Annotated in this window: 222 protein-coding genes, 2 tRNA genes, 1 pseudogene and 1 riboswitch (2 of these 226 running past the window's edge); of the genes and pseudogenes, 119 read left to right on the forward strand and 106 right to left on the reverse strand. The window is 59.8% G+C overall.

The window, feature by feature from the left end:
- Together JIO00_RS06345 and JIO00_RS06350 are read right to left on the reverse strand one after the other, a co-directional pair.
- Positions 1-1,011: the 5' portion of an AmpG family muropeptide MFS transporter gene (locus tag JIO00_RS06345; protein ID WP_010462667.1), read on the reverse strand. 549 nt of this gene lie to the left of the window's left edge; only the first 1,011 of its 1,560 coding nucleotides appear in the window; the start codon lies at positions 1,009-1,011; its stop codon lies beyond the left edge, outside the window.
- A 44-nt stretch (positions 1,012-1,055) separates the two neighbouring features.
- The gene (locus JIO00_RS06350) at positions 1,056-1,409 is read right to left on the reverse strand and encodes an MGMT family protein (RefSeq protein ID WP_077750279.1); all 354 of its coding nucleotides are present in this window, start codon (positions 1,407-1,409) and stop codon (positions 1,056-1,058) included.
- 163 nt (positions 1,410-1,572) lie between these two features.
- Here JIO00_RS06350 and JIO00_RS06355 point away from each other — a divergent pair, with 163 nt between their 5' ends.
- On the forward strand, positions 1,573-2,580 hold the full coding sequence (locus tag JIO00_RS06355) for a DUF481 domain-containing protein (RefSeq protein ID WP_200667817.1): 1,008 nt from the start codon (positions 1,573-1,575) through the stop codon (positions 2,578-2,580).
- A gap of 109 nt (positions 2,581-2,689) precedes the next feature.
- Here the strand turns inward: JIO00_RS06355 and JIO00_RS06360 are convergent, their stop codons facing one another.
- A complete protein-coding gene (locus JIO00_RS06360) occupies positions 2,690-2,899 on the reverse strand; it encodes a cold-shock protein (protein WP_002554837.1) in 210 nt (69 codons plus the stop codon).
- 354 nt (positions 2,900-3,253) lie between these two features.
- Here JIO00_RS06360 and dcd point away from each other — a divergent pair, with 354 nt between their 5' ends.
- Entirely contained in the window at positions 3,254-3,820 is a 567-nt protein-coding gene (gene dcd, locus JIO00_RS06365) for a dCTP deaminase (protein WP_010462661.1), read from the forward strand.
- Between the two features lie 106 nt (positions 3,821-3,926).
- Complete coding sequence (locus tag JIO00_RS06370; protein ID WP_010462659.1) at positions 3,927-4,136, forward strand: hypothetical protein; 210 nt, start codon at positions 3,927-3,929, stop codon at positions 4,134-4,136.
- Between the two features lie 112 nt (positions 4,137-4,248).
- Here JIO00_RS06370 and pdeM read toward each other — a convergent pair whose 3' ends face one another.
- The 10 genes from pdeM to JIO00_RS06420 all read right to left on the reverse strand — a co-directional run bounded on the left by pdeM (position 4,249) and on the right by JIO00_RS06420 (position 17,473).
- The gene (gene pdeM, locus JIO00_RS06375; RefSeq protein WP_083374898.1) at positions 4,249-4,908 is read right to left on the reverse strand and encodes a ligase-associated DNA damage response endonuclease PdeM; all 660 of its coding nucleotides are present in this window, start codon (positions 4,906-4,908) and stop codon (positions 4,249-4,251) included.
- Positions 4,908-7,394 carry a ligase-associated DNA damage response DEXH box helicase gene (locus JIO00_RS06380; RefSeq protein ID WP_200667818.1) on the reverse strand — a complete coding sequence of 829 codons (2,487 nt, stop codon included), beginning with the start codon at positions 7,392-7,394 and terminating at the stop codon, positions 4,908-4,910. The genes pdeM and JIO00_RS06380 overlap by 1 nt, the downstream gene beginning before the upstream one ends.
- A gap of 196 nt (positions 7,395-7,590) precedes the next feature.
- Positions 7,591-8,355 (reverse strand): ABC transporter ATP-binding protein, encoded by a 765-nt coding sequence (locus JIO00_RS06385; RefSeq protein ID WP_010462652.1) that lies wholly within the window; start codon positions 8,353-8,355, stop codon positions 7,591-7,593.
- Between the two features lie 13 nt (positions 8,356-8,368).
- Complete coding sequence (locus JIO00_RS06390; protein ID WP_154503366.1) at positions 8,369-9,487, reverse strand: succinylglutamate desuccinylase/aspartoacylase family protein; 1,119 nt, start codon at positions 9,485-9,487, stop codon at positions 8,369-8,371.
- 29 nt (positions 9,488-9,516) lie between these two features.
- Complete coding sequence (locus JIO00_RS06395) at positions 9,517-10,227, reverse strand: ABC transporter permease (RefSeq protein ID WP_077750283.1); 711 nt, start codon at positions 10,225-10,227, stop codon at positions 9,517-9,519.
- Entirely contained in the window at positions 10,224-10,952 is a 729-nt protein-coding gene (locus JIO00_RS06400) for an ABC transporter permease (protein WP_077750284.1), read from the reverse strand. The genes JIO00_RS06395 and JIO00_RS06400 overlap by 4 nt, the downstream gene beginning before the upstream one ends.
- A 56-nt stretch (positions 10,953-11,008) precedes the next feature.
- Positions 11,009-11,791, reverse strand: a complete 783-nt coding sequence (locus JIO00_RS06405; RefSeq protein ID WP_010462646.1) for a transporter substrate-binding domain-containing protein — start codon at positions 11,789-11,791, stop codon at positions 11,009-11,011.
- 319 nt (positions 11,792-12,110) lie between these two features.
- A complete protein-coding gene (locus JIO00_RS06410; RefSeq protein WP_200667819.1) occupies positions 12,111-13,799 on the reverse strand; it encodes an ATP-dependent DNA ligase in 1,689 nt (562 codons plus the stop codon).
- Positions 13,796-14,830: a ligase-associated DNA damage response exonuclease gene (locus JIO00_RS06415; RefSeq protein WP_200667820.1), complete on the reverse strand. Its 1,035-nt coding sequence runs from the start codon at positions 14,828-14,830 to the stop codon at positions 13,796-13,798. Before JIO00_RS06415 ends, JIO00_RS06410 begins: the two co-directional genes overlap by 4 nt.
- 192 nt (positions 14,831-15,022) lie before the next feature.
- Positions 15,023-17,473: a penicillin acylase family protein gene (locus tag JIO00_RS06420; protein ID WP_200667821.1), complete on the reverse strand. Its 2,451-nt coding sequence runs from the start codon at positions 17,471-17,473 to the stop codon at positions 15,023-15,025.
- 178 nt (positions 17,474-17,651) lie between these two features.
- Between JIO00_RS06420 and JIO00_RS06425 the strand changes: the two genes are divergently transcribed.
- On the forward strand, positions 17,652-18,209 hold the full coding sequence (locus JIO00_RS06425; RefSeq protein WP_154503375.1) for a cysteine hydrolase family protein: 558 nt from the start codon (positions 17,652-17,654) through the stop codon (positions 18,207-18,209).
- Between the two features lie 121 nt (positions 18,210-18,330).
- On the opposite strand, the gene JIO00_RS06430 is transcribed toward JIO00_RS06425, so the two are convergent.
- Genes JIO00_RS06430 through JIO00_RS06445 form a run of 4 tightly spaced genes read right to left on the reverse strand, consistent with a single transcriptional unit; the run spans position 18,331 to position 20,056 of the window.
- Positions 18,331-18,540 (reverse strand): SEC-C metal-binding domain-containing protein, encoded by a 210-nt coding sequence (locus tag JIO00_RS06430; protein ID WP_007906737.1) that lies wholly within the window; start codon positions 18,538-18,540, stop codon positions 18,331-18,333.
- The gene (locus tag JIO00_RS06435; RefSeq protein WP_083374890.1) at positions 18,537-19,031 is read right to left on the reverse strand and encodes an LEA type 2 family protein; all 495 of its coding nucleotides are present in this window, start codon (positions 19,029-19,031) and stop codon (positions 18,537-18,539) included. Before JIO00_RS06435 ends, JIO00_RS06430 begins: the two co-directional genes overlap by 4 nt.
- Positions 19,032-19,077: 46 nt before the next feature.
- Positions 19,078-19,554, reverse strand: coding sequence for a YchJ family protein (locus tag JIO00_RS06440; protein WP_083374889.1), 477 nt, complete (start codon positions 19,552-19,554; stop codon positions 19,078-19,080).
- Between the two features lie 4 nt (positions 19,555-19,558).
- Positions 19,559-20,056, reverse strand: a complete 498-nt coding sequence (locus tag JIO00_RS06445) for a DUF6231 family protein (protein WP_200667822.1) — start codon at positions 20,054-20,056, stop codon at positions 19,559-19,561.
- Positions 20,057-20,245: 189 nt separating this feature from the next.
- Here JIO00_RS06445 and JIO00_RS06450 point away from each other — a divergent pair, with 189 nt between their 5' ends.
- The 4 genes from JIO00_RS06450 (at position 20,246) to JIO00_RS06465 (ending at position 22,922) form a co-directional block, all read left to right on the forward strand.
- Positions 20,246-20,941: an OmpA family protein gene (locus tag JIO00_RS06450; RefSeq protein WP_083374888.1), complete on the forward strand. Its 696-nt coding sequence runs from the start codon at positions 20,246-20,248 to the stop codon at positions 20,939-20,941.
- Between the two features lie 90 nt (positions 20,942-21,031).
- Positions 21,032-21,745, forward strand: coding sequence for an OmpA family protein (locus JIO00_RS06455; protein WP_200667823.1), 714 nt, complete (start codon positions 21,032-21,034; stop codon positions 21,743-21,745).
- A 147-nt stretch (positions 21,746-21,892) separates the two neighbouring features.
- A complete protein-coding gene (locus tag JIO00_RS06460) occupies positions 21,893-22,171 on the forward strand; it encodes a DUF1145 domain-containing protein (RefSeq protein ID WP_010462628.1) in 279 nt (92 codons plus the stop codon).
- Positions 22,164-22,922, forward strand: a complete 759-nt coding sequence (locus JIO00_RS06465; RefSeq protein WP_083374887.1) for a collagen-like triple helix repeat-containing protein — start codon at positions 22,164-22,166, stop codon at positions 22,920-22,922. The genes JIO00_RS06460 and JIO00_RS06465 overlap by 8 nt, the downstream gene beginning before the upstream one ends.
- A 121-nt stretch (positions 22,923-23,043) precedes the next feature.
- On the opposite strand, the gene JIO00_RS06470 is transcribed toward JIO00_RS06465, so the two are convergent.
- On the reverse strand, positions 23,044-23,508 hold the full coding sequence (locus JIO00_RS06470; protein WP_083374886.1) for a CopD family protein: 465 nt from the start codon (positions 23,506-23,508) through the stop codon (positions 23,044-23,046).
- A 99-nt stretch (positions 23,509-23,607) separates the two neighbouring features.
- Between JIO00_RS06470 and dinG the strand changes: the two genes are divergently transcribed.
- From dinG to pdxH, 5 genes are all read left to right on the forward strand, one after another.
- Positions 23,608-25,752 carry an ATP-dependent DNA helicase DinG gene (gene dinG, locus JIO00_RS06475; protein ID WP_077749573.1) on the forward strand — a complete coding sequence of 715 codons (2,145 nt, stop codon included), beginning with the start codon at positions 23,608-23,610 and terminating at the stop codon, positions 25,750-25,752.
- A 96-nt stretch (positions 25,753-25,848) separates the two neighbouring features.
- Entirely contained in the window at positions 25,849-28,359 is a 2,511-nt protein-coding gene (locus JIO00_RS06480; RefSeq protein ID WP_200667824.1) for a beta-galactosidase, read from the forward strand.
- Positions 28,360-28,556: 197 nt separating this feature from the next.
- Positions 28,557-29,702 (forward strand): EstA family serine hydrolase, encoded by a 1,146-nt coding sequence (locus JIO00_RS06485; RefSeq protein WP_010462617.1) that lies wholly within the window; start codon positions 28,557-28,559, stop codon positions 29,700-29,702.
- A 113-nt stretch (positions 29,703-29,815) separates the two neighbouring features.
- Entirely contained in the window at positions 29,816-30,922 is a 1,107-nt protein-coding gene (locus tag JIO00_RS06490) for an OmpA family protein (RefSeq protein WP_172792350.1), read from the forward strand.
- A 24-nt stretch (positions 30,923-30,946) separates the two neighbouring features.
- Entirely contained in the window at positions 30,947-31,594 is a 648-nt protein-coding gene (gene pdxH / locus JIO00_RS06495) for a pyridoxamine 5'-phosphate oxidase (protein WP_200667826.1), read from the forward strand.
- 5 nt (positions 31,595-31,599) lie between these two features.
- Here the strand turns inward: pdxH and JIO00_RS06500 are convergent, their stop codons facing one another.
- Entirely contained in the window at positions 31,600-31,836 is a 237-nt protein-coding gene (locus JIO00_RS06500; RefSeq protein WP_077749569.1) for a hypothetical protein, read from the reverse strand.
- A 166-nt stretch (positions 31,837-32,002) separates the two neighbouring features.
- Between JIO00_RS06500 and JIO00_RS06505 the strand changes: the two genes are divergently transcribed.
- Positions 32,003-32,467, forward strand: a complete 465-nt coding sequence (locus tag JIO00_RS06505) for a glycine zipper 2TM domain-containing protein (protein ID WP_010462609.1) — start codon at positions 32,003-32,005, stop codon at positions 32,465-32,467.
- A gap of 394 nt (positions 32,468-32,861) precedes the next feature.
- Here the strand turns inward: JIO00_RS06505 and JIO00_RS06510 are convergent, their stop codons facing one another.
- The 3 genes from JIO00_RS06510 to nhaA form a co-directional block, all read right to left on the reverse strand.
- A complete protein-coding gene (locus JIO00_RS06510; protein ID WP_083374882.1) occupies positions 32,862-33,116 on the reverse strand; it encodes a colicin E3-like toxin immunity protein in 255 nt (84 codons plus the stop codon).
- 7 nt (positions 33,117-33,123) lie between these two features.
- Positions 33,124-34,347: a colicin E3/pyocin S6 family cytotoxin gene (locus JIO00_RS06515; protein ID WP_200667828.1), complete on the reverse strand. Its 1,224-nt coding sequence runs from the start codon at positions 34,345-34,347 to the stop codon at positions 33,124-33,126.
- A gap of 120 nt (positions 34,348-34,467) precedes the next feature.
- Positions 34,468-35,655: a Na+/H+ antiporter NhaA gene (gene nhaA, locus JIO00_RS06520; RefSeq protein ID WP_200667830.1), complete on the reverse strand. Its 1,188-nt coding sequence runs from the start codon at positions 35,653-35,655 to the stop codon at positions 34,468-34,470.
- A 237-nt stretch (positions 35,656-35,892) separates the two neighbouring features.
- On the opposite strand from nhaA, the gene JIO00_RS06525 reads away from it, so the two are divergent.
- On the forward strand, positions 35,893-36,990 hold the full coding sequence (locus JIO00_RS06525; RefSeq protein WP_200668611.1) for a PLP-dependent cysteine synthase family protein: 1,098 nt from the start codon (positions 35,893-35,895) through the stop codon (positions 36,988-36,990).
- Between the two features lie 117 nt (positions 36,991-37,107).
- Here the strand turns inward: JIO00_RS06525 and JIO00_RS06530 are convergent, their stop codons facing one another.
- The 3 genes from JIO00_RS06530 to JIO00_RS06540 all read right to left on the reverse strand — a co-directional run bounded on the left by JIO00_RS06530 (position 37,108) and on the right by JIO00_RS06540 (position 40,250).
- Positions 37,108-38,721, reverse strand: a complete 1,614-nt coding sequence (locus JIO00_RS06530) for an NAD(P)/FAD-dependent oxidoreductase (RefSeq protein ID WP_200667832.1) — start codon at positions 38,719-38,721, stop codon at positions 37,108-37,110.
- 94 nt (positions 38,722-38,815) lie between these two features.
- Positions 38,816-39,469: a COG3650 family protein gene (locus JIO00_RS06535; protein WP_010462597.1), complete on the reverse strand. Its 654-nt coding sequence runs from the start codon at positions 39,467-39,469 to the stop codon at positions 38,816-38,818.
- Between the two features lie 181 nt (positions 39,470-39,650).
- On the reverse strand, positions 39,651-40,250 hold the full coding sequence (locus tag JIO00_RS06540; protein WP_200667834.1) for a short chain dehydrogenase: 600 nt from the start codon (positions 40,248-40,250) through the stop codon (positions 39,651-39,653).
- Positions 40,251-40,355: 105 nt separating this feature from the next.
- Here JIO00_RS06540 and JIO00_RS06545 point away from each other — a divergent pair, with 105 nt between their 5' ends.
- Positions 40,356-41,270 carry a LysR family transcriptional regulator gene (locus tag JIO00_RS06545; RefSeq protein WP_010462593.1) on the forward strand — a complete coding sequence of 305 codons (915 nt, stop codon included), beginning with the start codon at positions 40,356-40,358 and terminating at the stop codon, positions 41,268-41,270.
- A gap of 120 nt (positions 41,271-41,390) precedes the next feature.
- Here the strand turns inward: JIO00_RS06545 and JIO00_RS06550 are convergent, their stop codons facing one another.
- From JIO00_RS06550 to JIO00_RS06590, 9 genes are all read right to left on the reverse strand, one after another.
- Complete coding sequence (locus JIO00_RS06550) at positions 41,391-41,885, reverse strand: DoxX family protein (protein ID WP_010462590.1); 495 nt, start codon at positions 41,883-41,885, stop codon at positions 41,391-41,393.
- The gene (locus JIO00_RS06555; protein ID WP_200667836.1) at positions 41,882-42,643 is read right to left on the reverse strand and encodes an HvfC/BufC N-terminal domain-containing protein; all 762 of its coding nucleotides are present in this window, start codon (positions 42,641-42,643) and stop codon (positions 41,882-41,884) included. The genes JIO00_RS06550 and JIO00_RS06555 overlap by 4 nt, the downstream gene beginning before the upstream one ends.
- The gene (bufB, locus tag JIO00_RS06560) at positions 42,640-43,494 is read right to left on the reverse strand and encodes an MNIO family bufferin maturase (protein ID WP_200667838.1); all 855 of its coding nucleotides are present in this window, start codon (positions 43,492-43,494) and stop codon (positions 42,640-42,642) included. Before bufB ends, JIO00_RS06555 begins: the two co-directional genes overlap by 4 nt.
- Before the next feature lie 26 nt (positions 43,495-43,520).
- The gene (locus tag JIO00_RS06565; protein ID WP_010462585.1) at positions 43,521-43,829 is read right to left on the reverse strand and encodes a BufA1 family periplasmic bufferin-type metallophore; all 309 of its coding nucleotides are present in this window, start codon (positions 43,827-43,829) and stop codon (positions 43,521-43,523) included.
- A gap of 299 nt (positions 43,830-44,128) precedes the next feature.
- Positions 44,129-44,830, reverse strand: a complete 702-nt coding sequence (locus JIO00_RS06570; RefSeq protein ID WP_010462583.1) for an ABC transporter ATP-binding protein — start codon at positions 44,828-44,830, stop codon at positions 44,129-44,131.
- A complete protein-coding gene (gene livG, locus JIO00_RS06575) occupies positions 44,831-45,598 on the reverse strand; it encodes a high-affinity branched-chain amino acid ABC transporter ATP-binding protein LivG (RefSeq protein ID WP_010462581.1) in 768 nt (255 codons plus the stop codon).
- A complete protein-coding gene (locus tag JIO00_RS06580; RefSeq protein WP_010462580.1) occupies positions 45,595-46,851 on the reverse strand; it encodes a high-affinity branched-chain amino acid ABC transporter permease LivM in 1,257 nt (418 codons plus the stop codon). Before JIO00_RS06580 ends, livG begins: the two co-directional genes overlap by 4 nt.
- Complete coding sequence (livH, locus tag JIO00_RS06585) at positions 46,848-47,771, reverse strand: high-affinity branched-chain amino acid ABC transporter permease LivH (protein WP_010462578.1); 924 nt, start codon at positions 47,769-47,771, stop codon at positions 46,848-46,850. The genes JIO00_RS06580 and livH overlap by 4 nt, the downstream gene beginning before the upstream one ends.
- A 232-nt stretch (positions 47,772-48,003) precedes the next feature.
- Positions 48,004-49,131, reverse strand: coding sequence for a branched-chain amino acid ABC transporter substrate-binding protein (locus JIO00_RS06590; protein ID WP_010462576.1), 1,128 nt, complete (start codon positions 49,129-49,131; stop codon positions 48,004-48,006).
- 350 nt (positions 49,132-49,481) lie between these two features.
- Here JIO00_RS06590 and JIO00_RS06595 point away from each other — a divergent pair, with 350 nt between their 5' ends.
- Positions 49,482-49,787, forward strand: a complete 306-nt coding sequence (locus JIO00_RS06595) for a DUF2288 domain-containing protein (protein WP_010462574.1) — start codon at positions 49,482-49,484, stop codon at positions 49,785-49,787.
- Between the two features lie 298 nt (positions 49,788-50,085).
- On the opposite strand, the gene JIO00_RS06600 is transcribed toward JIO00_RS06595, so the two are convergent.
- Positions 50,086-52,281: a hypothetical protein gene (locus tag JIO00_RS06600; RefSeq protein ID WP_077749561.1), complete on the reverse strand. Its 2,196-nt coding sequence runs from the start codon at positions 52,279-52,281 to the stop codon at positions 50,086-50,088.
- Between the two features lie 198 nt (positions 52,282-52,479).
- On the opposite strand from JIO00_RS06600, the gene JIO00_RS06605 reads away from it, so the two are divergent.
- Complete coding sequence (locus JIO00_RS06605; RefSeq protein WP_172962155.1) at positions 52,480-53,385, forward strand: NAD(P)-dependent oxidoreductase; 906 nt, start codon at positions 52,480-52,482, stop codon at positions 53,383-53,385.
- On the opposite strand, the gene JIO00_RS06610 is transcribed toward JIO00_RS06605, so the two are convergent.
- Positions 53,338-55,548, reverse strand: a complete 2,211-nt coding sequence (locus JIO00_RS06610; protein WP_200667840.1) for a putative bifunctional diguanylate cyclase/phosphodiesterase — start codon at positions 55,546-55,548, stop codon at positions 53,338-53,340. The two genes, JIO00_RS06605 and JIO00_RS06610, sit on opposite strands and share 48 nt — an antisense overlap.
- Positions 55,549-55,679: 131 nt before the next feature.
- Positions 55,680-56,045 (reverse strand): YkgJ family cysteine cluster protein, encoded by a 366-nt coding sequence (locus JIO00_RS06615; protein WP_042932325.1) that lies wholly within the window; start codon positions 56,043-56,045, stop codon positions 55,680-55,682.
- A 358-nt stretch (positions 56,046-56,403) separates the two neighbouring features.
- On the opposite strand from JIO00_RS06615, the gene JIO00_RS06620 reads away from it, so the two are divergent.
- Positions 56,404-57,753 (forward strand): spinster family MFS transporter, encoded by a 1,350-nt coding sequence (locus JIO00_RS06620; RefSeq protein ID WP_077749560.1) that lies wholly within the window; start codon positions 56,404-56,406, stop codon positions 57,751-57,753.
- Between the two features lie 173 nt (positions 57,754-57,926).
- On the opposite strand, the gene rapA is transcribed toward JIO00_RS06620, so the two are convergent.
- Positions 57,927-60,773: an RNA polymerase-associated protein RapA gene (gene rapA / locus JIO00_RS06625; protein WP_010462562.1), complete on the reverse strand. Its 2,847-nt coding sequence runs from the start codon at positions 60,771-60,773 to the stop codon at positions 57,927-57,929.
- 218 nt (positions 60,774-60,991) lie between these two features.
- Here rapA and JIO00_RS06630 point away from each other — a divergent pair, with 218 nt between their 5' ends.
- The 3 genes from JIO00_RS06630 (at position 60,992) to ccoM (ending at position 61,825) form a co-directional block, all read left to right on the forward strand.
- The gene (locus JIO00_RS06630) at positions 60,992-61,333 is read left to right on the forward strand and encodes a hypothetical protein (protein WP_010462560.1); all 342 of its coding nucleotides are present in this window, start codon (positions 60,992-60,994) and stop codon (positions 61,331-61,333) included.
- Positions 61,334-61,405: 72 nt separating this feature from the next.
- Positions 61,406-61,567, forward strand: coding sequence for a hypothetical protein (locus JIO00_RS06635; protein ID WP_007935839.1), 162 nt, complete (start codon positions 61,406-61,408; stop codon positions 61,565-61,567).
- Between the two features lie 144 nt (positions 61,568-61,711).
- Positions 61,712-61,825, forward strand: a complete 114-nt coding sequence (gene ccoM, locus JIO00_RS29985) for a cytochrome c oxidase subunit CcoM (protein WP_010462558.1) — start codon at positions 61,712-61,714, stop codon at positions 61,823-61,825.
- A gap of 627 nt (positions 61,826-62,452) precedes the next feature.
- On the opposite strand, the gene JIO00_RS06645 is transcribed toward ccoM, so the two are convergent.
- Both JIO00_RS06645 and JIO00_RS06650 read right to left on the reverse strand, forming a co-directional pair.
- Complete coding sequence (locus JIO00_RS06645) at positions 62,453-63,928, reverse strand: inorganic phosphate transporter (protein ID WP_010462556.1); 1,476 nt, start codon at positions 63,926-63,928, stop codon at positions 62,453-62,455.
- Positions 63,929-64,304: 376 nt separating this feature from the next.
- A complete protein-coding gene (locus JIO00_RS06650) occupies positions 64,305-64,505 on the reverse strand; it encodes a hypothetical protein (RefSeq protein WP_007935837.1) in 201 nt (66 codons plus the stop codon).
- Between the two features lie 679 nt (positions 64,506-65,184).
- Here JIO00_RS06650 and pcaR point away from each other — a divergent pair.
- The 11 genes from pcaR (at position 65,185) to pcaC (ending at position 76,038) form a co-directional block, all read left to right on the forward strand.
- Positions 65,185-66,027, forward strand: a complete 843-nt coding sequence (pcaR, locus tag JIO00_RS06655) for a pca regulon transcriptional regulator PcaR (RefSeq protein ID WP_010462552.1) — start codon at positions 65,185-65,187, stop codon at positions 66,025-66,027.
- Positions 66,028-66,155: 128 nt separating this feature from the next.
- Positions 66,156-67,502 carry an MFS transporter gene (locus JIO00_RS06660; protein ID WP_010462550.1) on the forward strand — a complete coding sequence of 449 codons (1,347 nt, stop codon included), beginning with the start codon at positions 66,156-66,158 and terminating at the stop codon, positions 67,500-67,502.
- 282 nt (positions 67,503-67,784) lie between these two features.
- On the forward strand, positions 67,785-68,642 hold the full coding sequence (locus JIO00_RS06665) for a CoA transferase subunit A (protein ID WP_010462548.1): 858 nt from the start codon (positions 67,785-67,787) through the stop codon (positions 68,640-68,642).
- The gene (locus JIO00_RS06670) at positions 68,642-69,421 is read left to right on the forward strand and encodes a CoA-transferase subunit beta (protein ID WP_010462546.1); all 780 of its coding nucleotides are present in this window, start codon (positions 68,642-68,644) and stop codon (positions 69,419-69,421) included. Before JIO00_RS06665 ends, JIO00_RS06670 begins: the two co-directional genes overlap by 1 nt.
- Positions 69,418-70,623, forward strand: coding sequence for a 3-oxoadipyl-CoA thiolase (gene pcaF / locus JIO00_RS06675; RefSeq protein WP_200667842.1), 1,206 nt, complete (start codon positions 69,418-69,420; stop codon positions 70,621-70,623). The genes JIO00_RS06670 and pcaF overlap by 4 nt, the downstream gene beginning before the upstream one ends.
- Before the next feature lie 35 nt (positions 70,624-70,658).
- Positions 70,659-71,363: a protocatechuate 3,4-dioxygenase subunit beta gene (gene pcaH, locus JIO00_RS06680; protein ID WP_200667844.1), complete on the forward strand. Its 705-nt coding sequence runs from the start codon at positions 70,659-70,661 to the stop codon at positions 71,361-71,363.
- A 1-nt stretch (position 71,364) separates the two neighbouring features.
- Positions 71,365-71,931, forward strand: coding sequence for a protocatechuate 3,4-dioxygenase subunit alpha (pcaG, locus tag JIO00_RS06685; RefSeq protein WP_010462541.1), 567 nt, complete (start codon positions 71,365-71,367; stop codon positions 71,929-71,931).
- A gap of 186 nt (positions 71,932-72,117) precedes the next feature.
- Positions 72,118-73,422: an MFS family transporter gene (locus tag JIO00_RS06690; protein ID WP_010462539.1), complete on the forward strand. Its 1,305-nt coding sequence runs from the start codon at positions 72,118-72,120 to the stop codon at positions 73,420-73,422.
- A 45-nt stretch (positions 73,423-73,467) separates the two neighbouring features.
- Positions 73,468-74,832, forward strand: a complete 1,365-nt coding sequence (locus JIO00_RS06695) for a 3-carboxy-cis,cis-muconate cycloisomerase (protein WP_200667846.1) — start codon at positions 73,468-73,470, stop codon at positions 74,830-74,832.
- Between the two features lie 11 nt (positions 74,833-74,843).
- Positions 74,844-75,635, forward strand: a complete 792-nt coding sequence (gene pcaD / locus JIO00_RS06700) for a 3-oxoadipate enol-lactonase (RefSeq protein ID WP_200667848.1) — start codon at positions 74,844-74,846, stop codon at positions 75,633-75,635.
- 10 nt (positions 75,636-75,645) lie between these two features.
- Complete coding sequence (gene pcaC / locus JIO00_RS06705; RefSeq protein ID WP_010462533.1) at positions 75,646-76,038, forward strand: 4-carboxymuconolactone decarboxylase; 393 nt, start codon at positions 75,646-75,648, stop codon at positions 76,036-76,038.
- A gap of 194 nt (positions 76,039-76,232) precedes the next feature.
- Here pcaC and JIO00_RS06710 read toward each other — a convergent pair whose 3' ends face one another.
- From JIO00_RS06710 to JIO00_RS06740, 7 genes are all read right to left on the reverse strand, one after another.
- Positions 76,233-77,048: a methyltransferase domain-containing protein gene (locus JIO00_RS06710; protein ID WP_200667849.1), complete on the reverse strand. Its 816-nt coding sequence runs from the start codon at positions 77,046-77,048 to the stop codon at positions 76,233-76,235.
- Between the two features lie 38 nt (positions 77,049-77,086).
- Positions 77,087-77,848 carry a DUF3050 domain-containing protein gene (locus JIO00_RS06715; RefSeq protein ID WP_200667851.1) on the reverse strand — a complete coding sequence of 254 codons (762 nt, stop codon included), beginning with the start codon at positions 77,846-77,848 and terminating at the stop codon, positions 77,087-77,089.
- A gap of 46 nt (positions 77,849-77,894) precedes the next feature.
- Entirely contained in the window at positions 77,895-78,542 is a 648-nt protein-coding gene (locus JIO00_RS06720; RefSeq protein ID WP_200667853.1) for a hypothetical protein, read from the reverse strand.
- A gap of 227 nt (positions 78,543-78,769) precedes the next feature.
- Positions 78,770-80,029, reverse strand: coding sequence for an OprD family porin (locus JIO00_RS06725; RefSeq protein ID WP_145307464.1), 1,260 nt, complete (start codon positions 80,027-80,029; stop codon positions 78,770-78,772).
- Positions 80,030-80,467: 438 nt separating this feature from the next.
- Entirely contained in the window at positions 80,468-81,928 is a 1,461-nt protein-coding gene (gene emhC, locus JIO00_RS06730) for an efflux RND transporter outer membrane subunit EmhC (RefSeq protein WP_077749550.1), read from the reverse strand.
- On the reverse strand, positions 81,925-85,074 hold the full coding sequence (gene emhB, locus JIO00_RS06735) for an efflux RND transporter permease subunit EmhB (protein ID WP_010462519.1): 3,150 nt from the start codon (positions 85,072-85,074) through the stop codon (positions 81,925-81,927). Before emhB ends, emhC begins: the two co-directional genes overlap by 4 nt.
- A 3-nt stretch (positions 85,075-85,077) precedes the next feature.
- Complete coding sequence (locus JIO00_RS06740) at positions 85,078-86,235, reverse strand: efflux RND transporter periplasmic adaptor subunit (protein WP_010462517.1); 1,158 nt, start codon at positions 86,233-86,235, stop codon at positions 85,078-85,080.
- 265 nt (positions 86,236-86,500) lie between these two features.
- On the opposite strand from JIO00_RS06740, the gene emhR reads away from it, so the two are divergent.
- Positions 86,501-87,133, forward strand: coding sequence for an efflux system transcriptional repressor EmhR (gene emhR / locus JIO00_RS06745; protein ID WP_083374862.1), 633 nt, complete (start codon positions 86,501-86,503; stop codon positions 87,131-87,133).
- A gap of 250 nt (positions 87,134-87,383) precedes the next feature.
- Here emhR and JIO00_RS06750 read toward each other — a convergent pair whose 3' ends face one another.
- The 3 genes from JIO00_RS06750 to JIO00_RS06760 are packed head-to-tail and all read right to left on the reverse strand — an operon-like array spanning position 87,384 to position 89,947.
- The gene (locus JIO00_RS06750) at positions 87,384-88,433 is read right to left on the reverse strand and encodes an alkene reductase (RefSeq protein WP_010462513.1); all 1,050 of its coding nucleotides are present in this window, start codon (positions 88,431-88,433) and stop codon (positions 87,384-87,386) included.
- Positions 88,434-88,456: 23 nt separating this feature from the next.
- On the reverse strand, positions 88,457-89,623 hold the full coding sequence (locus JIO00_RS06755) for an MFS transporter (protein ID WP_077749549.1): 1,167 nt from the start codon (positions 89,621-89,623) through the stop codon (positions 88,457-88,459).
- Between the two features lie 3 nt (positions 89,624-89,626).
- Positions 89,627-89,947: an ArsR/SmtB family transcription factor gene (locus JIO00_RS06760; RefSeq protein ID WP_010462509.1), complete on the reverse strand. Its 321-nt coding sequence runs from the start codon at positions 89,945-89,947 to the stop codon at positions 89,627-89,629.
- 171 nt (positions 89,948-90,118) lie between these two features.
- On the opposite strand from JIO00_RS06760, the gene JIO00_RS06765 reads away from it, so the two are divergent.
- Positions 90,119-90,697 (forward strand): acyl carrier protein phosphodiesterase, encoded by a 579-nt coding sequence (locus JIO00_RS06765; RefSeq protein ID WP_010462507.1) that lies wholly within the window; start codon positions 90,119-90,121, stop codon positions 90,695-90,697.
- A gap of 125 nt (positions 90,698-90,822) precedes the next feature.
- On the opposite strand, the gene JIO00_RS06770 is transcribed toward JIO00_RS06765, so the two are convergent.
- Complete coding sequence (locus JIO00_RS06770; RefSeq protein ID WP_010462505.1) at positions 90,823-91,614, reverse strand: lysophospholipid acyltransferase family protein; 792 nt, start codon at positions 91,612-91,614, stop codon at positions 90,823-90,825.
- Entirely contained in the window at positions 91,614-92,369 is a 756-nt protein-coding gene (gene olsB / locus JIO00_RS06775) for an L-ornithine N(alpha)-acyltransferase (RefSeq protein WP_010462503.1), read from the reverse strand. The genes JIO00_RS06770 and olsB overlap by 1 nt, the downstream gene beginning before the upstream one ends.
- A gap of 154 nt (positions 92,370-92,523) precedes the next feature.
- Between olsB and JIO00_RS06780 the strand changes: the two genes are divergently transcribed.
- From JIO00_RS06780 to JIO00_RS06800, 5 genes are all read left to right on the forward strand, one after another.
- Entirely contained in the window at positions 92,524-93,402 is an 879-nt protein-coding gene (locus JIO00_RS06780; protein WP_145307451.1) for an acyl-CoA dehydrogenase family protein, read from the forward strand.
- A gap of 172 nt (positions 93,403-93,574) precedes the next feature.
- Positions 93,575-94,669 carry a serine hydrolase domain-containing protein gene (locus JIO00_RS06785; protein ID WP_200667855.1) on the forward strand — a complete coding sequence of 365 codons (1,095 nt, stop codon included), beginning with the start codon at positions 93,575-93,577 and terminating at the stop codon, positions 94,667-94,669.
- Positions 94,666-94,995 carry an amidase gene (locus JIO00_RS06790; protein ID WP_200667857.1) on the forward strand — a complete coding sequence of 110 codons (330 nt, stop codon included), beginning with the start codon at positions 94,666-94,668 and terminating at the stop codon, positions 94,993-94,995. The genes JIO00_RS06785 and JIO00_RS06790 overlap by 4 nt, the downstream gene beginning before the upstream one ends.
- Before the next feature lie 105 nt (positions 94,996-95,100).
- Entirely contained in the window at positions 95,101-95,691 is a 591-nt protein-coding gene (locus tag JIO00_RS06795; RefSeq protein WP_010462496.1) for a YceI family protein, read from the forward strand.
- A gap of 1 nt (position 95,692) precedes the next feature.
- Positions 95,693-96,850, forward strand: coding sequence for a phospholipase D-like domain-containing protein (locus tag JIO00_RS06800; RefSeq protein WP_077749544.1), 1,158 nt, complete (start codon positions 95,693-95,695; stop codon positions 96,848-96,850).
- A 132-nt stretch (positions 96,851-96,982) separates the two neighbouring features.
- Here JIO00_RS06800 and bglX read toward each other — a convergent pair whose 3' ends face one another.
- Entirely contained in the window at positions 96,983-99,274 is a 2,292-nt protein-coding gene (gene bglX, locus JIO00_RS06805; RefSeq protein ID WP_077749543.1) for a beta-glucosidase BglX, read from the reverse strand.
- Between the two features lie 236 nt (positions 99,275-99,510).
- Here bglX and JIO00_RS06810 point away from each other — a divergent pair, with 236 nt between their 5' ends.
- From JIO00_RS06810 to JIO00_RS06825, 4 genes are all read left to right on the forward strand, one after another.
- A complete protein-coding gene (locus tag JIO00_RS06810) occupies positions 99,511-100,119 on the forward strand; it encodes a LemA family protein (RefSeq protein WP_010462493.1) in 609 nt (202 codons plus the stop codon).
- Between the two features lie 34 nt (positions 100,120-100,153).
- Complete coding sequence (locus JIO00_RS06815; protein ID WP_010462491.1) at positions 100,154-100,903, forward strand: TPM domain-containing protein; 750 nt, start codon at positions 100,154-100,156, stop codon at positions 100,901-100,903.
- Between the two features lie 28 nt (positions 100,904-100,931).
- Complete coding sequence (locus tag JIO00_RS06820) at positions 100,932-101,549, forward strand: TPM domain-containing protein (RefSeq protein WP_010462489.1); 618 nt, start codon at positions 100,932-100,934, stop codon at positions 101,547-101,549.
- A 308-nt stretch (positions 101,550-101,857) separates the two neighbouring features.
- Entirely contained in the window at positions 101,858-103,072 is a 1,215-nt protein-coding gene (locus JIO00_RS06825) for a class I SAM-dependent methyltransferase (protein ID WP_077749583.1), read from the forward strand.
- Positions 103,073-103,157: 85 nt separating this feature from the next.
- On the opposite strand, the gene JIO00_RS06830 is transcribed toward JIO00_RS06825, so the two are convergent.
- A complete protein-coding gene (locus tag JIO00_RS06830; protein ID WP_077749584.1) occupies positions 103,158-104,048 on the reverse strand; it encodes a DMT family transporter in 891 nt (296 codons plus the stop codon).
- Positions 104,049-104,312: 264 nt separating this feature from the next.
- Here JIO00_RS06830 and JIO00_RS06835 point away from each other — a divergent pair, with 264 nt between their 5' ends.
- The 3 genes from JIO00_RS06835 (at position 104,313) to JIO00_RS06845 (ending at position 105,735) form a co-directional block, all read left to right on the forward strand.
- The gene (locus JIO00_RS06835) at positions 104,313-104,894 is read left to right on the forward strand and encodes a DJ-1/PfpI family protein (protein ID WP_077749585.1); all 582 of its coding nucleotides are present in this window, start codon (positions 104,313-104,315) and stop codon (positions 104,892-104,894) included.
- A gap of 15 nt (positions 104,895-104,909) precedes the next feature.
- Entirely contained in the window at positions 104,910-105,215 is a 306-nt protein-coding gene (locus JIO00_RS06840) for a ribbon-helix-helix domain-containing protein (RefSeq protein ID WP_200667859.1), read from the forward strand.
- 175 nt (positions 105,216-105,390) lie between these two features.
- Positions 105,391-105,735 (forward strand): YegP family protein, encoded by a 345-nt coding sequence (locus JIO00_RS06845; RefSeq protein WP_010462476.1) that lies wholly within the window; start codon positions 105,391-105,393, stop codon positions 105,733-105,735.
- Positions 105,736-105,879: 144 nt separating this feature from the next.
- Here the strand turns inward: JIO00_RS06845 and JIO00_RS06850 are convergent, their stop codons facing one another.
- Both JIO00_RS06850 and JIO00_RS06855 read right to left on the reverse strand, forming a co-directional pair.
- A complete protein-coding gene (locus tag JIO00_RS06850; RefSeq protein ID WP_200667860.1) occupies positions 105,880-106,767 on the reverse strand; it encodes a dihydrodipicolinate synthase family protein in 888 nt (295 codons plus the stop codon).
- A gap of 29 nt (positions 106,768-106,796) precedes the next feature.
- On the reverse strand, positions 106,797-107,579 hold the full coding sequence (locus JIO00_RS06855) for an aldolase (RefSeq protein ID WP_010462472.1): 783 nt from the start codon (positions 107,577-107,579) through the stop codon (positions 106,797-106,799).
- 108 nt (positions 107,580-107,687) lie between these two features.
- Here JIO00_RS06855 and JIO00_RS06860 point away from each other — a divergent pair, with 108 nt between their 5' ends.
- Positions 107,688-108,230: a helix-turn-helix domain-containing protein gene (locus tag JIO00_RS06860; protein ID WP_077749587.1), complete on the forward strand. Its 543-nt coding sequence runs from the start codon at positions 107,688-107,690 to the stop codon at positions 108,228-108,230.
- A 150-nt stretch (positions 108,231-108,380) separates the two neighbouring features.
- Here JIO00_RS06860 and JIO00_RS06865 read toward each other — a convergent pair whose 3' ends face one another.
- Entirely contained in the window at positions 108,381-109,400 is a 1,020-nt protein-coding gene (locus tag JIO00_RS06865) for a DUF4917 family protein (RefSeq protein ID WP_169856210.1), read from the reverse strand.
- A 154-nt stretch (positions 109,401-109,554) separates the two neighbouring features.
- Between JIO00_RS06865 and yiaY the strand changes: the two genes are divergently transcribed.
- Positions 109,555-110,703: an L-threonine dehydrogenase gene (yiaY, locus tag JIO00_RS06870; protein WP_010462467.1), complete on the forward strand. Its 1,149-nt coding sequence runs from the start codon at positions 109,555-109,557 to the stop codon at positions 110,701-110,703.
- On the opposite strand, the gene JIO00_RS06875 is transcribed toward yiaY, so the two are convergent.
- The 3 genes from JIO00_RS06875 to JIO00_RS06885 form a co-directional block, all read right to left on the reverse strand.
- Positions 110,700-111,866, reverse strand: a complete 1,167-nt coding sequence (locus JIO00_RS06875; RefSeq protein WP_102595570.1) for a multidrug effflux MFS transporter — start codon at positions 111,864-111,866, stop codon at positions 110,700-110,702. The two genes, yiaY and JIO00_RS06875, sit on opposite strands and share 4 nt — an antisense overlap.
- Before the next feature lie 18 nt (positions 111,867-111,884).
- Positions 111,885-113,117: an aminotransferase class I/II-fold pyridoxal phosphate-dependent enzyme gene (locus tag JIO00_RS06880; RefSeq protein WP_083374850.1), complete on the reverse strand. Its 1,233-nt coding sequence runs from the start codon at positions 113,115-113,117 to the stop codon at positions 111,885-111,887.
- A gap of 351 nt (positions 113,118-113,468) precedes the next feature.
- Positions 113,469-113,957 (reverse strand): DMT family transporter, encoded by a 489-nt coding sequence (locus tag JIO00_RS06885; RefSeq protein ID WP_145307430.1) that lies wholly within the window; start codon positions 113,955-113,957, stop codon positions 113,469-113,471.
- Positions 113,958-114,034: 77 nt separating this feature from the next.
- Here JIO00_RS06885 and JIO00_RS06890 point away from each other — a divergent pair, with 77 nt between their 5' ends.
- From JIO00_RS06890 to JIO00_RS06925, 8 genes are all read left to right on the forward strand, one after another.
- Entirely contained in the window at positions 114,035-114,946 is a 912-nt protein-coding gene (locus tag JIO00_RS06890) for a LysR substrate-binding domain-containing protein (RefSeq protein ID WP_200667862.1), read from the forward strand.
- Between the two features lie 37 nt (positions 114,947-114,983).
- The gene (locus JIO00_RS06895) at positions 114,984-115,718 is read left to right on the forward strand and encodes a hypothetical protein (RefSeq protein ID WP_083374846.1); all 735 of its coding nucleotides are present in this window, start codon (positions 114,984-114,986) and stop codon (positions 115,716-115,718) included.
- Positions 115,719-115,744: 26 nt separating this feature from the next.
- A complete protein-coding gene (locus tag JIO00_RS06900; protein WP_200667864.1) occupies positions 115,745-116,473 on the forward strand; it encodes a hypothetical protein in 729 nt (242 codons plus the stop codon).
- A gap of 6 nt (positions 116,474-116,479) precedes the next feature.
- Positions 116,480-116,917, forward strand: coding sequence for a fosfomycin resistance glutathione transferase (gene fos, locus JIO00_RS06905; protein ID WP_154913790.1), 438 nt, complete (start codon positions 116,480-116,482; stop codon positions 116,915-116,917).
- Positions 116,918-116,960: 43 nt separating this feature from the next.
- Positions 116,961-117,599 carry a LysE family translocator gene (locus JIO00_RS06910; protein WP_010462451.1) on the forward strand — a complete coding sequence of 213 codons (639 nt, stop codon included), beginning with the start codon at positions 116,961-116,963 and terminating at the stop codon, positions 117,597-117,599.
- A gap of 84 nt (positions 117,600-117,683) precedes the next feature.
- The gene (locus tag JIO00_RS06915; protein ID WP_200667865.1) at positions 117,684-119,033 is read left to right on the forward strand and encodes a sensor domain-containing protein; all 1,350 of its coding nucleotides are present in this window, start codon (positions 117,684-117,686) and stop codon (positions 119,031-119,033) included.
- Between the two features lie 116 nt (positions 119,034-119,149).
- The gene (locus JIO00_RS06920; RefSeq protein WP_010462447.1) at positions 119,150-119,308 is read left to right on the forward strand and encodes a KGG domain-containing protein; all 159 of its coding nucleotides are present in this window, start codon (positions 119,150-119,152) and stop codon (positions 119,306-119,308) included.
- A 73-nt stretch (positions 119,309-119,381) separates the two neighbouring features.
- Complete coding sequence (locus JIO00_RS06925; RefSeq protein WP_010462446.1) at positions 119,382-119,885, forward strand: DUF4142 domain-containing protein; 504 nt, start codon at positions 119,382-119,384, stop codon at positions 119,883-119,885.
- A gap of 67 nt (positions 119,886-119,952) precedes the next feature.
- Here the strand turns inward: JIO00_RS06925 and JIO00_RS06930 are convergent, their stop codons facing one another.
- Positions 119,953-120,363 carry a low affinity iron permease family protein gene (locus tag JIO00_RS06930; RefSeq protein WP_010462444.1) on the reverse strand — a complete coding sequence of 137 codons (411 nt, stop codon included), beginning with the start codon at positions 120,361-120,363 and terminating at the stop codon, positions 119,953-119,955.
- Between the two features lie 223 nt (positions 120,364-120,586).
- Here JIO00_RS06930 and JIO00_RS06935 point away from each other — a divergent pair, with 223 nt between their 5' ends.
- Positions 120,587-121,672 (forward strand): type I restriction endonuclease, encoded by a 1,086-nt coding sequence (locus tag JIO00_RS06935; protein ID WP_077749597.1) that lies wholly within the window; start codon positions 120,587-120,589, stop codon positions 121,670-121,672.
- Between the two features lie 343 nt (positions 121,673-122,015).
- A complete protein-coding gene (gene tam / locus JIO00_RS06940; RefSeq protein ID WP_154503444.1) occupies positions 122,016-122,786 on the forward strand; it encodes a trans-aconitate 2-methyltransferase in 771 nt (256 codons plus the stop codon).
- A gap of 261 nt (positions 122,787-123,047) precedes the next feature.
- On the opposite strand, the gene JIO00_RS06945 is transcribed toward tam, so the two are convergent.
- Positions 123,048-123,776, reverse strand: a complete 729-nt coding sequence (locus JIO00_RS06945) for a class I SAM-dependent methyltransferase (RefSeq protein WP_200667867.1) — start codon at positions 123,774-123,776, stop codon at positions 123,048-123,050.
- Between the two features lie 433 nt (positions 123,777-124,209).
- Entirely contained in the window at positions 124,210-124,473 is a 264-nt protein-coding gene (locus tag JIO00_RS06950) for a hypothetical protein (protein WP_010462435.1), read from the reverse strand.
- A gap of 409 nt (positions 124,474-124,882) precedes the next feature.
- On the opposite strand from JIO00_RS06950, the gene JIO00_RS06955 reads away from it, so the two are divergent.
- Positions 124,883-125,104, forward strand: coding sequence for a DUF6500 family protein (locus JIO00_RS06955; RefSeq protein ID WP_229801735.1), 222 nt, complete (start codon positions 124,883-124,885; stop codon positions 125,102-125,104).
- 144 nt (positions 125,105-125,248) lie between these two features.
- On the opposite strand, the gene JIO00_RS06960 is transcribed toward JIO00_RS06955, so the two are convergent.
- The 14 genes and pseudogenes from JIO00_RS06960 to JIO00_RS07025 form a co-directional block, all read right to left on the reverse strand.
- Positions 125,249-125,608 carry a helix-turn-helix domain-containing protein gene (locus JIO00_RS06960; protein WP_077749600.1) on the reverse strand — a complete coding sequence of 120 codons (360 nt, stop codon included), beginning with the start codon at positions 125,606-125,608 and terminating at the stop codon, positions 125,249-125,251.
- Positions 125,608-125,808 (reverse strand): annotated as a pseudogene (locus JIO00_RS06965) (type II toxin-antitoxin system HigB family toxin); the annotation flags it as partial. The gene JIO00_RS06960 and the pseudogene JIO00_RS06965, both read right to left, overlap by 1 nt.
- 226 nt (positions 125,809-126,034) lie before the next feature.
- A tRNA-Gly gene (locus JIO00_RS06970) sits at positions 126,035-126,108 on the reverse strand.
- Positions 126,109-126,269: 161 nt separating this feature from the next.
- Entirely contained in the window at positions 126,270-127,154 is an 885-nt protein-coding gene (locus tag JIO00_RS06975) for an alpha/beta fold hydrolase (protein ID WP_145307415.1), read from the reverse strand.
- 313 nt (positions 127,155-127,467) lie between these two features.
- Positions 127,468-128,160, reverse strand: coding sequence for a pseudouridine synthase (locus tag JIO00_RS06980; RefSeq protein ID WP_010462322.1), 693 nt, complete (start codon positions 128,158-128,160; stop codon positions 127,468-127,470).
- A gap of 57 nt (positions 128,161-128,217) precedes the next feature.
- On the reverse strand, positions 128,218-128,412 hold the full coding sequence (locus tag JIO00_RS06985; RefSeq protein WP_010462319.1) for a cysteine-rich CWC family protein: 195 nt from the start codon (positions 128,410-128,412) through the stop codon (positions 128,218-128,220).
- 6 nt (positions 128,413-128,418) lie between these two features.
- Positions 128,419-129,906 (reverse strand): sensor domain-containing diguanylate cyclase, encoded by a 1,488-nt coding sequence (locus JIO00_RS06990; protein ID WP_200667869.1) that lies wholly within the window; start codon positions 129,904-129,906, stop codon positions 128,419-128,421.
- A gap of 210 nt (positions 129,907-130,116) precedes the next feature.
- Positions 130,117-131,883: an allophanate hydrolase gene (atzF, locus tag JIO00_RS06995; RefSeq protein WP_200667870.1), complete on the reverse strand. Its 1,767-nt coding sequence runs from the start codon at positions 131,881-131,883 to the stop codon at positions 130,117-130,119.
- Positions 131,884-131,909: 26 nt separating this feature from the next.
- Positions 131,910-135,539 (reverse strand): urea carboxylase, encoded by a 3,630-nt coding sequence (gene uca, locus JIO00_RS07000; RefSeq protein ID WP_200667871.1) that lies wholly within the window; start codon positions 135,537-135,539, stop codon positions 131,910-131,912.
- Positions 135,540-135,733: 194 nt separating this feature from the next.
- Positions 135,734-136,375: an urea amidolyase associated protein UAAP2 gene (locus JIO00_RS07005; RefSeq protein ID WP_077749606.1), complete on the reverse strand. Its 642-nt coding sequence runs from the start codon at positions 136,373-136,375 to the stop codon at positions 135,734-135,736.
- A gap of 11 nt (positions 136,376-136,386) precedes the next feature.
- Positions 136,387-137,112, reverse strand: coding sequence for an urea amidolyase associated protein UAAP1 (locus JIO00_RS07010; protein WP_200667872.1), 726 nt, complete (start codon positions 137,110-137,112; stop codon positions 136,387-136,389).
- A gap of 12 nt (positions 137,113-137,124) precedes the next feature.
- The gene (locus tag JIO00_RS07015) at positions 137,125-137,913 is read right to left on the reverse strand and encodes an ABC transporter ATP-binding protein (RefSeq protein ID WP_200667873.1); all 789 of its coding nucleotides are present in this window, start codon (positions 137,911-137,913) and stop codon (positions 137,125-137,127) included.
- On the reverse strand, positions 137,910-138,725 hold the full coding sequence (locus JIO00_RS07020) for an ABC transporter permease (RefSeq protein WP_077749608.1): 816 nt from the start codon (positions 138,723-138,725) through the stop codon (positions 137,910-137,912). The genes JIO00_RS07015 and JIO00_RS07020 overlap by 4 nt, the downstream gene beginning before the upstream one ends.
- Positions 138,726-138,740: 15 nt before the next feature.
- Positions 138,741-139,808, reverse strand: a complete 1,068-nt coding sequence (locus JIO00_RS07025; protein WP_083374832.1) for a putative urea ABC transporter substrate-binding protein — start codon at positions 139,806-139,808, stop codon at positions 138,741-138,743.
- Positions 139,809-139,870: 62 nt separating this feature from the next.
- A riboswitch (guanidine-I (ykkC/yxkD leader) is annotated at positions 139,871-139,971 on the reverse strand.
- A gap of 278 nt (positions 139,972-140,249) precedes the next feature.
- On the opposite strand from JIO00_RS07025, the gene JIO00_RS07030 reads away from it, so the two are divergent.
- Together JIO00_RS07030 and JIO00_RS07035 are read left to right on the forward strand one after the other, a co-directional pair.
- A complete protein-coding gene (locus JIO00_RS07030) occupies positions 140,250-140,492 on the forward strand; it encodes a hypothetical protein (RefSeq protein WP_083374831.1) in 243 nt (80 codons plus the stop codon).
- A 167-nt stretch (positions 140,493-140,659) separates the two neighbouring features.
- On the forward strand, positions 140,660-141,103 hold the full coding sequence (locus tag JIO00_RS07035) for a hypothetical protein (protein WP_083374830.1): 444 nt from the start codon (positions 140,660-140,662) through the stop codon (positions 141,101-141,103).
- Positions 141,104-141,220: 117 nt separating this feature from the next.
- Here the strand turns inward: JIO00_RS07035 and JIO00_RS07040 are convergent, their stop codons facing one another.
- Positions 141,221-142,333: an enoyl-CoA hydratase/isomerase family protein gene (locus JIO00_RS07040; RefSeq protein ID WP_010462294.1), complete on the reverse strand. Its 1,113-nt coding sequence runs from the start codon at positions 142,331-142,333 to the stop codon at positions 141,221-141,223.
- Between the two features lie 132 nt (positions 142,334-142,465).
- Here JIO00_RS07040 and ung point away from each other — a divergent pair, with 132 nt between their 5' ends.
- Positions 142,466-143,158 carry a uracil-DNA glycosylase gene (gene ung, locus JIO00_RS07045; protein WP_010462292.1) on the forward strand — a complete coding sequence of 231 codons (693 nt, stop codon included), beginning with the start codon at positions 142,466-142,468 and terminating at the stop codon, positions 143,156-143,158.
- A gap of 87 nt (positions 143,159-143,245) precedes the next feature.
- Here ung and JIO00_RS07050 read toward each other — a convergent pair whose 3' ends face one another.
- From JIO00_RS07050 to JIO00_RS07065, 4 genes are read right to left on the reverse strand one after another with little or no spacing between them, the layout of a single operon-like run.
- Positions 143,246-144,286: an AbrB family transcriptional regulator gene (locus JIO00_RS07050; RefSeq protein WP_083374829.1), complete on the reverse strand. Its 1,041-nt coding sequence runs from the start codon at positions 144,284-144,286 to the stop codon at positions 143,246-143,248.
- Positions 144,279-145,793, reverse strand: coding sequence for a tripartite tricarboxylate transporter permease (locus JIO00_RS07055; RefSeq protein ID WP_083374828.1), 1,515 nt, complete (start codon positions 145,791-145,793; stop codon positions 144,279-144,281). The genes JIO00_RS07050 and JIO00_RS07055 overlap by 8 nt, the downstream gene beginning before the upstream one ends.
- Position 145,794: 1 nt before the next feature.
- Positions 145,795-146,253, reverse strand: a complete 459-nt coding sequence (locus tag JIO00_RS07060; RefSeq protein WP_010462287.1) for a tripartite tricarboxylate transporter TctB family protein — start codon at positions 146,251-146,253, stop codon at positions 145,795-145,797.
- 58 nt (positions 146,254-146,311) lie between these two features.
- Positions 146,312-147,289 (reverse strand): Bug family tripartite tricarboxylate transporter substrate binding protein, encoded by a 978-nt coding sequence (locus JIO00_RS07065; RefSeq protein ID WP_010462285.1) that lies wholly within the window; start codon positions 147,287-147,289, stop codon positions 146,312-146,314.
- Positions 147,290-147,680: 391 nt separating this feature from the next.
- Here JIO00_RS07065 and JIO00_RS07070 point away from each other — a divergent pair, with 391 nt between their 5' ends.
- Positions 147,681-148,352, forward strand: coding sequence for a response regulator (locus tag JIO00_RS07070; RefSeq protein WP_007898613.1), 672 nt, complete (start codon positions 147,681-147,683; stop codon positions 148,350-148,352).
- Positions 148,345-149,733, forward strand: coding sequence for a sensor histidine kinase (locus JIO00_RS07075; RefSeq protein WP_010462282.1), 1,389 nt, complete (start codon positions 148,345-148,347; stop codon positions 149,731-149,733). Before JIO00_RS07070 ends, JIO00_RS07075 begins: the two co-directional genes overlap by 8 nt.
- 44 nt (positions 149,734-149,777) lie before the next feature.
- Here JIO00_RS07075 and JIO00_RS07080 read toward each other — a convergent pair whose 3' ends face one another.
- Positions 149,778-150,599, reverse strand: a complete 822-nt coding sequence (locus JIO00_RS07080; protein ID WP_010462279.1) for an HDOD domain-containing protein — start codon at positions 150,597-150,599, stop codon at positions 149,778-149,780.
- Positions 150,600-150,634: 35 nt separating this feature from the next.
- The gene (gene ygfZ / locus JIO00_RS07085; RefSeq protein WP_010462277.1) at positions 150,635-151,576 is read right to left on the reverse strand and encodes a CAF17-like 4Fe-4S cluster assembly/insertion protein YgfZ; all 942 of its coding nucleotides are present in this window, start codon (positions 151,574-151,576) and stop codon (positions 150,635-150,637) included.
- 148 nt (positions 151,577-151,724) lie between these two features.
- Between ygfZ and JIO00_RS07090 the strand changes: the two genes are divergently transcribed.
- Both JIO00_RS07090 and JIO00_RS07095 read left to right on the forward strand, forming a co-directional pair.
- Positions 151,725-151,979: an FAD assembly factor SdhE gene (locus JIO00_RS07090; protein ID WP_145307395.1), complete on the forward strand. Its 255-nt coding sequence runs from the start codon at positions 151,725-151,727 to the stop codon at positions 151,977-151,979.
- Entirely contained in the window at positions 151,963-152,415 is a 453-nt protein-coding gene (locus JIO00_RS07095) for a protein YgfX (RefSeq protein WP_081853964.1), read from the forward strand. Before JIO00_RS07090 ends, JIO00_RS07095 begins: the two co-directional genes overlap by 17 nt.
- Here the strand turns inward: JIO00_RS07095 and nadB are convergent.
- Entirely contained in the window at positions 152,384-154,000 is a 1,617-nt protein-coding gene (gene nadB, locus JIO00_RS07100; protein ID WP_010462271.1) for an L-aspartate oxidase, read from the reverse strand. The two genes, JIO00_RS07095 and nadB, sit on opposite strands and share 32 nt — an antisense overlap.
- A 559-nt stretch (positions 154,001-154,559) precedes the next feature.
- Between nadB and rpoE the strand changes: the two genes are divergently transcribed.
- The 4 genes from rpoE (at position 154,560) to JIO00_RS07120 (ending at position 158,331) form a co-directional block, all read left to right on the forward strand.
- Entirely contained in the window at positions 154,560-155,141 is a 582-nt protein-coding gene (gene rpoE, locus JIO00_RS07105; protein WP_007944079.1) for an RNA polymerase sigma factor RpoE, read from the forward strand.
- A 30-nt stretch (positions 155,142-155,171) separates the two neighbouring features.
- Positions 155,172-155,759: a sigma-E factor negative regulatory protein gene (locus tag JIO00_RS07110; protein WP_077749615.1), complete on the forward strand. Its 588-nt coding sequence runs from the start codon at positions 155,172-155,174 to the stop codon at positions 155,757-155,759.
- Positions 155,760-155,767: 8 nt separating this feature from the next.
- On the forward strand, positions 155,768-156,724 hold the full coding sequence (locus JIO00_RS07115) for a MucB/RseB C-terminal domain-containing protein (protein WP_077749616.1): 957 nt from the start codon (positions 155,768-155,770) through the stop codon (positions 156,722-156,724).
- Between the two features lie 188 nt (positions 156,725-156,912).
- A complete protein-coding gene (locus tag JIO00_RS07120; protein ID WP_370654422.1) occupies positions 156,913-158,331 on the forward strand; it encodes a DegQ family serine endoprotease in 1,419 nt (472 codons plus the stop codon).
- 78 nt (positions 158,332-158,409) lie between these two features.
- Here the strand turns inward: JIO00_RS07120 and JIO00_RS07125 are convergent, their stop codons facing one another.
- A complete protein-coding gene (locus tag JIO00_RS07125) occupies positions 158,410-159,843 on the reverse strand; it encodes a M48 family metalloprotease (protein ID WP_200667874.1) in 1,434 nt (477 codons plus the stop codon).
- Positions 159,844-159,941: 98 nt separating this feature from the next.
- Here JIO00_RS07125 and JIO00_RS07130 point away from each other — a divergent pair, with 98 nt between their 5' ends.
- Both JIO00_RS07130 and JIO00_RS07135 read left to right on the forward strand, forming a co-directional pair.
- The gene (locus JIO00_RS07130; protein WP_007898654.1) at positions 159,942-160,181 is read left to right on the forward strand and encodes a sulfurtransferase TusA family protein; all 240 of its coding nucleotides are present in this window, start codon (positions 159,942-159,944) and stop codon (positions 160,179-160,181) included.
- Between the two features lie 31 nt (positions 160,182-160,212).
- Positions 160,213-161,283, forward strand: a complete 1,071-nt coding sequence (locus JIO00_RS07135; RefSeq protein WP_010462259.1) for an AI-2E family transporter — start codon at positions 160,213-160,215, stop codon at positions 161,281-161,283.
- 143 nt (positions 161,284-161,426) lie between these two features.
- Here JIO00_RS07135 and JIO00_RS07140 read toward each other — a convergent pair whose 3' ends face one another.
- Both JIO00_RS07140 and JIO00_RS07145 read right to left on the reverse strand, forming a co-directional pair.
- On the reverse strand, positions 161,427-161,900 hold the full coding sequence (locus JIO00_RS07140; RefSeq protein WP_010462257.1) for a peroxiredoxin: 474 nt from the start codon (positions 161,898-161,900) through the stop codon (positions 161,427-161,429).
- A gap of 10 nt (positions 161,901-161,910) precedes the next feature.
- A complete protein-coding gene (locus tag JIO00_RS07145; protein WP_010462255.1) occupies positions 161,911-162,471 on the reverse strand; it encodes a glycine cleavage system protein R in 561 nt (186 codons plus the stop codon).
- A gap of 328 nt (positions 162,472-162,799) precedes the next feature.
- On the opposite strand from JIO00_RS07145, the gene dapA reads away from it, so the two are divergent.
- The 5 genes from dapA to JIO00_RS07170 all read left to right on the forward strand — a co-directional run bounded on the left by dapA (position 162,800) and on the right by JIO00_RS07170 (position 166,489).
- Positions 162,800-163,678, forward strand: a complete 879-nt coding sequence (dapA, locus tag JIO00_RS07150; RefSeq protein ID WP_010462253.1) for a 4-hydroxy-tetrahydrodipicolinate synthase — start codon at positions 162,800-162,802, stop codon at positions 163,676-163,678.
- 17 nt (positions 163,679-163,695) lie between these two features.
- Positions 163,696-164,811, forward strand: coding sequence for an outer membrane protein assembly factor BamC (gene bamC / locus JIO00_RS07155; RefSeq protein ID WP_077749619.1), 1,116 nt, complete (start codon positions 163,696-163,698; stop codon positions 164,809-164,811).
- A 4-nt stretch (positions 164,812-164,815) separates the two neighbouring features.
- Complete coding sequence (locus JIO00_RS07160; RefSeq protein WP_008153089.1) at positions 164,816-165,574, forward strand: MBL fold metallo-hydrolase; 759 nt, start codon at positions 164,816-164,818, stop codon at positions 165,572-165,574.
- Positions 165,575-165,602: 28 nt separating this feature from the next.
- Positions 165,603-166,316 (forward strand): phosphoribosylaminoimidazolesuccinocarboxamide synthase, encoded by a 714-nt coding sequence (gene purC, locus JIO00_RS07165; RefSeq protein WP_008034929.1) that lies wholly within the window; start codon positions 165,603-165,605, stop codon positions 166,314-166,316.
- A gap of 83 nt (positions 166,317-166,399) precedes the next feature.
- Positions 166,400-166,489: transfer RNA gene (locus tag JIO00_RS07170), tRNA-Ser, on the forward strand.
- Positions 166,490-166,573: 84 nt separating this feature from the next.
- On the opposite strand, the gene JIO00_RS07175 is transcribed toward JIO00_RS07170, so the two are convergent.
- Positions 166,574-166,765, reverse strand: coding sequence for a DUF1508 domain-containing protein (locus JIO00_RS07175; RefSeq protein ID WP_200667875.1), 192 nt, complete (start codon positions 166,763-166,765; stop codon positions 166,574-166,576).
- 219 nt (positions 166,766-166,984) lie between these two features.
- On the opposite strand from JIO00_RS07175, the gene JIO00_RS07180 reads away from it, so the two are divergent.
- Positions 166,985-167,854 carry a hypothetical protein gene (locus JIO00_RS07180; protein ID WP_200667876.1) on the forward strand — a complete coding sequence of 290 codons (870 nt, stop codon included), beginning with the start codon at positions 166,985-166,987 and terminating at the stop codon, positions 167,852-167,854.
- Positions 167,855-168,302: 448 nt separating this feature from the next.
- A protein-coding gene (locus JIO00_RS07185; RefSeq protein WP_200666142.1) for an IS3 family transposase occupies positions 168,303-169,465 on the forward strand; the annotation gives its coding sequence in 2 pieces (ribosomal slippage) (positions 168,303-168,558 and positions 168,558-169,465; 1,164 coding nt in all).
- A gap of 88 nt (positions 169,466-169,553) precedes the next feature.
- On the opposite strand, the gene JIO00_RS29925 is transcribed toward JIO00_RS07185, so the two are convergent.
- The 4 genes from JIO00_RS29925 to JIO00_RS07205 all read right to left on the reverse strand — a co-directional run bounded on the left by JIO00_RS29925 (position 169,554) and on the right by JIO00_RS07205 (position 171,524).
- Positions 169,554-169,688 carry a hypothetical protein gene (locus JIO00_RS29925; protein ID WP_267912144.1) on the reverse strand — a complete coding sequence of 45 codons (135 nt, stop codon included), beginning with the start codon at positions 169,686-169,688 and terminating at the stop codon, positions 169,554-169,556.
- Between the two features lie 613 nt (positions 169,689-170,301).
- Positions 170,302-170,715 (reverse strand): hypothetical protein, encoded by a 414-nt coding sequence (locus JIO00_RS07195; protein WP_200667878.1) that lies wholly within the window; start codon positions 170,713-170,715, stop codon positions 170,302-170,304.
- 3 nt (positions 170,716-170,718) lie between these two features.
- Complete coding sequence (locus JIO00_RS07200) at positions 170,719-171,000, reverse strand: hypothetical protein (RefSeq protein WP_131060378.1); 282 nt, start codon at positions 170,998-171,000, stop codon at positions 170,719-170,721.
- Between the two features lie 233 nt (positions 171,001-171,233).
- A complete protein-coding gene (locus JIO00_RS07205) occupies positions 171,234-171,524 on the reverse strand; it encodes a DUF3077 domain-containing protein (RefSeq protein WP_010462217.1) in 291 nt (96 codons plus the stop codon).
- 656 nt (positions 171,525-172,180) lie between these two features.
- Here JIO00_RS07205 and JIO00_RS07210 point away from each other — a divergent pair.
- The 3 genes from JIO00_RS07210 (at position 172,181) to JIO00_RS07220 (ending at position 173,451) form a co-directional block, all read left to right on the forward strand.
- On the forward strand, positions 172,181-172,504 hold the full coding sequence (locus tag JIO00_RS07210) for a hypothetical protein (protein WP_145307381.1): 324 nt from the start codon (positions 172,181-172,183) through the stop codon (positions 172,502-172,504).
- A gap of 244 nt (positions 172,505-172,748) precedes the next feature.
- Positions 172,749-173,114 (forward strand): hypothetical protein, encoded by a 366-nt coding sequence (locus tag JIO00_RS07215; RefSeq protein ID WP_200667880.1) that lies wholly within the window; start codon positions 172,749-172,751, stop codon positions 173,112-173,114.
- Positions 173,107-173,451, forward strand: coding sequence for a hypothetical protein (locus tag JIO00_RS07220; protein WP_197678981.1), 345 nt, complete (start codon positions 173,107-173,109; stop codon positions 173,449-173,451). Before JIO00_RS07215 ends, JIO00_RS07220 begins: the two co-directional genes overlap by 8 nt.
- A gap of 94 nt (positions 173,452-173,545) precedes the next feature.
- On the opposite strand, the gene JIO00_RS07225 is transcribed toward JIO00_RS07220, so the two are convergent.
- Both JIO00_RS07225 and JIO00_RS07230 read right to left on the reverse strand, forming a co-directional pair.
- On the reverse strand, positions 173,546-174,145 hold the full coding sequence (locus tag JIO00_RS07225) for a cupin domain-containing protein (RefSeq protein WP_200668613.1): 600 nt from the start codon (positions 174,143-174,145) through the stop codon (positions 173,546-173,548).
- Positions 174,146-174,212: 67 nt separating this feature from the next.
- Entirely contained in the window at positions 174,213-176,174 is a 1,962-nt protein-coding gene (locus JIO00_RS07230) for an oxidoreductase (RefSeq protein ID WP_200667882.1), read from the reverse strand.
- 217 nt (positions 176,175-176,391) lie between these two features.
- Between JIO00_RS07230 and JIO00_RS07235 the strand changes: the two genes are divergently transcribed.
- From JIO00_RS07235 to JIO00_RS07300, 14 genes are all read left to right on the forward strand, one after another.
- A complete protein-coding gene (locus JIO00_RS07235; protein WP_200667884.1) occupies positions 176,392-177,441 on the forward strand; it encodes an ABC transporter substrate-binding protein in 1,050 nt (349 codons plus the stop codon).
- 75 nt (positions 177,442-177,516) lie between these two features.
- On the forward strand, positions 177,517-178,296 hold the full coding sequence (locus tag JIO00_RS07240; RefSeq protein ID WP_083374819.1) for a class II aldolase/adducin family protein: 780 nt from the start codon (positions 177,517-177,519) through the stop codon (positions 178,294-178,296).
- 91 nt (positions 178,297-178,387) lie between these two features.
- Complete coding sequence (locus JIO00_RS07245; RefSeq protein ID WP_010462200.1) at positions 178,388-179,035, forward strand: TetR family transcriptional regulator C-terminal domain-containing protein; 648 nt, start codon at positions 178,388-178,390, stop codon at positions 179,033-179,035.
- A gap of 92 nt (positions 179,036-179,127) precedes the next feature.
- On the forward strand, positions 179,128-179,844 hold the full coding sequence (locus JIO00_RS07250) for a response regulator (RefSeq protein ID WP_010462198.1): 717 nt from the start codon (positions 179,128-179,130) through the stop codon (positions 179,842-179,844).
- 5 nt (positions 179,845-179,849) lie between these two features.
- Positions 179,850-180,623, forward strand: coding sequence for a substrate-binding periplasmic protein (locus tag JIO00_RS07255; protein ID WP_010462196.1), 774 nt, complete (start codon positions 179,850-179,852; stop codon positions 180,621-180,623).
- Positions 180,620-182,881: an ATP-binding protein gene (locus tag JIO00_RS07260; RefSeq protein WP_200667885.1), complete on the forward strand. Its 2,262-nt coding sequence runs from the start codon at positions 180,620-180,622 to the stop codon at positions 182,879-182,881. The genes JIO00_RS07255 and JIO00_RS07260 overlap by 4 nt, the downstream gene beginning before the upstream one ends.
- A gap of 186 nt (positions 182,882-183,067) precedes the next feature.
- Complete coding sequence (locus tag JIO00_RS07265; RefSeq protein WP_010462192.1) at positions 183,068-184,480, forward strand: amino acid permease; 1,413 nt, start codon at positions 183,068-183,070, stop codon at positions 184,478-184,480.
- A gap of 304 nt (positions 184,481-184,784) precedes the next feature.
- A complete protein-coding gene (locus JIO00_RS07270) occupies positions 184,785-185,576 on the forward strand; it encodes an enoyl-CoA hydratase/isomerase family protein (protein ID WP_077750041.1) in 792 nt (263 codons plus the stop codon).
- 53 nt (positions 185,577-185,629) lie between these two features.
- Positions 185,630-186,790, forward strand: a complete 1,161-nt coding sequence (locus tag JIO00_RS07275; RefSeq protein ID WP_010462188.1) for an acyl-CoA dehydrogenase family protein — start codon at positions 185,630-185,632, stop codon at positions 186,788-186,790.
- 18 nt (positions 186,791-186,808) lie between these two features.
- The gene (locus tag JIO00_RS07280) at positions 186,809-188,908 is read left to right on the forward strand and encodes an acetate--CoA ligase family protein (RefSeq protein WP_200667886.1); all 2,100 of its coding nucleotides are present in this window, start codon (positions 186,809-186,811) and stop codon (positions 188,906-188,908) included.
- 10 nt (positions 188,909-188,918) lie between these two features.
- The gene (locus tag JIO00_RS07285; protein WP_200667887.1) at positions 188,919-190,526 is read left to right on the forward strand and encodes a 5-guanidino-2-oxopentanoate decarboxylase; all 1,608 of its coding nucleotides are present in this window, start codon (positions 188,919-188,921) and stop codon (positions 190,524-190,526) included.
- Positions 190,527-190,553: 27 nt separating this feature from the next.
- Positions 190,554-191,744 (forward strand): pyridoxal phosphate-dependent aminotransferase, encoded by a 1,191-nt coding sequence (locus JIO00_RS07290; protein ID WP_200667888.1) that lies wholly within the window; start codon positions 190,554-190,556, stop codon positions 191,742-191,744.
- A complete protein-coding gene (locus JIO00_RS07295; protein ID WP_010462179.1) occupies positions 191,737-193,152 on the forward strand; it encodes an aldehyde dehydrogenase family protein in 1,416 nt (471 codons plus the stop codon). Before JIO00_RS07290 ends, JIO00_RS07295 begins: the two co-directional genes overlap by 8 nt.
- A gap of 73 nt (positions 193,153-193,225) precedes the next feature.
- The gene (locus tag JIO00_RS07300; protein WP_145307363.1) at positions 193,226-193,930 is read left to right on the forward strand and encodes an NAD(P)H-dependent oxidoreductase; all 705 of its coding nucleotides are present in this window, start codon (positions 193,226-193,228) and stop codon (positions 193,928-193,930) included.
- A gap of 202 nt (positions 193,931-194,132) precedes the next feature.
- Here the strand turns inward: JIO00_RS07300 and JIO00_RS07305 are convergent, their stop codons facing one another.
- The gene (locus JIO00_RS07305; RefSeq protein ID WP_010462174.1) at positions 194,133-194,324 is read right to left on the reverse strand and encodes a YegP family protein; all 192 of its coding nucleotides are present in this window, start codon (positions 194,322-194,324) and stop codon (positions 194,133-194,135) included.
- A gap of 278 nt (positions 194,325-194,602) precedes the next feature.
- Here JIO00_RS07305 and JIO00_RS07310 point away from each other — a divergent pair, with 278 nt between their 5' ends.
- The 6 genes from JIO00_RS07310 (at position 194,603) to JIO00_RS07335 (ending at position 200,201) form a co-directional block, all read left to right on the forward strand.
- Positions 194,603-195,571, forward strand: a complete 969-nt coding sequence (locus JIO00_RS07310; protein ID WP_010462173.1) for a glycosyltransferase family 2 protein — start codon at positions 194,603-194,605, stop codon at positions 195,569-195,571.
- 3 nt (positions 195,572-195,574) lie between these two features.
- Positions 195,575-196,285, forward strand: a complete 711-nt coding sequence (locus JIO00_RS07315) for a class I SAM-dependent methyltransferase (RefSeq protein ID WP_200667889.1) — start codon at positions 195,575-195,577, stop codon at positions 196,283-196,285.
- A complete protein-coding gene (locus JIO00_RS07320; RefSeq protein ID WP_010462169.1) occupies positions 196,282-196,668 on the forward strand; it encodes a GtrA family protein in 387 nt (128 codons plus the stop codon). Before JIO00_RS07315 ends, JIO00_RS07320 begins: the two co-directional genes overlap by 4 nt.
- Positions 196,665-198,779 carry a DUF6311 domain-containing protein gene (locus JIO00_RS07325; protein WP_200667890.1) on the forward strand — a complete coding sequence of 705 codons (2,115 nt, stop codon included), beginning with the start codon at positions 196,665-196,667 and terminating at the stop codon, positions 198,777-198,779. Before JIO00_RS07320 ends, JIO00_RS07325 begins: the two co-directional genes overlap by 4 nt.
- Before the next feature lie 72 nt (positions 198,780-198,851).
- Complete coding sequence (locus JIO00_RS07330; protein WP_077750032.1) at positions 198,852-199,778, forward strand: LysR substrate-binding domain-containing protein; 927 nt, start codon at positions 198,852-198,854, stop codon at positions 199,776-199,778.
- Between the two features lie 57 nt (positions 199,779-199,835).
- Positions 199,836-200,201 carry a 5-carboxymethyl-2-hydroxymuconate Delta-isomerase gene (locus JIO00_RS07335; RefSeq protein ID WP_145308152.1) on the forward strand — a complete coding sequence of 122 codons (366 nt, stop codon included), beginning with the start codon at positions 199,836-199,838 and terminating at the stop codon, positions 200,199-200,201.
- A gap of 3 nt (positions 200,202-200,204) precedes the next feature.
- Here JIO00_RS07335 and JIO00_RS07340 read toward each other — a convergent pair whose 3' ends face one another.
- Both JIO00_RS07340 and JIO00_RS07345 read right to left on the reverse strand, forming a co-directional pair.
- Entirely contained in the window at positions 200,205-201,140 is a 936-nt protein-coding gene (locus JIO00_RS07340; protein WP_200667891.1) for a LysR family transcriptional regulator, read from the reverse strand.
- Positions 201,141-201,367: 227 nt separating this feature from the next.
- Positions 201,368-202,561 (reverse strand): cyanate transporter, encoded by a 1,194-nt coding sequence (locus JIO00_RS07345; protein ID WP_154913901.1) that lies wholly within the window; start codon positions 202,559-202,561, stop codon positions 201,368-201,370.
- Between the two features lie 516 nt (positions 202,562-203,077).
- On the opposite strand from JIO00_RS07345, the gene JIO00_RS07350 reads away from it, so the two are divergent.
- The 6 genes from JIO00_RS07350 to JIO00_RS07375 all read left to right on the forward strand — a co-directional run bounded on the left by JIO00_RS07350 (position 203,078) and on the right by JIO00_RS07375 (position 209,624).
- Complete coding sequence (locus JIO00_RS07350) at positions 203,078-204,460, forward strand: glutamine synthetase family protein (RefSeq protein ID WP_077750027.1); 1,383 nt, start codon at positions 203,078-203,080, stop codon at positions 204,458-204,460.
- A gap of 178 nt (positions 204,461-204,638) precedes the next feature.
- A complete protein-coding gene (locus JIO00_RS07355; protein ID WP_154913903.1) occupies positions 204,639-206,288 on the forward strand; it encodes a phosphoethanolamine transferase in 1,650 nt (549 codons plus the stop codon).
- 73 nt (positions 206,289-206,361) lie between these two features.
- Positions 206,362-207,024 (forward strand): class I SAM-dependent methyltransferase, encoded by a 663-nt coding sequence (locus JIO00_RS07360; RefSeq protein WP_010462153.1) that lies wholly within the window; start codon positions 206,362-206,364, stop codon positions 207,022-207,024.
- A gap of 123 nt (positions 207,025-207,147) precedes the next feature.
- Positions 207,148-208,281 carry a ribonuclease D gene (gene rnd, locus JIO00_RS07365; protein ID WP_010462151.1) on the forward strand — a complete coding sequence of 378 codons (1,134 nt, stop codon included), beginning with the start codon at positions 207,148-207,150 and terminating at the stop codon, positions 208,279-208,281.
- Positions 208,278-208,571: a YcgL domain-containing protein gene (locus tag JIO00_RS07370; protein ID WP_007898694.1), complete on the forward strand. Its 294-nt coding sequence runs from the start codon at positions 208,278-208,280 to the stop codon at positions 208,569-208,571. The genes rnd and JIO00_RS07370 overlap by 4 nt, the downstream gene beginning before the upstream one ends.
- 120 nt (positions 208,572-208,691) lie before the next feature.
- Entirely contained in the window at positions 208,692-209,624 is a 933-nt protein-coding gene (locus JIO00_RS07375) for a D-2-hydroxyacid dehydrogenase (RefSeq protein WP_010462145.1), read from the forward strand.
- A 546-nt stretch (positions 209,625-210,170) separates the two neighbouring features.
- Here JIO00_RS07375 and JIO00_RS07380 read toward each other — a convergent pair.
- A complete protein-coding gene (locus JIO00_RS07380) occupies positions 210,171-210,764 on the reverse strand; it encodes a nitroreductase family protein (RefSeq protein WP_077749176.1) in 594 nt (197 codons plus the stop codon).
- Between the two features lie 241 nt (positions 210,765-211,005).
- Between JIO00_RS07380 and JIO00_RS07385 the strand changes: the two genes are divergently transcribed.
- A complete protein-coding gene (locus JIO00_RS07385) occupies positions 211,006-211,455 on the forward strand; it encodes a YcgN family cysteine cluster protein (protein ID WP_010462140.1) in 450 nt (149 codons plus the stop codon).
- A 103-nt stretch (positions 211,456-211,558) separates the two neighbouring features.
- The gene (locus JIO00_RS07390) at positions 211,559-212,788 is read left to right on the forward strand and encodes a hypothetical protein (protein WP_200667892.1); all 1,230 of its coding nucleotides are present in this window, start codon (positions 211,559-211,561) and stop codon (positions 212,786-212,788) included.
- 111 nt (positions 212,789-212,899) lie between these two features.
- On the opposite strand, the gene JIO00_RS07395 is transcribed toward JIO00_RS07390, so the two are convergent.
- The 4 genes from JIO00_RS07395 to JIO00_RS07410 all read right to left on the reverse strand — a co-directional run bounded on the left by JIO00_RS07395 (position 212,900) and on the right by JIO00_RS07410 (position 215,154).
- Complete coding sequence (locus JIO00_RS07395; protein ID WP_154503533.1) at positions 212,900-213,277, reverse strand: YgaP family membrane protein; 378 nt, start codon at positions 213,275-213,277, stop codon at positions 212,900-212,902.
- A 92-nt stretch (positions 213,278-213,369) separates the two neighbouring features.
- Positions 213,370-213,840: an RNA methyltransferase gene (locus JIO00_RS07400; protein WP_010462134.1), complete on the reverse strand. Its 471-nt coding sequence runs from the start codon at positions 213,838-213,840 to the stop codon at positions 213,370-213,372.
- Positions 213,841-214,047: 207 nt separating this feature from the next.
- A complete protein-coding gene (locus JIO00_RS07405) occupies positions 214,048-214,419 on the reverse strand; it encodes a YajD family HNH nuclease (RefSeq protein WP_010462132.1) in 372 nt (123 codons plus the stop codon).
- A 48-nt stretch (positions 214,420-214,467) separates the two neighbouring features.
- Positions 214,468-215,154, reverse strand: coding sequence for a spermidine synthase (locus tag JIO00_RS07410; protein ID WP_027925870.1), 687 nt, complete (start codon positions 215,152-215,154; stop codon positions 214,468-214,470).
- Between the two features lie 80 nt (positions 215,155-215,234).
- Between JIO00_RS07410 and JIO00_RS07415 the strand changes: the two genes are divergently transcribed.
- Complete coding sequence (locus JIO00_RS07415) at positions 215,235-215,525, forward strand: hypothetical protein (RefSeq protein ID WP_010462128.1); 291 nt, start codon at positions 215,235-215,237, stop codon at positions 215,523-215,525.
- Here the strand turns inward: JIO00_RS07415 and JIO00_RS07420 are convergent.
- Positions 215,522-215,995 (reverse strand): cyclic nucleotide-binding domain-containing protein, encoded by a 474-nt coding sequence (locus tag JIO00_RS07420; protein ID WP_169856129.1) that lies wholly within the window; start codon positions 215,993-215,995, stop codon positions 215,522-215,524. The two genes, JIO00_RS07415 and JIO00_RS07420, sit on opposite strands and share 4 nt — an antisense overlap.
- A gap of 209 nt (positions 215,996-216,204) precedes the next feature.
- Positions 216,205-218,259 carry a S9 family peptidase gene (locus JIO00_RS07425; RefSeq protein ID WP_200667894.1) on the reverse strand — a complete coding sequence of 685 codons (2,055 nt, stop codon included), beginning with the start codon at positions 218,257-218,259 and terminating at the stop codon, positions 216,205-216,207.
- Positions 218,260-218,516: 257 nt separating this feature from the next.
- On the opposite strand from JIO00_RS07425, the gene JIO00_RS07430 reads away from it, so the two are divergent.
- The 3 genes from JIO00_RS07430 to JIO00_RS07440 are packed head-to-tail and all read left to right on the forward strand — an operon-like array spanning position 218,517 to position 220,372.
- Positions 218,517-219,014 carry an MFS transporter gene (locus tag JIO00_RS07430; RefSeq protein WP_145308124.1) on the forward strand — a complete coding sequence of 166 codons (498 nt, stop codon included), beginning with the start codon at positions 218,517-218,519 and terminating at the stop codon, positions 219,012-219,014.
- Positions 219,015-219,040: 26 nt separating this feature from the next.
- Positions 219,041-219,817 carry a class II glutamine amidotransferase gene (locus tag JIO00_RS07435; RefSeq protein WP_102595474.1) on the forward strand — a complete coding sequence of 259 codons (777 nt, stop codon included), beginning with the start codon at positions 219,041-219,043 and terminating at the stop codon, positions 219,815-219,817.
- Positions 219,818-219,829: 12 nt separating this feature from the next.
- Entirely contained in the window at positions 219,830-220,372 is a 543-nt protein-coding gene (locus JIO00_RS07440) for a DUF2937 family protein (protein ID WP_010462118.1), read from the forward strand.
- Positions 220,373-220,421: 49 nt separating this feature from the next.
- Here JIO00_RS07440 and JIO00_RS07445 read toward each other — a convergent pair whose 3' ends face one another.
- Entirely contained in the window at positions 220,422-221,336 is a 915-nt protein-coding gene (locus JIO00_RS07445; RefSeq protein WP_010462116.1) for a LysR family transcriptional regulator, read from the reverse strand.
- A gap of 147 nt (positions 221,337-221,483) precedes the next feature.
- Here JIO00_RS07445 and JIO00_RS07450 point away from each other — a divergent pair, with 147 nt between their 5' ends.
- From JIO00_RS07450 to JIO00_RS07465, 4 genes are all read left to right on the forward strand, one after another.
- A complete protein-coding gene (locus JIO00_RS07450; protein ID WP_010462114.1) occupies positions 221,484-222,770 on the forward strand; it encodes an MFS transporter in 1,287 nt (428 codons plus the stop codon).
- A 62-nt stretch (positions 222,771-222,832) separates the two neighbouring features.
- Positions 222,833-223,585, forward strand: coding sequence for a 5-oxoprolinase subunit PxpA (locus JIO00_RS07455; protein ID WP_083374801.1), 753 nt, complete (start codon positions 222,833-222,835; stop codon positions 223,583-223,585).
- Positions 223,582-224,286 (forward strand): 5-oxoprolinase subunit PxpB, encoded by a 705-nt coding sequence (gene pxpB, locus JIO00_RS07460; protein WP_010462110.1) that lies wholly within the window; start codon positions 223,582-223,584, stop codon positions 224,284-224,286. The genes JIO00_RS07455 and pxpB overlap by 4 nt, the downstream gene beginning before the upstream one ends.
- Positions 224,283-224,670: the 5' portion of a biotin-dependent carboxyltransferase family protein gene (locus tag JIO00_RS07465; protein ID WP_169856123.1), read on the forward strand. It continues 539 nt past the right edge of the window; 388 of the gene's 927 nt are visible here — the first part of the coding sequence; its start codon is at positions 224,283-224,285; its stop codon lies beyond the right edge, outside the window. Before pxpB ends, JIO00_RS07465 begins: the two co-directional genes overlap by 4 nt.

The following is a 224,670-nucleotide window of genomic DNA, read 5'->3' on the forward strand; positions in this document are numbered from 1 at the left end:
CATCACGCCCATGACCGTATCGGACATGCGGTAGGTGGCGATCAGTCCGAGCAGCAGGAACGCTTGCCAGCGGTAACGCAGAATGAAGTCGTTGATCGGCGTCAGCACCGGTGCCAGGCCGCGACGGCCCATGGCCGACAGGCACATAAACGTGAGCGTGGTGTAGAGGATGGCCCGCAGGAAGGCGCGGTCTTCGAGCAGCAGGTCGAGCGGGCTCGCGCCTTCGAACAGCACGCTGGCGAAGTCGGTGTTGTAGAGCTGGGTAAACATGGCCGGCACGGACACCAGCAGCACGATCAGCACGAACACCGACATCAGTTGATGCATAAAGCTGTAGCGGCCAGCTTGAAGTTGGGTGCGCAGGGGCACAGGCGGTTCGCGCATGAACAGCGTCGTCAGCAGCGCCGGGACCATCAGGGCGCCAAACAACACGTAGGTGCCGGCCCAGGCCGAATGCTGATAATTGAAACCCGTGGAGCCAAAGCCTTCAGCGAAAAACAGCGCGCCGGCCGTCGCCAGCAACGCGGCGATCCGATAGCCGGACATGTAGCTGGCAGCGAGCGCTGCCTGGCGAGTGTCGTCGGCGATTTCCAGGCGATAGGCGTCAACCGCAATGTCTTGCGTCGCCGAGGCGAAGGCGACGACCACGGCGATGGCGATCAGCCAGGACAAGTGCTTTTGCGGGTCGCAGAAACCCATCCCGATCAGACCGAGGATCACCAGTGCCTGGGAGAGCACCAGCCAGGAACGTCGTCGACCGAGTTTGCCGAGAAAGGGCAGGCGCCATTGGTCGAGCAGCGGGGACCAGACCCATTTAAAGGCATAGGCCAAGCCGATCAGACTTGCATAACCGATGGTTTCGCGGGCCACACCGGCCTCACGCAGCCAAACGGAGAGCGTCGAAAACACCAGCATGTAGGGCAGGCCGGCGGCGAAACCAAGCAACAACAACACAAGCGTCGAGGGGCTGGCATAGGCGGCGAGCGCGGCGCGCCAGGTTTTACGGGGCATGGGCTGGAGTCTGCCTCAAGAGTTACGGAAACAAAGCGCGCACTCTAACCGCTGTGCTCTACCGGGCGCCAGCCATGGCGCTGAATATCAACACGATTGTTCAGGATACTGACGCCTTCGGAGCGCAATCGCGCGCGCTGCTCATCCCCTGAAGGGCTGCCCACGGGCAGGCTGATCCGACCGCCGGCACCCAGCACGCGGTGCCATGGCAGCTTGGTGTCGCCGGGCAGCTGGCTCAATGTGCGTCCCACCCAGCGCGCGGCTCGGCCCAGTCCGGCCAGTTCGGCGAGTTGACCATAGCTGACCACTTTGCCTTCGGGCACCTGCGCGAGGGTCAAGTAGAGCGCCGTGCGTCGGATTTGCGCTGCACTTTCGGTTTCAGTGGTTGGGTCGGTCACGTCCGTGGTTCCTGAAAAAATTCGCCTTACCGTCCGTAGAGTAAGTCCTGGATGCGCAATTGAGAAATGAACTCAATAGAAATAGTCGGGTCAGTCCTTGCTAGGGTCTTATTCCCAGGGATAATGCCGACTTTTTTTCGCAAACTTGAGCCTGTATTTGCTTATGGTATCCAGAACCCTGCTGTGCCTTGCTGTCATGAGTGCCTCCACGCCGTTGCTCGCTGATACCGTCTGGTTGAAGAACGGTGACAAACTGAGCGGCAAGATCACGCTGTTCGATGGCGGTAAATTGCTGATACAGACCGAATATGCCGGTGCGGTTCCGATCGACTGGAAGCAGGTCAAGACCCTGGAAAGTGATCAGGAGTTGCTGGTCAAGCAAGATGCTTACACCGGCGAGAAGGCCAAGTCGCTGCATGCAGCGGACGACGGCAAGGTGACGCTGGAAAACGGCGAAGCGCCGAAGACGGTCGAACTGGCGAGTATCCAGCAGATTCTCAAGCCCAAGCCAGTGGTTGAAGATCTGGTGTGGAAAGGCAATGTCGACGCGGCGCTGGATTACCAGCGGGCGGAAAAAGACACCGATGACTACGACATCGACTTCAAGACCGCGGCGCGCCATGGCAAATGGCGGCACACGGCGGAAGGCGAGTACAACCGCGAATTCCAGGATGACGTGGTCACTACCGACAACTGGCGGGGCGAATACTCGCTCGACCGTTTCCTGACCGAGAAGTGGTTCTGGCAAGGCCGCGCGGTCTATAAGCGCGACAAGGTAGAAGACCTCTCCCGTCAGCGCACTGTCGGTACCGGTCCGGGTTACCAGTTCTGGGATAACGAACTCGGCGCATTCTCCCTGGGCTCGCTGGTCAACCGCACGGACTATGAGTTCTCCGACGGCAGCAAGGAAAACTTCTATTCCCTGGCGATGAAGTGGGACTACAACCGTTACCTGATCGGCAAGAAGGTGGAGTTCTTCACCAATGGCGAAGTGGGCAAGCCGTTGTCGGGCGTAGCGGATTACGCGCTCGATGCCGAAATGGGCTTGCGCTACAAGGTCACCGAGTGGGCTTCGCTTAACCTCAAGGCCGAGCGAGACATCATCAGCGGTACCGACGATGCTGATCTGGACAAGACGCGTTACACCGCAGGGTTTGGTGTGGCCTGGTAAGACGCAAAAAATCGCAGCCGTGGGCTGCGATTTTTTTTGCCTGCAAAACACACAGGCACAAAAAAGCCCCGCTTTTGAGGGCGGGGCCTTTTACTAAAGCAAGTACAAGTTAGATAACTTGAACTTCTTCAGCTTGCATGCCTTTCTGACCGCGGGTAGCGATGAAAGAAACCTGTTGGCCTTCTTTCAGGCTTTTGAAGCCGTCGGATTGGATAGCTTTGAAGTGAACGAACAGGTCGTCACCGGATTGTGGAGTGATGAAGCCGAAGCCTTTTTCATCGTTGAACCACTTAACGGTACCAGTTTGGCGATTAGACATGGTGTAACTCCTTGAACAAAGATAACTGCGACGCAGGAAGAACCCTGGCCGAGACTGAGTGCAAAGAGCAGGAAAAATTCTTGTAGATGGTTGGATCGAAATTCAACATATCGTGTAGAGATTCTCAGTGACACAAGCAGCACAGTGGCGCCACCTTAACCCTTTTTCCGGAACGTGCCAATGCTTCCGGTGAAGGTTTCTCTGATTTCATGACTGACGGTCCGCCAATTTACGGCGAAGGCCCAGATATCACAGGGGATCGGCGAGAATTATGCCCCGGACTTTGAACCCGGAGCGCGCGCCCGGTAAGATGCCGGACAGAATTTTTCCACCTCGCTATTCAGGACACCCGCCATGAGCATCAAATCGGACAAGTGGATTCGCCGCATGGCGCAGGAACACGGCATGATCGAGCCGTTCGTCGAACGCCAGGTGCGCGGCAGCGACGATAACCGTGTGATCTCCTACGGCGTGTCGAGTTACGGCTACGACGTTCGTTGCACTAGTCATTTCAAGGTGTTCACCAATATTAATTCGGCCATTGTCGACCCGAAAAATTTCGATGCCGGCAGCTTCGTCGACATCCATAGCGACGTCTGCATCATCCCGCCGAACTCTTTCGCCTTGGCCAGCACCGTCGAATACTTCCGTATTCCGCGCAACGTATTGACCATCTGCCTGGGCAAAAGCACCTACGCCCGCTGCGGCATCATCGTCAACGTCACCCCGCTTGAGCCAGAGTGGGAGGGGCACGTGACCCTGGAATTCTCGAACACAACCAACCTGCCTGCGAAAATCTATGCCAACGAAGGCGTGGCGCAGATGCTGTTCCTTGAATCCGACGAAGAGTGCGAAGTGTCCTATAAGGACCGTGGCGGCAAGTATCAGGGCCAACGCGGCGTAACCTTGCCACGCACCTGATCCATTCATCTGGCAGGTCGCGGGAATTCTTGAGCGGGTAGACACTCTATTGGGTGTACTGCCCGGTTCGCGTACAGCGGACGGGGCCATCGCTCAGGAGTGCTTTATGAAGATCGATCCGCGAATAAGTGCCGAACTGGCAAGGCTTGAGCCCAATCAGATTGGCGTCCTGGCCTGGTCCTTGTTGGCACATCCAGCCATCAGCATGGCAGGGGGCATCCCCGGCCAGCCTGATCCTGATACCCCGAACGAGCAGCCTACCGAGCCCGGCGAGCCTACCCTGCCGGATGAGCCACCTCCCGCGCCCGTAGCCTGATTGCTATTACCTGCAGGGGCGAAGCTTGATTTGGACGGAGTTCCGACGAAGGCGGTGTGTCAGACAACATCATCCTTATCTGACACACCGCCTTCGCGAGCAAGCTTCGCTCCTACGCGCTGACTGGCCATATTTCGTTGTCGCCGATGACAAAGATCCTGCAGCTGTCGTCCCGTTCGATCTGATAGCCGCCGGTAAACGCGCCGAAGGCCGGGAGCAGGCTGATGTCCTCGCCCAATCTGAAACACGCCAGGCGCAAACGTTGCCGACCTTTGCCGTTCAGCCGATAAACCGGATGCACATGCCCGGCGAGTACATGCCGGTGCGGATGCGGATCGGGCTCATGCTGCAAGGCGAACGGTCCGAGCAACAACGGTTCGGGCACTACGCGTATGTTTAACGAAGCCGGCGGGTCCCCGGCGCGTTTGTCGTGGTTGCCGCGGATCAGCGTCATTGGCAGATCCGGGTGCCGCGCTCGCCACTCAGCCAGGGCGCTTAACGTGCCGCAAGCATGGGAGCCGGGCCCGTGCAGAAAATCGCCGAGGAAAATCAGCTGACGGCAAGGTAGGGCGGCCAACATCCCGTCCAGCACCGCGACATTGCTGGCGGTGGTGCCATGGGGCACCGGCTGGCCAAGGCTACGATACGCCGCCGCTTTGCCAAAATGCACGTCAGCGATCAACAGGGCTTGTTGCGCCGGCCAGTAAATGGCTTTTTCCGGCAGCAGCCACAGTTCTTCACCGGCCAGACGCACGGGATAGGGCGTACTCATCAGGTTTTCCCGGTTTCGGCGGTTTTCTCAAGGTCGGTGACCATGCGACGGATACGGTCCGCGAGTTTTTCCGAGCTCATGCTTTCCCGCATGCGTTCAACCAACAGGGGAAACCCCAGCGGCGTAGGACGTTTGATCTGATGCAGGTCCAGTTTCAGGCGATTGATACGCGCCAACGTCTGTTCCAGACGATGAATATCCAGTTCTTCCCGTAGGACTTCTTCCCCGGCCTGCGCCAGCAATAGATTCCCCGCGTCGTACTGCTTGAACACCTCGAAGAACAGTCCGCTGGAGGCTTGAACCTGCCGTGTGCTTTTCGGTGCGCCGGGGTAGCCGGCAAACACCAGTCCGGCAATTCGAGCGATTTCCCGAAAGCGGCGAAGCGCGAGCTCGCCGGCATTCAAGCTCGCGAGGACATCGTTCAACAAGTGCTCGGCGCTCAACAGGCCTGGGTTCAACACCGGCGACCAATCCACAGAGGTGGCGCTGAGTAACTCCAGCCCGTAATCATTGACCGCGATGGAAAACGTCACCGCCTGCTGCTGGCTGACCCGCCACGCCAGCAAACTCGCCAGGCCCAGATGCACCTGACGCCCGGCAAAGGGGTACAGGAACAGGTGCCAGCCTTCGCGGGATTTCAGTGCTTCGGCCAGCAACGAGTTCGAGGTCGGCAACCCGGACCAGCGTCGCTGCACCTCCAGCAGCGGCCGCAGAGCCCGCATCTCCGGGCCGATGAACTCGCCTTGCTCCGCTGCACTGAAACGCGCGACCACCGCCTGCGCCAGTTCGTTGGAAAGGGGCATCCGCCCGCCATTCCAGCGCGGCACCGCGGCTTTTTTCGCGGTGCTGCGTTTGACATAAGCGGTCATGTTTTCCACCCGCACCAACTCCAGCAAGCGCCCCGCGAACAGGAAACCGTCGCCTGGCTTCAGTCGCGCAATAAAACCTTCCTCGACACTGCCCAACTGCTTGCCGCCGCCGCCCTTGCTCCAGAACTTCAGCTGAATGCTCGCATCGCTGACGATGGTGCCGATGCTCATGCGATGTCGCCGCGCCAGCCGCGCATCCGGTACACGCCAGACGCCAAACTCGTCAGGCTCGACCCGGCGATAATCCGGATAGGCTGTCAGGGAAAGCCCGCCATGGCGTACAAACGCCAGCGCCCAAGTCCAATCCGCCGCCGTCAGGTCTTGATAAGCCCAGGTTCTACGGACTTCTTCATACAATTCGTCGGGAACAAACCCACCGCCCAGCGCCATGCTGACCAGGTGTTGAACCAGCACATCCAGCGGTTTGTGCGGCGACTCTCGGGGCTCGATGCTGCGTTGCGCGACGGCATCTTGAGCCGCCGCCGCTTCGATCAGTTCCAGGCTGTGGGTCGGCACCAACGTCACCCGTGACACACGCCCCGGCGCATGACCGGAACGCCCGGCCCGCTGCATCAGGCGCGCCACACCTTTGGCCGAGCCGATTTGCAGCACCCGTTCCACCGGCAGGAAATCCACCCCCAGGTCCAGGCTTGAAGTACAGACCACCGCTTTGAGCTGTCCTTCCTTCAGCGCTCGCTCGACCCAGTCGCGGGTGTCTCGCGACAGTGAGCTGTGGTGCAAGGCGATCAGCCCGGCCCAATCGGGGCGCGCCTCCAGCAACGCCTGATACCAGATTTCGGATTGCGCGCGAGTGTTGGTGAACACCAGGCTGCTGGGGCTGGAGTCTATTTCGGCGACGACTTGCGGCAACATCTTCAAGCCAATGTGGCCGGCCCAGGGGAATCGCTCGATGGCTGGCGGTAGCAACGTGTCGACCCGCAGTTCCTTGAACGTCTGGCCTTGAACACTGATGCCGCCACCTTGTGGGATCAACACCTGTTCGGCGTGGGCCTGATTACCCAGCGTCGCGGAAACGCCCCACACAATCAGGTCCGTATTCCACCGGCGCAAACGGGCGAGGGCCAGTTGCAGCTGCACGCCGCGTTTGTTGCCGAGCAGTTCGTGCCATTCGTCGACCACCACCATGCGCAAGGTCGATAGCGCTGCTTGCGCATCGGCACGGGCGAGCATCAGCGTCAGGCTTTCAGGGGTGGTGATCAGCGTGGTGGGCAGGCGCCGGCTCTGCCGCGCACGTTCGCTGCTGCTCGTGTCGCCGGTGCGCAGGCCGACGCTCCAGGGGATCTGCAGGTCGTGCAGCGGTGCTTCAAGGGCGCGAGCGGTGTCGGCGGCCAAGGCGCGCATGGGGGTTATCCACAGCACCGTCAGCGGTTCGGCCAGCGGTTTTCGTTTGCGAGGTTTTTCAACAGGGGCAATGGACTTGGCGTAGCGATTGAGCGCGGCAAACCAGACTGCATAGGTTTTACCGGCACCCGTGCTGGCATGCAGTAATCCGGACTCACCGCGCTTGACGGCCGTCCACACTTGCTTCTGAAAGGCGAATGGCTTCCAGTCGCGGGCGCTGAACCATTGTGATGCGTAGTCGGTGGACGATCCCATGCCGGCGGTGTGCGCTCTGAAAGTCTTCTTTCAGTGACCGCGGCGTGGGTGAACAAGTTTAATCGCAGTACTGCTGATCGGAATCTGAACCCTGTAGGAGCGAAGCTGGCTCGCGAAGGCCGAGTGTCAGGCAACGATGATGTCGGCTGATACTCCGCCTTGGCGAGCCAGCTTCGCTCCTACAGGCTTTGCAGTGTTACTTGAGGTTGCCGCTCAGGAACTGCTGCAACCGCTCGCTCTTCGGGTTGCCCAGCACGTCTTCCGGCGCGCCTTCTTCCTCGACCAGGCCCTGATGCAGAAACAGCACCTGGCTCGACACCTTGCGGGCGAAGCTCATTTCGTGAGTCACCATGATCATGGTCCGGCCTTCTTCGGCCAGGCCTTGAATCACTCGCAGCACCTCACCCACCAGTTCCGGGTCGAGTGCCGAGGTCGGTTCGTCGAACAGCATGACTTCCGGTTCCATGGCCAATGCCCGCGCAATCGCCACGCGTTGCTGCTGGCCACCGGAAAGAAACGCCGGGTATTGATCCGCCACGCGCGCCGCCAGCCCGACCTTGTCGAGGTAACGCCGCGCGCGGTCTTCGGCTTCCTCTTTGCTGCAACCCAGCACCCGGCGCGGGGCCATGGTGATGTTTTCCAGCACCGTCATGTGGCTCCACAAGTTGAAGTGCTGGAACACCATGGCCAGGCGGGTGCGGATTTTTTGCAGTTCATCGGGGTCAGCCACGTGCATGCCGTGGCGGTCCTTGATCATGCGGATGTTCTGGCCGTCCAGGGTCATGGCGCCGTCATTGGGCTGTTCGAGAAAGTTGATGCAGCGCAGAAAGGTGCTTTTGCCCGAGCCGCTGGCGCCGATCAGACTGATGACGTCGCCGGTGTTGGCCTTGAGTGAAACGCCTTTGAGCACATGATGATCGCCATAGCTTTTATGCAGGCCTTCGATGGTCAGTTTGTACATGGGGCATGCATCCTCAAGGCGAAAGTAGGTAGCCGCTGCGATAGGCCTCGGTGCCCGCGACGTGCGCGATCACCATGCCGGCAGTGGCCATGCGCCGCAGCGAGCGGGCGTACATCAGTCCGGCGGCGGTGCAATGAACGGGTGTGACGCGATCGTTGATCGGGTCGATGATTTCGGCGATCAGTTGCCCGGCTTCGAGGTATTCCCCCGGCAGTGCGGTGAACACCAGCAGACCGCCCACCGGTGTCGACACCGGCTCGACGCCGGCCAACGGGGTGGCGGGGTAGGGCAGCTCGGGCAATGGCGCCACTTCGCCGGCAATGGCGCCGAAGTGAATCAGGTAGTCGATCAGCGCCTGGCAGTCGAGACTGGCCAGAGGATGATTGACGTCGCCCTGGCCGCGCAACTCGACGGTGACCGAGAAACTCCCCAACGGGATGTTGAACTGTTCGCCGAAGCGTTCTTTCAACTGCCACCAGAGCAGGGTGAAACATTCATCGAACGACTGACCGCCGGAATCGGTGGCCAGCAGGCTCGCTTCGGCGCCGATGTAACGGGCCAGCGGCTCGACCTGCGGCCAGGCTTCGGGTGTGGTGTAAAGGTGGGCGACTGCTTCGAAATCGCAATGCAGGTCCAGCACCATGTCCGCATCGCAGGCCAGCCGTTGCAGGGTCAGGCGTTGGGATTGCAGCTGAGTACTGGCGGTTTGCCGAGCGAGGGCGTTGCGCAGGCTTTCACGGATCAACTCGAGGTTGCGCTGCGGCTCATCGCCAAGCTGGCCTTCGATTTCGTTGCCCACCGCTTCGCTCAAGTCGACGAACCAGCGATTGAAGTTCTGCCCGCTTTCCAGCTCGTAGCGGCCCAGCGGCACATCCATCAGCACCTGTTCCAGGCCGACCGGGTTCGCCACCGGCACCAGCACGATTTCGCTGCGCAGGCGGCCGGCGGCTTCAAGTTCCGCCAGGCGCTGCTTGAGGTGCCAGGCCACCAGCATGCCGGGCATTTCATCGGCATGCAGGGACGACTGGATGTAGATCTTGCCTTTGGCCGACGTTGGGCCGAAGTGGAAACTGTGAATCTGTCGAGCGGTCCCCGGCAGCGGGGCCAGCAAGTCATGTATCTGGTGGCGCATGTTTGTCTCTTTATTCCTGAAAGCGGGTCCTAGTGGGTCGGCCCGAGGAACGCCAGCCATCGGCGTTCGGCGAGGCGGAACAGGCCGACCAGCGCGAAGGTAACGGTCAGGTAGATCAGCGCAGCGATGCCGAACGACTGGAAGGTGAGGAAGGTCGCCGAGTTGGCGTCCCGCGCGACTTTCAGGATGTCCGGGATGGTCGCGGTGAACGCCACGGTGGTCGAGTGCAGCATCAGAATCACTTCGTTGCTGTAATAAGGCAACGAGCGACGCAGGGCCGACGGCATGATCACGTAGGCATACAGCTTCCAGCCTGTCAGACCGTAGGCCTTGGCCGCTTCGACTTCACCGTGGGCCATGCTGCGGATCGCCCCGGCGAAAATCTCCGTGGTGTAGGCGCAGGTGTTCAGGGCGAACGCCAGGATCGTGCAGTTCATCGCATCGCGAAAGAACGCATCCAGTACCGGTTGGGCGCGCACGGCGGCCAGGCTGTAGATGCCGGTGTAGCAAATCAGCAACTGGATATACAGCGGCGTGCCGCGGAACAGGTAGGTGTAGAACTGCACCGGCCAGCGAATGTAGAAGTGCGGCGAGACCCGGGCGATGGACAGCGGGATCGACACCAGGAAACCGATGACGATCGAGGCGGTCAGCAGCCACAGGGTCATGGCCAGGCCCGTGATGTTGTAGCCGTCGGTATAAAGGAAGGGTTTCCAGTATTCCTGCAAGAGTTCGATCATCGTACGGCCTCCCGGGAACCGGCGGCGTAGCGGCGTTCGAGCCAGCGCAGGACGAAGTTGGAAGCGCTTGTGATGAGCAGGTAAATCAGCGCGGCAAGCACCAGGAAGTAAAACAGTTGATAGGTGCTCTTACCGGCGTCTTGCGCTGCTTTGACCAAATCGGCGAGGCCGATGATCGACACCAGCGCGGTGGCCTTGAGCATCACCATCCAGTTGTTGCCGATACCCGGCAGGGCAAAGCGCATCATCTGCGGGAACACCACGATTCGAAAGCGCTGGCCACGTTTGAGGCCATACGCGGTAGCCGCTTCGACCTGGCCCCGAGGCACGGCGAGAATCGCCCCGCGGAAGGTTTCGGTGAAATACGCGCCATAGATGAAGCCCAGGGTGATGACCCCGGCGCTGAACGGGTTGATCTCGATGTATTCCCATTCCATGAAATCGGTAAACGACGTCAGCCAGGTTTGCAGGCTGTAGAAAATCAGCAGCATCAGCACCAGGTCCGGCACGCCGCGAATCAGCGTGGTGTAGATCTGGGCTGGAACCCGCACCAGTTTGACTTTTGACAGTTTGGCGGTGGCGCCGAGCAGGCCGAGCAATACGGCCACCAGCAGCGACAATGCCGATAATTTGATGGTCATCCAGGTGCCTTCCATCAGCAACGGACCGAAGCCCTTGAGGCTGAAGGCTGAGAGCCCCAGGTTTTGTAATAGGTTTTCGAACATAAATCAGCAACCTGATCGGGTGAAAAAAGCGCCCATCGCGAGATGGGCGCCGGGCATTATTTGCCGCTGTACAGATTCAGATCGCCAAAGTGTTTCTTCTGAATGGTGGCGTAGGTGCCATCGTCGTGTAACGCTTTGATACCTTTATTCAAAAGCTCTTTGAGGTCTTTGTTACCTTTAGAGATACCGATAGCTGTTTTGGCCGGCAGCAATTCGCTGTCAACCGGCTTGCTGACTTCGTAGCCTTCGCCCTTTGGCGACTTCAAGAAGCCCAGTTCGGCTTGCAGCATGTCCTGGATCGCAGCGTCGAGACGACCCGACATCAGGTCGGAATACACCTGATCCTGGTTCTGATAGGCCTGGGTCTTCACGCCGGCCTTGTCCAGCACGGCCTTGGCGTACGCTTCCTGGATGGTGCCTTGCTCGTAACCGACAGTCTTGCCTTTCAGAGAAGCGACGTCTTCGCTCAGGCCGGAACCCTTCTTGAATACATAGGCGGTTGGGCCGGAGAAGAGTTCGTTGGAGAAGTCGATGACTTTTTCGCGGGCCGGGGTGACGGTCATCGAAGAGATCACACCGTCGAATTTATTGGCCTTGAGGCCCGGAATCATGCCGTCGAAATCGCTTTCGACCCATTTGCACTTGACCTTCAGCTCGGCGCAGATCGCGTTCCCCAGATCGATGTCAAAGCCCACCAGGCTGCCGTCGGCCGCTTTCGATTCGAACGGAGCATAGGAAGGGTCAACGCCAAAACGCAGTTCTTTGTATTCCTTTGCCATGGCGGAGCCAGCAGCCATGCACAACGCCAGTGCAGAAAGGGTCAGCAATGCTTTTTTCATTATTCAATCCCTAAGAACCAATATGAGCGCTTGTGGCGCAGAATTATTGTTACTGGAAAGCGTAAGACCCATTGAAAGTAGCAATTTCCGAACCAGAGTCCCGAACAAGCGTTTTAAAAGGTGATACAAGAAATGGCAATAGGGTATTTGTGCACGGAATCGGGCATCGGAAAATAGCCGCACCAAATCAGGTCGTGGAGACGCGAGTCCTGTGGCGAGGGAGCTTGCTCCCGCCGGAGCGCGAAGCGGTCCCGCTGTAGAAAATTTGCGACGGCTTCGCAGCCGAACGGGAGCAAGTTCCCTCGCCACAAAGTTTCTTTCAGCCCAACAAATCTTGCAGCGTTGCGAGGTTGTCGGCTTCTTCCACTGACTTGTCCTGCCGCCACCTCAACATCCGCGGAAACCGCACGGCAATCCCGCTCTTGTGGCGTTTCGACAGGGCAATACCCTCGAACCCCAGCTCAAACACCAGACTCGGTTTCACACTGCTCACCGGCCCGAACTTCTCCACCGTGGTTTTGCGCACGATGCTGTCGACCTGGCGCATTTCCTCGTCGGTCAGCCCTGAATAGGCTTTGGCGAAAGGCACCAGGGTACGTTCGCTGGCGTCCGGCGGGCCATCCCAGACCGCGAAGGTGTAATCACTGTAGAGATTCGCCCGGCGACCATGGCCGCGCTGCGCATAAATCAACACCGCGTCGACGCTGAAGGGGTCGACTTTCCATTTCCACCAGACGCCCATATCCTTGGTCCGGCCGACGCCATACAGCGCATCCCGGGCCTTGAGCATCATGCCCTCGACACCGAGGCTGCGGGAGGCCTCACGTTGTCTGGCGAGGTCGAACCAGTCTTCGCCGGTCAGCACTGGTGAGGCGAGTAATACCGGGTTGTTGCAGGTGGCGATCAGTTGATCCAGCTGATCGCGGCGCCTGGCCTGAGGCTGGCTGCGCCAGTCCTCGCCTTGCCATTCCAGCAAATCGTAGGCGAGGACCACCACCGGCACTTCTTCGAGAATTTTCCTGTCCAGGGTTTTGCGGCCGATCCGCTGTTGCAACAGGGCGAAGGGCATCACCGCCGGAGCGGACGGCGATTGTGGATTGAAGGCATCGTCAGTGTTGGGGCGAGGGGCTTTCCAGGCGACGATTTCACCGTCGATCACTGTACCGTCAGGCAGTCCGTGCAACAGGCTGTCGAGTTCGGGGAAACGCTCGGTTACCAGTTCTTCGCCGCGTGACCAGACCCACAGGCGCCCGTCACGCTTGATCACTTGGGCGCGGATGCCGTCCCACTTCCATTCCACCTGCCACTGGCTGGCCGGGCCGAGCACGGCGTCGAACTGCTCGACCGGTTGCGACAAGGCATGGGCCAAGAAAAACGGGTAAGGCTGACCTCCACGCTGGGCATGTTCGTCGGGCGATTCGGCCGCGATCAATTTCAGGTAACTGACGGCGTTCGGGCGATTGGACAGGTCGGTGTACCCGACCAGCCGCTGGGCCACGCGTTTGCTGTCGAGTCCGGCCATGGCTGCCAGGGCTCGCGTCACCAGCAGTTTGGAGACGCCGACGCGGAAACTGCCGGTAATGAGTTTGATGCAAAGCATCAGGCTGTGACGGTCCAGTTGTGCCCAGAGTGCGGGCAATCGTGCGGCGAGGACTTCCGGGGATTCGCCACGCAGGGGCAGCAGCTTGTCTTCAATCCACACCGCCAGCCCGTCGGTGGAGCTGTGCAGGGTTTCAGGCAGGACCAGCGAAATGGTTTCCGCCAGATCGCCAACCGCCTGATAACTTTCTTCGAACAGCCACGGCTCAAGGCCGGAAAACTCGACGGCCAGCTCACGCAGCACGCGCACCGGCACCAGCTGCCGAGGTCGCCCTCCGGACAAAAAGTACACCGCCCACGCCGCATCTTCGGGGGCAGCCTGGGCGAAGTAAGCCTGCATCGCGGCCAGTTTGGCATTGCTTGACGTGGTGGCGTCGAGTTCGGCATACAGCTCGGCGAAGGCCTTCATGTCGCCACCTCGGCGTGCTCGGTTTCGACGGCCGCGTTGTCTTCCTCATCGTCGCCGTATTCGGTGCTGAAACCCATGGCATCAAGGCCCTGTTCGCGCAGATGCCGCACCAGCACCGCCACCGAACCGTGGGTGACCATGACCCGTTCGGCGCCGGTTTGTTCGATGGCCCAGAGCAGGCCGGGCCAGTCGGCGTGGTCGGACAATACAAAGCCACGGTCCCCGCCGCGTCTGCGCCGCGTGCCGCGTAATCGCATCCAGCCGCTGGCGAAGCCGTCGCTGTAGTCGCCAAACCGGCGCATCCAGTTGCTGGCGCCAGCCGATGGCGGGGCGATGACCAGCGCCTTGCGCATCATCGGATCGCTCTTTTGCACGTCGCCGGCGTAGATCGTCGGCGGTATATAAACGCCGCTCTCGCGGTACACCCGGTTCAGCGGGTCCACCGCGCCATGCACCAGAATAGGGCCGAGGCTGGCGTCAATGCCATGGAGAATGCGCTGGGCCTTGCCGAAGGAATAGCAGAACAGCACGCTGGTTTTGTCGGCGGCGGCATTGGCCTGCCACCACTGATTGATCTCGTCAAAGATCTGCGCCTGGGGTTGCCAGCGATAGATTGGCAGGCCGAAGGTCGACTCGGTGATGAAGGTGTGGCAGCGCACCGGCTCGAAGGGTGCGCAGGTGCCGTCGGGCTCGATCTTGTAATCCCCCGAGGCGACCCAGACTTCGCCGCCGTATTCCAGGCGCACCTGGGCGGAGCCGAGGACGTGGCCGGCAGGGTGAAAACTCAGGGTGACGCCGTGGTGCCGCAAGCGCTCGCCATAGGGCAGGGTTTGCAGGCTGATGTCCTGGCCCAGTCGCGCACGCAAAATCCCTTCACCGGGCGCGGCCGCCAGGTAATGCTGGTTGCCTGTGCGGGCATGGTCGCCATGGGCGTGCGTGATGACCGAACGCTCGACCGGCCGCCACGGGTCAATATAGAAATCGCCGGCGGGGCAGTACAAACCTTCAGGGCGCGCGATAACAAGATCCATGTTGTTACCAAAATGGGGGGGCTTGTTAGCTATGAGGTTGGCGCGAAGCGAGAAGTTCTATCGAGTTTCGCGCGCTGATCGTTCCCATGCTCCGCGTGGGAATGCAGCCCGTGACGCTCCGCGCCACTGGACGCGGAGCGTCCCTAGAGGCATTCCCACGCAGAGCGTGGGAACGATCAGTGGCGAAAGGGGTTACTTGCCGGGTGTCAGGGTCAACCGTGTCTTGCCGTACACCTTGTCAAAGTTCTGCGGTTGCATCGGCAGGCTCATGTATTGCCCCTTCAGCCACGGATCAATGCTGTCGAGGTAGTGCGGGCTCGCCGGGTTGCCGGACTGACCGGTGCTGTTCTGCCCCATCAGCGGTTCTGCCTGGCTGAAGTCCACGATAAAGCGCATGGCTGGCGCCAGCGTCGTGTTGAAGTCCTGACCCCAGGTGAAGGCCGCCGTGTTCAGCGTCGTGTGGTCGCCGCCGGCCGCGAGCGGACCGCGCACGGTCTGGCCGCTGGCATTCTTCCACTCATAGCGGTGCAACTTGCCCCACTGCCAGGCTTTGTGATCGCCGCCCAATTGACTGTCACCGGCGCTGATCGCCGCCGCCAGACTGCGAGCGAGGATTGCCGGCTTGTCTTCTTTCTGCGGCGTGCGTGCGTCATCCCAGAACGGACTGTCTTCACGGCCCAGCAAGTGATCGGCCTGAGCCGCGTAGGACAACTTGCCGTTGGCGATAAAGGCTTTCCACGCCGGGCTGCTTTCCGGGCCCAGTTCGTCGAGGAAGATCTGTTTGGTGCTTTCCTGCAGGAACAGCTCGTAGATCGCCGCATCCGCAGAGGTCGGGCTGAGTTTGCCGTCGAAGGCCATCAAGCGGGTGTACGCCTCGCGAGCCTTGCCGCGATCGGCAACCGGCAGGGCTTCGATGGCTTGTTTGAGCGGCTGGGCCATGCCCGGCGCTTCAAACATTTTTTTCAGTTTGGCGGCGAACGTCGTGGTCTGGTCGTATTGCATCGCGATCACGCTGCGCGTGTCGTGTTTGCCCACACCCGCCAGTTCGGCCAGGCGTTCGCCACGTTCCGGAGCCGACCAGGAATTGGACAGCTGCATGCCGTAGCCATGGGGAATGACCCGCTGGTTGGCGGTGCCGAGCCAGCCTTGGGCCGGGTCCTGGTCATACGGGTGGAGCATCGGGTCGGCGTAGCCGTCCCAATCGTAGCGACCTTCCCAGCCCGGCGACGGCAGCAGGCCTTCGCCTTCGCGACGGTTCGGGTAACGCCCGGTGACTTGCCAGCCGATGTTGCTGGCGTCGGCGAACACCAGGTTCAAGGCGATGGCGCGGATTTCACGGCTGGCGTCCGAGGCTTTCTCGACGGTCTGTGCCCGGGACAGGTCGAAAAACGCGTCCAGGGTTTTATCGTCGGTGAAATTCGGCGTCTGCAAAGCCAGGCCGAAACCATTGGCCAGCGTCATGCCCTGGGCGCTGTTGAGCAAAGGACCGTGGCGGGTTTCGTACACCACTTCGCGAATCGGCCGCTGGCCTTTGACGAAGTAGGTTTCGTTGCGCACGATCGCCGGCTGCCATTTGCCACCGACTTCATAGGTCAGTCCATTGCCCTGGCGTTTGATTTTTTCCAGGAACAGGTCCTGGTTGTCGCCCATGACCGAGGTCATGCTCCACGCCACTTTGCCGTTGAAACCGCCGAGCACCATGGGCAAACCGGCAATCGTCGCGCCAGAGGCCTGGTACTTCGGTGCGCGAATCTGCACGTAGCTGAACAACGACGGCACACCCAAAGGCCCATGGCTGTCGCTGGCCAGCAGGCTTTTGCCACTGCGGCTGCGTTGCGGGCCGATGGCCCAGTTGTTCGACGAGGTGGCGCCCAGCAGATTCAGATCGGACAGTTGCCCGGTGGCTTTGCTGATTTGCGTCAGGCCCGGGATGGCGCCATTGAGTTTGATGCCCTGCAGTTTTTCAGCTTCGCCCAGCGGCAGTTTTTCGTCGGGGGCGGACGGCGTCAGCCACCCGAGTTTGTCCGTGGTGACGGTCTGGGCCAGCATCAGCGCGTTGATTTCTTCCGGCAGGTTGGCCGACTGACTGAAGTTCAGCAGGCAGAAAATCAGCGCCGAGTCTTCCGGTTGCCAGTATTCAGGCTTGTAACCGCTGGCGGCGAGGTCGGCCGGCAGCTTGTCGCGGAAACGGAACAGGTAGGCGTTGACGCCGCGCGCATAGACTTCGAAGAAGCGTTTGAGGCGCGGCGACGATGCCTTGTACAACTCGCCCGCGCTTTTCTTCAGATTGACGGCGCGCATGTAGCGGTCGGCGTCCAGCAGGTCCGAACCGGACATCTCTGACAAACGGCCCTGGGCCAACAGGCGCAAGGTGACCATTTGCGTGATGCGGTCGCTGGCGTGGACGTAGCCGAGGGCGAATAGGGCATCGTGGAAGCTGTTGCTCTCGATCAGCGGCATGCCCATGGCATTGCGGCGCACCGAAACGTTCTGCGCCAGGCCCTTGAGCGGCTGTACGCCGGTGGTCGGCGGGAGGGTGTCCTGGGTGTTCCAGGTCTGACAACCGGTCAGGCTCAAAACACCGGCCACTGCTGCGGCAACGCCGAACCGGGGAAGAAAATGTGTAAGGGCTGGCGAGGCCATGGCAAAGCTCCTGCGGGGGGTAGCGTCATTAAAGGCGCTACGTTAGTGAGCAGGAGGAGGGCGCGCAAGCAGGGTGTCAGGTTATTTCAGGATTTGTCCGATAAACACAATCTTGCCTGTAAGCGGAAGTGATGCTGAAGTGCCTGAAATTCAATGACCTGTTGTGAGAAAAGTCGGCATGGAGCTTAAGACCAACGCAGCACTGATCATCATCGACCAACAAAAAGGCATCTTGCAGCCCCGGCTCGGTCGCCGAAATAATCCTCAGGCCGAGGAACGAATTGTCGATTTGCTGGCGTATTGGCGGCGAACCGGACGGCCGGTGATTCATGTGCAGCACCTGTCCCGTTCACCGGAATCGGTGTTCTGGCCGCAGCAAGCAGGCGTTGAGTTTCAGGAACGCTTCATGCCCCAGGCCGGCGAACAACTGATTCAGAAACAGGTACCGGATGCATTTTGTGCGACCGGGCTGGAGGCGATTTTGCGCGAGGCGGGGATCGAGCAGTTGATCATCGTTGGCGTTGCGACCCATAACTCGGTGGAGTCCACGGCGCGAACGGCCGGGAATCTGGGATTTGACGCGTGGGTGGCGGAGGATGCGTGCTTTACGTTCGACAAGGCCGATTATTTTGGCCATGCGCACTCAGCCGAGGAAGTGCATGCGATGTCGCTGGGGAATTTGCACGGGGAATATGCGACGGTCGTGAGTACTGCACAGATATTGAAGGCTGGCTGAGTTCCCTGTAGGAGCGACGCACCGTCGCTCCTACAGGGGGGATGCGTGCACAGAACCAATGTGGGAGCGGGCTTGCTCGCGAGGTCGATTCAAGCGGCGAAGACGTTCTTCGCCCGAAGCATCAAGCGCCGTGGCACTTCTTGAATTTCTTGCCGTTGCCGCATGGGCAAGGGTCGTTGCGGCCGACATCTTTCAGGGCGTTGCGCACCGGTTCCTGGTGGGCGTGGCCGCAGTTCGGGCCGTGGACATGGCCGTGGTCGTGATCATGGTGGTCGTGATGGTCATGATCGTGGTTGCAGTCAGGGCCATGGACATGGGGTTGCTGGGTCATCGGTTTTGCTCCGGAATTAAATCGGCGGGGATTATCACGCCATTGCGCGCCAGGTGCACGTAGTGCGCGATGAATAAACCGGTTTCCATTTCACCTTCCAGACGATAGGGGATGGGCTGATCGGGTTTTTTCAGCATTTTCACCAGGTCCCGCACCTTGGGCCACAGGTTGGTGCGGATCGGCACCTTGAAATAGGCGCTGCGTTTGGGGCCGACGGTGAACCAGTGTTCATGCTCGCCTTCGGCCAGCAGCATGTCGCCCAAGTGAATACGGTACTCGAGGCCGCGCACCGTCAGGTCGCTGTCATTGGGATTGTCGACGCGAAAGTGCAGGATGAATTTCTGCTCCAGCAGTTTGGCGCGGACCACTTCAACCTTCACCAGGTGCACCTGCGGGTCCGGCAGATCGTCTCCGAACCAGGACGCGCAGCCGCCGAGCCCCAGAAAGAGGAGCGAGGAGAAGAGAAAAAGTGCAAGGCGCCGGGTGATCATGGTCGTGTTTCTCCCTAGAACGCCAGTCTAGCCCTTTGGAATCACCTCACGCGCCGAAATACCCCGCGCAACACTTCTTGAATTTCTGCCCGCTGGCGCACGGGCAGGCATCGTTGCGTCCGGCCTTGAGTGGCACGGTGGGGTCGATGAAGTACCAGTGCCCGCCGTTCTGCACGAACGAGGAGCGCTCGCGGTGGCTGTGTTCACCACCACCGTCATGCCAGCGTGCGGTGAACGTGACGAATGCGTGTTCCGGTTGACCGCCCAATACCTCGGAGCTTTCCACCTCCAGACCCAGCCAGGTGCTTTGCGCGCTCCAGTCGCTGATGGACTGACGATCCAGGCCGGCCTGTTGCGCGGGCAGGGTGGTTGCCACCAGATAGTCGATCAAACCCAGCACATAGGCGCTGTAGCGCGAGCGCATCAAGGCTTCGGCGCACGGCGCCGGATGCCCGGCATGGTAATGGCCGCAGCAGGCATCGAGCAGGGTGCCGCTGCCGCAAGGGCAAATGGATGTACTCATTGCGTTACCACCAATATTTCCCGAAGTTTTCCGGATTGGCCCAGAACCGTGAGTTGAGCCAGTCGGGCACCTGTTTATAGTCAAGCAGATCGTAGGTGAACAGCGTCAGCACTTGTTCATCGCGCTGGAAGCGTTCACTGGCTTGCAAGGCCAGGGAAAAGAAATCCGTCTCCTGCCAGCCGCTGGCCGGCAAATCCGCCAGCACCGCAATGCGGCTGGCGTTCAGATTACGTATCCCGCCTAAAAGATTCAGACCGTCACGCTTTGGCAGGTGTTCAAGGCAATCGACCACCAGCGCCAGATCAAAGCGGCGCGCCGCCAGTTCGGTCGGTAGTGCACCCGGTGCCGCATGCGCCACGCAGCTGTCCGGGTGCGCAAGCTTGAACGCCTCAAGTGCGGGGAATTCGCTGGCGCCGATCAACAACAGGCGCGCGGGGGCGTATCGATCAAGCAAAGCGGCCAACGCCTGCTGGGGCGTGCGCGAAGAAATACCTGCAATCATCAGAGTTCCTCAAAAAGAGCACCAAGACTAGCCTGCCCAAACGTGCGGGCCTAGAGCGGGTTTGCACCAAAATCGGCGAACGGCCGTGAATACGTGACTAAACAGCGGTGGCCTATTGCTGGCGGAGATTAAAACTCCGGTCTTTACTCCCTGAATCGGTTTCAAGCCGATCCCTCAGGAGAAAACTAGATGAGCATAGTTCGGACAGCATTACCCTTGGTTCTGCTAACCAGTGTGTTGACTGGTTGCGCAGGTTTGCAGAAAACCGACTGGCCGACCTGTGCAGGGGTCGGTGGTGTCATCGGTGCGGGTCTCGGTGCGACCGAGAGTACGGCATGGGCGGGGTATGGCGCGCTGGCCGTCGGCAGTTTCGCCGCGGCTTATTGCTGGGTGCATGGCGATGGCGACGAAGACGGCGATGGTGTGCCGGACAGTCGCGACAAGTGTCCGGGTACGCCTCGAGGCGTGAAGGTCGATGCCGACGGCTGCCCTCCACCGGTACCTGCGCCAGTGGTCGAAGAAGTCGTGGTGGTCAAGGAAGAAGTCATTGTCATCCGCGATGTCCACTTCCAGTTCGACAAAGCCACACTCACGCCTGCCGATAAAGATGTACTCAACACAATCGCCACGCGCCTGAAACAGGAAGCCTCCACCGCTCAATTGACCGTGACCGGCCATACCGACAGCGTGGGCAGTGATACCTACAACCAGAAACTGTCGGATAAGCGTGCTCACTCGGTGGTTGAATACCTCATCCAGCAAGGCGTCCCACGCAGCAGTTTCGTGTCTGTGACCGGTGCCGGTGAAAGCCAGCCGGTGGCCGATAACAAAACCGCTGACGGCCGTGCGCAGAACCGTCGCACGGAAATCAAAATCAACCGCTAAGCCCCATCCGCTCCGCGGCTTGTGCAGTCGCGGATGCGGGTCTTTACTCCTGTGTAACCGGTATGGGCCGGTAACACAGGAGCTTTCACAATGAGCGTTCTCACAAGGACCGTCTTGCCGGTTCTGCTGCTAGGCAGCCTGTTGACCGGTTGCGCCACTCACAGCGATGGCACCGCCCCTCTCAATCAACGTACCTGGCCGATCTGCAGCCTCATCGGCGGACTGGTCGGCGGCGGTCTGGGCGCGATTGAAAGTGCCGGCTGGGCAGGCGGTGGCGCAGCACTCGGTATCTTGACCGGTGGCTTGATCTGTTACGCCCAGGATGGCGATGAGGACGAAGACGGCGTTTTCGATCGGCGTGATCGTTGCCCCGATACCCCGGCCAATACGCCTGTCGAACACCATGGTTGTCCGCTGCCGCAGTACCCGGCCAGCGTGAAACCTGTCGAAGTTGTTGAGCCCGAAGTCATCACGCTGCCCAGCGACTTGCTGTTTGCCTTCAACAAGTCTGACCTGAGTCCCGCCGCGCAGAGTCAATTGGATTCGCTGATGTCCAAACTGCAATTCGCCGATGTGGTGAGCATCAAGGTGATCGGTCATACCGACAGCGTCGGTTCGGATGAATACAACCAGGCACTTTCGGAGCGTCGCGCCAGCAGTGTGGCGGCTTATCTGTTGAGCCAGGGCATTGCGCCGAGCAAACTCACCAGCGAAGGCAAAGGCGAAAGCCAGCCGTTGGCCGACAACGAAACGGATGAAGGACGCGCGAAAAACCGTAGGGTGGAGTTACACATTAATCGCTAAGCCCCGTAATAGAGCCGTCGGACAACAGTGGCTGTTGATTCGACGGCCATTCGGCGGCCTTCATGAAGAATTTTCTGTTGCCCTCTGGCTTATCCCTCGCGGAAGCCGTTACTGTGCGCGCAAAGAATAATTCTCAACGGGGGGCGTATGAAGGTGTTTTGGGGGCTGGGGAAGTTGTTGACCCTGCTGTTTTGGCTGGTGGTGCTGGTCAATCTGCTGATGCCGTTTGTCAATCCGTTGCACCTGCTGGTCAATCTGGCTGGCGGCGTGTTGGCGTCTCTTCATCTGCTTGAGGCGGTGTTCTGTTTCCGCAGCCTCAGAGGTCGCGCCCACCCTTGGCGTGATCGCTTGAAGATCCTGTTTTTCGGCGTATTCCACCTGCAAACCCTCCCGGCTCCGACCGTATCGAAGGCTTCCCATGCGTAAACTCTGTCTGCTCGCCGCACTCATCAGCCCATTGGCCTGCGCCCAGGTGGTCAGTGTCGAAACCAATTCATTGATGCGCCTGCCCAACACCGCCAGCACCTTGCAGCTTGAACGCCTGGAAGTCGCCGATTACGGCACTTTGTTGATTCCTTCGAACGTGACCGAAGTCACCGTCGGCGAATTGCATCTGGGGCGTGAGGCGCGGATCGCCATCGTGCCAAGTGAACAGGTACTGGAGTTGAAAGTCAGTCGTGCCGAATTGTCTGAAGGCAGCCAGATCACGGCTCGTGGGGCGCCGGGGACTTACCTCAAGGCCGCTCGCTCCGGACGCAACCTGAATTTGCAGATCAAGGCACTGAATGCACCGCTGTTGTCGGTAGACGCTCGCGGTGGCGCGGGCGCGCCAGGTTTTGTCGGCCTCGATGGGGCCAACGGTCAGGCGCCGGGTTGCACATGGGGCCAGGCCGGCCGCGGTGCCGATGGCAGCAATGGCAGTGATGGTCAGCCGGGGGCGCCGGGGGCGCTGGTCAGGCTGGAAGTGCCACGGGATTATCCGGTTGAACAGATCAAGGTTCAGGTGGCGGGTGGTGCCGGTGGCATCGCGGGGCCTGGCGGCAAGCCGGGCGCGGGCGGCAAGGCCAAGGGCTGCCTCGTTTACGAGGCCGATGGCGGCAAAAGCGGTCGTCCTGGGATTGATGGACAGCCGGGGCCTGCGGGTGCGGCGGGTTCGGTGACCGTTCAAAGGTTGTAAGAACGACCGAGATCCTGTGGCGAGGGAGCTTGCTCCCGCTGGACTGCGCAGCAGTCCTATTTTGGGGCCGCTTCGCAACCCAGCGGGAGCAAGCTCCCTCGCCACAGTTGTACTGTTTGCTTTAGAACATCGGTCTGGCCGCAGCAATCGCCACCAGCACCAACCCGACAATCAAATTGATCCCCACCAACTTGCGAATCTTCCCCAGCGTCGCAGCCCCGGTCGGCCAATCCTGTGCGCCCACCGCTGTGCGCAACTCTGGCAGCAGCAACGCTTGAATCCGGATAAACAGCGCGGTCATCACCACATACAAGCCCATCATCACCTGCACATACCGCGGCGCCGCCTCAAACCCGGCGTATTGCAGATGAATCATGCCCACGCCACTGATCGGCAATAGCACCACCGCGACCCAGACCCAGCGGAAAAAACCTTGAAACACTTCCACCCACAGCTTCAAACGGGCAGGCCCCTCCAGCGCCTTCATCGCTGCAGGCCGCAAGACCATCCAGGCGAAAAACATACCGCCGACCCACACCAGGGCGGACAGGACGTGCAGGGTGTAAACGATGCCAAAAGGTGTCATTGAGGTACTCCGTTCTGCGCGGGATTAATTAGCGGGGTATGATAGCGGCCCATACGAACCACTGAAAATTTATCCAGCGTTTTTTGCGCCCGACAATCCATGATCAGCACCGAACTCAAAACCACGATCCAGGGCGCCTACTCGCGTTTTCTTGAAGCCAAGAGCCTCAAACCGCGCTACGGCCAACGCCTGATGATCGCCGAAATTGCCAAAGTCCTCGGTGACATCGACACCGACGACGAAGGCCGGCGCAGTGGCGACCCCGCGATTGTCGCGGTGGAAGCCGGCACCGGTACCGGTAAAACCGTGGCCTACAGCCTGGCGGCGATACCCACCGCCAAGGCCGCCGGCAAACGCCTGGTCATCGCCACGGCCACCGTGGCCCTGCAAGAGCAGATCGTCTACAAGGATTTGCCCGACCTGATGCGCAACAGCGGGCTGAATTTCAGCTTCGCCCTGGCCAAGGGGCGCGGGCGCTACATGTGCCTGTCCAAGCTCGACATGTTGCTCCAGGAAGGTCACGCGCAAACCGCCACGGCTCAGCTGTTCGAAGAAGAAGGTTTCAAGATCGAGGTCGATGAGGCCAGCCAGAAGCTCTTCACCAGCATGATCGAGAAGCTCGCCGGCAATAAATGGGACGGCGACCGCGACAGTTGGTCCACTGCCCTGGAAGACGCCGACTGGGCGCGCCTGACCACCGATCACAGCCAGTGTACTAACCGTCATTGCCCCAACTTCGGCCAGTGCGCCTTCTACAAGGCCCGCGAAGGCATGGGCAAGGTTGACGTGATTGTCACCAACCACGACATGGTCCTGGCAGACCTGGCGTTGGGCGGCGGCGCCGTGCTGCCGGACCCGCGCGATACCATTTACGTATTCGACGAAGGCCACCACCTGCCGGACAAGGCCATCGGCCATTTCGCCCACTACACGCGCCTGCGTTCCACCGCCGACTGGCTGGAAACCACTGCCAAGAACCTCACCAAACTACTGGCCCAGCATCCGCTGCCGGGTGACCTGGGCAAGTTGATCGAGCAGGTGCCGGAGCTGGCTCGAGAGATCAAGACCCAGCAGCAGTTCATGTTCACCGCGTGCGAGCAGGTGGCCGATTTCAAGCCCGGCGAAGACGTCGAAGGCCGCGAACGGCCGCGACATCGTTTCGTCGGCGGGGTGATTCCCGAGCACATGCGCGAAATGGGCGTCGAGCTGAAGAAGGGCTATGCCCGTCTGACCGACCTGTTCACCCGGCTCACCGAACTGCTCAAGGAAGGCATGGACGGCGAGGTCAATATCGGCATCGCCAGCAACCAGGCCGAAGAGTGGTATCCGCTGTTCGGCAGCCTGTTGTCCCGTTCTTCGGGCAACTGGGAATTGTGGGTCGCGTTCACCGCTGAAGACCCGGAAGACAATCCGCCCATGGCCCGCTGGCTGACCCTGGCCGAAAGCGGTTCGCTGTTCGACATCGAGGTCAACGCCAGCCCGATCCTCGCCGCGGAAATGCTCCGGCGCAACCTGTGGAACGTCGCTTATGGCGCACTGGTGACTTCGGCGACCCTGACCGCGCTCGGCACCTTCGACCGTTTCCGCATGCGTGCCGGCCTGCCAAAAAAAGCCGTGACTGCCGTGGTCCCGAGCCCGTTCCATCACGCCGACGCCGGTGTGTTGCGGGTGCCGGACCTGAAAGCCGACCCGCGTGACGCACCGGCCCACACCGCCGCGATCATCCGTGACTTGCCAGCCTTGGTGGAAGGTTCGCGCGGCACCCTGGTGCTGTTCTCCTCGCGCAAACAGATGCAGGACGTGTTCGACGGCCTGGACCGTGACTGGCGCAAGCAAGTGTTCATTCAAGGCAACCTGTCGAAACAGGAAACCCTGAACAAGCACAAGGCGCGTGTTGATGGCGGAGACTCCAGCGTGCTGTTCGGCCTGGCGAGTTTTGCCGAAGGGGTCGACTTGCCCGGTGCGTATTGCGAGCACGTGGTGATCGCGAAGATTCCGTTCTCGGTGCCCGACGACCCGGTCGAAGCGGCCCTGGCCGAATGGATTGAAGCCCGTGGCGGCAATCCGTTCATGGAAATCTCCGTGCCCGACGCTTCGCTGAAACTGGTCCAGGCCTGCGGCCGCTTGCTGCGTACCGAAGAAGACCGCGGCACCATTACCCTGCTGGATCGACGTCTGGTCACCCAGCGTTACGGCAAAGCAATCCTCAACGCATTGCCGCCATTCCGTCGCGAAATTTCCTGAAACACCGGTGGGCTTTTTTGCCCACCGCGTTGTCTATCGTTCAGCCACTACCTTTCCATTGGCCCATTGAGGGTCGTTCGGGAGAAACACGTTCCTATGATTCGCTGTTCGTTGCCTGCTGTTTTCGCCCTGATGTTCGCAGCCCCTTTGCTGGCAGCCCCTGCCGGCCAACAGACGCTGTTCAACTTTGTGCGCCCCGCCGATGTGGTCCAGGTGGCAACTCAAGATGCCAGCCTGCCGCAATCCAATGCGGAGCAAACGGCCGAAGGTGAAGTGCTGCGTCGGGTGACGTTCAACCCGGTGGCGCAACCGACCTTGCGTCTGACCCCGCAAACCGGCGCCTGGGACTGGTCCCAGTCAGGTGTCATGAGCTTGCGCATTCAGAGCGCGATGGACTGGGCCGTGACCCTGTACGTGAAAATCCAGAGCAACGATGGCAAGACCCTGATCAGTCGCGTCGACTTGCCCGCGGGACCGGCGCAGACCTTGCTGGTGCCGCTGCAACCGAGTTCGCCGCTGAGCCAGGGCATGAAGGCCGGGCCGCCGATGCCGATGACGTTTGACGGCCAACGGGTATTGCTGGCCAGCAGCGCCGGTGAGTTGGATCGCAGCCAGGTGGTGTCGGTGACGTTGTCGATGGATCAGCCGAAAGTAGCCCAAAGTATCTTGCTTGAGCGCTTTGGCGTGCAGGACGGTGAAGCGGTGACCAAGGCGGCATACGGCGGCCTGGTGGACGCCTACGGTCAATCGACCCGGGCCAAATGGCCGGAGAAGGTCGGTAGCGATGAGCAACTGAAAAGCGCCGCCGCCAAAGAACAGCAACAAACCAGAACCTGGCTCGCCGAGCGCCAGAAGTTATCCCTGGATAAGTTCGGCGGCTGGAACAAAGGCCCGACGTTCAAGGCCAGCGGTTTTTTCCGCACGGAAAAACGTGACGGTCGCTGGTACCTGGTGACCCCGGAAGGGCATCCGTTCTATTCGCTGGGGGTCAATACCGTTACCCCGAACGTCAACCAGACCTACATCGCCGGCCGCGAGTGGATGTTTGAATCCCTGCCAAAACCGGAAGAACCCTTGGCCAGTCATTATGGCGAAGGCGACAACCGTGGTGGCAACGGCGCCGATCAGGGCCGTGGTTATAACGCCGGTCGCTGGTACGATTTCTATGGCGCTAACTTGCAGCGCCTGTACGGCGAACCGTGCGCGCTGGGCAGCGACACCAAGGCCGGTGTCGCCGAAGCAGCCAAGGCTGATGCGGTCGAGGCCACGACCGACAAGGCCGCCGAGCAACCTGTCGCACCTACGACTGCCGAATCCGGCGTCGCCGAAGCCGCCAAGACCGGCGCGGAGGAAGCGACCGTCGCCAAAGCCGTCGAGCAAAAACCTGCTGAACCCTGCAAAGCCGTGGTTGATGAACAACGCTGGGCCAGCCATACCCTGGATCGCCTGCAAGCCTGGGGTTTCAACACGGTCGGCAACTGGAGCGCTCCGGCGCTGGCCAATGCTGACCGTGTGCCGTACACCTTGCCGCTGTCGATCGTCGGCGATTACGCCAGCATCAGCACCGGCACCGATTGGTGGGGCGGCATGCCCGACCCGTTCGACCCACGCTTCGCCATGGCCACCGAACGCGCCGTGGCCATCGCCGCCCGCGACCATCGCGACGATCCCTGGCTGATCGGTTACTTCGCCGACAACGAACTGGCCTGGGCCGGCCCCGGCGACGATCCGAAAGCCCGTTACGCACTGGCCTACGGCACCTTGAAAATGACCACCGACGTGCCGGCCAAACGGGCGTTTCTCAAGCAGTTGCGCGACAAGTACCGCAATCAGGCCGGCCTTTCCAAGGCGTGGGGCATCGACTTGCCGGCCTGGGAATTGATGGAAGACCCGGGTTTCGTGCCGCCGCTGCCGAGCGCCGAACACCCGGAAATCGAGGCTGATTTCAAATACTTCCAGAAGGTCTTCGCCGATACCTACTTCAAGACCCTTTCCGATTCGCTCAAGTGGCACGCACCGAACCAGTTGCTGCTGGGCGGTCGCTTCGCCACCAGCACCCCGGAAGCCGTTGAGTCCTGCGCCCAGTATTGCGACGTACTGAGCTTCAACATGTACACCCTGCAACCGCAAGATGGCTATGACTTTGCCAAATTGCGCAGCCTGGACAAACCGGTGCTGATCACCGAGTTCAACTTCGGCTCCGCTGATCGCGGTCCGTTCTGGGGCGGTGTGACGCAATTGGCCAAGGAAGAAGACCGTGGCCCGGCTTATGCCAACTTCCTCAAACAGGCGCAGAGCGAACCGTCGATTGTCGGCGTGCACTGGTTCCAGTACCTCGATCAACCGGTGACCGGACGTCTGCTGGATGGCGAGAATGGTCACTTTGGCCTGGTGGGCATTACCGATCTGCCGTTCCAGGGCTTTGTCGACAGCGTGCGCAAGAGCAACCTGGCGACCGTTGACCAGTTGGGCAAGGAGGCTGAGAAGGCCAAGGCTGAAGCGGATAAAGCCAGCCATGAAGGCGAGGGCGGTAAAAAAGGTGATGCGGGCAAAGGCGTGGGGCAAGGTGCGGGCCATGCCGGCGGCCATTCGGCCAACGGTCACTGAGTCCTGCTCGACCGCGTTATCGTTCTTCGCGAGCAGGCTCGCTCCCACCATGGTCCTGCGTGATCCTTGGGGAGCGAGCCTGACGACAAATTTCTGATCCAATCCATGGGCAACCGACCGCCCGGCTCACGCCTGTTCCCAAAACCTTCAATGGCTGGAACAATGCGGGCCACTTTGTAGATTTCGGGGAGTTGCGGGTGCAGATTCAGGGTCATTACGAGCTTAAGTTCGAAGCAGTACGCGAAGCGTTCGCGGCGCTGTTCGACGATCCTCAGGAACGTGGTGCGGCGTTGTGCATCCGGGTCGGTGGCGAAACCGTCCTCGACCTCTGGGCCGGTACCGCCGACAAGGATGGCCTTGAAGCCTGGCACAGCGACACTATCGCCAACCTGTTCTCCTGCACCAAGACCTTCACTGCCGTCACCGCCCTGCAATTGGTGGCCGAAGGCAAGCTGCAACTGGATGCCCCGGTGGCGCGCTACTGGCCCGAATTCGCCGCCGCCGGCAAAGACTCCGTCACCTTGCGCCAGTTGCTCTGCCATCAGGCCGGTCTGCCGGCACTGCGCGAGTTGCTGGCACCCGAAGCGCTCTACGACTGGTACACCATGGTCGATGCCCTTGCTGCCGAAACGCCGTGGTGGACACCGGGCGAAGGCCACGGTTACGCGGCAATCACCTATGGCTGGCTGGTGGGCGAGTTGCTGCGCCGTGCCGACGGTCGTGGGCCGGGCTCATCGATTGTGGCGCGGGTCGCCAAGCCGTTAGGGCTGGATTTCCATGTGGGCCTGGCGGACGAAGAGTTCCATCGCGTGGCGCACATCGCCCGCGGCAAGGGCAACGTTGGCGATGCGGCGGCCCAGCGCTTGCTGCAAGTAACTATGCGCGAGCCGACCGCCATGACCACCCGGGCCTTCACTAACCCGCCGTCGATAATGACCAGCACCAACAAACCCGAATGGCGCCGGATGCAACAACCCGCCGCCAATGGCCACGGTAACGCCCGTAGCCTTGCTGGTTTCTACGCCGGCCTGCTTGATGGCAGCCTGCTGGAAAGCGAAATGCTCGAGGAGCTGACCCGCGAACACAGCCTTGGCGAAGACAAGACTTTATTGACCCGGACCCGTTTTGGCCTGGGTTGCATGCTCGATCAACCGGACGTTCCCAATGCGACCTACGGCCTCGGCCCGCGTGCATTCGGCCACCCTGGCGCTGGCGGCTCCATCGGTTTTGCTGACCCGGAACATGATGTGGCCTTCGGATTTGTGACAAATACACTGGGGCCTTACGTCTTGATGGATCCGCGCGCGCAGAAGCTTGCGCGGGTACTGGCCACTTGTCTGTAATACGCACTCTCGGGCTCCAGGGCCGGAACCCGAAGGCCATTATGGTTTCCAACCGTCTGTTTATCCGGTCACGCCGGCCTGATTTTTTATGATTTCATTTTTGTGGATATCCAATGTCATTCAATAAAACCACCCTTGCCTTGGCCCTGTGTGTCGCGATCACCGGTTGTGCACAGACCCCACAAAGTGATTCGGATGGCAGCAGCTGGTGGCCGTTCGGCTCCTCCGACAAAGTCGCGGCGAAAGAGCCGGCTCCGGCCCCGACCCCAGCCCCTTTGAAAACGGCCGCCGCGGCTCCAGTGACCAAAGCTGAAAGTTCCAACCCTTGGTACTGGCCGTTCGGCTCCGATGAAGCGCTCGACAAAAAGCCGGAAGTAAAACCCGAAGCCAAGCCTGTCGAAGTGGCCAAGGCTGAAGCTGAAGCCGGTGGAAAGTGGTGGTGGCCGTTCGGGGGTAAAGATCAACCCACCGCCAAAGCCGTGCCGATGCCGGATCCTAAAGTCACTCAAGCCTGGCTCGACGACTACGAGCCGCGCCTGCGTGAAGCGATCAAGGACAGCAATCTGCAACTTGAGCGTCGTGAAAACGTATTGGTCGTGACCGCGCCGGTAGAAGGCTCGTTTAACCCGGACCGTCCGGCCATGTTGCTGCCCGTGACCCTAGGCCCGTTCACTCGCGTCGCGAAAATCCTGGAAGTCGATCCTAAGACCGCCGTCCTGGTACTGGGTCACAGTGATACCTCGGGCGCCGCACCGGCCAACGTCAAACTGAGCCAGGAGCGTGCGCAAGCCGTCGCTGCGATCTTCCGCCTCAGCGGTTTGCAGCGTGATCGCCTGATGCTGCGCGGCATGGGCGGTGAAGCCCCTCGTGCAGCCAACGACAGCAACGAAGGTCGCGCCTTGAACCGTCGTGTGGAATTGCTGGTGACTCCGCAAAACACCATGGTCGCGTTGCTGAGCAAGTACAACATGCCGGCTCCGGCGCCCGTTCGCCTGGTCGCTGCCCAGGACGTCAAGCCAGTGGTCAAGCCTGTCACGCCTGCACCTGCGGCGAAAAAAGCGGCTGTGCCTGCTGCGAAAAAAGCCCCGGCCAAGAAAGCCGCCAAGGCTCCAGCCAAGAAGACACCGGCTAAAACCGCGACCCCGGCGAAAAAGACTACCCCAGCAAAAGCCGCAGCGGCTGACAAGAAAGTCGCCGCTGCCGATGCTGCAAAGAAGTGATTCGTTAACCAAAAGGAATGCGCCATGACCCAGGGCCTGGCTGATATGCGTCGCGACTACACCCGTGACGGTCTGACCGAGGTGCAAGCCCCGGCCGAGCCGTTCGGACTGTTCCATCAGTGGTTTGCGGACGCGGTGAAAACCGAGCAACCGCCGGTGGAGGCCAATGCCATGACCCTGGCCACCGTCGATCAGGACGGTCGGCCGCATTGCCGCATTCTGCTGCTCAAAGGCCTGGACGAAGAGGGTTTCACCTTCTTCACCAACTACGACAGCGCCAAAGGCCAGCATCTGGCGGCAAACCCGTTCGCCGCCATGACGTTTTTCTGGCCGACCCTGGAGCGCCAGGTGCGCATCGAAGGGCGGGTGGTGAAGGTTACGGCTGAAGAGTCCGACGCCTATTTCCAGGTCCGCCCGCTGGGCAGTCGTCTCGGTGCCTGGGCTTCGCCCCAGAGCCGGGTGATCGCCGATCGTGCTGAACTGGAAGCGCTGCTCAAGAACACCGAGCAACGTTTCAGCGACACTCAACCGCACTGCCCGGAACATTGGGGCGGTTACCGCTTGCTACCCGAGCGCATCGAGTTCTGGCAAGGCCGTCCGAGCCGCCTGCACGATCGCCTCAACTACCGTTTGCAAGGCGCCGACTGGATTCTTGAACGTCTGGCACCTTAAGCAGTCTACCGATCGGGATAGCCTGCCGCAGCGGCTTCAAGCCACTGGGGCAGGTCCCGGCGCTTGATCTTCTGCGCCTGAGCGCTTGCCAGTTGCTCGAGCATGAACGCTTTTTTCTGCTCGTCTTTACCCGCCAGCGCCAACGCCAGATCGCGGTCCATCCAGCGCTTGATCCGCACGTACAGCCACCAGTGGAAGTACAAACCGGCGACCGTGGTGACAACAATGATGAAGTAATCCATGAAAATCCTTGGGTCAGTGGGGCAGGTTTTTCGGTTTGCCGCTACTGTGTGGTGAGTTCCGAGGCGCCTGTACCGAGCCTGAATGAAACCAATTTTATCCGGGCGATGCCGTGACAGACGTCAAGCTGCGGAGTTTAATGAATACTTGTCCTTTGGAGTTGATGCTATGCGTAAGTCTGTTCTGCTGGTTGCTTCCTTTTCCACGATGGCGATGTTGCTCACCGGCTGCCAATCGAGCCTGACCGGTGACTCCTATTCCCGTGACGAAGCGCGTCGTGTGCAGACCGTTCGCATGGGCACCATCGAATCCTTGCGTCCGGTGAAAATCGAAGGCACCAAGACCCCGATCGGCGGCGCAGCGGGCGCAGTGGTCGGTGGTGTCGGCGGTAGCGCCATCGGCGGCGGTAAAGGCAGCATCGTCGCTGCGGTCATCGGCGCCGTGGCGGGCGGCCTGCTCGGTTCAGCCACTGAAGAAGGCCTGACCCGCACCCAAGGCGTGGAAATCACCGTCCGTGAAGACGACGGCAGCATGCGCGCCTATGTGCAGCAGGTTCAGGAGAATGAAGTGTTCCGCGTGGGCGAGCGGGTGCGGATTGCGACGGTTGACGGTACGAGCCGCGTTACGCACTAAGCGGGAACGAGCGGTAAAAGAAAACCCTGATCAGGTGACTGGTCGGGGTTTTGTTTTTTGAGGGGGGCAGGATGGCGGGTGCGGAAAGACGTTCTATGAGAACTGGTTTTCAATAGTGTTAGTCGTGTGAAGTCAGAAACAATTCGAGATCTTTAGGTAGCTCCATTGCGCACGCTTTTTCTATACCGAGGACTTGTTGGTCGGTTAGCCGGTAATCATGCAACGGGTCTTCGTCATTCGCCCATCCCATGATGAATTTGAGCTCAGTGGTGGCAATGGGGATCTGTTTCTCGAATGAAGGAAAGTCTTCTCCTTTCGGAACTCCCATAATTAGATGTTTCATGGCTTTTTTGATGGATAGTCATTTATCGGATAAAAAACGATTTGGGCACTCTCACCATTCTTTCCGATATCGAAACGCAATCTGGTAGTCAAAAGCGGAAATATCAATTTGATGGTTGAACAGAGGCTGAATCTCTGGAATCCAAGCAACCAACACATCGAATCCACCATCGTAAATCTCGCTTTCCGCCATCAAGCCCAACGCGGCGATTATTGAACCGTCATCGCCAAGGTCGGCGGAGTATTCCTTTCCGTCCGCTATTTCCGTTTCCTTGTCGTACCAGTCCAATCTGACTTTCAGTCCCATGTAGTCCTCACAGATACTTTTTAATGCTTCGGTTTTTTTTGGGTGGATCTATTTGCTCACCAGTTTTGTGATCGAACGAGCCAAGATGACTTCCATCGCTTGCACGATAGGCTTCTAGCTCTCCATGCAAAGAGTCCCATTCATAGATGGTTCGGCCTTTGTTATCAATCCAACGTTCTCGAAGGCCTCCGCCTCCTTGCCGTGGCGTTTTCTTCTTCGCTTCGCGCAAGCCTGAAAATCCGGTGATTTCTTCTGTTTCGGGCGCGGAGTGATAGTCATGATCGGGGTTAGGAAGTTTTCGTCCTGAAACACTAACCACGATGTAAACAGGCTTCACCCCCGAATCCGCCGGAAACACAAGAATGAAATCCTTGTAATCAGGCGGATACACCGGATTCACAATAATCCCGTCAGCCGCTTTCGTCGGCGGATACACCCAAATATGCGGCGCTTGCGGAGCAGCCTCCAGCGCCGGAATCCCAAGGATGTCCGAACCCTCCACTGCCGGTGTCCAGATCAGCTCAACCCCATCCCCTAGATCCGCCATCTGCTGACTGCCGCGCAAGGTGAACTGCACGACATCGACCATTTCCCAATCGCGGTTCTTGCCGGTGTAGAAGCCATAACCCTTGAGACGGCCATCCGCCTGTTGCTCGACCTGCAAGCGAACGCGGGTCCTGGCCTGTTTCAGAGTGCGCAACTGATCTTCGGTATACAGCGCGCTATCGCCCAGGCTTGGCGTCCAGAACAGCGCGACCACCGTAGCCAGTGCGGTGGCCCCGGCGGCGCCGATTGCGGCCACCGGAGCCGCGAGCGTCGGAGCACTCAGGGCGAGTCGGCCAATGCCGAGCGAGAGCGTACTGCCGCTGATGGTTTCGAGATTCAGCAGCCCGGCATCGTCCGCTTCGCGGGCACCCAGCCAGGCGATCTCCCCGTAATCCTTGAGGCAGTCGGTGGGTACCATGCCCGAAGGATTCGAGTAGTCGATGATGGCGTCCGGCAGTTTGCAGGACTTGGCGAAGACGCATCCGGCACGAACCGATTCGTCCCTTTTGGGGGCGATCTCACGACTGAACTCGAAGGCATCTTGCCTGGCGAGCATGGCGTCGTAAGCGTTTTGTCGGGCGTCCCGCTCGGCCAGTTCGGAGGCCGTCATGAAACGGTGAGTGACGTGGTGTCCGTCGCCGGACGGTGGGTTTTTAACCCTGGGGATATCCTTGTTTCCAGCCATTGATCTTCCTTGCGCTCGCACATCGACAGCCCCGGACAAGGGGCTGTGCGACGTTAACGAACGAGGTCAAACGTGGCTGTAGGACGAATCCTGATTGTCGTTAAGAGGGTTCTCTTTCGCTCAGGATAGCAGTGCGGTGCGCTTGCGGCTCGCTGCCGCTGTCACCGCGTAACCGATCAATGCCGCCAGAATCGAACCGGTCAAAATACCCATCCGGTCCATTCCGGCGTATTCACTGACACCCGGCTCGAAGGCCAGGGAGCCGACAAACAGGCTCATGGTGAAGCCGATACCACAGAGGATCGCGACACCCAGCACCTGGCCCCAGTTGGCGCCTTGGGGCAGGGCGGCGATGCCGATTTTCACGGCCAGCCAGGTCAGGCCGAACACACCGACGGTTTTGCCCAGCAGCAGGCCCACCGCAATGCCCATCGGCACGTGGTGAGTGAAGCTTTCCATGGTCACGCCGCTGAGCGACAGGCCGGCGTTGGCGAAGGCGAACAGCGGCAGAATGCCGTAGGCCACCCAGGGATGCAGGGCGTGTTCGAGGGTCAGCAGCGGTGACGGTTCGGCATTTTTTGTGCGCAAGGGAATGCAGAACGCCAGGGTCACACCGGCCAGCGTCGCGTGGACGCCGCTCTTGAGCACGCAGACCCAGAGGATCAAACCGATGATCATGTACGGCCCGAGCTTGACCACGCCGAGCCGGTTCATCGCAATCAAGGCGACGATGCACGACGCAGCCAATGCCAGCGAAAGTGTCGACAGCGTGCCGGAGTAGAAGATCGCAATGACAATAATGGCGCCGAGGTCGTCAATGATCGCGAGGGTCATCAGGAACAGTTTCAGCGACACCGGCACGCGCTTGCCTAGCAGGGCGAGAACGCCGAGGGCGAAGGCGATGTCAGTGGCCATCGGGATGGCCCAGCCACTCAGGGCTGCCGGGTTGTCACGATTGAGAAACCAATAGAGGAGTGCCGGAACGACCATGCCGCCAATCGCTGCCGCGCCGGGCAGGACGATCTGCGAAGGTTTCGACAGCTGGCCGTCGAGGACTTCGCGCTTCACTTCCAGGCCGATCAGCAGGAAAAACAGGGCCATCAGGCCGTCGTTGATCCACAGCAGCGCCGGTTTGGCGATTTGCAGCGCACCGATCTGCGCCACCACCGGCGTGTCGAGGAAACTGCTGTACAGCCACGACAACGGGGAGTTGTTGATGATCAAAGCCAGGGCTGCCGCGGCGATCAATAACAGACCGCTGGCAGCTTCCAACTGAAAGAAACGCGTGAAAGTGCTACGCAGAGGCAAGGTCGCTCTCCATCGAAAAATCAAAAAGGTGGCACACCCTAACCCGTACCGTTGGTTGTTAAAACAAAATTTATATTCTTTTTTGTTATATACCGTTACAACGCGAGGGGCTGGCACGGAGATGAGCCTAGCAGTTGCCAAACGTATTGGGCCTCAGCTGTATCTGTGCGTGGCGTGGGATTTTTCCTAAGCTTATGGGCTGAGCCTTGCACGAAGGCCGACTCAACGAGAAAAACCATCATGAGCGACAACCGACAGTGGGCCCGCGAAGCCATCCGGATCATCGAAGCCGACTTCCAGCGCAGCGCCGACACCCACCTGATCCCTTTGCCGCTCCCGGGGTTTACGGGCATCGAGCTGTACTTCAAGGACGAGTCCAGCCATCCCACCGGCAGCCTCAAGCACCGGCTGGCGCGCTCGTTGTTCCTCTATGCCTTGTGCAACGGCTGGCTCAAACCCGGCGCGCCGGTGATTGAAGCGTCCAGCGGTTCGACGGCGATTTCCGAGGCTTACTTCGCCAGGTTGCTGGGCTTGCCGTTCATTGCGGTGATGCCGGCGACCACGTCCAAAGAGAAGATCGCGCAGATCGCGTTCTACGGCGGCAAGAGTCATCTGGTCGACGATCCGACGCAGATTTACGCCGAGTCCGAGCGCCTGGCCCGCGAACATGACGGGCATTTCATCGACCAGTTCACCTATGCCGAACGCGCCACTGACTGGCGGGCGAACAACAACATCGCCGAGTCGATCTTCCAGCAAATGCGTTTTGAACGGTACCCGGAGCCGAGCTGGCTGATTTCCAGCCCCGGCACCGGCGGCACCACCGCGACGCTGGGTCGATACGTGCGTTATCGCCAGCATTGCACCCGCGTGTTGTGCGCCGATGCCGAGCGTTCGGTGTTCTTCGACTTCTACAAGACGGGGGATGCCAGCCTGCGACTGGACCACGGTTCTCGGATTGAAGGCATTGGCCGGCCACGGGTCGAGGCGTCGTTTCTGCCCAAGGTGATCGATGCGATGGTCAAGGTGCCGGACGCGTTGTCGCTGGCAGCCATGCATTACCTGGCGCAACATTTGGGACGGCGTGTCGGCGGGTCGAGCGGGACCAACCTGATCGGTGCCTTGATGGCGGCCGGGCAGATGGCAGCGGCGGGGGAGTCGGGGTCGATCGTGGCGATTCTGTGCGACGGCGGCGAGCGGTATGAGACCAGCTATTACGACCAGGATTGGCTCAAGGCCCAAGGGTATGAGTTGAGTGGGTTGATGGAGGTTGTGGCGGGGAGTGTCGAGCGCGGTGAACCGCTTCCCGCCAACGTTTTACGCGCGAATATCTGATACCAACCCCCCCTGTAGGAGCGAGGCTTGCCCGCGAAGAAGTTGACGCGGTCTTCCTAAAAGACCGCATTATCGTTCTTCGCGGGCAAGTCTCGCTCCGACAAGTGGGGTGTTGCTTCAGGCTTCCAGGCCGAGGATGTCGCGGGCCACGGCTTCGGCGATCCGAATCCCGTCGACACCCGCCGACAGAATCCCGCCCGCATAACCCGCGCCTTCACCCGCCGGGAACAGACCTTTCACGTTCAGGCTCTGCATCGACTCGTTGCGGGTAATGCGCAGCGGCGACGAGGTGCGCGTCTCGATCCCGGTCAACACCGCGTCATGCAGCGAGTAACCGCGAATCTGCTTTTCGAACGCCGGCAGAGCTTCACGAATGGCTTCAATGGCAAACGCAGGCAGAGCCAGCGCCAGATCACCCAAGGCAACACCTGGTTTATAGGACGGTTCTACGCTGCCCAACTCGGTGGACGGCTTGCCGGCGATGAAGTCACCGACCAACTGCGCCGGGGCTTCGTAGTTGCTGCCGCCCAACACGTAAGCGTGGGATTCCAGGCGTTCCTGCAACTCGATACCCGCCAGCGGGCCGCCCGGGTAATCGACTTCCGGGGTGATCCCGACGACGATCCCGGAGTTGGCGTTACGCTCGTTACGCGAGTATTGGCTCATGCCGTTAGTGACCACGCGGCCCGGCTCGGATGTCGCCGCTACCACGGTGCCGCCCGGACACATGCAGAAGCTGTACACCGAGCGACCGTTCTTGGCGTGGTGCACCAGTTTGTAGTCGGCCGCCCCGAGTTTCGGGTGGCCGGCGTACTTGCCCAGGCGTGCGCGGTCGATCAGCGACTGCGGGTGCTCGATGCGGAAGCCCACCGAGAACGGCTTGGCTTCCATGAACACGCCACGGCTGTGAAGCATGCGGAAGGTGTCCCGGGCGCTGTGGCCCAAGGCAAGAATCACGTGTTTCGAATGAATCTGTTCGCCACCATTGAGCTCGACGCCGACCAGTTGGCCGTCCTCGATCAACACGTCGGTGACCCGCTGCTGGAAGCGCACTTCGCCGCCCAGCGCGCGAATCTGCTCGCGCATGTTTTCCACGACGCCGGTCAGTCGGAACGTACCGATGTGCGGTTTGCTGACGTAGAGGATTTCTTCCGGGGCGCCGGCCTTGACGAACTCGTGCAGGACTTTGCGACCGATGAATTTCGGGTCCTTGATCTGGCTATAGAGCTTGCCGTCGGAGAATGTCCCCGCGCCGCCCTCGCCAAACTGCACGTTGGATTCAGGGTTGAGTACGCTTTTGCGCCACAGGCCCCAGGTGTCTTTGGTGCGCTGACGCACTTCGGTGCCGCGTTCGAGGATGATCGGCTTGAAGCCCATTTGCGCCAGCAGCAGCCCGGCGAAAATCCCGCACGGACCAAAACCCACGACGACAGGACGTTGTTCAAGATCCGCAGGCGCCTGGCCGACCACTTTGTAGCTGACATCCGGTGCCACGTTGACGTTACGGTCATCGGCGAACTTGTGCAGCAACGCGGCCTCATCCCTGGCGGTGAGGTCGATGGTGTAGATGAAGCACAGTTCAGAGGACTTTTTGCGCGCATCGTAGCTGCGCTTGAACAAGGTGAAATCGAGCAGGTCATCGCTGGCGATGCCCAGGCGCTGCACGATGGCAGGGCGCAGGTCTTCATCGGGATGGTGGATCGGCAACTTGAGTTCGGTGATTCGTAACATGACGGGATCCGGTTCGCGGGGCGCACAACTGCGCCAAGGCGTTTGAAGGCGGCGATTATAAGCCCCAAACGCCGGTCCCGTGAGGCAAAAACGATCAGTCGTTACGCGAGCCGCCGAAATACCCGCAACCGCGTTGCACCTGACCATCGATGCGCAGCTCGGCGCTCATGTGCTGGACGCTGCCGGTGGTGCTGTCGACGCAACGTTGCGGCGCGACCCACAGTTCGATGTGCTGGTTATTGGCTTCGGTGCTGAGATTGAAACGGCCATCGCCCAGCTGTTCTTCAACATAGGGCACGGCCAGGGGCGGCTGGCCGGCACGGTCGATAACCATGCCTTTGCCGCTGACCTTGACGTTCCATTCCGGCGAGTGGCCGGCGGCGCGCAGGATCAGCAATTTGAAATTGGGATCGTCGCAGGCGGCGCCTGAGCGTTCGACGCGGTACAGCTGTTCAAGATCAAGGCGACTGTCGACGATTTGCCCACGCACGTCGGCGAACAGCTTGCCCTGGGCATCGGCGAGGGCCGCGGCCTCTTGCAAGACGCTGGTGCCACCGCTGTCATTGACCACATAACTGCGCTGTTCATTGCACGGCTGGAACAGCAACTTGCCGTCCGCTGCCGTTAACTGGCCCTGCAGGCGGGTCTGGCCCACGTGGGAGGCGCTTTCACGCGGGCCATCAAACAATTGGCAGGCGGCAAACAGCGGAAGCAGGGCGACAAGGACTAAGGAACGGGCAACACGCATCTTTGGCTCTCCAGACAAGTGCCGCCACGTTACGCAGCCTGACCGTTCATCACAACCCCAGCGATGTTCGATCTCCTGTAGGAGCGAAGCTTGCTCGCGAAGGGGCCAGTGCATCCAGCATCGTCATGAATGACAGAACGCTTTCGCGAGCAAGCTTCGCTCCTACAGTGAGGGTGGTGTGTCAGCCGACGTGAAAGGTCTGGCCGGTCTGTAGGCCCTCTACGCTTTTGGCGTAGGCCAATGCCACATCCGCTGCGGGAACCGGCTTGTAGCCCCGGAAGTACGGCGCGTAACTGCCCATGGCTTCGAGCAGAACGGTCGGGCTGATCGAGTTCACCCGCAAGCCGCGGGGCAGTTCGATGGCCGCCGCACGCACGAAGCTGTCGAGCGCACCGTTGACCAACGCCGCCGAGGCGCCGCTGCGAATCGGGTCGTGGCTGAGCACGCCAGTGGTCAAGGTGAACGAGGCGCCGTCATTGGCGAATTCACGGCCGATCAGCAGCAGGTTAACCTGGCCCATCAGCTTGTCTTTCAAGCCCAGCGCAAAGCTTTCTTCGCTCATTTCATCCAGCGGTGCAAAGGTCACGTTGCCGGCAGCGCAGACCAGCGCATCGAATTTACCGGTTTGCTCGAACAGTTTGCGGATCGAGGCGCTGTCGCTGATATCCACATTGAAGTCGCCGCTGTGACGGCCGATGCGGATGATGTCATGGCGCTGGGACAGTTCCTTGTCGACCGCTGAACCGATGGTGCCACCTGCGCCTATCAAAAGAATTTTCATCGTGCTGTTCCTCGAAGTGGTTGAACGAGGTTGCAGTCTAGAGTGGTTTTTTCCATTGATAAGCGCGCTAATAGGCAAACTTTGGTTTTCAAATGGAAACAATCCATGAGCGAGATGGATGATCTGGCGGCGTTCGCGGTGTTGATCGAAGCGGGCAGTTTCACCTTGGCGGCGCAGCAATTGGGCTGCAGCAAGGGGCAGTTGTCCAAGCGCATCAGCTTGCTGGAAACACGGTTCTCCGTTGTCTTGCTGCAACGCACCACCCGCCGTTTGAGTTTGACGGCGGCGGGCGCGGCGCTGTTGCCTCAAGCCCAGGCGCTGGTGGTTCAAGTCGAAAAGGCGCGTCAGGCGTTGGCGCGGTTGAAGGACGACATGGCCGGGCCGGTGCGCATGACGGTTCCGGTCTCGCTGGGGGAAACCTTCTTCGATGGCTTGTTGCTGGAATTTTCCCGCCAATATCCCGAGGTGCAGATCGAGTTGGACCTCAACAACAGCTTTCACGATTTGTCCCGAGACGGTTTTGACCTGGCCATCCGCTCCGAAGTGGCCAATGACCAACGCTTGGTCGCGCGTCCTCTGCTGGCCTGGCACGAAATGACCTGCGCCAGCCCGGCCTATCTCGAACAGTACGGTGAGCCGCAGACGCCCCAGGCGTTGGCCGACCATCGCTGTCTGCTCAACAGCCATTACAGCGGTCGCGAAGAATGGCTGTATCACCAGCAGCACGAGTTGCTGCGGGTGCGGGTGTCGGGTCCGTTTGCCAGCAATCACTACAGCCTGTTGAAAAAAGCAGCGCTGGCAGGGGCCGGCATTGCGCGGTTGCCTTCCTACCTGCTGCAAACGGAATTGGCTGACGGGCGATTGCGCTGGCTCCTGCGTGATTATCAGACGCGGAGCATGCCGATGTACCTGGTGCATCCGTATCAGGGCGGACTGCCCAAACGCACGCAGGTGTTGGCGGACTACTTGATTGATTGGTTTAAACGCAGCGGCGAGGCATTGGCGCGTCTTCAGCAATAGACGCCCACATCCAACCCCTTGTAGGGGGGAGCCTGCTCGCGATAGCGGTGTGACATTCAGCATTGATGTTGACTGACACAGCGCTATCGCGAGCAGGCTCACTCCCACAGGGGAAGGTGTTTACCGGGCGAAATGGCGGGCGATCAGATGATCGATCGACAATTTCCCCGGCCCGGTCGCCATCAGGTACAGCAACACCGCCGCCCAAGTGCCATGGGTCGGGTAGGCGTCGGGGTACACGAACAGTTGAATGGTCAGGGTCATGCCCAGCAAGGCCAGCGCCGAAAATCGCGTGGCTAAGCCGATCAGGATCAGCATCGGGAAGACATGCTCGGCGAAGGCGGCCAGGTGCGCCGCCAGTTCCGGGGACAGCAATGGCACGTGGTACTCGCTCTGGAACAGCGGGATGGTCGAGTCCGCCAGATGCGGCACGCCAAGCTGGAAGGAGCCGTCAAACAGGTCGATGGCCAGGCCTTCGACCTTGGTTTGCCCGGACTTCCAGAACACCGCCGCAATCGAGAAGCGCGCGATAAAGGCGATCAGACTGCGGGGAATCATCTCCAGTAACGCGATGGCGCGAACGATGGGGTTCTGTGATTCGGTCCGGATGTTCATGGCGATACCTTGTTGTTATGCAAGTGAGTGATGGCGTTGCGGCTGATCAGCAGCGCCAGGGTTTGGCTGAGGTCGAAGGCGGGGGCGGCTTCCAGCGCCTGCACCAGTGACTGGCCGTTTTGCAGATTCTGGATGAACGCGCTGGCACCTTGATCAATGGCGAATACTTCAACGTCCAGGCCATTGCGCAACACCAGCGCGTGTTGTCCCTGGCTCAGGTCAATCCCCGCCAGCGTTGTTTCCTGTTGATGCGCCGCCCAGATCGCCACCACCGCGAAGGCAGAACTCAACAGGTTGAGAGAGGGATGAAGTTCGACGGTGAGCTCGCTCAGGGCTTGCGGGTCGACCAGTGCTGCGGCGATCTGCTCATGCTCCAGGGGCTGCGCATCGGCCGCGTGATACGCGATGATGCGCAGGCGCTCCAATCGGGCGACATCGGCCAGATAAGGCACGCTGGCGGCGGGCGCAAAGCCTTCGATGAAGGCTGCGAAATCATGCCCGTAGTCATTCAACAACGGGCTGCGGGGCGGGGAGCCGTGCACATGAACACCGGCCATGGCCCGGAAGAATTCATCGCCGACCAATTGCACAATCACGGGGTAACTGTCCGCCAACGCGTTGATCAGCGAGGCCTGCACATTGTTGCGATACACCGCGAAACGGCTGGCCGGATCGGCGCCATTGACGCTGAATAATCCGTCAGGGCAGGGCCGCTCCGGATCAAGCAGGGCGGCGGCGAAATCGGCGTGATTGCTCATGACCGGGCCTCGGCGCATCGCAACAACTCATCGGCCTGACGCGCTTCGGCGTGTAATACGCCGAAGGCTGGCACCTGATTGTCGCGTTCGATCAGCGTTGCTACTGGCCCGACACGCTCCAGCACTTGCACGTACAGCGCCCACACAGCGTTGTCGATGGGCGCGCCGTGATCGTCGATCAACAGACGGTCACCGAGGCTGTCGGTGTCTTCGGCAAATCCGGCCAGATGAATCTCGCCGACGGCATGAAGGGGCAGGGCATCGATGTAGGCCACAGGATCGCGTTGATGATTGATGCTCGACACGTAAACGTTGTTCACGTCCAGCAACAGCCCGCAGCCTGTGCGGCGAATGACTTCGCTGATGAAGTCGGCCTCATCGATCGTCGAGCGTTGGAACGCCAGGTACGTCGCCGGGTTCTCCAGCAGCATTGGGCGTTTGAGTGTGGTTTGCACCTGATCGATGTGTTCGCAGACGCGGTTCAACGTCGCGTTGTCGTAGGCCAGTGGCAGCAAGTCGTTGAGGAACACCGGGCCATGGCTGGACCAGGCCAGGTGTTCGGAAAAGGAGTGGGGTTGGTAGCGCTCGATCAGTTCGGCAAGGCGTTGCAGGTGTTGAACATCCAGCGGACCTTCGGCACCGATGGACAGGCCAACGCCATGCAGCGACAGCGGATACTGCTCGCGGATCAACCCCAGGTAATGATGAAAAGGGCCGCCGGCCACCATGTAGTTTTCGGCGTGGACTTCGAAGAAGCCGATGTCCGGCTTTGAACCGAGCACTTCACGCAAGTGCCCGGTCTTGAGCCCCAGCCCGGCGCGGGGCGGGAGCCCGAACAGTGAATTGTTCATGGTCGACACTCAGGCTGGGAGGCGGATCAGGCTTTGGCTTTGAAGGCTTCCATCTGACCGAAACCGGTCGGCGAGGTTTTGCTTTCGGTGGTGGCGCACGTGCCTTTCGGAACGAGTTTCCAGGCGTTTGCCTGGTGGTCCATCTTGGCAGTACCGGCGCAGGTGGTGCCTGCACCTGCGGCGCAATCGTTATGACCTTTCATGGCCACGCCGAAGCATTTTTCCATGTTGCTGTTGTCGGCGGCCTGGACGGTGGAGACAGCGGCCATGCTCAGCGCAGAACCAAGGGCCAGAACGAGGGCGGTGGCGGACAGGGTGCGGGTGGTAGCAGTCATGATGTTTCTCCGTTGTTTGAGTTTTGGTAAGCCGCATGTGTGCTGGCTTACCCCTCTAGAGAGAGGTCATCGCGATGCGTTACAGCCCAGTGCAAAACTTTTTTAAAAACCTCAAAACACCACCGACCCCTTGTGGGAGTGAGCCTGCTCGCGATAGCTGTTTCGCCTTCAACGGTTTTGTTGACTGACACTCCGCTATCGCGAGCAGGTTCGCTCCCACAGGGGGTCTTTATTGTCGTGAAGGTTTATGGCGGGCACAAAAAAACGGCCCGAAGGCCGTTTTTGTTTACCGCAATTGCTTAGCCGCCGAGATACGCTTCGCGCACTTTCGGATCAGTCAGCAGTGCTTCCCCCGTGCCGGTCATCACCACCCGGCCGTTCTCCAGAACGTAGGCACGGTCGGCAATTTTCAGCGCCTGGTTGGCGTTCTGCTCTACCAGAAACACCGTCACGCCATCCTTGCGCAGCTGTTCGATGATGTCGAAGATCTGCTGGATGATGATCGGTGCCAGGCCCAACGATGGCTCGTCGAGCAGCAGCAGTTTGGGTTTACTCATCAGCGCACGGCCGATGGCGAGCATTTGCTGTTCGCCGCCGGACATGGTGCCGCCGCGTTGGGCAAAGCGTTCTTTCAGGCGTGGGAAAAGTCCGAGAACCTTGTCCATCTGTTCCTGATAATCGCCCTTGCTGGTAAAGAATCCGCCCATGGACAGGTTCTCTTCCACGGTCAGGCGGGCGAACACTCGACGACCTTCCGGCACGACCGCAATGCTTTTACGCATGATCTGCGACGAGTCCTGGCCGACGAGCTCTTCACCCATGTAGCGGATGCTGCCGCTGTGGGCTTGCGGCGAACCGCAGAGGGTCATCAGCAAGGTCGACTTGCCGGCACCGTTGGCGCCGATCAGGGTCACGATCTCGCCCTGGCGGACTTCGACGTTGACGCTGTGCAGCGCCTGGATCTTGCCGTAGAAGGTGGAAACGTTTTCAAATTGCAGCATTTACGCTTCCCCCAGGTAGGCTTTGATCACTTCAGGATTGTCGCGGATCTGTTCCGGCGTGCCGTCGGCCAGAGGCGTGCCCTGGTTGATCACGACGATGTGGTCGGAAATGCTCATGACCAGTTTCATGTCGTGTTCGATCAGCAGTACGGTGACGTTGTGCTCTTCACGCAGCATGCTGATCAGCGCCTTGAGGTCCTCGGTTTCCTTCGGGTTCAGGCCGGCGGCCGGTTCGTCGAGCATGAGGATCCGCGGGCGGGTCATCATGCAGCGAGCGATTTCCAGACGGCGTTGCTGACCGTAGGCCAGGGTGCCGGCCGGGCGGTTGGCGAACTGCGTGAGGTTGACCTTGTCCAGCCAGAACTCGGCAAACTCCATGGCCTCGCGTTCGCTTTTGCGGAATGCCGGGGTCTTGAACAGACCAGACAGGAAGTTGGTGTTCAGGTGACGGTGTTGCGCGATCAAGAGGTTCTCGACCGCGGTCATGTCCTTGAACAACCGCACGTTCTGGAAGGTGCGCACCACGCCTTTGAGGGCGATCTTGTGGCCCGGCAGGCCTTCGATCGGCTCGCCGTCCAGCAGGATGCTGCCACCACTCGGCTTGTAGAAACCGGTCAGGCAGTTGAACACCGTGGTTTTGCCGGCGCCGTTAGGGCCGATCAGTGCAACCACCTGTTTTTCTTTCACGGTCAGGGCCACGCCGTTGACCGCCAGCAAGCCGCCGAAGCGCATGCTCAGATTTTCGACTTTAAGGATCTCGCGGCTCATTTGCGCAGCTCCATGTGAGGACGTTGCATGGGCAGCAGGCCTTGAGGACGCCAGATCATCATCAGCACCATCAAGGCGCCGAACATCAACATGCGGTACTCACTGAACTCACGCATCATTTCCGGCAGCAGGATCATCACCACGGCGGCCAGGATCACACCCAACTGCGAGCCCATGCCACCCAATACGACGATGGCGAGGATGATCGCCGACTCGATGAAGGTGAACGACTCCGGTGTCACCAGGCCCTGACGGGCAGCGAAGAAACTGCCGGCGAAACCTGCGAAGGCGGCGCCCAGGGTGAAGGCGGAAAGCTTGATGACCGTAGGATTCAGACCCAGCGCACGGCAGGCGATCTCGTCTTCACGCAACGCTTCCCACGCACGGCCGATCGGCATGCGCAGCAAACGGTTGATCACGAACAGCGCAGCCAGGGCCAGCAACAGTGCAACCAGGTACAGGAAAATCACCTTGTTGATCGAGTTATAGGCCAGGCCGAAGTACTCGTGGAACGTCTGCATGCCCTCTGCCGCTTTGCGCTCGAAGGTGAGTCCGAAGAACGTCGGCTTCTCGATGTTGCTGATGCCGTTCGGGCCACCAGTGATATCGGTGAGGTTACGCAGGAACAGACGGATGATTTCACCAAAGCCCAGGGTCACGATCGCCAGGTAGTCGCCGCGCAGACGCAGTACCGGGAAGCCGAGCAGGAAACCGAAAGTGGCCGCCATCAGGCCGGCGATCGGCAGACAGATCCAGAAGCCCAGACCCAGATAGTGCGACAGCAATGCATAGCTGTACGCCCCGACGGCATAGAAGCCGACGTAACCCAGGTCGAGCAGGCCGGCCAGGCCGACCACGATGTTCAGGCCGAGGCCGAGCATCACGTAGATCAGCACCAGCGTGGCGATATCCACCGCACCACGAGAGCCGAAGAACGGCCAGACCAGGGCACCGGCGATCAGCGCAATGATGATCCAGCGTTGGGTGGTCGGCAGGGTCAGGAAGTTACTGGCCTTGGCCGGAATCAGCGGCATGTTTGGCGACGAGCGCCAGGCCGAGCTGATCTGTTGATCGAACAGCACCCGCAGGAACATCAGCACCGAGCACACCGCGATAGTGATCAGTGTGGCGCTGCTGGTGCCGTGCACTTCGAGGTGGATGCCGACGATGGTCAGTTTCAGACCCAGTACCGGGTAGGCCACGGCCCACACCAGCAAAGCACTGAACAGTGCCTGTTTAAGATTCCTAGTCATACTTTTTCAACCTCCGGACGGCCAAGGATGCCGGTCGGCCGGAACAACAGAACCAGAACCAACAAGCCGAAAGCCACGACGTCCTTGTACTGGTCGCCGAAGATATCGGCACCAAAGGCTTCCGCCACCCCTAATACCAGCCCGCCGAGCATGGCTCCCGGGATGCTGCCGATACCGCCCAGTACCGCTGCGGTGAACGCCTTGAGTCCAACGAGGAACCCGGCGTTCGGGTTGATCACACCGTATTGCATGCTCAACAAGACGGCCGCGATGGCCGCCAATGCGGCACCGATGACGAAGGTCAGGGCGATGATGTTGTTGGTATTGATGCCCAGCAAGTTGGCCATCTTGATGTCTTCGGCACAGGCGCGGCAGGCACGTCCGAGACGAGAGCGGGAGATGAACATTGTCAAGCCGAGCATGGCGACGAAGGTCACCACGAATACCACGATTTGCATGTAGGAAATCAGCACTTCATGTGCGCCACCTGGCCCGAAGGTGAAGCTGCCGGGGATCAGGTTGGCTATGGATTTGTCCTTGGAGTCTTGCGCCAACAGAACCGTGTTCTGCAGGAAGATCGACATGCCGATGGCGGAAATCAGCGGGATCAGACGGTTGCTGCCGCGCAAAGGGCGGTAGGCGACGCGTTCGATGCTGTAACCGTAGGCACTGGTCACGACGATGGTCGCGATGAAAGCAGCGGTAATCAACAGCGGAACGCTGTCGAGTCCCAGCATGGCCAACCCGGCGATGGCGATGAACGCCACGTAGGAGCCGATCATGTACACCTCGCCGTGGGCGAAGTTGATCATTCCAATGATGCCGTAAACCATCGTATAGCCGATGGCGATCAGAGCATACGTACTGCCAATGGTCAGGCCATTAACCAGCTGTTGGAGGAAGTGATAGATGTCAGGCATTACAGCGCTCCTAAAAACCTGATACGCATTTCACTGGTGGAGTCATTTTCCCGCTCGAGCCCCGTGGATCTGCATCCACTTCGAACGCGAGGTTTGCCAGCGAACCGCTGATGACGGTTTTGAGATTTTCAGGTGGGGAGACTGGCGGATCACGCCAGCGCGGCCCAATACATTCGTAAAACAAAGCCCACGGCACGCCGTGGGCTTTATTGGCAGTCAGTCAGGCAACGCCTTACTGAGGCTTGGCTTCAGTTTTTGGTTTGCCGAAGTGCCACTCGTAAACCACAAATTTGAAGTCTTTCAGGTCGCCCTTGTCGTCGAAGCTCAGGTCGCCGGTAGGCGTCTTGAAGGTGCCTGCGTGGATGGCAGCAGCCACTTTGGCAGTGTCTTCGGACTTGGCGGCCTTGATGCCTTCGGCAATCACTTCCACAGCCGAGTAGGCCGGGAACACGAACGGACCGCTCGGGTCTTCTTTCTTCGCTTTGAACGCATCAGCCAGGGCGATGTTGGCCGGATCCTGGTCGAAGGATTTCGGCAGCGTCACCAGCAGACCTTCCGAAGCTTTCTGAGCGATCTGCGAGATCGAGTCGTTACCCACGCCTTCCGGACCCATGAACTTGGCTTTCAGGCCTTTTTCATCCGCCTGGCGCAGGATCAGACCCAGCTCAGGGTGGTAGCCACCGTAGTAAACGAAGTCGACGTTGGCTTGCTTGAGTTTCTGGATGATCGACGAGAAGTCCTTGTCGCCGGCGTTGATGCCTTCGAACACGGCAACCTTGGTGCCTTTTTTCTCGAGGGTTTGTTTAACGGCGGTGGCGATGCCTTCACCGTATTGCTGTTTGTCGTGCAGGACAGCAACGATCTTCGGTTTTACGAAGTCGGCGATGTAGTTACCGGCGGCAGGGCCTTGGGCGCTGTCCAGACCGATGGTGCGGAACACCATTTTGTAACCACGGGCGGTGATGTCCGGGCTGGTGGCAGCCGGGGTGATCATGATCACGCCTTCGTCTTCGTAAATGTCCGAAGCCGGTTGGGTGGAGCTGGAGCACAGGTGACCGACCACGAACTTGACGCCGTCGTTGACGACTTTGTTCGCGACCGCTACCGCTTGTTTTGGATCACAGGCGTCATCGTATTCAACGGCTTCGAGTTTCTTGCCGTCTACGCCGCCTTTGGCGTTGATCTGTTCGATGGCCATTTTGGCGCCACTGAACTGCATGTCGCCGTATTGGGCTACAGGGCCGGTTTTAGGGCCGGCGATGCCGATCTTGATGGTGTCAGCTGCGAACGAATGGCTGGCAACCCCGGCCAGAACCATAGCGGCAAACAGTTTGGAAATCTGCTTAGTAGCCTTAGTCATAGTGCTCCACTCTTACTGTTGTAGTTTTTATAGTCCTGGCGCCGTAGCAGCAGAACCGGGTCAGATATCTTCGATATCCTCCGGAAAATGCCCCCGACAACTGTACCGGTACAGTGTAGAGCGCCAATTGTTAGCCTGGGAAGCTGGCGCCGGGGGGCAAAACCTGAGGGTGTCGCTTAATTGAAAGAAAAAGACAGAATAGCGGCGGGATGTTAGCTGGCTAATTGCTTGATTCAGCAGCATTCCCTGGCTTTCCTGCTCTTTTCTTTCGGTGACTCAATTGCATCCGGGTTTTTCTGCCAGACCACCGACGTTATCATTCGCGTCGATTTCTTTTCCGGACAGTGCCCATGAATGAAGAACCTAGCACCCTCTATGCCAAGCTGCTTGGTGAAACCGCATCTATTACGTGGAAAGAGTTGGAGCCCTTCTTTGCCAAGGGTGCCCTATTGTGGGTCGATCCCGGCCTGGATTTGATCGCTGCTGCCCAAGCTGTTGCGACGGATGAAGGTGAGAAAGTGGCTGCCTGGCTGGCTGCCGACAAGGTCGCCAAGCTGTCTGAAACGCGGGCGCTGGATCTTTTTGAACGCGACCCGCAGCTGTGGGCTGTGGTGGTTTCACCGTGGATTCTGATCCAGGAAAGGGCGACGAGCTGACTGTCCGCACTTTATTGGTGCGCCTGGCGGGCGACCAAAAGTGTGTAGGTGAGTAGCGTGATGGCATGTTGCCGTAGAGAAAGGCCACAGAAGGGTCTTGGCGAGGGTGACGTAAACGTAACGGGAACAGTTTATTGAGCAGCCTTCGGGCTGCTTAATTGTTTCTGGATGTTGGGTTTTTCGGTGAATCCGATGCCGCCATCGCGAGCAGGCTCGCTCCCACATTTAATCGCGTTTCTTCAGAAGAAATGCGGTCCTTGTGGGAGCGAGCCTGCTCGCGATTGGGCGCGACGCGGTTTTAGAAGGTTTTACCGGTATGGTTATTCAGCGAAATAACCTTGGTCTTGCCAATCCGGTGACGGTAGATCTCACGCAGGTACTTGATCGCCTTCTTCACGCAGTCGCGCGACAGGCGAATGTCGTTGATCGAGACGAATTTGTCCTTGTCGTTGATCAGCTCGCGGTACTTCTTCTCGTACATCGGTTTGATCGCGTACCAGTTGGTGTCGAGGATCTTCGCCGGGTTCTCGAACTCGTTCAGCAGATCGTCGATCAGGTCTTCGTCGAAGTCTTCATTGATGATGAAGTCGAGGATCGAGTTATCCAGGGTGTCGTCGAAGCGGTACGGGTTCTTCGCGAAGCAGCGCTTGATGAAGGCCACGATCAGCGTCAGGAAATCGTCCGACAGGCACGGGCTCTTGGCGATCAGGGTGGTCAGCGACAAGTTGGCCGAAGCGCCGATCACCAGGGCATAACGCTTGAGCGTAGTGTTGGGGAACAGGCTGTTGAGGTGGGTCTTCAACCGGTTCAAGTCCATGTAGGACAGCTTGTAGTCTTTCGGCAGCGAGACAATCGACACCACCGACGAGCAGTTCTTGAAGAAGTGCAGGTCGTGCAACGCGGCCGCGTCGTAACCGGAATTCTTGTACTGCTCCAGCGAGGCCCGATAGCGCTTGGACTCGATCGGCAACAGGCTGATGCCTTCGATCGCCTGGGTCACTTTGTTGAAGTGCGGCAGGTCGATGGAACGGAAGAACAGGTCGTCGATGTTCAGACGCTGTGGCTCTTTCTCGAACACCTTGAACTTGTCGCTGCTCGGCGGCGGGGTTTCCGGCACCACGGACTCGGCGTAGGCAATCGCCACCGGGCCGGCCAGGCTCATGAACAGGTCGTTGGCGTCGAGGCGAATGGTTTCGCCGATGTCGATGCCGGCGCGACGGAAATAGTTCTGGTCGTAGTCAGTCGTGACCGCCTGCGCCGTCAGAATGTTGAAAATCTGCTGCGAGATGTATTGGTTGGCGTGCTTTTCCATCGCGTTGACGTCGATGTTCTGAATGTTGCCGTCATCGCTTTCTTCGGCATACCGCATGATGTCGTTGGAGATCAGCATCATGGCGTTCCATGGGCGGATACGGCCCATGACGCTGGCTTCGCTGCTGTCTTCGTTGGCGAAGTTATAGGAGAAGTCCCACTCTTCCGACAGGTATTTGCACAGCAGGCGACCGGCGTTGATGTGCAGCGCCTCGGACATTTCGCTGCGGTGATCGGAAATGTTCGGCAGCACGCAGATGCCGCTGGTGAAGATCGGCTCGAAGACGAAGGAGTGACCGCTCTTGCCGTCGTGCTCATCCATCGGCTTGGTGTCGAACGTCTTGTTCATGTACGAGTGTTGCTGGGCCAGGCCGAATTCCGAGGCCATGCCCGAACCGGTACCGCCGCCGGCACTGAAGATCGAGAAATACAGGCGCGACTGGTTGGCCTTGATCCCACAGCTGTCGATCAGGTACGAGTGAATCATTTTCCAGTCCGGGCTGGAGAAACGCTGGGTGTCCTTGTTCAGGATGATCTTGGCCAGGTACTGACCGAGGATCGGCGCGTTACCGGCGCCACCGGCGTGGACTTCCGACAAGTCCATGATCTTCATTTTGCTGTAGTCGCGCAGGAAGCCACTCTTTTCGCCCTTGCGCGAGAAACGGATGCGACCGGCGATGTCTTTGTCCAGGTCGCCGAGCATCACCAGCGGCTCGACCAGGAACACCGGTTTGGTGGCCTTGTTCGGCCCCAGGCGCAGGTTGTTGCGAATCCACTGCGCCGGGCTGTAGCCCTTTTCGGCGTAGCGTTTGTCCGGCGACAGGCGGTCTTCGTTGTTGAATTCGTTGAGGTAGAACTTGCGGGCGTTGTACACCAGCTCCGCGACGTCCAGCGCAATGTTCGATCCGCAACGTCCCAGGCCGATCAGGCACACCGACGGGAATTCCTGATCGCTGTGCTGTTCGTTGTCGCCTTCCAGGTGCGGTGGGCGCGGGAACACCATGTCGCGCAGGCCATCGAGGTTATCGAGGATGCGGTCGGTGTTGGTTTCGGTGAAATACAGGTATTGCTGACTGGCCAGAGGACGTGACGGGATCAATGGCTTCGACGATGAGGGGCTGTTCGCCGCGGGGCTCAGTGTCAGGTCGGAAACCGTAGTGGCCGGATTATTTTTAGAGGTCATTGGGCGCCATGTACCTGGGCTGGTTAGCTCGGCGACACGGTGTCGTCGAACCTTCACGGAATAGGAACTCGCGACTTTTTTAGCGCGTATTTTGCCCAAGCGTCAGGGACTAAGCCTGAGCGACGCTCGGGGGAATCCTTTCCTTAGTCATGATGAATCGGCCAATATTCTGCGATCTTTAATCAAAAAGAAGGCTAAATGATGTCAACGCTACCTTCGTTGAGTTTTGCCGGAATCGGCCTGATGGGCTTGCCCATGTGCCGCCGCCTGTTGGCGGCGGGGTATCCGCTGACGGTATGGAATCGCAACCCGGCCAAGTGCGCAGCATTGGTCGAGGCCGGCGCCCGGCAAGTGGCAACGGCGGCTGAATTGGGTCAGCACGCTGATGTGGTGATGCTGTGCCTGGCGGACACGGCGGTGGTGCGCGAGGTGGTTTTCGGTCCGGCAGGGATTGCCGAGGGCGCTAAAAGCGGTCAGTTGCTGGTGGACTTTTCCAGTCTGGAACCGACGGCGACGCGGGACATGGCATCGGCGCTTGTCGACCAATGCGGCATGCGTTGGCTGGACGCGCCGGTGTCCGGAGGTGTCGTCGGTGCCGAGGCCGGTAGCCTGGCCATTATGGTCGGCGGCGAAGCGGCAGACCTTGAGCGAGTCAGGCCGGTGCTGTTGAACCTCGGTCAGCGGGTGACTCACATGGGCGGTGTCGGCGCCGGGCAGGTGACCAAGGCCTGCAATCAGATGATCGTTGCCTGCAATGCACTGGTGATTGCTGAAGTGGTGGCACTGGCCGAGCGCTCCGGGGTTGACGCCAGCCTGATCGCCGAGGCGCTGGCGGGAGGGTTCGCCGATTCAAAACCGCTGCAGATCCTCGCCCCGCAAATGGCCGAGAGTCGTTTCGAGCCGGTGAAGTGGCACGTGCGTACGCTGCTCAAAGACCTCGACACCGCGGTGAAATTCTCCCGCGAACAGGGCTCGGCCACGCCGATCAGCGGCTTGGCCGCACAACTGATGCGCCTGCATGGGGGGCAGGGCTTTTTGGAAAAGGATCCGTCGACGTTAGTGCAGTTGTACCGTAGCCAGGCTCAGAGAACTGACACTGCGTGAATGTTTGCGCTGATTGATTTCGGCCAGCACCGCAGGCAGCTCGGCCAGCGGTACCGGGCGGCTGAGCAGGTGGCCTTGAACCAGGTCGCAGCCCTGGCGTTCGAGAAAGTCATGTTGCTCGGGCGTTTCGACGCCCTCGCTGACGACCTGTAAATGCAGGGTGTGGGCCATGATGATAATGGCGTGGACGATTTCCATGTCCTGGGTAGCCTTGGGGATGTCCTGAATGAACGAGCGGTCGATTTTCAGTGTGTTCAGCGGCAGGCGCTTGAGGTAGGCCAGGGATGAATAGCCCGTGCCGAAGTCGTCGATCGAGAGCGAGACACCGAGAGAACGGATCTGCTTCAACAACGCCAGGGTGTTGGCGAGATTGCCCATCAGCGCGTTTTCGGTGACTTCGAGTTCCAGCCGTTGTGGCGACACTCCGGCGATGCGCAGGGCGTTTTCGATTTCATCGGCCAACTCTTCCCGGGCGAGGTTCAGCGGCGAGCAGTTCACGGCGATCTTGAGTTCTTCGCGCCCCTGGCGAGACAGCACTCCAAGATCCTCACAGGCCTTGTGCAATACCCAGTTATCCAGTTCGTTGATCAGGCCGTTGGCCTCGGCAATGGCAATGAACCGATCCGGTGCCAGCAACCCGTGAACCGGGTGTTGCCAGCGAATCAGCGCTTCGAGTTTGGTGACCTGGCCGCTTTTCAGGTCGTAGATCGGTTGGTAATAAAGGATCAGACCGGCGTCGTTGCGCAGGGCGTACCGCAGTTCTTCTTCGAGTTGCAGCTCCAGCGTGGCACGGTTTTTCATGTGTGGACTGAAAAAATGCAGCCCGTTGCGCCCGCTGCCCTTGGACTGGTAAAGCGCCAGGTCGGCGTTTTTCAGCAGCTCCTCGCAGGTCGTTCCATCTTGCGGAAAAACGCTGATGCCGATGCTGGTGGTCATGACCATGCTGCGGCCGGACAGCTCGATGGGCTCTTTCATCTTCAGCATGATGCGTTGGGCCATGCTCCGGGCTTCTTCAAGCTCATGCAGCCCGATGAGGATGCAGAACTCGTCCCCGCCAAAGCGCGCCACCACATCGTCATGGCTGCGTACCGAATCCTTGATATGGCTGGCCAGGACCTTGAGCAATTCATCGCCGGCGTCATGGCCCAGGCTGTCGTTGATCCGCTTGAAGTGGTCGATGTCGAGGAACATCACGGCAAGCATCCCGCCTTCGTTGGTCTTTTCGAGCAGTTTTTCGGCGAAAATCTGATTGAAGCCACGGCGGTTGATCAGGTTGGTCAGCGCGTCGTAGTGCGCCACCTGTTGCAGCGACAAGCGCGCCTGATCCAGTTGGCTGAGCAGGATGTTGACCCGCTTCAGGTCGGATTCCTTGTGTTGCAGCTTCTTGTCGGCCAATGCCGCGCTGATGCTGCTGCCGATGATCAGCAAGGTCATTACCGCCACCGTCAGCCCCAGTTGCAGGTGGGTGTTGTCGTCGGGCAGTGGCTGGGGGCTATCGATGGGAAGCACCAGGTTGAGCGCCGCCATGCCAGTGAAATGCATGCTGACGATGCCGGCTCCGAGCACCAGGCTGGCGGTGTATTTGAGCAGTTGATGAACCACGCCGCTGCCCTCGCACAGGTGACGGGAAATCAACAGGGCCGCCAGGCTGGCGCCAATTGCGATCACGATTGAGAGAGCGAACAGGGCAGGGTTGTAATAGGCCGTCGCGTAGGAGCGCATCGCGGCCATACCCACGTAATGCATGGTCGCGATACCTAGGCCGATCCATACCGCGGCACGCAGTGTTTTCCAGAAAGTCAGATGAGGATGGCTGAGGGTATGCATCGCCAGCCACGAAGCTGTCAGTGCAAACAGCAATGAGATCAGGGTGACGGGTAACTGATAATGGATTTCGATCGGGGCCTGGAAGGCCAGCATGCTGACAAAGTGCATGGCCCAGATACCGCCCGCCAGACACCCGGCACCAACCCAGCGCCACAGACGTTGGGACGCCGCTTTTTCGGCGTGGCCGATCCGCTCGGTGATGTCCAGTGTGGCGAAGCCGGTTGCACAGGCGACCACATAGGCCAGCAACACCAGTAAGGGGTTATGGGTGCAATTGAGGATGACCTGGCCAGTCTCAGGCAGTTGAGTCGTGAAATATAAAGCTGGCCACTCCATCGGACGCCTCGTATTTATCCAGCCGACACCATTAACCCTGGCGAATGTCTTGGAGTATAGAGGTCACACAAAGAGTGCAAACGGTAGTGGCACATTGCATTCGAACATTTTGTAATTACAGGCGCCGGTGTTCAGGCGATCTGCTCATAAGGGAACTCGAATTCCGGTTGCAGGGCCGGCAATCCGAACGCTGCCCGTGCCGCATCGCAATCCACATTTGCCTCGCCGTTGGCCCAGGAGGCGTCGAACTCCCGACAGGTGCTGGAACGTTGGTCGTAAATCGAGCATTGCACGGTGCTGCCGACTTCGCCGACCAGCCCGACGCAGCGAGTGGGTTTGCAGTCCGTGCCCAGCATGGCCACCCGGCTGGGGCTGATGGGGGCGACTAGCTCGTCAGGCACCGTTCCCCCGGCCGAGGTGCATTCACCCCAGAAAAAAGACACGCGAAAATGAGAACAGCAGGCACCGCAATTCAGACACGGACTGGCTTCGGACATGGGCGATAATCAAAGAGGGATAGGGGATTGGTGGGGCAGGCAAGGCCGCTATTCTAGGCTTCGCTTTGAACTTGGGAAGGGGGCGAAAAAGTATTTTTTCATGTGACCAATGGCGAGAAATACTTGCCTTGCAGAATCCCTTGTGGGAGCGAGCCTGCTCGCGAAAGCGGCGGATCAGTCACCCTCTGTATTGAATGTGCCGGCCTCTTCGCTAGCAGCTCGCTCCCACAGGTTTGGATTTGGCTCCATGGGTTGATATCAGCATTACGAATAATTACAGACAGCTCCGGCGGGCCTGTCTAGATTGGAGGTTCCGGGGACAGCGAAGCCCCAATAACAATAAAAGAGACGGACCCCCATGCAGAACTCGACCCAAGCGGCGAATGCCTGGCGCATTCTGTTCCTGCTGTTCCTGGCCAATCTGTTCAACTTCTTCGATCGCACCATCCCGGCCATCATCATCGAACCCATCCGCATGGAATGGCACCTCAGCGACTTTCAGCTGGGGATCATCGGTACTGCATTCACCATCGTCTACGCCATTGCCGGCTTGCCCCTGGGGCGCATGGCCGATACCGGTTCGCGCAGCAAGCTGATGGGCTGGGGCCTGGCAGCGTGGAGCGGTCTGACGGCGGTCAATGGTCTGGTGGGCAATTTCTGGGCGTTCCTGATCGTGCGCATGGGCGTCGGCGTCGGCGAAGCCAGTTACGCGCCGGCCGCCAACTCGCTGATCGGCGACCTGTTCCCGGCGCATCGTCGCGCGCGGGCCATGGGCATTTTCATGCTCGGTCTGCCACTGGGCCTGCTGCTGGCGTTCTTCACCATTGGCGCAATGGTCAAAGCGTTCGACAGCTGGCGTGCACCGTTCTTCATCGCGGCGGTGCCGGGGCTGATCCTCGCTATCTTCATGTTCTTCATCAAAGAGCCGAAGCGTGGCGCGGCAGAAACCGTGCAGGTCTCGCAAGAGAAAGTCGACAAGCCGATCCGGCGAATTCTGGCAGTGCCGACCTTTCTTTGGCTGGTCATGGCCGGGTTGTGCTTCAACTTCGCTACTTATGCCTGCAACTCGTTTCTGGTGCCGATGTTGCAGCGTTACTTCCTGATGCCGTTGCAGGAAGCGGCGGTGGCGACCGGCGTGATCGTCGGCGTGACCGGTTTGTTCGGATTGACGCTCGGTGGCTGGGTCGCCGACAAGATTCACCAGCGAGTGGCCAATGGGCGCCTGCTGTTTGCGGCATTCAGCCTGATCATCTCGACGGTCTGTACCGCGTGGGCGCTGCATGCCGGGCGGATCGAGATCGGGGTGTTCGTGGCAGTGTTCAGCGTGGGTTGGCTGTTTGCTTACAACTTCTATACCTGCGTTTACACGGCGATTCAGGACGTGGTCGAACCGCGCTTGCGGGCCACGGCGATGGCGCTGTTCTTCGCCGGGTTGTACTTGCTGGGCGGTGGTTTGGGACCGGTGGTGGTGGGTGGTTTGTCCGACCACTTCGCGCACACGGCGATGGCCGCGGCAGGCACCGAGCAAATGACCGAGGCATTCAAGGCGGTCGGCTTGCATGACGCGATGTACTTGATCCCGGTGGCGCTGTTTTTCACCATGGTGTTTCTGTTTTTGGCTTCGCGGTGTTTTGTTCGGGATTCGAAGCGGATGAAGGAAGGGTTAGTCGCTGTGGGTGAATCTGATGTTGCAGTGGCGACTGCATAATCGCTATCGCCAGCAGGCTGGCCCCCACATTGGATCTACAGCGTTAACAAATCCCCGGTGGGCGCTAGCCTGCCAGCGATGCGGCCATCAGCATCACTGCATCAAATTTCAGGCAATAAAAAAGGCCCACATCACTGCGGGCCTTCTTGTTTTCAGCGGTGGAGCAGGGCGGTTTAACCCGCCACCAACACCCGAATCGCTTCCAGCCGCAACGCGGCTTTATCCAGCATCGCCAGACCCTGCTCGCGTTGTTTGCGCAGGGCAACCAGTTCGCTGTCGCGCACGGTCGGGTTGACCGCTTGCAGTGCGGTCAAACGTGCCAGCTCTTCGTCGGTATCGGCCGCCAGACGACGTTGCGCTTCGGCAACCCGTTCGGCGTGACGCGGGAAGATCTTCTCTTCGCCGGCGTTGATCCGTGGCGTCAGTTGATCGCGCTGAGCCTGGATGAACTTGTTGGCACTGGCGCGGGGCACGCTTTCCAGTTGATCGTTCAGGGTTTCGAACGACACCCGTGCCGACAGGTCGTTGCCATTGGCATCGAGCAGGCAGCGCAGGGCGGCCGGCGGCAGGTAACGGCCCAGTTGCAGCGAGCGCGGCGCAACCACTTCGCTGACGTAGAGCAGTTCCAGCAACACGGTGCCCGGTTTCAGCGCCTTGTTCTTGATCAGCGCCACGGCGGTGTTGCCCATTGAACCGGACAAGACCAGGTCCATGCCGCCTTGCACCATCGGGTGTTCCCAGGTGATGAACTGCATGTCTTCGCGAGACAGCGCCTGGTTACGGTCGTAAGTGATGGTCACGCCTTCGTCGTCGCCCAGCGGGAAACTGGCGTCGAGCATTTTTTCGCTCGGCTTGAGGATCAGGGCGTTTTCCGAATGGTCTTCGCTGTCGATGCCGAATGCGTCGAACAGGGTTTCCATGTAGATCGGCAGGGCGAACTGATCGTCTTGTTCGAGAATGTCCTCGACCAGCGCATCACCTTCGCCAGCGCCGCCGGAGTTGAGTTCCAGCAAGCGGTCACGGCCGGTGTGCAACTCGGCTTCCAGGCGCTCACGCTCGGCGCGGGCTTCGTCGATCAGCGCTTGCCACTCGCCATCGTCGGCGTTTTCCAGCAGTGGCAGCAGGCGCGGGCCGAACTGATGCTGCAAGGCGTTGCCGGTCGGGCAGGTGTTGAGGAACGCGTTCAGCGCCTCGTGGTACCACTGGAACAGCCGTTCTTGAGGGCTGGTTTCCAGATACGGCACGTGCAGTTCGATGATGTGCTTCTGGCCGATCCGGTCCAGACGACCGATACGCTGCTCGAGCAAGTCCGGGTGGGATGGCAGATCGAACAGCACCAGGTGGTGCGAGAACTGGAAGTTACGACCTTCACTGCCGATTTCCGAGCAGATCAGCACCTGTGCGCCAAATTCTTCGTCGGCGAAGTAGGCCGCGGCGCGGTCACGCTCAAGGATGTTCATGCCTTCGTGGAAGACCGTGGCCGGAATACCGGAGCGCACACGCAGGGCGTCTTCCAGGTCCATGGCGGTTTCAGCGTGGGCGCAGATCACCAGCACTTTGGTGCGTTTGAGCATCTTCAGCTGATCGATCAGCCACTCGACGCGCGGGTCGAATTTCCACCAGCGTTCTTCTTCGTTGGCGTCCGGCTGGGCCTGGAAGCTGACTTCCGGGTACAGCTCGGCGTGATCGCCCAGCGGCAGTTCGAGGTATTCGTCCGGGCACGGCAGCGGGTACGGATGCAGTTTGCGTTCCGGGAAACCCTGCACGGCGGCGCGGGTGTTGCGAAACAGCACGCGGCCGGTGCCGTGGCGGTCCAGCAGTTCGCGGACCAGGCGGGCGCTGGCTTCGATGTCGCCATCGTTGACGGCGGTCAGCAGCGCTTCGCCTTCGTTGCCGAGGAAACCGTGAATGGTCTTGTGCGCTTCCGGCGACAGGCGCCCTTTGTCCAGCAGCTCCTGAACGGCTTCGGCCACCGGGCGATAGTTTTCGCTCTCGGCGCGGAAGGCGTGCAGGTCATGGAAACGGTTCGGGTCAAGCAGGCGCAGGCGCGCAAAGTGGCTGTCCTGACCCAGTTGTTCCGGGGTCGCGGTCAGCAACAGGACGCCGGGAATGACTTCGGCCAGTTGCTCGACCAAGGTGTATTCAGGGCTGGCCTTGTCTTCGTGCCACACCAGGTGGTGCGCTTCGTCGACCACCAGCAGGTCCCAACCGGCGGCGAACAGCGCGTCCTGGGCCTTTTCGTCGTCCACCAGCCACTCGAGTGCAACCAGCGCGAGCTGGGTGTCTTCAAATGGGTTGGCGGCATCGCTTTCGATGAAGCGTTCTTCGTCGAACAGCGCGACTTGCAGGTTAAAGCGGCGGCGCATCTCGACCAGCCACTGGTGCTGCAGGTTCTCCGGCACCAGGATCAGCACGCGGTTGGCGCGGCCCGAGAGCAGTTGGCGATGGATCACCAGGCCGGCTTCGATGGTTTTGCCCAGGCCCACTTCATCGGCCAGCAGAACCCGCGGCGCAATGCGGTCGGCGACTTCACGGGCGATGTGCAACTGGTGCGCGATCGGTTGCGCGCGTACGCCACCGAGGCCCCAAAGCGCGGACTGCAATTGGCGGCTGGTGTGTTCCAGGGTGTTGTAGCGCAGGGAGAACCAGGCCAGCGGGTCGATCTGCCCGGCGAACAAACGGTCACTGGCCAGGCGGAACTGAATGAAGTTCGACAGTTGGGTTTCCGGCAGGGTAACCACTTCGTTCTGCGCGTTGAGGCCGTGGTAGACCAGCAGGCCATCGACGTCGTCGACTTCCTGGACGGTCAGCTTCCAGCCTTCGAAGTGAGTGATGGAGTCGCCCGGCGAAAACCGCACGCGGGTGAGGGGCGCATTCCGTAGCGCGTACTGGCGAGTCTCGCCAGTGGCCGGATAGAGCACGGTCAACAAGCGGCCGTCCTGTGCCAGAACGGTGCCTAAACCCAGCTCGGCTTCGCTGTCACTGATCCAGCGTTGCCCCGGTTGATACTGCTGCGCCATGCTGCCTGACTCCCACCTTGAAAAAGCGGGCTATCTTAACGGAATGAGGGCTTCAGGGCCAAAGGACTCTCATAAAAACTCGCACTCTTACGTTAGCCCAGCGACGCGATGCTTGCAGGTCGGGGCACCAATTGGTGCCAAACCGGTCACAGTTTGCGACCGATGGCTCAAGTCGCCATCCCCGCAGCCGACAGCCTGCTGACAGGAGACTATTAATTATGCTGCCACCGATGCTCCCTTTGAGTGCCGTGCCGATCACGTCACAGCAGGACCCGATCCGCCAGCGCCCGGATATTCCGCCTGTCGTGCCGGTGCAGGAAAGCTCCAACGAAAACACCATCGACCTGCAACAGCGAGATCCCGAAGAGGCGGCTTTTCAGCTGCGCGAGGAACAGCGGCGCAAGCAGGAGCGGGAACGGCGTCGTCGTGAGGCTGATGAAGATCCGGAAGAGCATCTGGCGATTCCCGGTAACGAGCTCAATGCCGACAATACCGTGCCGGTGGCGCCGTTGATGGAAGATCAGCCGCGCCAGGGGTTGTGGGTCGATATCCAGATTTGAGGTTGTGGCTGGTCAGCGCTGCCGTGAGACCGCATTATTGTGACAACCCTGCCATACGATGTACTGAGCACCATGAGCCAAGACGACAAGCTGATTGATCTCAATTCCGAACGCGCCAAGCGGGTTCATGACCTTAATGAAAAGCGTCTGAATGAAGTGCGTCAGGCGTTTGAGCAGGCGATGCCGTTGGGTAAAGCCAAGAAGAAACCGAAGAACAAGCCGAAAAAGCGCTGAAACACCCTGCATCCGTTGATGCAGGTCAGTTATTTCCCCTCCTTTACGCCCTGTCTTGGGCGACATTGATCCTGGTCAATTTTCTCTTCTGCCTGATTGGTTAACTTAGCCCTATCGCAACAGGGCAAGTGCAGGAGAGCCGTCATGTTTTTCGACAACGTGGTGATCGCAGGGGTGCTGACAGTCGGCCTCATGGTTCTGTTTTTCGCAGGGTTCGGATTTTTTATCTGGAAGGATTCGCATAAGCGTAAGCCGTAGTTCTTTCTGGATGTAATGAGCACGCAAGGCATTTTGGGCAACTTCGGTTGCCCTTTTTTTCGCCTGCGATTTGGGGATGGGGGGGCTGTGGAGCCTGTTTGCGAAGGCGGCCTGATAGCCGACCTGTCTCTGCGTGGTGTACATATCCATTCCTGCGGTAATGGCCGCTTATGGTTTCGCCCTTACGGCGACTCACTTTTTTTTCAAACGCCAAAAAAAAGTAAGCAAAAAAAGGCTCGCCCCGAACGTCCGGCCCCTCGCCTAGGCTCGGCGTTCCTTCGCTCCGGCATTCATCTGGGGGCATCGCCTCCGGTCGGCTTCGCTTCGACCTCCTCTCGATGTGTGCGGCTTCGCCGCACGGCGCTACGCGCCCCCCCCCAGATGAACGCCTCCACTCCGCCTCCCGAAGGGGCGGGCAGATCAAGATCAAAAGCAGGCGAGCTAACGCTCGGCCTATTGAGTGGTGAGAAGCGTTCGGTGGGCAACGTCCCACTGTAGGAGCGAGGCTTGCCCGCGAAGGCGTCCTCACGGCCAACCATCTCTTTCAACAGACCCGGCAATGCCGGACTGCAGGCCATAAAAAAGGCGCGAACCTTACGGAACGCGCCTCTTTGTCGCAGCCATGTATCAGCTGCCCAGTGCCTTCGATGCCAGCCAGAACAGGCCGGCCGACAAGGCCACTGTCGCGGGCAGGGTCAGGACCCAGGCCAGCAGGATGGTTCTCACGGTGCCGCCTTGCAGGCCGCTTTTATTGGCGACCATGGTGCCCGCCACACCCGAGGACAGGACGTGGGTGGTGGAGACCGGCAGGCTGAAGATGTTGGCCATGCCGATCAGGCTCGCGGTGGTGATCTGTGCCGACATGCCTTGGGAGTAAGTCATGCCCTGCTTGCCGATCTTCTCGCCGATGGTCAGCACCACGCGTTTCCAGCCGACCATGGTCCCCAGGCCCAGGGCCAGGGCGACCGCCAGAATCACCCAGAACGGGGCGTATTCGGTGGTGGTGGTCAGGTCTTTGCGCAGTTTGTCCAGGTCAGCCTTTTCACGGGCAGCGAGGCCAGGCAGCTTGCCGACTTTCTTCGCCGTGTCATCCAGGCAGAGCAGATAGCGACGCACTTCGATGCGGCTTTCCGGCGACAGCGAGTGGTAATCCGCTACACCTTTAAGGGTGTCGAGGAGGGCGGTGATGGTCGGTTCGGTCTGTTGCGGGTTGCAACGGAATTTCTCCGGCAGATCGCCTTCCACGCTTTTGCCCAGGGCCAGGTACTCGCCCAAGGTGTCGGCGTTACGCTTGTAGAACTGGCTCAGGTGCAACGTCGCATCGCGGGTCCGTTCGATCTGGTAGGTCGTGCTGCCCAGGTCGAGAACGAACTGCGCCGGCACGATACCGATCAGCACCAGCATGATCAGGCCGATACCTTTCTGGCCATCGTTGGAACCGTGCACGAAGCTCACGGCCATGGCCGAGATCACCAGCACCAGGCGATTCCAGAACGGCGGGTGTTTCTTGTCGTCGATCTTGCGGCGCTGTTCCGGTGTCTTGTGCATCTTCGACAGAGGACGCCACCATTTAAGACCGATCAATATCAGCGCTGCGACCAGGAAACCCGCCATCGGCGAGAACACCAGGGACGCCCCGATGTCGATCGCTTTCTGCCAGTTCACGCCATCGGCCAACGCAATGTCGTTGATCAACGCGTTGGCCAGGCCGACACCGAGGATCGAACCGATCAGCGTGTGGGAGCTGGAGGCCGGGATACCGAAGTACCAGGTGCCCAGGTTCCAGGTGATGGCGGCGGCGAGCAGCGAGAACACCATGGCCAGCCCGTGACCGGTGTTCACATTGATCAGCAGTTCTACCGGCAGCAGGTGGACGATGGCATACGCCACGCCGACACCGCCCAGCAGTACGCCGAGAAAGTTGAACACACCGGAAAAGAACACCGCCAGATGAGGCGGCATGGCTTTGGTGTAGATAACGGTGGCCACCGCGTTAGCGGTGTCATGAAAGCCGTTGATGAACTCGAAGGCGAGGACAAAGGCCAGGGCGAGCAAGAGGCTCACAAGCACCCAAGCATCAAGTCCGCTGAATAAATCGATCATGAAGGTTTTCTGACCCGGTCATAAGGGGGCGCGATTATGCCAGAAAAGACTGCAAATCGATGCACTAGGTGCTCATCGGTAACATTCTTCAACGAATTAATTTGTGACGATGGCCTATCGCCGAGGTTTTTACCGGGTTTTGCAAGTCATTGAATTCAGATGAAAAGGCCGCAGCCACAAGGGTTTCTCTCGTGAGACCGAGAGGCTTGAACACTTGTGTGAAATATCTGAGAAGAGGGTCAGGCAAGTGCCATTTGCCTCATCCGTAGGGTGAGGTGACCGCTGCCCGCTTGTAGCGGGCGCGAAAGGCATCATCAGAACACCCCGCTTTTAACGGGTGCCGATGCAGACCCTTGAAGGATTCAGGCCGAGGTATTCAGGGTTCTTCGGCTTTGAGTTCCTTTTCCATCTTCTGCAATTCCTGGGTGAATGCCTGATCCTGAACGGTGGCGCGTTTACGCCATGGCTTACGTTCGGGTTCGGGCTGAGCGGCGTAGGTGGTGACTTCCCCGCCGTAAACTTCCTTGTAACGTTGTTCCTGGCGCTCAAGTTCCGCGCGCAGTTCGTCTTTCGTCACAGTGCTACCTGTATGAGTTGAGATAAATTCTGGTGAAACGCGCTGCATGGAACCTATTGACCACACCCGTCGAAAGGCCAATACCCGATAAAGGCATCGTTTCTACGGCGTGCGAAAAATACTTCCATGTTGCAGGCGGCCACGGCACCAGAGAAAAACAGCTGACGTAGCATCAGTTACCTGTTTCAGCGAGCGCGTTGGCGGAGCATATGAAATGAGCGTCAAGCGCTTGCTGCAGGCAGCGACGATAGAATACCGGGCTGCCGGGTAGCGGGATCGGCACGTAAAAACCGCTTCGCCACTGAGGTGCATTATAGCGGTCGATCCGAAGAACACTATCGCTTGAGAGTTAAAAGTAGTTCTACCTGTGTGATTGTTTTGTTACTCACAACTTTCAGAGGTAACTAGGGTGTGGGTGATGTCACAGTGCAACGATGTCTTTCTGACGCCATAAAGTCGAACAAGTTAATCCCACTACATCAGCCCTTAATCAGTAAAGAATAAAAGCATGTTGCGGGCGCTGCGCAAATCAGCGCGCGCAGGTAGCCATCGTCTGTGAGGTCGATTGCGATTATCGGTCGATGGTTCGATAATCGCCCAATCTTGCAGCCTGTGGCTTGTGTGCCGGACCCGAAGCCGCTTGTAATATCCGCTGATCCGTGTGGGAAAAGGACCTGATATGAACGATCAAATGCGCAATTCCTTCGCTTCAGTGGCGCCGCCGATCGTGGCCTCGCCCGCCAAGCGAATCCAGGCCCTGACCGGCGATCCGGATTTCATGACGTCTCTGGCCCGGGGATTGGCGGTGGTTCAAGCGTTCCAGGAGCGCAAACGGCACCTGACCATTGCCCAGATCAGCCACCGCACGGAAATTCCCCGCGCCGCTGTGCGACGTTGCCTGCACACCCTGATCAAACTCGGCTACGCCACCACCGACGGTCGCACCTATTCGCTGCTGCCCAAAGTGCTGACGCTGGGCCATGCCTATTTGTCCTCAACGCCTTTGGCGGTGTCCGCCCAGCCGTATCTGGACCGTATGAGTGAGCAACTTCACGAGGCTTGCAACATGGCCACGCTGGAGGGCGACGACATTTTGTACATCGCCCGCTCGGCGACCACCCAACGCCTGATTTCCGTCGACCTGTCGGTGGGCGGGCGGTTGCCAGCGTATTGCACGTCGATGGGCCGGATTCTTCTTGCGGCACTGGACGACACCTCGCTGCGCGAATACCTCGACCATGCGGAGTTCCAGGCCAAGACCAGCCGAACCTTGCACACACCCGAGGCGTTGCTCGAATGTCTGCAGGAAGTGCGGCAACAAGGCTGGTGCATCGTCGATCAGGAACTGGAGCAGGGCCTGCGTTCGATTGCCGTACCGGTGTACGACGCTTCGGGCCAGGTGGTGGCCGCGCTCAACGTCAGTACCCACGCCGGACGAGTCAGCCGCAACGAGCTGGAGCAGCGTTTCTTGCCCGGTTTGTTAAGTGCCAGCCGTGACCTCAGCGCCCAGTTGTTTGCCTAAGCTGTTCGATAAACGCACAGACTCGCGTTTATCGAATTGACGCTGTTTCCCCGGGATCATTACTGTCGCGGCAGCGCCAGTCCTGAGCTGGCACCTGTCCGACTGCGTTCTTGCGTGGAATAAAAATAATGAACCAGCCTCAGTCTGCTGTAGGAAACTGCCTCGACGTGCAGTCCTTCATCAATGCTCAACCCATCTCGCGCTACCAGTGGCGAGTGGTGATCCTGTGTTTCCTGATTGTCTTCCTTGATGGCCTCGATACCGCGGCCATGGGCTTCATCGCGCCGGCCCTCTCCCAGGACTGGGGCATTGATCGCGCCAGTCTCGGCCCGGTGATGAGTGCCGCGCTGATCGGCATGGTCTTCGGCGCACTGGGCTCCGGTCCCTTGGCTGACCGCTTCGGGCGAAAAGTCGTACTGGTCGGCGCGGTATTGTTGTTCGGGGCTTTCAGCCTGGCCTCGGCGTACAGCACCAACGTCGATCAACTGCTGGTGCTGCGCTTCCTCACCGGCCTGGGCCTTGGCGCCGGGATGCCGAACGCCACCACGCTGTTGTCGGAATACACCCCGGAGCGCAAAAAATCCCTGCTGGTGACCAGCATGTTCTGCGGCTTCAACCTCGGCATGGCCGGTGGCGGGTTTATCTCGGCCAAGCTGATTCCGGCCTTCGGCTGGCACAGTCTGCTACTGATCGGCGGGATTCTGCCGTTGATACTGACCGTCGTCTTGCTGTTCTGGCTGCCCGAATCGGCGCGTTACCTGGTCGTGCGCAACCGTGGTACCGACAAAGTGCGCAAGGCTCTCGCACCGATCGATCCGACCGTCGTCGCTCAGGCGTCGAGCTTCAGCGTACCGGAGCAGAAAACCGTGAAGGCGCGCAACGTGTTCGCGGTGATCTTCTCTGGCACCTATAGCACCGGCACCTTGCTGTTGTGGCTGACCTACTTCATGGGGCTGGTGATTGTTTACCTGCTGACCAGTTGGCTGCCGACACTGATGCGTGACAGTGGCGCGAGCATGGAACAAGCGGCATTCATTGGTGCCCTGTTCCAGTTTGGCGGGGTGTTGAGCGCAGTGGGCGTGGGCTGGGCGATGGACCGGTTCAATCCGCACAAGGTCATCGGCATTTTCTACCTGCTGGCCGGGGTGTTTGCCTACGCGGTAGGGCAGAGCCTGGGCAATATCACGATTTTGGCGACATTGGTGCTGGTGGCCGGGATGTGCGTCAACGGTGCGCAATCAGCGATGCCGTCGCTGGCAGCGCGGTTTTATCCGACGCAAGGGCGAGCGACCGGGGTGTCGTGGATGCTCGGGATTGGCCGTTTCGGCGCGATTCTCGGGGCCTGGATGGGTGCGACATTGCTGGGCCTGGGCTGGAACTTTGAACAAGTGCTGACGGCGCTGGTGATTCCGGCGGCGGTGGCAACCATGGCGGTGGTGATCAAGGGCATGGTCAGTCATGCGGATGCGACCTGAGTTCAGGCTCCGGAATCTTCAGCGGGTTTGATGGCCTCTTCGCGAGCAGGCTCGGTCCTACAGTCAATCGCGTTCTCCTGTAGGAGTGAGCCGGCTCCGGGCGGCGTTCCGGCGATGCTTTTTGGGATCGATAGCGAGACAACAATATGTTCGATAAACGAACACTTAGTCGATTATCGGATTGTTTGGTGTTTTGCACAGGCTTAACCTTCAGTCATTCCGGCGCTGCGCATCGCGCCTTTTTCTACCACTGTCGGTTCATCACAAACGGGAGCCTGCCCCATGGCTGAAATCCTTTCGCTGCACGACGCGGTGAAGCAATTCGTCAACGACGGCGATACCGTCGCGCTCGAAGGCTTCACTCACCTGATCCCTACGGCGGCCGGTCACGAAATCATTCGCCAGGGCAAGAAAGATCTGACGCTGGTGCGGATGACGCCTGACCTGATCTACGACCAGTTGATCGGCGCCGGTTGTGCTCGCAAGCTGATTTTCTCCTGGGGCGGCAACCCGGGTGTCGGTTCGCTGCATCGTCTGCGTGACGCGGTCGAGAAGCAGTGGCCGCACGCGCTGGAAATCGAAGAGCATAGCCACGCCGACCTGGCCAATGCCTACGTCGCTGGCGCCTCCGGCCTACCGTTCGCGGTACTGCGTGCCTACGCCGGTTCCGACTTGCCGAAGGTCAACCCGCTGATCAAAACCGTCACCTGCCCGTTCACCGGCGAAGTGTTGGCCGCCGTGCCTTCGGTACGCCCGGACATCACCGTGATTCACGCGCAGAAAGCCGACCGCAAAGGCAACGTGCTGCTGTGGGGCATTCTCGGCGTTCAAAAAGAAGCCGCGCTGGCGGCCAAGCGTTGCATCGTCACCGTCGAGGAAATCGTCGACGACCTCAATGCACCAATGAATTCTTGCGTGCTGCCGACCTGGGCCTTGAGCGCGGTCTGCCATGTGCCTGGCGGCGCGCATCCGTCCTACGCCCACGGTTACAACGAGCGCGACAACCGCTTCTACCAAGCTTGGGACCCGATTGCCCGCGACCGTGAAACCTTCACCGCGTGGATCGACGAATACATCCACGGCTGCGCTGACTTCAGCGAGTTCCAGGCCAAACTGGCCGCTGCTTCGGAGGCCAAGTAATGACTTACACCACCAACGAAATGATGACCGTCGCCGCTGCCCGCCGCCTGAAGAACGGTTCGGTGTGCTTCGTCGGCATCGGCCTGCCGTCGAAAGCCGCCAACCTGGCGCGCCTGACGTCTTCGCCGGATGTGGTCCTGATCTACGAATCGGGTCCGATCGGTGCCAAGCCAAGCGTACTGCCGCTGTCGATCGGTGACGGCGAACTGGCGGAAACCGCCGACACTGTCGTCCCGACCGGTGAGATTTTTCGCTACTGGTTGCAGGGCGGGCGCATTGACGTCGGTTTTCTCGGCGCCGCGCAGGTCGACCGCTTCGGCAACATCAACACCACTGTGGTCGGTGATTACCACGCACCGAAAGTCCGCCTGCCCGGTGCCGGTGGCGCGCCGGAAATTGCCGGCTCGGCGAAAAGCGTACTCATCATTCTCAAGCAATCGGCGCGCTCGTTCGTCGACAAACTCGACTTCATCACCTCGGTCGGTCATGGCGAGGGCGGTGATTCGCGCAAGCGTCTCGGCCTTCCGGGCGCAGGGCCAGTCGGCATCATTACCGACCTGTGCATCATGGAGCCCGAAGCGGACACCCATGAATTCGTGGTCACCGCGCTGCACCCGGGCGTGACTCGCGAGCAAGTGATTGCCGCCACCGGCTGGGCAATTCGCTTCGCAGGAAATGTCGAAAATACGGCTGAGCCAACGGATGTTGAGCTTAAGGCGCTCAGGGATCTGGAAGCCCGCACCGCCGCCGCCCACGGCCAGACACCGGGAGAAGCGTGATGCGCGACGTTTATATCTGCGATGCGATTCGCACCCCCATCGGCCGTTTCGGCGGCGGCTTGTCAGCGGTGCGTGCAGACGACCTCGCCGCCGTGCCGATCAAGGCCTTGATGGAACGCAACCCGTCGGTGGACTGGAACGCAGTGGACGAGGTGTTCCTCGGCTGCGCCAACCAGGCCGGCGAAGACAACCGCAACGTCGCCCGCATGGCGCTGTTGCTGGCCGGGCTGCCGGAAAGCATTCCCGGCGTCACGCTCAATCGCCTCTGCGCCTCGGGTATGGATGCGATCGGCACCGCCTTCCGCGCAATCGCCAGTGGCGAAATGGAACTGGCAATTGCCGGCGGCGTCGAGTCGATGTCCCGCGCACCCTTCGTGATGGGCAAGGCCGATGCGGCGTTCTCGCGCAACATGAAGCTGGAAGACACCACCATCGGCTGGCGCTTCATCAACCTGTTGATGAAAGCGCAATACGGCGTCGATGCGATGCCGCAGACCGCCGACAACGTGGCCGACGATTACGAAGTGTCTCGCGAGGATCAGGACGCTTTCGCCCTGCGCAGCCAGCAGCGCACAGCCGCTGCGCAAGCTGCAGGATTTTTCGCTGAAGAAATCGTCGAAGTGCGGATTGCCCACAAGAAAGGCGAAACCGTCGTCAGCCAGGATGAGCATCCTCGTGCCGACACCACGCTGGAAACCCTGGCCAAGCTGAAGCCCGTCAACGGTCCAGGCAAAACCGTCACCGCCGGCAACGCTTCCGGTGTGAACGACGGCGCAGCGGCGTTGATTCTGGCCTCCGCTGAAGCAGTGAAGAAACACGGCCTGACCGCCCGCGCCAAAGTGCTGGGCATGGCGAGCGCCGGTGTCGCGCCACGGGTAATGGGCATCGGCCCGGTGCCGGCGGTGCGCAAACTGACCGAGCGCCTCAGGCTGGCCGTCAGCGATTTCGATGTGATCGAACTCAATGAAGCCTTTGCCAGCCAAGGGTTAGCGGTACTGCGTGAGCTGGGCTTGGCGGACGACGCGGCCCAGGTCAACCCGAACGGTGGCGCCATTGCCTTGGGCCATCCGTTGGGCATGAGCGGTGCGCGCCTGGTCCTGACCGCGTTGCATCAGCTTGAAAAAACGGGCGGCAACAAAGGCCTGGCGACCATGTGCGTCGGTGTCGGCCAGGGTCTGGCCTTGGCCATCGAACGCGTCTGACGCCCGGCAGACTAATAAGAACAGAGGAAAGCGAAATGACTGACAAGCCTGGTTACCGTCGCCCGCAGGAAGGCACCCAGCCGGACTACCTGCACCCGACTTATCAATCCACCAACCTTCGCGCGCCGTCCAAGCCGTTGGTGTTTTTGCCGCATTCGTTGTCGGAAATTACCGGCCCGACAATCGGCGCCGAGCGTATCAACGAGAAGGACAACGACCTGACGGTGCAGCACGCGGGCGAACCGTTGGGCGAGCGCGTCATCATCCACGGCCGCGTGCTGGATGAAGACGGCTTGCCGGTGCCGGGGATTCTGGTGGAGATCTGGCAGGCCAATGCCGCCGGGCGCTACAACCATGCCCGCGACCTGCACGACGCGCCGCTGGACCCGAACTTCACCGGTACCGGTCGCACCGTGACCGACGCCGATGGTTGGTATCAATTCCAGACCATCAAGCCCGGCGCTTACCCGTGGGGCAACCACCACAACGCCTGGCGTCCGGCGCACATTCATTTCTCGCTGTTTGGGCCGAGCATCCTGACGCGGCTGGTCACGCAGATGTATTTCCCCGGCGACCCGCTGCTGGCTTATGACCCGATCTACAACTGCGTACCGGACACCAGCGCCAAAGAGCGTTTGATCGCCAGTTTCGACCTGGAACAAACCATCCCTTCCTATGCCCTCGGTTATCGCTGGGACATCGTCTTGCGCGGCCGTGAAGCCACGCCGATGGAGAAATAAGATGACGCTGAACGCGACCACATCCCACACCGTCGGGCCGTATTACCACATTGGTTTGACCTGGCTGAACCGCGAAGACCTGACGGTCGAACAAACCCTGGGCGAGCGCGTGGCGATCACCGGGCAAGTCGTCGATGGCAATGGCGATTTCGTTAACGACGCGATGCTGGAAGTCTGGCAGGCCAACGCCGCCGGCAAGTACGACCACCCCGAAGACGACCAGGCCAAACCCCTGGACCCGAATTTCGAAGGCTTCGGCCGGGTGCCGGTGGACGCCGAAGGGCGCTTTCGTTTCACCACGATCAAACCCGGAACGGTAGAAGGCCTGAAGGGCTCGACCCAGGCGCCGCACCTGGTGGTGCTGGTGTTCGCTCGCGGGTTGGTGAAGCACTTGCTGACGCGGATTTACTTTGAGGACGAACCGGCGAACGTCGACGACCCGTTGCTGGAGTGTGTGCCGGCCGAGCGCCGGGGTACGTTGCTGGCGAAGCAGGATGCGTCCGGTGTGTACCAGTGGAATGTGATTCTGCAAGGCACCGATGCCGAGACGGTGTTCTTCGACTACTGAAAACACCGCAGATCCCTGTAGGAGTGAGCCTGCTCGCGATGGCGGTATATCAGTGCCTTCAGTGCTGAATGACACTCCGCCATCGCGAGCCGGCTCACTCCTTACAGAGGACAGTATTGCCAACTGTGGAACGGGACTGTTGCAAAGTGTGTCTAGAATGTCATGGTCCCCAAAGAGTGAAAAACAATGACAACCCCTACCGCTATTCCAGCGCACTACACCGGCGAAGAGCGCAGCAAACGGATCTTCGCCATTGTCGGCGCCTCGTCCGGCAACCTCGTTGAATGGTTCGACTTCTACGTCTACGCCTTTTGCGCGATCTACTTTGCGCCGGCCTTTTTCCCGTCCGATAACCCGACTGTGCAGCTGGTGAATACCGCCGGCGTGTTTGCGGCCGGGTTCCTGATGCGGCCGATTGGCGGCTGGATTTTCGGCCGTGTCGCGGACAAGCACGGGCGCAAGAATTCGATGCTGATCTCGATTCTGATGATGTGTTTCGGTTCGTTGCTCATCGCCTGCCTGCCGACCTACAAGGACATTGGCGTCTGGGCGCCGATCATGCTGTTGTTCGCCCGTTTGCTGCAGGGCTTGTCGGTGGGCGGTGAGTACGGCACCACCGCAACCTACATGAGCGAAGTCGCCCTCAAGGGCCAGCGCGGGTTCTTCGCCTCGTTCCAGTACGTGACGCTGATTGGCGGGCAGTTGCTGGCGGTGTCGCTGGTGGTGGTCCTGCAACAGTTCCTCACTGAAGATGACCTGCGTGCCTACGGCTGGCGGATCCCGTTTGTGGTCGGCGCAGTGGCTGCATTGATCTCGCTGTTCCTGCGTCGTTCGCTCAAGGAAACCACCAGCAAGGAAATGCGTGAAAACAAGGACGCCGGCAGCATTCGCGCGTTGTTCCGCGACCATAAAGCGGCCTTTATTACCGTGCTCGGTTACACCGCCGGTGGCTCGCTGATTTTCTACACGTTCACCACGTACATGCAGAAGTACCTGGTGAACACCGCCGGCATGCACGCCAAGACCGCCAGTTACATCATGACCGGCGCGCTGTTCCTTTATATGTGCATGCAGCCGCTGTTCGGCATGCTCGCGGACAAGATCGGCCGCCGTAACTCGATGCTGTGGTTCGGTGCATTGGGTACGTTGTGTACTGTGCCGATTCTGCTGAGCCTGAAAAGTGTCAGCAGTCCGTTCCTGGCCTTTGTGCTGATTACCGTGGCGCTGGCGATCGTCAGTTTCTACACCTCCATCAGTGGCCTGGTAAAAGCCGAGATGTTCCCGCCGGAAGTGCGCGCACTCGGTGTCGGCCTGGCGTATGCGGTGGCCAACGCGATCTTCGGTGGTTCGGCGGAATACGTCGCCCTGAGCCTTAAAGCCGCGGGCATTGAAAACTCCTTCTACTGGTACGTGACGGTGATGATGGCGGTGGCGTTCCTGTTCAGCCTGCGCCTGCCGAAACAGGCCAAGTATTTGCACCACGACCTTTGATCCAACCGCGTGGGCCCGACCGGCCCACGCCTTCAGGGACTGTCTATGAATCAGCGACCGGGCAATCAATTGTTCGATGCCTATTTCACGGCACGCGATATGCGTGAGGTGTTTTGTGATCAAGGCCGGGTGCAGGCCATGCTTGATTTCGAAGCGGCACTGGCCCGGGCCGAGGCGCGGGTGGGTTTGATTCCGCTGTCGGCTGTCGCCTCGATCGCAGCGGCTTGTCAGGCTGGGCATTACGACTTTTCAGCACTCGGCGAGGCGATTGCCACGGCGGGCAATTCGGCGATTCCGTTGGTCAAGGCGTTGGGTAAACAGATCGCCGCCAACGATGCCGAAGCAGAACGCTACGTGCATCTGGGCGCCACCAGTCAGGACGTAATGGACACGGGCCTGGTGCTGCAACTGCGCCGCGCGCTGGCGCTGATCGAAAGCGATCTGGCGCAACTGGGCGAAACCTTGGCGACCCAGGCGTTACGCTTCGTCGCCACGCCGCTGGCCGGGCGCACCTGGTTGCAGCACGCCACGCCCGTCACCCTCGGCATGAAAATCGCCGGTTGGCTGGGCGCCGTCACTCGCAGCCGCCAACGTCTGCAAGAACTTAAACCTCGGTTGCTGGTGCTGCAATTTGGCGGCGCCTCCGGAACCCTGGCAGCCCTCGGCGAGCAAGCGATGCCGATTGCCGAAGCCTTGGCCGGTGAGCTGCAACTGACCCTGCCGGACCAACCCTGGCACACCCAGCGAGACCGCTTGGTGGAGTTCGGCGCGGTACTCGGTTTGATCGCCGGCAGCCTCGGCAAACTCGGCCGCGACATCAGTCTGTTGATGCAGACCGAAGCCGGCGAAGTGTTCGAACCGTCGGCACCGGGCAAGGGCGGTTCCTCGACCATGCCGCACAAACGCAACCCGGTGGGCGCCGCGGTGCTGATCGGTGCGGCGACCCGCGTTCCCGGCTTGCTCTCGACCCTGTTCAGCGCCATGCCGCAGGAACACGAGCGCAGCCTGGGCCTGTGGCATGCCGAATGGGAAACCCTGCCGGAGATTTGCTGCCTGGTGTCCGGCAGCCTCAAGCAAGCGCTGCTGTTGGCGGACGGGCTGGAAGTGGACGCCGACCGCATGGCCCGCAACCTCGACCTGACCCAAGGCCTGGTGTTGGCCGAGGCGGTGAGCATCGTCCTCGCCCAACGGGTTGGCCGCGACACTGCGCACCATCTGCTGGAGCGCTGCTGCAAACGTGCGGTGGCCGAACAACGTCATCTGCGAGCGGTGCTCGGCGAAGAGCCGCAAGTGACCGCCGAGTTGTCGGCCCTGGAACTCGATCGTCTGCTGGACCCCGCCCATTACCTTGGTCAGGCCCATACTTGGGTCGAGCGGGCGGTGGCTGAACATTCTGCGTTGACTGCCTGAAGGAGATTGCTGTGGCTTTTGTACAACTCGCCGAGGGCGAACTGCATTACCAACTTGATGGCCCGGCGGATGCCCCGGTGCTGGTGCTGTCCAACTCGCTGGGCACCGACCTGCACATGTGGGACGCGCAGGTCGCCGCGTTCTCCGAGCATTTCCGGGTGCTGCGTTTCGACACCCGTGGCCACGGAAAATCGCTGGTCACGCCGGGGCCATACAGCATCGAGCAACTGGGCCACGACGTGCTGGCGCTGCTGGATGCGCTGCACATCGAACGCGCGCATTTTTGCGGCCTGTCCATGGGTGGCTTGATCGGCCAGTGGCTGGGCATCAATGCCGGTGATCGATTGAATAAGTTGGTGGTGTGCAACACCGCCGCGAAAATCGGCGATCCATCGGTGTGGAATCCACGGATCGAAACCGTGCTGCGTGACGGTCAGGCGGCCATGGTCGCCTTGCGCGATGCGTCGATTGCGCGCTGGTTTACCCCTGACTTTGCCGAGGCCAACCCGGCCGCCGCGAAGCGGATTACCGACATGCTCGCGGCCACTTCGCCAGAGGGTTATGCCGCCAACTGCGCCGCCGTGCGCGATGCCGACTTCCGTGATCAGCTGTCCGCGATCAAGGTGCCGCTGCTGGTCATTGCCGGCACCGAAGACGCGGTCACGCCACCGTCCGGAGGGCACTTTATTCAGGAGCACGTGCAGGGCGCCGAATACGCCGAGTTCTACGCCGCGCACTTGTCCAACGTTCAGGCCGGTGCTGCGTTCAGTGACCGGGTCCTGACGTTTTTGTCAGCTGATTAAGGGGATTGTTGTGGACGAGAAACAACGTTACGACGAAGGCCTGGAAGTCCGTCGCGCGGTGCTCGGCGACGCCCATGTCGATCGCAGCCTGAATGCCCTGACCGAGTTCAACTCGGAGTTCCAGGAAATGATCACCCGCCACGCGTGGGGCGACATCTGGACCCGGCCGGGCCTGCCACGCCATACCCGCAGCCTGATCACCATCGCCATGCTGATCGGCATGAACCGCAACGAAGAACTCAAACTGCACCTGCGCGCCGCCGCCAACAACGGCGTGACCCGCGGCGAGATCAAGGAAGTGATCATGCAGAGCGCGATCTACTGCGGCATCCCGGCGGCCAATGCGACGTTCCATTTGGCGGAGTCGGTGTGGGATGAGCTTGGGGTTGAATCGCGGGAGTGATCCTGGCGATTTGCGGTGTCTGAGCTGACGCCATCGCGAGCCGGCTCGCTCCTGCAGGGGATGTCCGGTGAGTACATGACTTGTGTTCACACAGGACCCGTGTGGGAGCGAGCCTGCTCGCGATCGCGGTGGGTCAGCTTGCATCGATGGTGAATGACACACCGCCATCGCGGGCAAGCGCGGTGACCACAGGGTCAAACGGTGGCGACAATGAAGATCCGCTTGAACGGAAACAACGTGCGCCCATCGCATTCTCGCGGGTAATGCGCATGCACCCGCATCATGAAGTGATAAATGAACCGCGCCTGTTCGTCATCCTTCAAGCCTTGCATCACCGCCCGCAAGGCCGAGACCTTGATCCAGTCATAAATCGGCGACTTGCCGTCCACGACCTGCAACTGCTCGGTTTCCCAGATGTCCAGCGTCCGGGTAATCGGTGCGAGCAACCGGTGGTAATTTTCCAGTGACAGCAACGGCCGCGCCGCCATCCTCTCGCGCACTTGCGGGGAGCCGAGCGGTTTGCCGTCGGAGCCTCCATCGTTGAGGGTGTCGAGCACCAGCTGATACCACACCGCATCCCGCCAGTCGGGCATGTGCGCCGCCAGACAACCACCCGGGTTGAGATAATCGAGCAAGCGCGGCAGCAACTGTTCGTGACTGTCGATGAAGTGCAGCACGGCGGCGGCAAAGAGCAGGTCGGCGGGTTGCTCCGGCTGCCAGTTCTGTAGATCGCACTGCTTCCACAGCGCCTTGATCGGCAAGCCTCTGGCCTCCTGAAGCATTTGCTCCGAACTGTCGATGCCCATCAGGTGTGCGCGGGGCCAGCGTTTGGCCAAAGCTTGAGTCGCAATGCCGGTGCCACAGCCGAGGTCGTAGATGCGTTTGGGGTTTTCAAGGTTGACGCGGTCGAGTAGCTCGTTCACCGGCCGTTGTCGAAGACGTGAGAATTGTTGATAGGCCTTGGCGTCCCAGTCGGGCTTGACGGGAGCCGATTTGATTGGGGGGGGCATGAGGTTGTCCTCTCTGTCCATGAGTGGTCGGCGAGTGACTAGGCGCCTGCATCCACCTTTTTTATTTCGCCATAGATACCGTTCCACAACTGGATTCTGTGTTCGATAGCGTCAATGGCCGCCTGTAATGCTTTTTCCCGCAGGTCTGACGTGGTGATCAATCGAGATAATATTTTTTGTGCACCAGGACCATGATCGCCACTGTCTACTTCGATGTGTCGGTTCAGGTAGTACGTCAACTTCGGGGCCTGATGAATAGTTAGCCCCCAACGCTCTAACAGAATCTGGAACATTGCGGGTATCGGGTCTTCGCGGCCAAAAAGAAAGCTGCTGGCCACTTCGGCAGTCGAGGCTTTGCGTGCTGTCCTGATCGTGTGTTTGACGAACGTTTGTACGTATGCCGGAACCCGGGCTTGTTTGAGCGCCTTCCCTAGGGCAAAGGAGTGTGCCAAATGATTGATGAATGCCTCGATTTTTTCAGTGGGCGCACTGACTTCGGCCATTGCGTCGAGGTACAAGCGGAAATGACTGACCGGGCGGCCATCATGGCCAATATCCGATTCTTCGCCGGTGATGATTTCATTGATCAGGCGGGCGCTATCTTCATTCTGCACCGGCATCCAGGGTAGTTCGACACAAGTGAAGTCGCGTTGCAGACGTTTGGCCAGGCTCATGAAGTCCCACACTGCAAACACATGGTGACTCATAAACAATCTGGCATGCTCGATCGATTGAATAGCCTCATAAATGGGGTGTTGGGCCAATCGATACTGATAGGGGCCAAGTTCTTTTTCAAACATGGATTGCATCCTTGCAAAGACGTTTCAAGGTGGGGCAACGTCTGTATCAGACGACGTTACCCGGCTGGCGTAGATCTGAAAAAAGTCGTGACCATGCTTTAGGTGAGGGCAGCATTAATCCGGTCACTTTCTTGTAAACTAGCCATTCTTCACCAAATATTGATTCAAGGCGTTTGTCCATGTGCCATGTGCCGATATACATATAGATTGTGGCGCCGACCGAAAAAAGTAGCGTGTCGTAAGTCATGATCGGGTGGGCCCAGAAAAACAACATTAGAAAAGTATGGTGGGGGAAACGTATGTATCGCTTGATGCCTTGTACTTGCATTCGATAGGGCGCGGGGATTTTATGTCCTCTCAATTTGGCAATTAATTGGTGAGCGCCGAGCCATTGCCAAAACGTAGAGGTGTAACGAAAGCAGTAAATGGTAAGGCCCAATAGAGTGACCATCGATAACGCCGCAAAGTGAAACAGTGGGCTTCCCGGTATCAAGACGTAGATGTAATGCCCTGAGGGCTGCCAGTAATAAATACCAAGCGCCAGTGTGGCGGCGGAAAAGACGCACATCCCAATATTCCAGCTCCACTCTGGAAAGAATATTTCGTAAAGTTTCATCGCCGGTCGGGTTGTGAGGCAGGAGTGGACGATGCCATAAGAAACCATAATCAATGTATCGATCTGCCACCAGTTCATAGTGTTTTCCCTTCCATGGTTTAAACTGCTGAATGTTGTTTCAGGCAGATTCTAGAAGTCCGACAGAAAGGAGGCTACTGTTAGAACTAACAGGTTTTAAGTTTTTTTAATAATAGCGCGGCAGTCAATTTGTTATAACTTCATAGAACTACGATATTCATGTGCTCGCAGTTTTTTTGAATAGGCCACTTCCGATGTGGCCTGTGTCCCGGCGCTGTGGAATGCGGTTACAACAAACTGATCGGATAGCTGACGATCAACCGGTTCTCATCGAACTCGTTGTTGCTGAAGTCCCGACGAATGGTCGAGTTGCGCCATTTAACGTTGAGGTCTTTGAGCGCGCCGCTTTGCACGGTGTAGCCCAATTCGCTTTCGCGGCCCCATTCCTTGCCGTCGGTGATTGTGCCGGTGTGCACGTTGTCGCCGCTGATGTAGCGGTTCATCAGGGTCAGACCGGGGATGCCGAGGGCGACGAAGTTGTAGTCATGCCGTACCTGCCAGGATTTTTCTTTCGCATTGTCATAACTGGCGTTGTAACTGTCGTTGGCCAGGGTGCCGCCGCTGGTGCCATTGACCCGCATCCACCCGCTGTCGCCAGTGAGTTTTTGCAGGCCAACGTAGAAGGTGTGGCCGCCGTATTTGGCCGAGAACAGGCCCGACCAGGTCTTGTTGTCCAGATCGCCGGCCCGGGCACTGCCATCTTCCTTGCCATAGAAGAAACCCAGGTTGGCGCCCAGGGTCCAGTCGCCGAGGGGTTGGCTGTGAATCAGGTTCACGTATTGCTGGCTGTAGATGTCCTTGAGTTCGGCGTTCCACAGGCTGATCTGGGTGCGCTTGTCGTTGAAGGCGTATTCGCCGCCCTGGAAGTTGAAGCGGTCGGAGGTAAACGCCGGTTTTCCGGTCATCGACATATCGCTCATGCTGCTGTCGTCACGGGGGCTGTTGGCGCGGAACTGGCCGCCGTAGAGCGTCAGGCCGGCGATTTCTTTCGAGGTGATCTGGCCGCCACGAAAGGTTTGCGGCAGGGAGCGACCGTCGTCCGAGCGCAGGATCGGCAGCACCGGGATCCATTCACCGACCTTGATTTCGGTCTGCGACAGCCTGGCCTTGAACGCCACGTTGGTGCGACCAAAGCTGTCCGCCGGGCGACCGTCGTGATCCAGCGGCAGCAACTGAGTCCCGCCCGTGCCTTTGCCGCCGTCGAGCTTCACCGAATACAAGCCCAGCACATCCATGCCGAAGCCGACGGTGCCTTGGGTGAAGCCGGATTTGGCGTCGAGAATGAAACTTTGTGTCCATTCTTCAGCCTTGCCCTGGGCCTTGGTCGGGTTGGTGAAGTTGCGGTTGATGTAGAAATTGCGCAGGTTCAGGTTGACCTTGGCACCTTCGACAAAACCCGACTCCTCGGCCATGGCAGGCAGGGCCGCGCAGGCCAGGGCGATGGCTATCAGGCTTGGGAAGTAGTACGGCGTGGTGGAAGGCGTCATGGGCTCGGGTCTCTCTAATTGTTAGGGATGAAACGGGGCGCTGCCGCAACGTGGCCGTTGCAGACAAGGGATTCGATATCGTGAAAAAAGGGGTGGGATCAGCCGGACAGGGCAGGGCGCGGGGGCATGGTGTCGAACCTGATGTTATTGGTCTTGTGCGACGAATGGTGCGGGGGATGGACGGGAGGGTTCAATCGGGGAAAGCGGGTTTTGGGCGGTTATCGAACGCATGTTGGCTTGAGGTTTTTGTGTTTATGGGCTGGCCTCTTCGCGGGCAAGCCTCGCTCCTACGGGGTGTGGGGGGTTCATGGAATATGATTCGACGCGGACACTGCAGGAGCGAGGCTTGACCGCGAAGAGGCCATTACTGACACCACACCTTTTCCCGCAGGCAACAAAAAGCCCACCAAAAGGTGGGCCTCTTGTCTTACAGCGCTATCAGAACAACTTCATCTTCGGCGCTTCTTCTTTCAGCGGTTCGACTTTCGCCGTCTGCTCGTTCCAGCCACCACCCAGTGCCTTGTACAGATTGACCGCACTGATCAGCTGCGCCAGACGATCAGTGATCAGCACCTGCTGGGCGCTGAACAACTGACGCTGGGCGTCGAGGAAGGTCAGGTTGCTGTCGACACCGATACGGTAGCGACGCTCGGCCAGACGGTAGTAGTCCTGGTTGGCGGTGACGAAATCACGCTGCGCCTGCAACTGGTCGGTGTAGGTCTGGCGGGCGGCCAGGCCGTCGGCGACTTCCTGGAAGGCCGTTTGAATGGACTTCTCGTAGTTCGCCACGCCGATGTCTTTCTGGATTTTCGAGTAATCCAGGCTGGCGCGCAGGCTGCCGGCATTGAAGATCGGCAGATTGATCTGCGGCGAGAACAACCAGGTGCCCGAGCCGCCCTTGAACAGACCGGACAAGTCCGGGCTCAGGGTCCCGGCATTGGCGGTCAGGCTGATGCTCGGGAAGAACGCCGCCCGTGCCGCGCCGATGTTGGCGTTGGCAGCTTTCAGGTTGTACTCGGCCTGGAGAATATCCGGACGACGTTGCAGCAAGTCCGATGGCAGACCGGGCGGTACGTCGCTCAGCAGGTCGTCAGACAGCGGCTTGGCTTCTCGCAGATTGGCCGGGATGCCGGTGCCGAGCAGCAGCACCAGGCTGTTTTCGTCCTGCGCGACCTGACGGGTGTACTTGGCCAGTTGCGCCCGGGCGTTTTCCACCGAGGTACGCGACTGGGCCAGGTCCAGGGCCGAAGCCACACCGACTTCGTTGCTGCGCGCGGTGAGCTTGTAGCTCTCCTCGAACGCACCGAGGGTGTCCTGGGTGAGTTTCAGCAGTTCCTTGTCGGCCTGCCAGGTCAGGTAGGCATTGGCCACGCTGGCCACCAGACTGATCTGCGTGCTGCGACGGCCTTCTTCTGTCGCGAAGTACTTCTGCAGGGCTTCTTCGCTGAGGCTGCGAACCCGACCGAACAGGTCGAGTTCATAAGCACTGATACCGACCGTAGCGGAGTAGGAACTGCTGATGCCCGCTTGACCGGTCTGCGACGCGTCAGCCGGAAGACGCTGACGGCTGCCGGTGCCATTGGCCGAAACGGCCGGGAACAGATCGGCGCGCTGGATGCGGTATTGAGCCGCGAACGCGTCGATGTTCAGGGCGGCGACACGCAGGTCACGGTTGTTTTCCAGCGACACCTGAATCAGCTGTTGCAGTGCCGGGTCATGGAAAAACTGCTTCCAGCCCTGTTCCGCAGCGGCCTGATTCGGCGCCTGGGCCGACGAGTACGCCGGACCTTGCGGGTATTGGCCCGCCACTGGTGCCTCAGGTTGCTGATAGTCGGGAATCAGCGAGCAGCCGCTCAGCACGAAGGCGGCAACTGCGATGGAGAGTAGCGACTTGCTCATTGGCCAGCCTCTTTAGAAGGTTCAATTGCGTCATCCTGGTCGGCTTTTTTGCGCTGGCCAATGGACGACACGGTAACGAAGAACAGTGGGACCCAGAAGATCGCCAGGACGGTGGCGGTGATCATACCGCCAATAACGCCCGTGCCGATTGCGTGCTGGCTACCTGAACCGGCGCCCGTGGAAATCGCCAGCGGTACCACACCGAGCACGAAGGCCAGCGAGGTCATGATGATCGGTCGCAAACGCATTCGGCACGCTTCAATCGCCGCTTCGCGAAGGCTACGCCCTTGCTCATGCAGTTCCTTGGCGAACTCGACGATCAGAATGGCGTTTTTCGCTGCCAGACCGATGGTTGTCAACAGGCCCACCTGGAAGTAAACGTCATTGGAGAGTCCCCGCAGACTGGTGGCCAACAGTGCCCCGATGATCCCCAGCGGCACCACCAGCATCACCGCGATCGGAATCGACCAGCTTTCGTACAGCGCCGCCAGGCACAGGAACACCATCAGCAGCGACAACGCATACAGCGCCGGCGCCTGTGAGCCCGATAGCCGTTCTTCGTATGACAGACCGGTCCAGGAAATACCGACACCGGCCGGCAGTTTCTTGGCCAGGGCTTCGACTTCAGCCATGGCTTCACCGGTGGAATAGCCCGGGGCCGGGGCACCGAGAATTTCCATCGCTTCTACGCCGTTGTAACGCGAGAGCTTCGGTGCACCGTAAATCCACTCGCCCTTGGCGAAGGCGGAGAAGGGCACCATGGTTCCGGCGGCGTTGCGCACATACCATTTCTTGATGTCTTCCGGGCTCATCCGCGAACCGGGTTGACCTTGCACGTAGACCTTCTTCACCCGACCACGGTCGATGAAGTCGTTGACGTAGCTACTACCCAAGGCAATCGACAGGGTGCTGTTGATGTCGGTGAGGGTCAGGCCCAATGCACTGGCTTTCTCGTCATCGATTTCCAGCTGGTATTGCGGCTCGTCGTTCAGGCCGTTCGGACGCACCTGATAAAGCACCTTGCTCTGTGCCGCCATGCCGAGGAACTGGTTGCGAGCCTCCATCAACTTGTCGTGACCGATGCCGGCGCGGTCTTGCAGGAATACGTCGAAACCGGTGGCGTTACCCAGCTCCAATACCGCCGGTGGCGCAAAGGCGAACACCATCGCATCGCGGAAGGTGAAGAAGTGCTGCTGGGCGCGGGCGGCGAGTTTGAACACGCTGTTTTCCGCATCCCGCTGATCCCACGGCTTGAGCATGATGAACGCCAGGCCCGAGCTTTGGCCGCGACCGGCGAAGTTGAAGCCGTTGACGGTAAACACCGAGGCCACGGCGCTCGATTCCTTGTCCAGCAGGTAGGAGCGCATCTCATCGATCACCACCTGCGTGCGTTCGGCGCTGGAGCCGGCCGGGGTCTGCACCTGGGCAAACAGCACGCCTTGGTCTTCTTCCGGGAGGAACGCCGTTGGAATGCGGGTGAACAGCCAGATCATGCCGACGACAATGATCAAGTAGGCCAGCAGGTACGGCGCCTTGTGCGTCAGCATGTTGCCCACGCCACGCTCGTAGCTTTTGACGCCACGGTCAAAGCTGCGGTTGAACCAGCCGAAGAAGCCGCGTTTCGGCGTGCCGTGCTCGCCTTTCGGAATTGCCTTGAGCATGGTGGCGCACAGTGCCGGGGTGAAGATCAGCGCAACCAGTACCGACAGGGCCATGGCCGAGACGATGGTGATCGAGAATTGCTTGTAGATCACACCGGTAGAGCCACTGAAGAACGCCATCGGCAGCAATACCGCCGACAGCACCAGGGCGATACCGACCAGTGCACCCTGGATCTGCCCCATGGATTTCTTGGTGGCCTCCTTGGGTGACAGACCTTCTTCGCTCATGACCCGTTCGACGTTTTCCACCACGACAATGGCATCGTCCACCAGCAAGCCGATGGCCAGCACCATGCCGAACATGGTCAGGGTGTTGATGCTGAAACCGAACGCCGCGAGGATCCCGAATGTCCCCAGCAACACCACCGGCACGGTCATCGTGGTGATGACAGTGGCGCGGAAATTCTGCAGGAACAGGAACATCACCAGGAACACCAGCACGATCGCTTCGACCAGGGTTTCAACCACACCCTTGATCGACTCGGTCACCACCGGGGTGGTGTCGTACGGGAACACCACTTCCATGCCTTGCGGGAAGAACGGCTTGAGCGTGTTGATGGTGTTGCGCAGCGCTTTCGCGGTGTCGAGGGCGTTGGCACCGTTGGCCAGTTTCACCGCCAGACCGGAAGCCGGTGCGCCGTTGAACTGGGCGTTGATGCTGTAGTTTTCACCGCCCAGGCCTACATCGGCCACATCGGACAGGCGTACTTGCGAGCCGTCCTTGTTGACTTTGAGCAGGATCTTGTTGAACTGCTCGGCAGTCTGCAGACGTGTCTTGCCGATGATGGTGGCGTTCAACTGCTGGCCGGGCGCAGCAGGCAGGCCGCCCAGTTGACCGGAGGACACCTGGATGTTCTGCGCCGCGATGGCCGCTTTCACGTCCACTGGCGTCAGGTTGAAGTTGTTCAGCTTGGCAGGGTCGAGCCAGACACGCATCGCGTACTGGGAACCGAAGACCTGGAAGTCACCGACACCGGCGGTCCGCGAGATCGGGTCCTGCATGTTCGACACGATGTAGTTGGACAGGTCGTCCTTGGTCATGCTGCCGTCGCGAGATACCACGCCGATCACCAACAGGAAGTTTTTCACTGCCTTGGTCACGCGGATACCCTGTTGCTGCACTTCTTGCGGCAGCAGCGGGGTGGCCAGGTTCAGTTTGTTCTGGACCTGAACCTGCGCGGTATCGGAGTTGGTGCCCTGCTCGAAGGTCGCGGTAATGGTCATGCTGCCGTCGGAGTTACTTTCCGAGGAGACATAACGCAGGTTATCGATACCGTTGAGCTGTTGTTCGATGACCTGCACCACGGTGTCCTGCACGGTTTGTGCGGACGCGCCTGGGTAGGTGACCTGGATCGCAATGGCCGGAGGCGCAATGCTCGGGTATTGGTTGATCGGAAGTTTGAGAATCGAGAGTGCCCCGACCAGCATGATCACCAGGGCAATTACCCAAGCGAAAATCGGACGGTCGATAAAAAATTTCGACATGGTTTACTCCCCTTTGCCGCTGGAAGCCTTGTCAGCTGCCTGTGCGGGGGCCGGGTTCTTTGCGCCAACGTTAGTCGCTTCACTGGCTTTGACTTCGACGCCAGGTTTGACGAATTGCAGTCCTTCGGTGATCAGACGATCGCCGGCCTTCAGGCCGTCTTCGATCAACCATTGGTTGCCGACGGTGCGGCTGGCCTTGAGCTGACGCAGTTCGACCTTGTTGTCCGCACCGACGACCAGTGCGGTCGGCGAGCCTTTGAGGTCGCGGGTTACGCCTTGTTGCGGCGCCAGAATGGCAGCGGCGTTCACACCGGATTTGAGCTGAGCGTGTACGAACATGCCCGGAAGCAGCGTGTGATCCGGGTTCGGGAACACTGCACGCAAGGTCACGGAGCCGGTGGTCTGGTCAACCGAAACTTCGGAGAATTCGAGCTTGCCTTCCTGTTTGTACTGGCTGCCGTCTTCGAGCGTCAGCTTGACCGCCGCTGCCGTGTCGCCAGCCTTTTGCAGGCGGCCGCTTTCCAGTTCGCGACGCAGCTCAAGCAGCTCGACCGAAGACTGGGTGACGTCGACGTAAATCGGGTCGAGTTGCTGGATCACCGCCATGGCATCGACCTGGCCGTTGCTGACCAGCGCACCCTCGGTCACGTTCGAGCGGCCGATGCGGCCGGAAATCGGCGCGTAGACCTTGGTGTACCGCACATTGATCTGAGCGGTTTGCAGCGCGGCTTCCGATTGCATGCGGTTGGCCACGGCCGTGTCGTATTCCTGACGGCTGACGGCCTGTTCGTTGACCAACTGCTTGTAGCGATCCGAGATCGACTTCGTCTGTTGCAGGTTGGCTTGGGCGCTTTTCAGCGTAGCGTCATAGACCGACGGATCGATCTGATACAGCTGCTGGCCGGCCTTGACGTCACCGCCTTCCTTGAACAGACGTTTGAGAATGATGCCATTGACCTGTGGGCGAACTTCGGCGATGCGGAACGCACTGGTGCGCCCCGGCAGTTCGGACGTCAGGGTAAAGGCTTGAGGTTGCAGGGTGACCACGCCGACCTGAGGAGGCGGTGCGGCGGGTGCCGCTTCTTCCTTTTTGCATCCGCTGAGCAGTGATGCCAGGGCGACGGCGGCGACCAGAGCGGTAACAGCTGGCTTGAATTGCATGAAAATCCTCGGGTCAGGCGCGCAAGAAACGCACTAGAAATGTGAAAGGGTAAAAAATGAGTGCTGAGTGGATAAGTAGCTTGCTAAGGAATATACTTACGTTCATGGTTGTTTGTAAACACCTTGACTGCGTATCCACCCCGTTACCAACGCCCGTCAAAGGTTCGAATTGTAAGCCGGGGACGAGTCCCAAGAGCGCTCGCCCCACTTTTGTTCAGCGGCTGTTCAGACATCGCTGAAGCATCCCGATTGAGGTTTTACTGCCATGGTCCGTCGTACCAAAGAGGAAGCTCAAGAAACCCGCAGCCAGATACTGGAAGCGGCAGAGAAAGCCTTTTATGAAAGAGGCGTGGCGCGCACTACGCTGGCGGACATCGCGACTCTGGCCGGCGTGACTCGCGGCGCCATCTACTGGCATTTCAGCAATAAGGCGGATCTGGTGCAGGCCATGCTCGATAGCTTGAAAGAGCCGCTGGATGAAATGGCCAGGGCCAGTGAAAGCGAAGATGAGCTCGATCCGCTGGGCTGCATGCGCAAACTGCTGATTCATTTGTTTCATCAAGTTGCCCTGGATCCGAAGACCCGACGCATCAATGAGATTTTGTTTCATAAGTGCGAATTCACCGATGAAATGTGCGATCTGCGTCAGCAGCGTCGTGAAGTCAGCCTCGATTGCAATGTGCGAATCGCCCTGGCCCTGAGTAATGCGGTGAATCGGGGGCAAATGCCCGAGGACCTCGACACGGCCCGCGCGGCCATCAGCCTGCACGCCTACATCGATGGCATGCTGTACCAGTGGCTATTGGCCCCGGACAGTTTTCAACTGCACACCGAAGCCGAGCGATGGGTCAATACAGGATTGGACATGCTGCGCCTGAGCCCCAGCCTGCGCAAATAAAACAAAATGCGTAATTGGATCCGTTTATGTCAACCATTAAGGCGAGCGTTGATCCCTTCAATGTTCGCCTTAATGCACCGGGGAAGCTTTTATATACGCACGCTCGTCAGGTTGAAAGGTAGCGAGCTACGTATTTTGTAGTGATTTTGTGTCGTGCGTGTGAATCGGTGTGAAGCCCTGTGAATAAACATGGCGCAACAAAAAGCCCCGGCTCTTTCGAGTCGGGGCTTTTGCATTTCAAGGGAGATGCTTACATCACGGGATAGTCGATGTAACCCACGGGCCCCTTGGCGTAGAACAGCTCGGGACGCGCTTCGTTAAGCGGCGCATCCGCCTTCAAGCGTGCCGGCAGGTCCGGGTTGGCAATGAATGGAACGCCGAAGGCGACTGCATCTGCCTTGCCGCTGGCCAGCCAAGCGTTGGCGCTGTCCTTGGTGAAGCGTTCGTTGACGATGTACGGGCCGCCGAACGCTTCTTTCAATTGTGGACCCAGGCTGTCGCCGGCTTCTTTCTCACGGGAGCAAATGAACGCGATGCCACGCTTGCCCAGTTCGCGAGCGACGTAAGTGAAGGTCTCGGCCAGGTTGTCATCGCCCATGTCGTGGGAATCGGCACGCGGAGACAAGTGCACGCCGACGCGGCCAGCGCCCCAGACTTCGATTGCGGCGTCGGTTACTTCCAGCAACAGGCGCGCACGGTTTTCCAGGGAACCACCGTAGTTATCGGTGCGCTGGTTGGTGCTGCTTTGCAGGAACTGATCGAGCAGGTAACCATTGGCACCGTGGATTTCCACACCGTCAAAACCGGCAGCCTTGGCGTTCTCGGCACCGGTGCGGTAGGCGTCGACGATGTCGGCGATTTCAGCGGTTTCCAGTGCGCGCGGGGTTGGGTAGTCGGACAATGGGCGAACCAGGCTGACGTGACCCTTAGGCTGGATGGCGCTCGGTGCGACTGGTGCTTCACCGTTCAGGTACGATTCGTGGGAAACCCGGCCGACGTGCCACAGTTGCAGGAAAATCTTGCCGCCCGCACCGTGGATCGCTTTGGTCACGTTCGCCCAGCCACGCACCTGATCGTTGGACCAGATACCTGGAGTGTCCGGGTAGCCGACGCCCATCGGCGTGACCGACGTGGCTTCGCTGAGGATCAGGCCGGCCGAGGCGCGTTGTACGTAGTATTCGGCCATCAGAGCGTTTGGCACCCGGCCTTCGTCGGCGCGGCAGCGGGTCAGCGGCGCCATGATGATGCGGTTGGCCAGCTCGATGTCGCCCAGTTTGATCGGATCGAAAATAGTCGTCATTTAAGTACAACCCTCGTGAAGTATCAGTTGATAGCAGGGGCCAGTTCGGGATTACCGCGCTGACGGAAAGTAATCAGGGTCACCAGCAGGGCGAGTACCGCCAGTGCTGCTGCCGCGAGTGGCACGCTGGTCAGGCCGAAACCGTGGGCGATGACGCTGCCGCCGACCCAGGCGCCCAAGGCGTTGCCGATGTTGAAAGCGCCGATGTTCAGGGTCGACACCAGGTTCGGCGCGGCCTTGCCGTAGGTCACCACGTTCACTTGCAGGGCGGGGACGGCGGCGAAGCACGCGGTGGCCCAGAGGAACAGGGTGATTTCGGCCGGGATCAGCGCGACGCTGGTCCAGGTCAGTACGGTCGAGATCACGGCCATCGAGATGAAGACGCCGATCAGCGTTGCGGCCAGGCCTTTGTCAGCCAGCTTGCCGCCGATGATGTTGCCGACCGTCAGGCCCAGGCCGATGAGCATCAGGGTCCAGGTCACGCCTTTGGGCGAGACGCCGGTGACATCACCGAGCAGCGGGGCGACATAAGTGAACAGGGTGAATACCGACGCCGCGAACAGCGCCGTCATGCTCAGCGACAGCCAGATCCCGGCGCCTTTGAGGGCGCGCAGTTCGGCGCGCATGTCGAGTTTCTCTTCATCGCGCTTGGCCGGCAGGAAGCGGATCAGGCCAATCAACGCGATCACACCAATCACGGTCACTGCCCAGAAGGTCGAGCGCCAGCCGGCTTCCTGACCGAGCGCGGTGCCCAACGGAACGCCGAGCACGTTGGCCAGGGTCAGGCCGGTGAACATCAAGGCCACGGCGGAGGCGCGTTTGTTCGCCGGAACCAGACCTGCCGCCACCACCGAACCGATACCGAAGAACGCACCGTGGCAGAGGGCCGTGACCACACGGGCAAACATCAGCACGTTGTAATCGGTCGCCATGGCACAGAGCAGGTTGCCGATGATGAAAATGCCCATCAACGCTACCAGTGCAGCCTTGCGCGGTAATCGGGAGGTGGCCAGTGCCATGAACGGCGCACCGATGGCCACGCCCAGGGCGTAACCGGTCACCAGCCAGCCAGCGCCCGGGATCGACACGCCGAGGTCAGCCGCCACATCGGGCAACAAGCCCATGATGACGAACTCGGTGGTGCCGATGGCGAAGGCGCTCAAGGCCAGAATGAGAAGCGAGAGGGGCATTGGTTAATTCCTTGTCGGAGCGCTGAGCTCCTTGACGATGGCCGCGAGGAACGCCTGGATCACGTCCTCGTTGCGCTTGAAGAAGTGCCATTGACCGGCTTTCTGGCTGCTGATCAGTCCCGCACGTTGCAAGGTCGCCAAATGGGCGGACACGGTCGACTGCGACAGGCCGCAGCGTTGATCGATCTGTCCGGCGCAAATGCCGTACTCGTGGTTGTGGATCTGTTCCGGGAACTGGGTCTTGGGGTCTTTCAGCCAGATGAGGATGTCTCGGCGGACTGGGTGTGCCAGGGCTTTTATTATTTCGTCGAGGTCGATGGTCATGGGTTTGGGCTCGTGATGAGTAAAACGCTATATCGCGATGTGGCGAACTTTAAATCGGTAGATCGCGATATACAAATATGATTTTGGTCTGATGAGCGCATAAATCGCTATATCGGGTTATAACGATACGGTGAGTGTCAACATTCGAAGGCGCAATGCTAAGCTGCGCCCATGAACTATCTCGCCCATCTTCACCTCGGTGGCCAGCGCCCCGGTCAATTGCTCGGCAGTCTGTATGGCGATTTCGTCAAGGGGCGGCTGCAAGGGCAGTTCAACCCGGAGATTGAAGCGGCCATCCAGCTACATCGCAGCATCGACGTCTTCACCGACCGCCATCCGTTGGTGGATGCCTCGCTGTCGCGATTTTCCACCACACGCCGGCGTTACGCCGGGATCGTGCTCGACGTGTTTTTCGACCACTGCCTGGCGCGGGACTGGACCCTCTACTCGGACCAGCCGCTGGAGCGGTTCACCTCGGATGTGTATCGGGTGCTGTCGACTGAGCCTCAATTGCCGGAGCGGTTGGCGAGGATCGCGCCGCACATGGTGGCGAATGACTGGTTGGGGTCTTATCAGGAGTTTGATGTGCTGGACCAGGTGCTGCGGGGGATTTCGCGGCGGTTGACCCGGCCTGAGGAACTGGCGGGGGCGATGCAGGAATTGCGTCGGCTGTACGAACCGCTCAGTGAGGATTTCCGGTTGTTCTATCCGCAGCTTCAGGATTTCGCCCAAAACTATCCAGCACCCTAAGCCCCTTGTAGGAGTGAGCCTGCTCGCGATAGCGGTGTGTCATTCAGCATCATTGTTGAATTTAAAACCGCTATCGCGAGCAGGCTCACTCCTACAAGGATTAGTGCTTGTTCAGGGAATTTGTTTCACGCCGCGATCGCGGGGCGCAGCGGTTCCGGTTGCGCCTGAGGGATGGCCCCAAACAACGATTTCTGCACCGCCTGCTGTGCCTCGAACGCCAGCGCCGCACGCTCCCGGCCTTCGCAAGCGATCGGCTTGAGCACTTTGATTTCCACTTCCCCGCGATCATTGGCAAACAACCGCATCAAGTGCGACAGCAAATCATCATCGCCAATGAACGGCGCCAGTGAGTCGAGTTCACCGTCACGTAGATAACGAATCGCCACCGGCTGCAGCTTCACTTCAGAATCAATCGCTGCTGACAACAAGCGACCATGAAAGGTACGCAACGAACGTCCATTGGTGGTGGTGCCTTCAGGGAACATCAGCAATGGGTGTGCCTGCGCCAGGTGGCGCGTCATCTGTTTGCGAATCAGCTGGCTGTCACCCGAGCCGCGACGGATAAACAGGCTGCCGGCCTTGGCCGCCAACCAACCGGCCACCGGCCAGGTGCGCACTTCGGCCTTGGACAGAAACGACATTGGCGTGAGCATGCCCAGCAACGGAATGTCGGTCCACGACACGTGATTGCTGACCCAAAGCATCGGCTCCTTCGGCAGTTCACCGTGAACTGTCACGCGAAAGGGCAGGGCGTTGCTCAATCGCGCCATGAAAAACCGCGACCAGCGTTGGCGGCGGACCATCGAGTGGGCAATGCCCAGCCGCTCGAAAAGCCCGAACACGCTGGCCATGCTCAACCCCAGCGCGACCACCACCAGCACTCGCGCAATCCGCGCGTACACCCGCAACCGGCTCATCAGACTGCCGCCTTGAAGTGCTTGGCATAACGTGGGCAGAGTTCGTCGCGCTTGAGCAGGATGAACACGTCGGCGACCTGGAAGTCTTCGTCCCAGCACGGCTCACCGCAGATCTTCGCGCCCAGACGCATGTAGGCCTTGAGCAGCGGCGGCATTTCGGCGATCACGTTGGACGGGAGGTCCAGGACCGGCAGCGGTTTTTTCGGCTCGGCCCGCAGGTGTTCGGTGCACAGATAACGTTCCCGCAGACGCTGCATGATCGCGTGGGCCTGAATCCCGCCGTCTTGCATCGGAATGCTCGCGCAACCCATCAAATAGCTGTAGCCGCCCTGATTCAGCACTTCGGCCAGTTCGCCCCAGAGCACCGCGATGGTGCCGCCGTTGCGATAAGCCGGGTCGACGCAGGTGCGGCCGATTTCCAGGATCGGGCCTTTCAAGTGGACCAGACCATGGAGGCTGAACTCTTCTTCGCTGTAGAACTTGCCCAGGCTGCTCGCGGCCGTGTGATCGAGCAAACGGGTGGTCGCCACCAGGCGCCCGGTGTTCAAGTCACGCACGCCAATGTGGGCGCAGTGAACATCATAGTCGTCCATGTCCAGACCCAACTCCGCGCCTTTGAGCTTGGCGTTGAACTCGCCGCTGAAGACGTTGAAGCGCAAGGCCTGGGCTTCCTGCAAGGCCTCGGCGCCCACCAGGCGTTCGGCTTGCAGGCGGCGTTCATTGCCGGTGTCGCTGATGCGGGCGATCTGAGTCATGGGAATCTCCGTGCGGGCTGGTCAACCCGTCTTGGGTTAAAGCCGATCGACTTTCTTTATGCAGCCGTGTTGTGCAAAGTCAGGCTATGTAGCCCCGGTGTCATCGCCATGAAGCTTTGGTGATGCTTACATGACAGCCCACAAGGAGCCTCTTATGCCCTGGCAAAACCTGTTGAATCGCCGCGATCGCCTGCCCGTCAACCCGGACCTGGCGGAGGGGTTCGCGACCTTGTTGCACACGTTGGGCACGGTCACGCCATTGGAACTGGCGGTGGTCGGCGGGCGTTTGATGTCGACGCCGGGGCTGGCGTTTCTGGTGGGCTATCAGGCGGCGCTGCGCATGCTCTGGCCGAGCGCGCCGCTGAGCCTCGGCGCGTTGTGTGCCACCGAACAGCGCAGTCTGCGGGTGGCGGACATGCAGACGCGTCTGAGCGATTTACGCGTGAGTGGGCGCAAGGATTTCGTCACCGCTGGCGATGCGGCCGACTGGCTGCTGGTTGCCGCGCGCAGTGAAGCGTCCGGCGAAACGCCGCGCTTGAGTCTGGCGGTGGTCTATCCCGATGAACCGGGCGTGCGCCTGGAAAAACTCCCGGCCATCGCGCTGATGCCGGACATCAGCCACGGTCGGTTGTTTCTGGACAACGCCCAGTGCGAACTACTCGCGGGGGATGGCTGGGATGCCTACGTCAAACCGTTCCGCACGCTGGAAGACATCTATGTATTGAGCGCGATGACCGCGTGGCTGTATGGGGTGGGGCAGGACAGTGACTGGCCGCAGGCCCTGCAATTGCGGTTGCTGGCGCTGCTGGCCGGGTGCGCGGAAGTCAGCCGGCAGGCGCCGAACAATCTGGCCGGGCATGTGCTGCTGGGGGGATTGTTTGCGCAATTCGAGGGGCTCAAGGCTGAGCTGAACGAGGCTCTGGCTGATGGCCCGCAGCACTGGGCGGCGATGTGGCAGCGTGATCAGAGTGTGATGGATCTGGCGGCGGGGGCCAGAGGCAAGCGATTGGCCAAGGCGTTGGCGGCGATCTGACAGGCCTCTTCGCGGGCAAGTCGGATCGCCGCACCGCTCGCTCCTATATTGGATCGCGAACTCCTGTAGGAGCGAGGCTTGCCCGCGAAGGCGGCCGCATAGGCGACACACATTCCAAAACTGTCATCAACCTCGACTAGGCTCAGCAAGCCCACCCCGCCGAGCCCCAGCCATGTTCAAAGGCTTGCCCCTGATTTTCACGCTGCTGCTCAGCCTCACGGCCCACGCCGAAACCTGGCCCGCCGAGCAATGGTCGACCGGCCCGAACGTCTCCGGCCCCGCACTTCAAGCCCTGGAGACTTACGCCTTTCCGCCTCGCGATGACACCACTCGAAAAGGCATCCGCACCGATGCCTTGCTGGTAATCCGCGACGGCCAACTGATCTACGAACGCTACGCCGGCCCGACCACGGCCGACACCGCGCACCTGACCTGGTCCATCAGCAAAAGCCTGATGGCCACGGTCCTGGGTGTGGCCTATGGCGAGGGCCTTTTCAAACTTGAGGACCCAGCGGTGCAGTTTTACCCGCCGTTGGCGAAACACCCGGCAATTACCCTGGCCGACCTGTTGCACTGGGCTTCAGGCCTGGACTGGCAGGAAGACTACGAATACGCCCCGTTGAAGTCCTCGGTGGTCGCCATGCTCTACACCCTGGGTCATCACGACATGGCGGCGTTCACCGCTGATCACGCTGAGTACGCCAAACCAGGCCAGGCCTTTCGGTACTCCAGTGGCGACAGCAATCTGCTGGCCGCCGCGCTGAAAACCATCGTCGGTCCGGCCCGTTACCCGGACTATCCATGGACAGCATTGTTCGAGCCGCTAGGAATTCGCCATGCCGTCTGGGAAACCGATGCCACGGGCACTTTCGTCGCGTCCTCTTATGCCTACCTCACCGCCCGGGACCTGGCGCGCGTCGGCCTGCTGATGGCGCGTGACGGTCGTTGGGGTGATCGACAGCTGCTGCCCAAAGACTGGGTCGCCTTCAACCGCGAACCCTTCGCCCGCTATCAAGCCAATCAGGATGATGCGGTCCCCGGCGGTCATTGGTGGCTCAATCGAGCGGTGGAGGGCGCTGCCCGACCCTGGCCGGATGCTCCGGCCGACACCTTCGCCGCTTTGGGCCATTGGGGGCAGGCGATGTACGTGATTCCCGGCGAACAGCTGGTGATCGTGCGCTATGGCGATGACCGCGACGAGATCTACCAGCACAACGAATTGCTCAAGCTCGCGCTCAAGGCCTTTGCCGGGAAGGTGCAGCCATGAACCGCCACCGTTTTGTTCGTCGCCGACCGTTCAGCGCACTGATGTTAATAGCGCTGATAGCCTTGCTCGGCTGGATCTGGCAGGAGCGAGTGGCGTTGTGGGCGTTTCCCGACATCATCAGCGCCTACACCGCCAAGGAATATTGCTCGTGCCGGTACGTGATGAATAACGACGCCGAGTATTGCCACCGCTACGTGAAGCAGTGGTTGCCCACCAGCGGCTTCACCGATGACCCCGCCAGCCAGCGCGTGACCGTCAGCGGCATGGGCCGCAGCAACAGCGCGCAATGGATCGGCGAACACCAAGGCTGCCGCCTGCAACCCTGAACACGCTGGAATTACTTGTGGTGCAGGGCTGTTGTGGCATTAGAGTTTGCAACCTGCCTCAGGGCGGTTAAGGTTCGCTCAGGTTTATTTGCCCCATGAGTCTCTATGTTCAAGCGGTCCCTTTCCAAAACCCTCGCCTTCCTGCTTCTGGCCGGCGCTTCGTTGTCGGCCGAGGCCAATTGGTATCTCGATGGCGAGTCCTCTCGGCTGTCCTTCATCAGCACCAAAAACGCCAACATTTCCGAAGTGCAGCGCTTCCTGGTGTTGCACGGCAAAGTCAGCCCCAAGGGCCTGGCCGAGGTGGAAGTCGAGATGGAGTCGGTGAACAGCGGCATCCCGCTGCGCGACGAACGCATGCGCAAGGAACTGTTTGAGATCCAGACCTTCCCCGAAGCGCTGATCACCGCGCAGATCGATCTGCGCCCGATCAGCGATCTCGCGCCCGGTGCCCAGCTGGAGCTGCGCTTGCCGCTGACCGTCAACCTTCACGGTAAAACCCACGAATACAACGCCGAACTGCTGGCGACCCGTCTTGATGACCGGCGCTTCCAGGTGGTGACCCTCGAACCGATTATCATCAATGCCGAAGACTTCGATCTGGCACCGGGCCTGGAAAGTTTGCGCAAGGTCGCTGGATTGTCGGCCATCAGCCTGTCGGTGCCGGTGGGTGCGGTACTGATTTTCACGGCGCGCTGACATGGCCGGTGCAATCTTCCCCTGGCGTGCAGGCAACCACTTTGAACTGCTGATCGACGGCCCGGAGTTTTTCCCGCGCATGTTGGTCGCAATTGCCCGCGCCGAAGAACAGGTCGAGCTGGAGTTGTATCTGGTGGAAGCGGGCGCCTGTGCCGAGGCCATGGTGCAGGCGTTGGTGCAGGCCGCCGAGCGCGGCGTGCGTGTGCGCTGTCTGTTCGATGACTACGGCAGCCTTGCATTCACCTTGACCTTGCGTCAGCGCCTGATGGCGGCGGGTGTGGAACTGCGTTTCTACAATCGCCTGAGCTGGCGACGCTGGGTCGGTAACTTTTACCGCGATCACCGCAAGCTGTTGCTGGTCGATCAGAGTCTGGCGGTGGTCGGCGGCACGGGCGTCACGGACGAGTTCTGGACGCCGGGCGAAGACACCAGCGAATGGCATGAAGTGATGGTGGAAATCACCGGACCCTTGGTCATCGACTGGCAGCTGCTGTTCGACCGGCAATGGATCGCCAACCGCCATCGCCGCGCCTGGAGACCTGCGGCGCACTTCGGCCTGCCGCGTCTGCCACGGGTGCCGTCCATGGGCGAAGGGATGGGGCGGGTGGCCTATGCCGACGCCCGCCAGCACCGCGACATCCTGCAATCGCTGATTCGAGCGCTGAACAGCGGTCAGCGGCGGGTCTGGCTGGCCACGCCGTACTTTCTGCCGACCTGGAAAGTCCGCCGTTCATTGCGCAGGGCTGCCGGCCGAGGCGTCGATGTGCGTCTGCTGCTGACCGGGCCACGCACCGATCACCCGTCGGTGCGCTACGCCGGGCATCGTTATTACCCGCGATTGCTCAAGTCCGGGGTGAAGATCTTCGAATACCAGCCGTGTTTCCTGCACCTGAAAATGGTCTTGATCGATGACTGGGTGAGCATCGGCTCATGCAATTTCGATCACTGGAATCTGCGCTTCAATCTGGAAGCCAACCTTGAAGCGCTAGACCCAGGGTTGACGCGTGCGGTAGTGGCGAGTTTCGAGAAGGACTTTGCGCAGAGCCAGGAAGTGAGCCTGGAGGCATGGCAAAGCCGGCCACTGTGGCGGCGGGTCAAGCAAAGGGTTTGGGGATGGGTGGATCGGCTGGTGGTGAATCTGCTGGATCGACGCGGATAGTCGTCACACCCAAAATCACTGTGGGAGCGAGCCTGCTCGCGATGGCGGTGTAACAGCCAACAAAGATGTTGAATGTTATGCCCTCATCGCGAGCAGGCTCGCTCCCACAGGTTTATTGCGGTGTGTCAGGGGTTACAGCAATTCAAAGCTCTGCTGCGTCACGTCCTGGGAATCCAGGCCGATCTGCACGTTGAACTTGCCTGGCTCCGCTGCGTATTTGAGCTGGGCATTGAAGAACTTCAGGTCGTCTTCGGTGATGGTGAAGTGCACGACTTTCTGTTCGCCGGCCTTCAGCGTGATTTTCTGGAAGTTCTTCAGTTCCTTGACGGGGCGGATCATCGAGCCGGTCACGTCCTGGATGTACAGCTGCACCACGGTTTCGCCGTCGCGCTTGCCGGTGTTTTTCACCATGACGCTGGCGTCGAGCTTGCCGGTCTTGTTCAGCGTGGTCGACGACAAGGCCATGTCGCTCAGGCTGAAATCGGTGTAGCTCAGGCCGAAACCGAACGGAAACAGCGGGCCGGTGGTGTCATCGAAATACTGCGAGGTGTAGTTGCCCGGTTTGCCCGGCGTGAACGGCCGGCCAATGCTCAGGTGGTTGTAGTAGGTCGGAATCTGGCCCACCGAACGCGGGAAGGTGATCGGCAGTTTGCCCGATGGGTTGTAGTCGCCGAACAGCACGTCCGCGATGGCGTTGCCGCCTTCGGTGCCGCTGAACCAGGTTTCCAGAATCGCGTCAGCCTGTTCCTTCTCTTCGAGAATCGACAGCGGGCGGCCGTTCATCAACACCAGCACCAGCGGTTTGCCGGTGGCTTTCAGCGCCTTGATCAGGTCGCGCTGGTTGGCCGGGATGTTCAGGTCGGTGCGGCTCGACGATTCGTGGGACATGCCACGGGACTCGCCGACAGCGGCAACCACGACATCAGCGTCTTTGGCGGCCTTCACCGCTTCGTCGATCAGCACTTGGGCGGAACGCGGATCATCCACCACTTCCGGCGCATCGAAGTTGAGGAAGTTCAGGTAATCCAGCACTTTCTTGTCGCTAGTGATATTGGCGCCACGGGCGTAGATCAGCTTCGATTTGTCTGAAACAGCGGCGTTCATGCCGTCGAACAAGGTGACCGATTGAGCCGGACGGCCAGCGGCGGCCCAGCTGCCCATCATGTCGATTGGCGCCTTGGCCAACGGACCGACCAGCACGATCTTCGCGGTTTTCTTCAGCGGCAGGGTCTCGCCCTGGTTCTTCAGCAACACCAGGCTGCGGCGCGCGACGTCACGGGCCTCGGCGCGGTGCAGACGGCTTTCGGCGTAGGTGTCGGCCGGATCGTCTTCAGCCTTGCCGATGCGCAGGTACGGGTCCTTGAACAGGCCCATGTCGTACTTGGCGGCGAGCACTTCTCGGACAGCGTTATCGATGTCTTTCTGTTCGATCTCGCCGGCCTTCAACAGCCCCGGCAGCTCTTTGCCGTACAGGGTGTCGTTCATGCTCATGTCGATGCCGGCCTTGATCGCCAGCTTCGCGGCTTCGCGACCGTCACGAGCGACGCCATGCTTGATCAGCTCGAAAATCGCCCCGTGGTCACTGACCGCCAGGCCCTTGAAGCCCCAATCCTTGCGCAGCAGGTCGTTCATCAGCCAGGTGTTGGCGGTGGCCGGCACGCCGTTGATCGAGTTCAGCGCAACCATCACGCCACCCGCGCCCGCGTCGATGGCGGCGCGGTACGGTGGCAGGTAGTCCTGGTACATTTTGACCGGGCTCATGTCGACGACGTTGTAGTCGCGACCGCCCTCGACCGCACCGTACAGGGCAAAGTGCTTGACGCTGGCCATGATGCTATCGGCCGCGTTCGCGCCGGTGCCCTGGAAGGCCCGGACCATCACGCCGGCAATGCGCGACACCAGGTACGTGTCTTCGCCGAAGCCTTCGGAGGTGCGGCCCCAACGTGGGTCGCGGGAAATGTCGACCATCGGCGCGAACGTGATGTCGAGGCTGTCTGCCGCGGCTTCCTTGGCGGCGATGCGCCCGGACAGACCGATGGCGTCCATGTCCCAGCTCGAGGCCAGGGCAATCGGGATTGGGAAAATCGTGCGGTGACCGTGGATCACGTCATAGGCGAAGAACATCGGGATCTTCAACCGGCTGCGCATGGCCGCGTCCTGCATCGGACGGTTTTCCGCGCGCGTGATCGAATTGAAGGTACCGCCGATGTTGCCGGCGGCGATTTCCTTGCGGATCATCTCCCGAGGCATCTCAGGGCCGATGCTGATCAGGCGCAACTGGCCGATCTTTTCATCGAGGGTCATTTGTTTCATCAGGTCAGTGATGAAAGCGTCCTTGTTCTCCAAAGGTGCGGGCGTCGTGGCGGCCAATACGGTATGACTGGCCAGGCTGACGAACAGGCCCAGCAAACACAGCTTCTTCATGAATAGTTTTCTCAAAGGCCTAAACGGCAGTGAATACGCGCCGATCAGCCAAAATTTAGGGAGCGACTATTGTTGTTCAGGTAAATGCAGCACACTTCTGCAGCGTTTGGCGCTGGGGCATCTTTTAGCCCATTGGCTCGATGCAATCCAGTGGCGGGGGCAGATTATGCCCCAAGAGACCGCTCAGAAGGTCGCTGGTTGTTTTTCAACGGAAGGTGCAAGGGAGCGTCAACCAGATGAATGTACGACACCACACTCGGTCGAGCCTGCAGGTTGCAGCCTTGATGTTGCTCACCACGCTGCTGGCGGGCTGCGGCATCAACAACATTCCTACCCTCGACGAACAGGCCAAGGCTGCCTGGGGCCAGGTGCAGAACCAGTACCAGCGCCGCGCCGACCTGATCCCCAACCTGGTGGAAACCGTCAAGGGCTACGCCAAACATGAGGAAGAAACCCTGACCGCGGTGATCGAAGCCCGAGCCAAGGCGACCTCGATCCAGGTGGATGCCAGCACCCTGGACAACCCGGAAAAACTCAAGCAGTTCCAGCAGGCGCAGGATCAGCTGACCGGCGCCTTGAGCCGTTTGATGGTGGTGTCCGAACGTTACCCGGACCTCAAGGCCAACCAGAATTTCCTTGCGTTGCAATCGCAGCTCGAGGGCACCGAGAATCGCATCGCCGTGGCGCGTCGCGACTTTATCCTCGCGGTGCAGAAGTACAACACCGAAATCCGCACCTTCCCGGGTCGCCTGTGGCACACGGTGATGTACAGCGATTTGCCGATCCGCGAAACCTTCGAGGCCACCAGCCCCGATGCCGAAAAAGCGCCAGAAGTGAAGTTCTGATCGGCTTGACGCGTCACCACGGATGAGGTTGCCAATGCGCGTGTTGAAAGTGGGCCTGGTGCTGGTGCTGTGGGTGTTTGCCCTGACAGCCCAGGCCGAGTTGAAGTTTCCGCAGCTGACCGGACGGGTGGTGGATAACGCCCAGATGATCGAGCCGTCGGTTCGTGAGCAACTGACGCAGCAGCTCCAGGCCCATGAAAAAGCCACGGGCGAGCAGTTGGTCGTGGTGACGTTGCCGAACTTGCAGGGCACCGACATTGCCGATTTCGGCTATCAGCTGGGGCGCTACTGGGGCATCGGCCAGAAGGATAAAAACACCGGCGCGTTGCTGATCGTTGCGCGAGATGATCGTAAATTGCGCATCGAAGTCGGTTACGGCCTGGAAGATCGCCTGACCGATGCGCAGAGTTCGGTGATCATCAACCAGGTGATCACGCCAGCGTTCAAGACCGGCAACTTCAGCAAGGGCATCAGCGACGGGGTCGCCGCGATGCTGGTGGTGCTGGGCGGCAATCCGCTGGATGAACCGTCGACGGTCTATGAGCCGAGAGGGGATGAGGGCGACGATTTCGTATCCCGCCATCCGGGCGTGTTCGTGTTCCTGGTGTTGCTGTTCATCCTGACGATTTTCGTCTGCCAGATGCTCGGTATCCTGCCCAGCGGTGGCGGTGGCCGAGGCAGTTCAGGGGGCGGTTTCGGCGGTGGAGGTTTCGGCGGCGGTGGCGGGGGCTTCAGCGGGGGTGGCGGCAGTTTCGGGGGCGGCGGTTCGTCGGGCGGCTGGTGAGCATAATAATGAATGGGCACTTTTAGACATGGCATTACTGACTGAACACGAACAACGCAAAGTCGCCGAGGCGATTGCCCGGGTCGAGCGCGACACCGACGCCGAACTGGTGACGGTGCTCGCGGCCCGCGCCGACGACTACGCGTACATCCCGCTGCTCTGGGCCAGCCTGCTGGCGCTGGTGGTGCCGGGTATCGTGCATTACCTGACAGGCTGGCTGACCCTGCACAGTTTGCTGCTGGTGCAATGGATCACGTTCATCGTGCTGTGCCTGGTGTTCCGGATTCCGAAAGTCACCACCCACCTGATCCCGCGCTCGGTGCGGCATTGGCGAGCGTCAAATCTGGCGCGCCGGCAGTTTCTGGAGCAGAACCTGCACCACACGGTGGGTAGCACCGGGATGCTGATTTTTGTCTGCGAGGCTGAGCGGTACGTGGAAATTCTGGTGGATGAAGGGATTTCCAAGCGGCTGGACAACAAGAACTGGGACGCGATCGTTGCGGCGTTTACTCAACAGGTGAAGCAGGGCCAGACATTGCAGGGGTTTGTGACGTGCGTCGAGGCGTGCGGCGAGCTGCTCAAGGTGCATGTGCCGGTGACGCACGTGCGCAATGAGTTGCCGAATCGGTTGGTGGTGTTGGGCTGATTTCACTTCTGGAATTGATACACCTTCTGTGGGGAGAGGGCTTTTGTGGCGAGGGAGCTTGCTCCCGCTGGGGCGCGAAGCGGCCCCCCAAACCAGCCAATGCGGTCATTCAGATAAACACGGTTGCAGGGGGTAGGTTGCTTCGCAGCCCAGCGGGAGCAAGCTCCCTCGCCACACTAGCCCACTCAACCCAGTAGCGTTTTTGCTTCGGGTTTCGCACCGTTCGGGAAATTACCCGTGCCCTCGTATGCCATCCCCCCTAAAATACCCGCCATTCCCGATCCGCTCCGCCCGAGGCCGTTTTTTCCATGTCTGTCACCGCCACTCCCGCCAGCCTCGCGCCGGATCACCACGCTCAGTTCATCGACCTGTTGCAAACCAGCCTCGACCAGAATGCCTTCATCAAACTGGTCCTGGCCAAGTACGTCGGCACCGAAGCCGATTTGCAGCGGTTGATCATCAAGCAACTGACGGTCAAGGATCAGCCCTGCCTGTCCTTCGTCTACCGCTACAAGACCCGCGACATCACCAAGAACCTGCCGCTTGCCGAGGGCGTCGCGACCATCGGCGCGCTGTTGCCGGCCTCGTTCAAAAATGCGCATTTACTGTCGTTGACTGACGAAGCCCAGCTCGAATACAGCAAAAAGGGCAAGTCTTCGCTGTTCAAGAGCAAACCTCAGCAATTGCGTGAAGTGCCGTCCGCCGAGCATAACCGCGAGAAGAACCGTTTCCTCGACCTGAACCGGCCGTTCCTCGCCGACCTGGGCGTGACAAACAGCAAGCACGAGCTGATCCCGGCGATGTCGCGCAAGTGGAAGCAGATCAACAAGTTCATCGAAGTCTTCAGCCATGCGCTGACCACCTCGCCCTTGGCCCTGGATAAGCCGGTACAGGTGGCGGATTTCGGTTCGGGCAAGGGATACCTGACCTTTGCGATCCACGACTATCTGCGCAACACCTTGAAGGCCGAAGCCGTGGTGACCGGCGTCGAGTTGCGCGAAGAAATGGTCAACCTGTGCAATGCCGCCGCCGCCAAGCTTGAGCATCCGGGGCTGGTGTTCAAGTGCGGTGACGTGCGAAGCGTCGCGCCGAGCGAGCTGGACGTGATGATCGCGCTGCACGCCTGCGACATCGCCACCGACTACGCGATTCACACCGGCATCCGCTCCGGCGCCTCGATCATCATGTGCTCGCCGTGCTGCCACAAACAGATCCGCCTGCAAATCCAGAGCCCGGCGCTGCTCAAGCCGATGCTGCAATACGGTCTGCACCTGGGCCAGCAAGCGGAAATGGTCACCGACAGCCTGCGAGCGCTGTTCCTGGAAGCCTGTGGTTATGAAACCAAGGTGTTCGAGTTCATCTCACTGGACCACACCAACAAGAACAAGATGATTTTGGCAGTCAAACGCGCCGAGCCGGTGGACCCGGCCCAGCTGTTGGTGAAGATCCAGGAACTGAAGGATTTCTACCACATCAGCGAACATTGCCTGGAAACCCTGCTGCGGGCTGACGGCTACCTCTAAAACACCGCATGACCCTGTAGGAGCCAGGCTTGCCGGCGAAGGCGATAGTGCCGACGCCTTCGCCGGCAAGCGTGGCTCCTACAGGTCACGTGGTGGCAATGCGGGCGGGTTTGATGGCGGTCTTGCGTCCGAGCATCACCGTCACGATCACTCCGGCGGCAAACAGCCAGGTGATCGGCTCGATATGTTCACCAAAAAACAGCGCCGAAAACGCGATGGTGAAGAAGATCTGCAACAGCTGGATCTGACTGACTCGGGCAATGCCGCCCATCGCCAACCCGGCGTACCAGGCAAAGAACCCGATGAACTGCGAGAACAGCGAAACATAACCAAACGCCCACCAGGTCTTGGCGGAAATTTCGCCCTGGTGTTGCAGCGCCAAATACACCACCGGTCCGATCAGCAGCGGCGTCGATAACACCAGCGCCCAGCAGATCACCTGCCAGCCGCCCATCTCCTTGGCCAACCGGCCGCCCTCGGCATAACCCAGGCCGCCCACGGCAATCGCCCCGAGCATCAGCAAATCACCGGCCTGAATACTGCCGGCCCCGCTGATCAGCGCATAACCCAACACCAGCGCACTGCCCAACGCCGCGCAGGCCCAGAAGGCTTTCGACGGTCGTTCGTGGGACAACCACGCGGCGTACAGCGCGACGCACAGCGGCTGCAAACCGTTGACCAGTGCGCCATGGGAGGCCGGCAAGGTTTGCATGGCCCAGGCCGACAACACCGGAAAACCGAGGATCACGCCTGCGATCACCAGTGTCAGGCCTTTGACCTGTTTCCAGGTCGGCCATTTTTCCCGGCGCCACAGCAACAACATCGCCGCCGGCACCGCCGCAAACAGCGCCCGGCCCAGGCCGTTGAGCAGCGGATGAAGTTCCTGCACGACGATCCGCGTGAAGGGCAAGGTGAGGCTGAAGATCACAACGCCGAGCAGGCCGAGGGCCATGCCGGTGTTTTCGCGCGAGGACATGATGGGGGACCAGAATGTTAGGTGGCGGGAAGAGACTTCATCTAGCCATAAACCACGGGGATCGCGCTGTTACAGCTAGGCGCAGAGTTATCCGTACAGTTGAAGGGCGCCTTCGCGCTACAGGTATGGTGGTGCCTTTGTAGGAGCGAGGCTTGCCCGCGAAGAACGATAACGCGGTTTTCAGGTAGTAGCTGGTTATTACCCGACCCGCTGGATAAGGACTACCTTGAATACTCCTATGCATTTCCCAGAGGAGTCCTCCCCATGGCTGCCAAGAAAATTCTGATGCTGGTCGGCGATTACGTCGAAGACTACGAAGTGATGGTGCCTTTCCAGGCGCTGCTGATGGTCGGCCACACGGTGCACGCCGTGTGCCCGGACAAATCCGACGGCCAGACTGTGCGCACGGCGATTCACGACTTCGAAGGCGACCAGACCTACAGCGAAAAACCCGGTCACTTGTTTGCCCTGAACTTCGATTTCGCCAAAGTCGCTGAATCCGACTACGACGCGCTGCTGATCCCCGGCGGTCGTGCGCCGGAATACCTGCGCCTGAACGAAAAAGTCCTGGAGCTGGTGCGCGCATTCGACAAGGCCGGCAAACCGATCGCTGCCGTGTGTCACGGTGCGCAACTGCTCGCGGCAGCGGGGATTCTCGAAGGTCGCGAGTGCAGCGCTTACCCGGCCTGTGCGCCGGAAGTGCGTCTGGCCGGCGGTACGTTCATCGATATCCCGGTGACGGAAGGCCACGTACAAGGCAATCTGGCCACTGCGCCCGCCTGGCCGGCGCACCCAAGCTGGCTCGCCGGCTTCCTTGGGTTGCTGGGCACCAAAATCACGCTGTAACGAGGGGGTTTTTCCATGTGCGAGCTGTACGTCAAAGCCGATCCGATTCTCTATGAATCGCGCTCCCGCTCGCTGCGCATCTGCGGGGTGGTCACCACCCTGCGCCTGGAGAATCAGTTCTGGGACATCCTCAGCGAAATCGCCGAGGTCGACGGCATGACCACCAACCAGTTGATCGCCAAGCTGTATGAAGAGGTGATGGACTACCGCGGTGAAGTGGTGAATTTCGCCTCGTTTTTGCGGGTGAGTTGTACGCGGTATCTGAGTCAGCGATGGGTACAGGCGCCGGAATTGTCGGTGGTGCGGGCGGTGGTGAAATAGGGTTGGTTTTGCGCTGGCCCTACCGGCCCCATCGCGAGCAGGCTCGCTCCCACAGGGGAACGCATTCCAATGTGGAAGCGAGCCTGCTCGCGATGGCGGTGTTACAGGCGACAGATGTCCCGGGCTGGTCTTTACTCTGAAGCGCGAGACCACTCAATCGCCAAGGAGAAAGAGCATGTCCGGATGGTACGAAGTGAGCAAAAGCAGCAACGGTCAGTTCAAGTTTGTACTGAAGGCCGCCAACGCCGAAACCATTCTGACCAGCGAGCTGTACACCACTCGCGGTGCTGCCGACAACGGCATTGCTTCGGTGCAGAAGAACAGCCCGCTGGATGAGCGCTACGAAAAGAAAACCACCAAGGATGGCCATCCTTACTTCAATCTCAAGGCCGGTAACCACGAGATCATCGGCAGCAGCGAGACCTACTCTTCCGCTGGCGCGATGGATAAAGGCATCGCCAGCGTCAAGGCCAACGGGCCGACCACCGTGATCAAGGACAAGACCTTGCCGGTGCTTTGATCGCTCCCTTCAGGACCAACACAATTCCCCCCGTAGGAGCGAACCTGCTCGCGATAGCGGCTTAACATTCGACGAAGATGTTGAATGTCAGTCCGCCATCGCGAGCAGGCTCACTCCCACATGGGTTTTGTGTGCGGCTTGAGATCAGCGCAAGGCTTTCAGCAATTCTTGCAACTGGCTGATCCCGGCCTCGCCGAGTGGAAACACCGGCAACCGCGGATCGCCCACTTCCAGCCCGGTCGTACGCAGCCCCGCCTTGATCGTCGCCGGCAAGCCACCCTTGAGGATGAAGTCCAGCAGCGGCAACTGGCGATAGAACAGTTCACGCGCCTTGCCCAGGTCATTCGCCAGCACCGCGTCATACAGATCCAGATTGAGCTGCGGAATCAGGTTCGGCGCCGCTGTGCACCAACCTTTCGCACCCGCCGCAAACGCTTCCAGCGCCAGCGGGTTGCAGCCGTTGTAGAACGGCACCCGGCCTTCGCCGAGCAGTTGCAGCTTGTGCATGCGCTGGATGTCGCCGGTGCTCTCCTTGACCATGGTCACGTTCTCCACGGCGTTGACGATCCGCAGGATCAGGTCCACCGACATGTCGGTGCCGCTGGTGGCCGGGTTGTTATAGAGCATGATCGGGACGCCGATGCTGTCGCCGATGGCGCGGTAGTGGGCGAGGATTTCCGCTTCGCTGAGTTTCCAGTAGGACGTCGGCAGCACCATCACCACATCGGCGCCATGGGCTTCGGCGAAACGGGCGCGGCGCACGGCTTTGGCGGTCGTCAGGTCGGACACGCTGACGATGGTCGGCACGCGCCTGGCCACATGCTTGATGCTGAATTCGCTGACCTGATCCCACTCCGCGTCGCTCAGGTAAGCGCCTTCGCCGGTGCTGCCCAGTGGCGCGATGGAATGGACGCCGCCGTCGATCAAGCGGTCGATGGAACGCCCGAGTGCGTCGAGATCGACGCCTTCGCCATTGGCGGTGAATGGGGTGATGGTGTAGCCGATGATGCCGTGAATGGCGGGGGTCGACATGTCGTGTCTCCTTCAGGAAATGGGTGGGTTCAGTTCAGGCAATCGGCGTGTTGACGCAGGTGCTGCCGGGCGTAGTAGTTGAACGCGGCGCCGTGGCGCTTGGGTTTCGAGATCCAGTCATGGGCTTCGCGGCCCAGGTCCGGCAGGATCGGTTTGATGGTCCCGGCACTCATCGCCAGCAGTTGCAGCTTTGCGGCACGCTCGATCAGCTGAGCAATGACACAGGCTTCTTCGATGGTCGTGCCGGTGGACAACTGGCCGTGGTGCGACAGCAGGATGGCCCTTTTGTCGCCCAGTGCGCCGGCGATCAAATCACCTTCTTCGTTGCCCACCGGTACACCCGGCCAGCCTTCGAGAAACGCGCAATCGTCGTAGAGCGGGCACAGGTCCATGTGGGAAATCTGCAGCGGCACTTCGAGCATCGACAGCGCCGCGACGTGGGTCGGGTGCGTGTGAATGATGCAGTTCACGTCGGGCCGGGCGCGGTACACCCAACTGTGGAAACGGTTGGCCGGGTTGGGCATGCCGTGGCCTTCGAGCACTTCCAGGTCTTCGTTGACCAGCAGCAGATTGCTCGCGGTGATCTCGTCGAAACCCAGGCCCAGTTGTTGAGTGTAATAGGTGCCAGGCTGAGGGCCACGGGCGGTGATTTGCCCGGCCAGGCCGGAGTCGTGACCATTTTCAAATAGAATCCGGCAGGTCAGGGCCAGCTTTTGCCGGTCGGTCCACGTATTATCCGCCAGGGTGTTTTGCATCTGGGTCAACGCTTGCTTGACCAATTGCTCTTTGGGTAATGCTAAGGTCTTGGCCATCTCGGTGTCCTTGGGTGGTTCATGCAAATGACACAGCAGAGGCTATATGACACTTTGTGTCATAGGCAAGGGCAAATCGTCGCCTCCTTGATGGATTAATCGTTCTTCATGTCTATCCGTTTGAAATTACTTAGAAAAAAACTTGGCGTGACGCTGGAGGCCCTGGCCGAAAAATCCGGCATGACCAAGAGCTATCTGTCGAAAGTCGAGCGCGGGCTGAATACGCCGTCGATCGCGGCTGCCCTGAAACTGGCCAAGGCGCTGAACGTGAAGGTCGAGGAGTTGTTCTCCGAAGACAACATCAGCCTCGACAGCTACAGCCTGGTGCGCAGCGACGAGCGCCAGTCTCTGGCGGCCAACGATGAAAGCCCCGGCTACGCGGTGCTGGCCCACCAGGTCAGCGAGCGCAGCCTGCTGCCGTTCATGATTTATCCGCCGACAGAATTCGCGGATAAAACCTTCAAGGAACACGTGGGGGAAGAGTTTCTGTTCGTCCACGAAGGGCAGGTGGAAGTGGACTTCATGAACGAGCGCGTGCTGCTCAATCGCGGGGATGCGCTGCACTTCAATGCGCAGAAACCGCACCGGATTCGCTCAGTGGGGGAGGCTCAGGCGCAGTTGCTGGTGGTGGTACATAGCGCTGAGGAATGAAGTTGCGGTGCTGTTGTGGCGAGGGAGCTTGCTCCCGCTCGGCTGCGAAGCAGTCGTAAAACCTGACAATGCGTTTTCTCTGAAAGAATGCAGGGGCCGCTTCGCAGCCCAGCGGGAGCAAGCTCCCTCGCCACAGGTTCGGTGTTCGCTTCAGACCTCGACGGGAACTGTGAGCTTCGTGCTGCCGAGTGCATGGGTCTTCGAATCAAAAAAACGCAGTTCTGACCCCGTTCCCTCAAACACCTTCGTGTAATGCCGCTTCTGATGCTGGATAAACGCCTTGCTGCGCGGGTAAATCGAGATTGCCACTACCTTGGGTTTCGCCTGGCGCAACGCATGGATGATGTGGCTGTCCTGCTCGCCCAAGGCATGCCCGAACAGGCATAACCCCTCACCATGGCTCAGCAACTGGTCATAGCAAAACGACAGATAATCCGAGCTGCGAATGGTCTTGAGCTTGTCCTGCGCCGGCCCTTCGTTGACGAACAGCGGCACATCGTCCAGCGTCTTGATGGTGTTGTTGATGGCGAAACTGCCCAGCAATGTGCCCTCCGTCGACATCAGCTTGCGCGCCGTGCCGTCCTGATTGCGCACCAGGTGCAGGCCACCGTGCAGGTACAACAAACGGGTTTTATCGGTCGCCGTGGCGCTCAAATCAAAACCCGGTTCGGCGCCCTGGAACAGATCGGTGATGGCATCCGGCTGATGCTGGATCGCCCAGTAGTTGAGCAAGTCGTAATTGGTGGTGAACACCGTTCGATAGCGGCCCAGTTCCTGACTGATCGTCGCCAGGGTCGAGGGCACCACAAGCCGCCACGGGATGTGCACCGCGTGGACTGTGTTGATCAGCGCTTCCTTGATCGCGTAGTAACGATTGCGCGGCGCAGCGGAGCTGACGGCCAGGGCCTTGTTGACCCGGCTGGTGATTTTCAGCGCGCTCAGCACCTGTTCGAAACTGCGGGTCTGCATGGCGTCGAACACGCTCAGCTCGGACTGGCTCAGGGGTTTTTCTTCGACGGTGCGGGCATTTTCGAACAACGAGTCGTAGCCGAAGTCGTCCCACACCGCACGGCTGGCGCCGTTGCCGACCAGCAAACCGCTGAACGAGGCGGTGGCGCGCAAGGCGTTCCAGTCTTCAAGTTGGGCATCAACATCCTGGAAATCGGTCATTGCGGTCAAAGTCTCAAAGCAAAAGGTCTGATGGGCGGCGACTTTATCACGACCGGGACTTGAGCCAGATCAAGTTACTGCCTGCCCGAAGCGTCGATCCTGTGCGCACCCGCCGGATCGGCACTACCGATCGGTTTAGCCAGGAGAATCGCTCATGAGCAGCACGTTTTTCATTCCCGCCGTTAACATCATGGGCAATGACTGCCTGGACGAAGCCATGGTTGCCATTGGCAAATACGGCTTTCGCAAGGCGCTGATCGTCACCGACGCCGGGCTGGCCAAGGCCGGTGTGGCGAAGATGATTGCTGAAAAACTGGCAATGCAGGACATCGACTCGGTGATTTTCGACGGCGCCAAACCGAATCCGAGCATGGCCAACGTCGAGCGCGGCCTGGGCCTGCTCAAGGAAAGTCGTTGTGATTTTGTGGTGTCGCTCGGCGGTGGTTCGCCCCATGACTGCGCCAAGGGCATCGCGTTGTGTGCGACCAACGGCGGGGAGATCCGCGACTACGAAGGCGTCGACCGATCGACCCAACCGCAATTGCCGCTGATCGCGATCAATACCACCGCCGGCACGGCCAGCGAAATGACCCGTTTTTGCATCATCACCGACGAATCGCGCCATGTGAAAATGGCCATCGTCGACCGCAACGTCACGCCGTTGCTGTCGGTCAACGACCCGGCGCTGATGGTCGCCATGCCCAAGGGATTGACCGCCGCCACCGGCATGGACGCGCTGACTCATGCCATCGAAGCCTACGTGTCCACCGCCGCCAATCCGATTACCGATGCCTGCGCACTGAAAGCCATCACCTTGATCAGCAGCAACCTGCGTCTGGCCGTGCGCAATGGCAGCGACATGGCGGCACGGGAAAACATGGCTTACGCACAGTTTCTCGCCGGCATGGCGTTCAACAACGCCTCCCTGGGATTTGTCCACGCCATGGCTCACCAGTTGGGCGGGTTCTATGACTTGCCGCATGGCGTATGCAACGCGGTGCTGCTGCCCCACGTGCAGAGTTTCAATGCGCTGGTCTGCGCCCCGCGCCTGACCGATGTGGCCCACGCGATGGGCGCCGATATCCGTGGCTTAAGCCCGGAAGAGGGTGCTCAAGCGGCCATCACGGCGATCCGCAGCCTGTCCAGCGACATCGAGATTCCCGCCGGTTTGCGTGAACTCGGCGCCAAGCTCAACGACATCCCGACGCTCGCGACCAACGCGCTGAAAGACGCGTGCGGCCTGACTAATCCACGGGCGGCGGATCAGCGCCAGATCGAGGAGATTTTCCGCAGCGCGTTCTAGTCGGTTTGCCGGCCGGGCGCGAGCCTCACGCACACCATCGCGCCCAAGGCCAGCAAGGTGCAAAACAGGGACAGTGGCCATGCTTGCTGGCTCGCGATCAGACTGGCAATCGCGCCGATGATGGCGGCCATCAGCTGGTGGATGAAACCACTCAACGCCATCGCATAAGCCCCGCCGACCGGCGAGCCGTCGTTGGCCAGGGACAGGCTGATCGGGTAGTTCAAAGACTGCCCGAACACGGCAAAGCAGTATGGCAACCAGAGCAGCAGCGCAACGGAAGTGCCCGCGATGCTCCCCAGCAACATCACCGCGCTACCGCCCAATACCAGGCCCACGCCCGCCGTCATCAGCCAGCGTTGACCGGTGCGAAGCACGAAGGCATTGACCCCCAACGCCCCCAGGAAATACGCCGCGCTGATCGGCCAGCCCAACAGCCCGTATTCCACGGCCGACCAGTTGAAGGGGCCTTGCAGAATCAGCGGCGCTGCGGTGTTGAACGCAATGATCACCCCATAACCGAGGCCGCCGGCGAGTGCCGGCAGCAGGAAGGCGCGATCACGCAAAATGCGCCAGTAACTCGGCCAGGCGGACGACTGGACAGGCTCCTCGTTCAGCAGCGGGAACGTGACCCGCGCCACCGCCATCGCCATCAACAGACTCGCGCCACCCAACAGATAGAAAATCGCCGGCCAGCCCAGCACCACCTGAATGATCGACCCCAGGTACTGGCCGATCCCCAGCGCCACTACAAACGAAATCGAGATCCAGGACAGCGCCTTGGCCAGCAGGTCACCGCGGAAACTGTCGCGGATCAATACCCGCGCCATGACCGAAATCCCGCTGGCACCCATCCCCTGGACCAGACGCCAGAACAGGAACGTTTCAAGCGACTGGCTCAAGGGCAGGGCAAGGTTACCCAGCCCGTAGATACCGAGTGCGGCGAGCAACACCGGCTTTCGGCCAATGCGCTGCCCCAGACTGCCCCAGAACAACATCGGCAGCGCCATGCCGATCAGGTACACGGCCAACCCCCAGGACACCTGCGAGGCGTCGGCTGACAGACCCCGGGCAATGTCCGGCAACGCCGGCAGGTAAATGCTCATGCCCAGTTGGGCGAGAAACACCGTGCTGCAGGTGACGAGGAGGGTGGTGCTGCTCTTCATGGGGTCTTCCTTGGGTTTCTAGCTGAGGTCCCGGGTGTGTGCGGGTAAAAGCTCGGTGACGAGTTCACAGAAATGGCGGATCAGCATCGGCTCCATGTCGGCGCGCAAGGTGATTCTGATCGCAGCCTTGCCTTGTTCGACCACGGGGAAAAAGACTGTCGAGGTAAAGAAACCGAGATTGGCCAATTCGATGGCAATACGGTTGGCCAGCGTCGCTTCACCGCAGTGGATCAAGCGGATGGCCATGTTACTGCCCTGTTGTGCGGTTCGTATCAGGCTGTCAAAGAGTCGGATATTAGCCTGAAGTTTTTCCTGTAGCGCGACGAATGCCGGCGTGCGATGCAACTGGATGGAGGCCCTTCCCGCACCGATGGCCGCGCTGTTCAGACTTTGCGACCAATTGCTGGGGCCGCCATAACGTTGAATCAGCTTTTTCTGCCGTTCATTGCCCAGCATCACCAGCCCGCCGCTGGCGCCAAATGACTTGGCCAATGAGGCGACGATCAAGGCGTCATCGTCCAGAGCCTGCAACCTTGGGCGTACCAGACCGGCCCCGCAAGTGCCAACGGCGGACAGTGCGTGGGAGTCGTCGAGATAGAGAAAAAGGCCATAGCGATCCCTCAAGTACAACAGACCGTCCATGTCGGCGACTCCGCCCATGCTGTACGCGCCGTCGGCAACATACGCGACCCTGTTGTGGTGCTGGCACTGCGTTTCGAGGAAGTCCATGTCGTTGTGCGGACTGGTCACGACCTTGGTTTCGTCGGCGCAGGCGGCTTTGAGGTGATTCATCGAGTAGTGTGCCAACCGGTCAAATACCATCACCGGTGGCTGGTTCTCGGTAAACACGCCACTGGCCAGCAGCGGCAGGATGCCGGCACTCGCCGCGCTGCACGATAAGGTGCTTAGGCACGTGGCGCCGAACAGTGCCGAGAGCTCGGTTTCGTACAGCTCCAGGATCGCCAGTTTGCAGCGGTTTTTCGAGTTGGCGACGCGCAAGGTACCGGTTTCCCACAAGGTGGTCATGGCACCGTCGAGCAAATCGGGATGGTGATCCAGGCCCAGGTAGGAGGTGGTGCAGAAGTGATGAAAGGCGCGCCCATGTTGGTCAACCATGCGGTTGCTGCTTCTGATGTCGACGTTCAATCCCGCGACTTTCCCTGCTTCCGCAGTGTCCCAGCTGTGGTCCGCCAACGAGATCAGTTTTCTATAGTTGGTGAAAGTGTTTGTAGTGTGTGTTGTCGGGTCCATTTGAGGTGTCTGTCCTTGAGTGATGAAATCGTCCGTGTGTTTCCAGACTTTACAGAGAGCGGCGGGGGCATTGAATCGGCCGTTTCCTGTTCGGTTGAGTGTTACAAGAGATTTATGTGTAGGGCGACGCCCTGCGATGCTGTGGGCCAAAACCGGGCTATCCCGCCGACTCAGCCGAACTGAAGTCATCGAGTTGGTCAAGCAACTGGCGACCAGCGCCGTCTTGCTGATCGAAAACCTGCGCCCCGGCGCCCTGGCAATGATTACTGATGTCCTGCGGGAGCGATCCGCGCCACGCCGCCGATCGGGTGGGAGCGAGCCTGCTCGCGAAAGCGGCCTGACAGTCCCCGCTCAACCCGCCGCCACCAACCCCTTCCCTGGCGCCGCACTGAACTGAATCAACGCGACCCCGGCGATCAACAAGACTGCCCCCAACACCCGCGGCAACGTCATCTGCCGCTCCACTAACCCAAACCACCCGAAGTGATCCAGCACCAGCGAAGCCACCACCTGTCCCGCCAGCGCCAACGCAATAAACCCCGACGCCCCCAGCTTGGGCAGCAGCATCAGCGCCAACGAAATAAAACATACCCCAAACGCACCCCCCGCCCACATCCACAACGGCGCCTTGCTGATGAACGCCAGTGACGGCAACGGCAAGCGCATTGCCAACATGATCGGCAACAACACGACGATACTCACCAGCAACGACGCAAGCGTCGCCCACAACGGATGGCCCAACCCACGCGTGAGGTTGGCGTTGATCGCGCTCTGAAACGGCACCACCGCCCCGGCAACCACGGCCAGCAGCAACAGCCCGGCCCAATGCAATGTACTCATGATCATTCTCCAACAGGTTTTGCTGGACTCTAGAGTATTCGTCGCGCAGATTTAAATTCCGAATTGCTATCCAGAACATGCACCAGATGAATGATCTTCGGCGTATCGACCTCAACTTGCTGGTGATCCTCGACGCCTTGCTCAGCGAGCAGCACGTCACGCGCGCGGCGCAGCGCTTACACCTGAGTCAGCCGGCGGTCAGTCATGCCCTGGCGCGGTTACGCGACTTGCTGGGAGACCCTTTGCTGGTGCGCGCGGGTGCCACGCTCGTACCCACGCCGCGAGCCATGGAATTGATCGCACCCTTGGCCGAAGCACTCGCTCAGGTGCAATCCCTGCTGGCCCCGAACGCTTTCGACCCGGCCACGGCCAAGCGCACGTTTCGTCTGGCAATGTCCGACTATGGCGCCGCCATCGTCCTGCCAGGGCTGATTCGCACGCTGCGCCGGGAAGCGCCGGGCATCGACCTGCAAATCAGCCACGCCAGCCGCGAAGGCATGCTCGACGCAGTACTTAATGGCGACATCGACCTGGCAGCAGGTGTCTTCCCTGAACTGCCAAACGAGCTGCGCAGCACGCCACTCTTCGAAGAGCACTACGCCTGCCTGGTCGACCGCAACAGCCTGCCTGCCAATGGCGTACTCGACCTGCCGACCTACCTCGCACGGCCACACGTCCTGCTGGAAATGCGCGGCAGCGGCACGCCTGAAATCGAGCGGGCGCTGACGGCGTTACGTGAACGCCGTCGCGTCGCGATCAGCCTGCCGCACTGGAGCGTCGCCCCGGAATTCATCAGTGGCACAGACCTGATTCTTACCGTGGCTTCACGTGGGCTGCGCGAGATCAAGGAGCGCTCGCTGGTCGTAGTTGCGCCGCCGTTTCATATTCCGTCGTTTACGTTTGTGTTGGTCTGGCACACACGGCGGGGCGGGGATCAGGCGTTGAACTGGTTGAATGGGCGGATTGGGGAGGGGATAGTGCGCGCCTGAAATCATTCGTTTTTTTGAAACACACAAGGAACATGGAATGACATTGAAGTCTGGGTGGGTGAATTGTGTGGCGCTGTGCGGGTTGGTGATGACGACGCAGGCGTTCGCTGATTGTGAGAAGCCGTTTCTGGCGGGCGATTTCGGCTATTCGGTTTGCAAAGACTGGCCAGCCTATCCCGGGTTGACGATTACAGCGTTATCGCAGTTCGAATCGGGATATTCGGCAAGCGATTATGGTCCTCAGGGAAAATATGATCTCAATCTTGCCGTGGTGACGGCTGGCGATTCGAAACCGCTGGCGACGTATCACAAGACATCGGTTTTTGAATCGGATGCCATCGCCTTTGAGGGACTGCAACTCGATACCGCTCGTTACAAGCTCACTCCTGAAGTAAGAGCGTTTGGTGTGCGCGCCACGTTCAATGGCTCGTCTCGGGTAAATCCCGTGAGTGAAAAGTTGCTGTCGCTCTATGTGAAAGAGGGCGACAAGTTGCGTCCGGTCCTGGATAAGCTCATCACCTACGAGTATGGCGGTGAATGGGATGGCAATTGCGCCGGTGAGCGTTATCAATACACCCGTACCGTCGAAATCGGCCAAACCAGTTCACATGGATTCGCGGACTTGATCGTCAAGACCGTGTCCACCAGCGAAACAGGGAAAGGCCAAGGGGATGCATGTGAATCCAAAACCATGACAGCCAAACCGGTGCTGACAACACTTCGATATGACGGTAAAACCTACGTTCTGCCTCAAGGGTTCAAAGGCTTGTAAATCATGGGAAGCGATCAGGGAAGAACATGTTAACCACAAAGAAACGACTGAATTCACTTGTCTTGTTCGGCCTCATCACGGCTGTCAGCCAAGCGCAAGCGGGGTGCGAAGAAGCGCCCTTCGGTGAGCGAACGTTCACCCTTTGCAAAGTCTGGCCGGCGTATGACGACCAAACTATTGTGGCCACGTCGACATTCAAACCGGATTCCGCTGACGCGAACAACGATGGCGGAAACGTTGATCTGGAACTGTCGCTCATACGTTCATCCAGTTCGAAACGCCTGGCCAATTACCTTAAAAAAGATGCCTATTATTCAGACGCTGTGGCGTATGAAGGGTTGTCCATTGATACGGCACGCTACAAGTTGGCGCCCGAAAGTCGCGCTTTTGGCATTCGTTCGAGTTTCGAACACAGCTCGAGCGTAAACCCTTATCACAAAACCGAACTGGCTTTGTATCTCAAGGAGGGCGATACATTACGTCCAGTATTGGAAGGGCTAATCATTTCTACGAGCAGGGGCGAGTGGGATGGTAACTGCGCGGGAGAGGGCGAACGTACACAAAGAACCGTCGATATCGGCAACACAACTCATAACGGATTTGCAGATCTTGTTGTCAGTTCCACCGTGACGGTGACCAAAAACTTTCGGGTTGGAGAAGAGTGCAACGATACGTCCCGCAAGTTGAAAACAACTCGGGTTACCCTGGAATACGACGGCAAGCACTACGTCGTGCCAGTAGCACTCAAAGGTTAATCGCCCATGCTCACCGGCCTCAACCACCTGACCCTCGCCGTCACCGACCTGAACCGCAGCGTGGCGTTCTATCAAGACCTGCTGCAACTGCGCCTCGAAGCCACTTGGGACACCGGCGCCTATCTGTCACTGCCGGGTTTGTGGCTGTGCCTGTCCGTTGATCCGCTGCGCAACTCGGGACCCGCCGCCGATTACACCCATTACGCCTTCACCATCAGCGCAATCGATTTTCCCGTGTTCGTCGAACGCCTGCGATCCGCCAGCGTACAAGAATGGCGCGACAACCACAGCGAAGGCGCGTCCTTCTATTTCCTCGACCCGGACGGCCACAAGCTCGAAGCCCACGTTGGCGATCTGGCGTCGCGGCTGGCCGCCTGTCGCGTGCGGCCGTATGCGGGAATGAAGTTCTTCGACGATCAGTCAGTCGATATACCCGGGACCTGATATAGACTTGCGCCCATTCACCAAATAGTTAAAGGGACTTTCAATGACCCCATCGCTGCTAATGGCCGTTCTCGCCTCGGGTTTCATTTATGGCATCACACCGGGGCCGGGCGTATTGGCGGTGTTCGGGATTGGCGCCGCGCGTGGACGGCGGGCCGGGGCGGGGTTTCTCTGTGGGCATTTGTTGGGGGACGTGGTCTGGTGCAGCACGGCATTGATCGCGATTGTCGGTGCCCGTGAAATCGGCAGCACGGCGTTTGATGTGCTGGGCGTACTCAGCGGGCTGTACCTGTTTTGGCTCGGTTTGCGCGCCATACGGGCGAAGCGCAGCAGCGCCGATGCCCCTCAAGGCCCGGCTCGCCAGCCCTTTTGGCACGGCATTCTGTTTGGCCTCACCAATCCCAAGGCCTACCCCGTGGCGGTGGCGACGTTCACTGCGCTGCTGTCCAGCCGGGCGGAGTTGCTGCACTGGTCAATGTTGCCTTGGTTGATTGTCCTGAGCTTCGTCGGCGGTCTCATGGCCTACGCTATCCTCATTGGCATTGTTGGTGCACGGCAAGTTCGCACCTTGTATCAGCGCCATGAACTGGCGATCACACGGTTATGTGGGGTGATGTTTATCGGTTTCGCCATCAACGCCCTCGCTCATGCACTGCCGGGGCTGGTGACGAACAAGGCTTGAGGTTGAGCGCACGGATGCGTCAATGCCCGATGGGTCATGGAGGGGCTTTTTATTGCTGCATTGTCCGGAAACGCTTATCGCACCATGGCAACCAGAAATTCCGCGCCGTTGGCGAGCTACATCGATCTCTTGCTGGACGCCGTCTGTGCGGTGGATAAACAAGGTCGCTTCGTATTTGTCAGCGCGGCCTGCGAGCGTATTTTCGGCTACACCCCGGACGAGCTGATCGGCCAGCCGATGATCGACATGGTGCACCCCGCCGATCGCCAGCGCACCCTCGACGCCGCGCGCGAGATCATGGGCGGTGATCCCAAACTCAACTTCGAAAACCGCTACCTGCGCAAGGACGGCGCGGTGGTGCATATCCTGTGGTCGGCGCGCTGGTCTGAAGTCGATCAGTTGCGCATTGCTGTGGCCCGGGACATCACCGAGCGCAAGCAAGCCGAATCCCGGCAAGCGGCGTTATACGCGATCTCCGAGGCGGCCCACGCAGCGGAAGATCTGCTGGCGTTGTTCAAGCGCATCCACTTGATCATCGGCGAATGGCTGCCGGCACTGAATTTCTCCGTGGCGTTGTATGACGAGCACTGTGCGCAGCTGAACTTTCCGTATCACGTCGACGACCATGAACTGCAGCCCGAGCAGCCCGGAACCATGACCGGGCGCCTCTCTGCCGAAGTGATTCGCAGCGGTCAGCCGATTTTGCTGACCCTGGACCAGGACACACTGCCAGAAGGCTTTGAGGCATCGGTCTCCGGACAGGACTCGCCTTGCTGGCTGGGTGTCCCGTTGAACTCGCAAAACGGCATCATTGGCGCGCTGATCGTCAAAAGCGTACCGGGTGGCGAGCGCTACACCGAGCAGGACAAGGAGCTGCTGCAATACGTCTGCGCCCAGGTCGCCACCGCGATCGAGCGCAAGCAGTTACATGCCCGGTTACAACGCATGGCCCAATACGACCAACTGACTCAACTGCCCAACCGGGCGTTGCTGCGCGACCGGCTTCAAAATTCGCTGGCGCAGGCTCGCACGGACTCCGGGCGGATGGCATTGCTGTACGTCGACCTCGACCGCTTCAAGGAAGTCAACGACACCCATGGCCACGCAGTCGGCGACATGCTGTTGCAAGCGGTCGCCAATCGGCTCAAGGGCTGCGTGCGTGAGACCGACACGGTGGCGCGTATCGGTGGGGATGAGTTTGTGGTGTTGTTGCACAGCATCCACGCGTCGGAAGACGCTGACAACGTTGCGGGGAAAATCCGTCAGGTGCTGGCGCAACCCCTGCGCCTGGACGGGCAAAGCGTGAACATCCGGCCGAGTATCGGCGTCGCGCATTATCCCGAGCATGGCACCGAAGAACAGCAACTGTTCCGGCATGCCGATGAGGCCATGTATGCGGCCAAGCGCCAACATCATCAGCGCCTAGGGGCCTGAAAAATCGGCCACCGTTCGTCGCGGCGACTCCAACTTTTCTAAACCTTTGCGGTGATCGAAATTCAGATTTTATGCGGCTCCTGCTCGCCGCGATCATCACCAAGAGGTAGAGAATCATGCCTAACTCAAGAAACTCGAACTCGGGAAACTTCGCCAACGATCGAACGAAGGCGTCAGAAGCCGGTCGCAAAGGTGGGAAAACTACCACTACGACCGTCGATAAAGACCCTGCGAAACCCGATATGGGCCGCAAAGGTGGTCAGAAGTCGAAGTAGTCGCAAGGTAGTTTTGATTGAGAGGCGGGGGCGAAAGCTCCCGCTTGAATTTTTATAGAAGGAGGGCGCGACCATGAGCCGGATGGCCACCCGATTACGCACTGCCAGTCTTGTCACGTTGCTGGGCCTGTTTGCCAACAGTGCCTTCGCCCAGTCGCCCGCCGAGTTCATCAACGATGCGTCGGCCAAAGGCATGGCCGACATCGAAGCCAGTCGCCTGGCGCACCAGAAAAGCGAATCCAAAGAGGTCAAGGACTACACCATCGTGGTCATCAATGACCGCACGACCGCCAACCAGCACTTGGCGAAAATCGCCAAACAGCTGGATTTGCCGGTTGCCCCTCGCGAAGAAGTGGTCGACAAGGCCAAAGCCTTGATGCCGGAAGTGAAGGACGGCGCATCCTTTGATCAGGCTTATACCGCCAGTCAGGTGAAGACGACCCAGGAAGCCATCGAGCAGCTTCAACAAGTCGCTCAGACCACCGACGTGCCGCAAATCAAAGCCTTCGCTGAGGAAACCTTGCCCAAACTGCAGAACCACCTGGAAATGGCCAGAGCGTTGCAAGCCAGTCGCTAGACCAGGCGATTAACGGTGTTGAACGCAAACGGCGCGTGATTCACATCACGCGCCGTTTTGTTTGTGCTCAGCACTCATTCAAGTCCTGTTTGCGCTTGCTCGTAGTGGCCAGCCCCGCCAGGTCATGCACGTCTTTTTCGCCCATGGCGCGATAGTGTCTGCGTAGCGCCTCCAGTTGCTTGAGGTCCAGCAATTCCAGCCCCAGCATCGCGTTCTGCGCCTCCTTGTTCACCCGCAGCAACTCATCGATTTTCAAGTGCAGGATGTCGGTGTCGCGGTTCTGCGTGTTCTGGATCAGGAACACCATCAGGAACGTGATGATCGTGGTTGAGGTGTTGATGATCAGTTGCCAGGTGTCGTTGTAATCAAATATCGGCCCGCTCAACCCCCACAGACCAATCAGTATCAACGCCCCCATAAACGTCTTCGGACTGCCGGCCCACAGGGCGAGTTTCTGCGAGATTTTTGCGAATTTCATTGCCGTGTTCCTTATAGGGATGCGCCTGATTTTCAGACAGCGACGGCGGGTTGAAAATTCTACTTAATGGACCTCTGTTCAATGAAAAACCGGTTTTTTGCTACGGCTCTTCTTTTCCCTTTATTGGCCTGAATCTTTCTTTGTGCCGGTTTGTGTCTAGTATCTAGGGCAGTCAATTTGCCAGCATGCAAACCACGGATCGACACCAGCTAAGAGGTCACTCATGGAATTCTTCGAAAAGCTCACAAGTCTAGCCGCCAAAGTTCGTTTGCAAGGCGCTGCAATAAAGACAGAAGAAGCAACCAAGAACGCGTTTGTCATGCCCTTTATCAGCACGGTGCTGGGCTACGATGTTTTCGATCCGACTGAAGTGACTCCTGAATTTGTTTGCGACATCGGAACAAAGAAGGGAGAAAAAATTGATTACGCAATCATGAAAGGCGGAGAGGTACAGATTCTTATAGAGTGCAAAAAAATAGGCGAGCCATTGCACATCAATCACGCCTCCCAATTGTTTCGTTACTTCCATGTAACCAGTGCTCGAATCTCCATCCTTACCAACGGTCAGGTCTACAGGTTTTTCACCGACTTGGACGCGCCCAACAAAATGGATGAGAAGCCGTTTCTTGAACTCGACCTGTTGGACATCGACGAGTATTCCGTCCCTGAATTGGTCAAGCTCACGAAGTCTGCCTTCGATGTCGATTCGATCATCAGCGCCGCCGGTGAATTGAAGTACGTCAGCCAGATCAAGAAGGTCATCGCTTCGCAGGTCAGCAAACCTGATGACGACTTCGTGAAAGTGTTCGCTTCGCGTGTATACGATGGGGTGATTACACAGAAGGTCCGTGAGCAGTTCCAGGAGTTAACGAGAAAGGCGGTAGTGCAGTTTCTCAACGACCAAATCAACGACAGGCTCAAGTCGGCGATGAGCGGAGCCATTCAACCGGCCTTGGCCTCGTTACCAGTTTCTTCCGGCGGTGTTGAGCAGTCGGATGTGCGGGACGAGTTAGAGGACAAGGTGCTGACGACACTGGAAGAGCTGGAGGGCTATCACATTGTTCGAGCGGTGGTTCGGTCTGTTGTCGATGCAAAGAGGATTGTTCAGCGAGACACGCAGAGTTACTTCGGCATTCTGCTCGATGACAACAACCGCAAACCGATCTGCCGCTTGCACTTCAATCGCTCGCAAAAATACATCGGTATTTTTGACGAAGAAAAGAATGAGACCCGGCACGCCATAAACTCGATAGACGATATCTACGAATACTCAGATCACTTGAAGAAGACTGTTGGGTATTACGACTAGCCCTGTTTGCTGACTGGTAAAAGAAGCCGGCCCTCTAGGCCGGTTTTTTGCGCGGATCCAATAGTTCGTCAATTTCACATTGCCGACGGCTTGCCAAGACCAGGATGGTTATCAACTTTCTTGCAGCTCGGGACAGACGGGTTCTAGTGTCGCTCTCTCATCACCTTTTGGCTGCGTCGACTTCAAGTGAGGCAAGTTCAGGTAATAGACCGATTTGAGCTGTTACAACATCAGTGGGGCACGTTTCGCCATAGGTCGGATAGGGCAGGGCGCGCCAGTCGAGGTATCGTAGCGAACCGGCTGTACGCCGCTGGCCACAACAACGTATCGACAGGAGAACGCAATGAGTTGGTCCGCCAGACAATACGTCGCTTTTGAAGATGAACGCACCCGCCCGGCCCGTGATTTGCTCGCGGCGGTCCCGCCCGTGGACGCGCGATCGGCCATCGACATCGGTTGCGGTCCCGGCAATTCGACCGAGTTGCTGGTGGAGCGCTTCGCCAATGCCACGGTGCGTGGCCTGGACAGTTCGACCGATATGATCGACGCCGCCCGCAAGCGCTTGCCCCAGCTGCAATTCGACACGGCTGACATTGATACCTGGAACGAACCGGGGCCGTTCGATGTGATTTTCGCCAACGCGGTGTTGCAGTGGGTGCCCGACCACGCGACGTTACTGCCTTCTCTGGCCGCCCGACTGACCGAGGGCGGTAGTCTGGCCATCCAAATGCCCGACAATCTCAACGAGCCGTCCCATCGCCTGATGCGCGAAGTCGCTGCCGATGGACCGTGGGCCAGCAAGTTGGTGGACGCCGCCGGGCAACGCACGGACATGGCGAGTGCCAGCGAGTACTACTCGATGCTGCGACCGCATTGTGCGCGAGTCGATGTGTGGCGCACCACGTACCATCACCCGCTCGCGGGCGGCGCGTCGGGGGTGGTCGAGTGGTTCAAGGGCAGCGGCTTGCGGCCGTTTCTCGAACCGCTGAATGACGCGGAGAAGGCGCAATACCTCAAGCAGTATCAAGCCGCGATCGAGCAGGCCTATCCGGCGCTGAGCGATGGTTCGGTGCTGCTGCCGTTCCCGCGGTTGTTTATCGTCGCGACGCGCTAGGGCAAAAAGGGACGGATAACGCCGAACGTTATCGGTCCCTTTGCCTGGCACTCAGGTATTCAAAAATAAACGAAGCAAAGCCGAACAACCCGATCATCGAAATGATCATGATCCCCAACTCTGAATTGTCCATGTTGATCTCTAGGTGAAAGGTGAGCCGGCACAATAAGGTATCTGTGGACAGGTTCGACGCAGCGATACGTTGTCTTTACCGGGTATCGGAAATTCATATGCAAAAATTACGATGACCCGGCGTGGCCCTCAGCGCTGAACGCTGACCAGCATCATCATCGGCCGCTCCCGCTCTTCGGCCAGGGCCGGTTGCGCCGCCACCTCGGCATCACTCGGGCCCCATTCGTTGACCTGTCGGATGCTGAAACCTGCGCCAATCAGCGTATTCAGCAACGTGCCTATCGTGCGGTGCTGCTTGATCACGCCTTCGGCCAACCAGTTGGTCACCCGCTCGCCTTCCCGTTGATAACTGTCCAGCGGCCAGCGCTTGTTCCCTTCGCTATCAATCAGCCAGCCCGGATTGCGCGGTGCCATGAAGATTGGGTGTTCGATGGAAAATACGAAACGTGAACCGGGTTTCAGGGCTTCATGGATTTTGGCGAACAGACCTGGGAGATCCTTGATGTAGTGCAACGCCAGGGAGCTGTAGGCGAGGTCGAAACTGGCTGCGGGCAGGTCGAGTTGTTCCAGATCGGCGCGGGCGTATCGGATATTGGTTTGCGACGTCGTCCTGCGCGCCTGCTCCAGCATTTTTTCCGAGACGTCCAGACCGAGCACGCTGTCGGCGCCGTGTTCACTGGCCCAGCGGCAGAACCAGCCGTAACCGCAGCCGAGGTCTACGGCCTTTAGGCCTTTTATGGGCGGCAGCATTGCTTTGAGCGCAGGCCATTCGGGCGCTGCGTCGAGCCCGCTGATGGAGCGCGCCATCTGGCTGTAGCCTTGGAAAAACTCCGGGTCGTCGTAGATGTTTTGAGTCATGTTTGGATTGCTCTGTTGAGATCGTTCACGGGCGGCACCTGATGTGCGGCCGATTGGGTTCCCTCGGAGAGTGATGGCGCGTGTTCGTCGATGGCCGCGCAGGGGAGAGGGTGGTTGAAGATAGGGGAGATGCTAGCGGGTTGGGCGATGAGGGGAAACGGGTTGAACGTTGGGGATTTGTAAGCTCGATCCAATCGCAAACTGGCCATCCAGAACAATGCCAGACAGTTAAGCGTGACACCGAACCTGTGGCGAGGGAGCTTGCTCCCGTCGGACTGCGCAGCAGTCCCTTTTTGGGGGCCGCTTCGCGACCCAGCGGGAGCAAGCTCCCTCGCCACAGTGATAGAGCGCTCGTGCGATCTCTTGGTGACCAATGACAGCCGGTCATGACACGCAAAGGGCGCCTCGAAAGGCGCACGCTCTAACGTCAGAACTATTCCGCATCCATGCGTCGAGCGATCACGTCCAGCACATCGCAACCGTCGCGCAAGGGCACGCAGCAGAGCAATGCAAAGTCGCTGAGGATTACCGCGTCAGACGTGATGTCGCCTCGCATCGCGAGGTTTTCAAGCAGCTGCGTCACGGCCCGAATTCTGTAACTGGCGGTGCTGAGCAGTGAATGCAGCGGTTGGGTGGTGTTGACGTAGAGCGAGGGAAGGTCGTCGGCGTTGCTGGTTAAAGCCATGTATTCGTTCATGAGTGATTACCGTTAGTAGGTGAAACACCTACCACTCGATCGTCGCCAAACAATAGGGTGGCAGCTGTACGCAGGTTGGCGAACCGGACAACGGTGAAACCGGCAGACCCGAAGGTCTCCCACGCACAGCTACCAAAAAAAGCGCAGCAAAGTGCAGTCAGAAAAAACTCCGATAAGCTCGGAGTGAATCTGAATCGTTGTCATCGAGTCGCCAAACCCGATACGTCTTTTGGACGCGCTTGGACTATAGGCCTCGTGACAAAAACACTGCAATGCGCAAGTCTACGGACAATTCCCACCGTCGTGTAGGACCTTGCCTTTTTGAAAGTCGGCTTCGCTCGAAGCCCCGGCAGATGGGCAATCGGTACTGAATTTGGCCGCTACCGAGACCATTAATGGATTGAGAGAAATGATGCGAGAAAGCTTGAGGCAAAAGATGATCGAGGTCTGCAACAAGAAAATGGAGCAGAAGGGGCCGACTGTCGGACTCTCGTTCTACGCTTTCTTTGCAAACAAAAATGATGATCCCGTGCTTTTAATGGAAGCCGCCCAATGGTGGATCGCTGAGCACAAACTCGACCATTTTGAAAAGGCCGCAAAAATAAAGCAGATGGTAGAGCGGAAAGACTAGGAGCACTGGCGCAGTCTGTCCCGTCCTGGCAATGATTTACGCCTGTACGCAGATTTCTGCCACATCCTCAGCAGGAAAAATCACCTGAATCCCACCCAGAAAAAAACCGGCTATCAAGGACCGGTTTTTTGTCAGGGCTGCACGTCAGGCAACACCCGCAAGCAAACTTTCGTAAGGTATCCGCAACCCGTCGTGTAGACGTTTGATCATCGACAAGCTCAGTTTGCGCTTGCGGTTCAGCACTTCGGATACGCGCCCGCTCGTCCCAATGAAGGGTTCCAGGTCGCGAGGGGTCAGCCCTTGCTGTTCCATACGAAATTTAATGGCCTCAATCGGATCGGAGGGCGGCATTGGGTAATGCTCGTCTTCGTACTTTTCGATGAGCAGCGCCAGAATTTCCAGCTCATCACCTTCAGGCGAACCAATGTCTGCCCCCCACAGTTGCTCTATACGAGTAAATGCAGCGGTCAGATCTTCCTGGCTGCGAATCGGTTTAATGTCCATTACACGGTCTCCGCGTTGATCTGATCATATTGGGCGTGGGTGCCGACGAATCGTATGAAACCAAGCTGTCGCAGATAGTCGATTGCCAGAATCACTCGATATTTGTTGCCGTCGATGTTGAATACAACCCTGCCACCCTTGAGGATGTTCGCCGTTCTCAGCTCCGCCTTGACCTCTTGCGGCGTGCGATAAATGGCTTTTCACCGTGCCATGCCGCAATGCTTCGCAAGGGGTTTGAAACCGACTTGCAATGATGAAATCTGTTAATGAGGCAAGAAAAACGCTAACAAAACATCACTTTTGCGCGAAAACGCTAATTTCCGCCCTGAAACACAAAACCCCACCCACAAAAAAACCGGCCATCAAGGCCGGTTTTTTCTTTACCTGCATCCCCCGTCAAAAAACAACGTGAGACAAAAATTCGATTGGAGCGGGTGAAGGGAATCGAACCCTCGTTATCAGCTTGGGAAGCTGGAGTAATGCCATTATACGACACCCGCTCAGAGCGGCTGACTTTGTACCAGATGTGCGCGTGGAAATGAAGTTTTTCTTTGTGTGCGATGCGTTTGGCGCAGGTGAAACGGTCTATCACGGGCAAGCCTCGCGCCTACAGGAATGCGTTCAACACTGTAGGGCGAAGCTTGCTCGCGATGACGCTGTTTCAGATGGCCAATGCATGTTGGTCCTGGACGTAGTGGTAACGCGGTCGGCTGGTGTGTTGTGCCGGTTTCAGGAAGCCCATCAGTGCGTCGCGGCTGTCTCGGCAGGCGGCTTTGTGTTCCATGTCGAGAAAGTGGCCGGTGGCCTGCAGGGTGCTGAAGGTGGCGTTTTGCACGTGGTTGGCGAACAACCGGGCGCCATCGGCGGCGGTGTATTCGTCCCATTCGCCGTTCATGAACAGCACTGGCACGTTGATTTTCTCTGCCGCTTTGAGAAAGCACTGGCGGTCGCTATGGAGCAGGTCGCTGATGTGGAAGTGCATCTGCCCGTATTCATGCTCGGCGAGCGAGCTGACGTGGCGATAGTTGAAACGCTTGAACAACGTCGGCAGGTGTTTGCCGATGGTGCTGTTCACCAGGTTGCCGACCCGATCCCCATCCCGACTGCCGAGGTAATCAATGCCGCGCTCAAGGTAATCGAGCATGTGCGCATTGATCTCCGGGGAGAACGAGCTGATCACGGCTTTTTCGATGCGCCGTGGCTGTTGGGCCAGGGCGACCAGGGTCGCGGCGCCACCCCAGGAAAACGACAGCACGTGTTCGGCGGCGAAGTGGTCGATCAGCTCCAGGAGGATCTGCCCTTCGACTTCCTTGGTCAGCAATTTCTCATGCAGGTTGTGGGCTTTTGACTTGCCCGCGTAGGGCTGGTCGTAGCAGACCACATTGAACTGCGGGTGAAGGTTTTTCACGGTTTGTGCAAACGACGCAGTCGTGGCCATCGAGCCGTTGACCAGAATTATGGTCTTCTCTGCGGCGTCTGCGCGATAGAACTCCGTGTAAACCCGATACTGACCCTGTATATCCAGCACAGCGATTTCTGGCCTCATGTCATAAGACTCCAAGCAAGCGGGTATGCGCGCAAATGAGATTGCACGAGCTTTGTGACAGGTAGGCATACGCCTTGAATTTGGAGGCCCATGTCGATCCAGTGCAGTCCGGTCGACGGGTATTGTTATTGGCGGGCAGTCTGCCGGTCTGAGGCGGAACCTGAGGGTTCTCTAACCGGCAAAAAGTTTCTTAGAAGTATGTTGTGACTCGTCGGTCACATTTCGGCCGACGTCCTGATTCAAGCAGGGGTCACGTCATCGCGCAAGTGTCATTCGTAAATTGTTCGACAACTTCTGCTGAGCGGTAGGCTGCTTAGATCAAATGGATCTCTTCGGTGCGCAATGCTCGGTACTCGCCCGGTTTCAGCGCATTATCGAGCACCAGCGGGCCCATGCTTTCGCGGTGCAGGCGCAGCACTTTGTTGTCGAAGTGGCCGAACATCCGCTTCACCTGGTGATACCGGCCCTCGACGATGCTCAGTCGCGCCGCTTTCGGCCCGAGTACGATCAGCTCGGCCGGTTGCGTGGTGAGGTCTTCGAACGCGAAGTACAGACCCTCGGCAAATTTCAATGCGTATTGCGGGCCAATCTCCTGCTCGGTCTCGACGTAATAGACCTTCGGCAGTTTGGTCTGCGGCTGAGTCAGGCGCCGCGACCAGCTGCCGTCGTTGGTGATCAGCATCAGGCCGGTGGTGTTGAAATCCAGGCGACCGGCGATGTGCAGGTCATCGCTGTCCGGCTCATGGATCAGGTCGAGTACGGTCGGATGCTCCGGGTCGCGGGTGGCGCTGACGCAGCCGGGCGGTTTGTGCAGCATGAAGTAGCGTGCGGGCTTGCCGACTTGCAGGACTTCCCCGTCGACCTCGACACGGCTGAACTCGAGCACTTCGGCATGCGGGTCGCTGACGATTTTTCCGTCAACCTGAACGCGCTTTTCTACTAGCAACAGGCGTACCTGCTTACGGTTGAAGCGCGGTAGGTTGCTGAGGAAACGGTCAACGCGCATGGCTGGGGATCGGTTGGAAAGGGGCCGCGTATCTTACGTGATCGGCCGGGCGGCTGCTTACAACTGCGCCTCGACCTCGGCGCAGCGCGGGCACAGGCAGGATTTGTCGCGCAGTTCGGCTGGCAGCGCTTCAAGCACAGCGGGGTCGATACTGACGCCAAAGCACCAGCACGCCTGATCGACGGTGCGCGGGTCGGCCAGCGTGCAGGCGTTGGCGGCGCCGCAGGCGGGGCATTGGTCTGGCTTGTTCATGCAGGACTATTCATAGCTGGAGTGAGGCATTTCCACGCAGGTTCGGTTACGGCCGGCCTGTTTGGCCCGGTACATCGCATGATCGGCCCGGGAGAGCAGGGTGTGCAAGGTTTCATCGACTTGCAAGGTGGTGAGGCCGATGCTGACGGTCAGCTGCAGTTCCTTGCCGTCGTAGGCATAACGCTGTTGTTCGACATGTTGACGAATTTTCTCGGCGATCATCAGACCGGTCTCACCGTCGGTGTCCTTGAGCAGCACGATGAACTCTTCGCCACCCCAGCGGCAGACGATGTCGGAGTGTCGCAGGCAACTCTCCAGATCCCGCGCGAAACCGATCAGCACCTGATCGCCGGCCAGGTGACCGTAGGTGTCGTTCAAAGCCTTGAAATGATCCAGGTCCAGCAACATCGCGGTCAGCGGCTTGGGCTCGCGCCGGGCTTCGAGCATGGCCTGCGCCGCCAGCAGGTCGAAGCCACGACGATTCGGCAGTTCGGTCAGGCTGTCGAGCGTCGCTTGTGCCTGGATCTTGCCTTGGTAGCGCTTGATCACACGGTTGAGCAGCAACAGCACGATCAGCGTGACAAGCAGACAAATCAGCAGATTGAGGTACAGCGACTGGCGGATTTCACTGAGGGCGCCGTCCTCGCGCTTGTCGACAAACAGGTACCAGTTCAGCTCGGGAATGAACCGCACGTTGAGGAAATGGCCCTGGCCCTGGACGGAATATTCATAGCTGCCGCTGTGGGGTTTTGGCAGCTGACTGACCAGGTCCTTCATGTAATCGAGGTCGCCGAGCTTCTGGCCGATGTGCGCGCCTTGCGGGCCACCCTCGGCGCCCGTCAGCACCAGGCGGCCGAAGTTGTCGACGAAGTACACGCTGCGCTGGTAACGCTGCTGGTATTTGTCGATCAGCTTGATCACCGCATCGACCGTCAGGCCAACGCCGGCAGCGCCGATGAAACGGTTGTTGTAGTCATAAACCTTGTAGTTGATGAAGAAGGTCAGGTTGTCTTTGTTGGCGAGGTCCGGGTCGACATTGATCTCGTAGGGATCGGCCATGTCGCGGACACGGAAATACCAGGCATCGCGAGGTTCCGTGGACTTGACCTGTTTGAGCACGCCTTTGGCGTGGTAGTAGGTGAGGCTGGTGTTGGAGACAAAAAATGCCGTGTAGGCGCCGTAGTGGGTCATGACCTCGTTGAGGTAGCGAGTCATTTTCTCGGCGTCTTGCTCGCCGTTGACCACCCAGTCACGCATGAAGGTGTCGCGGGACATCATCGAGGAAATCAGGATCGGTCTGACAAGGTCTTTCTGGATTTCCGAGTAGACCGTGTCCGAGGTCAGCGGCAGCTCGGTGTTGACGATGCTGTCACGGATGGAGGCTCGCGAGGCGTAGTAACTGAGCAAAGAGGTCGCGAGAAAGCCTGCGCCCAACAACGCGATAAGCGTCAGGACCAACGAACGTTGCGAATACAGCGGCGAGTGAAGCGGCATGGCGATTCCGTCGGCAGTGACCCAATGGCAGGCATTCTAATGGCACTGCGGGAAAAATAACTGCTCTATGTGCAGCGCGAATGATTGTCCACACACGCCTCCTGCGGGAGCTTGATCATTCCCACGCTCCGCGTGGGAATGCATCCTGTGACGCTTGCGATGGGACGCGGAGCGTCCCGGGCGGCATTCCCACGCAGAGCGTGGGAACGATCATTTGGCGAGGTAAGCACGCCATCCGCCTAAATGGCTGATATTGGCGGCCCCCTCCAGCCCGTACGCTTCACAGATAAACCCGCTCTCCCAACGCCCGTCCGCCAGTTGCACCTTGCCCAACCCCAGCGGCGCCGGAATCGCCGTCAGAAAAGAGCCCAGTTCACTGCTCGGCAAATCCCAAACCTCCACCGCAATCGCCACGCCGCTATCCTTCACCCGCACCATCCCCGGACGAAACGGCGGACCGCCGGCCAACGCATACAGCTGATAATCCGGCGAACTGTAAGTCGTCTCAACCAACCGAGCCCCGCGTCGCTTCAGTTGCCAATTCAACGCCAACCCATCCAGATGCGCGCCACAGACCACCAGTCGTGCGCGATCATGGCGGGCGACAGTCGTCGGTGCAGGCTCAGCCGAGCGGCGCTGCAGGGCATCCGCCACCCCCAACAAATACTGATCGGTAAACGCCCGGCCAAACACGGTCACACCCCAGGGCAAACCATTGCCCATGAAGCCGCTGGGCACGGCGACGGCGGCGTAATCGAGCAGGTTCATGAAGTTGGTGTAGTAACCCAGTTCCGAATTGCGCAGGACCGGTTCGGCGTCCAGTTCCGCCGATGTGACGGGGCGGCCGATGGTGGGCGTAACGACACAATCAAGATTTTCCAGCGCCTTGTCGCACAGCGCCTTCAAGGCTTGCAGCCGATATTGGGCACGGAACGCCTGCACGCCCGTCACCGCCGGCGCCTTGGCCAGCACCGCGCGAATCACCGGCAAAACGGCTTCGGGATTCTGCTCCATCAACTCGCCGGCCACGCTGTAACGCTCGGCCACCCAAGGGCCTTCATAGAGCAAACGCGCCGCTTCGAGGAAAGGCGACAGATCCAGTTCCACGGCTGTACCGCCCAGTGCCTTGAGCCGATCGATGGCATCACCGAACAACAACGGGCCTTCAGGGCAGCCGAAGAATTCCAGGTCCTGCGCACGCGGGACGCCGAAACGGAACGGACGCGGCGTACCGAACGCCGACCCGTCATTCCACAGCGGGTTGCTGCGGCTGTATTCATCTCGCGGATCGAGGTGCGCGGTCAGCGCCAGCAACTGGCTGGCCTCCCGAGCCGTTGCGGTGAACGTCGTCACGCAATCGAGCGTGCGACAGGCTGGCACCACACCCGCCGTGGAGATAAGCCCTTTGGTGGCTTTCAATCCCACCAGATTGTTCAACGCCGCCGGCACACGTCCCGATCCTGCCGTGTCTGTACCCAACGAAAAACTCGCCACGCCCAGCGCCACCGCTAGCGACGAGCCGGCGCTGGAACCGCCCGACGGATACTCCGGCAATACGCTGTTCGGGCACGCGCCATACGGCGAGCGACTACCGTTCAACCCGGTTGCGAACTGATCCAGATTGGTCTTGCCCAGCGGAATCGCGCCCAGCGCCAGCAACTGCTCGACGATGGTCGCCGAGCGTTCCGGCACATAGGCAAACGCCGGGCACGCGGCGGTGGTGGGAATGCCCGCCAGGTCGATGTTGTCCTTGATCGCAAAGGGCACGCCGTACAGCGGCAGGCTGTCGAGGTCGCCACCGTCGAGCGCGGCGAGGTACGGTTCCAGTTCCTCGACACTGAGCAAGTGGATGAACAGGTGATAATCCGGGTTCAGCGCTGCGGCTTTGTCACGCAGACCCAGCAGCAATTGACGGGGCGTGATGTTGCCGACGCGATAAGCGCTACGCAGGGCGTCGAGTTGCAGATTGATATTCATGGCGTCATTCCTTTTTCAAAATGGGTTCAGTCGAGTTCCAGCACCACGACGCGCTGTCCGGCGCGCACCGCCGAACCCGGTTGCACGCGGACCTCGCGCACCACGCCGGCCATGGGCGCGAGCAGCGGAATTTCCATCTTCATCGACTCCAGAATCACCAGCACATCACCGGCGGCGACCCGGCTTCCGGTCTGGACCTGAACCTGCCAAAGGTTGCCGGCGATGTGGCTGTCGACGCTCATTTCATTGCTGGCGAGTGGTGCGTCTTCGGTGGCTTCGGGGGCCGGTTCCTCGCTGTCGAAATGCGCCTGGCCGCTGGCGATCCAGCGCTCGCGTTCGGCGTTGAACGCGCCTTTTTGCTGATCGCGAAACGCCGCGATGGTATCGGCCTCTTTCGTCAGGAAGGCCTGGTAATCCGCGAGGTTCAACTGACTGTGTTCGATGTTCAAATCGAAGCGCCCGAGCGGGAAGTCCCGACGGATGCGCAGCAGTTCCTCGGCGCTCACCGGGTAGAAGCGGATCTGATCGAAAAAGCGTAGCAGCCACGGTTTGCCGTCGAACGCGGCGACTTCGCGATAACGGTTCCACATCTGCAACGTGCGACCGACAAACTGATAACCGCCGGGGCCTTCCATGCCGTACACGCACATGTAGGCGCCACCGATGCCCACCGAGTTTTCCGCCGTCCAGGTGCGCGCGGGGTTGTATTTGGTGGTGACCAGGCGATGGCGCGGGTCGAGCGGGGTGGCGACCGGTGCGCCGAGGTAAACGTCGCCCAGGCCCATCACCAGATAGCTGGCGTCGAACACCGTGCGCTGCACTTCGTCGAGGTTCGGCAGGTCGTTGATGCGACGGATGAACTCCAGATTGCTTGGGCACCACGGGGCGTCTTTGCGCACGGTGGTCATGTATTTTTCGATCGCCAACTGACAGGCCGGGTCGTCCCAGGACAGCGGCAAATGCACGATGCGCGACGGTACTTGCAGGTCCCGGGCGGCGCACACGGCGTCCCATTCACCGGCGACAATGCCGAGCAGGTCGGCCAGCGGCAGTTGTTCGGGTTGGTAGTGGATTTGCAGCGAGCGAATGCCCGGTGTGAGGTCGATGACACCGTGCAGGGTTTTGCTTTCCAGGGCTTGCATGAGGGCGTGGGCGCGGAAGCGCAGGACCAGGTCAAGTTCAGGTGCGCCGATCTCAAGGAGAAGGTGCGTATCCCCCGACAACCTCGCAACCAACCGCGTATCCCCCTGACCCAACTCCAAAACAACAGGCGAAAAAAGTCCTTGTGGGAGCTGGCCTGCCAGCGATGAAGCTGATGCGGTGTCTGGTTGGTCCCCATCGCTGGCAGGCCAGCTCCCACAGGGGGGATTCCATTTCAGGGCCAGGTTGCGGGCGGTTTTGAGATCGACGGGGTGGAACTGAATCTTGTCGCCAGCCTTGAGCTGCCCAAGCTGCCAAAGGTCCGCCTCAATCACCGTCACCGGGCAGACAAACCCGCCCAGGCTCGGACCATCCGGCCCCAAAATCACCGGCATGTCCCCGGTGAAATCCACCGCACCAATGGCATATGGATTGTCATGGATGTTCGATGGATGCAGCCCCGCTTCACCCCCATCGGGCCGAACCCACTCAGGCTTCGGCCCGATCAATCGCACGCCGGTGCGGCTGGAGTTGAAGTGCACTTCCCACTGGGTCGCGAAAAAGGTGCCGATGTAGTGGTCAGTGAAATATTCCGGTGCACCGTGAGGGCCATAGATCACCCGGATCTGCCGCACGGCGGGTAACTCGCTGACGTGGTCCAGTTGTTGACCGACGCGGCTGTCGATCAAGGCAGGCACATGCAACACATCGCCCGCCCGCAACGCACGACCACCATGTCCACCAAACTGTCCGAGGGTGAAGGTGCTTTTGCTGCCCAGATAATCCGGCACTTGCAGGCCACCGCGCAGGCTCAGATAGCTGCGAGCGCCGGCCCCGGCAATCGTGCCGAGGCTCAGCGTAGCGCCCGCTGGAATCAGCAACGCCGTGTTCATCGCGACGGTTTCACCGTTCAACGTCAGCGGGATGACGGCCCCGGTCACCGCCACCACGGCCTCGCAGTTGAAGCGCAGCAACGGCCCGCTCATGGTGATTTCCAGCGCCGCGGCGCCTTCGTCATTACCCAGCAGAAGATTGCCCAGACGCAACGCGCGACTGTCCATCGGCCCCGACGGCGGTACGCCTACCGCCCAATAACCGAGACGGCCGGGATAGTCCTGAACGCTGGTCTGAGTCCCGGCGCTGAGCACTTCAAAGGTGTTGGCCTGATACACCAGGCCTTCCAGGCAACGGGTCCACGGCTGGCCGCTGGCGAACGGCGCATCGAGCAGAATTTGCCGCAGGTAATCGCGGTTGGTTTCCACGCCGTACAGCAGGCTGTCACCCAGCGCCTGATGCAGATCCGCAGCGGCCTCTTCACGGGTCGGCGCCCAGCAGATGACCTTGGCGATCATCGGGTCGAAGTACGGCGGGATCTCGCAACCGGCTTCGATCCAGGTGTCGATGCGCAGGTGTTTGCCGTCGGCAGCAGGGAAGTTCACGGCGGTCAGCAAACCTGGGCTCGGCTGGAAATCACGGCCCGGATCTTCGGCATACAGCCGTGCCTGAATCGCATGGCCGTCGGCTTTCAAGCCTCGGCTCAAATCGCTCAATGGCGGCAAATCACCGGCTGCCAGTTCCACCATCCAGCGCACCAGGTCCACGCCCCACACTTGCTCGGTGACGCCGTGCTCCACCTGCAAACGAGTGTTCACTTCCAAGAAGTAGAAGCGCTGATCTTCGCTGTCGAAGACAAATTCCACGGTGCCGGCGCTGCGGTAATTCACCGCTTTCGCCAGTTTGATCGCCGCCGCGCAGAGTTCTTCAGCCATGCCATCGGGCAAGTTCGGCGCGGGAGTCTCTTCGAGGACTTTTTGATTGCGGCGCTGCACCGAGCAGTCGCGCACGCCGAGGGCAATCACGTCGCCGCGACCGTCGCCGAACACCTGGACTTCCAGGTGGCGGGCGCGCTGGATGTACTTCTCGATGAACACGCCGGCGTCGCTGAAATTGTTCTGGCCGAGGCGTTTGACCGCTTCGAAGGATTCACTCAACTCGGCCGCGCTGCGGCACACGCGCATGCCGATGCCGCCACCGCCTGCCGTGCTTTTGAGCATCACCGGGTAGCCGACCTGGTCGCCGGCAATCAGCGCCGCGTCGAGGCTGTCGAGCAGTTCGGTGCCTTCGAGCATCGGCACGCCGTGTTGCTTGGCCAGGGCGCGCGCGGTGTGTTTGAGGCCGAACACGCGCAGTTGCTCCGGCGTCGGGCCGATGAAAGCGATGTCGGCGGCTTCGCACGCTTCAGCAAACGCAGCGTTTTCCGAGAGAAAACCGTAGCCAGGGTGAATCGCCGTGGCGCCCGAGGCTTTGGCGATGGCAAGGATTTTGTCGACGGCCAGATAGGTGCCGGCGGCGGCGCCTTCCCCGAGGCTGTGGGCTTCATCGGCCTGCAGGATGTGCAGGCTCGCGGCATCCGCTTCGGAGTAAACGGCAACGCCCTTGACCTGCACGTCACGCAGGGTGCGCAGGATGCGGCAGGCAATGGCGCCACGGTTGGCAATCAGGACTTTTTCGAACATGGCATAGACCCCGGAGGGGATGCGGGCCGTCCCGCAGTTTTTCGATGAGCGCCGGGGTCGTCCCCGACGGCAGAATCACTAACCTTGAAAACACCACTGAACCCCTGTGGGAGCGAGGTGTTCTTACTTTTTGAGGCACTGCCCGGAACGGGCCTGGCACAGGGCGAACAACCACCGCCGCAACCGCGCGAATTTCAGTTCCATACCAAAAGCTCCGCAGGGGTCGGGTTGTAGGCGTTGCACGGATTGTTCAGTTGCGGGCAGTTGGAGATCAGCACGATCACGTCCATTTCGGCGCGCAGGTCGACGTATTTGCCCGGTGCCGAGATGCCGTCTTCAAAGGTCAGCCCGCCGTCGGCGGTGACCGGCACGTTCATGAAGAAGTTGATGTTCGGTCCGATGTCGCCTTTGCCCAGTCGCCCGTCATGCACGCAGGCGCGCAGGTAGTTGTCGCGGCAACTGTGCATGTAGCGTTTCTCCAAGGCGTAGCGCACGGTGTTGCTCTCTTGCGCGCAGGCGCCGCCGAGGGTGTCGTGACGCCCGCAGGTGTCGGCGACGATGGTCAGCATCGGTTTGCCGAGGTTGGAATAAAGCACGCTGCCGGTGCTCAGGTAGACGCTGTTCTGCCGGCGCAACGTGCGCTGCACGTCATAACGTTCCTTCGGGTTGGCCACGCTGTAGAACAAGGTGTCGACGGCCTGATTACCTTCCAGGTCGAGGATGCGCAGGGTCTGGCCGGCCTTGACCTCCATCAGCCACGGTTCGCCGGCCGGGATGGTGGCGCGGTAGACCGCGGTTTCAGGCGACTGTTGAGCGGTAGCGATTGCAAGTGACATGGCAGCGATCCTCAGGCGAACAAACGGTCGGTGTTGATGAAGCCGCGCTCGTTTTCCGGGCGCGAGGTGCGGCAATGTTCGGCGACGCTGGCGTCGGCGTTCATCCAGCTGAGCTTCAGGGGTTTGGGTGCGTAGTCCGGCGACGGGTCCATCGGATGCTGCAACGCGGTGAGTACCACCAGGGTGTCCATCGGCGCGTACAACTCGATGTAATCGCCGGCCTTCGAGTTGCCTTCGACAAAGTGGAAACGCCCGGCTTCATCGACGTTGACGCGGCTGAACAGGTTGAGGGTCATCAACAGATCCGACAGGCCCAATCCCCACTTGCCCAGTTCCACCAACAGGTTGTCGGTGCCGTTGCGGAAAAAGCCGTTGCGCAGTTCCTGATAACGCCCGGCGCCGTATTTTTCCGCGACTTCTTCAGCGCAGAGCACGCCGCCGAGGCTGTCGCTCCAGCCACAGGTGTCGGCGGTGATCGCGGCGAGCACGCGGCCCATGTCCGAGTAGAGGCAATGGCCGCGGGTGAGCTTGGCGGTGTGTTGGCATTTGAGGCTGTCGGGCAGGTTCAGGCGTTCGGTTTTTTCATTGGCATTGAGCAGCGTCAGGCTGACGTTGGCGCCGCCCCGCAGGTCGGTCAGGCGCAGCAACTGGCCGCGTTTCAACACGAACGAACGATGGCCGCCGCCAGGGAGCATTTCTTCGGCGAAGGGCGGGAACAGTTGGGGCGAATCAGTCATTTCAAAATTCCTCTAAGCGATACGAAGCGTGCCCGCCAGCGCAGCCGGCAAGGCATCGACGGCGGCGCGGTTGACGCGGCGGTCGCTGTTCAAAGGGATGTCGTAAGTGATGCGCGCGCCATAGGCACCGGGGGCGTGCGGGTCGACGCGGACCTTGTCGAACACCAGCAAACGAGTGCCGAGGCTGAAACCTTCGGACAGGTCATGGGTGACCATGAACACCGTCAGTTGCGTCTCGCGCCACAGCTCCAGCAGCAAGGCGTGCATGTCTTTGCGGATGCCCGGATCGAGCGCGCCGAACGGTTCGTCGAGCAGCAACACGCGGGGTTTCATGATCAGCGCCTGGGCGATGGCCAGCCGTTGTTGCATGCCGCCGGACAGCTGCGCCGGGTACTTGTCCAGCGAATGGCCGAGGCCGACCTTGTGCAGCAGCACCGAGGCCTGTTCGCGGGCGTCTTTTTTTGCACTGCCGAACAAGCGCCCGAGCACGGGCGAGCGCGGCAGTTCGAGGCCGAGGGCGACGTTATCGAGCACGGTCAGGTGCGGGAACACCGAGTAACGCTGGAACACCACGCCACGGCTGGAATCCGGTTCGCCGGCCAGGGCCAGACCGTCCAGCAGAATCTCGCCGCGACTGGCGCGTTCCTGGCCGAGCAACAGGCGCAGGAAGGTCGACTTGCCGCAACCCGACGCGCCGACCAAGGTGCAGAATTCACCTTCGTTGACGTTCAGGTTCAGGCCTTCGAGCACGACTTGATCGGCGTATTGCTGCCAGACGTTTTTTACCGTGATGAAGCTCATGCGCGGGCTCCTTCATACCAAGGGAACGCGCGTTGGGTCAGGCGTTTGAGGCCCCAATCCATCAACCAGGCGAGCAGGGTGATCCACACCACGTAAGGCAGAATCACGTCCATCGCCAGGTAGCGGCGCACCAGAAAAATCCGATAGCCGAGGCCGTCGGTGGAGGCGATGGCTTCGGCGGCGATCAGAAAAAGCCACGCCGAGCCGAGCATCAAGCGCAGCGAGATCAGCAGACGCGGCAACAGTTGTGGCAGCACCACGCGCAGCATCAATGTCCAGGTCGACGCGCCGAGGGTCTGGGCCTTGATCAGCAACTCGACCGGAATTTCCCGGGCGCGCTGTTCCAGATCACGGGCCAGGCACGGGGTGATGCCGATCACGATCAGCATCACTTTCGACAATTCCCCCAGCCCGAAGACGATGAACAGAATCGGCAGGATTGCCAGTGGCGGCACCATCGACAACACCGTCAGCAACGGCGACAACGGCGCGCCGAACAGCGGCAACGTTCCGGCGGCGATGCCCAGGCACAGCCCGGCCAGCGCACTGATGCCGAGGCCGATGGCCAGGCGGCGCAGGCTGGACGCGGTGTCTTGCCACAACAGGTATTCACCGGTGCGGGTGTCGGCAGTGAACGCCAGGCGTTTCACCGCGTCGGTCATCTGCACGGCGCTCGGCAATAGCTTGTCATTGGGGTTATCCGTCAGCCGCTCGGCCGAGCCCATGAAGTAGGCGAACAGCACCAGGGCGAACGGCAGGATCACCAACAGCAGACGACTCGGGCGATCCGGGTGGCGATTGATCAGGCGCATGGCCAGTCCTCCGGTTTACAGCTTGGCGTCAGCGGCCATCTGCACGTAGGTCGGGTCGAAGCGCAGCTTGAGGTTGGTCTTGTCGCCGCTGGTCACGCCATTGGCGAAGGCCATGCCGACGGCGCTGGTGTCTTTGGCGCCTTCACCCAGCAAGCCGTGCTGGAACGAAAACTCGGCGACCTTGCGCATGGTTTCCGGCAATTGCTTGCTGGTGGAGAAGTCCAGGGCTTCCTTGGGCGTGGCGAACAATTTGGTGGTGTCGAGTTGCGACTGGAAACCGGCCAGGTCGGTGCCCGAAGCTTTGGCCATGTGTTCGAGTGCGACCTTGCTGGCGCCGCTTTTCGCGTTCATCAACGCGACCACTTCGAACCAGGCGCCAGTCAGGGCTTTGCCCAGGGCCGGGTTGTCTTTGAGGGTGGCGCTGTTGACCACCATCATGTCCATGATTTCGCCGGGGATCTGGCTGGAGTTGAAGACTTCGGTCACCCCGGGCTTGGCCTTGATGTCCGACAGCATCGGGTTCCAGGTGGTGACGGCGTTGACCTGATCGGTGTTGAAGGCGGCCGAGATATCGGCGTCCGAGGTGTTGACCACTTTCAGGTCTTTCTCGGTGAGGTCGACCGAATCCAGCGCCCGGGCCAGCAGGTAGTGCGACACCGACAGTTCGACCAGATTGACGTCCATGCCCTTGAGGTCGGCGACCTTCTTGCCATCGCCCTTGAGCACGATGCCATCGTTGCCGTTGGAGAAGTCGCTGACGATCAGCGCGGTGCTGTCGACGCCACCGGCCGCCGGAATGGTCAGCGCGTCCATGTTGGTCATGGTGCAACCGTCGAACTGGCCGGCGGTGTACTGGTTGATGGATTCGACGTAGTCATTGAGCTGCACCACATCGATTTTGATGCCGTACTTCTTCGCCCATTTGTCGACGATGCCTTGGCTGCCGGCGTATTCCCAGGGCATCCAGCCGGCGTAGATGGTCCAGCAGACGCTGAAGTGGTCTTTTTGAGCGGCGTGGGACGGGAGGCTCACGAGGGCTGCGAAGGCAGCGGCGAGCAGGGCGGGTAAACGAAGCTTGAGCATGGGTGGTTCTCCAGTTGATCAAGGGCGGGCAGGAGTCAACGCGGCACCGCGAACGGTGGCTTGTCTCCCGGGCTTTTGTCCCGCCGTGTAACCTCAACTGGAGGTCGCCAACTCTCGGACCAGCCACTCGCCTTAGCGAGCCGGAACCCTAGTCAGCCATTGCAAATTGTGGTGCCGCGAACCTTGTGATGACTCTTGCACGGGTTTGCTAAAGCGAGAGCCGTGCCAAGTTGGCCTGAGGGCTCTAGGGTAGGGGATTGCGCGATGAGCGCTTGGGGCAGGCGAGGCGGTGTTGCCTTGTGATGGTGCGCGGGTGCACCGCTATGGGACGTTCGTGTCCGCTGATCTGAAGGTCCGCACCCTTCGGCACTCGCCCCGGCATTGCCAGTCAAATGGGTGTCAGCCGGCCTGTTGCGGCTGTGGGTCTTTCAGGAGGCCGCCATGTTTCGTCGACTGTTGTTCGGTATGGTTCTCGGTCTTGGGCTATCCGGCTGCTATTACTACGCCGGTGGTTACGATGTGTATTCCGCGCCTTATTACTACCCCGGCTATTCTCCCTATTCCTACTATTACGGCCCACGTTATTACTACGGCCCGCGTTTCTATGGGGGCTATCGCTACTACTATTGGGGCGGGCACGGGCCACGTCATTACGGCGGTGGATACCGCGGTGGCCACCATTAATCAGCGGGTGAATAGATGAAAAACCTTTCATCGGCTACTTGTTTCAATCTGTTTCAGGAACGCACCAGATTTGGAAAACGATGTCTGATCTTTCGACAGTCACCGAATAATTGACTGTCGCCTGCCAGCGTCGCTGGTATGGCTCACTCGCGGTCCAGGAGGCCGCCATGCTCTGTCGAAAACAGCTCCACCGAATTCTTCTGATTGCAGTATTGGGATTGTCTCTTGGTGCGTGCGTGCCCTATTCCGATGGAGGAGGCAGCTACTACCGTTCCGATGTCTATACCTCGCCAGCGCCCACCTATTATTCCGGTGGCGGACCTTACTATTCAGGTGGCGGCGGTTACTACACGCAGCCGCGCCGCTATTACGCGCCACCGGCGCGGTATTACCAGCCAACGCCGCGGTATTACCACCAGCCGCGGGTTTATCAACCGGCGCCTCGTTATTACCAGTCGCAACGGGGCGACTACCGGGCCCATGGTTGGGACGGCCGTAACCGCGGCGGTTGGAGCAACGATAACCGTGGCCATGGCGGACGCAACAATCACGGCGGACGAGGCGACCATAACGGTCGCGGCGATCACGATGGCCGGGGCGGCCGTCGTTAACCTCATCAACTAAACGCAATACCTGTGGGAGCGAGCCTGCTCGCGAAGGTGGTAGGTCAGGCGACATCAATGTCGACTGACACGCCCCCTTCGCGAGCAGGCTCGCTCCCACATTTTTTAGTATTCCGACAGATCGGCCAACGGATGCCGACCTTCCCAGACTTTATGAAAGTGCGCCTCTACCACCGCATCCGGCACGTTATTGATGTCAGGCCAGTGCCAGTGCGGCTTCTGGTCCTTATCAATCAACCGCGCCCGAACCCCCTCGCTGAACTCCGGATGACGGCAGCAGTTGAGGCTGATCGTGTATTCCATCTGAAAGACCTGCGCCAATGACATGTGCCGGGCGCGGGCGATCTGTTCCCACACCAGATGAGCGGTCAGGGGCGAACCTTCGGTCATGGTCTTCGCCGCTCGACTTAACAGTAGATCCGAATGATCGCGCAGAGCGCTGATGGCTTTCCAGGCGCAGCGCACATCGCTGATATCCAACAGTTCATCGATTTGTTGGCGTCGAGGCAACCACTGCGCGGCGGGCATTTGCGCGACGGCTTCCTGCTGCAAGGCCTTGAGCAGACTGTTGAGCTGCATTGGCGTCTGTTCCTGCCAATTCAATTGCAGCAAGCCTTCGATCAGCTCTTCTTGCTGTTCATCGAGCAGGAAACGGTCGGCGAGGCCCAGGTCGATCGCATCACGACCGTTCATGTGTGCACCGGTCAGCCCCAGAAACAGCCCGAGCTTGCCGGGCAGGCGTGACAGAAACCAACTGGCGCCAACGTCCGGATACAGACCGATACTGATCTCCGGCATCGCCAGGCGGCTGCTCGGCGTGACAATCCGGATGCTTGCGCCTTGCAGCAACCCCATGCCACCGCCCAGCACATAACCATGGCCCCAGCAGATCAGCGGTTTGGGGTAGGTATGCAGATTGAAGTCCAGGCGATATTCCGCAGCAAAGAAGTGCGCGGCCAACGGCGGCACTTCACCGGGGTGAGCGCGGCAGGCTTCGACCAGACTGCGCACTTCGCCGCCGGCGCAAAAAGCCTTGGCGCCGTTACCGCGCAGCAGAACGCAGACGATTTGCGGATCCTTGGCCCACGCGTCCATCTGATCGCGCAGGGCATTGATCATCGGCAAGGAGAGGGCGTTGAGCGACTTTTCGGCATCCAGGCTGGCGATGCCGATGCGCGCACCGTCGGTGCCGGTGAGTTCTTCGAAGTGCAGATTCATCGTGACCTCGATAGTGAAATTGAGCGTTCAGTATGATCGCTGTACAGGAAAGTGCCGGATCTGCGTCAGATCAATTGACAAGTGTGGTGGGCTTTCCTAGGGTTCGCCCCATTGTTTTTGCCGGATGTAACCATGACTGCTGATGACCGTATCAAACTCGAACCGGGCTGGAAGGAGGCACTACGTGCCGAATTCGACCAGCCCTACATGGCAGAGTTGCGTAATTTCCTGCAGCAGGAGCGCGCGGCGGGCAAGGAGATTTATCCTCCGGGCCCAATGATTTTCAACGCCCTTAACTCCACGCCGCTGGACAAGGTCAAGGTCGTCATCCTCGGTCAGGACCCGTATCACGGCCCGGGACAGGCCCACGGGCTGTGCTTCTCGGTGCAACCGGGTGTGCCGGCGCCACCGTCGCTGGTAAACATCTATAAAGAGTTGAAACGCGACCTGAACATCGACATCCCCAACCACGGCTATCTGCAGAGCTGGGCTGATCAAGGCGTGTTGATGCTCAACACCACGATGACGGTCGAGCGCGCCAACGCCAATGCGCACAAGGACAAGGGCTGGCAGTTTTTCACGGATCGAATTATTGAAGTGGTCAGTCAACAGCAACCACATCTGGTGTTCATGCTGTGGGGCGCGCATGCCCAGAGCAAACAGAAACTCATCGATGCCACCAAGCACCTGGTGCTGACGTCGGTGCACCCGTCACCGCTGTCCGCTTATCGCGGTTTTCTCGGGTGCGGGCATTTCAGCCGGACCAACAAGTTTCTTGAACAGAATGGCGAAACGCCGATTGAGTGGCGGTTGCCGCCAGTCTAAAAAAGCTTCGCGGGCAAGCCTCGCTCCTACAGGTCCTGCGCGAATCTGTAGGAGCGAGGCTTGCCCGCGAAGAAGGCGACTCGGTCCTCAGTCTGACTCAGGCTCGCGATTCCAATACCTGAACAACGGCTCCGCCAGAAACAACACAAACAACAACCGCATCACCTGCATCGCCGTCACCAGCGGGACGGACAGTTGCAAGGTCTCCGCCGTCAGGCTCATCTCCGCAATGCCGCCAGGCATCATGCCCAGCGTCAGCGAACGCAGATCCAGATGCGTCAGCGCACTCAAGCCCAGTGCCGCCGCCGTAGCGATCAGCATGGTCAAAATCGTGCCGACCAAGGTCCGTCCCATAAAAGAGGGCGCCCGGCGGAAAAACTGCCGATTGAAATGACAGCCCAGGCCGCTGCCGATCAGCCATTGGCCGATCTGGCTCCCGCCATGGGGCAAGCCGATGTGCAAATCCCAACCGATGCTCACCGTTGCACTGACCAGCAACGGCCCGAACAGCCACGGATTGGGTTGACGAAGACGTTCCCAGAGCCAGGCCGCCAAGGCGCCCGCCGGGAAAAGAAGCGCCAGCCACCACCAATTGACGGCGGAGGGATGAAAAATCGGTGTGCCGCTGCCCAGCAAATACTTGAAGGCTGCCGGCACGCAAAGCACGACGACCAGCACTCGCAGACTTTGCCCCGCCGCGACGCGACTGAGCACCGCGCCATTGCGCGCGCCGAGGTTGACCATCTCCCCGGAGCCACCCGGCATGCTGGAAAAGAACGCGGTAGCGCGATCCTCCCCGGTGCGCCGCATCAACCAGACCCCGACCACGGCGGACAGGCTGGTGATCAACGCACCGAAGAAAATCAGGCCGAAGTGACTCAACACCTGCTCCATCACCACTGGGGTGAAATGCAGGCCGATGCCGATCCCGACGATCCATTGGCCGCACTTGCGGCCACCAGGGATTTCCGCCAATTGCCAGGGTGTCAGGCAGCGCACCAGGATGATCGCCAGCAACGAGCCAACCATCCACGGCAGCGGCCAGCCGACCAGACTGGCCAGGTAACCGCCCAGCGCGCCGACCAACGGCGTACCCCACCAGGCGTTGAAAGGTGGTCGATCAGACATCGGCGATGGCGCGTTGAGCAGCCGAACGTTTACGCCAGATCCGCAGCAGTGGCATCAGCAGCATGATCGCGGTCAGTACCCAGACACCGAAAGTGATCGGGCTCGACCAGAGGATCTCCAGCGCACCGTTGGAGATCGACAGCGCACGGCGCAGGTTTTGCTCCATCAAGCCACCGAGGATGAAGCCCAGCAGCACGGGCGACAACGGGAAGTCCAGCTTGCGCAGGATGTAACCGAAGATGCCGATGCCGATCATCAGGAACAGGTCGAAGGTGGTGGCGTGCACCGCGTAGACGCCGATCCCGGTAATGATCGCGATCACCGGCACCAGCGCCCAGTTCGGCACGGCGAGGATGCGGGTGAAGATGCGGATCATCGGGATATTGAGGATCACCAGCATGACGTTGGCGACGAACAACGAGGCGATCAGGCCCCAGACGATGTCAGGTTGTTGCTGGAACAACAGCGGGCCGGGCGTGATGTTGTACAGCGACAGCGCGCCGATCATCACTGCTGTGGTCCCCGAACCTGGAACGCCGAGGGTCAGCATGGGCACCAGCGCACCGCAGGCTGCACCGCCGATGGCGGTTTCCGGGGCGGCGAGGCCGCGCATGTCACCTTGGCCGAAGGTGCCCTTGGCGCCGGCGATACGCTTCTCGGTCATGTAGGCCACGGCGCTGGCGAGGGTCGCGCCCGCACCCGGCAACACGCCCATGATGAAACCCAGCAAGCCGCAACGGATGTTCACCATGAACACCGCCGAAGCTTCCTTGACGTTGAACATCATTCGGCCGGTCGCTTTCACCGCTTCCTGACCGCGATGGGTCTTCTCCAGCAGCAGGAGGATTTCGCTGATGGAGAACAGGCCCAGCACCAGCACCACGAACTGAATGCCGTCAGTCAGATGGATGTTGTCTCCAGTGAAACGGTACACGCCGCTGTTGGCATCGATCCCGACGCACGACAGAAACAGACCGATGAGCGCGGCAATGAACGTTTTCAGCGGACGATCACCGGCCATGCCGCCGAGACAGACAATCGCAAACACCATCAGCACGAAATATTCTGCCGGACCGAAGGCAATCGCCCATTTCGCCAGCAACGGCGCGAACAGCACCATGCCGCACGTGGCGATGAACGCACCGATGAACGAACTCCATGCCGACAACGACAGGGCCACACCGGCCATGCCTTTGCGTGCCATCGGATAACCGTCGAGGGTGGTCATGACAGTGGACGCTTCGCCCGGAATGTTCAGCAGGATCGAGCTGATCCGGCCGCCGTATTCGCAGCCCAGGTAAACCGCCGCCAACAGGATCAAAGCCGACTCCGGTGGCAGGCCCAGGGCGAACGCGATCGGGATCAACAACGCCACGCCATTGATCGGACCCAGGCCGGGCAACAGGCCGACCACGGTGCCGATCAGGGTGCCGCAGAGTGCGGTCACCAGGTTATACGGGGTCAGCGCGACGCCGAAGCCCTGACCCAAATAGCCAAGAGTATCCATATCAGTTCTCCAGAACGTCGAGTACGCCCAAAGGCAGTGGCACGTCCATCAGCTTGTCGAACAGCAGGTAAAGACCGATGGCCATCAGGCTGATGATCACCGCGCTCGGTAGCCAGCGGCCGCCGTACAGGCGAGCCATGGGGACGCCGATCAGGATGCTGGCGACGATGAAACCCAGGGGTTCGAAGGTGCCGGCGAACACCAGCAACAGCACTACACAGATGCCGATCTTGATCAGCGTTTCGCGGTCCAGTTTCGGGTCATCGTCGCTGTGGATGATCGGCGTCGGCCGAAACACCATGTACAGCAGGCCGAGCCCCATCAAACCGAGCATCAGTAGCGGAAACGCGCGAGGGCCCACCGGTTCGTAGGAAAAAGCCGCCTGGTACGGCCAGGCCATCAGTGCCAGGCCAACACAGGCCAGCAACAGCACCGAAGCAAAAATGCGTTGTAAGAGCATGGGAAACTCCTGTGCCACGGCCCCGCAAATCGGGGCCGCAGCCGCTAGACAGAGGCGATCACTGGATCAGGCCGAACTCTTTGGCCAGCACTTTGTAGTCCGCAACCTGCTTCTTCACGTAGGTGTCCAGTTCCGGGCCGGTCATGGCGAACGGGAAGAGTTCACGCTGATCGCGCAGCTTGGCGAAGTCTTCGGACGCCAGCAGTTTGTCGAAGGCGTCTTTCCACCAGGCGTAGTCTTCGTCGCTGACCTTAGGCCCGAGGTAGAAACCGCGAACCACTGGCCAGACGATGTCGTAGCCTTGCTCCTTGGCGGTCGGGATGTCTTTCATTTCCGGCTCGTCCAGGCGCTTCTCGGAGAACACGGCGAGCAAGCGCATGTCACCGCTCTGGATGTGCGGCATGGAGTCGGAGATGTCGGTGCTGCCGACCTGGATGTGGCCGCCGAGCAGGGCGGTGGCGATTTCACCGCCGCCTTCAAGGGCGACGTAACGCAGGTCACGCGGGTTGATCCCGGCAGCCTTCGCAATCAACGCCGTTTGCATCCAGTCCTGGCTGCCGACGGTGCCGCCGGAGCCGATCACCACTTTGCTTGGATCTTTCTTCAGTGCTTGCACGAGATCGTCGAGGGTCTTGTAAGGCGAATCGCTTTTTACTGCGATGGCGCCATAGCTGGTGCCGACGGCGGCGAGCCAGCGAACGTTGGTTTCATCGAAACGACCGAACTTGCCTTGGGCCAGGTTCAGCAGAGAACCGCTGGACCACGCCACCAGCGTGCCGGCGTCGGCCGGACGTTGAGCAACTACCGCGTTGTACGCCACCGCGCCGACACCGCCGGGCATGTAGGTCACGCGCATCGGTTTGGTCAGCAGTTTTTCGTTCACCAGCGCGCTTTGCGCCAGTTTGCAGGTCAGGTCGAAACCGCCGCCTGGCGAGGCCGGGGCGATGCATTCAGGGCGTTTTGGCTCGGCCATCAGTTGGCCGGCGAACAGCATGCAGCTGGCGGCGAGGGCGAAACGGCGCAGTGATCGATTCATTGTTGTCTCCACGGGAGTTTTTGTTTTTGGGGATGTTTCAGGTGCGGCGGATTCGCGTCGTGCAGCCGGTAGGAGCGCTGACAAACGTGAACGAGAGGGATTGAAAAAACGGGTGGGACGGGCAAACCTGAAGCTGTCTGGCCAGCATGGTGCAGTACCTCGTTATTGTTCTTATTGGCGAAAACGCATCGAGGCGTTTTTCGGGAGCTACATTTCAAAGCACGATCGGGTGGCCTGCAGTCGAAACCATCCGTGGGGCGACTCTAACGGGCTAACCTTTCGCTAACCTTTCAGTTGGCTTTCACAGTTTTCGGGCTTCACAGCGGCGGATGCGGCTGTAAACTCCGCGCCAAAGAATGGCGTCGACCATCCCTGAACGAGGTAACAATCCATGCGTGTCCTGCTCGTCGAAGACCATCTGCAGCTCGCCGAAAGTGTCGCCCAGGCGCTCAAGAGCACCGGGTTGACCGTGGATGTGCTGCACGACGGCGTGGCGGCCGACCTGGCCTTGAGCAGCGAGGAATACGCGGTGGCGATCCTCGATGTCGGTCTGCCGCGCATGGATGGTTTCGAAGTGCTGGCGCGCCTGCGGGCCCGGGGCAAGAACCTCCCGGTGCTGATGCTGACCGCGCGCAGCGACGTCAAGGACCGGGTGCACGGGCTCAACCTGGGCGCCGACGATTACCTGGCCAAACCTTTTGAACTGACCGAACTCGAGGCCCGGGTCAAAGCCTTGTTGCGGCGCAGCGTGCTGGGCGGTGAGCGTCAGCAGCGCTGCGGCGTCCTGGCCTATGACCTGGACACTCGGCGCTTCACCCTCGGTGAAGAATTGCTGACCCTGACTTCTCGCGAGCAGGCGGTCCTCGAGGCATTGATCGCCCGGCCCGGTCGGGTGATGAGCAAAGAGCAACTGGCCGCTCAGGTGTTTGGCCTCGATGAAGAAGCGAGCCCGGATGCCATCGAAATCTACGTCCACCGCCTGCGCAAGAAACTGGATGGCCAACCGGTCGCTATCGTGACCTTCCGCGGCCTCGGCTATTTGCTGGAAAGCCGCGATGCATAAGCCCAGCAGCCTGCGCTGGCGGTTGTTGTGGAACCTGGCGCTGTTGTTGGTGGTGTTAATGTTGGCCAGTGGTTTGAGCGCGTACTGGAATGGCCGCGAAGCCGCCGACACGGCTTATGACCGGACCCTGCTGGCGTCGGCGCGGACCATCGCCGCCGGTGTGTCCCAGCGCGATGGCAGCCTCAGCGCCGACGTGCCCTACGTGGCCCTCGATACCTTCGCCTACGACAGCGCCGGGCGGATTTTTTACCTGGTCAACGACATCAATCAGAAACTGATTTCCGGTTACGAAAACCTCCCGCCGCCGCCCCCGGGAACGCCGCGTACCGATGACTATCCGGCGCTGGCGAGCTTCTATAACGCTAAATACCGAGGTCAGAACGTGCGCGTGGTGAGCCTGCTCAAGCCGGTGAGCGAGCCGAACATGAACGGCATGGCGGAAATCCGCGTGGCAGAAACCGACGAGGCGCGGGTCGCGATGGCTCGCAGTCTGGCGGCGGACACGTTGCTGCGTTTGGGCATGTTGGCCATCGGCGCGTTGCTGATGGTGTGGTTTGCGGTCAGCGCGGCGTTGCGTCCGCTGGAGCGCTTGCGCACGGCGGTGGAAGAGCGTCAGTCGGATGATTTGCGGCCGTTGCCGCTGGTGGAAGTGCAGCATGAGTTGTGGCCGCTGGTGCGCGCGCTCAACCACTTTACCGAGCGACTGCGCGGGCAGTTCGAGCGGCAGGCGCAGTTTATTGCCGATGCCGCCCATGAACTGCGCACGCCGTTGGCGGCGCTCAAGGCGCGACTTGAACTGGGCCTGCGTTCAAACGAACCGCAAACCTGGCGCAGCACCCTGGAAACCGCTGCCCAAGGCACGGATCGCCTGACTCACCTGGCCAATCAATTGCTTTCTCTGGCGCGGGTAGAGAACGGGGCCCGGGCGATTGCCGAGGGCGGCGCGCAGTTGTTGGACCTGAGTCAGTTGGCGCGCGAACTGGGCATGGCCATGGCGCCGTTGGCCCATGCCCGCGGCGTCGCCCTGGCGCTGGAGGCTGACGAGCCAGTGTGGCTGCGCGGCGAACCGACGTTGCTGAATGAACTGCTGAGCAACCTGGTGGACAACGCCCTCGCTCACACGCCGCCGGGGGGCAATGTGATTCTGCGGGTCACGGCGCCGGCGGTGCTGGAGGTCGAGGATGACGGGCCGGGAATTCCCGTTGATGAGCGGGATCGGGTGTTCGAGCGCTTTTACCGGCGCAACCAGCAAGTGGCCGGGTCCGGATTAGGGTTGGCGATTGTCGGTGAGATTTGTCGCGCGCACCTGGCACAGATCAGCCTGCACGATGGTGAGTCGGCGGGGTTGAAGGTGCGGGTGAGTTTTATTGCGGGGGAGTGAACATGTTACCTGTGGCGAGAGGGCAAGCCCCCTCGCCACAAAGATCAGTAAAACATCGACCGCGACTCTTCCAGATCCCTGCACATCGCCTCATTCTCCGGGTCGATCCCCAGTTTCTTGAACGCCGGCACGCTGAACGCATCGATACGGGCCAGCGGGTGGTCGGTGTCCTTGTGGCAATACAGGCTGGCCACCTGAACCAGATCGACATAATCGACCCGCTCGGACTGGCGTTTGAAGTCCAGGTACAACCCCGGCAACTGCACCAGCATTTCCGGGAATTCCCAGACCCTGAGCAGTTTGTCGCCGATCAAGGGATGAATGCGATCGATGACATGGTTGAGGCTGACCGCATCAGACAGCAATTCGTAGTGGTCTTCGGCGTAGGTCAGGATAGGCAGTACGCCAATCTGATGCACCAGCCCGCCAAGGGCTGCCTGATCTGGTTTGAGTTGTGTGTAACTGCGGCACAGCGCGTAGCTGACGCCGGCGATTTCCAGGCTTTTACGCCAGACATCGCGCATTTTCTGCGCCACCACTTCAGAGCGGGCGTGGAAAATTTGCTCCATCACCAAGCCGATCGCCAGATTACTGCTGTAGTTGACGCCCAACCGCGTGATCGCCGTGTGCAGGTCAGTCACTTCCTGGGTCGCGCGCAGCAGCGGGCTATTGACCACTTTGATCAGACGCGCCGACAACGCCGTGTCACGGCCGATCACTTTACTCAGGGTGCTGACACTGACTTCCGGGTCTTCAGCGGCCTTGCGAATCTGCAGGGCCACTTCCGGTAACGTTGGCAGAACCAGGTCATCGTTATCGATGGCCTCAACCAAATCCTGTTGGACCTTATCCGCCAGCTCGCTCATTTCTTTTCTCTAGGGTGTTACAACAAGTGCTGCGGTTAACGCTGGATTTCGCGATCGCGATCCAGTTGATAAGGCAGGTCGAGCAGGTGCAGGGCCGGCCCTTCGAGGGTGCCCAGATGAATGTCACCACCTTCTGCTGCTTCGGCTTGCAGCACGGCCAGGAGTTCAATGTTTTGTCCGGCGCTGGCGGCCAGCACCACTTCGCCGATAGAACTGCCGTGTGACGGGGAAAACAGTGGCGTACCAGGCTCGGGCAATTCGCTGGCATCCAACGTCAAGCGATACAAGCGACGCTTGAGTTTGCCCAGGTACTGCATGCGCGCGACGATTTCCTGGCCGGTGTAGCAACCCTTTTTGAAACTCACGCCACCGACGGCTTGCAGGTTGAGCATCTGCGGGATGAACAGCTCGCGGGTGCTCGGCATGACCTGGCCGATCCCTGCGCGGATCTGGCCCAGCAGCCATTGATTCAGAGTGCCTTCGGACAGCAGGGCGGACAGCTTGCTTTTGATGAGGTCGGCCTGATCGGCGGCGACCCACAGTTCGGCGCGGTCCGGCGAGACACGAATGGCGATCAGACTTTCATGACGCACGACGCTGTCGGTGTCTGCTGGCAACTCAAGACCCAGGCTGCTCAGTGCAGCATCGCCATGATCGAGTCCGAAGCGGACCCAGGCGGCGCTTTCATCGGTCAGTTTGGATTTGGAGAACACGGCGTACTTTTTCAGGTCCGCCAGCTGCGGCTCAAGCAGCTCGCTGGCCATCGCCAGCAGCACGCCGTCACCTTCCAGCACGATGCGGAAACTCGATTGCATCCGGCCTTTCTGCGTGCAGCGTGCGCCGAGGCTGGCCTGGGTATCGCTCAGGTAATTGAGGTTGCAGGTCAATTGGCCTTGCAGGAATTTGCTGGCGTCCGCACCGCGGACTGCAAGAACGCCTTCATGGGACAGGGTGCAGAAAAAAGCAGAATCGGCCATGGGTCATCGCAGGGTAAAGAGTCTGGGGGACATCATAAGGGGGCGCTCTCGAAATGGGTAGTTCACAAAGGTCGATGGCGCCCGACCAAAGCCGAGTGTTCGACCGGGGCCGGGGCTGTATACTTGCCGCCTATTTGAGGAGCGCTCCATGGTCGAAGATGTTGAACTGAATCGCCTCTACTGGCACAGCCGCCGCGGCATGCTTGAGCTTGACGTGTTGCTGGTGCCGTTCGTTAAGGAGGTCTACCCGCACCTCAACAAGGAAGATCGCGAGTGCTACCGCAAGCTGCTTGAATGCGAAGACCAGGACATGTTCGGCTGGTTCATGGAGCGCGCTGAATCGGAAGATCCGGAGCTTCAGCGCATGGTTCGCATGATCCTGGATCGTGTCCAGCCCAAGTAATGCGTTCGAATGCCGCTGGCATGCCTCACGGCAGTTGCTGGCGGCGTATCTTATGGCCCAGCTGTTCGCGCTGGGTTCTTTGTTTCTGCTCTCCATACCGCTCTGGGCCAGTCTGCTCGGCATGACGCTGTGTGTGGTTCACGGAATCTGGCTGCTGCCACGCCTGATTTTGCTGACGCATCCACAGGCATTTCGCGGTTTGCGGCGCGATGCCGACGGCTGGCAGTTGTGGAATCAGGCCTCAGGTTGGCAGCCCGTGCAGCTAAGGCCGGACAGCCTGGCGTTACCGCTGATGGTGGTGCTGCGTTTTCGACTGCGAGGCGAGCGGCGAGTCAGATCAATCTGCGTTCCCCACGACTCGCAGGCGGCGGATGTGCACCGGCGCCTGCGGGTCAGGCTTACATTCAGTCGACGTAGGTGGGCGGCACCAGAATAGTGTCCAGCGCAACGGGTAGCATGTTCGGGTAGTCGAGGGTGTAATGCAGGCCGCGACTTTCCTTGCGCTCCATGGCTGACCGAATCATCAGCTCCGCCACCTGGGCCAGGTTGCGCAACTCGATCAAATCGCGACTGACCTTATAGTTGCTGTAGAACTCGTCGATCTCGTCCAGCAACAGCCGCACGCGGTGCTGCGCGCGTTGCAAGCGCTTGTTGGTGCGCACGATGCCTACGTAGTCCCACATGAATCGCCGCAGTTCATCCCAGTTGTGCGCAATGATCACGTCTTCGTCGGAGTCGGTGACCTGACTGGCATCCCAGACGGGCAGGGCGATCGGAACCGACACCTGCGGCAGCTGTTCCAGAATGTCCGCCGCGGCCGAACGGGCATAGACAAAACATTCCAGCAGCGAGTTGCTGGCCATGCGGTTGGCACCGTGCAGGCCGGTGAAACTGGTTTCGCCAATGGCATACAGCCCCGGCACGTCGGTGCGACCGTGCTGATCGACCATCACACCGCCGCACGTGTAGTGCGCCGCCGGAACCACCGGGATCGGTTGTTTGGTGATGTCGATGGAAAACTCGAGGCAGCGTTCATACACCGTCGGGAAGTGAGTCTTGATGAACGCTTCGGGCTTGTGGCTGATGTCCAGATAGACGCAGTCGACACCCAGGCGCTTCATCTCATGGTCGATGGCACGGGCGACGATGTCCCGGGGCGCGAGTTCGGCACGCGGGTCGAAACGCTGCATGAAGCGTTCGCCGTTGGGCAGCTTCAGGTGTGCGCCTTCGCCGCGCAGGGCTTCAGTGATCAGGAAACTCTTGGCTTGCGGGTGATAAAGGCAGGTCGGGTGGAACTGGTTGAACTCCAGGTTGGCCACCCGGCAGCCGGAACGCCATGCCATGGCAATGCCATCGCCACAGGCACCGTCCGGATTACTGGTATAGAGGTAGACCTTCGCCGCTCCGCCGGATGCCAGGATGACGAATCGTGCACCGTACGTGTCGACTTCGCCGGTGCTGCGATTCAGCACGTAAGCACCCAGGCAGCGATCGCCTTCCAGGCCCAGGCGTTTTTCGGTGATCAGGTCGATGGCGACCCGCTGTTCCATCAGTTCGATATTCGGTCTGAGTCTGGCCTGGGCGAGCAGGGTTTTGAAGATCGCCGCGCCCGTGGCATCGGCCGCATGAATAATGCGCCGATGGCTGTGACCGCCTTCCCGGGTCAGGTGAAACTCGAATCCACCGTCTTCAGTGCCGGATTGTTCATCGCGGGTAAACGGTACGCCTTGATCGATCAGCCACTGGATGGCTTCTTTACTGTGCTCGACGGTAAAGCGCACGGCGTCTTCGTGGCAGAGGCCACCGCCGGCATTGAGGGTGTCATCGACGTGGGATTCGACAGTATCGGTGTCGTCCAGAACGGCAGCAACGCCGCCCTGGGCCCAGAAAGTCGAGCCGTTGGCGAGGTCGCCTTTACTCAGTACGGCAATGCGCAAATGACCGGGTAAGGTCAGCGCAAGGCTCAAACCGGCAGCGCCGCTGCCAATGACCAGAACATCGTGTTGAAACTGTTGGCTCATTTCAGGATTCCGCTCAAAGCGACCCGGGTCGGGGTTGGTGCAAGACTCGTGGAACGGCGAGTCAAGGCAGCCACACAGCCCACTAGTATATAGAGGGGGGGAGCGGCACAATACCCGAGCGCATATGGCATTGTGAAACTACTGTGACGGAAAATACCTGACGCTTCGTCGGATGATTTTTCGGCCGGTTCGGCGACAAGGTGACTGTATCAACGATTTAACAGTCTTTTTCTGTCCAGGGTTGCACAATGTCGCTTTCGCCCGGCTATAAATATTTGGAACTTTTGCCAAAGGCCCAAGATCAATAGACGGTGCCTGAAAAGAAGGACAGTGTCGGTTTCAGGAGGGGGACTTGCGTTTTGGTCCTGGCCAGTGAATCCGATGACAAGATTATTCGCGCAGCCGGGTCATGCCGAGCTGCGCTTTTCGTGCGTGCCAAAACAGAGCCCGCAGGAAACTTGCTTGGAGGGGGAGAACTTTTGCGAAAAGCCCGAGTCTATGTTTGCAAGTCTGGTCGTTTAGTTATGCAAGCCTCCTCCGAGCTTATCGAGGAGTGTTCATGCTAACCCAGGAAGAGGATCAGCAGCTCGTCGAGCGCGTTCAACGCGGCGACAAGCGGGCTTTCGATCTGCTAGTGCTGAAATACCAGCACAAAATTCTCGGGTTGATCGTGCGTTTCGTGCACGACACCCATGAAGCCCAGGATGTGGCACAGGAAGCCTTTATCAAGGCCTACCGCGCACTTGGAAACTTTCGCGGAGATAGCGCGTTTTATACGTGGCTTTACCGCATCGCCATCAACACGGCGAAGAATTATCTGGTTTCACGCGGCCGCCGGCCGCCGGATAGCGATGTCAGTTCCGAAGATGCAGAGTTCTACGATGGCGATCATGGCCTCAAGGATCTCGAGTCGCCAGAGCGTGCATTGCTGCGGGATGAGATCGAAGGCACCGTCCATCGAACCATTCAGCAACTGCCAGAAGATTTGCGTACAGCTTTAACTTTACGTGAATTCGATGGTCTGAGTTACGAGGACATTGCGGCAGTCATGCAATGTCCGGTGGGTACCGTGCGCTCCCGGATATTCCGCGCTCGGGAGGCCATCGATAAAGCCCTGCAGCCGTTGTTGCAGGAAAACTGAGACAGCGGCGATAGCCAAGAGAGGAACGCCATGAGTCGTGAAGCCCTGCAGGAATCGCTGTCCGCAGTGATGGATAACGAAGCGGACGAACTGGAATTGCGTCGGGTATTAAATGCCTTTGACGATGTAGAAACCCGTGAAACCTGGGCTCGTTATCAAATCGCTCGGGCAGTTATGCACAAGGATCTGCTGCTTCCTCGTCTGGACATCGCCGCGGCAGTTTCTGCTGCTTTGGCCGACGAAGCCGTACCGGCAAAAGCCTCCCGTGGTCCATGGCGCAGCCTGGGTCGACTGGCTGTCGCTGCTTCGGTGACCGTTGCCGTACTGGCAGGTGTGCGTTTGTACAACCAGGACGAGATCGCGGGTGTCGAACTTGCCCAGCAATCCAGTCAACCGGGTCTGGCCGTTCCTCAGGTCAAAGGTCCAGCTGTATTGGCAGGCTACAATGAGAGTTCGGAAGCCACTGGCCCTATGGCCAACGGCGTATTGCAAGGTCAACCAGGCTGGCACGATCAGCGTCTGCCAGGCTACTTGCGCCAACATGCTCAACAGGCTGCACTGAAAGGTACTGAGAGCGCTCTGCCTTACGCTCGTGCAGCAAGCCTGGAAAACCGTTAAGGAGGATCATGCGCGCCATACCTCTACTTTCGCTTCTGCTCGGTGGCTGGTTCATTGTTCCAGCCCACGCCGATGAAGCCCAGGACTGGTTGACCCGTCTTGGTCAGGCCGAGCAACAGCAAAGCTTTTACGGCACTTTCGTTTACGAGCGTAACGGTAGCTTTTCTACCCATAACATCTGGCACCGTGTCCAGGATGGCAAGGTCCGTGAGCGTTTACTGCAGCTCGACGGCTCAGCACAGGAAGTCGTTCGCATTGATGGGCATACTCAATGCGTCAGCGGCGTCCTGATAGCAGGGCTTGGGGACTCTCCCAACTCCGCTGCCCGTGCACTCGATCCACAAAAGTTGAAGAATTGGTATGAGCTTGCCGTCATTGGCAAGTCGCGTGTGGCTGGGCGTGCGGCAGTGATTATTTCATTGAAGCCACGTGACCAGCATCGCTACGGTTTTGAGCTGCACCTTGATAAGGAAACCGGCTTGCCGTTGAAGTCATTGCTACTGAATGACAAAGGGCAGTTGCTTGAGCGTTTCCAGTTCACCCAGCTGAATACCGACAACGTGCCGTCTGACCGCGACTTGCAGGCAGGCGACGATTGCAAGGTGGTCAAACTCGACAGCGACAAGGCTTCCGCCGTCAAGGCCGCCCAAGTCTGGCATTCGGACTGGCTCCCGCCCGGTTTCGAGCTGACCAGCAGCAGCACCCATAAAGATACGGAGACCAAAACCCAGGTCACCAGTCTGATGTACGACGATGGTCTGGCGCGGTTTTCGGTATTCCTTGAGCCGTTGAATGGTGCCACCGTTACCGACACCCGCACCCAGTTAGGCCCAACCGTTGCTGTTTCTCGGCGCTTGACGACCCCTCAAGGCGAGATGATGGTGACCGTGGTCGGTGAGATTCCGATAGGTACTGCTGAACGGATTGCGCTGTCCATGCGCTCCGATGCCACTGCAACCAAGTAGTGAGCTGATATCGAAATGTTTGGTGAGCATTTCAATTTGCAAAAAAACCTGAATTTTTCTATAGGTCAGAGCCTCACGGCTCTGGCCTTGTTTTGTTGTTCCCGGAACAAAAATACCGGCGTATCTTTCCCGGTGTTCCTTGCTCCATATCGCTTAACCATGCTCGTCGTAACGGGAGCCGTATGTCGATACCACGCTTGAAGTCTTATCTGTCCATTTTCGCCACCGTGCTGGTGCTCGGTCAGGCGGTCACTGCTCAAGCAGTTGAATTGCCTGACTTTACCCAGTTGGTCGAGCAGGCCTCGCCCGCGGTGGTGAACATCAGTACCACGCAAAAGCTGCCGGACCGCAGAGTGTCTGACCAGATGCCCGACCTTGAAGGCCTGCCACCCGCGCTGCGCGAGTTTTTCGAACGGGGCATGCCGCAACCGCGCTCGCCTCGCGGTGATCGCCAGCGTGAAGCGCAGTCCCTGGGCTCGGGCTTTATCATCTCGCCGGACGGCTACATCCTGACCAACAACCACGTGATCGCCGATGCCGACGAAATTCTCGTTCGTCTCTCCGACCGCAGTGAGTTGAAAGCCAAGCTGATAGGCACCGACCCACGTTCCGATGTGGCGCTGCTGAAAATCGAAGGCAAGGACCTGCCAGTCCTGAAACTGGGTAAATCCCAGGACCTGAAGGCCGGCCAATGGGTCGTAGCGATCGGCTCGCCGTTCGGCTTCGACCATACCGTGACCCAAGGCATCGTCAGCGCTGTCGGTCGTAGCCTGCCGAACGAAAATTATGTGCCGTTCATCCAGACCGACGTGCCCATCAACCCGGGTAACTCGGGTGGTCCGCTGTTCAACCTGGCCGGTGAAGTGGTCGGGATCAACTCGCAGATCTACACCCGCTCCGGTGGCTTCATGGGCGTATCGTTCGCGATCCCTATCGACGTGGCCCTGGACGTATCCAACCAGCTGAAAAGTGGCGGTAAAGTCAGCCGTGGCTGGTTGGGTGTGGTGATCCAGGAAGTGAGCAAGGATCTGGCCGAGTCGTTCGGTCTTGAGAAGCCGGCCGGTGCGCTGGTGGCTCAGATCCAGGAAGATGGCCCGGCTGCCAAGGGTGATCTGCAAGTCGGCGACGTGATCCTGAGCATGAACGGTCAGCCAATCGTCATGTCTGCCGATCTGCCGCACCTGGTGGGTGCACTCAAGGAAGGCGCGAAGGCCAACCTTGAAGTGATCCGCGACGGCAAGCGCAAGAATGTCGAACTGACGGTCGGCGCGATCCCTGACGAAGGTAAAGAGCTGGACTCGAAACTCAAGTCCGGTGTTGAAACCAACAGCAATCGTCTGGGCGTCGCCGTCGCCGATCTGACTGCTGAGCAGAAGAAAGCCTACGACCTCAAAGGTGGTGTGGTGATCAAGGAAGTTCAGGACGGTCCTGCATCGCTCATCGGCTTGCAGCCAAATGATGTGATCACTCACCTGAACAACCAGGCAATCAACGATAGCAAGGAGTTCGCTGAAATCGCCAAGGCACTGCCGAAGAATCGATCGGTGTCCATGCGAGTTCTGCGTCAAGGTCGTGCCAGCTTCATCACCTTCAAACTGGCTGAATAAACCGGTTGTCGGCTGAATGAAAAACCGCCTCGAAAGAGGCGGTTTTTTTGTGTCTGCGTTTTATGTTCCGCAAGCAGGTCAGCCCATCATGTCCTTGACCATCCGTTCCTGCTCCATCAACTCGCGTTGCCGGGCGTCGATACGCGACGACAACGGGAAGTTGGTGCCGGCCTTGCGCTTGGCGAAGTCCAGTTGCTGAATGGCCAGGCGATAGTCGCCAACCAGGGCGAAGTACTCCGCGCGAGCCTGATGCAGACCGATGATGTTGCCTGACAGGCCGCGAGTCTCGGCCACCTGATACCACACGTCCGGATCGTCCGGGCGCGACTTCAGCAGGCCTTCGAGCGCCTTTTCCGCATCGGCGGCGCGGTTTTGTTTCAGCAACAGATCGACACGCACCTGGTTCAATGGATAGTTGCCAGGGTACTGGGTGAGCATCCGGTCAACCCGTGTTTGAGCATCGGGCAGGCGATTGTTGGTGATATCCAGGTCGACCTGCGCCAGGTTGTAGATGATCTCGTTCGGTGATTTGGCCAGCAGCAGCTTGAGGTTCTCACGAGCTTCATTCAACTGGCCGCCCTTGATCTGGGCGATTGCCAGGCCATAACGAGCGACGTCATTTTTCGGGTTCTCGTCGAGCTGCGCGCGAAAGCGCTTGGCGCCCAAGCCTGGGGTTTCTTCGTAGACCAGCTGAACGCGTGCACGAATCAGCTGATAGCGCATGGTGTCTTCGACGCCGCCCGCTTTGGCCTGTTCGGCGCGGTTGCGGGTGTCGGCGATCCGCGATTCGGTCACCGGGTGAGTCAACAGGAATTCTGGTGGCTTGGCGTCAAAGCGGTATTGACGCATCAACCGCTCGAACATGGTCGGCATCGACCGCGGGTCATAACCGGCCTTTTCCAGATTGAGGATGCCGATACGGTCGGCTTCCTGTTCGTTCTGGCGCGAGAAACGTCGTTGTTCCTGAATCGCCGCCGCCTGAGTGCCCGCAATCGCCGCGATCCCGGCGTCACCGGCACCGGCAGCAGCAATGACGATCCCGGCCAACAGAGCCGCCATCATCGGCACTTGCATGCGCTGCTGGGCTTCCACGCCTCGGGCAAAGTGGCGTTGCGACAAGTGAGCCAATTCGTGCGCCAGTACCGAAGCGTATTCGCCCTCGGTCTGCGCATTGAGGAACAGACCGCCGTTGACCCCGACAATACCGCCCGGCGCCGCAAAGGCGTTGAGCTGCGGGCTGTTGATCAGGATGAACTCCAGGCGCCGGTCATTGACCTGGCTGGTTTCCACCAGGCGGTAAACGCTGGATTCGACGTAATCCTTGAGCTGCGGATCGTTGAGCTGCGAGACCTGGCTGCGCAACAGCGCGAGCCACGCACGGCCCAGTTGATATTCCTGTTGCGGCGAGACAATGGCAGAACTGGCGTCGCCGAGTGACGGCAAGTCGTCGGCGAAGCCCGGTGAGGCGAGCAGGCAAGCGAGCGTCAGCAGGGTAGGGCGCAAAAAAGTCATGCACAAAGCCTTAGTCGACAAAGACCTTACTGTAGCCGGACACTTGGCCCGGGACCAGATATTCTAGGCAACTCCACCACCTGACCCGGAGCGATGCAATGACCGATGCTGTAACCCATGACGCCGAACTGGATGCCAGTGGCCTGAATTGCCCGCTGCCATTGCTCAAGGCCAAGCTGGAGCTGAATCGACTGGCCAGTGGCGCGGTGCTCAAGGTCATCGCCACCGATGCGGGTTCCCAGCGCGACTTTCGCACCTTTGCCCGATTGGCCGGTCATACGCTGCTTCGCGAAGAAGATGAGGCGGGTGTTTACCGCTACTGGTTGAAAAAAGCCTGAAACCTGCTGCGTTCATTTCTAAGGAATATTGATGTTCAAGGTGTTACGCGACTGGATTCAGCGCTACTTTTCCGATGAAGAAGCCGTGGTGCTGGCGGTGCTGCTGTTTCTGGCCTTTACCGCCGTACTGACGTTGGGCGGCATGCTCGCGCCGGTGTTGGCCGGGATGGTGCTGGCGTATCTGATGCAGGGCCTGGTCGTTACCCTCGAACGCCTGCGCATGCCCGGTGGGGTCGCGGTGGGGTTGGTCTTCGCCTTGTTCATGGGCGTTTTGCTGGTGTTCATTATTGTCGTGGTGCCGTTGCTCTGGCATCAGTTGATCACGCTGTTCAACGAACTGCCCGGGATGCTGGCCAAGTGGCAATCGCTGCTGTTGCTTCTGCCAGAGCGCTATCCGCACCTGGTGTCGGACGAGCAGGTGTTGCAGGCCATCGAAGTGGCGCGGGGCGAGATCGGCAAGTTCGGTCAGTGGGCACTGACGTTCTCGCTGTCGAGTCTGCCTCTGCTGGTGAACATCATGATCTACCTGGTGCTGGTGCCGATCCTGGTGTTCTTCTTTCTCAAGGACCGCGAGATGATCGGTCAGTGGGTGCGCGGCTACCTGCCGCGTGAGCGGGCGCTGATTACCCGGGTTGCCCATGAGATGAACCGGCAGATCGCCAATTACATCCGCGGTAAAGTCATCGAGATTTTCATCTGCGGCGGTGTGACCTACATCGGGTTCGTCGTACTGGGGCTTAACTACGCGGCGTTGCTGGCATTGCTGGTGGGGGTGTCGGTGGTGGTGCCTTACGTTGGCGCAGTGGTGGTGACGGTGCCGGTCATGTTGATCGCGCTGTTCCAGTGGGGCTGGAGCGATCAGTTCATTTACCTGATGGCGGTCTACGGGATTATCCAGACGCTGGACGGGAATGTGCTGGTGCCGCTGCTGTTTTCGGAGGCGGTGAATTTGCATCCGGTGGCGATTATCTGTGCGGTGCTGTTGTTTGGCGGGTTGTGGGGATTCTGGGGGGTGTTCTTTGCGATTCCGCTGGCGACGCTGTTCAAGGCTGTGCTGGATGCCTGGCCGCGCAAGGAGCCGGTGGTGGCGCCGTTGCTTTAGCAGTCAGCCGGGATGAGGCCGTGGGGCAGGTGGCGGCTCCCGAGCAGGCCCGGCCCCACATCGGATCGCGTCAGGCTGGCCAACTCGGTCAACCGTGGGAGCGAGCCTGCTCGCGATAGCGTCCGAACAGACGACGATAAAACTCAGGCCTTGTTCAACGCCTGTGCAGCCGCCAACACCGCATCCACATGCCCTGGCACCTTCACACCGCGCCATTCCTGACGCAGCACTCCGTCCTTATCAATCAGGAATGTGCTGCGATCGACGCCCATGTATTCCTTGCCATACAGCTTCTTCAGCTTGATCACATCAAACAGCTGGCAGAGCGCTTCTTCCTTGTCGCTGATCAGCTCGAAGGTGAACGCTTGCTTGGCCTTGAAGTTCTCGTGGGATTTCAGGCTGTCACGCGAAACACCGAAGACTTCGGTGTTTGCTGCTTTAAAGGCGTCAAGCTGATCGCGAAAGCCCTGGCCCTGAGTGGTGCAGCCCGGCGTGCTGTCCTTCGGATAGAAGTAGATCACCACTTGCTTGCCTTTAAGGCCCGCGAGGCTGACGGTCTGTCCATTGGTGGCGGGTGCTTCGAAGTCGGCAACCGGTTGGTCGATGGCAACGGCCATGAAAGCTTCCTTACATTGGGTTTTGTGGGCGCCACGGTTCGATCAGTGCATCCAGGTTCAGCGCGTCGGCGAAATCCAGGAACTGATCACGCAACCAGCTGATCTGCACGCCGGCCGGCAAGGTCACGGTAAACGTGGCGTTGAGCATGGTGCCGCCGGTTTGCGGCGCCTGATACGTGTCGCAGGTCAGGTTTTCCAGCTCGACGTTGTGGTCCATGAAGAACTGGCACAGCTCGTTGATGATGTCCGAGCGATAGGCCGAGCTGACATAAGCGACGTAAGGCAAAGCCTGAGGACGATTCTCCAGCGCCGCGCTGCGCACCACGTTAACGGTGAATGCATGCTTCTTGGCAAGGCCCGGCAGGCTGCCTTCAAGGCGCGCCAGGGCGTCCCAGCTGCCGGAGATTTCGAGGATCAACGCGCTGCACTCGCCATGACGGGTCAGGCGAGAAGTGACCACGGCGCAGCGGTTTTCATGGCTGGCGCGGCACAGGACGTTAGTCAGCTCCATGGGGTTGGCGCCGAGGGCACTGATGACAAGGAATTGTTCGCGAACTGTGGGGGTGGACATGCAGCATTCCTAAAGCGATGAGCGGTCGATACTTTTACGGGCTTTTACTACCGGGGGCGAGCCTGCGGATGCGAATTCAAAAAACCCGGGCCGAAGGTTGCAACGTGCTCCATCAAGGCAGGAGCGAGGGGTGGCAACGCTGGATCGGGGCTTGTGATGCCGAAAATGGAGGCTCAAACCCGACGTGCGAGCTTATCAGTACCGATCAAAGCCTGAAGGGTAGCGAAAAGCAGCGCCAAGGGGAATGGCAGCAGCGCAGTACTTTGCTTGTACAAGCATCTTGGCGCCAGTACCATTACCGCTCTCTTTTTCCGGCAGGAGCGGTTGCATGATTGCGGGCAGTATGGTGGCACTGGTCACACCCATGGATGCACAAGGTCGTCTCGACTGGGACAGCCTGAGCAAACTGGTGGACTTTCACCTGCAGAACGGCACCCACGCGATCGTGGCCGTCGGCACTACAGGTGAATCGGCCACCCTTGACGTGAACGAGCACATCGAAGTGATTCGTTACGTGGTGAAGCAGGTGGCAGGGCGCATTCCGGTGATCGCCGGTACCGGCGCCAACTCGACGCGCGAAGCCATCGAGCTGACCACCAATGCGAAGACCGCCGGCGCCGATGCTTGCCTGCTGGTTACGCCGTACTACAACAAGCCGACCCAGGAAGGCTTGTACCAGCACTTTAAGGCCATCGCCGAAGCCGTCGACATCCCGCAGATCCTGTACAACGTGCCGGGCCGTACCGCCTGCGACATGCTGACCGAAACCGTGATCCGCCTGTCGACCGTGAAAAACATTATCGGCATCAAGGAAGCCACCGGCGACCTGGCCCGCGCCAAAGCCATCATCGACGGCGTCAGCAAAGACTTCCTGGTGCTGTCCGGTGACGACGCCACCGCAGTCGAGCTGATCCTGCTCGGCGGCAAAGGCAACATCTCGGTCACCGCCAACGTCGCCCCGCGCGACATGAGCGACCTGTGCAACGCTGCCCTGAAAGGCGACGCCGTCACGGCCCGCGCGATTCACGAAAAGCTGATGCCGCTCAATAAAACCCTGTTTATCGAATCCAACCCTATCCCCGTGAAATGGGCGCTGCATGAAATGGGCCTGATGCCGGACGGTATCCGTCTGCCGCTCACCTGGCTCAGCGCTGCCTGTCACGAACCGCTGCGGCAGGCCATGCGCCAGTCCGGCGTACTGGTTTAATTGAGGAAGCACTACGCATGAAGCGATTGGCCGGACTTTCCGCACTTGCCTTGATTATCTCCAGCACCAGTGGCTGTGGATGGGTCTGGGGCCCGGAAGGTTATTTCCGTGACCGTGGTAGCGATTACCTGGAAGCGCAACAGACTGCACCTATGCAACTGCCAACGGATGTCAGCACCGCCAAGCGTCTGGATCCGCTGCTGCCGATCCCGCGCAACGTGGCTGATGACACCGCCAAAGGCGAATACATCGTGCCGCGTCCGCAGCCACTGACGGCATCGGCTGACGCCAGCGCCTACTCGCTGCAGAAGAGCGGTGATTCGCGCTCGATCCTGGCCCAGAATCCACCCGCCGAAGCCTGGCCAGTGGCGATACAGTTCTTCCAGGACAACGGTTTCCGCCTGGACGAACAGAAGCCGCAAACCGGTGAATTCACCACCACCTGGCAGCGTTCCGACGAACTGTCGGCAGCGATGGCCAAGCGCCTGAGTTCCGCCGGCGTCAGCACCGACAGCGAAACCCGCGTTCGAGTGCGTATCGAGCCGGGCGTTCAGCGCAACACCAGCGAAATCTACGTGGTCAGCGCCGAGCGTCCTGCCGGCAGCACCGCCGACGTGGCCTTCACCAACCGTTCGGTCAACACTGGCCTGGACGCGGCACTGGTCGACGACATGCTCGCGAGCATGAGCCGCATCTCGGAAAAGGGCGGTTCGGTTTCCATGCTGGCTTCGCGTGATTTCGATACGCCGAGTCGTGTCAGCCTGAGCGAAGACGGCAGCGGCAACCCGGTTCTGAACGTCGGCAATGACCTGGATCGTGCCTGGTCGAGCGTTGGTCGTGCGCTGGAACAGGGCGAATGGCGCGTTGAAGACATCAACCGCAGCCTGGGCCTGTACTACATCAATCTCTCCGAAAAAGCCGAGAAAAAAGACGAGAAGCCTGGCTTCTTCAGCAGCCTGTTCGGCAGCGCGCCGAGCAAGGAAGAAGTTGAAGCCCGTGCCGAGCGTTATCAGGTTCGCCTGAGCAAGGTAGGCGAGAACGTCCAGGTCACCGTCGAGAAAAACATCAACACCGTGGCGCCGGCAGAAGTGGCGCGCAAAGTGTTGAGCGTGATTCAGGACAACCTGGGCTGATCACATGCGTTTTGCCGTTCTCGGCAGCGGTAGCCAAGGGAACGGCACGCTGATAGCCAGCGCTGATACGTATGTGCTGGTGGATTGTGGTTTCTCCTTGCGGGAAACCGAAAAACGCCTGCTGCGCCTGGGTGTGAACCCTGCGCAGTTGAGCGCGATACTCGTGACCCACGAACATGCCGACCACGTGCATGGCGTGGGTTTGCTGTCTCGGCGCTACAATCTGCCTGTCTACCTCAGTCGCGGGACCCTGCGCGGGATGCGCAAACCGATTGAACCGGCTGGCCTTCTGGCTGGCGGCGAGCAACTGCAGATCGGCGCACTGAGCATCGGCGTCATTGCCGTGGCCCACGATGCACAGGAACCGACGCAGTACGTTTTCAGCGACGGTGAGCGGCGCTTTGGCCTGCTGACCGATCTGGGCTCGTATTGCAACAAGGTGCTGGACGGCTATCGGGACCTCGATGCGCTGATGATCGAGTCCAACCATTGCCGTGACATGCTCGCTCGCGGTCACTACCCGTACTTTCTGAAGCAGCGGGTGGGCGGTGAACTGGGACATCTGAACAACCACCAGGCGGCATTCCTGGTGTCTGAGTTGGGCTGGCAAGGCCTGCAACACCTGGTCCTGGCCCATCTGAGCAGCAAGAACAACCTGCCGCAGCTGGCCCGGCAATGTTTTGTCGACACCCTCGGGTGCGACCCGGACTGGCTGCAACTGGCCGATCAAGATTCAGGGCTCGACTGGCGACACATCGCCTAGCCCACCTACTTAGCAAGCGGAGCCCATCATGGAAAAACGTGAAGAACTCTACCGCGGCAAAGCCAAATCGGTTTTCAAGACCGACGACGCTGACCGCTTGATCCTGCTGTTTCGCAACGACACCTCGGCGTTCGACGGCAAACGTATCGAGCAGCTCGACCGCAAAGGCATGGTGAACAACAAGTTCAACGCCTTCATCATGCAGAAACTCGAAGCCGCCGGCGTGCCGACCCAGTTCGACAAACTGCTGGGCGACAACGAATGCCTGGTGAAGAAGCTCGACATGATCCCGGTCGAGTGCGTCGTGCGTAACTACGCCGCCGGCAGCCTGGTCAAGCGCCTGGGCGTCGAAGAAGGCATGAAGCTCAACCCTTACACCTTCGAACTGTTCCTGAAGGACGACGCCAAGGGCGACCCGTTCATCAACGAATCCCACGTCGTGGCCTTCGGTTGGGGCACCGCCGAGCAACTGGTTCGCATGAAAGAACTGTCGCTCAAGGTCAACGAAGTCCTGAGCAAACTGTTCGACGACGCCGGCCTGCTGCTGGTCGACTTCAAACTCGAATTCGGCGTGTTCTCCGACGGTTCTATCGTCCTGGGCGACGAATTCAGCCCGGACGGCTGCCGCCTGTGGGACAAGGCCACCGGCAAGAAAATGGACAAAGACCGCTTCCGCCAGGGCCTCGGTGACGTTATCGAAGCCTACGAAGAAGTCGCCAATCGTCTGGGCGTACCGCTTTAATCGACGCAAGCATCTGATAGCACGGAAAAATTTCGCTTAGGGGGTTCGCTTCCGGCGAAAGTGTTGTTATGATGCGCGCCGTTGGAGAGATGCCAGAGTGGCCGAATGGGACGGATTCGAAATCCGTTGTACCTTCACCGGTACCTAGGGTTCGAATCCCTATCTCTCCGCCATACAAATGAAAGCCCCGTAGATCAAGGTCTACGGGGCTTTTTTGTTTTTCGATTGTACTACTCTGTTGTACTACTGCCTGCTCGTTACTCAGTGTAGAAAATCGGCGAGGCAGTCGAGCCCTGCATGATCTGGATTGAGTGAGTGCAGTCGCTGCGAGCCACGTAACTCTCGCTGCTTCGGGCGATAGCCTTGGCGTTACTGGCGTAGTAAATCCAGTACCACTGCCCCGAATTGTCTTTCTTCTCCCAATAGCATGGATATGTAACGTCTGCCATGTTGGTGTTTCCCTTCGCCCATTATTTAAGTCCGTAAGGTTAGCTGGGGTCGGGGGGATGGCAAGGTGCTACCACCATTCCTACATGGACGCGTTCAGCTTTCAATGTGGATGCTCGTCACAGCGGGTCACTCGCCAGCAGCATCCCTATCACCCTGCCGTGGCACCCGAATCTCGGCCAGCGTAAGCTCCTACTAACGGTAAGGGTGGATATGAAGCGATGATCAAAGACTACTTGAGGGAAGAATTCGACAGGTTTGTTTCGAAGGTGGCGCAGCTGCATCAGCACAAGGCTCAAGTCAACAAGATATACACCGAGCAACACCAGTCGATCCAGAAGTTTCACGACCAGCTTCCAGACTGGGCGCTTGAATCTCAATACGGGATCAAGCACTACTTTCATTTCAGGTCGCCATCCACCGGCGAAGATCTCTCGCATGATTCCCCGCCATTATCTCTGGAGGATCGGCTTGAGTTAAACGTGCTTCAGAAATTGAAAACTTATCAGTGGCTGCTTGTGGAAGCATACGAAGCCTTTGAAGACTTCCTTGAAAGGGCATACGCATACTGTGGCCTTGCTGGGATTAGCATATGGGTGCGTCCAGTCAATTGGAGTCACGAGGGTTCCAATGACATCAAGCACTACCACCAACTTCCTACACCCAAGGACCGGAAACCGTATGCACAGCTTCAGGCATTCCGGCGGGCATCGAAGCATTTCGAGCGTTATGAATCCGAGAACCCAACAGGGGCGAATTACCGGGTGATACTTGTGCTGATCGAGAAGTTGAGGCACTTCATCGTGCACGATGGAGGTTACTACAGCGACGCCGGTACTCTCGCAGGCAAGGTACAGCGAGAGTTGCCGGGCATGGACATAAAAAGCGTGATGGGGTTCGTGAACTCATTCTTCATACCACACGCCCACAGCCAGATTGTGGACTTGCTGGAATACCCAGCAGAGCCTAAATCGGATAAGCCGTTAGGTACGTTCCATGACCCGATGCTTGGGTTCTTCAGGAACCTCATTGAGTATGGCCTTCTGATTTTCGAAACGATCCAAATGCAGCGTGAAGCCGAAAAGCGATAAGAAGGTGACTTTATGGCGAAAACCACCGCCGCCCGGAGAGACCTTGCATCCGAACTACTCCGAATCTCGCTAGCAGAAATAATGGCCGGGGCGGAAGTCGGCCTGAACACGCCTCAAGGACGCGCAGCTTGAAAACACTATTAGTGGTGGCATGGGTTGGGATTTTCTGTAGCGGATCGGTCGTCGCTGGCTTCACTGGCGGGAATGCTCTGCTCGCACAGTGCCAAGGCGTGCTTCCTTATGTTACTGGCGGCGAAATCAAGGGTGGCCCAACTGTCGCTGAAGGAATGTGCGTAGGGCTCGTTGAAGGGGTTCTGAAAACAATGCAGAGCTTGAATGGCCACCTTCCGAACGAGTTTAAAACATGCTTTCCTGAAAGGTCTGTGTAGTGGTCTAATGAAACCGGACACCCATTTAGGCGAGAATGCTCGCCAGATCGAGGTGTCAGATGACTAAACAACGCCGCTCCTTTACTCCTGAATTCAAGCGCGAGGCTGCCGACCTTGTGCTCAAACAAAACTACAGCTACATCGAAGCCAGCCGTTCACTCGGCATTGGTGAATCGGCATTGCGCCGCTGGGTTGACCAGATTCAGAAAGAACATAAAGGCGTCACCCCGCAGAGCAAGGCACTGACTCCGGAACAGCAAAAAATTCAGGAGCTGGAAGCCCGGATTGCTCGGCTTGAGCGAGAGAAATCAATACTAAAAAAGGCTACCGCGCTCTTGATGTCGGAAGATCACGAGCGTTCGCGCTGATTGACCAGTTGAGGGCACATGAGCCGGTTGATTGGCTGTGCAAGGTGTTTGACGTCACTCGCTCGTGTTACTACGCCCAGCGCCTGCGGCGCCGCACGCCGGATGTTGAACGGCTTCGATTGCGTAGTCGCGTCAGTGAGCTGTTCTCGCAAAGTCGCAGCTCTGCGGGCAGTCGCAGCATCCTGTCGCTGATGCGTGAAGACGGTGAGCAACTCGGTCGATTCAAAGTGCGTAGCTTGATGCGCGAGCTTGATTTAGTCAGCAAACAACCCGGCTCCCATGCCTACAAACGAGCAACAGTAGAAAGACTGGATATCCCGAACACATTGAACCGCGAGTTCGACGTGCCAGCGCCCAATCAAGTCTGGTGCGGCGATATCACCTACATTTGGGCGCAAGGAAAGTGGCATTACCTGGCTGTCGTCCTGGATCTTTGTACGCGTCGGATCGTGGGCTGGGCGCTGTCGGAAAAGCCAGACGCTGAGCTGGTGATCAAAGCGCTGGATATGGCTTACGAGCAGCGTGGCAGGCCTTCGGATCTGCTATTCCACTCGGACCAGGGATCGCAATATGCAAGCCGACTCTTTCGCCAGCGGTTGTGGCGATACCGCATGCGCCAGAGCATGAGTCGACGAGGAAACTGCTGGGATAACGCACCGATGGAGCGCGTATTTCGCAGCTTGAAAACAGAATGGATACCGACCGTGGGCTATCGAACTGCGCAGGAAGCACAGCGCGATATCAGCCATTTTTTGATGCATCGCTACAACTGGATTCGGCCTCACCAATTCAACGAGGGGTTGGCACCAGCGCGGGCCGAGGAAAAACTTAACGTCGTGTCCGGGATTAGTTGACCACTACACTGTAACACTAGGCGAGGCAGTACAGGCAGTAGTCGATTACTTGCAGACTACCGAACTCAGGGACACTGATGACGCCACTTTAGCGATGTTTGCCATCCAAGATGCTTACCCGTGCAAGTGACATGGCATTCTCCAGACGAAATCGCAAACCCCGCGTCAGCACTTCCAGCAATTCAATTTCGAAGATCAGGTTCAACGGCGTGATCTTGCCCATGATGCCCAGGTCGCAATCTTTTTCTAAATCCGTCCATAAGGCTGCGGCTGAAACACCGGCAAAAATAGCAACAGAGGCGGTGAGTAATCTGGATCAAGAACGTATGAACGGCCAGCAGCACTCAAGGAAACGAATTTCCCAGAACTTGCGTAGTAGTTCGAGATTAGCTTTCTCTGCTCAAGCACATCAATTGCTCCGTTTACCTGCAAAAGCGTAACGCCTGCAGGGGGCGGAAGCTCATTGACGTTGCAGTCGTTGCCAGCGGTATCGTATTGAGCGATAGCTGTAAGGACCAATTCTTGATGGTCATTAAGGGGGGGGCATTGAGGGGGTTTGCAGCTCCACAACCTTCGTTTCAGCAGCTATCAATTTCCTTCCAGCCGAATTCAGCGACCACACCAAAATCGCCATCAAGAAGAGCGTCAGTAACGGAACGATGATGACTACCCAATGCGGGAGCGCCACATGTTGACCGTTGCGATCAGCTATAAGAAACTCGACCAGCGCCGGGTTTTTGTATGAAGTATTGTGAGTTCGAACATGACTATTGTGAAAAATAAAGCGCGACATAATTAAAAAGTCGGCCTGACTTCGGCTTGTTAAACACTCAATATTACTTTTTTACGCGCTTGGCTTTCGCTTCCGCTGCCTTCTGTACGACAGGGTAATACTCAATGTCTAATCGCCCCATTTTGGGCAGAGGCGTGGAGGCATAGACGCTTTGATTCGGAGCAAACCAATCGGAATCAAAATAGACTTGGACTTCGTTGTTCAAGTCGAACTTCGTGCGCTGGGCCAGACCGCTCAATGCAAAGCCAGCGTCCGAAGGGTCTAAAACAAATTCGCCTGGGTACAGTTTTTCTGTTTTTCGCGTAGTGCCATAGGCAATTCTTACCGCATGGTCATCTTCGAAAACAGCGACTACCAATGCGGGGCGAGCTTTGGGGCCTGGGTTCCCGATGACTTCAGGGAAATGACACCAGACAAAGTCGCCTGGTGCAGGCAGTGGGCGAAAAGGTGTGGTCATTTTTCAATAGAGCCTTTTAGTAATGCGCTCCTCCGGAAGGTCCGTAGCAGGGCTAGCTGCACGAATTGCGGAGACTTGAGCCGGGGTTAGAGGTCCATCGTCTAGCTCGTACTTGGGCAAATAGCGGTCAGCAAATTGCCTCAAGGCGAGGTGGGCGACTTCGGTTTTACTCAAACCGGTCTGATTCATAAGCAACTCGATTGTCGAGATGCTTACCCCTGTTGGCGTGTCCTGTTTGCGTAATCGCAGCAGAAAGCTTTCAGATTTTTCAGTGGTGAGGGTCATGGGGTACTCCAAAGCGTATGTTTCTTGGTAGAGCGTCCGAGCTCTGACTATCCTTCAATCTAGAAGGTGATATAGATTCTATATCTCTCCAGTGAAAAAGCAATCACCCCAAGCCGTGGTACTCAGTCAGCGAGTGGGTGGCAGCATAGGCGCCATGGGAAAGTGACTAACATCACCCCCCATGGCGGTCTGATACCCCGAATGTCCAGGGCACCTATCAGAAAGGCTGGCCGCTATTTTGCGGCTTTCTTGTCCTTCCGATCAGGTCTGGGTGTCACCGCCTTCACCACATCATCAAGCAGCGCTTTACCCATCGCCGTTAAATAGTGCGCGGCCCAGGCATGACGGTCGGTGTCTCTTACGTAGGCGGCGTCTTCCGTGAACGCCTTGGCCAGGAACAGAAAATCAGAGGCCTGTGCCAATGCATCACTCACAGGCACTCCAGCGCTGACGTGGAACATCGCTTTGCCTGAACAGTAGATGGGGGTGAAGCCGATGGTTTTTGCTTCTGCTGATTCGGTCATTTGCCACCTCCAGTGACGGAGATGCAGCGGGATCGACAGTGAGAATTGAGGTGAGGGAAGCGCAGAAATTTGTACGGGTTTACAGTGTGCATTGTCTACTCCTTGACGTTAGGAGCTGCCGTTTTCGTTACCAAGCGAATGGGTGGCAGCTGCGCGCAGGTTGGTAAACCGGGAGTCAAGGAGACCGGCACGCCCGAAGGCGTCCCACGCACAGCCGCCATAGCACAAGATTACTGGTGAAAAAACCAGCATTGTGATGGGGACGCTGTTGCGTAACTCGTCGGGTTACCAAGCCCGGTCGCTGAATGTGCAGCGACGTCTGGAGAGTATCCCGCCGAAGATATGGCCAACAAGGCGGCAACCTGCCCAAAAGCACAGCAAGCGTACCCCCTTACGCAACTCTCGGATTTTGCCTACAACTTCAGCGAGAGTCACCCGGATATTCTGGCGCCGGCTCCACTCTGACAAAGACGCGAAGCCTTACCAAAGTTCGTGATGCTCGGATTTTCCTTAAACAAGCAGTAGTCCCGCCGTGAACGTCATGAATTACCAAGGCTACGCCGCCCGAATCTGGATACATGCGAGAAAAAAAGGCGCATCCCGCCCATTAGCTATCATGCAATAAAGAGCGAAATCACCGGATAGCGGGGAAGAGCATGAATAGATGGCGGCGGCTTTGGTTGATTATCAAGCTGATTGCAGCCTTGGCGGCCTGTGTGGCCGTCGCTGTTCAGGCTTTTCTCTACATGCTGGACAGCTCCGACGCCGTGCAAATTCATCCATTGAGCATTTTGGTTGTCGGGCTGATTTTTGGCTTCATTACTTTTGGACTTCTCTCATTGATTGAGAGGGGTGTGTTGCGACTGGTGGCCCCGATTATTTCCAGACCTCAAGCAGAACCTGAAGACGATGCCGGTGCAATGCCGGAACGGCCACTGACCTTTTCAACCGAAGACCCCACTCATCAGAGAAACCTGTGACCTTGCGCTGGCAGCTTTCGCAAGAGCCCGTGGACGGATCTCACAGGCGTAATTTCGGGCTGACACAAACGAGAGAATCGTCCTACTTCGCACGCGGATACGTCCGAGATTGATCGAAGGTATATTCGTTTTTCAGCGAAGGCATCCTTAATGACTTCGCGGTCGAGCAGGTGGCTGGACGTTACGCACCATCTTCTGGTTGATCGGTTAATCGATGATTTATTCCCTCAAGGAGGAGGTAGCGATGTACAGCAGCAGTGAAGATGGTTTTCAGAGTAATGATCAGACCGGGGTGTCACGAGGCAAGCCAGTGCCTGGGGATCTTCATCTGGATACCGGGCGGTTGGCCAACATTTTCAAAGCGCGAATAAAGAATACCGGGTGCCCGTTCTGTGAGCATGATGAGTGGGAGTTACCACTCCAGGCCGGGGCGACGGGTGTCGGGTTGCCTTGGGCGTGTGGCAAAGAGTATTTCCGCTCCGGCACGCCGGCGGTGATGCTTAATTGCAAGTACTGCGGATTTATTCGCCTGCATTCGCTCAATGTGCTGGCAGATATCGTCGTCGAAGACAGCAGCAAAACCGTAGCGCTGGAGGTCTGCGATGAGTGAACCTTTTGTGCTGGTAAACCTTGATGAGCATTACCCCGACCGCTTCCCGAGCAACAAAAGAAGTGGCACTGACGAGAATGGACGAAGACCATCAGGTCCTCCAGGAGAAAACCCATTGGAACCGCGAGTATCTAAACTTGAGACGCATATCGAATACGTCCGACGTGACATTGGTGACCTTCGCGTGGAGTTTCGTGAGCACCGTCAAGAGGCTCGAACGGATTTTCGGGAGCACCGCAAAGACGCTCGAACGGATTTTCGTTTACTGTTCGGCGCGTTGATCACCACGGCGCTGGGCTTGGCAGCCATGATGGGAAAAGGGTTCGGTTGGTTGTAAATGAGCGAGTAAAAAGAAAAACCGGCTAAACGCCGGTTTTTTCGTGCAATTTGCCGACACCCTGATTTTTCTCCGCTCTGAGGTCGCCAGCCCCTCAAAACGAAGGCGGCGTAATCACCCAGATCACCACCGCGTCCACCTCACCAGGATTGCCATACCGATGCGGCTCCTGGCTCGAAAAGCTGAAACTGTCCCCTTCATTCAGCTGGAAATAACGCTCCCCCACCCACAGCTCAAAACTCCCCGACAGCAAATACCCAGCCTCTTCCCCTTCATGGCTGTAACTCTGCTGACTGTAAGTCCCGGGCGGAAACCGTGAGTGCAGCATTTCCAACTGCCGATTCGGCTGCGGCGTCAGCAGCTGGTCCACAATCCCGTCCTCATAATGCACGCTCATCCGGGTGTTCTTGCGCACCACAACGCCGTTATCTTCAGGCGCTGTATTGCCCTCGCTGGCAAAGAACCATTGGATGGTCACACCCAAACTGCGGGCGATATTGAACAGCGCAGGAATCGACGGATAAGCCAGATTCCGTTCCAGCTGGCTGATATACCCCGCCGTCAGCTCGCTCATCTGCGCCAGTTCCGCCAGGGTCATGCACCGACGTTTACGCAACCCACGAATCCGTGTGCCGAGAAAATGCGGTTCTGCCGTGGCGCTGTCCTGTGTGGGCGCGCTGCTGGCAGGCGGCATCTTGCTGCTGTTGCTCATGGCGTGCTCCAAACCGGGGTGTGTAAAAGCCCCGGAGTATAAAACAGCCTCAAAGCGCCCAGGCGACTTTCAAACCTTCGTAGATGGCTTCTTCGGCGGTGCGCGGGGCGAGGCAGTCGCCGATGCGACGAAATTCCACCAGACCTTGCAGCTCGGCGCCGAGGGTGTCGACGGGTTGATGGCCCTGGCAGAGCACCAGTGTGTCGATGTTTTCGAAGAGCATCGGTTCGCCGCTGGCGGTGTGTTGCAGGTAGACGGTGTTGTCGTCGCAGCCGTAGAGGCGGGCGTAGGGGGTGATCGGGATGCCGAGTTTGTGCAGTTCGCCGGCCAGTTGATCGCGCACGTACAGCGGCAGGTTTTCCCCGCAATGGGTGCCGTTGACGGCGAGTTGCACCTGGTGCCCGGCGCGTACCAGACGTTCGGCGATGCCGGGGCCGATCCAGTCGGCGCGCCAATCGACGACCACCACGGAACGACCGATTTGCACCTCCTCGCGCAGCACTTGCCAGGCGTCTACGACCTGCAGTTCGCCGCCTCGCTCGAAGTTCGGCCAATACGGTTCGGCGCCGGTAGCAACGATCACCATGTCCGGCCGCTCGCGTTCGACCAGCGTCCGGTCCACGCGGGTATTGCGCACAACGCGCACCCCGGCCAGCTCCATTTCGCGTTGCAGGTTGGTGCTGGCGCCGCCGAATTCGGCACGCCGGGGCAGCAGTTGCGCCAGCAAGACCTGGCCGCCGAGTTGCGAACTGGCTTCGTAGAGTGTCACGTCATGGCCGCGCTGGGCGGCCACGGCGGCGGCTTTCATCCCGGCCGGTCCGCCGCCGGCGATCATGATGCGCTTGCGTTGGGCGGCTGGTTGTCGCTGGCCGAAGATCAGTTCACGCCCGGTTTCCGGGTGCTGGATGCAGGAAATCGGCAGGCCTTTGTGGAAGTGGCCGATGCAGGCCTGGTTGCAGGCGATGCAGGCGCGCACGTCTTCGACATGGCCAGTGTCGGTTTTGTTGGGCATTTGCGGGTCGCAGATCAGGGCGCGGGTCATGCCACAGACGTCGGCTTGCCCGCGAGCCAGAATCAGCTCGGCTTCTTGCGGTTGGTTGATGCGCCCGGTGACGAACAGTGGAATCGACAACCCGGCCTTGAACGTTCCGGCTTCCTTGGCCAGGTACGCGGCTTCGATCGCCATCGGCGGCACGATGTGCACGGCGCCGCCCAACGAAGCCGAGGTGCCGGCGACGATGTGCACGTAGTCCAGAATTGGTTGCAGGGATTGCACGGCGGCCAGGGATTCGTCCTCGGTCAGCCCCTCGGGATCGCGTTCATCGGCGGAAATGCGCAGGCCGACGATGAAGTGCTCATCGGTGTTGGCGCGCACCGCCGCGATCACTTCACGCAGGAAACGCAACCGCTGTTCCAGCTCGCCGTTATAGCCATCGGTGCGACGGTTGACCCTGGGGTTGAGGAATTGCGCCGGCAGGTAGCCATGGCTGGCGACCACTTCCACACCGTCGATTCCGGCCTGGTACAGACGTCGGGCAGCGGCACCGTAACCGGCGACGATCTCGTCGATCATCGCTTGATCCAGCGCACGCGGCATCACCCGGAAACGCTCGTTGGGCACCGCTGACGGCGAGTAGGCGACGGCCAGCAAGCCATCGCTGGACTCCATGATTTCCCGACCTGGATGGAAGATCTGCGACAGCACCACGGTGCCGTGCGCATGGCAACGTTCAGCGATCGTCCGATAGCCCTCGATGCAAGCGTCGTCAGTGGCCATCAGCACATGGGAGGTGTACCGCGCGCTGTCATGCACCCCGGCCACTTGCAACACGATCAGTCCGACGCCACCTTCGGCCCGAGCGGTGTGGTAAGCGATCAGTTGCTCGTTGACCAGGTTGTCGGTGGGCATCGAGGTGTCGTGACCGCTGGACATGATGCGGTTCTTCAGGCGTTTGCCACGCAGCTGCAAGGGTTCGAACAGGTGTGCAAAAGCGGGGGACGAGGTCGGCATGGGACGGTTACTCCAGGCAGGCTGCAGCCGAAAGGCCGGCTTTTCGGTGTTGTTATTATTTGCCTATAGAAATTTACCTGTAGTAAAAAATCAACTTGTTTTTTTACTGCGCCTCGCAGTAGATTCGTCTGGCGCCCGCACCTGGGGCGAACCTCACAACAATAAAAAAGGGCCACGCCGACGTTAAGTCGAGTGGCACCGGCAAGAGGAACCACTGATGAAATCGAATACGCTCAAGCACGGTTTTTATCCCTTGTTGCTGTCCTTGGCCGTCAGCCTTGGCAGCGCTCAGGCAGCACCGGACATGGTGGTGGTGGGTTACGGCGGCGCCGGCCAGAAAGCCCAGGATGTGGCGTTCTTCCAGCCGTTCAGCATTGCGGATCGCAGCAAGCTGATTCAAAGCGAATACAACGGTGAGATGGCCCGGATCAAAGTGATGGTCGACACCGGCAACGCCGATTGGGACGTGGTGCAGATAGAAGGCCCCGACCTGATGCGCGGTTGCGATGAAGGAATGTATGAAAAACTCGACTGGAAAACCCTCGGTCGCGTCGAACAATTGATTCCCGACGCCGCGCAGCCGTGCGGTTCGGCAGCGCTGGTGTGGAGCGTGGCGATTGCCTACGACACGCAGAAGCTGGCGCAGGCTCCGACGTCGTGGGCCGACTTCTGGGATGTGCAGAAAACCCCCGGCAAACGCGGGCTGCGCAAGCGTGCTGTGTATAACCTGGAGTTCGCGTTGCTGGCCGACGGCGTGAAAGTCGAAGACGTTTATTCAGTGTTGAACACGCCGCAAGGTGTCGACCGGGCCTTCGCCAAGCTCACCGAGCTCAAACCCTACATCCAGTGGTGGGAAGCCGGCGCGCAACCGGCGCAATGGCTGACGGCCGGGGATGTGGTGATGACCTCGACGTACAGCGGACGTGTGGCCGCAGCCGCGCAAAACGGCAGTCACCTGGGGCTGGTGTGGCCGGGCAGTCTGTATGGCATGGATTACTGGGCGATCATCAAAGGCTCGAAACATGTCGATCAGGCCAAGCGCTTTATCGCGTTCGCCAATCAGCCGGACGCGCAGGTCAAGTATGTCGAGCAGATCCCTTACGGCCCGACCAATACGCAAGCGGCAGCCAGACTCGACGGCAAACTCGCGCAATGGGTACCCACGGCGCCGCAAAACTTGAAAGGCGCGCTGTCGATGGACGTGGCGTTCTGGGTCGATCACGGCGAAGAACTCGAAGAGCGTTTTAATGCCTGGGCCAGCAAGTAGCCGCTGGCGGCTGGACGTTTCACCGCGTCCGGCCTTACTGTTTTGCGCAGTCGATCACCCTGGAGACCCACAACAATGAACGAGATCGCCCACCCACTGCGCAGCACGACGGAACAGCATCTGCGCGAGGAACTGGCCGCCTGTTATCGATTGATCGCGCACTTTCGCATGACCGATCTGATCTTTACCCACATCTCGGTGCGACTGCCGGGGCCTGAGCATCACTTCCTGATCAATCCATACGGGCTGATGTTCGATGAGATCACCGCGTCGAATCTGGTGAAGATCGGCCTTGATGGCCGGGCCGTGGAGCCGTCGCCGTATCCCGTGAATCCGGCAGGTTTTGTGATTCACAGCGCCATTCATGGTGCCCGTGACGATGCGCAGTGCGTGCTGCACACCCACACCCGATCCGGCTGCGCGGTCGCGGCGTTGAAGTGCGGGTTGTTGCCGGTGAATCAGATCTCCATGGAGTTCTACGGGCGGGTGGCCTATCACGACTATGAAGGCGTGGCGCTGGACATGAGCGAACAGCAGCGCCTGGTGCAGGACCTTGGCGACAAGCCGGTGCTGATGCTGCGTAATCACGGTTTGCTGACCGTTGGCCAGACCGTGGGGCAGGCCTTCTTGCGCATGTACTACCTGGAAAAAGCCTGTGAAATCCAGCTCGCTGCGCAAGCTGCCGGTGAGTTGGTCTTGCCGCCGAGCGAGGTGTGCGAACACACCGAACGTCAGTTCAATGATCCTGGCCGGCCGCTGGACGAAGGGGAGTTGAGCGACCCGGATGCCATGCAGTTGGCCTGGGCCGCGCTGTTGCGATTGCTTGAGCGGGTGGCGCCGGGTTATCGCGACTGACTGGAGACTTGCCACGCTCTTGCTGTACAGTCGTTCAGCCCGCGGCTTTCACCGCCGCGCCCTAATGATTGATCCACGGAGAGTGTCGCGCATGAGTCAGGAAGCCCGTTTTTCCCGCATGGAGCCGGAGTTGCGCAAGGCCAACCTGATCGAAGCCACGCTGGTTTGCCTCAAGCGCCACGGCTTTCAGGGCGCATCGATCCGCAAGATTTCCGCCGAGGCCGGCGTCTCGGTCGGGTTGATCAGCCATCATTATTCCGGCAAGGACGAATTGGTGGCCGAGGCCTACCGGGCGATTACTGGCAGGGTCATGGGGTTGCTGCGCGACGCCATGGAACACGCGGCACCCAGCGCTCGGGAACGCTTGTCGGCGTTTTTTCGCGGCTCGTTTTCAGCCGAATTGCTCGACCCGCAATTGATTGATGCCTGGCTGGCATTCTGGGGGGCTGTACGCACGGCGGAATCAATCAACCTCGCGCACGAGCATTCCTACGGCGAGTATCGCGGCATCTTGCGTAAAGTCCTGACCGAATTGGCGCAGGAGGAGGGCTGGGAACACTTCGATGCCGACCTGGCCGCCATCAGCCTTAGCGCGTTGCTTGATGGTTTGTGGCTGGAGTCGGGACTCAACCCGGGCACCTTTACCCCGGAGCAAGGCATTCAGATTTGCGAAGCCTGGGTCGACGGCTTGCAGGCCGGCGGTCGTCAACGGTTTTGCGTTCAGACGACGGGCTGTTGATCGGTCGTTCAGCTGCCGATACTCTCTGGCGCCAAGGCAACAAAACACTCTAATAAGAAACACGCCTTCGGGCATACGCGGGACACCTAGCGATGACTCCTCGGGTACTGATCGTCGATGACGATCCGCTGATTCGCGAACTGCTGCATGCCTACCTGTCCCAGGAAGGTTATGACGTGCATTGCGCCGCCACCGCGGAGCTGGCCGAAACCTTTCTGGCGAGCCAGACGGTGGATCTGGTGATGCTCGATATCCGCTTGCCGGGCAAGGACGGGCTGACCCTGACCCGGGAGCTGCGGGTCCGTTCGGAAGTCGGGATCATTCTGATCACCGGGCGCAACGATGAAATCGATCGCATCGTCGGCCTCGAATGCGGCGCCGACGACTACGTGATCAAACCCCTCAACCCACGCGAGCTGGTGTCCCGGGCGAAAAACCTGATACGCCGGGTTCGCCACGCGCAGGCGCCCCAGCCGGTGGCGGCCATTGCAAAACCGGTCAAGCAATTCGCCGACTGGGCGCTGGACACCGATCGCCGACGGCTGATCGACGCCACTGGCAGCGAAACCCTGCTGACCCACGGCGAATACCAGCTGCTCAGCGTGTTCCTGCGCAACAGCGGCCACACGTTGAGCCGCGATCAGTTGATGGACCAGATCCGCAACCGCGAGTGGGTGCCCAATGATCGTTCCATCGACGTGTTGGTCGGACGTTTGCGGCGCAAGTTGCACGACGACCCGGCCGAGCCGCAGTTGATCATTACCATCCACGGTGCCGGTTACCTGTTCACCGCCAGCGTAGCGGCCTGACTCTTATGTGGCGGCTGTTTGCGCTGCTGCTGGGGGTGGTCGCCCACAGCACAATGGCGGCGGAAAAGATTCGCTATTGCGACTATCCGGTCTACCCGCCGATCTCCTGGAGTGACGGCAAGCAGGTGCGCGGCCTGGCCCCGAGCGTGGTGAAAAACCTCTTCGAGAAACTCGGCTATGAAGTCGACATCATCGTGCTCGGCAACTGGAAGCGCTGCCTGCTCGACGCCGCTGAAGGCCGGGTCGATGTGGTGTTGGCCTACAACACCGCACAACGTGAGCAGAGCATGATGTTTTCCACGGTGCCGGTGTTGCGTGAAGAGGTCGCACTGTTCATCAACCGCCAGCGTCCGGTGAAATTCGAGCGTCTGGAGGACCTGGCCCATTACCGTGGCGGGCTGCTGTTCGGTGAAAGTTATGGCGTGGAATTCGACCGCTTGGTCGCACAGCACCAAAACATCGAGTGGGTCTCTGACAGCCGCCAGAACTTCGGAAAACTGATTCGCGGGCGCATCGACTTCATCACCTCGGAGCGACGCACCGGCGAGCTTTACGTCGAGAACCTGCCGGGCGCACAAGACATCGTCGCCTTGCCGACCTCCTTGAGCGTTGACTACCTGCGGATTGCGGTATCACGCCGTTCACCACTGGCCAGCCGCATGCCGGACATCGATGCGCAACTCAAACGCATGGTCGATGCCGGGGAGGTCGAGCGTTTGCTCGACGAAAGCGAAGTCACGTACCGTGACATGATCAACCTGCCGGCGAATTCGAAATGATCGGCGCACGGCCCGGGGGGCTGTTGCGGCGTCTGCTGTTGTTCATTCTGTTGTTCAGCCTGTGCTTCACCGTCCTGGCGAGCACCGTGCAGTTGTACTTCGAATACCGCCGCGAGATGCGCGAGATCGATTCGCGCATGGAGCTGATTCGCGCCGGGTATCTGGCCAGTCTGGAGCGCAGTCTCTGGGACTTGAACCAGGAACAATTGAATGTGCAGTTACGCGGCCTGGTGGATTTCTCCGACGTGGCACGGGTGCATCTGATCAGCCCTGATTTCGATCTGCTGCATGGCAACGCGGAGCCGGTCGGGCCGTTGCGCATTGAGCGTTTTCAATTGGACTATCAACCGCCGTCCGGGCCGTTGCGGCATCTGGGCCAGTTGGAGGTCAGCACCGATCTGGGCGCCGTGCACCAGCGTTTGTATGCCACCGGTTTGACCAGCCTGTTATGGATGAGCGTGTTCTTATGCGGGCTGGCGGTGGCGCTGTCGGGGCTGTTTTACCGCTTGGTCACGCGGCACCTGCAAGTCATGGCCGAGTTCGCCCGGCGCGTTGCCGCTGGTGACTGGCACGACCCCTTGCAGCTGGACAAGCGCCGTGGCGCCGACGAGGACGAAATCGACACCGTGGCCCATGCGCTGGACGACATGCGCCGGGCAATCCTCAGTGACATTGACCGCCGGGAAACCGATCGACTGGCCCTGCAAGACAACCGCGATGAACTGCTGCGAAGGGTTGAGCGCCGCACCGCCAGCCTGATGCGTGCCAAGGATGAGGCCGAAGCGGCCAACCTTGCGAAATCACGGTTCCTGGCGACCATGAGCCACGAACTGCGCACGCCGCTCAACGGCATCCTTGGCATGGCCGAATTGCTGCGTGACGCCCACTTGGATGAGCGCAACGGCAAACGTCTGGATGCGTTGTACAAGGCGGGCGAAGGGTTGTTGTCGATTCTCAATGAAGTGCTGTATTTCGCTCGATTGGAGGAGGGCGTCAGCCACCCGGAACCGGTCGACTTTTCCCTCCAGCGGTTGCTCGACGAGGTGCTGACGCTGCTGGAACCGCGCGCGCTGAGCAACGACACGACGCTGCACTGCCGGATGGATCCGCAAGTCGCGGGTCGCCATCGCGGCGCCGAACAATTCTTGCGTCAGGTATTGAGCAACTTGCTGGCCAACGCGATCAAGTTCACCGAAGGTGGAGAGGTCAGAGTCGAGGTCGTGCTGCTGGCTCCCAACCCGCAACAGACCGGGCAACGGCTGCGCCTGAGCGTGACGGACAACGGCATCGGCATTGCGCCGGCGGTGCAGGATAAGATTTTCGAGCGCTTCACGCAGGCCAGCGAGGAGGTGGCGCAACGTTTCGGCGGAACCGGTCTCGGATTGGCCATTTGCAAACATCTGGTGGAGCAGTTGGGCGGGCAGATCGGTGTTGAAAGCCAGGTCGGGCAGGGCAGCTGTTTCTGGTTTGAAGTGACGTTGCAACCGTCGACCGGCACCCCCGAGGTAGCGTCAAGCCGCGAACCCGGCAAGTCGCTGAAGATTCTGGTGGTCGAGGACGTGGCGCTGAACCGTGAAGTGGTCAGCGGCTTGCTGCAACGGGACGGGCATCAGGTCTGGCTCGCCGAAGACGGCGAGCAGGCGCTGATGCAATGCGCCGGGCAGACGTTCGATTTGATCCTGCTCGACGTGCACCTGCCGGGCATCAGTGGCGTCGAGTTGTGCACATTGATTCGCGGCACCGAAGGCCCGAACCGCCGATGCCGAATCTTCGCCCTGACCGCCAGTGTGCAACCGGCGCTGGTGCGCGGTTATCTGGATGCCGGGATGGACGGCATTCTCGCCAAACCTCTGAAACTCGACAATCTGCGTCAGGCCCTGGCCGGGCATCCACCCATACCCACGCCGCAGCCTGTTGACGAGGCAATGGATTGGCCGCTGCTGGACACCCACCGCACCTTGCTCGGTGAACAGAAACTCCAGGGACTGCTGGCGGTGTTGCGCGATTCGATCAGCCAGCATCGCGAAGCGCTCACGGAAGCGATCGAGGCCGACGATTGCACCGAAGTCGCTCACCTGGCGCATCGCCTGGCCGGCAGCAGCGATTCATTGGGCTTTCGTGCATTGGCCACTGTGCTGCGCGCGCTGGAAGAGGCTGCGCTGCTCAACGACGAATCAAGGTTGCGGATATTGGCACCGCAGGTTCACGCGCACTTGCAGCATTCGCAACAGACGCTGACCGACCTGCTGCACCCCTGACATACAAGTTCGTTACGACTTTTTACAACTTCGAGCGTTAAGGTCAACGGGAGCTTACATGGCCTTCCAATAATCGAGATAACCGCCACAGCGCGGTCTTCGAAGCTTATTGGAGATAATAATAATGAACCGCCGTAAAGCTGATCCCTCCTCGCGCCACGCGCACCTTGCTGATGGGGTGCGGACATGAGCGAATCTATCGAACGTAATGGCATCCACCTGACCCGCGCTTTAAAAAGCCGACACATTTTCATGTTGTCCCTGGGGGGCGTGATCGGCACGGGGTTGTTTATGGGCTCCGGAGTGACGATCAATCAGGGCGGGCCGGTGGGGGCGATTCTCGCTTACCTGGTCGCCGGTTTCCTGATGTACCTGGTGATGGTGTGCCTGGGCGAATTGTCCGTGCAAATGCCGGTGTCCGGCTCGTTTCAAACCCACGCGACCAAGTTCATCGGGCCGGCCACCGGCTTCATGATCGGCTGGGTGTACTGGATGAGTTGGGCGACCACCGTGGGCCTGGAGTTCACGGCGGCAGGCATGCTGATGGAACGCTGGTTTCCAACCATTCCGATCTGGTACTGGTCGGCGCTGTTCGTGGTGGTGCTGTTCGGCCTGAATGCGTTGGCCACACGCGCTTTTGGTGAAGCGGAATACTGGTTTTCCGGGATCAAGGTCGCGGCGATCCTCGGGTTTATTGTGGTCGGCGTGCTGGTGATTTTCGGCGCGATCCCACTGACCAGCGGTGCACCGGCACCGATGATGACCAACCTGATCGGCGATTCGCTGTTCCCCAACGGTTTGTCGGCGGTATTCGCAGTGATGATGACTGTGGTTTACGCCTTCCAGGGCTGCGAGATCATGGGCGTGGCCGCCGGCGAAACCGATCAGCCGGAAAAAAGCATCCCGCGCGCCGTGCGCAACGTGGTGTTTCGCGTGTTGATTTTCTATGTGCTGGCGATCGTGGTGCTGTCGGCAATCGTGCCGTGGCAGCAGGCCGGGTTGATGGAAAGTCCGTTCGTTCAAGTGTTCGACATGGTCGGCATTCCTTATGCGGCTGACTTGATGAACTTTGTGATTCTTACGGCGATTCTGTCGGTGGGTAACTCGGGCCTGTATGCCTCTACGCGCATTCTGTGGGCGATGTCCAAGACCGGCATGGCGCCGAAAAGCCTGTCGCCGTTGAGCAAGCGCGGCGTGCCGTTGCGGGCGCTGAGCATCACCTTGTGCTTCGCGCTGGTGTCGTTGATGACCAGCTTCGTCGCGGCGGACACGCTGTTCATGGTGTTGATGGCGGTGAGCGGCATGTCGGGCACGGTGACCTGGATCGTGATCGCGCTGGCGCAGTACAAATTCCGCAAGGCTTACCTGCGCGATGGCGGCAAGCTCAGCGACTTGAAATACCGCGCGCCGTGGTTCCCGCTGTTGCCGCTGACATGCATTGCGTTGTGCTGTTCGCTGTTCGTGTTCCTGGCATTGGATGAAACGCAGCGCCCTTCGCTGTATTGGGGCTTCGGGTTTATCGCGGTGTGCTACGCCGCGTACTTCCTGACTCAACGCAAGCGCCAGGCGGTGCTGGCACCGAGCTTGCCGACGGCGTAGCGGTACACGCCAAGACAAAACCCTATGGGAGCAAGCCGTGGCGAGAGGATCAATCCCCTCGCCACGGCTTGCTCCCATCGTTGTTTTTGGTGGGTTACGCGCTGTAGGCAGTTGTTCAAAGTTGTAACAGCGCAGTCGTCGCATGGCTGGATGTCAGAACTTAAACCAATAAAATCAACTACTTACTAAGTAATCGCGGCTGTTACAGCCCGTTCTTCAGCCAATTGCCGTCTTACTGAACACTCGTTTAGTATGGCCCTAAGTCGCACCACCTCACGCCAAACACAATAATTCGAGGATTCGCATGACTACTCACATTTCTCTGCTGTGCCAAGTAAAAGCCGGCGTGGCCTGGATCACCCTCGATCGCCCCGATCAGCGTAATGCGCTGGACATTCCGACCCTGAAAAACCTGCACGCCGTGCTCGATGAGTTCAACGCCGATCCCTCCGTTCGGGTCGTGGTGCTGACCGGCAGCGGCCGCAGTTTCTGTTCCGGCGCGGATCTCGCCGAGTGGGCCGATGCCGAAGCCCGTGGCGCCCTCGAAAGCTACGGCTGGACCGAAACCGCCCATGCATTAATGAGCCGTTTGTACAGCCTGGAAAAACCGACCATCGCCGCCATCAACGGCACCGCCGTCGGCGCCGGGATGGACCTGACGCTGTGCTGCGACCTGCGCATCGCCGCGCAATCGGCGCGCTTCAAGGCCGGCTACACCAGCATGGCCTACTCGCCGGACGCCGGTGCCAGCTGGCATCTGCCGCGCCTGATCGGCACCGAACAAGCCAAGCGCCTGCTGTTCCTCGACGAGTTGTGGGGCGCCGACCGTGCCTTGGCCGCCGGTCTCGTCGGCGAAGTCTGCGCCGATGAACAACTGCACGACGTGACCACCGAATTGGCCACGCGCCTGGCCAACGGTCCGACGTTCGCTTTCGCCCAGACCAAAAAACTCATGCGCGAAGGCGCCCAGCGCAGCCTGCCGGAGCAACTGCAAGCCGAGCTCGCCGCCGGCCTGCTTTGCGGTCGCAGCAAAGACGGCGCCGAAGCCTTGCGCGCCGCCATCGAAAAACGCCCGGCACACTTCAGCGGCCAATAGGCCCGATGACTGGCCTCGTACACCTACTCAGCACATGAACAACAGGTAGCCCCATGAATTTCCAACTGACCCAAGAACAAGACATGTTGGTGGACGCGGTACGCAGCTTTGTCGCCAAGGAACTGCTGCCTCATGAGGAAGCGGTCGACCGCGCCGACGAAGTCTCCCCGGAGCTGGCGGCACAGATCCGTGGCAAGGCGATTGCGGCAGGTTTCTATGCCTTCAACATGCCCGAAGAAGTGGGCGGTGGTGGCCTCGATTACCTGTCCCAGGCGCTGATCGAGCGTGAACTGTCCAAGGTTTCGTGGGCGCTGCATGTGTTTGTCGCGCGGCCGTCGAAAATCCTCATGGCCTGCACCGGCGAGCAGATCAACGACTACCTGCTGCCGTGCATCCAGGGCGAGAAAATCGATTGCTTCGCGCTGACCGAGCCGGGTGCCGGTTCCGACGCCAACGCGATCAAGACCCGTGCCGTGCGCGACGGCGATGACTTCATTCTCAACGGCAGCAAGCACTTCATCAGCCACGCCGGTCACGCCGATTTCGCCATCGTTTTCGCGGTCACCGACACCTACGAACACAACGGCAAACAGCGCAACGCCGTGACGTCGTTCCTGGTCGACCGCGACACGCCGGGCATGACCATTCGCCGGGGTCCCAAGTGCGTGAGCAACCGCGGTTATCACACCTTTGAAATGTTCTTCGACGACTGCCGCGTCCCCGCCAATAAAGTGCTGGGGGAAGTGGGCAAGGGCTGGGACGTGGCCAACGCCTGGCTCACGGCCGGACGGGTGATGGTCGCCGCCAACTGCGTCGGCCAGGCGCAACGCGCGCTCGACGTGTCGCTGCAATGGGCCGCCGACCGCAAGCAGTTCGGCCAGCCGATCGGCACCTACCAGGGCATCTCGTTCAAGCTCGCCGACATGGTCACGCAGATCCGCGCCGCCGAACTGCTGACCTTGCACACCGCCTGGAAAATGGACCAGGGCACCATGACCGACGGCGAGGCCGGCATGGCCAAGTTGTTTGCCAGTGAAGTGCTCGGCAAGGTCGCCGATGAGGCGGTGCAGATTTTTGGCGGCATGGGCCTGATGGACGAATGCCCGGTGGAACGCATCTGGCGCAACGCGCGGATCGAGCGCGTCTGGGAAGGCACCTCGGAGATCCAGCGCCACATCATTTCCCGCGAATTGCTGCGGCCACTGTTGCGCTGACCGGTCGGGAGAATGGCTATGTCGCAAACGATTCGTGACAACCTCAAACGCATGCTCGCACCGCGCCACCTGGCGTTTATCGGTGGCCGCAGCATGGCCCGCGCGCTCAAGCGCTGCGCCGACGGCGGTTACCTTGGCGAGATGTGGCTGGTCAATCCGCAGCACGACAGCCTTGAAGGCGTGCCGTGTGTGCGCCGTATTGCCGATCTGCCGTGCGGCCCGGACGCGGTGTTCATCGCGACCAACCGCGAGCTGACCCTGACCTGCGTTGCCGAACTGGCCGCCAAGGGCGCAGGCGGGGCGATCTGCTACGCCTCCGGGTTCGCCGAAACCGGTGCCGAGGGCCAGGCTTTGCAGCAACAATTGCTCAAAGCCGCCGGCCACATGGCCTTGCTCGGCCCCAACTGTTACGGCCTGCTCGACTACTTGCACAGCTCCGCGCTGTGGCCGGTGGCCCATGGCGGAAAACCGGTGGAGAAGGGCGTCGCCGTCCTGACCCAAAGCGGTAACTTTGCCTACAACCTGTCCATGAGTGACCGCTCGCTACCAGTGGCCTACATGGCGTCGGTCGGCAATCAGGCGCAACTGGGCATCGCCGAATTGATGGACGTGTTGCTCGATGAGCCGCGCGTTACCGCCATCGGCTTGCACCTCGAAGGCCTGAAAAACGTCCCGGGTTTCGCCCGCGCGGCCCACAAGGCATTAGAGAAGGGCATTCCGATCATCGCCTTGAAAACCGGCGTGTCGCAGATCGGTGCCGAGCTGGCGCTGAGTCACACAAGCTCCCTGTCCGGTTCCGATGCGCTGTACGACAGTCTGTTTGCGCGCCTCGGCGTGATCCGCGTCAGCGGCCCGGTGAGTTTCGTCGAAACCTTGAAAGCGGCGGCGTGCGGCAAGTTGCCGGCGGGCAACAGCCTGATCGCACTGGCCTGTTCGGGAGGCGATGCCGGGCTGATCGCCGACTACGCCGAGCGCAACGAGCTGAGCTTGCCGAAACTCGACGAAGGTCAGCGCGATGAGCTGGCGCAAGTGCTGCCGAGCTACGCCAATCTGGTCAATCCGCTGGATTTCACCACGGCGATCTGGGGCGACGGCGAAGCCTTGAACCACATGCTCGACAGCGCCCTGCGCACCGAAGCCGATGCGGCGATGCTGGTGCTCGATTACCCGGCCGAATTTACCGGCGAACGCAAGGAATGCGACCTGCTGCTGGAGCTGTTCTGTGCAGCGCTGATCCGCCACGGCAAGACCGGTTTTGTCACCTCGGCTTTCCCGGAATTGCTGCCGGCCCACGCTCGCGAACGTCTGCATACCCAAGGCGTGGCGGCGTTGCAAGGCGTCGAAGACGGGCTGGCCGCGTGGGGGCGGATTGCTGGCTATCAACGCAACCGTCAGGCGCTGCTGGCGCTCGGTGAATCAGTGCTGGTGCCGCACTGCCCTCAGGCGCTGGAAGGCGAAGGTCGCTTGCTCAATGAATGGGATTCGAAAAAAGCGTTGCGCGCCTTCGGCCTGCAGACGCCCAACGGCGTGTTGAGCTCACCAGACGAGGCGTTGAGCGACGCCAACGTGCTGGGTTACCCGTTGGTATTGAAAGCGGTCAGCTCCCAACTGCCGCACAAAACCGAAGCCGGCGCCGTGGCGTTGAACCTCAAGGACGGCGCCGCTCTGAACGCTGCCCTGGAAAAAATGCGCGCCAGCCTCGTCGATTACGCGCCGCACGTGCCGTTCGATCAGGTGCTGCTGGAGCCCATGGCCAAGCCGCCGTTAGCCGAGCTGATCGTCGGCATCAAACGCGAAAACGACTTCGGCCTGGCCCTGGTCATCGGCGCGGGCGGAGTTCTGGTGGAGTTGCTCAAGGACAGTCGCAGCCTGTTGCTGCCCACCACCGATGGCGCCATTCGCCAAGCGTTGCTCGGCCTGCGCAGTGCCGCGTTGCTGCAAGGTTTTCGCGGTCGCCAAGTGGCGGATCTGGACGCGCTGGTGGCGGCGATTCGAGCGGTGGCCGATTACGCCTGCGAGAACGCCGGGCAGTTGCTGGAACTTGATGTGAACCCATTGTTGGTCGGTGCCGATGGCACGACTGCGGTCGATGCGTTGATTCGCCTCGGCCACGAGTGAGGACTTGAATATGCAAAGCACAACATTGACCGGCGGCCAGGCCCTGGTCCGCCTGCTGGCCAACTACGGCGTCGACACCGTGTTCGGCATCCCCGGCGTACACACGCTGGAGTTGTACCGTGGCCTGCCCGGCAGCGGCATTCGCCATGTGCTGACGCGCCATGAGCAAGGCGCCAGTTTCATGGCCGACGGCTACGCCCGAGTCAGCGGAAAACCGGGTGTGTGCTTCATCATCACCGGGCCGGGCGTGACCAATGCCGCGACCGGCATCGGCCAGGCCTATGCCGACTCGATTCCGATGCTGGTGATATCCAGCGTCAACCACACCGCCAGCCTCGGCAAAGGCTGGGGGTGCCTGCACGAAACCCAGGACCAGCGCGCAATTACCGCGCCGATCACGGCGTTTTCGGCGGTAGCCCTTAGCGCCGAAGACCTGCCCGAATTGATCGCCCGTGCCTACGCGGTGTTTGACAGTGAGCGTCCGCGCCCGGTGCACATTTCCGTGCCGCTCGACGTGCTGTCGGCAAAGGTCAGCCGCGACTGGAGCAATGAAGTGGTGCGTCGCCCGAGCCGTGGCGTACCGGCCGCTACGGCGCTGGATCAGGCCGTGGCCAAACTGCAAAGCGCCAAACGGCCGATGATCATCGCCGGCGGTGGCGCATTGAATGCGCAGCAGCAAGTGCATGAACTCAGCACCCGACTCGCCGCGCCTCTGTTTACCAGCGTGGCCGGCAAAGGCCTGTTGCCGCCGGATGCACCCCTCAATGCCGGCTCGACCCTATGCGTCGAGCCGGGCTGGCAACTCATCGCCGAGGCGGACGTGGTGCTGGCCGTTGGCACCGAAATGGCCGACACCGATTTCTGGCGCGAGCGTCTGCCGCTGAATGCCGAGCTGCTGCGCGTGGACATCGACCCGCGCAAGTTCAACGATTTCTACCCGTGCGCGGTGGCGCTGCAAGGCGATGCGCAACACACCCTCGCCGCGTTGCTGGAACGTCTGTCGCCCGCCAACCGCGATGCCAGTGCAGCGATCGCGTCCGTCGCAGCGCTGCGTGAAGCGGTGCAAAACAGCCACGGTCCCTTGCAGTCGATCCATCAAGCGATACTCGAACGTATCGCTGCGGAGCTGCCGGACGATGCCTTCATCAGCACCGACATGACCCAACTGGCCTACACCGGCAACTACGCCTTCAACAGCCTGACACCACGCAGCTGGTTGCATCCGACCGGCTACGGCACGCTGGGTTATGGCTTGCCGGCGGGCATCGGCGCCAAGTTCGGCGCGCCGCAGCGGCCGGGTCTGGTGCTGGTTGGCGACGGCGGTTTTCTCTACACCGCGCAGGAACTGGCCACCGCCGTCGAAGAGCTGGACAGCCCGCTGGTGGTGTTGCTCTGGAACAACGACGCGCTGGGACAGATCCGCGACGACATGATCGGGCTGGATATCGAGCCGATTGGCGTGCTGCCGCGCAACCCGGACTTTGCCGCCCTTGCCCGTGCGTTCGGTTGCACGGTGAGCGAGCCGCAAAGCCTGGCCGAGTTGGAAACCGACTTGCGCCACGGTTTCAAGCGCAACGGCGTGACCCTGATCGAACTCAAGCACGCGTGCGCGCAGTGACTCCAATTTTGTAAAAAGGATACCGCCATGCGCTTTTCCGATCTGACTCAACGCATCGCCGGTGACGGCGCTGCCGCCTGGGACATTCACTACCGCGCTTTGGCGCTGAAAGAGCAGGGCGAAGACATTTTGCTGCTGTCAGTCGGCGACCCGGATTTCGACACCCCGGTGCCGATTGTGCAGGCGGCCATCGACAGCCTGTTGTCCGGCAACACCCACTACGCCGACGTGCGTGGCAAACGCGCACTGCGTGAAAGCATCGCCCGGCATTACGCCAAACGCAGTGGCCAGCACGTTTCGGCGGAGCAGGTCACCGTGCTCGCCGGGGCGCAATGCGCGTTGTTCTGCGTGGCGCAGTGCGTACTGAATCCGGGCGACGAAGTGCTCGTCGCCGAGCCGATGTACGTCACTTATGAAGCCGTGTTCGGTGCCTGCGGTGCGGTGGTGATTCCGGTGCCGGTGCGTTCCGAAAACGGGTTTCGGGTGTTGCCCGAAGACGTCGCCACCCGCATCACGCCGCGTACCCGGGCGCTGGCACTGAACAGTCCACACAACCCGTCCGGCGCCAGTTTGTCGCGCAGCACCTGGCAGGCGCTTGCAGATTTATGCATCACCCACGACCTGTGGCTGATTTCCGATGAGGTCTACAGCGAGTTGCTGTTCGACGGCGAACACATCAGTCCGGCGAGTTTGCCGGGCATGGCCGAGCGCACCGCGACACTCAATAGCCTGTCGAAATCCCACGCCATGACCGGCTGGCGCATCGGCTGGTCAATCGCGCCACCGGCGCTGGCCGAGCACCTGGAAAACCTCGCGCTGTGCATGCTCTACGGTTTGCCGGACTTCGTGCAGGACGCCGCCGTCGTCGCGCTGGAAAGCAACCTGCCGGAACTGGACACGATGCGCGAAGCCTATCGCCAACGCCGCGATCTGGTCTGCGAATACCTGGCCGACTGCCCCGGCGTGCGGGCCTTGAAACCCGATGGCGGAATGTTCGTGATGGTCGATATCCGCGACACCGGGCTCAGCGCCCAAGCGTTTGCCGACCGCTTGCTCGACCGTCATGGCGTGTCGGTGCTGGCCGGTGAAGCCTTCGGTCCGAGCGCAGCCGGGCATATTCGCCTGGGCCTGGTGCTGGGCGCAGAACCCTTGCGTGACGCCTGCCAGCGAATCACCCGTTGCGCCACTGAACTGATGGAAGCCCATGTCTATGCATAACCACAAGACGCTGTTTATCGATGGCCGCTGGCAGACCCCGTCGGGGCAGGGCATCGCCGAGGTCATCAATCCGGCCACTGAAGAGGTCGCAGGTTCGGTGCCGCTGGGCGATGAGCGCGATGTCGACAACGCGGTGGCTGCGGCGCGCCGGGCCTTCGGTCCATGGTCGCGGACGCCGTCGAGTGTTCGCGCCGGTTACCTGCGTGCCCTCGCCGACCAGTTAAGTGCCCGGGCCGATGAAATGGCTGCGGTCATCACCACCGAGTTGGGGATGCCGGTGCAATGGTGCCGTTCGGTGCAGGTCGACGGGCCCATCATCGGCCTGGAGCAATACGTCGAACTCGCCGGCTTGATGGATGAAGTGCGCGAGGTCGGTAATTCGCTGGTCATCCGCGAGGCGGTCGGTGTGTGCGCCTTCATCAATCCGTGGAACTACCCGCTGCATCAACTGATCGGCAAACTCGCCCCGGCTTTGGCCGCCGGTTGCACCGTGGTGGTCAAGCCGAGTCAGGAAACGCCGTTGCATGCCTTTTTGCTGGCGCAGATGATCGAAGCGATCGGGTTGCCGGCCGGCGTATTCAACCTGGTCAGCGGACCGGGCTCGAAAGTCGGCGAAGCGCTGGCCAAGCACCCGGACGTGGACATGGTGTCGTTCACCGGCTCCACCGGTGCCGGGGTTCGCGTGGCGCAAGCGGCGGCGCCTTCGGTGAAGCGCGTGTGCCTGGAACTGGGCGGCAAGTCGCCGCTGTTGATTGCCGAGGATGCCGATCTGGCTGCCGCCGTGCGCTACGGCGTGCAGGACGTGATGATCAACTCGGGGCAGACCTGCACTGCGTTGACCCGAATGTTGCTGCCGGCCAGTCGTTACGCCGAGGCCGTGGAACTGGCGATTGCCGAAACCCAAAGCCTGCGCATGGGCGATCCGCTGGACCCGCAGAGTTTCCTCGGGCCGATGTGCTCGGCGGCGCAGCGTCGCACCGTGCATGACTACATTCAGGCCGGACAACAAGAAGGCGCGCGGCTGGTTTTCGGCGGCGAAACAGCGCAAGCGTTTGAACGCGGTTACTACGTCAGCCCAACGCTGTTCGCCGATGTCGATAACCGCATGCGCATCGCCCAGGAAGAAATCTTCGGGCCGGTGCTGTGCCTGATTCCCTACACCGATGAAGCGCAAGGGATTCAGATCGCCAACGATTCGCCGTTTGGCTTGTCCAGCGGTGTCTGGGCCGGCAGCACTGAACGCGCCTTGCAGCTGGGACGACAGTTGCGTGCCGGGCAGTGCTTTCTCAACGGCGCGGCGTTCAATTATCAGGCGCCGTTCGGCGGCTACAAACAGTCAGGCAATGGCCGGGAATGGGGAGAAGAAGGGCTCAATGAATTTGTGGAAGTGAAGGCGATCCAGGTGTGACCGTTGACGATTCAAACGATCTGCGCACGGTTATCGCCCACCCATAAAACCTGTAAACGTTTAGGAAATTGCCATGAAAGTCTTGATTGTCCACGCTCACCCGGAGCCGAAATCCTTTACCGCCGCCCTGCGTGACCAGGCGGTGACGACGCTTGAGGCCCAAGGGCATGAGGTCCGGGTCAGCGACCTGTACGCGATGAACTGGAACCCGGTGGCCAGTGCCGATGACTTTTCCTCGCGGGAGAACCCCGAGTACCTGGTGTACGCGCTGGAGCAACGGCTGGGGGTGAAGAGCCAGTCGCTGGCGCCGGACATCCAGCAAGAACTCGACAAACTGCTGTGGGCTGACTTGCTGATCCTGAACTTCCCGATTTTCTGGTTCTCCGCCCCGGCGATACTCAAGGGCTGGATTGATCGGGTGTTGGTGTCGGGTATTTGCTACGGCGGCAAACGTTTTTACGACCAGGGCGGATTGAGCGGCAAGAAGGCGCTGGTTACCGTCACCCTGGGCGGCCGTGAGCATATGTTCGGTGATGGCGCGATTCATGGTCCGCTGGAGGATATGTTGCGGCCGATCCTGCGTGGCACGCTGGCCTATGTCGGGTTTGACGTGCTCGAGCCGTTCGTGGCCTGGCATGTGCCGTACATCAGTGACGAAGCACGCAAAGATTTCCTGCAGGGTTATCAGCAGCGTCTGGAGCATCTGAGTGATGACCGGCCGATGCAGTTTCCGCGCTTGTCGCAGTTTGATGAGGCGTTGTATCCGTTGCCTGGTTGAAAGGGGCTTTTGGCGGGGGCTTGAGGGTGTGTTTTCCGGCCCCATCGCGAGCAGGCTCGCTCTTACAGAGGGTTTGTGTACGCCACAGATCTCCTGTGGGAGCGAGCCTGCTCGCGAAGGGGCCAGCGAGTTCAACCCCGAAAAACGAAATATGCCGAAGCTGTTCCCGATCACTGAACAGGTTCGGCAGAGGTGATCGGGTTTAGATTTCCTTCACCGGCGTTTCACCCTCAACCCCTTTGATCAACCCGATGGCATGCAGGCAATCCGCCTTGTTCACATACGACTCGCCACTGGCGATCGTCTCGTGGTTCCCCGCCCTCAAGCGCCAGCGCCATTGTCCTTTGCCGGTGCTCGGCGTGCCTTTGGATTGCCTGTAAATCTCGAAATACATTCTGCTCGCTCCATGCGATGGGTCATCGCGACAACCTGTGTGTCGCATCGGGGGCAAGCCTAGCGGAGCTGGGTTTTTTGGCCATCAGGCATTTGTTTCCAGGCATTTGAAAATATTTCAGCCCGCGCTGCCGGGTCGGTGTGGATGGCCAAAACCCCCGCAGTTTCGCCCTTGCATCACCTCCCTCGGTCCTGCTTAATACGACACGGCTCATGGCGTCGAGCAGCTGTCGACGACCTCGGATTGTAGAAAAATCACTATAAAAAAAGAGCAATCAATTGACTCATCAGCACGGAACGCAACTGACCGGGCATGTGCAGCTTTCGCTCGTGATACCGGTTTTCAATGAGGCGGCGACCATTGATTTGTTCATCGCGCGGATCACTGACGTTTTCAAGGATGAAACGCTGATCGGTCTGGAAATGGTGTTCGTCAACGACGGCAGCACCGACACCACGCTCGACCTGCTGCTGGAGCGCCAACAGACCGATTCGCGCCTGCGCATCGTCGATCTGAGCCGCAATTTCGGCAAGGAAGCGGCCCTGACCGCCGGCTTGCAGACCGCCACCGGCCAGGTGGTGGTGCCGATCGACGTCGATTTGCAGGACCCGCCTGAAGTGATCCTCGAGATGATCGCCCTTTGGCGTGAAGGCTATGAAGTGGTGCTGGGTCATCGTGTGAGTCGCAAGACCGACTCCTGGGCCAAGCAAACCTCGGCCAACTGGTTTTATCGCCTGCACAACAAAATCGCTGAGCAACATCTGCCGGAAAACGTCGGCGATTTTCGGCTGATGGACCGTTGTGTGGTGGACGCCCTACAAACCCTGCCCGAGTCCCGGCGCTTCATGAAAGGCCTGTTTGCCTGGGTCGGGTTTCGCACGACGCATGTGAACTACGAGCGCCTTGAACGGGTGGCGGGGGCGAGCAAGTTCAACGGCTGGCGGTTGTGGAACTTCGCGCTGGAAGGCATCACCAGTTTCAGCACCGAACCGCTGCGCATCTGGACGTATCTGGGGCTGTTCGTCTCGCTGATCTCGTTCTCGTTTGCCATTTTCATCATCTTGCGAACCTTGATCTCCGGTGTCGATTTGCCGGGTTATGCGTCGCTGATGGTCGCCGTCACGTTTCTGGGCGGCCTGCAATTGATCGGCATCGGCGTGCTGGGTGAATACCTGGGCCGCACGTATATCGAGTCAAAACGCCGCCCGGTGTATCTGGTGCGGCGCGTCTACGACCCCAAGGACTGAACCATGGATCTCAAGGAAACCGACATCCTCGGTTCGAGCATTGACCAGCACTGGTATTACGCCTCCAAAGCGGCGGCCACCACGCGAATGCTGGGTAACACGCCGGTCACAAGGATTCTCGACGTAGGCGCGGGCTCCGGATTCTTTTCCCACCATTTGCTGAGGCATTCGGCGGCCCGTGAAGCCTGGTGCGTCGACATCAGTTACGACCAGGATTCGGACGCCGCCACCGCCGGTAAACCGGTGCATTACCGTCGCGGCATCGACTCGGTGGATGCCGATCTGGTGCTGCTGATGGATGTGCTGGAACATGTCGATGACGACGTCGGGTTGCTCAAGGCTTACGTCGATAAAGTCCCCTCCGGCAGCCGTTTCCTGATGACGGTGCCAGCGTTCCAGTTTCTCTGGAGCGGGCACGATGACTTCCTGGAACACAAGCGCCGCTACACCTTGGCGCAGCTGGAAACGGTGGCCCGGGACGCCGGTTTGACCGTGAAACAGGGGGCTTACTACTTCGGCCTGGTGTTCCCGATTGCTGCGACCCTGCGCTTGTTGCCTAAGGGCGCACAACCGTCGCCACCACGCTCGCAACTCAAGCAGCACCATCCACTGGTGAATACGGTTTTGAAGACGCTGTGCAGCGTCGAACTGCCCTTCATGGGCGCGAATCGTCTGGCCGGATTGACCGTGTTTGTCCTGGCGCAGAAGCCGTGACGTCAGCCGAAAAATCCGCCCTGATCCAGCGTGGCCTGCGTTTTGCCGTGACCGGGTTGTTCGTCACGGCCCTGCATGCGCTGGTCGCCGTGTTGTTCATCCATTACGTGCTGCCTCTACCGCCCTTGGCCAACGGCGCGGCGTTTGCCGTGGCGACCGTGGTGTCTTACCTGATCAATACCACGTGGAGCTTTTCCGCCCGTTTGCACGGCAAAACGCTGCTGCGCTTCATGATGGTTTCAGCTGCCGGATTCCTGCTGGCGATGCTGGTGGCCTGGGCTGCGCAAATGGCCGGGCTGCATTATTTGCTGGGGATTGGCGCGGTGGCGCTGACCCTTCCTGCCTTCACCTTTGTATTGCATAACTTCTGGACGTATCGATGAAGGATTTCGCTAGACGCCTGCCACTCAACCTCTTGCCGCTGTTGATCGGTGTTGTGGCCTTTTTCCTCATCATCGGACCACGGGCGCTGAACCCGCAAAACATCGCGTGGCTGGGCAATGGCGATCCGGCGACCCATTACCTGGGATGGGCTTTTTTCCGGCAGTCGCCGTGGACTTTTCCCATAGGGCTCAATCCTTCCTATGGAATGGAACTGGGCAATGGCATCATTTTTTCTGATTCCAACCCGCTGCTGGCATTTTTGTTCAAACCCTTTGCTGCGCTGTTGCCGACACCTTTTCAGTATTTCGGCCTCTGGTTACTGACCTGCTTCGTCCTGCAGGCGTGGTTTGCCTGGAAGGTAGTGGGGCTGATGTCGTCGCATGTGGGTGTGCGTGCCGTGAGTACGGCGTTGTTGCTCTTTGTTCCGCCAATGCTCATGCGCATGCCCTTTCATTTGTCCCTGGGCGGGCATTTTCTGCTGCTGGCTTCGTTTTACCTGGCCCTGCATCCGCAACTGCGTCGTCGACGCCTGGCCTGGGGCGCATTGCTGGCGACGGTCGCACTGGTCCACGCGTACTTTCTGGCGATGGTTGCACTGATCTGGATCGCCGATCTGGCGGCCGGGTATTTCAAGAAGAAACTGACGCTGCGCTCTGCCTTGATCGAGTTTCTTGCACTGTTTTCACTGGTCAGCTTTTGCTGCTGGCAAGCCGGGTATTTTTCGGTCGGCACCGAAGGCGCGATCTCCGGCGGTTTTGGCATCTACGGCATGAACCTGCTGTCACTGATCGATTCGGGGAACTGGTCCTATGTGCTGAAGGATCTGCCCGGTGTCCAAGGGTTCGGTGACGGCGAAGGGTTTGTCTTTCTGGGACTTGGCCTGATCACGCTGGGCCTCTATGCCGTGGTCGGTTTACTGCAAGGCAATACCGGCTTCGGGCAACAGGTGCGGCGGCGACCCTTTTTGCTGTTGGCGCTGATTGGGCTGACGGTGTTCGCCATTTCAAATCATGTGGCGTTGGGCTTGCTCGAGTTCACCTATCCGCTGCCGCCCGTGGTGATTTCCATCGCCAACATCTTCCGCGCCTCGGGGCGAATGTTCTGGCCGGTGTACTACGCGATCATCTTCGCCATCATTTTCCTGGTCATTCGCGCCAACACGCCGCGCACGGCCGTTTGCCTGCTGTCGCTGGCGTTGCTGATACAGATGGTGGACACCCACGCCGGCTGGGCAGGGGTGCGCAAGCAATTGATGATGGAACCGGCGTCGAAGTGGGCGTCGCCCATGGTCGATCCGTTCTGGGAAAGCGCGGCAGCCCATTACAAGAACATTCGCTGGATCGTTCCGCAGAATCTGTCCCCGAAGTGGATGTCGGTGGCTGATTTTGCCGGCGCGCACGGTCTGGCGACCAATGCCGTTTACCTGGGGCGGATGGACACGGCCAACTGGATCGAATCCGAGCAGCAGACGGCCCGGGAAATGGCGTCGGGTAAATATGACGCCGACTCGTTGTACCTGCTCGATGAGCGTGCGTTGATCCAGTCGGTGAGAAACATTAATACCCAAACGGATCTCTTCGCCCGGATTGACGGCTTCACGGTGCTGGCTCCGGGCTGGAAGCAGTGCGGCACTTGCTTGCAGGCGACCTCGCAAGTCAATCCGCTGGACCTGGTACCCGCCCTCGAACCCGGACAAAAGACGCTGTTCACTTACGGCAACAAGGGCGGCGCGTTGCTGGCCAAGGGCTGGTCCGAGACTGAACCCTGGGGTGTCTGGTCCAAAGGCCCGGACGCTGAAGTCATGTTCCGGCCCCTGGCGCCCGTGCATTCCTTGCGCCTGGAGACCACGGCGTTTCTACCTCCCGGCCATGGGCGTCAACGTGTCGGCATCAGCATCAACGGCCTGCCGGCAACGAACACCCAACTTGAACAGGCCGATGGCAACGTGATCGATATTCCCCTCACGGCCGAGATGCAACAACGGGTGTCGAGTCAGGGTGTCGTCAGGTTGCAACTGCAGTTTGCCGACGCCGTCAGCCCGAAACAGTTCGGGCTTGGCCAGGACGTTCGCCAACTTGCGCTCGGATTGAAGACCTTGACGGTCAATTGAAAGCCAACGCACGTAGACGCCCCCGTCGCGCCTTTCTAAACTGCCCGCAGTGTTGGGGAACGGGGGCAAGGAATGAATCGCAATGAACTGCGCAAGGCTGACATCAACCTGATGGTGGTGTTCGAAACGTTGATGCTTGAGCGCAACGTCACGCGTGTGGCGGAGAAGCTGTTTCTCGGCCAGCCGACCATCAGTGCCGCGCTTAACCGTTTGCGGACGATGTTCAACGATCCACTGTTCATTCGCGTCGGCCATCGCATGGAGCCGACCGCGCGGGCCGAGGAAATCATCCTGCACCTGTCGCCAGCGCTGGACTCATTGTCAGTGGCCCTTAGCCTGACCCACGATTTTGATCCGGCCAGCAGCACCATGACCTTTCGCATCGGGCTGTCGGATGACGTCGAGTTCGGCCTGTTGCCGCCGCTGCTGCGCACCTTGCGCCAGGAAGCGCCGAAGGTGGTGTTCGTGGTTCAGCATGTCGATTACTGGCGCATTCCCGACTTGCTGGCCTCCGGTGATATCACGGTCGGCATCAGCCAGACCCGCGGCCTGCCAGCCAATGCCAAACGCAAGTTGTTGCGGCACATCCAGCCGAGCATTTTGCGCGCCGATGCCTCGGACACCCCGCTGACCCTCGATGAATATTGCGCACGACCGCACGTGCTGGTGTCGCACACCGCCAATGTCAGTGGCTACGCTGATGAATGGCTGGCGGAGATCGGCCGCACGCGCCAAGTCGTGCTGTCGGTGCCGCAGTACAGTTCGTTGCCGGCCTTGCTCGCCGGGACCGACCTGATCGCCAGCCTGCCGGATTACGCCGCCGAGGCGATGGCCGCCTCGGGTCAGTTATTCAAGGAAGCCTTTCCGTTCAAGACCCCGACACTGGACTTGTCCATGGTCTGGCTCAGCCATGTCGATACCGATCCGGCCGAACGCTGGTTGCGCGCGCGGCTGGAGGCGTTCATGAGTGAGCGTCTTGAATCGCCGCTGTCCAAATGAGTCGGACGACGCTGTGTTATATGTAGGTCCTTTCTGCACACTACCAGGAGCCAGACCATGCCCCACCTGCACATGGAATACACCGCCAACCTGCCTGAGCTTAACGCCGACATGGCGTTGATTCGGCTCAATAATGCCTTGGTGGCGTCCGGTCAGTTTGCTGCGGAGTTCGATATCAAGAGCCGTGCGGTGAAGGTCGAGACGTTCAAGATCGGCACGGCGATGGGGGAACGGGCGTTTGTGCATGTGAAGCTGGCGCTACTGAGCGGTCGCTCGCCGCAGATCAAAAAACAGTTGTCCGAGAGTCTGCTGACCGTGGTGCAGGAACTGTGTGAATGGCCGACGGGGGTTGAAGTCCAGTTGTGCGTGGAGATCCTCGACATCGACCGGGAGTCCTACACCAAGACGGCCATCGGCCACTGAGTTTCAGGCCATTTCCTGCTCGGCGCAGGCTTTGATCACCTGCTCGCGCAGCCACGTGTTGGCGCTGTCCTGATCGACACTTTGACTCCACTGCATGTCCAGGGTGAAACCCGGCAAGCCGTTGGGCGCTTCGCAGTGATTGAAGATCGCCTCGTTGGCCAGCAATTGCTGGATACGGCGGGGCAACGTCAGGATGAAGTCAGTGCCGGTGATCATTTTCAGCGCCGCGCTGTAGCTGTTGGAGCGCGCGATAATCTGCCGTTTGTGCGCCTGTCGCGCCAGCCAGCCATCGACCATGTTGTTGGTGGAGGTCCACGGTGTCGGAAACACATGCCGGCGTTCGACAAACGCCTTCAGGCTTAAACGGGGTTCCAGTGGCGTGGCGCGTTTGTCGAAGACGCAGACCAGATCATCTTCGAGCAACAACCGGGATTTGAGGTCGCTGTGGCTGCGATGAAGATGGGGGCCAAAACAAATCACCAGGTCGAGGCTGCCATCGCGCAGGTCTTCGGCGGGGATGTCGGTTTCGAACTTGTGCATGTTGACCATCACCGGCAGGTCGGCGAAATCAAAGCTTTTCAACAGGCGCGGCAGGATCAACTGCTCGAAGTATTCCGGTGCGCAGATGTTGAACGTGACCGGTTGCAAGGTCGGGTCGAACGCCTGGGCGCCGGCATGGCAGAGGTTGATGCTTTCGAGGATCTTCAGCACGTGGGTGTACATGGTGCTGGCTTTGTAAGTGGGGCGCATACCCGTGCGGGTATTAATGAATAACTCGTCTTCAAAACTGGTGCGCAGTTTCTTCAGGCAGTAACTCACGGTGGACTGGCTGACGCACAGCGCCTCCGACACACCGGTGACGCTGCTTTGCTCATACACGGCGACAAACACCATGAGGTCTTGCATATCGAGCTTTCTAAGCAAGTTACTGTTCAGCATCCGTTCTGTCTCGCTGTGCTCCTTGCGCTGACTGTGCGCAAACGTGTGCGAACGATCCTAACGGAACGATGGTGCCAGGAGAATGCCCTGTAGGAGGTTTCACAGTCACTTGTGGGACAGAAAATGTAACGAACACGACTTATGAATTTAATCCCACAAAACATGGCCGAAGGCCTTTACCCATGAGCGGTGGCAGGCACCGTGCGACAAGGTGCTGGACAACGTGCTCAGGTAGCGCCAGGAAATTGCCGGGCGTAATGCCGCGGATTGAAACGCAGGGCGATCAGGATCATCAGCGCCATGACACCGGTCAGGCACCACCAGGCCGATTCGAAGCTGCCCGACCGATCTCTGACCATCCCGGCCATCAGCGGCGAAAGACCGGCGATCAGGTAGCCGATGCCTTGTACGAAGGCCGTCAGCCCGCCGGCGCGTTGCGGGTTGTCGAGATGATCCAGCGACACAATCAGGCTCATCGGGAACAGACCGCCGATGCCCAGCCCCAACAGGCACGGCCACAGCAGGCTGAAGTGTTGCGGGCTGAGGATCAGCCCACAGAAACCGGCCATGATCAGCGCCAGCAACACCACCAGCACCAGGCGTCGGTCACGGCTGCGGTTGGCGATGGCGGGGGTCACCAGCCCGGACAGCACTTCCATGGCCGTCAAGAAGCCCAGCAGCAAACCGGCGTTTTGTTCGCTCCAGCCCTTTTCCACGTAGTACGGCGCCAGCCAGGCCAGCACACAGGTGTAGGAAGCAGTGCCCAAACCGAAGAAGACGGCGAGTAACCAGGCGCGGGAATGAGTGAGGAACGATGTGTTGCGTGGTGCGAGTACCGTTGGCGCCGATGTCCCCGCACGCCCCAGGCCCCAGAACAGCAATGCCACCAGGGCCAGCGCGGCCCAGATTGCCAGGCCCGCGCGCCAACTGCCGGTACGGGCCATCACCAGGGGCGCAAACGAGGCCGCTATCGCCGCACCGCCCATGATCGACGTCACGTAGAGCCCCATGCACACGGCAACGTTGTCGCTGAACCTGGATTTGATCAGCGCCGGCATCAATGCCTGGATCAGCGCAATACCGATGCCGGCCAGCATGGCGCTGAGGATCAGTTCGGCGGCCGAGTCCACGAACAGCCGCGAGACCGTGGCCAGACCAATGATCGACAGTGAAATCACCACCGTGCGTTGTTCGCCAAGGCGTTGGCTGACGCTCAAGCCGAAGAACATCGCCAGCCCCATGGCCATGACCGGCAGCATGGTCAGCAGCGAGGCCAGGCTGAAACTCAACGGGATGTCCCCGCGAATGGCCGACAGCAAAGGCCCGACGGCCGCCATCGACGGACGCAGGTTCAGGGCGACGAGGAGGATGCTGACCATCAGCCAGAGGGCAGGGCGGGTAGTTGCGCGAACATTTTCCATCAATCGGGCCTTGAAAAATCAGGAGCCGATTAGGCGCGCGAGGGCGGGAGGCCGCAAATCAGATAGTGCGCAGCGGTATTTAAAAATTAAATACCGGTGCCACACCGTGGATCCCCTGTTGGAGCGAGCCTGCTCGTGATAGCGGTGTTTCAATCGATGCATGTGCTGACTGACACACCGCTATCGCGAGCAGGCTCGCTCCCACAGGGATCGGCGGTGTTTGGGAGAATGATTGTTTAGCCAGCCCACACCCAAAGTTCTTCAAATCCCGATTTAACGACCTGAGCGCCCGTGTGACGCTGCTGCTCATCTGTTTTCTGCGGTTATCTCTATGGACGGTTGTCCCGTCGCACTTCCCTCTGAATTAGCCTTCTGGGCGTTATGGCACTGCCGTCACGCACGCCCGCCGGATGCCTGCCTTTCCCGTTGACCCTTCTGACAGGTCCCGCGCTGTGCGCCGGGATCAAACCGGCAGCGCCTGCGCGTTTGCCTGACGCGGAAACAAGAGAATTCCCCATGAGTTGTGCCACGACCTCCTTCGCCACGAAGCAAGAAGCTTTGACCTTTCTCGAACAGAACCCGGATATCGAGATGTTCGAGCTGTTTATCCTCGACAACAATGGCGTGCCACGGGGCAAGTTGCTGCATCGTGATGAACTGCTGGCGGTGTACGAAAGCGGACGGCCGTTGCCGAGCACCATTCTCGGCCTGACCATCAACGGCGATGACGTGGAAAACTCAGGCCTGGTCTGGGACGTCGGCGACATCGATTGCCGGGCGTACCCGATCAGCGGCAGTTTGACGCGCATGCCGTGGCGGTTGATTCCGACGGCGGCGGTGCAGGTCAGCATGCACCCTAAGGAAGGCATGCCGGCGACGATTGCTGATCCACGGCATCTGCTGGCGAAGGTGATCGAAGGCTTGCAGGCCGACGGTTATTACCCGGTGATGGCGGCGGAGCTGGAGTTCTATTTGCTCGATCAACAACGCGACAGCAACGGTCGGCCGCAACCGGCGCGGGACGTCGATGGCGGGCGCCCGCGCTCGACGCAGGTCTACGGCTTGCGTGAGCTGGAGCAGATCGAGCCGTTTCTGGCGGATCTCTACAGTGCCTGCAAACTGCAGGGCATTCCGGCGCGCACGGCGATTTCCGAATACGCGCCGGGGCAAGTGGAAATCACCCTCGAACACCGCACCGATGCCCTACAGGCGATGGACGAAGCGGTGCGTTACAAGCGGCTGGTCAAGGGTGTCGCGCATAAACACGGGATGGCCGCCTGCTTTATGGCCAAACCGTTCGATGACCTGGCGGGCACCGGCATGCACATGCACGTCAGCCTGGCGGACAAGGACGGCAACAACCTGTTCGCCAGCGAGTCCGCGGACGGCACGCCGCTGCTCAAACAGGCGGTCGGCGGCATGCTCAGCACCTTGCTCGATTCACTGCTGCTGTTCTGCCCGAACGCCAACTCCTACCGTCGATTCCAGACCAACAGCTATGCGCCGCTGGCAGCGACTTGGGGAGTGGACAACCGCACCGTGAGTTTGCGCGTACCCGGTGGCCCGGCGTTCTCGCGGCACATCGAGCACCGCATCTGCGGCGCCGACGCCAACCCGTATCTGGCCGCCGCAGCAATTCTGGCCGGCATCCATCGCGGCATTCGTGAGCAGCTCGACCCAGGCGCGCCCGTGGAAGGCAATGGTTACGCCCAGGCCACGGAGTTGTTGCCAACCGATTGGCTGACCACCTTGCGGGCGCTGGAAGGTTCGACCTGGGCGCGTGAAGCGTTCGGCGCGGAATTCCTCGGCGTGTACCTGGCGGTGAAGCGCGCCGAGTATCGGCAATTCATGGGCGAAGTCGGGGAGCAGGATTGGCGTTGGTATTTGCATCAGGCCTGAACAAAAGCTGAACCATTCTCAAATAAGTAAAAGTACCGAGTGGATAACAGGAGCCAACTAATCGTTGGCTTCTTTTTCACAAAAAATTGATGGTTGGCTGCCTAAAGTTAGTGCTGTCACGGTAAATGAAATTTTCACATTTGCCATGAACACTTCTTTTCAGGAATAGCCCATCACTATGTTGAAGTTCAAACCCGTGCGCCCAGAGTGGGTGACACTGATTGCCAGCGCCTTTCTGCTGATTGGCTTTAATCTAGTACTCTGGCAGCGCTTGTTTGACATCACCGCCGCGGACGGTAAAGGCATCGTCATGCTTGTCGCCTTTGGCGTGATGATTCTGGCGGCCTTCAATATTGTGCTGACCTTCCTGGCGTTCCGCTACGTAATGAAGCCGGTCCTGATGCTGATGTTTATGGTCAGCGCGGGCGTGGCGTACTTCATGAGTCAATACGGTGTGCTGATTGACACCGGCATGTTGCGCAACTTCGCGCAAACCAACGCGACGGAAGTGCGTGACTTACTCTCACTGAAGTTGCTGCTATATATTCTTCTGCTCGGTGTTTTGCCTTCATGGTTGTTGTGGAAAGTTCCGGTTGATTACCGTCGCTGGCACCGTGAGTTGGTAAGTAAGGCGCTGGTGAGTGTTGCTTCGGTTGCGGTGATCGGTGGTGTCGCGCTGGTGAACTATCAAGGGTTGTCTTCGTTGTTTCGCAATCACCATGAATTGCGCCTGATGGTGGTGCCGAGTAACTACATCGGTGCTTCGTTCGGCTTTCTGCGCGAGCAAGTAGTCTCTGCCCGGCAACCCTTCGTCAAGGTCGGTGAAGATGCCCAGCGAAATCCCGCCTGGCAAACCCACGGCCGTAAATCCCTGACAGTACTGGTCGTCGGCGAAAGTGCCCGGGCCGAGAACTTCGGCATCCTCGGTTACGACCGCGACACCACCCCCAAACTGGACAAGGAACCCGGCCTGATCGCTTTCACCGACGTGCATTCCTGCGGCACGGAAACAGCCGTGTCCGTGCCGTGCATGTTCTCGAACATGGGCCGCAAGAATTACAACGCCAGCACCGCGAAGAATGAAGAGGGCTTGCTGGACGTGCTCAAGCGCGCCGGTCTCGACGTGATCTGGCGTGACAATCAATCAGGCTGTAAAGGCACGTGCGATCGGGTCACCCTCGATGACGTCAGCAACCTCAAGGACCCGGTGTTGTGCGCCAACAGTGAATGCCGCGACGAAATTCTCCTGCAAGGTCTGCAGCACTTCATCGATACGCTGGACAAGGACACCGTGCTGGTCCTGCACCAGATGGGCAGCCATGGCCCGGAATACTTCAAGCGTTATCCGAAAGAGTACGAACGCTTCACGCCCGTCTGTGAAAGCAACGCACTGAACAATTGCAGCCGCGAAAGTATCGTCAATGGCTACGACAACACGCTGGTGTACACCGACCACGTGCTGTCGACGTTGATTGATACGTTGCGCAGCAACCAGGACAAAGTCGATACCGCGATGGTTTACCTGTCGGACCACGGCGAGTCGCTGGGCGAGTACAACTTGTTCCTCCATGGCACGCCTTACATGCTGGCGCCGGAACAGCAGAAACGCGTGGCCATGCTGGCGTGGTTCTCCGACAGCTACCAAAAGTCGTTCTCGGTGGACACCCATTGCCTGCAACTGAGCCGCGACAAGCCGCTGAGCCAGGACAACTTGTTCCATTCGATGCTTGGTCTGCTGGAGGTCAACAGCAAGGTCTACAACCAGGATCTGGACATGTTTGCCGGTTGCCGCGGCGCTGTGATCGACGGAGTGTTGGCCAAAGAGTAAGTGTTTCGACCTTTTTTTCACGCATCGGTCGCTAATCTGCTACCGGTACATATTCCGACAAGAGTCATTGCACATGTCCGCGCAGCCCCCTTCCGCCATCGAGCTTGAGTTCGCCCGGCGCTACGATCAGGAACACGCCCGCGTCTGCCTTCAGCCGCGACCGCGTGGCCTGGCGGGGCGCATGGCGTTCTGGCGCGACGAGCAACTGGTGCGCAACGCGCTCAAGGTCGCCGGCGAACCGGGCCTGATGCTGGATGTGGCGTGCGGTGCCGGGCGTTACTGGCCGGTGTTGGCCGAGCACGCGAACCGGGTGATTCTCGCGTCCGACCCGTCGCAGGACATGCTCAACCACGCCCAGACACATCATTCGCAGAGTCTGCTCAAGCGAATCAAAACGTTCCAGAGTTCAGCCTTCACCCTCGGCTTGTCGGCGAACGCGGTCGACAGCATTTTTTGCATGCAACTGTTTCAGCATATCGACAGCCCGGAGCATCGGTTGGCCCTGCTGGCGGAGTTCCATCGTGTGAGTCGCGATACGGTGATTGTGGCGGTACGAGTCGATGCACATTTCAAGCTGCGCCGCCCAGGCACAACGGGCGCTCCCCCCCGGCAGCTGGCCGGCAAGGCCGAGGTCGAAGCCGAATTCAGGCTGGCGGGTTTCAGTTTGCTCAGTCATCAGGACTTCTTGCCCGGTTGTGCTCGGATGCGGGTCTATGTGCTGCGTAAGGTCGGTTAACCTCCGCTTGTCAGACATTTCTTGCCGTCTGCCAGGCATTTTCGCTAAAGCTCTTGTTCAGTGGATGCGCGGAAATCGCCGGGGGCGATATATACTGCGCGCCATTCTTCAAGGGAGAGCCGTGTGGCCATCGATATTCACTGGATTCGCGACAACGATAGCCTCGGTCAGTTTTGCGCCGAGTGGCAGCAGCTGCCATTCGTTGCCCTCGACACCGAATTCATGCGGGTCGACACCTTTTACCCGATCGCAGGCTTGCTGCAGATCGGTGATGGCGTACGCGCTTACCTGATTGACCCACTGACCATCGACAACTGGCAGCCTCTGGCCGCGTTGCTGGAAAACCCGGCCGTGGTCAAAGTCGTCCATGCGTGCAGCGAAGACCTCGAAGTATTGCTGCGGCTGACCGGCAGCCTGCCGGCGCCGCTGTTCGATACGCAACTGGCCGCCGCTTACCTGAACCTCGGCTTCTCGATGGGTTATTCGCGGTTGGTGCAGGAAGTGCTCGGCATTGACCTGCCCAAGGGCGAAACCCGTTCCGACTGGCTGCAACGTCCGCTGTCCGACACCCAGATCAGCTACGCCGCCGAAGATGCCTTGCACCTGGCGGAAGTTTTCATACAGCTGCGTCCGAAGCTGTCCGACGACAAGTACGCCTGGGTCCTGGAAGACGGCGCCGAGCTGGTGGCCAACCTGCGCCGCGAGATCGATCCCTACGAGGTCTATCGCGAAGCCAAGCTGGCCTGGAAGCTCTCCCGCGCCCAACTCGCCGTGTTGCGTGAACTCTGCGCCTGGCGTGAGCGTGAAGCCCGCGCCCGCGACCTGCCGCGCAATCGCATCGTCCGTGAGCACTCGCTGTGGCCGTTGGCACGCACGCAACCGGACAACCTCGGCGCGTTGGCGAAAATCGAAGACATGCACCCGCGTACCGTGCGTCAGGACGGCGAATTTCTGCTTGATCTGATCAAGCGCTCTGGCAGTGTGTCGCCAGATCAATGGCCGCCCGCCGTGCCGGAGCCATTGCCGGTGGACGCCGCCAATCTGGTCAAACAGCTGCGTGCGATCGGCCAGGCCGAAGCCGAGCGCCTGAACATTGCGCCGGAACTGATGCTGCGCAAGAAAACCCTGGAAGCGCTGCTCAAGAGTGGCTACCCCAACGGTCCTTACCAATTGCCTGATTCGCTGCGTGGCTGGCGCCGCGAATTGATGGGCCAGGCGCTGCTCGACAGCCTGGCCACCGCCGGAGAACAGCCTTGAAACGTATTTGCTCCATCTATCGAAGCCTGAAGAAAAACGAGATGTACCTCTATGTGCTCAAAAGCGATGCACTGGAGCGCGTCCCGGAAAGTCTGATGGCCGCCTTCGGCAAACCTCATCACGCTTTCGATCTGGTGCTGACCCCCGAGCGCAAACTGTCGCGCGAGGACATCACCGTGGTCCTGGAAAACCTTGAGAAACAGGGCTACCACCTGCAAATGCCACCGGCCGAAGACGAATACATCGAACACTTGCCGGAAGAATTGCTGCGACGCAACGACCCGATGTGATCGGCAGACAGGCTCTGTTCAGAGTCTGTGTGAAACACTGGAATGATTTTGGCGATGGCCAGGGCGACGGAGCGAAACTCCGTCGGCGGCCGTTTGCTCTGTTTTCGAAAGGTTTGAACCATGCGCGTTCTGATTGCTGAACACGACCACCCCGTGTACGCCCAACTGTTGCGCCAGGCTGCGCCTGATCTGGAAGTGCTGACCAGCGGCGACTCCGCCGAACTGGCCAGCCAGGCGGCCGACTGCCCGATCTGGCTGGGTCAGCCGGACCTGTTGGCGAACCTGTTGCGCCAGGGCCACCAGCCACAATGGTTGCAATCGACCTGGGCCGGCATCACGCCGCTGCTGGCCGACGGTTTGCGCCGCGATTACCGGCTGACGCGTGCGGTGGGAATTTTTGGTCAGGTCATGGCCGAATACGTCCTGACCTACATGCTTGGCCACGAGCGCGAAGTGCTGGCGCGGTTGGTCAGCCAGGTCGAGCGCAAGTGGGACAGTCGTCAGGGCCAGAGCCTGGCGGGACGCAAGGTGTTGATCGTCGGCACCGGTGACATCGGTTTGACCGTGGCAAAGTTCCTCGTGCCATTTGGTGTTGAGCTGTACGGTATCGCCAGCGAAGCCCGCGAGCAGGCGCCGTTTGTTGAAGTCGGCGTGCTGGCGGACTTGCCACGGCTGGTCGGTGAAGTGGATTTCGTCATCAATCTGCTGCCCAACACCCCCAATACCCACGACTTGTACGACGCGGCGCTGTTCAAGCAGTTCAAGCCGACCGGGTTGTTCATCAATGTCGGGCGCGGCGTGGCCGTGGTCGACGCGGATCTGGTGGAAGCCTTGAAAGAAGGGCATCTGGCGGGCGCGGTCATCGACGTTTGCCGTCAGGAGCCGCTGCCGCAGCGTCATCCATTCTGGACCGCCTGGGGCCTGCTGCTGACCGGCCACAGCTCGGCACCGACCTCGCCATCAATGATGGTCAAGCTGTTTGTCGAAAACTTGCGGGCGTATCAGGCGGGCGAGGCGTTGCGCGGGGAAGTCGACTTCAACCGCGGCTACTGAACCCACCGCTCACTCGAACAGTGTGCAAAACCTGTGGGAGCGAGCCTGCTCGCGATAGCGGTGTATCAGTCAACGTTGATGTTGACTGTGACGGCCTCATCGCGAGCAGGCTCGCTCCCACATGGGTTCTTCTTTGAATCCACTATTTTGTGAACACCAGGAATCAACTGGGGAGCGAGCCTGCTCGCGATGGCGGTGTGACAGTCAACGTTGATGTTGACTGTGACGGCCTCAACGCGAGCAGGCTCGCTCCCACATGGGTTGTGCTGTGAATCCACTATTTTGTGAACACCAGGAATCAACTGTGGGAGCGAGCCTGCTCGCGATGGCGGTGTGACAGTCAACGTTGATGTTGAATGTGACGGCCTCATCGCGAGCAGGCTCGCTCCCACATGGTTTCTGCTGTGAATCCACTATTTTGTGAACACCAGGAATCAACTGTGGGAGCGAGCCTGCTCGCGATAGCGGTCTGTCAGTCAATATTGACGGAGACTGATACACCGCCATCGCAAGAGACTCGCTCCCGAATTTCTTTTGCGCTGTGGCTTAGAGGGTGAAATCGCCTTCGGCTGCCAGTTCGCTCAGTGGGCGGCGCGGGCTTGGTTCTTCGCGCGCTTGCAGGTAATCGGCCAGCGTCGCTTTATCGCCCAGTTTGCCCACGGCCACCGCCGCGTGCAGTGCGTAACCTTCAGGAATGTTCAGCTCTTTGCGGGTCAGGTCCTGGTCGAAACCGGCCATGCCGTGGGTGTGCCAGCCGCTGATGCTCGCTTGCAGCGCCAGATGGCCCCAGGCCGAACCGGTGTCGAAGGTGTGCCACAGGGCCGGGGTCTCTTCGGTGGCGCCGGGTACCGCGAAGGTGGTTTTAGAGATCACGATCACCAATGCCGAGGCGTGTTGCGCCCAGCCGCGGTTGAATTCATTCAGCAGGCCCAGAAAACGCTCCCAGTTCGGCGTATCGCGGCGCGCGTAGAGAAACCGCCAAGGCTGGGAGTTGTAGGCCGATGGCGCCCAGCGTGCGGCTTCGAAGAAGCTCAGCAGGGTTTCTTCGGGAATGGTTTCGCCGGTGAAGGCGCGGGGCGACCAGCGATCGGTGAACTGAGGGTGGATCGCATACTCGGCAACGCGTGGGTTTGCACTCATCAAGAGATTCCTTGCTTCGTTTGAAAGTGAGGGGCGTCTAGAACCCGCAGGCGCAGTTCACCTGAATGCAACGCGGTTGAGCGTTAATGGCATTTGGGCATGGCTCCTTGCGACTTGCAAAACTACGTGGCGGCGCAAAAACTGACAAGCCCGATCTACCGGCAGTCGCCAATGCTTGGCCCGCAAGGGCCTTGGCACTAGACTGGCGGCCTTTTCACCACCTGATGTTGATGCTCGAACCATGGCCGCCAAAGTCGAACCGTTCTGGATACGCAAAACCCTCGATCAACTCGATCCGCAGGAGTGGGAATCGCTGTGCGACGGGTGCGGTCTGTGCTGCCTGCAAAAGCTCGAAGATGAAGAGGACAACTCGGTCTATTACACGCGCATCGCTTGCAAACTGCTGGACCTGAAAACCTGCCAGTGCACCGACTACCCGAACCGTCGTGACTTTGTGCCGGACTGCATCCAGCTCACGCCGGGCAAGGCCGAAGAATTCCGCTGGTTGCCGCCGACCTGCGGCTATCGATTGGTCAGTGAAGGCAAGGACTTGCCCCTGTGGCATCACCTGGTGTGCGGTGATCGCGATGCGGTGCACCATGAACGCATTTCCCAGTCCGGGCGCATGCTCGCCGAAGGCAGCGTGTCCGAGGATGACTGGGAAGACCATCTGATCTTTCGCGCGGGCTAAATGCCCCACTGCATGTGTGGCCACCAACAGGCAGTAACGACAAAAAAAGGGGCCGCTTCGCAGCCCGGCGCGAGCAAGCTCGCTCGCCACAACAGGAGTGTGTATGGCTGTGCGATTGCGGCGGGCGCTGGCCGTCGGGCTACTGGCCCTGAGTTCGTCCGTGTGGGCGGCGAAGAAGGTCGATCTGGATTATCACGTGCGCCTGTTGCCGCAAAGCGATCAGGCCGAAGTGCGGCTGACGCTGGCCCAAGGCTCGGCGGTGCGCAGTCTGGATTTCGATCTGGGCGACGGCAGCCACTACAGCGACTTCAAGGCCGACGGCCAATGGCAACTCACGACGGGCAAGCAGACGCGCGGCGTTTGGCGTCCGGCCACTGACAAGGCCAGCCTGACTTACCGCGTGCGCATCAGCCATGGACGCAAGAGCGGCAGCTTCGATACGCGCATGACGCCAACCTGGGCACTGATGCGCGGCGACGACCTGGTGCCGCCGGCCAGACTCGATCAGCAGGACGGCATCGAGCTGATTTCACGCCTTGAATTTGAATTGCCCAGCGGCTGGAAAAGCGTCGAGACCGCCTGGCCGCGCATCGGCAAGAACAAATTCCGCATCGATAACGTCTCTCGACTGTTCGACCGGCCCACGGGCTGGATGCTCGCCGGCCACCTCGGCAGCCGTCGCACGCGGCTTGGGGAAACCGAAGTCACCGTCGCCTCGCCTCAAGGCCAGGGCATGCGCCGCATGGACGTGCTGACGCTGCTGACCTTTGTCTGGCCGCAGGTTCAAGCCGTGTTCCCCCGTCATCCCGTCAAGCTGCTGATCGTCGGTGCCAACGACCCGATGTGGCGCGGCAGCCTGGCCGCGCGCGAGTCGATCTATCTGAACACGCGTCTACCGCTGGTCAGTGAAAGCGGCACCAGCGCGGTGGTGCGTGAATTGGCGCAGGTGTTCGGGCGGATCAACGATAAACAGCGCAGTGACTGGATCAGTGAAGGGTTTGCCGAGTATTACGCCATCGAACTGGTGCGACGTGCGGGTGGCATGAGTGATGAGCGGTATGAGAGTTTGCACCGCAGGCTGGTCAAGGACAGCCAGAAAGTCACCACGTTGCGTGGCGAACAGGCGAACCCGGCTCAGGTCTCCAAAGCGGTGTTGTTGCTACAGGAACTGGATCGCGAGATTCGTTTGAAAACGCGCAACAAGCGCTCGCTTGATGATGTGTTGCGCGGGGCGATGCATCTGGGGAGTGTGGATACCAAAGAGTTTGTTCAGCTCGCGGAAAGCGTGATTGGCGAGTCTTCCAAGGTCCTTGATACCGAGCTGCTTCAGTAAAACCGTCTTCGCGGGCAAGCCTCGCTCCTACAGGGTTTATGTGATCACACCAATTCTGTAGGAGCGAGGCTTGCCCGCGAAGAGGCCGTCAGCCTCAGCAAAAATCCCGGATCAAACCCCGGTCTTCGGCGACTTCAACGAATCGTTGCCTGTCACCGTAGCGGTATGGGTCGCCGCCTCGGCATTCGCCTTCAACTTGCCCAACTCTTCCCCGGCCCGCTCGATCTTCGCCCGAACGTTGTTCATGTCCTGACGGCTTTTCTCCAGCAGGCTTTTCGCCGAGCTGTGCCCGGTAATCCCGCGAGCCAGGGCGACGCCGCCGATGGCCACCTGGATCAACCCGAAAAACCCGCCGCGACGCAGGCCCTTGCCCATCATCAGCACGCCGCCGGCCAGGGAGCCGACACGTTCCCAGCCGTGAACGTTCTGCTCGGAATGAGTCTGGAACGGGGTGGATTCGATGCGTTCTACACGCTTGAGTTCGCTCATGATCTGTCTCCTGGCAGGCAAGGCTGCTTCAACAATAGATAGATAAGCTGACTGCCGGGGCGGTCGGCTTGTTCCATCGAATGTGCGGTGATTCAGCGGAATTTTGCCCCGGAGCGGGTGTTGAGACCCTTGGCCATGCGGTCGTAGAGCACAACGTTGACCGTGGCTGCCAGGTTCATGCAGCCAGTGGTCGGGATGTAGACCACGTCTTCGCACCAGTCGCGAATCTCTTTATCCAGCGAACCGTCTTCCGGGCCGAAGATGTACAGGGCGCGGTCAGGGTGGGTGTATTCCGGCAGCGAGCGGGCGCCTTCGACCAGTTCCACCGCGACGGGCACACAGCCCAAGGGCAGGATTTTCTTCAAGTCGTCGATGCCGATCAGCGGGATGTCGTAGTGGACGCGCTTGGTGTCGGTGACGAAGTCGGCGGCGCGCTCATAACGCTTGCCGGTGTAGAACACGGACGCCACACCATAGCAGCCGGCGGCGCGCATCACCGAGCCGACGTTTTCCGGTGATTTGGGGTTATACAAACCAATGCAGCTGTACCGTTTGTCTGCCACGAGCGGGGTGCCTTCGGGGAAAAAACGGCGATTATACGGGGATTGGGGGAGAGGTGTCCGGTTTGGAGATTGGTGGTGACCGGGAGATTGTCTTCGCGGGCAAGCCTCGCTCCTACAGGGACAGAGTCGATCACAATTGGGTGAACGACATGTATCCGTAGGAGCGAGGCTTGCCCGCGAAGAGGCCTGTCCAGCGAATGAAAGTCTTCAGTCGTCTTTTTTCATCAGACCGGCCAACGCCGCAAACGGGTTATGCGTCGCCTTGGCGATTTTTGGCGTGCTCAGCGAGCCTTCGTGAAAATACTGCTGGTCGGTATACCGCGAGTGTTCGTTGTCGTGGCAATACAGGCACAACAATTCCCAGTTCGAGCCGTCCTGCGGGTTGTTGTCGTGGTTGTGGTCGCGGTGGTGCACGGTCAACTCGCTCAGGCGTTTGCCGGAGAACTCGCGGGCGCAGCGGCCGCACACGTGCGGGTACATCTTCAGGGCTTTGTCGCGGTAACCCATTTCCTTGTCGCGCTGGTTGTCGGCGAGGATGCGATCCAGCTTCGAGGTATTGGTCGGCGTTGACGAACTCATGGGTTCACCTTTGTAAAAGACTAATGACGGTTATGGCGTGAGTTTAGCTCAGCCCTTGAGCTTCTCGGCAATCCAGATGGTGTGGCGGGTGCCTTTGTTGCCGTGGGCGAAGACCTGGACTTCTTCGGCCTTGAAACCGGCCTTCTTCAGCTTGTCGGAAAACTGCTTGTCGGCGCTGGCCGACCACACTGCCAGCACGCCTTTGGGCCGCAGGGCCTTGGCGCAGGCGCTCAGGCCACCGGCGGAGTAAAGCCAGCTGTTGGCCCGTTGGGTCAGGCCTTCGGGGCCGTTGTCGACGTCGAGCATGATCGCATCGAAACCTTGCGGCTCGGCTTGCAGGACTTTGGCCACGTCTTCCATGCGAATCACGGTGCGCGGGTCGAGCAGCGGATTGCCGGCTTTCTCGCCCAACGGCCCGCGGTTCCATTCCACCACGCCAGGCACCAGCTCGGCGACCACCACTTCAGCGGTCTTGCCCAAATGCTTGAGGGCCGAAGCGAGGGTAAAACCCATGCCGAGGCCGCCGATCAGCACTCGCGAGTTCGGCCGGCCGGCCACTTTGCGACACGGGATCTCGGCCAGGGCATCTTCGGAACCGTGCATGCGGGTGTTCATCAACTGCCCGCCGTCGCCGCCCTGGATCTTGATGACGAAATCCTCGCCATACTCGAACAGGCACAAGGCGCCGCCGTTTTCAGGGATAGGGGCGGTGTCGAGCAGAACGAAACGTTTCATGGAAATCTCAAATTGGGGGAAGGCAAACAGAGGCAGTTGGGAGTAGCCTGCCAATGACAACAAGGCCAACGGAGCCATTGATGAAGCGCACCATTCTAACGGTCATTGCCTTGGCCGCGCTCTCGATAAGTGCAGTGCAGGCCCAGCAGTTGCAAACCATTCCAGCAAGCCCTGCGCCGATGCCCGGTTCGCCCGGCACGGCGACGCCGACGCCGTATCCGCCCATCACCCCGACCACCTTGCCCAAGGCCGGGCCTGGCAGTGGCGGCCCACCGCTGGTGCCGATCGAGATGCCCAGTCCGCCGACCAAGGATCAACCGGTGCCGGGGATTGAGCCGAACAGCACGAAAACCAAAACCCCAGGCGGTTAAACCTGCTGCGAGAGCAGTTGCCCGTCGGCCATGCGCAAGCGTTTGGACAGGGCAATAGCGAGGGCGCGGATGATTTTGGCGGCGATTTTCGGTGCGTCGTTGATCATCTTTTCCAGAGAGTCCTTACCCAGGTTCAGCAGTTGGCAGTTGCTGGCGGCCACGCAACTGGCCGAGCGGCGTTCGCCATCAAGCACCGCCATTTCGCCGAACGAGCGACCGCTGCGCAGGGTGGCCATGGTCACCAGCTGCCCGTCGCCGTTGGTCTTCTGCACCGACACCTGGCCGGTATGGATGATGCACATGAAACTGCCGGCATCACCCTCATGGAAAATCTCTTCGCCTTCGGCGATGGTGCTGATGCTGAAGTAGCCGGAGGCCGCGGCGAAGTCTGCCGGCAGCAATTGATCGAACAGGCCGCAGTCCATCAGCCAGTCGCGGATTTCGTTGTTCAGTAAGGTCGGTTCTGACATGTCGGCACGGTCTTTTTCTTGTGTCTGGTTCCGGTTGTTCGGGACATCCCCAATCCCTGTGGGAGCGAGCCTGCTCGCGATTGCAGTGTGTCAGTCACGCAATTATTGACTGAAAGTCCGCTATCGCGAGCAGGCTCGCTCCCACAAGGGAGTTGTGTTGTATTGGGCCCGGTGTCTGGTCTTAAGACCGAAACACCGGGCCAAGTTCCTCAGGCAATCCCCAAAACCTTGAAAACAAATGCGTATTCGAGTGCTACGTCACGCAATCCCTGGTACCGACCGCTCATCCCGCCATGCCCGGCGCCCAGTTCTGTCTTGAGCAACAGGGGATTGGTGTCGGTTTTGGTCGCGCGCAATTTCGCCACCCACTTCGCCGCTTCCCAGTACTGCACGCGGCTGTCGTTGTAGCCGGCGATCACCAGGGTCGCCGGATAGGCTTGCGCGGTGACGTTTTCATATGGGGCATACGCCTTGATCCGCTCATAAACGTCCGGTTCTTCAGGATTGCCCCACTCGTCGTATTCGGTGACGGTCAGCGGCAGGTCCGGGTCGAGCATGGTGTTGAGCACGTCGACGAACGGCACTTCGGCAATGGCCGCGCCAAACAGCTCGGGTCGCTGATTGAGCACCGCGCCGATCAGCAAACCGCCGGCACTGCCGCCGCTGATCGCCAATTGTGCTGAGGTGGTGAAGCCGTTGTCGATCAGGTGCTCGGCACAGGCGATAAAGTCGCTGAAGGTGTTGTGCTTGTGTTCCTGCTTGCCGGCGCGATACCAGGCCTCGCCCAGTTCACCGCCGCCCCGTACGTGGGCAATCGCAAACGCCACGCCGCGATCCAGCAAGCTCAAGCGGGCATGAGAGAACCACGGGTCAAGGCTTTCGCCGTAAGCGCCGTAGCCGTAGAGATACAGGGGCGTCGGCTGACCGAGGGCTTCGCGCTTGACCACCAGGCTGATCGGTACTTGCGTGCCATCGGGTGCCGTCGCCCACAGGCGCTGGCTGACGTAGGCGTCGGCGTCGAACGGGCCGAGCACCGGGGTTTCCTTGAGTACTTTCTGCTCGCCACTGTCCAGCTCCAGCTGGCGAATTTGCGCCGGACGGTTCAGGGCTTCGTAACGCAGGCGGATCCGCTCGCTGACAAACTCCAGGCTGTTCTGCACATGCAGGCTGTACGCCGCATCCGGCAGTTGCACGCGGTAGCTCGGCAAATCCTGCGGGTGGACTTCAATCACCGGCAAGCCACCGACCCGCAGGCTCAACGTCATCGCGCCGACGTTCAGGCTCATGCCCTCGATCATCGTGCTGTCGCTGTGGGGGATCAGGTTCTGCCAGTCGGCCTCGGTGGGCGCAACACCGGTATCCACGGCGGTGTACAGAGCAAAGTTGATGCCGTCGCGATTGGTGCGGATGAACCAGGCCCACTCGCCGTTCAGCGTCCCGTGGTCGACGTCGTATTCATGGTCTTCAACCCGTGGCGCCAGGCAAGTAAAGGCCTGCTGCGGCTGCGAGGCGTCGAGGGCCCAGACTTCGCTGGTGGTCTTGCTGCCCAGCGACAGCAGCAATTGCTGTTCGGAACTGGAGCGATAGCAATGCAGGAAGAAGCGGCCGTCCGGCTCGTTGAACACTTCCTCGGCCGCCGTGCCGTCCAGTCGATAGCGCAGCAGTTTGTGCGGACGGTGGGTGTCGTCCAGCTCGCCGAAAAACAGCGTCAGGCTGTCATTGGCCCAGGTCATGCTGCCGTCGCAATCCTGGAACTCAAGTTCGCTGACACGGCCGTTGGACAATTCCTTCACGAACAGCGTGTAGATCTCATCGCCCGTGGAATCGATGCTGTAGGCCAGGCGCTGGTGATCCGGGCTGATGCTGAAGGCGCCGAGGGAAAAGAAGCCGCCATTGGCCAGTTCGTTCGGGTCCAGCAGCAGCTGTTCCTGGCTTTCGTCGAGTTGCAGGCTGTCATCGGCCGGGCGTGGGCAGCGGTAGTGGCGGGCGTATTCGTCACCGGCGGTGGTGCGCGTGTAATACAGGTACGGGCCCCAAGGGGAGGGCAGCGACAGGTCGGTTTCGAGAATCCGGCCCTTGATCTCCTCGAACAGGGTTTCGCGCAGCCTGGCCTGATCGGCGGTCTGCGCCTCTTGGTAGCTGTTTTCAGCCTTGAGGTAGTCGAGCACCGCGTCGGTGTCGCGCTCCTGCAGCCAGGCATACGGGTCAGGGCCGTCGGCCTTGTGGGCAATCGGGGCGCTGGTGACGTTGGCGGATAAGGGCATGAAGGACTCTCGGACGTTGTACGAAAAATAGGGTTTTGCAGGCGCAATGCAAATATTGATGCCTGTGCAGACCCTGTAGGAGTGAGCCTGTGTGGCCAGGGAGCTTGCTCCCGCTGGGTTGCGAAGCGACCCCAAAAGCGCTGCGACTGCTTCGCAGCCGAACGGGAGCAAGCTCCCTCGCCACAGTTCGCTCCCACATGGATTACGCCTGACGGGCGAAAAGTCGTTACTATAAGCGCCTCTTTGCCTGCCTTGCCATGGACACCATGACCGAGAACGACTATCTGATCGCTTGGGGCCTCTACGCCTTTGCCGCTTTAGGCTGCCTGTTGGTGTGGATGCGCATCACCCGCTGGATGTGGCGTTGGCTGCGTGAACCGCTGCGGCTGCTGGTCGCCGTACTGCTATTCAGCCCGACCATCATCGACCCGGTGAAGGAAAAAGTGGCCCCGGCTATCGCCATCACTGCGCTCGATCTGCTGTTCAAGGTGGGCAACAACGCTTGGCGGGCGGTTTCCGACCTGTTCATGTACGGCATGATCGCTTTTGGCATTTATCTGGTGTTCGTGGCGATCCGGTTCCCTATTGAACGGGCTTCCAACGCTCGCAAGGAACAGGCCGCCGCCGCCAAGGCCGCCGCCCGGGTCGACGATCCTGACGACGATCATCCGTTCGGCGGTGCCGGCGATGATCGTTACGGTCGTCCGCCAGTGCCGAGCAACCCTCAGCGATTGCGGGTCGAACCGCGTTTGTAATCCGGCCTTGAAGCGAGAGTCCGAGCATGTGTGAGTTATTGGGCATGAGCGCCAATGTGCCGACCGATATCGTGTTCAGCTTCACCGGGCTGATGCAGCGCGGCGGCCGCACCGGTCCGCACCGTGACGGTTGGGGCATCGCTTTCTATGAGGGGCGCGGTCTGCGGTTGTTTCAGGACCCGGCGGCCAGCAGCGAGTCAGAAGTGGCGAACCTGGTGCAGCGCTATCCGATCAAAAGCGAAGTGGTGATCGGGCATATCCGTCAGGCCAACGTGGGCAAGGTCTGCCTGTCCAACACGCACCCTTTCGTGCGTGAGCTGTGGGGCCGCAACTGGTGTTTCGCCCATAACGGTCAGCTGGCGGATTTTCAGCCGATCAAAAGCTTTTATCGCCCCGTCGGTGACACCGACAGCGAAGCGGCGTTCTGTGACCTGCTCAATCGGGTGCGCGCAGCGTTTCCAGAACCGGTCGAGATCGAAGCGCTGCTGCCGGACCTGGTCGCCGCTTGCGCCGAATACCGCAGCAAAGGCGTGTTCAACTGCCTGTTGAGCGACGGCGACTGGCTGTTCTGCTATTGCTCGACCAAATTGGTCCAGATCACCCGTCGCGCGCCATTCGGCCCGGCGCGGTTGAAGGATGTCGATGTGATCGTCGACTTCCAGGCCGAAACCACGCCTAACGATGTGGTCACGGTGATCGCCACCGAACCCCTGACCGAAAACGAAACCTGGACCCGCTACGAACCGGGCCAATGGAGCCTCTGGCGACGCGGCGAATGCGTCAGCCAGGGCAAGACCGAATAAGGATCTCACCCGATGTTGCTCAGTTATCTACGGCTGGTGTTGTTTGCGGCGGGCCTGTTGATCGGTGTCCAGGTGCCGGGGTTCATCAGCGATTACGCGAAACGGGTCGAAGCGCATCTGATTGAGGCGCAAACCAGCCTGAGCGGTTTCCAGGGCACCGCCAATCAGTTCTTCAAGGGCGATATGCAGGCGCTGGTCGCCCATTACCGCGCCAGTGAGGACCCGATTTTCCGCAGCGACGCCGAGAGCCTGAGCACCTTGCTCAGCCGTCAGGTGGCGCTTGATAAACAGTTCCACGCCATGCAGGGCCCGTGGTACATCCGTGTCTTGCAAGTCGCATTGGCGGCGGATCCGGATATTCGCAAGGAAACCTGGAATGGCTACAGCTACCAGATCCTGCTGACACCGGAAGCGATGATCTGGGGCATGAGCGGTGCGTTGCTGCTGTCCTTCGGCATTGAATGCCTGTTCCGTCTGATCGACTGGGTGGTGCTGGGCGGCAAACGCTTGCGCCAGAGCCGGCCGATCGAAGACCGGGATGTGCGCGGCCTGTAACACTGATCGCTCCCACGCAGAGCGTGGGAGCGATCATCATCAGCGCCGATCAGCGTGCGAGGACGATGTAGTCTTCACCCACCTTGCGCGCATACCCCTCCAGCACCTGCTGACACAACGCAACAATCTCCTCGACCCACTCCACACCCACCCGCCACGACACCACGACCTGCAAATTAGGCAGCTGTTGATCGATGGCCAGCAAGGTCAATTCCCCCCGCGCCAGTTCCTCGGCTACCAGAACCGGCGGCAACGCACCAATGCCGAATCCGTCGCGCAGCAACCGGGTAATCGCCGACACCGAGTTCACGCAGTTCAGCCGCGGCGTCATGACCCCATTCGCCTGCATCAGACTCAGAATGTCCTGATGCGGATGTGAGTTTTTCGAGTAGGTAATGATCCGCTCGCGCGCCAGATCGGCAATGCCGGTGTACCCACGGTTGTAGATCGAATTGCTGGCGACAATCCAGCCCATCGGATGGCTCGCCAGTTCAAGGCTGCGCACGCTTTCCTGACGCACCAGATCGGTTTGCAGGATCAGATCGAGAAAGCCTTTTTGCAGCTGATCGCAGAGGTTGAGCGCCGTATCGGCCACCAGCTCGATTTCCACCCGCGGATAGTGATCCATCATCTGTGCCACCAACGGGCTCAGCCACGTGTGAATCACCGTGTCCATCACGCCGATCCGCACGCGCCCGACCTTGCTTGAGCGCGTCTCGATCGACTGCTTGAGGGCTTGCATGGTGTCCATCATCTGCTCGGCGTACTCGAGCACTTTCAAGCCTTCGGGCGTCAGGCTCACCCCCCGCGAGTCGCGCAGAAACAACTTCACCCCGAGCTCGCCTTCGAGCACCGCGATGCGGCTGGAAATCGACGCCTGGGTGGTAAAGAGCTTGTCTGCCGTCAGGCGGAAACTCTTGAGTCGGGCGACCCAGACAAAGGTCTCGAGAAACTTCAGGTTCATGGCGTTAAGTTTTTCTTATGCCTAGGGCGGGTTTTTATTAGTTGGACGCAGCAGGGCCGGACAACCAAAAATCAGGCCATCCGGTTCCCACGATAGGCGTCGTCGGGGCTCAGAACAATACCAATAAAATTTGCACGGAGAGTTGCCATGAGTGCGCCCGACACGCTCGACATCCCCAAAGCCACGTCTCGGCCGGGACCTTTCGACTGGTACCGCAACATCAATCAGCAGGAACGCCGCACCTTCTGGAGCTGCAAGATCGGCTATGGCCTGGACGGCATGGACACCCAGATGCTCAGCTTCGTGGTGCCGACCCTGATTGCCATGTGGGGCATCACGACTGGCGAGGCCGGGCTGATCCATACCAGCACGCTCATTGCGTCGGCCATCGGTGGTTGGGTGGCGGGGATCCTGTCGGACCGCATCGGCCGTGTGCGCACCTTGCAACTGACGGTGCTGTGGTTCGCCTTCTTCACCTTCCTCTGCGGCTTCGCGCAAAACTACGAGCAACTGTTGATCAGCCGTACCTTGATGGGCTTCGGTTTTGGCGGTGAGTGGACCGCCGGCGCAGTGCTGATGGGCGAGGTGATTCGCGCCAAGGACCGCGGCAAGGCCGTGGGCATGGTGCAATCGGGCTGGGCGCTGGGTTGGGGGCTGACGGCGATTCTCTATGCGCTGCTGTTCTCGGTATTGCCGCCGGAAGATGCCTGGCGTGCGCTGTTCATCCTCGGCATCGTGCCGGCGATTTTCGTGATTTTCGTCCGTCGACTGGTCAAGGACCCGGAAATCTACCGCGAAGCCAAGGCCAAGCAGGAGCCGGGCAACGCCGCGAAGTTCTACGAGATCTTCGCCCCCGGTATCCTCTTCACCACGATTCGCGCTTCGGTGCTGACCACGGGCGCACTGGGCGGTTACTACGCGATCACGTCCTGGCTGCCGACGTTTCTAAAAAACGAACGCGGTTTAAGCGTACTCGGCACGGGCGGTTATCTGGCGATGGTGATCGTCGGTTCCTACGTCGGCTACGTCATCAGTGCCTATTTGACGGACATCCTCGGCCGCAAACGAAACTTCATCCTGTTCGCCGTCGGCTCGTTCACCATCGTGTTGCTCTACACCCAGTTGCCGGTCAGTAACGGCGTGATGCTGTGGCTGGGCTTCCCGCTGGGCTTCTTCGCTTCGGGGATTTTCAGTGGCATGGGCGCGTTTTTGACCGAGCTGTTTCCGACACGTATTCGCGGTTCGGGGCAGGGCTTTTGCTACAACATCGGCCGGGCACTGGCGGCGTTGTTTCCGTTGCTGATCGGTTTGATGAGCCAGAAGGTGCCATTGAGCGTAGGCATCGGGGCTTTTGCGGCGGTGTCCTACGGTGTGGTGATCCTTGCTGCGTTGAGCTTGCCGGAAACCCGTGGCAAACAACTTGAAGCCGAGTAGCTGATAATCTGCGGGCATCTGCCCGACAGCAAAAAAAGAAAATGCCTACAGGAGTGTTCACCGTGAGCCGCCTGCTATTGAATTGCGACATCGGCGAGAGTTTCGGCAACTGGACCATGGGTCTGGACGCCGAGGTCATGCCCTTCATCGATTGCGCCAACATCGCCTGCGGCTTCCATGCCGGCGACCCGAGCATCATGCGCAAGACCGTCGGCCTGGCCCTGAGTAACGGCGTGCAGATCGGCGCGCACCCGGCCTATCAGGACCTGGTGGGTTTCGGCCGCCGCTCCATGGCCTACACCGCCCAGGAACTCCAGGACATTTTGCATTACCAGATCGGCGCCCTCGACGGCATCTGCCGGGCCCAAGGCGGGCGCGTCAGTTACGTCAAACCCCACGGCGCAATGTACAACGACATGATGGCCAACCCGGCGCAATTGCGCGCGGTGCTTCAGGCCGTGGCGGCGTATGACCGGACCTTGCCGCTGATGCTCATGGCCACGCGCGACAACAGCGCCGCCCAGCAACTGGGTGATGAATACGGCGTGACCTTGTGGTTCGAAGCCTTCGCCGACCGTGCCTACGACAGTGCCGGCATGCTGGTTTCACGGCAACTGCCGGGGGCGGTGCACCACGATCCCGAAACCATTATCGAGCAAGCGCTGACCATCGCCCGTGGCGACAACCTCACCGCCAGCGACGGCAGCGCCTTGCACTTGCAGGCCAACACCTTGTGCGTCCACGGTGACAACGCCAGTTCGGTGGCGGCGGTGCGGCGGATTCGCGAAGCCCTTGATCAGCAGAGCGCACCATGAAACCGCGGGTTGAGGTGGTGGCGCTGGATTGCCTGATGGTGCGTCTGTTCGATGAAATTGCCGAAGCCAACATGCCGTGGATGCTGGCGGCCAGCGAGAACCTGCGCGCTGCGTTTGCCGGGCATCTGATTGATCTGGTGCCGTCTTACACGACATTGATGGTGCATTACGACTTGACGGCGTTGAGTCCGACTCAAGCCCGGGAATTGATCGCCCAAGCGCTGATCGACCTGTCACCCAACGCGAGCACTCGCGGTAAATGCCATGTGCTGCCGGTCTGGTATGACTTGAGCGTCGGTCCGGAGTTGAGCTTGTTGTCTCAGCGTAGCGGGCTGTCGGTGGACGAGGTGATCCGCCGCCACAGCGAGCGCGAGTATCAAGTGTTCGCGCTGGGTTTCGCGCCGGGGTTCGCTTTCATGGGGCTGGTGGAAGAAGTGCTCGCCGCGCCGCGCCTGAATACGCCGCGTAAAAAGGTGGCTGCCGGCAGTGTCGGCATCGCCGAGCGGCAAACCGCCGCCTACCCGGTGGTGTCCCCCGGCGGCTGGAACCTGATCGGCCGCACGCCCGCCAAATTGTTCGACCGCGAACGCGATGGTTACAGCCTGATGCAACCGGGTGACACCGTGCGCTTTGAAGCGGTCGACCATGCGCAGTTCATCAACCTGGGCGGTGACGACACGCCATTGGAGGCCCAGGCATGAGCCGTCTATTGATTGAGGCGAGTACGCCGCTGTGCCTGTTGCAGGACGCGGGTCGTTTCGGCGTGCGGCATCTGGGTGTGACCCAGGGCGGCGGGCTGGATTGGCGTTCGATGTCGTGGGCCAATTGGTTGTTGGGCAATGGCCTTGATGCGCCGGTGATTGAAATCACCCTCGGCGGTTTCAGCGTCGTAGCCGAAGAAGACTGCGTGTTGGCGCTGGCCGGGGCGGACCTGGGCGCGCAAGTGGATGGCGAGGCATTGGCGCCGTGGCGCAGTTTCCGGCTGAACAAGGGCCAGCGATTGCAATTCACTCAACCGCTGCTCGGGGCGCGGGCCTATCTGGCGGCACCGGGCGGGTTTGACGCGCCAAAGGTGTTGGGCAGCA

This window comes from Pseudomonas sp. SW-3 (genome assembly GCF_016615645.1).
GTDB lineage: Bacteria > Pseudomonadota > Gammaproteobacteria > Pseudomonadales > Pseudomonadaceae > Aquipseudomonas > Aquipseudomonas mandelii.

Bases quoted from the DNA above. Each gene is read 5' to 3' on its own strand.
- JIO00_RS07070 (WP_007898613.1), top strand. From the start codon at position 147,681: ATGCGTGTCCTGCTCGTCGAAGACCATCTGCAGCTCGCCGAAAGTGTC.
- JIO00_RS06435 (WP_083374890.1), bottom strand. From the start codon at position 19,031: ATGATCACCCGGCGCCTTGCACTTTTTCTCTTCTCCTCGCTCCTCTTT.
- JIO00_RS06920 (WP_010462447.1), top strand. From the start codon at position 119,150: ATGCCTAACTCAAGAAACTCGAACTCGGGAAACTTCGCCAACGATCGA.
- JIO00_RS07245 (WP_010462200.1), top strand. From the start codon at position 178,388: ATGAGTCAGGAAGCCCGTTTTTCCCGCATGGAGCCGGAGTTGCGCAAG.
- JIO00_RS06880 (WP_083374850.1), bottom strand. From the start codon at position 113,117: ATGGACCCGACAACACACACTACAAACACTTTCACCAACTATAGAAAA.
- dapA (WP_010462253.1), top strand. From the start codon at position 162,800: ATGATTGCGGGCAGTATGGTGGCACTGGTCACACCCATGGATGCACAA.
- pcaH (WP_200667844.1), top strand. From the start codon at position 70,659: ATGACTGACAAGCCTGGTTACCGTCGCCCGCAGGAAGGCACCCAGCCG.
- JIO00_RS06990 (WP_200667869.1), bottom strand. From the start codon at position 129,906: ATGCCGCTTCACTCGCCGCTGTATTCGCAACGTTCGTTGGTCCTGACG.
- JIO00_RS06570 (WP_010462583.1), bottom strand. From the start codon at position 44,830: ATGCTGCAATTTGAAAACGTTTCCACCTTCTACGGCAAGATCCAGGCG.
- JIO00_RS07415 (WP_010462128.1), top strand. From the start codon at position 215,235: ATGAAGCGCACCATTCTAACGGTCATTGCCTTGGCCGCGCTCTCGATA.
- JIO00_RS06630 (WP_010462560.1), top strand. From the start codon at position 60,992: ATGCTGCCACCGATGCTCCCTTTGAGTGCCGTGCCGATCACGTCACAG.
- JIO00_RS06670 (WP_010462546.1), top strand. From the start codon at position 68,642: ATGACTTACACCACCAACGAAATGATGACCGTCGCCGCTGCCCGCCGC.
- JIO00_RS06710 (WP_200667849.1), bottom strand. From the start codon at position 77,048: ATGCCCCCCCCAATCAAATCGGCTCCCGTCAAGCCCGACTGGGACGCC.
- dcd (WP_010462661.1), top strand. From the start codon at position 3,254: ATGAGCATCAAATCGGACAAGTGGATTCGCCGCATGGCGCAGGAACAC.
- rapA (WP_010462562.1), bottom strand. From the start codon at position 60,773: ATGGCGCAGCAGTATCAACCGGGGCAACGCTGGATCAGTGACAGCGAA.
- JIO00_RS07130 (WP_007898654.1), top strand. From the start codon at position 159,942: ATGACCGATGCTGTAACCCATGACGCCGAACTGGATGCCAGTGGCCTG.
- JIO00_RS07065 (WP_010462285.1), bottom strand. From the start codon at position 147,289: ATGAATCGATCACTGCGCCGTTTCGCCCTCGCCGCCAGCTGCATGCTG.
- JIO00_RS07090 (WP_145307395.1), top strand. From the start codon at position 151,725: ATGGTCGAAGATGTTGAACTGAATCGCCTCTACTGGCACAGCCGCCGC.
- JIO00_RS07280 (WP_200667886.1), top strand. From the start codon at position 186,809: ATGTCGCAAACGATTCGTGACAACCTCAAACGCATGCTCGCACCGCGC.
- JIO00_RS07250 (WP_010462198.1), top strand. From the start codon at position 179,128: ATGACTCCTCGGGTACTGATCGTCGATGACGATCCGCTGATTCGCGAA.
- JIO00_RS07020 (WP_077749608.1), bottom strand. From the start codon at position 138,725: ATGCGCCTGATCAATCGCCACCCGGATCGCCCGAGTCGTCTGCTGTTG.
- dinG (WP_077749573.1), top strand. From the start codon at position 23,608: ATGATCAGCACCGAACTCAAAACCACGATCCAGGGCGCCTACTCGCGT.
- JIO00_RS07375 (WP_010462145.1), top strand. From the start codon at position 208,692: ATGCGCGTTCTGATTGCTGAACACGACCACCCCGTGTACGCCCAACTG.
- JIO00_RS06765 (WP_010462507.1), top strand. From the start codon at position 90,119: ATGAACTATCTCGCCCATCTTCACCTCGGTGGCCAGCGCCCCGGTCAA.
- JIO00_RS07445 (WP_010462116.1), bottom strand. From the start codon at position 221,336: ATGAACCTGAAGTTTCTCGAGACCTTTGTCTGGGTCGCCCGACTCAAG.
- JIO00_RS06510 (WP_083374882.1), bottom strand. From the start codon at position 33,116: ATGGGACTGAAAGTCAGATTGGACTGGTACGACAAGGAAACGGAAATA.
- JIO00_RS06740 (WP_010462517.1), bottom strand. From the start codon at position 86,235: ATGCAATTCAAGCCAGCTGTTACCGCTCTGGTCGCCGCCGTCGCCCTG.
- JIO00_RS07395 (WP_154503533.1), bottom strand. From the start codon at position 213,277: ATGAGCGAACTCAAGCGTGTAGAACGCATCGAATCCACCCCGTTCCAG.
- JIO00_RS06915 (WP_200667865.1), top strand. From the start codon at position 117,684: ATGGCAACCAGAAATTCCGCGCCGTTGGCGAGCTACATCGATCTCTTG.
- JIO00_RS07240 (WP_083374819.1), top strand. From the start codon at position 177,517: ATGAACGAGATCGCCCACCCACTGCGCAGCACGACGGAACAGCATCTG.
- JIO00_RS07335 (WP_145308152.1), top strand. From the start codon at position 199,836: ATGCCCCACCTGCACATGGAATACACCGCCAACCTGCCTGAGCTTAAC.
- JIO00_RS06535 (WP_010462597.1), bottom strand. From the start codon at position 39,469: ATGCGTGTTGCCCGTTCCTTAGTCCTTGTCGCCCTGCTTCCGCTGTTT.
- bufB (WP_200667838.1), bottom strand. From the start codon at position 43,494: ATGAACAATTCACTGTTCGGGCTCCCGCCCCGCGCCGGGCTGGGGCTC.
- JIO00_RS07050 (WP_083374829.1), bottom strand. From the start codon at position 144,286: ATGTCTGATCGACCACCTTTCAACGCCTGGTGGGGTACGCCGTTGGTC.
- pdeM (WP_083374898.1), bottom strand. From the start codon at position 4,908: ATGAGTACGCCCTATCCCGTGCGTCTGGCCGGTGAAGAACTGTGGCTG.
- JIO00_RS07145 (WP_010462255.1), bottom strand. From the start codon at position 162,471: ATGTCCACCCCCACAGTTCGCGAACAATTCCTTGTCATCAGTGCCCTC.
- JIO00_RS06610 (WP_200667840.1), bottom strand. From the start codon at position 55,548: ATGGAGTGGCCAGCTTTATATTTCACGACTCAACTGCCTGAGACTGGC.
- JIO00_RS07265 (WP_010462192.1), top strand. From the start codon at position 183,068: ATGAGCGAATCTATCGAACGTAATGGCATCCACCTGACCCGCGCTTTA.
- JIO00_RS07410 (WP_027925870.1), bottom strand. From the start codon at position 215,154: ATGAAACGTTTCGTTCTGCTCGACACCGCCCCTATCCCTGAAAACGGC.
- JIO00_RS06780 (WP_145307451.1), top strand. From the start codon at position 92,524: ATGCCCTGGCAAAACCTGTTGAATCGCCGCGATCGCCTGCCCGTCAAC.
- JIO00_RS06445 (WP_200667822.1), bottom strand. From the start codon at position 20,056: ATGATTGCAGGTATTTCTTCGCGCACGCCCCAGCAGGCGTTGGCCGCT.
- fos (WP_154913790.1), top strand. From the start codon at position 116,480: ATGCTCACCGGCCTCAACCACCTGACCCTCGCCGTCACCGACCTGAAC.
- JIO00_RS06380 (WP_200667818.1), bottom strand. From the start codon at position 7,394: ATGGGATCGTCCACCGACTACGCATCACAATGGTTCAGCGCCCGCGAC.
- JIO00_RS06845 (WP_010462476.1), top strand. From the start codon at position 105,391: ATGTCCGGATGGTACGAAGTGAGCAAAAGCAGCAACGGTCAGTTCAAG.
- JIO00_RS06665 (WP_010462548.1), top strand. From the start codon at position 67,785: ATGGCTGAAATCCTTTCGCTGCACGACGCGGTGAAGCAATTCGTCAAC.
- JIO00_RS06925 (WP_010462446.1), top strand. From the start codon at position 119,382: ATGAGCCGGATGGCCACCCGATTACGCACTGCCAGTCTTGTCACGTTG.
- bamC (WP_077749619.1), top strand. From the start codon at position 163,696: ATGAAGCGATTGGCCGGACTTTCCGCACTTGCCTTGATTATCTCCAGC.
- livH (WP_010462578.1), bottom strand. From the start codon at position 47,771: ATGCCTGACATCTATCACTTCCTCCAACAGCTGGTTAATGGCCTGACC.
- JIO00_RS06930 (WP_010462444.1), bottom strand. From the start codon at position 120,363: ATGAAATTCGCAAAAATCTCGCAGAAACTCGCCCTGTGGGCCGGCAGT.
- JIO00_RS06405 (WP_010462646.1), bottom strand. From the start codon at position 11,791: ATGAAAAAAGCATTGCTGACCCTTTCTGCACTGGCGTTGTGCATGGCT.
- JIO00_RS07125 (WP_200667874.1), bottom strand. From the start codon at position 159,843: ATGACTTTTTTGCGCCCTACCCTGCTGACGCTCGCTTGCCTGCTCGCC.
- JIO00_RS06720 (WP_200667853.1), bottom strand. From the start codon at position 78,542: ATGAACTGGTGGCAGATCGATACATTGATTATGGTTTCTTATGGCATC.
- JIO00_RS07110 (WP_077749615.1), top strand. From the start codon at position 155,172: ATGAGTCGTGAAGCCCTGCAGGAATCGCTGTCCGCAGTGATGGATAAC.
- JIO00_RS07430 (WP_145308124.1), top strand. From the start codon at position 218,517: ATGGACACCATGACCGAGAACGACTATCTGATCGCTTGGGGCCTCTAC.
- JIO00_RS06505 (WP_010462609.1), top strand. From the start codon at position 32,003: ATGCGTAAGTCTGTTCTGCTGGTTGCTTCCTTTTCCACGATGGCGATG.
- JIO00_RS06465 (WP_083374887.1), top strand. From the start codon at position 22,164: ATGCGTAAACTCTGTCTGCTCGCCGCACTCATCAGCCCATTGGCCTGC.
- JIO00_RS06810 (WP_010462493.1), top strand. From the start codon at position 99,511: ATGAATGTACGACACCACACTCGGTCGAGCCTGCAGGTTGCAGCCTTG.
- JIO00_RS07160 (WP_008153089.1), top strand. From the start codon at position 164,816: ATGCGTTTTGCCGTTCTCGGCAGCGGTAGCCAAGGGAACGGCACGCTG.
- JIO00_RS06725 (WP_145307464.1), bottom strand. From the start codon at position 80,029: ATGACGCCTTCCACCACGCCGTACTACTTCCCAAGCCTGATAGCCATC.
- JIO00_RS06355 (WP_200667817.1), top strand. From the start codon at position 1,573: ATGGTATCCAGAACCCTGCTGTGCCTTGCTGTCATGAGTGCCTCCACG.
- JIO00_RS06550 (WP_010462590.1), bottom strand. From the start codon at position 41,885: ATGAACATCCGGACCGAATCACAGAACCCCATCGTTCGCGCCATCGCG.
- JIO00_RS06645 (WP_010462556.1), bottom strand. From the start codon at position 63,928: ATGATCGATTTATTCAGCGGACTTGATGCTTGGGTGCTTGTGAGCCTC.
- JIO00_RS06750 (WP_010462513.1), bottom strand. From the start codon at position 88,433: ATGACGACTATTTTCGATCCGATCAAACTGGGCGACATCGAGCTGGCC.
- JIO00_RS06825 (WP_077749583.1), top strand. From the start codon at position 101,858: ATGTCTGTCACCGCCACTCCCGCCAGCCTCGCGCCGGATCACCACGCT.
- JIO00_RS07390 (WP_200667892.1), top strand. From the start codon at position 211,559: ATGGCTGTGCGATTGCGGCGGGCGCTGGCCGTCGGGCTACTGGCCCTG.
- JIO00_RS06890 (WP_200667862.1), top strand. From the start codon at position 114,035: ATGCACCAGATGAATGATCTTCGGCGTATCGACCTCAACTTGCTGGTG.
- uca (WP_200667871.1), bottom strand. From the start codon at position 135,539: ATGTTCGAAAAAGTCCTGATTGCCAACCGTGGCGCCATTGCCTGCCGC.
- JIO00_RS06600 (WP_077749561.1), bottom strand. From the start codon at position 52,281: ATGACCTCTAAAAATAATCCGGCCACTACGGTTTCCGACCTGACACTG.
- JIO00_RS07060 (WP_010462287.1), bottom strand. From the start codon at position 146,253: ATGCTCTTACAACGCATTTTTGCTTCGGTGCTGTTGCTGGCCTGTGTT.
- JIO00_RS07330 (WP_077750032.1), top strand. From the start codon at position 198,852: ATGAATCGCAATGAACTGCGCAAGGCTGACATCAACCTGATGGTGGTG.
- JIO00_RS07235 (WP_200667884.1), top strand. From the start codon at position 176,392: ATGAAATCGAATACGCTCAAGCACGGTTTTTATCCCTTGTTGCTGTCC.
- JIO00_RS07210 (WP_145307381.1), top strand. From the start codon at position 172,181: ATGAATAGATGGCGGCGGCTTTGGTTGATTATCAAGCTGATTGCAGCC.
- JIO00_RS06830 (WP_077749584.1), bottom strand. From the start codon at position 104,048: ATGTCCTCGCGCGAAAACACCGGCATGGCCCTCGGCCTGCTCGGCGTT.
- JIO00_RS06430 (WP_007906737.1), bottom strand. From the start codon at position 18,540: ATGACCCAGCAACCCCATGTCCATGGCCCTGACTGCAACCACGATCAT.
- JIO00_RS07260 (WP_200667885.1), top strand. From the start codon at position 180,620: ATGATCGGCGCACGGCCCGGGGGGCTGTTGCGGCGTCTGCTGTTGTTC.
- JIO00_RS06605 (WP_172962155.1), top strand. From the start codon at position 52,480: ATGATGTCAACGCTACCTTCGTTGAGTTTTGCCGGAATCGGCCTGATG.
- JIO00_RS06985 (WP_010462319.1), bottom strand. From the start codon at position 128,412: ATGAACAAGCCAGACCAATGCCCCGCCTGCGGCGCCGCCAACGCCTGC.
- pxpB (WP_010462110.1), top strand. From the start codon at position 223,582: ATGAAACCGCGGGTTGAGGTGGTGGCGCTGGATTGCCTGATGGTGCGT.
- JIO00_RS06420 (WP_200667821.1), bottom strand. From the start codon at position 17,473: ATGGCCTCGCCAGCCCTTACACATTTTCTTCCCCGGTTCGGCGTTGCC.
- JIO00_RS06460 (WP_010462628.1), top strand. From the start codon at position 21,893: ATGAAGGTGTTTTGGGGGCTGGGGAAGTTGTTGACCCTGCTGTTTTGG.
- JIO00_RS06715 (WP_200667851.1), bottom strand. From the start codon at position 77,848: ATGTTTGAAAAAGAACTTGGCCCCTATCAGTATCGATTGGCCCAACAC.
- JIO00_RS06500 (WP_077749569.1), bottom strand. From the start codon at position 31,836: ATGGATTACTTCATCATTGTTGTCACCACGGTCGCCGGTTTGTACTTC.
- JIO00_RS07055 (WP_083374828.1), bottom strand. From the start codon at position 145,793: ATGGATACTCTTGGCTATTTGGGTCAGGGCTTCGGCGTCGCGCTGACC.
- JIO00_RS07205 (WP_010462217.1), bottom strand. From the start codon at position 171,524: ATGACCGAATCAGCAGAAGCAAAAACCATCGGCTTCACCCCCATCTAC.
- JIO00_RS07080 (WP_010462279.1), bottom strand. From the start codon at position 150,599: ATGAGCGAGCTGGCGGATAAGGTCCAACAGGATTTGGTTGAGGCCATC.
- JIO00_RS29925 (WP_267912144.1), bottom strand. From the start codon at position 169,688: ATGGGCAAGATCACGCCGTTGAACCTGATCTTCGAAATTGAATTGCTG.
- JIO00_RS06540 (WP_200667834.1), bottom strand. From the start codon at position 40,250: ATGAAAATTCTTTTGATAGGCGCAGGTGGCACCATCGGTTCAGCGGTC.
- JIO00_RS06565 (WP_010462585.1), bottom strand. From the start codon at position 43,829: ATGACTGCTACCACCCGCACCCTGTCCGCCACCGCCCTCGTTCTGGCC.
- JIO00_RS07030 (WP_083374831.1), top strand. From the start codon at position 140,250: ATGTTTCGTCGACTGTTGTTCGGTATGGTTCTCGGTCTTGGGCTATCC.
- JIO00_RS07035 (WP_083374830.1), top strand. From the start codon at position 140,660: ATGCTCTGTCGAAAACAGCTCCACCGAATTCTTCTGATTGCAGTATTG.
- JIO00_RS07360 (WP_010462153.1), top strand. From the start codon at position 206,362: ATGTCCGCGCAGCCCCCTTCCGCCATCGAGCTTGAGTTCGCCCGGCGC.
- JIO00_RS07275 (WP_010462188.1), top strand. From the start codon at position 185,630: ATGAATTTCCAACTGACCCAAGAACAAGACATGTTGGTGGACGCGGTA.
- JIO00_RS07355 (WP_154913903.1), top strand. From the start codon at position 204,639: ATGTTGAAGTTCAAACCCGTGCGCCCAGAGTGGGTGACACTGATTGCC.
- JIO00_RS07270 (WP_077750041.1), top strand. From the start codon at position 184,785: ATGACTACTCACATTTCTCTGCTGTGCCAAGTAAAAGCCGGCGTGGCC.
- JIO00_RS06865 (WP_169856210.1), bottom strand. From the start codon at position 109,400: ATGACCGATTTCCAGGATGTTGATGCCCAACTTGAAGACTGGAACGCC.
- JIO00_RS07300 (WP_145307363.1), top strand. From the start codon at position 193,226: ATGAAAGTCTTGATTGTCCACGCTCACCCGGAGCCGAAATCCTTTACC.
- JIO00_RS06945 (WP_200667867.1), bottom strand. From the start codon at position 123,776: ATGACTCAAAACATCTACGACGACCCGGAGTTTTTCCAAGGCTACAGC.
- JIO00_RS06785 (WP_200667855.1), top strand. From the start codon at position 93,575: ATGTTCAAAGGCTTGCCCCTGATTTTCACGCTGCTGCTCAGCCTCACG.
- JIO00_RS06385 (WP_010462652.1), bottom strand. From the start codon at position 8,355: ATGTACAAACTGACCATCGAAGGCCTGCATAAAAGCTATGGCGATCAT.
- JIO00_RS07025 (WP_083374832.1), bottom strand. From the start codon at position 139,808: ATGCTCAAGCTTCGTTTACCCGCCCTGCTCGCCGCTGCCTTCGCAGCC.
- JIO00_RS06790 (WP_200667857.1), top strand. From the start codon at position 94,666: ATGAACCGCCACCGTTTTGTTCGTCGCCGACCGTTCAGCGCACTGATG.
- JIO00_RS06855 (WP_010462472.1), bottom strand. From the start codon at position 107,579: ATGGCCAAGACCTTAGCATTACCCAAAGAGCAATTGGTCAAGCAAGCG.
- JIO00_RS07350 (WP_077750027.1), top strand. From the start codon at position 203,078: ATGAGTTGTGCCACGACCTCCTTCGCCACGAAGCAAGAAGCTTTGACC.
- JIO00_RS06620 (WP_077749560.1), top strand. From the start codon at position 56,404: ATGCAGAACTCGACCCAAGCGGCGAATGCCTGGCGCATTCTGTTCCTG.
- JIO00_RS06770 (WP_010462505.1), bottom strand. From the start codon at position 91,614: ATGAGCCGGTTGCGGGTGTACGCGCGGATTGCGCGAGTGCTGGTGGTG.
- JIO00_RS06895 (WP_083374846.1), top strand. From the start codon at position 114,984: ATGACATTGAAGTCTGGGTGGGTGAATTGTGTGGCGCTGTGCGGGTTG.
- JIO00_RS07325 (WP_200667890.1), top strand. From the start codon at position 196,665: ATGAAGGATTTCGCTAGACGCCTGCCACTCAACCTCTTGCCGCTGTTG.
- emhC (WP_077749550.1), bottom strand. From the start codon at position 81,928: ATGAGCAAGTCGCTACTCTCCATCGCAGTTGCCGCCTTCGTGCTGAGC.
- JIO00_RS07440 (WP_010462118.1), top strand. From the start codon at position 219,830: ATGTTGCTCAGTTATCTACGGCTGGTGTTGTTTGCGGCGGGCCTGTTG.
- JIO00_RS06815 (WP_010462491.1), top strand. From the start codon at position 100,154: ATGCGCGTGTTGAAAGTGGGCCTGGTGCTGGTGCTGTGGGTGTTTGCC.
- JIO00_RS07135 (WP_010462259.1), top strand. From the start codon at position 160,213: ATGTTCAAGGTGTTACGCGACTGGATTCAGCGCTACTTTTCCGATGAA.
- JIO00_RS07450 (WP_010462114.1), top strand. From the start codon at position 221,484: ATGAGTGCGCCCGACACGCTCGACATCCCCAAAGCCACGTCTCGGCCG.
- bglX (WP_077749543.1), bottom strand. From the start codon at position 99,274: ATGAAGAAGCTGTGTTTGCTGGGCCTGTTCGTCAGCCTGGCCAGTCAT.
- JIO00_RS07005 (WP_077749606.1), bottom strand. From the start codon at position 136,375: ATGTCACTTGCAATCGCTACCGCTCAACAGTCGCCTGAAACCGCGGTC.
- JIO00_RS06660 (WP_010462550.1), top strand. From the start codon at position 66,156: ATGAACCAGCCTCAGTCTGCTGTAGGAAACTGCCTCGACGTGCAGTCC.
- JIO00_RS06820 (WP_010462489.1), top strand. From the start codon at position 100,932: ATGGCATTACTGACTGAACACGAACAACGCAAAGTCGCCGAGGCGATT.
- JIO00_RS06695 (WP_200667846.1), top strand. From the start codon at position 73,468: ATGAATCAGCGACCGGGCAATCAATTGTTCGATGCCTATTTCACGGCA.
- JIO00_RS06545 (WP_010462593.1), top strand. From the start codon at position 40,356: ATGAGCGAGATGGATGATCTGGCGGCGTTCGCGGTGTTGATCGAAGCG.
- rpoE (WP_007944079.1), top strand. From the start codon at position 154,560: ATGCTAACCCAGGAAGAGGATCAGCAGCTCGTCGAGCGCGTTCAACGC.
- JIO00_RS06960 (WP_077749600.1), bottom strand. From the start codon at position 125,608: ATGGACATTAAACCGATTCGCAGCCAGGAAGATCTGACCGCTGCATTT.
- JIO00_RS06910 (WP_010462451.1), top strand. From the start codon at position 116,961: ATGACCCCATCGCTGCTAATGGCCGTTCTCGCCTCGGGTTTCATTTAT.
- JIO00_RS07220 (WP_197678981.1), top strand. From the start codon at position 173,107: ATGAGTGAACCTTTTGTGCTGGTAAACCTTGATGAGCATTACCCCGAC.
- JIO00_RS07215 (WP_200667880.1), top strand. From the start codon at position 172,749: ATGTACAGCAGCAGTGAAGATGGTTTTCAGAGTAATGATCAGACCGGG.
- emhR (WP_083374862.1), top strand. From the start codon at position 86,501: ATGGTCCGTCGTACCAAAGAGGAAGCTCAAGAAACCCGCAGCCAGATA.
- JIO00_RS07115 (WP_077749616.1), top strand. From the start codon at position 155,768: ATGCGCGCCATACCTCTACTTTCGCTTCTGCTCGGTGGCTGGTTCATT.
- JIO00_RS06615 (WP_042932325.1), bottom strand. From the start codon at position 56,045: ATGTCCGAAGCCAGTCCGTGTCTGAATTGCGGTGCCTGCTGTTCTCAT.
- JIO00_RS07340 (WP_200667891.1), bottom strand. From the start codon at position 201,140: ATGCTGAACAGTAACTTGCTTAGAAAGCTCGATATGCAAGACCTCATG.
- JIO00_RS07290 (WP_200667888.1), top strand. From the start codon at position 190,554: ATGCGCTTTTCCGATCTGACTCAACGCATCGCCGGTGACGGCGCTGCC.
- JIO00_RS06975 (WP_145307415.1), bottom strand. From the start codon at position 127,154: ATGAGGCCAGAAATCGCTGTGCTGGATATACAGGGTCAGTATCGGGTT.
- ung (WP_010462292.1), top strand. From the start codon at position 142,466: ATGACTGCTGATGACCGTATCAAACTCGAACCGGGCTGGAAGGAGGCA.
- JIO00_RS06480 (WP_200667824.1), top strand. From the start codon at position 25,849: ATGATTCGCTGTTCGTTGCCTGCTGTTTTCGCCCTGATGTTCGCAGCC.
- JIO00_RS06955 (WP_229801735.1), top strand. From the start codon at position 124,883: ATGATGCGAGAAAGCTTGAGGCAAAAGATGATCGAGGTCTGCAACAAG.
- JIO00_RS06410 (WP_200667819.1), bottom strand. From the start codon at position 13,799: ATGAAGGCCTTCGCCGAGCTGTATGCCGAACTCGACGCCACCACGTCA.
- JIO00_RS06400 (WP_077750284.1), bottom strand. From the start codon at position 10,952: ATGTTCGAAAACCTATTACAAAACCTGGGGCTCTCAGCCTTCAGCCTC.
- JIO00_RS06390 (WP_154503366.1), bottom strand. From the start codon at position 9,487: ATGCGCCACCAGATACATGACTTGCTGGCCCCGCTGCCGGGGACCGCT.
- JIO00_RS06360 (WP_002554837.1), bottom strand. From the start codon at position 2,899: ATGTCTAATCGCCAAACTGGTACCGTTAAGTGGTTCAACGATGAAAAA.
- JIO00_RS07200 (WP_131060378.1), bottom strand. From the start codon at position 171,000: ATGACCCTCACCACTGAAAAATCTGAAAGCTTTCTGCTGCGATTACGC.
- JIO00_RS07230 (WP_200667882.1), bottom strand. From the start codon at position 176,174: ATGCCGACCTCGTCCCCCGCTTTTGCACACCTGTTCGAACCCTTGCAG.
- JIO00_RS06440 (WP_083374889.1), bottom strand. From the start codon at position 19,554: ATGAGTACATCCATTTGCCCTTGCGGCAGCGGCACCCTGCTCGATGCC.
- JIO00_RS06530 (WP_200667832.1), bottom strand. From the start codon at position 38,721: ATGTTACGAATCACCGAACTCAAGTTGCCGATCCACCATCCCGATGAA.
- JIO00_RS06875 (WP_102595570.1), bottom strand. From the start codon at position 111,866: ATGAAGAGCAGCACCACCCTCCTCGTCACCTGCAGCACGGTGTTTCTC.
- JIO00_RS06935 (WP_077749597.1), top strand. From the start codon at position 120,587: ATGGAATTCTTCGAAAAGCTCACAAGTCTAGCCGCCAAAGTTCGTTTG.
- JIO00_RS07075 (WP_010462282.1), top strand. From the start codon at position 148,345: ATGCATAAGCCCAGCAGCCTGCGCTGGCGGTTGTTGTGGAACCTGGCG.
- JIO00_RS07285 (WP_200667887.1), top strand. From the start codon at position 188,919: ATGCAAAGCACAACATTGACCGGCGGCCAGGCCCTGGTCCGCCTGCTG.
- pcaR (WP_010462552.1), top strand. From the start codon at position 65,185: ATGAACGATCAAATGCGCAATTCCTTCGCTTCAGTGGCGCCGCCGATC.
- yiaY (WP_010462467.1), top strand. From the start codon at position 109,555: ATGAGCAGCACGTTTTTCATTCCCGCCGTTAACATCATGGGCAATGAC.
- JIO00_RS06795 (WP_010462496.1), top strand. From the start codon at position 95,101: ATGTTCAAGCGGTCCCTTTCCAAAACCCTCGCCTTCCTGCTTCTGGCC.
- JIO00_RS07040 (WP_010462294.1), bottom strand. From the start codon at position 142,333: ATGAATCTGCACTTCGAAGAACTCACCGGCACCGACGGTGCGCGCATC.
- JIO00_RS07315 (WP_200667889.1), top strand. From the start codon at position 195,575: ATGGATCTCAAGGAAACCGACATCCTCGGTTCGAGCATTGACCAGCAC.
- JIO00_RS07010 (WP_200667872.1), bottom strand. From the start codon at position 137,112: ATGACTGATTCGCCCCAACTGTTCCCGCCCTTCGCCGAAGAAATGCTC.
- purC (WP_008034929.1), top strand. From the start codon at position 165,603: ATGGAAAAACGTGAAGAACTCTACCGCGGCAAAGCCAAATCGGTTTTC.
- JIO00_RS06455 (WP_200667823.1), top strand. From the start codon at position 21,032: ATGAGCGTTCTCACAAGGACCGTCTTGCCGGTTCTGCTGCTAGGCAGC.
- JIO00_RS07380 (WP_077749176.1), bottom strand. From the start codon at position 210,764: ATGAGTGCAAACCCACGCGTTGCCGAGTATGCGATCCACCCTCAGTTC.
- ygfZ (WP_010462277.1), bottom strand. From the start codon at position 151,576: ATGGCCGATTCTGCTTTTTTCTGCACCCTGTCCCATGAAGGCGTTCTT.
- JIO00_RS06840 (WP_200667859.1), top strand. From the start codon at position 104,910: ATGTGCGAGCTGTACGTCAAAGCCGATCCGATTCTCTATGAATCGCGC.
- JIO00_RS07385 (WP_010462140.1), top strand. From the start codon at position 211,006: ATGGCCGCCAAAGTCGAACCGTTCTGGATACGCAAAACCCTCGATCAA.
- JIO00_RS06555 (WP_200667836.1), bottom strand. From the start codon at position 42,643: ATGAGCAATCACGCCGATTTCGCCGCCGCCCTGCTTGATCCGGAGCGG.
- JIO00_RS06590 (WP_010462576.1), bottom strand. From the start codon at position 49,131: ATGACTAAGGCTACTAAGCAGATTTCCAAACTGTTTGCCGCTATGGTT.
- atzF (WP_200667870.1), bottom strand. From the start codon at position 131,883: ATGAATATCAATCTGCAACTCGACGCCCTGCGTAGCGCTTATCGCGTC.
- JIO00_RS07195 (WP_200667878.1), bottom strand. From the start codon at position 170,715: ATGACCACACCTTTTCGCCCACTGCCTGCACCAGGCGACTTTGTCTGG.
- JIO00_RS07255 (WP_010462196.1), top strand. From the start codon at position 179,850: ATGTGGCGGCTGTTTGCGCTGCTGCTGGGGGTGGTCGCCCACAGCACA.
- JIO00_RS07345 (WP_154913901.1), bottom strand. From the start codon at position 202,561: ATGGAAAATGTTCGCGCAACTACCCGCCCTGCCCTCTGGCTGATGGTC.
- emhB (WP_010462519.1), bottom strand. From the start codon at position 85,074: ATGTCGAAATTTTTTATCGACCGTCCGATTTTCGCTTGGGTAATTGCC.
- JIO00_RS06755 (WP_077749549.1), bottom strand. From the start codon at position 89,623: ATGCCCCTCTCGCTTCTCATTCTGGCCTTGAGCGCCTTCGCCATCGGC.
- JIO00_RS06515 (WP_200667828.1), bottom strand. From the start codon at position 34,347: ATGGCTGGAAACAAGGATATCCCCAGGGTTAAAAACCCACCGTCCGGC.
- ccoM (WP_010462558.1), top strand. From the start codon at position 61,712: ATGTTTTTCGACAACGTGGTGATCGCAGGGGTGCTGACAGTCGGCCTC.
- JIO00_RS07175 (WP_200667875.1), bottom strand. From the start codon at position 166,765: ATGGCAGACGTTACATATCCATGCTATTGGGAGAAGAAAGACAATTCG.
- JIO00_RS06690 (WP_010462539.1), top strand. From the start codon at position 72,118: ATGACAACCCCTACCGCTATTCCAGCGCACTACACCGGCGAAGAGCGC.
- JIO00_RS07295 (WP_010462179.1), top strand. From the start codon at position 191,737: ATGCATAACCACAAGACGCTGTTTATCGATGGCCGCTGGCAGACCCCG.
- JIO00_RS06635 (WP_007935839.1), top strand. From the start codon at position 61,406: ATGAGCCAAGACGACAAGCTGATTGATCTCAATTCCGAACGCGCCAAG.
- JIO00_RS06860 (WP_077749587.1), top strand. From the start codon at position 107,688: ATGTCTATCCGTTTGAAATTACTTAGAAAAAAACTTGGCGTGACGCTG.
- JIO00_RS07405 (WP_010462132.1), bottom strand. From the start codon at position 214,419: ATGAGTTCGTCAACGCCGACCAATACCTCGAAGCTGGATCGCATCCTC.
- pcaG (WP_010462541.1), top strand. From the start codon at position 71,365: ATGACGCTGAACGCGACCACATCCCACACCGTCGGGCCGTATTACCAC.
- JIO00_RS07140 (WP_010462257.1), bottom strand. From the start codon at position 161,900: ATGGCCGTTGCCATCGACCAACCGGTTGCCGACTTCGAAGCACCCGCC.
- JIO00_RS07420 (WP_169856129.1), bottom strand. From the start codon at position 215,995: ATGTCAGAACCGACCTTACTGAACAACGAAATCCGCGACTGGCTGATG.
- JIO00_RS06980 (WP_010462322.1), bottom strand. From the start codon at position 128,160: ATGCGCGTTGACCGTTTCCTCAGCAACCTACCGCGCTTCAACCGTAAG.
- JIO00_RS06885 (WP_145307430.1), bottom strand. From the start codon at position 113,957: ATGAGTACATTGCATTGGGCCGGGCTGTTGCTGCTGGCCGTGGTTGCC.
- JIO00_RS06580 (WP_010462580.1), bottom strand. From the start codon at position 46,851: ATGACTAGGAATCTTAAACAGGCACTGTTCAGTGCTTTGCTGGTGTGG.
- JIO00_RS07180 (WP_200667876.1), top strand. From the start codon at position 166,985: ATGATCAAAGACTACTTGAGGGAAGAATTCGACAGGTTTGTTTCGAAG.
- nadB (WP_010462271.1), bottom strand. From the start codon at position 154,000: ATGAGCCAACAGTTTCAACACGATGTTCTGGTCATTGGCAGCGGCGCT.
- JIO00_RS07305 (WP_010462174.1), bottom strand. From the start codon at position 194,324: ATGTATTTCGAGATTTACAGGCAATCCAAAGGCACGCCGAGCACCGGC.
- pdxH (WP_200667826.1), top strand. From the start codon at position 30,947: ATGACCCAGGGCCTGGCTGATATGCGTCGCGACTACACCCGTGACGGT.
- tam (WP_154503444.1), top strand. From the start codon at position 122,016: ATGAGTTGGTCCGCCAGACAATACGTCGCTTTTGAAGATGAACGCACC.
- JIO00_RS06370 (WP_010462659.1), top strand. From the start codon at position 3,927: ATGAAGATCGATCCGCGAATAAGTGCCGAACTGGCAAGGCTTGAGCCC.
- olsB (WP_010462503.1), bottom strand. From the start codon at position 92,369: ATGACTCAGATCGCCCGCATCAGCGACACCGGCAATGAACGCCGCCTG.
- livG (WP_010462581.1), bottom strand. From the start codon at position 45,598: ATGAGCCGCGAGATCCTTAAAGTCGAAAATCTGAGCATGCGCTTCGGC.
- JIO00_RS07015 (WP_200667873.1), bottom strand. From the start codon at position 137,913: ATGAGCTTCATCACGGTAAAAAACGTCTGGCAGCAATACGCCGATCAA.
- JIO00_RS06900 (WP_200667864.1), top strand. From the start codon at position 115,745: ATGTTAACCACAAAGAAACGACTGAATTCACTTGTCTTGTTCGGCCTC.
- JIO00_RS07225 (WP_200668613.1), bottom strand. From the start codon at position 174,145: ATGCCGCCTGCCAGCAGCGCGCCCACACAGGACAGCGCCACGGCAGAA.
- JIO00_RS06850 (WP_200667860.1), bottom strand. From the start codon at position 106,767: ATGTCGACCCCCGCCATTCACGGCATCATCGGCTACACCATCACCCCA.
- JIO00_RS06490 (WP_172792350.1), top strand. From the start codon at position 29,816: ATGTCATTCAATAAAACCACCCTTGCCTTGGCCCTGTGTGTCGCGATC.
- JIO00_RS06450 (WP_083374888.1), top strand. From the start codon at position 20,246: ATGAGCATAGTTCGGACAGCATTACCCTTGGTTCTGCTAACCAGTGTG.
- JIO00_RS06395 (WP_077750283.1), bottom strand. From the start codon at position 10,227: ATGATCGAACTCTTGCAGGAATACTGGAAACCCTTCCTTTATACCGAC.
- JIO00_RS06595 (WP_010462574.1), top strand. From the start codon at position 49,482: ATGAATGAAGAACCTAGCACCCTCTATGCCAAGCTGCTTGGTGAAACC.
- JIO00_RS06470 (WP_083374886.1), bottom strand. From the start codon at position 23,508: ATGACACCTTTTGGCATCGTTTACACCCTGCACGTCCTGTCCGCCCTG.
- JIO00_RS07435 (WP_102595474.1), top strand. From the start codon at position 219,041: ATGTGTGAGTTATTGGGCATGAGCGCCAATGTGCCGACCGATATCGTG.
- JIO00_RS06835 (WP_077749585.1), top strand. From the start codon at position 104,313: ATGGCTGCCAAGAAAATTCTGATGCTGGTCGGCGATTACGTCGAAGAC.
- JIO00_RS06425 (WP_154503375.1), top strand. From the start codon at position 17,652: ATGGAGCTTAAGACCAACGCAGCACTGATCATCATCGACCAACAAAAA.
- JIO00_RS06415 (WP_200667820.1), bottom strand. From the start codon at position 14,830: ATGGATCTTGTTATCGCGCGCCCTGAAGGTTTGTACTGCCCCGCCGGC.
- JIO00_RS07425 (WP_200667894.1), bottom strand. From the start codon at position 218,259: ATGCCCTTATCCGCCAACGTCACCAGCGCCCCGATTGCCCACAAGGCC.
- JIO00_RS06950 (WP_010462435.1), bottom strand. From the start codon at position 124,473: ATGAACGAATACATGGCTTTAACCAGCAACGCCGACGACCTTCCCTCG.
- JIO00_RS06760 (WP_010462509.1), bottom strand. From the start codon at position 89,947: ATGACCATCGACCTCGACGAAATAATAAAAGCCCTGGCACACCCAGTC.
- JIO00_RS06800 (WP_077749544.1), top strand. From the start codon at position 95,693: ATGGCCGGTGCAATCTTCCCCTGGCGTGCAGGCAACCACTTTGAACTG.